Genomic DNA, 230686 nt, shown 5'->3' with positions numbered 1-230686 from the left:
ATCGAGATCCAGCGTGGCGTGATCACTGCCCTGATCGGTCCCAACGGCGCCGGGAAGACGACGTTGTTCAACCTGCTGACCGGCTTTGACCGGGCAGACACCGGGAGTTGGACATTCGAGGGCACGCCCTTGGCCGGCAAACCGGCGTATCGGGTCGCGCACGCCGGCATGGTGCGTACCTTCCAGCTCACCAAGGCGCTGTCGCGGTTGCCGGTCATCGAGAACATGCGTCTCGGAGCTACCGGCCAGCGCGGAGAGAGCCTGTGGCGAGCCATGTTGCCCTTCACCTGGCGGGCGCAGGAAGCGGCGATCACCGAACGCGCCGATGAGCTGCTGCACCGGTTCAAGCTCCATGCGCTCCGGGACGACTTCGCCGGCTCCCTCTCCGGCGGGCAGCGCAAACTGCTGGAGATGGCACGGGCGCTCATGTCGGAGCCCACCATGGTGATGCTCGACGAGCCGATGGCAGGGGTCAATCCGGCGCTCACCCAGTCATTGCTCGGCCACGTCAAAGACCTGCGAGAACAGGGCATGACCGTGCTGTTCGTCGAACATGACATGGATATGGTTCACGACATCGCGGACTGGGTGATTGTGATGGCGCAGGGATCCGTGGTGGCCGAGGGGCCACCGGACGTCGTCATGGCCGATCCCGTCGTCATCGACGCCTACCTCGGCGTCCATCACGACGCTCCGGCCACCGAAGCCGAAGAGCGCCAACAGCTCGCGGAGGTCGAATCCCGGCTCGAGAAGGAGTTCTCCTCACCCGACGACGATTCCGAGGCCGCCGAGCCGGCGCTGGGAGCCCGTGATGAGCACTGACGGCACCACTGTGGACCGGGGCGAGCACCTCGCCCAGTCGGAGACGGCCCTCCTGCACGCCGACGAGATCGTGGCTGGGTACTTTCCCGGCGTCAACATCCTCAACGGCTGCGACCTCTATCTCGCCGACGGTGAGCTCGTGGGCATCATCGGCCCCAACGGCGCCGGCAAGTCAACACTGCTCAAGGCGCTGTTCGGTCTCGTCAAGATCACATCCGGCGGCGTCGTCTATCGCGGTGAGGACATCACAGGCCACAAGGCCAACGTGCTGGTCTCCCGCGGAATCGGCTTCGTCCCCCAGACCAACAACGTCTTCCCGTCGCTGACCATCAGCGAGAACCTCCAGATGGGCGCGTTCCAGTCGCCGCGCAAGTTCGCCGAGCGTTTCGACTTCGTCGTCGGCCTGTTCCCCGCCCTCGCCGACCGTCGGCATCAGCGGGCCGGCTCCCTCTCCGGCGGAGAACGGCAGATGGTGGCCATGGGCCGCGCACTGATGATGGAACCGTCGGTGCTTCTGCTCGACGAGCCCTCGGCCGGCCTCTCCCCCGCCATGCAGGACGAAGTGTTCATCCGTACCCGGCAGATCAACCGGGCGGGAGTGTCGATCATCATGGTCGAGCAGAATGCCCGGCGGTGCCTGCAGATCTGCGACCGCGGCTATGTGCTCGACCAGGGCCGTAACGCCTACACGGGAACCGGTCCTGCCCTGCTCGACGATCCCAAGGTCATCGAGCTGTACCTCGGGACACTCGCCCGCGTCTGATCCACACGCCGCTTCGACGGCTCATTGCATTCATTCCTGGCGGACGCGGACGCGGGCCCGCCTGTCGGCGCGTGTTCCGGCCAGGTCAGCACACGAACGACGAGGGCCGCCTCACCACGACGGGTGAGGCGGCCCTCGTCATTCGGCTCGCCGTGCCGGCGAAGTCTCGCTCACTCGATGTCGAGCGTGCGGGCCTCACGGTAGACGGGAACATTGCTGGCGTCGAAATCGTAGATGCCGATGAAGGCGCTCTGCGGGTCACCGTTCTCGTCGAACTCGATGGGCCCGGAGATGCCCTCGTAGTTGATCGACTCACCGGATTCGATGAGCGTCTTGCACTCCGCGAACGTGGAGCATTCCGTCCCGTCGGTGCCGGACACGTCGACCATCTCGGCCGCGATGTCGGCGCTCTCGGTGGAGCCGGCCTGGATCGCGGACAGCGCCACCAGGATGATCGCGTCGTAGGCCTCGCCAGCGTACGTCCACGAGTCCAGGTCCGGGGTCACCTCGAGCAGGCGCTCGGCGAACGGCGTTCCTTCCACACTCTGGCCCGGGATGGTTCCGGTGGCGCCTTCGACGACACCTTCGGGAAGGCCGGGCTCATCCTCGGTGGGGCCGACGCTGAGGTCCTTCGTGTTGCCGTCCACCAGATAGAGGCCGGACAGGTCATCGAACGCCGACTCCAGCTCGGGAATGATGGAGTAGACCTGGTCGTAGCTGACCACGACGATCGCGTCGGGCGACTCTGCCGCCAGCGCGGCGACCTCGGCGCTGTAGCTCTCCGCGTTCTCGGCTACCGCTGTCTGCACGACCACCTCGACACCGGCGCTCTCGACAGTGGAGGCCACCGCTTCCGCGAGCCCCTCGCCGTAGGGCGAGTCGATGTAGAGGATGCCGAGCGTCTCGTGCCCGTCCTCAAGGATGACCTCGCCGAGGATCTCACCCTGCAGGACGTCGGAGGGCGCGGTGCGGAAATACAGTCCGTTAGTCTCCCAGTCGGTGACCTCGACGCCGGTGTTGGACGGCGAGATCTGCAGAATGCCAGCGCCGGTGATCTCGCTGTACACGCGCTGCGACATGCCCGTGGCGGCGGCGCCGAGGATGGCGTCGACGCCCTGGTTGATCAGGCTGTCGGCGGACTGGCCGACGATGTTGAGGTTGGCGTCGCCCTCGTCGGCGTTCACGAGCTCGACCGGCGCTCCGTCGATGCCGCCGTTCTCGTTGATCTCTTCGACCGCGACCGCGGCGCCGGTCTCCATGGGCGGGCCGAGGAACGACAAGCTCCCGCTCTGCGGCAGGAGAGTCCCGATGGTCATAGCGGGGTCGCCTTCGGCCGGCTCGAACTCGCCCTCTGCCGGGGGCTGTTCCTCGCCGCCCTCGTCACCCTCGCCTTCGGGCTCTTCGGTGGTGACACCGCCGTCGTCACCAGGCTCTTCGGCGTCGTCTCCACCGCATGCGGCCAGCACGAGCGAGGCCACACCCACCACGGCGAGCGACCGCCAGAGTCGCATTCTGCGGTTCATCTGTGCTCCTTCTTCGGGCGGCACCGTCCGCAGCCGAACCGTGTCGGGGAGGTCCTTCACGACCCGGCCCCACCAGGCTTCGCAAAACGGTGCCAATAGTCCATGTGATCGTCAGAACTTAGTTCACAGAACGGCGCAGCGCACGCATCGAAATGGACCTGCAACACGTTGTTAGTGGACTGTGATGTGTCACGAGCGTCCACCTACGTCATTCCTGGGCCGAAACCGGCACCAAAGTGCCGCCGCGAACCGTTGTGATGACCGGTGCCGCACCCAGGCGGTCACCGAACTCGTCGAACGCCACCTCACCCGTGACACCGGCGAACGAGACCTCCGCCATCTCCCCTACGCAACCTCGCCGTGCCGAGGACGGTGAGTCGGCGGACGGCAGGCACCGGCTGAGAACCTCGCCCACGGCATATCCCGCATCGAACGCGGCGGCCCCGTGAGGCCCGAGCGCGGAACCCGCGGAATCGAACAGGCCATCCAGCTCGGCAGGTGGTTCCGGCTCCGTCCGGGAAAGCTCGCCGCTCCCAGCGCTCAGCGCGCCCTCGGCCGCGGAGCCTGCCTCCGCGAGGAAGTCATCCGTCGCCAGGACCGAGCCGCCCAGTAACGTCATATCGAGGCCGCGGTTCGCGATCTCGTCGGCGACCCGGGCCGCGACTTGCGCACGGCCGGACACGAAGACCGCTTCGGCGTCCTCATCGCGCGCCTCCTCCAGCATCGCCGGGACGTCGTCGACCGTGACGGGCGGAGCGCTTCGGGTTCCACCACTGCTGTCGTCGTCACCGGCCTCCTCGCCATCGCGGTCCTGGTCGGCGCCGGCCTCGTCGCCGGCCTCGTCGCCGGCCTCGTCGTCGCTCGACTCGTCGTCCGGCGGATCGTGTTCATCGACCCGGAGCGCGTCACCACCGGTCTCCCGGAAGGCCTCCGCGAACTGGTCTGCTTCGCCGGTGTCTCCCGCGTCGATCACGGCGATCTTGGCTAAGCCCAGGGCACCGGCGGCGTGCCGGGCGAGCTCCCGGACCGGATCGTCGCTCGCCACGGTGGTGCGGAAGTACGTCGAGTACGGCCGCAACGGCTGCGCCGGATCGGCTCCACGCACATGCTCCGGCGTGGTGTCCGCGGGTGAGACGAAGAGGAGATTCGCGGAGTCGAAGACGGGCTGAACGGCGCGGACAACGTCGGTGGAGAGTCCTCCGACAACGGCGACCACGTCGTCGGCCACGATCTGCCCGGCCACGTCGGCGAGCTGGTCCTCCTCCGTGACGTCGCCCACCGTCTCGACGGTGACGGTCCACCCCGCGATGTCATCCGTACGTTCGCCGACAGCCGCCTCGACGGCGGCGACGACGCCCTCTCCGCTCGCGGTGCCCTCGGGCACGAGCACGACCACCGTCGCTTCTTGCTGGATCGGACCGTCGCTTCCGCCTATCTGGTCGAGAACACCGCATGAGGCGAGAACCAGCGATGCGCCCGCGGCGACGGCCGCCGCGTACCGGCCACGCACGGATCAGCTGTCCTGCGGTTCCGGCGCTCCGGGGTCCTCCGCCATCTCGGTGCTTTCGGACAGCACCACCTGGGCGACGTTGCGCATCGAGGTGCGCTTGTCCATCGCCGCCTTCTGGATCCAGCGGAACGCGTCCGGTTCGCTGAGGCCGTACTTGGTCTGCAACAGTCCCTTCGCCCGGTCGACCAGCTTGCGGGTCTCCAGGCGCTCGCCGAGGTCGGCGACCTCCTTCTCCAGCTGCGAGATCTCTTCGTGCCGGGAGAACGCCATCTCGATAGCGGGCACCAGGTCACTCTTGGAGAACGGCTTGACCAGGTACGCCATGGCGCCTGCCTCTCGTGCCCTCTCCACCAGGTCACGCTGGGAGAATGCAGTCAGGAAGAGGACCGGCGCGATGCGCTGGCCCACGATGCGCTCGGCGGCGGAGATTCCGTCCAGCACCGGCATCTTGACGTCCATCACGACCAGGTCCGGCCGGTGCTCCTCGGCGAGGCGGACCGCTGTCTCGCCGTCAGCCGCCTCGGCGACCACGTCATAGCCCTCTTCCCGGAGCATCTCGATCAGATCGAGACGGATCAGCGACTCGTCCTCGGCCACAAGGACGCGTCGGGCGGGAGCGGTCTGGCTGTCGGTAGCTGGCGTATCGGTCACCCGGGCAGCTTAGCGGCTATGGACCCTGCCGCGTCACCTGGCTGGGGCGTGTCAGGTCTTCGGCCCGATGAAGGAGTCGAGGACGGCGACGCTCGCCCGCTTCGCCACCGAGATCACTCGCGGCCTGCTCTGCCGCCACTCGATGCCAAGCAGGTCACACGCGGCTGTGAAGATGTCCCGGATGTCGACCGAGGCGTTCGTGAACTCGTAGCGCGGATAGGGCGCGTAATGAGTGCCGTATGCCCGGTTGAGCGCCCGGCAGCCGTCGGAGTGAATCAGCCCGCGAAGGAGGGGCCCCGGATCCGCCTCGACGAGCTCCTGCTGCCATGGCGCCAGCTCGATCTTTCGCTCATGCTTGCGCCCAGGCCCGTGCTGCGGGAACAGACATGCCCAGTGTTTCGAGTTTGCGTATATTTCGGTGCATCCCACTTTCTGAACCCGCCCCACCTTGACTGGAAGCACTGCGCCGATGGCTTGCTCGCACCACTGCATGAGCTGGGGATAGTCATCACAACAAATGATGCGCAGCTTGTACACCCCCTTCTTGTCCAGCGACAGGCACCCATCGCCAAGGTAGAGGCCGAGGAGGTAGACATACTCTTCCCTGGGAATACGGTCTAGCCGGCTCATGCAAACGGGGCATGCGTACCGGGTGTATCCGGACGTACCAGCGCGATGACCCTCGAAGTCCGGAACATTTCCCAGAAGCCACTCCCGAATCGTCCAGCGCGAGATGCCGGTAGCCCGGGCGATCTCAGACTTGTTCAGGCCGTCGGCCCAGAGCTTCTTCACAAGCGCGACTTCCTCTAAGGTGCGCATGCCAGCACTCCTCATCGCGTGACAGATATCATCGATACGGGCCAAGAAGGCCCATGTACTCACAAGCAGAAGCTATCGGCCGACACCGACAGAGTTGTCAGGATTCATGTCCTGTACGTCAAACGCCCATGGGGCGCCTCCGACCACATCGCCAGACCCGGTAGACTTGGCTGCGTCCGCGCGCAGGTAGCTTCTTTCCGTGGGCCCGGTAGGCAAACTGGCAAAGCCGCGGCACTCAAAATGCCGTGTTTGTGGGTTCGACTCCCACCCGGGCTACAGCGCTAGATGTGCTGGTACGTGAGATCGGGGCGCCGGACCTCCAAAGGTCCGGCGCCCCGATGCGCGTCGTACGGTCAGGAACAGGCCGACGTGTACTCGTAGGCGTCGGCCGTCGGGCCGGTCACGCCGGACTCGACGGTCGACAGCCCGAGCGATCCCTCGGCGTCCGGCTTGTTGATGACGGCGGTGCGCACCGCCACCTCGTTCGGGTCGCCGCCGAACGTCGCGGTCGGCAGCATCCCCTCGTAGTCGACGTCGAGGCCGTCGACGACGCCGCGCACGCCCGACCGGGTCAGATCGCCGCTGGCGGCCGCCGCCTCCAGCGCTGCCTTGATCGGATACGACCACACCCAGCCGAAGATGTAGCCGTCGTTGTCCGGCAATGCGCCGCCCAGCGACTCACGCAGGGCGTCATGTCCGGCCGACTCGCCGTCGATGCCCTCCCACGGGGCGACGTTCGTGTATGCGACGGTCGGCGCCTCCCCGGCCGGAGAGCCCAGCAGCGCCGGGTTCCAGGTCGGTGCGGAGCCGATGTCGTCCGCGTAGGCGCCTTGGGCTGGCACGGTCTCGTTCAACGACGCCTCGACGCCCACCCACCCATGGAAGCCGCCATTGTCGTCGACGATCTGCAGCATGGGCTTGACGTGCGAGTGCCCGGTGTAGCAGTACTCGCCCGGCCGTCAGCGTTCGCCAGCCGCCAGCTCCACATCGTGTCCCGGCGATGCCCGATCGGGCTACGGGCCGGCGAGACGTAGTAGTCCGTTCCCGGGCCTCCCCCGCCCGTGGTGCGGGCACCGAGACAGCTGCCGCCGCTGCATACCGACCAGTCCCGCACCCAGAACGGCGAGCCGTCGCCGCTGTCGATAAACGGGGGCTGGTTGGTGGCCGTGGTCTTCCACAGGCGGTAGGAGTGCTCGAACTGCCAATGGTCGGCCGCGGCGATGGTGGACATGGGCATTCGGGCGCTCCACGCCGCGTTGCTGCCGTAGCCGTATCCGTGCGTGGCGCCGAAGCTCGAACCGGAGAATTCCAGGGTGGCCAGCGCGCCGTCGGCGGCCGAGGCTATCGTCCACTCCTCCCAGCCGCCGTCTCCGCTCCACGTCACCCGGACCGTATTGCCCGTCACGGTGTAGGTGCCGGTGAGCGTCTTGGACGCTCCGGTCGACTGGTAGCCGCCGGCGGTCTGGATGCTGCAGGACCGAGTGGGACATCCCTGAGCCGTGAATCCGGTGTATGTGCGCGTGACCCGGACCCGCTGACTCCAATGCCAATGTCGCTCGTCGACCGTGCCATCAGCATGGAAGTCGTACTGGCCCAGGCGGACCCAGTTCTGCGTCGAGGGGGCGCGCGGACATCACGACATGCTTGCGCCGCCGGAGCACAGGGTGGCCCTGGTGCGTAGCCGAAGTCCTCGTGTTCCGCGCTCTCTTGCGCTCCTGGAGGCGAAGTGGCTATCACCGCATGCGGCGAGCGTGAAGTCGCGAATGCCCGGCCAGCACATGGCGGGCCGGGCATTCCAGACGCGGTAGGTGACTCAGTTGTAGGCGGGTGCGACGTTGCCGACGGCATCGCCGATACGGTGCACGCGCATGGCGTTGGTGGAACCGGGAATGCCTGGAGGGGAGCCGGCCACGATGACCACCAGGTCACCCCGCTCGCATCGTCCTTGCTCCAGCAGAACCCGGTCTACCTGCTTGACCATCTCGTCGGTGTGCTCCACATGGTCAGCCGGGAAGGCTTCGATCCCCCACGACAGCGCCAGCTGATGGCGGGTCGTCTCCAGCGGGCTGAACGCCAGCAAGGGGATGGAGGTCCGTATCCGCGACATGCGGCGAGCCGAGTCGCCACTCTGCGTGAACGCCACGATGTACTTGGCATCGAGCAGCTCCGCGGCCTCAACCGCGGCCTTGGTGATCACGCCACCCTTGGTGCGAGGCTTGGTGCCGAGCGGCGGAATGCGGTCCAGGCCATGCGCCTCCACCGTCTCCACGATCTTGCTCATGGTGGCGACCGTCTCGATCGGGTAGCTCCCGACGCTGGTCTCGCCGGACAGCATCACCGCGTCCGCGCCGTCGAGCACCGCGTTGGCGACATCGGAGGTCTCCGCCCGCGTCGGTCGCGGATTCCCGATCATCGAGTCGAGCATCTGCGTGGCGACGATCACCGGCTTGGCCCGACGACGACACAACGACACGGCCTGCTTCTGAACCAGCGGCACGTCCCACAGCGGCAACTCGACCCCGAGGTCACCGCGGGCGACCATGACGCCGTCGAACGCATCGACGATCTCCTCCAGATTCTCCACCGCCTGCGGCTTCTCCACCTTGGCGATGACCGGCAGGCGGATGCCCTCCTCCTGCATGATCTGGTGAACGGGCTCGATATCGGCCGCGGAGCGCACGAACGACAACGCAATCATGTCGGCGCCGGTGCGCAGGCCCCAGCGAAGGTCCTCGATGTCCTTCTCGGACATAGCCGGAACGCTCACCGCCGTGCCCGGGAGGTTCAGTCCCTTGTTGTTGGAGACCCGGCCACCCAGGACGACCCGGGTGACGACGTCGCTGCCCTGCACGTCCTCGACCTCGAGGGCGAGGCGGCCGTCGTCGACGAGTACCTGGTCGCCGCGCTTCACGTCGCCCGGCAGCCCGGTGTAGGTGGTGGAGCTACGCTCCACGTCGCCGGAGATGTCATCAGTGGTGATGGTGAACGTCGCACCGGGCTCGAGGACGACAGAGCCCTGCTCGAACGTACCCAGACGGATCTTGGGGCCTTGCAGGTCGACAAGCACGCCGACATTGCGGCCCAGCTCGGCTGCAGCCTTGCGGACCCGGGCGTACCGTTCCTCGTGCTCGAGATGGCTGCCGTGGCTGAGGTTGAAGCGGGCCACGTCCATGCCTGCCTCGACCAGTTCCTGCAGTCGCTCAGGGGAATCGGTCGCCGGACCGAGGGTGCAGACTATCTTCGCTTTACGCACGTCTATCAACTCTAGACCCAATCCACTCGTTCCGGCGAGTGGAAGCCCACTCGCACCCGCTATTCACCACCTGATCGTCGAAATGTCATCTGATCGCGTGCGCGGCGAGAGCGCTAACGATCAGCTGACAGATCAGCGTTGTACTGCGTTGATGTGCCATCTGATCCACAGCTGTCCACATCGTGGAGATGATCAGGTGACACAACTTTGGAGGCACACCAGCTCCCCCGCGCTGTTCGTCACCTGATCTTCCCGTCGACGTGGATCAGCCGACATTTCGACGATCAGGTGACCAACAGGGGTGGGGGTCACACGACGAGCGGGCGGTCGGTCGGCGCCACTGGAGCCGGGAGCCGGTCAGCTCCGGTCAGCCAGTGGTCCACGGCCGACGCGCACGCCCTGCCTTCCGCGATCGCCCAGACGATGAGCGACTGGCCACGGCCCGCGTCGCCGGCCACGAAGACCCCGGGAACGCTGGTCTCGTAGGCGCTGTCCCGTACGATGTTGCCGCGCCCGTCCAGTTCAACGGCCAGCTGCTCGAGCAGCGGCGAGCGCTCCGGCCCGACGAAGCCCATCGCGAACAGCACGAGGTCAGCCGGCAAATCGCGCTCGGTGCCCTCCACCGGCTCGAACCCGCCGGTAACCGCCCGCTGCACTTCGACAAGCCGCAATGCGCGCACGTTGCCCGCGTCGTCCCCGACGAATTCCGTGGTGGAGACCGAGTAGACCCGCTCGCCACCTTCCTCGTGGGCGCTCGACGTACGCAGCATCAGCGGCCAGGTGGGCCACGGGGTGGACTCGTGCCGGGTGTCCGGTGGTTCCGGCATGATCTCCAGCTGCGTGACGGACGCGGCGCCCTGCCGGTGCGCTGTGCCGAGACAGTCGGCGCCCGTGTCGCCACCACCGATAATGACCACGTGCTTGCCTTCGGCGGTGATCTGCTCCGGCACGGACTCGCCGAGCGCCACCCGGTTGGCCTGCGGCAGGTAATCCATCGCCTGGTGGATCCCGTCCAGCTCCCGGCCCGGAATCGGGAGGTCACGAGCCTCCGTGGCGCCTACGGCGAGCACGACGGCGTCGTACCGGGCCTTGAGCTCCTGGCCGGTCAGGGTCTCCCCCACCTCGACGCCGGCACGGAAGATGGTGCCCTCGGCGCGCATCTGTTCCAGGCGACGGTCCAGGTGGCGCTTCTCCATCTTGAACTCGGGAATGCCGTAGCGCAGCAGACCACCGATGCGATCCGCCCGCTCGTACACCGCCACCGTGTGGCCGGCGCGGGTCAGCTGCTGTGCCACCGCGAGGCCTGCCGGGCCGGATCCGATCACCGCGATGGTGCGGTCGGTCAGCCGCTCCGGAGGCTGCGGAGCCACCCAGCCTTCCTCGAACGCCCGGTCGATGATGGCGACCTCGACATTCTTAATGGTCACGGCGTCGTCGGCGATAGCGACAACGCACGCCGCCTCGCATGGCGCCGGGCACAGCCGCCCGGTGAACTCCGGGAAATTGTTGGTCGCGTGCAGCCGCTCGGCCGCCTCGTGCCAGTCGTCCCGCCAGACAAGGTCGTTCCATTCCGGGATCAGGTTCCCCAGCGGGCAGCCCTGGTGGCAGAACGGGATGCCGCAGTCCATGCAGCGCCCGGCCTGCTTGGTGATGATCGGCAGCAACGTCTTGCCGATTCCGGGCTTCGGGTAGACCTCGTCCCAGTCCTTGACCCGCTCGGGCACCGGTCGCGGGGTGGCGCCCTGCCGCCCAGTCGTCAGGAATCCACGTGGATCAGCCACCGGCCACCTCCATCACAGCTACGTCTACATCTCGTCCATCGCGCTCGGCGGCGGCCTTGGCGGCGAGCACTCGCTTGAAGTCACGCGGCATCACCGTGGTGAACCGCGTCACGGTCGTCTCCCAGTCCGCCAGCAGCCGCTCCGCCACCGTCGAACCGGTCTCCTCGCGGTGGCGGGTGATCAGCCCGCGCAGCATCTCCACCGCCTCGCCGGACGGCTCCTCGAGTTCCACCATCTCGCTGTTGGCCAGTGCTGGGTCGAGGTCCAGCACGTACGCCGTGCCGCCCGACATGCCAGCGGCGACGTTGCGTCCGGTCTTGCCGAGAATCACCGCCACACCGCCGGTCATGTACTCGCAGGCGTGGTCACCGACACCCTCGACGACGGCCGTCACGCCGGAGTTGCGCACGCAGAAGCGTTCGCCGGCCACGCCGCGGATGAACAGCTCGCCGCTGGTGGCGCCGTACGCTGTCACGTTGCCGGTGATGACGTTGTCTTCTGCGACGAGGTTCGCCGACCGGTCCGGCCGGAGGATGATCCGGCCTCCCGACAAGCCCTTGCCGAGGTAATCGTTGGCATCGCCCTCCAGGCGCAGCGTGACGCCGCGGGGAACGAATGCGCCGAACGACTGTCCGGCCGAGCCGACCAGGGTGATGTCGATGGTTCCGTCCGGCAGCCCGTCGGTGCCGTACTTCTTCGTCACCTCGTGACCAAGCATCGTGCCGACGGTCCGGTTCACGTTGCGCACCGCGACCTGTGCCCGTACTGGCTCGCCGTGCTCCAAAGCGTCGGTGGCGAGCACGATGAGCTGATTGTCCAGCGCCTTCTCCAGGCCGTGATCCTGCCCCACTACCTGACGCCGGGCAGCACCCTCGGGCAGCTCCGGCACGTGCAGCAGCGGAGACAAGTCCAGTCCCGTGGCCTTCCAGTGGTCCACAGCCTCGGTGGTGTCGAGCACTTCGGCGTGGCCGATGGCCTCGTCCAGGCTGCGGAAGCCCAGCTGTGCGAGGTACTCGCGGACCTCCTCGGCGATGTACTCGAAGAAGGTGACGACGAACTCCGCCTTGCCGGTGTAGCGCTTGCGCAGCTCCGGGTTCTGGGTCGCGATTCCCACGGGGCAGGTGTCCAGATGACAGACCCGCATCATGACGCAGCCGGACACCACCAGCGGAGCGGTGGCGAAGCCATACTCCTCCGCTCCGAGCAGCGCGGCGATGACGACGTCACGACCGGTCTTGAGCTGGCCGTCGGTCTGCACCACGATCCGGTCCCGGAGGCCGTTGAGCAGCAACGTCTGCTGTGTCTCGGCCAGCCCGAGCTCCCATGGGCCGCCCGCGTGCTTGAGGCTGGTCAGCGGCGAGGCGCCCGTACCGCCGTCGTGTCCCGAAATGAGCACCACGTCGGCGTGCGCCTTCGACACACCCGCTGCGACCGTACCGACACCCACCTCGGCCACCAGCTTCACGTGGATACGTGCCGCCGGGTTGGAGTTCTTCAGGTCGTGGATCAGCTGCGCGAGATCCTCGATGGAGTAGATGTCATGGTGCGGCGGCGGAGAGATCAGCCCCACGCCCGGCGTGGAGTGCCGGGTCTTGGCCACCCACGGGTACACCTTGTTTCCGGGAAGCTGACCGCCCTCGCCGGGCTTCGCGCCCTGCGCCATCTTGATCTGGATGTCGTCGGCGTTGGTCAGGTACTCCGAGGTGACGCCGAAGCGCCCACTGGCGACCTGCTTGACCGCGCTACGCCGCTCCGGGTCGTAGAGCCGGTCAGTGTCCTCGCCGCCCTCACCGGTGTTGGACCGGGCGCCCAGCCGGTTCATGGCGATGGCCAGCGTCTCGTGCGACTCCTTGCTGATGGAGCCGTAGGACATCGCGCCCGTGTTGAACCGCCGCACGATCGACTCGACCGGCTCGACTTCCTCGATCGGCACCGGCGGCCGTGCGCCTTCCTTGAAAGCGAACAGCCCACGCAGCGTCATCAGCCGCTTGGTCTGCTCGTCAACCCGGCTCGTGTACTGCTTGAAGACGTCGTAGCGTCCGGCTCGGGTGGAGTGCTGCAGGCGGAACACGGTCTCGGGGTCGAACAGGTGATGCTCGCCCTCGCGCCGCCACTGGTATTCGCCGCCCACATCGAGGGTGCGGTGCGCCGGGGCCACGCCGCCCGGCGGGTAGGCCCGCACGTGCCGGCGGCGAACCTCCTCGGCGATGACGTCCAGGCCGACGCCGCCCAGCCGGGACGCGGTCCCGGTGAAGTACTTGTCAACAACATCGGCCGACAGCCCTAGCGCTTCATAGATCTGCGCGCCGGTGTACGACGCGACGGTCGACACCCCCATCTTGCTCATCACCTTGAGCACGCCCTTGCCGAGCGCCTTGATCAGATTGGCGACGGCCTTCTCGGGCTCGACACCGCTCAGGAACGTTCCCCGCCGGGCGAGGTCCTCGACGCTCTCCATCGCCAGATACGGGTTGATGGCGGCGGCGCCGTAGCCGATGAGAAGCGCGACGTGGTGAACCTCGCGCACGTCGCCTGCCTCGACGACCAGCCCGACAGACGTACGCGTCTTCTCCCGGATGAGATGGTGATGAACGGCACTGGTGAGGAGCAACGACGGAATCGGTGCCTGGGTGGCGTCCGAGTGCCGGTCGGAGAGAACGACGATCCGCGCCCCCGCGTCGATCGCCTTGGACACCTCGTTGCAGATCTCGTCGAGCCGGCGGGCCAGACCGGACGCTCCGGCAGCCACATCGAACAGGCCGCGGATCACGTGCGTGGCATACCCGGGCAGGTTGCCGTCCCGGTTGATGTGGATGATGCGGGCGAGGTCGTCGTTGTCGATCACGGGGAACGGGACGACGAGCTGACGGCAGGCCGCCGGGCCCGGCTCCAGCAGATTGCTCTCCGGGCCGATGGTGCTGGCGAGCGACGTGACCAGCTCTTCGCGGATCGCGTCCAGCGGCGGGTTGGTGACCTGAGCGAACAGCTGGGAAAAGTAGTCGAACAGCATCCGCGGCCGCTCGGACAGGGTGGCGATGGGCGTGTCGGTGCCCATCGAGCCGATCGGCTCGGCACCCTTCATCGCCATCGGCGTCAGCAGGATGCGCAGCTCTTCCTCGGTGTAGCCGAAGGTCTGCTGACGACGAGCGACGCTGGCGTGGGTGTGCACCACGTGCTCGCGCTCAGGCAGGTCGTTGAGATGGATCAGGCCGGCATGCAGCCACTCGCTGTACGGGTGCGCGGTGGCGAGCTCGTTCATGACCTCGTCGTCGTTGATCAGCCGGTGCTCGGCCAGATCGGCCAGGAACATCCGGCCGGGTTCGAGACGGCCCTTGCGCACGACCTTCGACGGCTCGATGTCGAGCACGCCAGCCTCCGAGGCGAGAACCACGAGGCCGTCGTCGGTGACCCACCAGCGGCCTGGACGAAGGCCGTTGCGGTCGAGCACGGCGCCGACCTGCGTGCCGTCGGTGAACACCACACACGCCGGGCCGTCCCACGGCTCCATGACGGCGCTGTGGAACTGGAAGAACGCCCGGCGCTCCTCCGACAGGCCGGCGTGATTCTCCCAGGCCTCCGGGATCATCATCCGCACCGCGTGCGGCAGGCTGCGCCCACCGAGGTGCAGCAGTTCGAGGACCTCGTCGAAGCTCGCGGAGTCGCTGCCGGTGGGGTCGACGATCGGGTACAACCGGGACAGGTCGCCGGGGATAAGGCTGCTGGACAGTAGCGACTCGCGGGCGCGCATCCAGTTCCGGTTTCCCTGGACGGTATTGATCTCGCCGTTGTGCGCCACGTAGCGGTACGGGTGCGCCAGCGGCCAGCTGGGGAACGTGTTGGTGGAGAACCTGGAGTGCACCACGGCGAGGGCGGAGGCGAACCGGTGGTCGGAGAGATCCGGGAAGAACGGCTCCAGCTGACCGGTGGTCAGCATGCCCTTGTAGACGATGGTGCGCGCCGACAGGCTCGGGAAGTAGGCGTCGGTCTCGTGCTCGGCCCGCTTGCGCAGCGCGAAGGCGCGCCGCTCGAGGTCCATGCCCTCGGCACCGCCCACGAAGAGCTGGCGGAAGCGCGGCATCGTGGACCTGGCGGTGGCGCCCACCAGCGACGTCGTGGTGGGCACAGCACGCCAGCCCAGGACCTGAAGCTCTTCCTCGGCGGCCATGCGCTCGATGGCGTCGACCGTCTTCTGCGCGAGTTCGTCGTCGTCGGGCAGGAAGGCCAGACCAACGGCGTACGAGCCCTGCTCGGGCAGCTCGAAGGGGACCACGTCCCGCAGGAACGCGTCGGGCACCTGCACCAGAATCCCCGCGCCATCGCCGGAATCGGGCTCGGAGCCCGATGCTCCCCTATGGTCGAGATTGGCCAAGGCGGTGAGCCCATGCCGGACGATCTGGTGGCTGGCCACACCGTCGAGCGTGGCCACGAAGGCCACACCGCAGGCGTCATGCTCGAACCGGGGGTCGTACAAACCCTGAGGGGCAGGCGTGAGGCGCATCGGCACTCCCGTCGTCGTCGAAGTGGCGGCGGGTGGATCGGGACAGCGCTGGCCCTGGAGCTCGCATTTCGAGTTTCGTGGAGGTTACATCATCAGAGCAGCGAATTGTTGTGCCGTCTCACCAAAAGTTAGACAAAAACAACATCCTGGTTGCGACGGCGCCAGTGCCGCGCGCGACCTACCTGAGCCACAGAACGTGGATCTACAGGCACTGCGCCAGGCGCGACTCTACCGCATCAACCAATGTTACGGCGATATGCCGCGCCGAATTCCGTCGTGGTGCTCATGTGCGATGCCCCTGGAGGGGCATCCTCGCGCGGCGGTGAGCACCCCTCGGCGGTGCCAAATGATCATGTAAACCATGTTTCTTCGTGCGATACCAGGCCTGCAGGCATGGTGAAGCACGAAGAAACATGGTTTACATGATCATTTAGGCTGCGGTCGTCCAGGTGGACAGGCAGTCGCTCACCGATCCGTGGAGGTCGGGCTCCCGGGCGTGTCGGCGGCCTTCGCGGGGTCCGTGGGCGCGTCGCCGTCCCCCGGTTTCTCCGTCGCGGCGCCGGCTCCCGCGGATGCGCCGGTGTCTGCCGTCGTGTCCGCGCTTGCCGGATCGTCTGCGCCGGTCGGCGTGCCGGCCTCGACGGTGGTGTCCGTTCCGGCGTCCCGGGACGTCTCCGTGCCGGCCTCGTCGGCGTCGGCGGGCGCGTCAGCGTCGGCGGGCGCGTCAGCGTCGGCGGGCGCGTCAGCCTCGGCGGGCGCGTCAGCGTCGGCGGGCGCGTCAGCGTCGGCGGGCGCGTAGTCGCCGCGCACCTCTTCGGGTGTCTCCCGGCCTGGGTGCCGCCGCGCCGACCAGACGAAGAACCCGATGGCGACGACGAAGAGCAGGCCCGACACCCACTGGTTGACCCGCAGGCCGAGGATCTCGTTGGCCGGGTCGATGCGCAGGTACTCGAACAGGCTCCGGCCGAGCGTATATCCGGCGACGTAGAGGGCCAGCACCCGGCCGTGGCCGAGCTTGAAGCGGCGATCCGCCCACATCAGCAGCAGGGCCACTCCGAGCGCCCACAAGGACTCATACAGGAAGGTGGGATGGAACGTCTCGACGTCCAGGTACTCGGCCGGCCGCTTTCGCGGTGCCACCTCCAGCGCCCAGGGCAGGTCGGTGGGCTTGCCGTAGAGCTCCTGGTTGAACCAGTTTCCCCAGCGGCCGATCGCCTGCGCGATCAGCACACCCGGTGCCAGCGCGTCGGCCATCGCCAGGAACGGGATGTTCCGCCGCCGGCAGGCGATCCACACACCGAGCGCGCCACCGGCGACGGCGCCCCAGATGCCGATGCCGCCTTCCCAGATCCAGAACGCCTCATACCACGGCCTGCTGCCCTCACCGAAGTACAGCTGGTTGTCCGTGATGACGTGGTAGATCCGGGCGCCGACGATACCGAACGGCACCGCCCAGATCGCGACGTCGCTGACCGCTTCCGGCGCTCCACCCCGAGCCGCCCACCGGCGGGTGCCGAGCCAGATGGCGAAAATGATCCCGATGACGATGCACAGGGCGTAGGCCCGGATGGGAACCGGCCCGAGGTGCCAGACGCCGTCGTCGTACCAATCCCCCACGTCTAGCACGTCAGGGCTGGGAAACGACGTCGGGAGAAGGGACGAGACGGCGGCAGGCACGTTGGCGCTCACGCGGAGACAGTAGCGGGTGAGCCCGGGCTAGTCCTCATCGGCCCCGGTGTCTTCTTCGTCCGTGTTCTCCTCGGCGCCGCTTCCCTCGTCGGCGGCTTCTTCATCCTCGGCGCCATCCTCCTCGGAGGCGCCCTCGTCGGCCGGCTCGCCGCTCGCGGCGGCTTCCACGGCGGCGGCGAGCATGTCCGGCGTGGGGTTGTCCACCAGCTCACCGTTGACGAAGATCGTCGGCGTGCCACCGATCTGGGCCTCACGGGCAGAGTCGGTCACCGATGTGGACCACGCGTCGTAGGTGCCATCACGCACGCAGCTGGCGTAGTCGCCTCCGATGCCGATGTCGTCACCGAGGCTGACCAGCTGGTTGTTGGACCATGCCTGGAACCTGGCGAAGGCCTCGCTTATGAACTCCTTCGCCATGCCCTCATCAGCGGCGCACGCGAGCGCGTTGTTGGCCCGGGTCGACTGGACACCGCCGGTGTAGGTCACCGGGTGATAGATCACCCTGGCCTCACCCGCCTCGACCCACTGGTCGATCTGGGCTCCGTTAGCCTGCTCGAAGGTCTGGCAGTGGGGGCAGCGGAAGTCCATCCAGTTCTCAATCGTCACCGGCGCGTCCGCATCGCCCACGACGATCCCGTTGTCGCCCTCCACCTGGGAGGCGTTCTCGGGAACGGCCACAGTCCCGTCCTCGTCGCCTCCGCGGCTACTGATCACCGCGATAGCGATGATCGCCACGCCCACCAGCACCGCGGCCGCGATGCCCAGACGCATGGTGCGCTCCCTGGCGCGGTCCTTGCGCGCCTGCTCCTCACGCATCGCCTTGACCCGTTCCCGGGCCTCCGCCTTCTTGGTGCTCATCAGCTGCCTCTTTCGGATGACATGATTGACCGTGCGCGTTGCGCTGCCGCAACGAAAGCCGTCGACGACGGTACAACTTTCACGCGACGCAGGCGAGTTCCCCGCCGAAAATCACAGATCGGTCACGCTTGCCGGCGAACGCCGGAAGACAGCTGGCCGGCCAGCTCCCCGGCCGCGCGCACCCCGTCCGCGGGACTGTCCGCGTCGAGGAGGCATCGCACGAAAGCCGAACCGACGATGACACCGTCCGCGAAATTCGCCACCTCGGCCGCCTGGTCCGCATTGGATACGCCGAGCCCCACCGCCACCGGCAAGGCCGTCGTCTTCCGGGTGCGAGCGACGAGGTCCGCGGCCGCGTCGCCGACCTGGTCACGGGTGCCGGTGACACCCATCGTCGAGGCGGCGTAGACAAAACCGCGGCACGCCTCCGTGGTCAGCGCGATGCGCTTGTCCGTGGACGACGGCGCGACCAGGAAGACGGTGTCGAGGTCCTGGGAACGGGCCACCGGAAGCCACTCCTCGGCGTCGTCCGGGATGATGTCCGGGGTGATGACGCCCGCCCCACCCGCCGCGGCCAGGTCACGGCTGAACCGCTCAGGCCCGTACCGGTCGATCGGGTTCCAGTACGACATCACCAGCGTGGGCGTGCCCGTCGCCGCCACCGCCTCGACGGTGCGCAGGACGTCCGTCGTGTTGGCGCCGGCACGCAAGGCAGCCTCGACGGCGGTCTGGATCACCGGCCCGTCCATGAGCGGATCGCTGTACGGAAGCCCCACCTCGACCACGTCCACACCCGCGTCGACCATCGCCTTCAGCACGTCCACCGCGCCCGCGACACTCGGATACCCGGCCGGGAGATAACCGACCAGGGCCGCACGCTCCTCCGAGCGCGCCCTCTCGAACGCTACCGACGCACTCACTTCTCGTCTCCCGTCCCGCTGTCGGATCCCGGTGCCCCGCCGGAGTCCAGTAAGCCGAACCACCGCGCCGCGGTGTCCACGTCCTTGTCACCACGCCCGGACAGGTTGACCAGGATCACGGCGCCCTCTCCGAGCCGGGCGCCGAGCTTGCGCGCGCCGGCCAGCGCATGCGCGCTCTCGATGGCGGGGATGATCCCCTCGGTGCGGCAGAGCAGCCGGAACGCCTCCATCGCCTCGGCGTCGTCGATGGGCTCGTAGACGGCGCGGCCGATGTCACTGAGCCAGGAGTGCTCCGGTCCCACGCCGGGGTAGTCCAGCCCGGCCGAGATGGAGTGCGACTCGATCGTCTGGCCGAACTCGTCCTGCAGCAGGTACGAGCGAGCGCCGTGGAGCACGCCCGGTGACCCCGCGCTGATGGTGGAGGCGTGCCGTCCGCTGGCCACGCCGTCGCCGCCTGCCTCGAAGCCGTAGAGCGCGACGTCGGTGTCCTCGACGAAGGCGTGGAAGATCCCGATCGCGTTGGAACCCCCGCCGACACACGCCGCGACCGCGTCCGGCAGCGCCCCGGTGAGCTCCAGAACCTGCTGGCGCGCTTCGACGCCGATGATGCGCTGAAGGTCACGGACGAGCGTGGGAAACGGGTGCGGCCCGGCGACCGTGCCGAAGACGTAGTTCGTGGTGTCGACGTTGGTCACCCAGTCCCGCAGGGCCTCGTTGATGGCGTCCTTCAACGTCTTGGATCCGGTGGAGACAGGCACCACCGTGGCGCCGAGGAGCTCCATCCGGGCGACGTTGAGCGCCTGCCTACGGGTGTCCTCCTCGCCCATGTAGATGACGCACTCCAGCCCCATCAGCGCGGCCGCCGTGGCGGTGGCTACGCCGTGCTGGCCGGCGCCGGTCTCAGCGATCACCCGCTTCTTGCCGATGCGTCTGGTCAGCAGCGCTTGCCCAAGCACGTTGTTGATCTTGTGCGACCCGGTGTGGTTGAGGTCTTCCCGTTTCAGGAGCACCCGGGCACCGGAGGCCGCTTCGGCACTGAACCTGGCTACCTCGGTGACCGGCGTGGGACGCCCGCTGTAGGACTTCAGCAGGCCGTCGAGCTCCGACTGGAACGCTGGATCGACAGCGGCCGACTGGTACTCCCGGTCAAGCTCGTCGAGCGCCGCGATGAGTGCCTCAGGAACGTACCGGCCGCCGTACGGCCCGAACCGCCCCGGCCGGCCGGCCGGCGAATCCTGTTGCGGATGTCTGGTCGAGCTCACCACTGACTCCCTCGAGGTGGTCTTCATAGTCGCCCGGGAGGAGTGCTACTCCTTTTCCTGGGCGACGTTCCTCACTACTGGCGGTTGTTCAACGCCGGGTGCGCTCCGGCCGCCACCAGATCCGCGACGGCGCTGCGGGGATCCCTGCCGGTGACCAGGGTCTCGCCGACGAGAACCGCGTCGGCGCCGTCCTGACCCAGCTCGATGACGTCGTGCGGCCCGCGCACGCCGGACTCGGCGATCCGGACGACGCCGTCCGGGATCAGCGGGGAAAGCCGGTGGAATGTCCGCGTGTCCACTTCGAGCGTGGCGAGGTCGCGGGCGTTGACGCCGATGATCCGTGCGCCGGCGTCGGCAGCGCGTTTGACCTCGTCCTCGGTGTGCGCCTCGACCAGCGGGGTGAGGCCGATCGACTCGGCGCGCTCGATCAGGCTGATCAGCGCGTTCTGCTCCAGGGCCGCCACGATCAGCAGGGCGAGGTCAGCACCGTAGGCGCGTGCCTCCCACAGCTGGTAGCTGCTGACGATGAAATCCTTACGCAGCACTGGAACATCGACCGACGCCCGCACGGCCCGCAAATCGTCCAGGGTGCCGCCGAAGCGTCGCTCCTCGGTCAGCACGCTGATGGCGGCGGCTCCGCCGGACTCGTAGTCACCGGCCAGCGCGGCCGGATCCGAGATCTCGGCGAGAGAACCTCTGGAAGGGCTCGAGCGTTTCACCTCCGCGATCACCGCCACCCCCGAGGACCGCAGTCTCGGCAACGGGTCGTGCGCTGCTGGCTGCTTCGACGCGAGCGCCTTCAGCTCGTCCAGCGGCGTCCGTTCCTGCCGTGCGGCGAGGTCGGCGCGGACACCGTCGAGGATCTCCTCGAGTACGCTCACCCTTGCCCTCCGCTGGTTGTGCCTGCATGGCGACATCTGTGGGTCGTGCTCCGGCTGCTCCAGAGTAGCCAGGGGCGCTGGGGCGCTCCCCCGCACCCCCTGCCTCGGCCCACGGCGTGACGAAGATCCGCAGGCCAGCGGCACTGCTCGGCCCGGGTGCAGACGGGACGGAGGGTACCCGAAGCCCGGCAGCCGACCGGTGCTCCCTCACTCTCCGTCATCGGAGCGTTCGGTGACCGCGGGGCGTTCCAGGGCGTAGCCCACGCCGCGCACGGCCCGGATCCGCAGCGCTCCGTCAAGCTTGCTGCGCAGCGTCGCCACATGAACGTCGATGGTCCTCGACCCCACGGCATTCGGATACCCGAGCGCGTCTCGCATCAGGTCCTGCCGCGAGCACACCTCGCCCGCGCGGCTCATCAGATGGGCGAGCACGGCCGTCTGCAACGGCGTAAGCGGCACGTCATGGCGCAACGCGTCACCGACGACACGGCGTTGCGACGTGTCCAGCGTGACCCCGGCAACGGAGATCGACGCCGGGCGCCCAGTGGGCCGACCCGCCGCCACGGCACCGCGGCCGCCGATCACGGTTACCCGCTTCTGCCCTCAGCCGGCACCGACGCGTCCTCCGACGAGCCCGGGCGAGTGGTCTGCCCGAGTCCCATCATCTGCATCACCTTGCCGACGATGCCTCCGAGCACGATCAGGCCGACACCACCGAACCAGAACACCTGCCAGGTCAGCGTCATGACACCAATGGCAGCCACCACGAACCCGGCCAGGATGATGATGACGGCTGTCCAGGCCGCCGGGGTGTGGCCGTGGCTGTTGCTGGCCATTCCGCCTCCTTGAAGGATGTGACGGCAGCGGATCGCGATGTCCGCCAATCCGTGCGCGCGTTCGGTCTCCCCCTATTGTGCCGGATGGCGTGTGCGTTACGCAGTCGGGTCGTCGCCCCGGTCCAGAGCGTCCCACGCCTCGGCCGGATTCGGCTTGGATTGCGTGGTGTCCAGCTCCTTCGGCTGCCGGCCCGTGCCTCGCGCACTGCCCGGACGTTCGTACCGCGATCCCATCCCAGGCCAGGCCGGCCCGCGTAAGGCGATCAGCCCGCCCGCCACGGCGACCATGACGGAACCGAGCATCACCAGGGCCGGCCAGGCCGGATACGTGGTGACCTCGACCACCGAATCGGACTGGCCGGGCGCGTCGAGTACCCACTGCCGTACCCGTCCGCGCAAATCCGCCGCCACAACAACCGTCGCGGCGATCGCGGCACCGGCGAGGAGGACCAGCAGGCCACCTGCCACGCGCCGGCCGGCTCCGCGCACCGCCGGAACCAGGACCACCGCGGCCAACGCCACCAGCGGCACCGCGGATACCAAGGGCGCGAGATCGTTGCCGGAGACCGCGGTGGACGACTCGGCAAACGACGTCCGGAGGTGCACCATCGCCCACGACCGTCCGGCCGACACCAGTCCTAGAACCCCACCGGCCGCCAGGAGGAGCAGCGTGCCCAGATACTCGCGCCGCATCGGCCGGCTCATGAGTCCGCGAGCGGGCGCATCGCGTCGGCGATGGCGACGGCCCGGAGGGCAGCAGCCGCCTTGTTCCTGGACTCGGTCCACTCCGCCTCTGCGTCGGAGTCGGCCACGATGCCACCACCGGCCTGGACATACGCCCGGCCGGCGCGGATCAGAGCGGTGCGGATGGCGATGGCGACGTCGAGGTCGCCCGCGAAATCCAGGTAGCCGACCACGCCGCCGTACACACCGCGCCTGGTGGGTTCCAGCTTCTCGATGATCTCCATCGCCCGCACTTTCGGCGCGCCGGAGAGCGTCCCTGCCGGGAAACACGCGGCCAGGACATCGAGCGACGTCCGCTCCTCCTGAAGCCGGCCGACCACGGTCGATTCGATGTGCATCACGTGGCTGTAGCGGCGCACGGACATGAAGTCCACCACCTCGACGCTGCCGGGGGCGCACACCCGGCCGAGGTCGTTGCGGGACAGGTCCACGAGCATCAGGTGCTCGGCACGTTCCTTCGGATCAGCCAGCAGCTCAGCGGCGAGCGCGGCGTCGGCCTCGGGCGTCTCGCCGCGCCACCGGGTCCCGGCGATGGGGTGGGTCATCACCCGGTCGCCTTCCACCTTGACCAGGGCTTCAGGGCTCGAGCCGACCACCGAGAAGGCGCCGTCGTCGTCGCCGTTGCGACCGGGGAACCGGAGAAGGTACATGTACGGGCTCGGGTTGTCTCGCCGCAGCACCCGGTAGACATCAAGAGGCTCAGCGCGTGTCTCCGCCTCGAACCGCTGGGACACCACCACCTGGAACGCCTCACCGGCGTGGATCTCCTCCTTGGCGTGCTCCACCGCGGCCAGGAACTCCGCCTTGGGCGTACGGCTGTGATGCGCCGGAAGCATGTCCGGCACGTACGGATTCACCGACGACGGCGTGGGCTCGGCCAGCCGCGCGGTCATCCGCTCGAGCCGTGCCACGGCGTCGCGCCAGGCCTCGTCGACCCGCTCGTCGCGGTTGTCCCAGTTCACCGCGTTGGCGACCAGCAGCACGGTGCCCTGTTCGTGGTCCAGCACCGCGATGTCGGTAGCCAGCAGAAAGGACATCTCGGGCAGCCCGAGGTCATCGACCGTGTCATCCGGAAGCCGCTCAAGCCTGCGGACGGCGTCGTAGGAGACGAACCCGACCAGGCCACCGGTGAGCGGCGGCAGATCCGGCAGGTGCGCGGTCCGCAGCGCCTCCAACGTGCCGGCCAGGGCCTCCCAGGGGTTACCTCCCGACGGCAGCCCCACGGGCGGGTTGCCGTGCCACACGGCTTCACCGTCGCGCTCGGTGAGGATGGCCGCCGAGTCGGCGCCGATGAACGAGTAACGCGACCACACGCCGCCGTGTTCGGCCGACTCGAGCAGGAACGTGCCGGGACGGTCTCCGGCGAGCTTGCGGTATACGCCCACCGGCGTCTCCGCGTCTGCGAGCAACCGGCGCACCACCGGGACGACACGGCGTTCCTTGGCCAGCACCCGGAACGCCTCAAGATCTGGTGTGACGGCCAGCCCGTCCGTGCCCGCGGTGGTCACGACGCCTCCTCGGTAGCGGCGTTCGGTGTGATCAGTCCGTCGTCGAAGCACGTCCGGGTCCCGGTGTGACACGCGGGCCCCGTCTGGTCGACCTTCAGCAGGATGGTGTCGCCGTCACAGTCCAGCCGGACCTCCCGGACGGCCTGCCGGTGCCCTGAGGTCTCGCCTTTCACCCAGTACTCGCGACGGCTTCGGCTCCAGTACGTCGCCTGCCCGGTGGCAAGGGTGCGGCGCAGCGCCTCGTCGTCCATCCAGGCGAGCATGAGCACCTCGCCGGTGTCATGCTGCTGCACGACAGCCGGTACGAGCCCGTCCGGCGTGCGTGACAGCCGATCGGTGACAGCGGATGAGAGACCAGGCATGACGCCCATTCTGCCCGACGACCGGATACGCCGCCCCCACCCCGGTCTACCGGGAGTCGCCGGCAACCCTCACCGGATAGGCTGTGGCCCGTCACCGGGCCGGGAAACGCTGTCCGGCGGGTGGCCTGTTCAGGCTCGCGATGCTGTTTCCCGGCCGGTCCGGTAACGGATCCGGTACCGTTCCGGGGTTCGAATGATTGATCTGACAAGGAGCGCTTCTGTGGCACGCACTACCCGAACCGCCCATGCCGTCCGCGCCGTGGCACTCGGCGCCGCGGTGGTTCTCACGGTCACCGGCTGTTCGGCCGTCGAAGACCTATTCGGTGGGGACGACGAGCCGGAACGGGACCAGGAGACCGGAGAGGTGAGCGAAATCGTCGAGGGTGCGAGCATCTTCGACATCCAGGAAGGCGACTGCATCGGGGAGATCTCGTCCGCCGAGGAAGTCCAGGAAGTCGACATCATCCCCTGTGATCAGGAGTACCAGCAGCAGGTCTACCTCATCCAGGAGATCGTCTCCGACGAGTTCCCCGACCAGGAGACGGTGGAAGCTCAGGCCGAGGAGACTTGTGTGCCGGCGTTCGAGGACTTCGTCGGCATGGCCTACGAGGAATCCGACCTGGCCATCTACTACCTCTCACCCTCGCAGGAAGGCTGGGAGTCCGAGGAGGACCGCGACCTCGTCTGCCTCGTGTACGACCCCTCGGGCGCCGTGACCGGCAGCCTTGAGGGCGCCAACCGCTGAGCGGACCAATCCCCTCGCCGGGGACGTGACCCGGTGATCACGCCGTTCGAGTGATCACCGGGACTGGGTCATCCAGGCGGAGTGCAGCTTGCTGTACACCCCGCCGGACTGCACCAGAGTGGCGTGCCGGCCGCGTTCGACGAGGCGCCCGGCGTCGAAGACGAACACCTCGTCGGCGGCTTCCGCGGTGGACAGGCGGTGGGCGATGGTCACCGACGTACGCCCGCGGGAGATGCCCTCGAGGGCACGAGCCAGACGGACCTCTGTGGCCGGGTCGACGGCACTGGTGGCCTCGTCGAGAACCAGAAGGTCGGGATCGGTGAGGTAGGCCCGGGCCAGCGCCACCAGCTGCCGTTCCCCCGATGAGAGCGACTCGCCACGCTGCCCCACGGGTGTGTCCAGGCCGCCCGGCAGCGACTCCACCCATTCGGCCAGCCCTAGCTCGGTGATGGCCAGCCAGAGATCGTCGTCCGTGGCCTCGGGACGGCCGAAGCGCAGGTTGGCCGCCAGCGTGTCGTCGAACAAGAATCCCTCCTGGGGCACCATCACCACCCTGCGGCGCAGCGACGAGAACCGGATCTGGCGCAGGTCCACGCCGTCGATCAGCACCCGCCCGGTGGCCGGGTCCATCAGCCGGGTCAGCAGCTTGGCGAAGGTGGTCTTACCGGATCCGGTCTCGCCGACGACGGCCAGCCGGGTACGCGGCGGGATGTCGACGTTCACGTCCTTGAGGACGGTGGGACCGTCCGGATACGCGTACGAGACGTTCTCGAAGCTGACGTCGATGGGTCCGCGCGGCAGCGTGGTGCCGGCGTCACCCGGATCCGCGACATCGGCCGGTGTGTCCAGGACCTCCAGCACGCGCCGCCAGCCCGCGATGGCGTTCTGCGCCTCGCTGAGCACCTCCGTGCCGACCTGGACGGGGGCGACGAAAAGCGTGACCAGAAAGATGAAGGCCAGCAGCTGGCCGAGGGTGATGTCGCCGGCGATGCCCAGGTAGACGCCTACGACCACGACGGCGGCGTTGGCGATGCCCGCCACGATCTCTCCGGTGGAGAACGTCATCGCGGCGAGCCGCTGCGCCTTGGTGGCCGCCACCCGGTGCTGCTCGACGGCGTGGTCGATGCGCTGCTGCGTCCTGGCCTCGATCGAGTAGGCCCGCACAGCCTGCGCGCCGACGACCGATTCCGAGATGGCCCCCAGCATGATGCCGACCCGTTCGCGCACCTTCATGAACGCGGCCGACAGCATCCGCTGGAACCAGCGCAAGGCGAGAAAGAACGGCAGGAATGTGACCCAGACCAGGATGGTCAGCTGCCACGAGTAGAACGCCATGATGACCGTGGCGATCATCAGCTGGCCGATGTTGAGCAGCAGGAACAGCCCACCCCACTGCACGAACTGCGAAATGGTGTCGACGTCCGTGGTGACGCGAGCCACCAGGGCGCCACGGCGCTCGGTGTTCTGCGTCAGGACTGACAGGTCGTGCACGTGCCGGAAACCGGTGGTTCGCAAGGTCGCCAAGCCGGCCTCGCTGGCCCGGAACACACGGACGTTGGTGAAGAAGGCCGCCGTCACCGTGACGGCGATGCCCAGCGCCGCCACGAGAAGCATCCACCGCACGAACGTGAGGTCGGTACCGCCGCGAGCGTTCAGGCCGCGGTCGATGGTCTGCTGCACGGCGATCGGCACGATCACGCGTCCGGCGGTCGCCACGGCGGCGATGGACAGGGTCAGCGGAAGGCCGCGGACCATCTCCGGCGACAGCGCGATGCCGCGCCGGATGGTCCGCAGGGCGCCGTCGTGGCCGGCATCGCCCAGCCTGGAGGACGCGCTCATGGACTGTCGCCGCCTTTCGCCTCGATGGCGGCCCGCTCGGCCGCGTCCCGCTCGTAGGCTGTGATGAGCCGTTCGTATCCGGATGAGCTCGCCTTGAGCTGCTCGTGAGTGCCGCGGGCACGAATCTGCCCGCCCTCGACGTAGACGACCTCGTCGGCCAGCGCGATGGTGGCTCGCCGGTATGCGACGACGACGACCGTTGACGGCAGGGACGCGTCCCGCAGGCCGGCCAGGATGCGGCGCTCCACCTCCGGATCGACGGCGCTCGTGGCGTCGTCGAGGACCAGAAGCCGAGGCCGGCGGACCAGAGCGCGGGCCAGTGCCAGACGCTGCCGCTGACCACCGGAGAGCGTCGATCCTCGCTCGCCCACTTGGGCTTGCAGGCCCTCGTCTCGCTCGCGGACGAAGCCATCGCCCTGCGCCAGTTCCAGAGCGGCCCACACGTCGTCATCGGGGACATCGCGGCCCAGGGTGATGTTGTCGCGGATGGTGTCCTCGAAGACGAACGGCTGCTGGAAGACCAGGGCGACCGATTCGGCGACCTCGCCGGGACGAAGATCCCGCAGGTCGGTGCCGTCCACGAGCACACGCCCGCTCACCGGGTCCACCAGCCGCACGAGAAGGCTCGCCAGCGTCGACTTCCCGGATCCCGTGGGCCCCACGACGGCGACCGTGCGGCCCGGGCGGACGTCGAGCGTGACGCCGCTGAGCGCCTTGGCCGGCGGCGACGCGTTCTCCCCGTCCGGCGTGGTTCCTTCGTAGGCGAACTCGACGTCACGCAGGCCCAGTTCAGCAGCCATCCCTCCGCCGCCGAGCCTGCCGCCGCCATGCGGCAGCGACCCGGTGGCATCGAGGACCGCGGACACCCGCCGCCAGCCCACCACCGCGCGCGGCAACTCACCGAGCACGAACCCGATGGCCCGGATGGGGAACGCGGTCAGCGTAAACAGGTACGCGACCTGGACGAGTTCGCCCGCCTCGAGTGAGCCGTCGGCGATCCGGGTGGATCCGATCAGCAGCACCACGAGGATGCCGAGATTGGGCAGGGCCTCCAATACGGGGTCGAAGGCGCCCCGGATGCGGCCCACGCCGATGTTGGCGTCCCGCAGCTGGTGGGCCACGCGCCGGAACCGCTCCGTCTCGTCCGACTCCCGGCCCATCGCCTTCACCACGGCCGCACCCTCGAACGACTCGTGAGCGACACCGGAGAGATCGGCGCGCAGGGCCTGAGCCCGCGTGGCCAGAGGTGACAGCCGCCGCTGATAGACGACGTTGATGGCGAGAATGGACGGGAAGACGAGGAAGCCCACCAGCGCCAGGACCGGATCCACCAGCAGCATCGAGACCAGCGCGATGATCAGCATGATCACCACGCCCAGCGCGAACGGCAGCGGCGCGATGGGCCAGAACGTGGCCTCGACGTCGGCGTTCGCGTTGGACAGCAGCTTGCCCGCCGGATGGCGATGGTGCCACGACAGGGGCAACCGCAGATACTGGCGGGTGACCCGCCGGCGGTAGGTGGCGTTGAGCCGGTACTGCCCGAGGCCCGCGAAGAAGCGCCGCAGCACGATGCCGCCCGCCTTCAGCACGGCCGTGGCGATGATCGCCAGCGCCGCCACCCCCATGGTGCCGGCGGTGGTGCGTCCATCTGCGAACGCCGGAACGATGGCGCGGTCGGTGACCCGGCCGATCACCTCGGCCGCGACCACGGTCATGAGCCCGTAGACCGCGCTGCCGGCGATGGAGATGCCCAGGATCAGCGGTTCCTCACGCAGCGCTCGCCCGAGAATGCGCATGCCTTCGCCGAGGGTGGCCCGCCGCTCCGGCCGCCTATCAGTCACGATCACTACCTTCGTCGAATGCCCAGGCAGAAACGTTCGGCACAAGACGAGGAAGGGCTGCCCGGGAAATGTCTCTGTACGGTATCAACCGCCCCCGACACTCCTGAAACAGGTTTCCGCCTCAGCGCACCGTGTGGCCGGCCTCCGCAACGGCGGACTTCACCGCACCGATGCGCAGCTCACCGAAGTGAAAGACGCTGGCGGCGAGCACGGCGTCCGCGCCGGCGGTGACCGCGGGCGCAAAATGGTCCAGCGCTCCGGCCCCGCCGCTGGCGATCACCGGCACGCTGGCCACCGCTCGCACCGCGGCGATCATCTCGAGGTCGTAGCCGTTCTTGGTGCCGTCGGCGTCCATCGAGTTGAGCAGGATCTCCCCGGCTCCCGACTCGGCCGCGCGACGCGCCCACTCCACCGCGTCGATCCCGGTGCCGCGCCGGCCCCCGTGTGTGGTGACCTCGAAGCCCGACCCGGTCTCGCCACCTCGCCGAGCGTCCACAGAGAGAACCAGGACCTGCGCGCCGAACCGGTCAGCGATCTCGGAGATCAGCTCCGGCCGCGCCACAGCGCCGGTGTTGACGCCCACCTTGTCGGCCCCGGCACGCAACAGGCGATCGACGTCCTCCACCGACCGCACCCCACCGCCGACCGTGAGCGGGATGAACACCTCTTCCGCGGTGCGCGAGACCACGTCGTAGACCGTGGAACGGTCGTCGCTCGACGCCGTGATGTCGAGGAAGGTGAGCTCGTCGGCTCCCTCCGCTCCGTAGGCGGCCGCCAGCTCCACCGGATCCCCGGCATCCCGCAGGTTGGTGAAGTTGACGCCCTTCACCACCCGGCCGGCGTCGACGTCCAGGCACGGGATCACCCGCACGGCCACACTCACGAAGCGACCTCGAGCGCCTGCTCCAGCGTGAACGCACCGGCGTAGAGGGCCTTGCCGATGATGGCGCCCTCGACGCCGTCGCCCACCAGGCTGCGCAGCGCGGCGACGTCCTCCAGGCTGGATACACCCCCGCTGGCCACGACCGGCCGATCAGTACGCTCGCAGACCGTGCGCAGCAGCTCCAGGTTGGGTCCGCGGAGGGTGCCGTCCTTGGTCACGTCGGTGACGACGTAGCGCGCGCAACCGTCAGCGTCGAGACGGGCGAGCACCTCCCAGAGGTCACCGCCCTCCCGGGTCCAGCCGCGCGCGGCCAGGGTGGTTCCCCGGACGTCGAGCCCCACAGCGATCCGATCACCGTGGCGCGCGATGGCGCCGGCGGTCCACTCCGGATCCTCCAGGGCCGCAGTGCCGAGATTGACCCGGCGGCAGCCGGTCTTCAGGGCGTTCTCCAGCGACTCGTCGTCCCTGATTCCACCGGAGAGCTCGACCGCGACGTCGAGGCGGCCCACGACCTCTGCCAGCAGTGACCGGTTCGAACCGCGCCCGAAGGCGGCGTCCAGATCGACCAGGTGCACCCATTCCGCGCCGGCCGCCTGCCAGGCGAGTGCCGCGTCCAGCGGAGAACCGTACGACGTCTCGGTTCCCGCCTCGCCCTGGACCAGTCGCACCGCCTGCCCGTCGGCCACGTCCACAGCCGGCAGCAACTCGAGGCCTGCGTCAACCATGCGTGTCTCCTCGTTGCTTGTCACGTTGCTCGTCATGCGATCTTGACCGCCCGGAACCGGAGCCGGCGGTAGTCGGCCCACCAGGCATCCTCGCGCCACAACGCCGGCCGGGCGATCTCCACGGCCCGGTCCAGCACGTCCGAAGGAACGTCCGCCAGCGCGTCACCGGCGAACATGTCCAGCCACCGGTTGAGTCCGTCCGGTCCGGTGAGCCGGGTGGGACGGTCGTAGAAGTCGAGCTGGCGCACTTCGAGGCCGGCGTCTTCGAGGATGGCCGCGTACTGCGCTGGGGACGGGAAGTACCACGGCCAGCGGCGCTCGCCCAGTCCGGCTTCCCGGCACGCCTGGTCCACCGCCTCGGTGATGGTCGCGACGTTGCGCGTGGAGCCCATCTCGGCCACGAACCGCCCGCCGATGCGCAGGGCGTCCGACACGCACCCCAGCACCTCGACGGGCGCCGGCATCCAATGCAGCGCCGCGTTCGAGACGACAGCGTCGGCAGGTGTCTCCACGCTGAAGTCGTGGGCGTCGGCCACCTGCAGGTCAGCCGCGTCGCCGAGCCGTTCCCGGGCGGCGGCGACCATATCCGCGTCGGCGTCCAGACCGATCACCGACGCGCCCGCGTCGACGATACGGGCAGTGAGCTCGCCGGTGCCGCAGCCGAGGTCGACGATCGACTCCTCCGGCTGGGGCTTCAGCCAGTCCAGCAGCTCGACGCCGTACGCGGCGACGAAGGCGAAGTCCTGGTCGTATGCCCTCGCGTCCCATTTGGTCACAGTCATATGCCTTTCACCCAATTCTGCAGAAGAGTCAGTCCGGCATCGCCCGACTTCTCGGGGTGGAACTGCGTCGCGGCCAGGACGTCATCCTCCACCGCCGCGACGAAGCGATCCAGGCCGTGCTCGGCCCAGATGACGAGCGGCAGGGCACCGTTACCCGCTGCCGGCGATTCCCAGCGTCGAACGCCGTAGGAGTGGACGAAGTAGAAACGCTCGTGCTCCACACCGGCGAACAGCCTGGAGCCGTACGGCACCTCGACGGTGTTCCATCCCATGTGTGGCAGAGGTACGGCGTCGAGCTTCTCGACGGTCCCGGGCCACCGGCCCAGACCTGCGGTCTCGACCCCGTGCTCCACTCCCGTGCCGAACAGGATCTGCAACCCGACGCAGATTCCGAGGACGGGACGACCCGCGTCGATCCGGCGGGCCACGATCTGGTCGCCACTGACCGCGCGCACTCCGTCGACACAGGCGGCGAACGCCCCGACGCCGGGAATGACCAGGCCGTCGGCGTTCTCCGCGGCGTCCGTGTCCGCGGTCAGCTCCACCTGCGCCCCGACCCGCTCCAGCGCTCGGACAGCGGAGCGAACGTTGCCGAACCCGTAGTCGAGAACGACCACCTGACGCGCCGCACTCATCGGTTCCTCCCCCGTGGCAGACTTCCTTCGTGACCGACACGATGACCGATCCGCACCCGCGCCGCTGGCCCGTCCGGGTGGCGGTCGCCTCGGCCACCCTCGCCGCCGTGGTGACGGCCACGACAGCCGCGGGCGGCTGGTACTACGCCGACGAGTTGCTCCTGGTGGACACCTCGCCGCCGGAATACCCGATCGAGGTCGTGGACGTCAGCGGCTCGACGGTGACGCTCGTGGGCGAGGACGCCGACCAGCCCGGCGTCACCGGCCTCGAATGGGAGGGCGGCTACGCCCGGCTCGGCCCGGAGATCGAGCGCTCCGGCGAGCACGTCACTCGCTCGGTCACGCCGTTCCCCGACCTGCCGGCGCCCGGCACCATGGCCCGGACCAGCTTCTACGCCTACCCCCTGGCCATCGAGAGCTTCCGCGCCGTGAGCGAGCTCGACGCCGAGGACGTGACCTACGACGGCCCACTGGGCACCTACCCCGCGACGTTCGTCGCCGGCGGGAGCAGCCGCTGGATCATCCATGTGCACGGCCGCGGCGGCAACCGGGCGGAGTCGTTCCGGCTGCTGACCGCGTTGCAGCCGCTGGACTACCCGCAGCTGTCCATCACCTACCGCAACGACGACGACGCTCCGGCGGACGCCGACGGCGAGTACGGGCTCGGCTGGACCGAGTCCGACGACCTGGCGGCCGCCGTCGAGTTCGCCCGCGCCCGCGGGGCGGAGGACATCGTCCTGGCCGGCTACTCGATGGGCGGCGCCGTAGTTGGCAACTACCTCCGCGTGCACGGCTCCGCGGGAGTGGCCGGAGTCATCTACGACTCCCCGGTGCTGTCCTGGAACGACGTCCTGGTCAACGAGTCGCGCAACCGCAACCTGCCGGCCTTCGCGGCCACCGTCGCCTCGACGGTGGTCCGCCTGCGCACCGCCATCAACCTCGCAGCGATGGATCAGGTGCGCCATGCCGATGACCTCGACGTCCCGGTGCTGCTCTTTCACGGCAGCGGTGACCCGACCGTCCCGGTGAGCTCGTCGGACGACTTCGCCGCCGCCCGGCCAGACCTGGTGACCTTCGTCCGGCCGGACGGCGTGGGCCATGTCCAGGCCTGGAACAACGACCCCGCCGGCTACGAAGAGGCGGCGGCCGATTTCGTCCGCAAGCTTCCCTGAACCTCGCCGCTCTATCGCCTGCCGGCGAGTGACAGGCCGCATGATCACAGCGCACCCTTAGTGGATGGAATGCCCCGCTCGCGCGGGTCGAGCGCGACGGCGGAGCGCAGCGCCCGGGCCACGGCCTTGAACTGAGCTTCCACGATGTGATGCGGATCGCGCCCGCCGAGCACGCGCACGTGCAAGGTGATGCCCGCGTGGTGGGCGATGCTCTCCAGCACGTGCGCCGTCAGCGAGCCCGTGAAGTGCCCGCCGATCAGCACGTACTCCTGCCCGGCAGGCTCGCCGGAGTGCACGAAGTACGGCCGGCCCGACACGTCGACCACGGCCTGGGCAAGTGCCTCGTCCAAAGGCACCAGCGCGTCACCGTAGCGGACGATGCCGGACTTGTCGCCGAGCGCCTGGCGCAGCGCTTGCCCCAGGACGATCGCGGTGTCCTCGACGGTGTGGTGGACGTCGATGTGGGTGTCGCCGCTCGCCTCCACCGTCAGGTCGATCAGGGAGTGGCGAGCCAGGGCGGTGAGCATGTGGTCATAGAACGGAACCGTCGTAGAGATGTCATGGCTGCCGGTGCCGTCCAGGTTCAGCTCGACGAGGACCTTGCTCTCGCTGGTCGCGCGCTCTATCCTCGCCGTCCGCCCGGCCCGGTCCTCTGTGCGGATGTCGCTCATGTCTTCAGCACCTCTCGTAGCGCCACGGTGAACGCCTCGGTCTCGTCCGGCGTGCCGACGGATACCCGCAGCCATCCGTCCGGTCCGGTCTCGCGGATGAGCACCCCCCGGTCGAGCAGGCTTTGCCAGACCGCATGCCGGTCGGCGAACGTGCCGAACAGGACGAAGTTGGCGTCGGATTCCGGGACCCGTAAACCCTGTGTACGCAGCCACGCCGCCAGCTCGTCCCGCGTAGTGCGCAGCTGCTCGACCCGGCGTTGAAGCTCCGGCGCATGCGCGAGTGCCACTCTGGCCACCGCCTGGGTGACGGACGACAGGTGGTACGGCAGCCGGACGATACGCAGCGTGTCGATCACCGCGGTGGACGCGGCCACGTATCCGAGCCGCGCGCCGGCGAAAGCGAACGCCTTGCTCATGGTCCGGGTGACGATGAGTCTCGGATGACTGTCGAGCAACGAGAGCGCGCTGGGGGTTCCGGCTCGCCGGAACTCGGCATACGCCTCGTCGACGACGACGACGGCCGACGACGCGTCGTGCAGCGCCCGGACCAGGTCCAGGGAGACCGCCGTGCCCGTCGGGTTGTTCGGCGAGGCGAGGAAGATCACCGAGGGCTCGTGTTCCGCGGCTGCGGCCAGCGCGTCGTCGGCGTCGATGGTGAAGTCGTCCCGCCTGGGGGCGGAGATCCAGGCGGTGAACGTGTTGCGGGCGTACTCCGGGTACATCGAGTAGGTCGGCGCGAACGACAGGGCGGTTCGCCCCGGCCCGCCGAACGCCTGCATGATCTGCACCATCACCTCGTTCGAGCCGTTCGCGGCCCAGACCTGCTCCGGCACCAGGCGGACCCCAGCCTCCGCGCCCAGGTAGCCGGCGAGACCGGACCGCAGGGCGAGGGCCTCCCGGTCCGGATACCGGTTCAGCCGGGACACCGCATGGGCGACGGCTTTGCCCGCGTCGTCGGCCAGCTCCGCCGAGGGTGGATACGGATTCTCGTTGACATTGAGGCACACGGGCACGTCGAGTTGCGGCGCGCCGTACGGTTCGACACCGCGCAGCTCGTCGCGGATCGGCAGGTCAGTCATGAGGGGAACCTCGCTCGGACGGCCGCTCCGTGTGCCGGGAGGTCTTCCGCGTCGGCCAGCGTCTCCACGTGGCTCGCGACCGCGCGCAGGGCCTCCTGGCCGTATTCCACCACGTGGATGCCGCGCAGGAAGGTCTGCACCGACAGGCCCGACGAGTGCCGGGCGCAGCCCCCGGTGGGCAGCACGTGGTTGGAACCGGCGGCGTAGTCGCCGAGACTCACCGGCGACCATGGACCGACGAAGACGGCGCCGGCGTTGCGGATCCGTGCCGCGACGGCAGGGGCATCTCTGGTCTGGATCTCCAGGTGCTCGGCCGCGTAGGCGTCGGCGACGGCGACGCCTTGTGCCAGGTCGTCCACGAGAACCGTTCCGGACTGCTCGCCGGTGAGGGCGCTCAGCACCCGATCAGCGTGCTTGGTTGCGGCGACCTGCAGCTTCAGCTCAGCGTCGACCGCGTCCGCCAGTTCTGTGCTGTCGGTGACAAGGACACTCGCCGCGAGCGGGTCATGCTCGGCCTGGCTGATCAGATCCGCCGCCACGTGCGCCGGGTTGGCGGACTCATCGGCGAGGACCGCGATCTCGGTGGGACCTGCCTCGGCATCGATGCCGATCAGGCCCTTGAGCAGGCGCTTGGCCGCGGCGACGTACACGTTGCCCGGCCCGGTCACCAGGTCGACCGGGGAGCAGACCTGCGCTCCGGCGTCGTCGCGGGCACCGTACGCGAACATGGCGATCGCCTGTGCCCCTCCGACCGCGTAGACCTCGGTGATGCCGAGCAGCGCACACGCGGCCAGGATGGTGGGGTGCGGGGCGCCGCCGAAGCCCTTCTGGGGCGGGCTCGCCACCGCGATGTTCTCGACGCCGGCCACCTGGGCCGGAACGACGTTCATGACGACGCTGCTGGGATAGACCGCGAGACCGCCCGGCACGTACAGGCCGACGCGCTGCACGGGAACCCAGCGTTCCGTGACCGTTCCGCCGGGCGCGACCACTGTGGTGACGTCCGAGCGCCGCTGGTCGGCGTGGACGGTCCGGGCGCGGGCGATCGACTCCTCCAAGGCCGCGCGCACAGCGGGGTCGAGCTCGGACAGCGCGTCCCGCAGCGCGGATTCGGGCACCCGGATATCCTTGATCTGCACGCCGTCGAATCGGGCGGTGAGCTCGCGCAGCGCCTCGACACCACGATGGCGGACGTCGGCACAGATCGGCCGGACAGCCTCCAGAGCGGACTCGACGTCCGCCGATGCACGTGGGACGAGAGCGCGGTAATCGAGCTCCTCACCGTCGGCGAGGCGACCACGCAGGTCGATGCGGCGTATCACCTACCCAAGTGTAGGAGCGCGGTTCACCTATCGGACACCCTGCCCGCATACCAAGACGCCGTCAGCCGGCGGCGCCGGCACAATCGGATTCGGGTTGCGAGAGAGCCTGTCCGCCCTCGACGCCGCCGTCACCGCGCCTGACCCTCTCCGCACCGACTAGCCACGCGCGCCCCTCAGAATGATCATGTAAACCATGTTTTCTCGTGCTTCACCAGGTCTGCAGGCATGGTGAAGCACGAGAAAACATGGTTTACATGATCATTCTGAAGCGGGCGGCGGGGTGGTGCCGTTGAGGATGGCGGCGAGTCGAGCGATGCCCGAGTCGATCTGCTCCGGCGTGGCCACCGAATAGCTCAGCCGCAAACCGTCCGTGCCGCGTCCGGTGCCGTAGAAGGCCTCGCCCGGCACGTAGGCCACGCCTGCCTGGACGGCATCCTTCGCCAGCACCGTGGTGTCGAGGCCGTCCGGAACGCTGATCCAGACGAACATGCCTCCTGCGGGGCGAGTCCACCGGAACCCCTCCCCCAGACAGCGTTCCAGGGCACCGAGCATCAGGTCGCGCCGTCCCCGGTAGTGCTCGCGGACCACCGTCACCCGCTCATCCAGGAACCCGTCCCGCGCCACCTCCAGGGCGACGTACTGGACGAAGGTGGATGTGTGGAGGTCAGCAGCCTGTTTGGCCTTCCGGATCGGCTCCATAGCCTCGGCAGGTGCGACGAGCCACGCCAGCCGGAAGCCGGGAACCATGATCTTCGAGAAGGTTCCCGCGTGGATGACCAGCTCGGGAGCGAGATCGAGCAGGTGCGGGAGATCGTGGCCCTCGAACCGCAGGTCACCATACGGATTGTCTTCGAAGATCGGGACACCGTAGCGCCGAGCCAGATCAACCACGGCATGCCGCCGGGGCAGACTCAAGCTCACCCCGGTCGGGTTGTCGAAGTTGGCGATGACGTAGATCAGCTTCACACCGTCGTCCAGCGCATGCTGGAGCGACGCCGGCACCAAGCCGTCATCGTCGATCTCGACCTCCCGGTAGCGCACCTCGTAGGCGTCGAACGCCCGCAGAGCGCCCGGGTAGGTGGGAGCGGCAACGGCGACCGCGTCGCCCGGATCGAGATAGCACTTCGCCACCAGATCGAGGCCCTGCTGCGAGCCGGACACGATCTGCACCGCTTCGGCGCCGACGCCGGCGTAGCGCGACGCGACCCACTCACGCAGCGGCGGATGACCCTCCGTGGTGCTGTACTGCAGCGCGGCGGACCCGTGGTCACGGAGAACGCGTTCGGCGGCCGATCGGATCGCGTTCACCGGAAACAGCTCCGGCGCCGGGAGCCCGCCCGCGAAGGAGATGACGTCGCCGCGCTGGGTGAGCTTGAGAATCTCGCGGATAGCCGACGGCTTCAGCCGGGCGGTGCGCCCGGCCGCGAGTTCGGACCAGTTGACCACGGTTTCTCCCTTGCGAGCCGTTCTGCGACGCGACCCCGCCCCCTTGCGACCTACCGGCGGCCAGGCCCGGGCAGGCCGCAGGTCAGCTAGCGATGCACAGCGTCGGAGGCGCCCAGCGCCTCCAGGTCGGCCCGGGTGGGCAGGCCTTCCCAGTCGCCCAGGACAGTGCAGGCGAAGGCGCCCGCCGCGACGGCCGTGCGCAGTCGCTGTTCCGCACCCTCACCGGCCATCCACTCGGCGAGGTAACCGGCGACGAATGCGTCTCCGGCGCCGACCGTATCGACCACCGGGACCGCCAGCGCGGGCGTCTTGCGCACCTCCCCCGCGATCACCGAATACGCCCCCTCCGCGCCGAGCTTCAGGATCACCTGCTCGGGGCCCATCTCGGCCAGCGCCAGCGCAAGCTCCTCGGTGGAGCCCTCGGGCACCACCAGCGAAGCTTCCTCGGGCCCGGCGAAGACGACGTCGGCTCGGTGCACCAGGTGGGTCAGCGCGGCGCGGGCGTCCTCCCGGCTCCATAGCGTGGCCCGGTAGTTGAGGTCGAGCGAGATCAGGGTGTTGTGTGCGCGGGCGGTCTCCACGGCCTGATGGACCGCCGAGGCCGGCCCCGGGCCCAACGCCGGAGTGATGCCGGTGACGTGCAGGACATCGGCCGAGGCGATGGCGTCGGAGTCGATGTCGAACGCCGTCATTGCCGACGCCGCGCTGCCGGCACGGTAATAGCGGACCTGCGTGCGCATGGCGTTGGGGCGTTCCTTGATGATCAAGCCGGTGGGACGTTCGGGATCGGTGCGCACGATCGCCTCAACGCCCTCGGCCCGCAGCTCGCGCGTGACGAGGTCGCCGAAGGTGTCGGCGCCGAGCCGGCTTATCCATGCCGAGCTGGCGCCGAGACGAGCTACCCCGATGGCGACATTGGTTTCCGCCCCGGCGATGGACAGCCTCATGTCTCGATTCGCCGCGAGCGAGCCGATCCCGGCCGCGGAGATCAGCGCCATGGTTTCGCCGAGAGTGACCAGCGAACCGGTCATGCGAGCGTCTTCCGGGCCTCGCGAACCTCCGCCAGGGCACGGCGGGCACGCTCGGCCAGCGCGTCCAGGTCTCCTCCGGTGGCGGCGTCGCCCTGAAGCGGCCCGCCCAGCCCCACGCCGATGGCGCCCGCCCGGATCCAGTCACCGATGGAGTCCAGGGACACCCCGCCTGTGGGCATCAGCGGGATGTCCGGGAAGGGCCCGGCGACGTTCCTGAAGAACGACGGCCCCAGGGTCGAGGCCGGGAAGACCTTGATGGCGCTGGCACCGGCCTGCCACGCCGCGAGGATCTCGGTCGGGGTGAACGCCCCGGGATAGGACTGCACGCCCGCCTCCCTGGCCGCGCGTACCACGTCGAGTTCGGCCGACGGCGACACGACGAACTCGGCGCCCGCGTCCACCACGGCCCGGACCTCGTCGGCCGTGGTGACGGTTCCGGCGCCGACGTTGACGCTATCCGGCAGGGCGGTTCGGGCCGCCTTGATCGCCTCCAGGGCGCCGGGCGAGGTCAGGGTGATCTCCAGGCAGGTGACGCCGGCGTCGGCAAGGGTGTGACAGATGTCGCCGAAGCGGTCCACCGATCCCGCCCGCAGGATGGCCATCACGCCGGTGTCCCGCAGTTGCGAACTGGGCTGAAGGCGTCCTGGCATCTCGACCTCGTTCATCGCTGATGGCTCCCTCTCGTCTCGCACACATTACCCAGCGCCCGCGCTCTTCGCGGCCGTCGCCCCACGGCCGGAGTCAGCGCTCAGCAGCCTCGTTTTTGAACAGGTCGCGCAACCAGAGCAGCCGCTCCCGGGTCTGGAACGTCTGGCCGCCCTCGTGCTTGTTGTAGGCCCAGACCCGTATCTCCTTGGGCCCGGCGTAATAGTTGTAGGCACCGAAGATGGTGGACGGCGGGCACGTGGTGTCCATCAGGGCCACGCTGTACAACGCGGGCGCGGTGCACCTGGGCGCCAAGTTGGTTCCGTCGAAGTAGGAGAGCGTGCGGAAAACGGTCTCCTCGTGATCGCGATGGATGGAGAGGTACTTGGTGATCTCCCCGTAGGGCATCGTGTCGACGATTTCCGTGGCTCGCCGGTAGCCGGTGAGGAACGGCACGTCGAGCATCGCGCCGGCCAGGCCGGGCACCAGCGCCGCCACCGCCTGGGTGATACCGCCGCCCTGGCTGCCTCCGGCGATGACGATCCGCTCGCTGTCGACGAGCGGGTGCGAGGCGGCGGCCTCCACCGCGCGCACGGCGTCGGTGAACACCCGGCGGTAGTAGTAGTCCTCCGGATCCAGCACACCTCTGGTCATGAAGCCCGGCGTCTGCGGGTTGGCCCCTCCCACAGGGTCCGGCGTGTCGCCGGGAGAGCCGTTGGACCCCTGGCCCCGCGTGTCCATGACGAAGGTGGCGTACCCGGCCGCCGCTGTGGCGAGCCAGTCGTGCGGAAGCCCACGCCCGCCGCCGTAGCCGATGTAATGCACCACGGCCGGCAAGGGCTCCGTGGCGCCGGAAGGCACCATGAACCAGCCCGCGATCCGGTGACCACCCCAGCCGGAGTAGCGCACGTCGTACACGTCGACCAGGCTCAGCGCGGCATCGTAGGCCTCGAACACGACGTCGAGGGGGAACTCCCGCGCCTGGTCAAGAGTGCGCTCCCAGAACGTGTCGAAGTCCGGCTCCTCGACTCTCTCGGGCCGGTACTCACGCAGCTCGGACAACGGCTTGTCGAACAACGGCACGGGCGGGCTCCCTCACACTCGGCTTCGGGCGGCGGTCACGTGGCAGCTTAGAGCGGCGACGGCTACGCTGCGCGGGCAGGTCCGCCGCGGCCGCGGTTGAGGGGCACCAGGACGACCGGCCCGAGTTGGTGACAGACTCGTGCATGACGGAACAACGAGACAACCTGACATTCGCTTCAATGACGAAAGGACTCCGGCGCCATGCACCACGACCGCGAGCTGATCGAGAACAGACTAGATCGGGTGCTGCGGGAGCGCGTGCGACCCGCTGTGTACCCCCACGCGGTCCCGCTGACAGTCGAGGTGTGGCATGCGCCCGGGGAGCCCCTACCGCCGGCCGCGGGGCTGGCTGCCGGCTATGTCCCGGCCGCGGTCGGTGACCCGTGGGGGCCTGCCTGGGGAACCAGCTGGTTCAAGTTCACCGGGCGCGTACCAGCGGAATGGGCGGGCCAGACGGTCGAAGCGGTCATCGACCTCGGCTTCAGCGGCGGCGGCCCCGGTTTCACCGCCGAAGGACTGGTCTACCTGCCCGACGGCACGGCAGTGAAGGGCCTGCACCCGCGCAGCCGGTGGCTGCGGATAGGAGAGCCGGCCAAGGGCGGCGACGAGGTCGTCTTCCACGTCGAAGCGGCGGCCAACCCGCTGATCAAGGGGCCGGTCACGATGCTCGGTGAGAAGAGCACCGCCGGCGACGAGCCGTTGTACCGGCTCGCTCAGGCTGACCTCGCCGTGTTCGACCAGAATGTCTGGGACCTCGTCGTCGATCTCGAGGTGCTCGGGCAGCTGATGCACGAGCTTCCCCTCGACCAGCCCCGCCGCTGGGAGATCCTGCACGCGATCAACGCCGCGTTGGACGCCCTGAACCTGCACGACGTCAACGGCACGGCCTCGGCCGCCCGGGAACGGCTCGCACCGACCCTGGCCGCGCCGGCGAACGCCTCGGCACACCAGGTCTCCGCCATCGGGCACGCGCACATCGACTCCGCCTGGCTCTGGCCGCTGCGCGAGACCGTGCGCAAGGTGGCCCGCACCGCGTCCAACACGGTCGACCTGATGGACGACCATCCCGAGTTCGTCTTCGCGATGTCGCAGGCGCAGCAGCTCGCCTGGATCAAGGAGCACCGTGGCGAGGTCTTCGACCGCGTCAAGGAGAAGATCGCCGACGGCCAGTTCGTGCCCGTGGGCGGGATGTGGGTCGAATCCGACACCAACATGCCCGGCAGCGAGGCGATGGCCAGGCAGTTCGTACATGGCAAGCGGTTCTTCGCCGAGGAGTTCGGCATCGAGACCGAAGAGGTGTGGCTGCCGGACTCCTTCGGCTACTCCGCCGCGCTCCCTCAGCTGGTCAAGCTGTCCCGTTCCCGGTGGTTTCTCACCCAGAAGATCTCCTGGTCGCAGACCAACAAGTTCCCCCACCACTCGTTCTGGTGGGAAGGCCTGGACGGCACCCGGGTGTTCACCCATTTTCCGCCGGTGGACACCTACAACGCCGAATTCACCGGCAAGGAGATGGCGCACCTGGTGCGCAACTTCCGGGACAAGGGCGCCGCTCGGCGTTCGATGGTGCCGTTCGGTCACGGGGACGGCGGCGGCGGTGCCACCCGGGAAATGCTCGCGCGTGCGGCCCGGCTGCGCGATCTCGAAGGCTCACCCCAGGTCACCATCGAGGCGCCGGCGGAGTTCTTCGCCAAGGCCGAAGCCGAGTACAGCAACGCGCCCGTCTGGGTGGGCGAGCTGTACCTCGAGTACCATCGAGGCACCTACACCTCCCAGACCAAGACCAAGCAGGGCAACCGGCGCTCGGAGCACCTGCTGCGGGAAGCCGAGCTGTGGGCCACGACGGCCGCCGTGCGCACCGGGCACGTCTATCGGTACGAACAGCTCGACCGGCTGTGGAAGACGGTTCTGCTCCACCAGTTCCACGACATCCTCCCCGGCTCGTCGATCGCGTGGGTGCACCGCCAGGCAGCCGACACCTACGCCGAGGTGGCGGAGGAGCTGCACGGCATCATCGTCGCCGCGCAGAGTGCCCTCGCCGGCGACGGCGATCGCCCCGTCGTGTTCAACGCGGCTCCGCACGCCCGCGGCGGCATCCCGGCCGGTGGCGCACGCATCACGGGATCGGTCGATGGGCGCGACGACGCGGTGAGCGCGGACCCCAGTGACGGCGGCTGGATCCTGGACAACGGCGCGCTGCGGGTCGTCGTCGACGACCGAGGGCTGGTGACCTCCGTCGTCGAGCACGCCACCGGACGGGAGGCGATCGCCCCGGGAGGCGCGGCCAACCTTCTGCAGCTGCACCCGGACCTCCCGATCGAGTACGACGCGTGGGACATCGAGTCCTACTACCGCAACACGGTGACGGATCTGACCGGCGTCGAGTCGCTGGAGCTCGTCACGGGCGATGCCATGACCGTGCGTGTCACCCGCCGGTTCGGCCAGTCGGCTCTCACCCAGTCCATCGCGCTGCGTCCCGGCTCGCGGGTGGTGGACTTCCGGACCGAGGTGGACTGGCACGAGAGCGAGACGCTGCTCAAGGCCGCGTTCCCGCTCGACGTCCGGGCCGACGCGTCGTCGGCGGAGACCCAGTTCGGCCACGTCAAACGCGCCACGCACACCAACACGTCGTGGGAGACGGCGAAGTTTGAGATCTGTGCGCACCGTTACCTTCACGTGGCCGAGCCGGGCTGGGGCGCCGCCGTGGTCAACGACTCCACCTACGGCCACGACGTCACCCGGTCGGTCCGCGAGGACGGCGGGACCACGACGACGCTGCGGCTCACCTTGCTGCGGGCGCCGCGGTTCCCCGACCCCGAGACCGACCAGGGCACCCACGGGTTCGGCTATGCGCTGGCGGTGGGTGCGGACATCACCGACGCCGCCGTCGAGGGCTACCGCATCAACCTCCCCGAACGGCAGGTCACCGGGTCGAACGACGTCGAACCGCTCGTCACCCTGGACAACGACGCCGTCGTCGCCGAAGCGGTGAAGCTGGCCGACGACGGCAGCGGGGACGTCGTCGTGCGCATCTACGAAGCCGCCGGCGGCCGCGCCACCGCGAACCTGACCGCCGGTTTCCCAGTCACCTCGGCCACGGTCACAGACCTGCTCGAGCGGCCGTTCGCCGGCGAGGAGCTCACGGTCGAGGACGGCGCCGTACGCCTCCGGTTGCGCCCCTTCCAGGTCGTCACCTTGCGGCTCGGGAGGTCCGCACAGAACCCGGCATAATCACCGGGTGAGCAAGAAGAGGCGAACCGGCGCGGGGACGCCGGCCACGGTCGCCCTGGACCGGGCCGGCGTCGAGTACACGGTGCACCCCTATCACCACGATCCGGCTGCCGCCTCCTACGGCCTGGAGGCGGCCGAGGCCCTGGGGGTGGCGCCGGACCGAGTGTTCAAGACCCTGCTGGCCGAGGTCGACGGCAAGCTCGTCGTCGGCATCGTCCCCGTCGCCGGCATGCTCGACCTCAAGGCGCTGGCCCACGCGGTGAGCGGCAAGCGGGCGGTCATGGCCGATGTCACGGCTGCGGAACGAGCCACCGGATACGTCGTAGGCGGGATCAGCCCGCTGGGTCAGCGTAAGCCCCTGCCCACCGTGCTTGACTCCACCGCTTCCGCGCACGAGACAGTCTTCGTCTCCGGCGGCCGGCGCGGCCTGGACCTCGAGCTGGCACCGGCGGACTTGATGAAGCTCACGTCGGCGACCACCGCGCCGATCGGCCGATCGGACTGAACACCCCTTTGCCCGACCACAGCCTGCACGGACCTCTACCTCCGATGCGGGCGACGTCAGTGGTCTGGGAATGCGTGAATGCAGCGGTCTGAGATAATTTGCGGCGTTGCCGGCCACCGCCCGGACACTGGCGAACACGCCTGCCGCCGCACGACGAGGATGACCGCATGACCGACCGGGTGACCGGCGTGCTCGACCGCGCCCAGCATCAGCCACCCCCTCCCCCTACTCTGCGCCGACGAGTACAGGCCCTCGTCGAGTCCACCGGATTCCAGCGGCTGATCATCACGCTCATCGTGGTCAACGCGGCGGTTCTCGGACTCGAGACTTACCCGGAGCTCACCGCGGAGTGGGGCGCGGTCCTGACCCCCCTCAACCGGGGCATCCTGGCGGTGTTCGTCGTGGAGATCGTCCTGCGAATCTACGCCTACCGCGGCCGGTTCTTCCGCTCCGGTTGGGGCTTGTTCGACTTGTTCGTCGTGGCCATAGCGCTGGTCCCGGCCTCGGGCGAGCTGGCCATCCTCCGGGTGTTGCGCGTGCTTCGGGTGCTTCGCATGCTCTCGACCGTCCGGTCGATGCGCCGAGTGGTGGGCGCCCTGGTGGCGGCGATACCGGGGATCGCGTCCATCGGCGCGCTGCTGATCATCCTCTACTACGTCGGCGTCGTGATGGCGACCAACCTGTTCAGCGGAATCTCACCGGAGCACTTCGGCAACCTCGGCCAGGCCGCGACCTCGATGTTCCGGATCATGATCGGCGACGGAGGGCTGGGCGACATCGTAGAGCCCATCGGCCGGCAGCAGCCCGCCGCGTGGCTGTTCTTCCTCGTATTCGTCGTGATCGCCACGTTCGTCGTGCTGAACCTGTTCATCGCGGTGACTGTCGAGGCGCTCGAGCGGCAGAAGGAAACCGACCCCGCGAATGTGCCCGGCCAGCTCGGCGCACCCCGCCCGGAGCGCGAAGACCAGCTTCTGGAGGCCATCGACGCGCTCCGCCACCAGGTCGCCTCGCTCGAACGGCGGCTCGACAAGCGGGGGGTCGACGATCGGGGGTTCGACGAGCGGCGGGGCGACGAGCGGCGGCGCTGAGTCGCGCCCGGCCTCAGAGCCGCCCGCTTCCCCGGCGGTTCAGGAAGATCGCGTACACCGAGGTGGTGGCCGTGATGAACAGACGGTTGCGTTTCGGGCCGCCGAAGGTGCAGTTGGACACGGTCTCCGGCACACGGATCTTCCCGAGGACCACGCCATCCGGTGAGAGGCAATGCACGCCGTCCTCGGCGCTGCACCAGAGGAAGTCCTCGTCGTCGACGGCCAGCCCGTCGGGGTTGCCCGGCGCCACCTCGGCGACCACGCGGGAGCCGGCCAGCCGGCGTCCGTCGCGAACCTCGAAGGCCCGCACATGGTGCGGACCTGGCGCGCCAGGTGAGTTGCCGCTGTCTGTGACGTACAGGACGGTCTCGTCGGTGGAGAAGGCGAGCCCGTTGGGCCTGACCATGTCGTCGACGACGACGTCCAGGCTTCCCGTGACGGGGTCCAGCCGGAAGACGTAGCACCCGTCAAGTTCGGGCGTCGCCTTGTGACCCTCGTAGTCGGTGAGGATCCCGTACGGCGGATCGGTGAACCAGATGCTCCCGTCGGACTTCACCACGACGTCGTTCGGTGAGTTGAGACGCCGCTCATCCAGCCGGTCGGCCAGCACCGTCACCGTGCCGTCCAACTCGGTGCGCGTCAGCGAGCGGCTGCCGTGTTCGCAACTGACCAGCCGGCCCTCGACGTCACGGGCATGACCGTTGGTGAACCGGGCCGGCTGCCGGAATACCGACACCTCGCCACCCTCCACCCAGCGCAGCATGCGGTCGTTGGGGATGTCGCTGAACAACAGCTGGCGAGCATCCGCGAAGTACACGGGACCCTCGGTCCACCTGCCCCCGGTCCACAGCCGTTCGAGCGACGCGTTACCCAGGACGAACCCGGAGAACAACGGGTCCAGGACCTCGACGTCAGCCATCATGCCGCCTCCTTACCGCGAGCCGCCGTTCCACACCCATGGCGAGCGGTCGTCACGGAACAATGCCATCACCGTCATCACCACGACGCCCACCACCGGCCACGCCAGCACCGCCGCGGGCGCGTCCAGTTCCAGCGGCAGCGTCACCGCAGTGCCCGGCTCCCCGGCCGTGGACGACGATCCGAGCCCGGCTCCCAAGCCCCAGGCGACAAATGACCCGGCCAGTCCTCCTGCCGCCAGCATCAGCACCGAGGTGACCGGCCGCCGCCGGTGCCGCCACCCCGACACGACACCCAGGACCAGCCCGACCGCGGCTCCGGCCAGAGCGAAGACGGCCACCCGGTCGAACAGGCGGCGAGCCTGGTCGATGGGCACCGAGAAGCCCCTCTCGGTGACTTGACCGGTGATCTCCGGAGACAGCAGATACCACACGACACCGAGCAGCACGCCGAACACCACGGAGGCGAGCCCGATCTCCACGCACACCCGGGTAGGGCTCATCGGCGGGCGCCGGCCTCGGGTCTTGGTTCCGGCGCGCCGGGGTTCGGCTACATCGGTCATCCGCACAATCAGACCACACAGGTGGGACCGAGCAACGCCTTGAGGTCGCCCATGAGTGCCGTGGAGGGGGTGACCCTCAGCCCGTCGGCCAGGCGCATCACGGTCACGCGCTCGGAGCCGGTCAGCTTCAGGTGAACCTCCGTGGCGCCCGGATGCGTCACCAGGACGTCCTTGAGTCGCTCGACCACAGGTGGTGTGCATCGGGTGACCGGCATGGTGACCACCAGCGGACCCGTGGGAGCCTCCGAGATGTCCGGCAGGCTCAGCTCGCTGGCGATGAACTGCGGGGAATCATCCCGGCGATCGAGCTTCCCCTTCACCAGCACGATCTCGTCCTCGATCAGCTGCGTGGCGTACAGCTGGTAGGTGGCGGGAAAGAACAGGCACTCGATAGCGCCCTCGAGGTCTTCGACGGTGGCGATGGCCCAGGTGTCGCCGCGCTTGGTCACCTTGCGCTGCACACCGGTGATGAGGCCGCCGATGGTGAGGTTGGTGCCGCTGGGCACCTCGGACTCGTCGCTGAGCATAGAGATGGGCCGGTCCGCCGCCGAGGCCAGCACATGCTCCAGACCGAGTAGCGGATGGTCGGACACATACAGGCCCAGCATCTCCCGCTCATAGCCGAGCTTGACCTTCTTGTCCCACTCGGAGAGTTCCGGGACGCTGATCTCCAGCCCGGAGCTCTCCTCACCGGCGCCGCCGAACAGGTCGAACTGCCCGATGGCTTCGTTGCGCTTCAGCGTGATGACCGCGTCCACCGTCTCGTCGACGATGGAGACCAGGGCCCGCCGTGCGTAGCCCATCGAATCGAAGGCGCCGGCCCGGACGAGCGATTCCACCACTCGCTTGTTGCACACCGGCACCGGGACCTTGTTCATGAAGTCGGGGAAGCTCTCGTAGCGGCCCTCGTTCTTGCGGGCCGAGACGATCCCCTCCACCACGTTGCCACCGACATTGCGGATGGCGGCAAGCCCGAACCGGATGTCGGTGCCGACCGGGGTGAAGTCGCCCTCGGACTCGTTGACGTCAGGAGGGAGCACCTTGATGCCCATCCGGCGGCACTCGGAGAGGTACAGGGCGGTCTTGTCCTTGTCACCGCGCACGGAGGTCAGCAGCCCGGCCATGTACTCCGCCGGATAGTGCGCCTTGAGGTACGCCGTCCAGTACGAGATGACGCCGTACGCGGCGCTATGAGCCTTGTTGAACGCGTAATCGGAGAACGGGACCAGGATCTCCCACAGCGTCTTGATGGCGTGCTCGGAGAATCCGTTGGCCTTCATGCCGTCCGAGAAGCCGACGTACTCCGCGTCGAGGACCTCGCGCTTCTTCTTACCCATGGCGCGGCGGAGCAGATCCGCTTTGCCGAGCGAGTAGCCCGCCAGCTGCTGGGCGATGGCCATGACCTGCTCCTGATAGACGATCAGGCCGTAGGTGGTGCCCAGGATGTCCTCGAGAGCGTCGGCCAGCTCTGGATGGATGGGGGTGATCTCCTGCTGGCCGGTCTTTCGCTGGGCGTAGTTGATGTGGGAGTTGGCACCCATGGGCCCCGGCCGGTACAGGGCGATGACCGCGGAGATGTCCTCGAAGTTGTCCGGCCGCATCATCCGCAGCAGTGAGCGCATGGGCCCGCCGTCGAGCTGGAACACGCCGAGAGTGTCGCCGCGGCCCAGGAGCTCGTAGGTGGCGGGGTCGTCCAGCGTCAGCTCGTCGAGGTCGATCGGGTCCTTGCCGTTCTTGACGATGTTCTTCAGCGCGTCGTCGAGGATGGTGAGGTTGCGCAGGCCCAGGAAGTCCATCTTGACCAGCCCGAGTGTCTCGCACGTCGGGTAGTCGAACTGGGTGATGATCGCGCCGTCCTGCTCCCGCTTCATGATCGGGATGGTGTCGAGCAGCGGCTCGGAGGACATGATCACGCCGGCGGCGTGCACGCCCCACTGGCGCTTCAGGTTCTCCAGGCCCTTGGCGGTGTCCACCACGTTGCGGACGTCGGCGTCGGACTCGTAGAGCTGGCGGAACTCGCCGGCCTCCGAGTATCGCTTGTGCTCGGGGTCGAAGATGCCGGTGAGCGGGATGTCCTTGCCCATGACCGCGGGAGGCATCGCCTTGGTGAGCCGCTCCCCCATGGCGAACGGGAAGCCGAGAACCCGGCTGGCGTCCTTGACCGCCTGCTTGGCCTTGATGGTGCCGTAGGTGACGATCTGGGCGACGTGATCACTGCCGTACTTCTCGGTCACGTAGCGGATGACGTCGCCGCGGCCACGTTCGTCGAAGTCGACGTCGAAGTCGGGCATGGAAGCGCGCTCGGGGTTGAGGAACCGCTCGAAGATCAGCCCGTGTTTCAGCGGATCGAGATCAGTGATGCCCATGGCGTAGGCGGTCATGGAGCCGGCTCCGGAGCCACGTCCGGGACCCACCCGCACGCCGTTGCGCTTCGACCAGTTGATGAAGTCGGCGACGATCAGGTAGTAGCCGGCGTACCCCTTGCCGGTCACCACCTCCGTCTCGTACTCGGCCTGCTTGCGGACGTCGTCGGGGATGCCGTTCGGGTACCGGGCGTGCAGCCCTCGCTCGACCTCCTTGACGAACCAGGAGGTCTCGTCCTCGCCCTCCGGCACCGGGAAGTGCGGCATGTAACGGCCGGCTTCCTCGACGAACTTGACCTCGCAGCGCTCGGCCACCAGCAGGGTGTTGTCACATGCCTCGGGCAACTCCGACCAGACGCCGCGCATCTCCTCCGCGGACTTCAGGTAGAAGTCCTCGGCGTCGAACTTGAACCGCTTGGGATCGGCCAGCGTGGACCCGGACTGGACGCACAGCAGCACCTCGTGCGCCTTGTGGTCCGCCTTGTGCGTGTAGTGCAGGTCGTTGGTGGCCAGCAGCGGCAGCGACAGATCCTTGGCCAGCCTGAGCAGATCCTCACGGACTCTGGTCTCGATGGACAGGCCGTGGTCCATCAGCTCGACGAAGAAGTTCTCCTTGCCGAATATGTCCCGGAACTCCGCGGCGGAGGCCACCGCGTCGTCGTACTTGCCGAGGCGGAGCAGGGTCTGGACCTCGCCGCTGGGGCACCCGGTGGTGGCGATCAGCCCGCCCGAGTACATGTTCAGCAGCTCGCGGTCCATCCGTGGCTTGAAGTAGAAGCCCTCGATGGATGCCCGCGACGAGAGCCGGAACAGGTTGTGCATGCCCGCGGTGGTCTCCGCGAGCAGGGTCATGTGGGTGTACGCGCCGCTTCCGGAGACGTCGTCACCGCCGCCGTCGCCCCACCGCACCCTGGTCTTGTCGAACCTGCTGGTCTTCGGGGTCAGGTAGGCCTCTGTGCCGATGATCGGCTTGATGCCGCTGGCGTTGGCCTTGCGGTAGAAGTCATAGGCACCGAACACATTGCCGTGGTCCGTGGTGGCCAGTGCGGACATCCCCTGGCGCGAGGCCTCGGCGAACAGATCGTCCAGCCGGGCGGCACCGTCCAGCATCGAATACTCGGTGTGCACGTGCAGGTGAACGAAGCTCCCGCTGGATCCGGCACTCGACACGACTAAAACCGACCTCCTAGAGCAACCACGCTGGTGAGACACCAGATTCCGCACCGAATCATCGATCCACCTGATGCGGTGCGCTCGATGGGAACACCGTCACTCTATGCCGCCCGGCCGACAACGTCGCGGCGCCCCGCCGTGGCCGCGCGGAACCGGTTCGGCGGCACCAGCCGGCGGGCCGCACACGTAATCTGAGCCTGGCACGGAGGGCGATTCGAATCGGATGCCGGCAGTGCGGGAAGACACGAGGAGAGACATGCGAAGGACATCTGTCCGGGCCGCCGGGATAGGCACCAGGACGGTGCCGAGCGAGGACACACCGGGTCCTCGTCAGCTCGACACCGCTATGCGCGGGCTGAGCCAAGCGGCCAACAAGGGCCGCCTCTGGCTCGCCATCGCCGCGGTCGGCGTGCTCGTGCCGGGCCAGACACGCCGGGCGGCCTGCCGTGGAATCGCCACCCTCACCGTAACCAGCGCCGTCGCCAACGGTGTCCTGAAGCCGCTGATCCGCCGACGGCGGCCGGATGCGGAACTGACGCCCGCGATCCGCAGGCTGACCCGCGAGCCGGTCACCACCTCCTTTCCGAGCGGACACGCCGCGTCGGCGGCCGCCTTCGCCACGGGTGTCGCCATGGAGAACACCGCGCTCGGTGCCGCGGTGACGCCACTGGCGGCGGCGGTCGCGTACTCCCGAGTCCACGTCGGCGTCCACCACGTCGGCGACGTCGTCGCCGGGGCGGTGCTCGGCGCCGGGGTAGCCCTCGCCGGACGGCGCTGGTGGCCGGTCCATCCGCGGATCCCCGCCCGTATCCGGCACGGTGCGCCGGCACCGGCGCTACCCCGTGGCGAGGGCATGCTCGTCGTGGTCAATCCGGCATCGGGTCGCCCGGGAAGCCCCCGCGAGGAGATCCTCGGGCTCCTCCCCCAGGCGGAGGTGGTCGAACTGGACGCCGACGTCGATATCGAGGCTGTGCTGGCGAGCAGGCGCGGCGTGGTGCGTGCCCTCGGGGTGGCCGGCGGGGACGGGACCGTCGCGGCGGCGGCAGCCGTGGCGGTCGCGCACCGCCTGCCGCTCGCGATCTTTCCCGCCGGCACTCTCAACCATTTCGCTCGCGACGTCGGGCTCGAGGGTTTCGACGACGTACGCACCGCGGTGGAGGCTGGTCAGGCCGTGGCCGTCGACATTGCCACCGCCGACGGTCGCACCTTCCTCAACACCGCGAGCATCGGCGGCTACCCGGATCTGGTGCGGCGCCGGGAAGCACTGGAGCACAGGTGGGGCAAATGGCTGGCCATGGCGCTGGCGGCCGGGCAGGTGCTGCACGCGCACCAGCCGCTGCGGGTGGCGCTCGACGGCGAGCCCGTCAGCGTCTGGCTGGTGTTCGTCGGCAACGGCTGCTACGTGCCGCGCGGAACCTTCCCGGCCTGGCGGCCCCGCCTCGACGACGGCTACCTCGACGTGCAGTACCTGTCGGCCGAGGGCCGTTTCTCCCGGACCCGCGCGGTGCTCGCGATCCTCACCGGAACCGGTGAGCGCAGCCGAGTGCATGTCTCGCGCACGCTGCGCACCCTGAAACTGGAAGCGCTCGGCGAGGAGGTGGGGCTGGCCTGCGACGGTGAGGCGGTCGGCAAGGTCAGCTCGTGCGCCTTCGGCAAGTTGCCCGGCGCTCTGGCGGTCTACCGCCCAACGTTGCCCGCCCCCGCTTCGTCACCTGATCGTCGATCTGTCGCCTGATCAGCCCTACCGAGACGATCAGATGCGCAAACCGGCGCTCACGTCGCAGTTCGGTCACCTGATCGCGTCTCGCTATGCGGACGCTGGACGATCAGATGGCATAGTGGCGGAGCATTCGCCGTTTCTGTCATCTGATCGCCTGGGCCCGCATGGCCGGGCAACGCGTGATGATCGGAAGGCAATTCGACGATCAGGTGGCAAAGGCGCCGTTAGCCGGCGAGCCGTTCGAGAGCACGGGCGAGATCGTCGGGATACGGCGACTCGAACCCCACCCGCTCCCCTGTGCCGGGATGCTCGAAACCCAGCCCCACCGCGTGCAGCCACTGCCGGGTGAGCTTCAACCGAGCCGCGAGGGTGGGGTCAGCCCCGTAGGTGAGGTCCGCTACGCACGGATGGCGCAGGGCGCTCATATGCACCCGGATCTGGTGGGTGCGGCCGGTTTCCAGGTGGATCTCGAGCAGGCTCGCGGCTGGGAACGCCTCGAGCGTCTCGTAGTGCGTGACGCTGGGTTTGCCGTCGGCGACCACGGCCCACTTGTAGTCATGCTCTGGATGCCTGCCGACCGGCGCGTCGACCGTGCCCCGGGACGGGTCAGGATGCCCCTGGACAAGAGCGTGATACGTCTTCTCCACGGTGCGCTCACGGAACTGCCGCTTCAGTGAGGTGTACGCCACCTCGGACTTCGCGACCACCATCACGCCGCTGGTGCCGACGTCGAGGCGGTGGACGACGCCCTGCCGTTCGGCAGCGCCGCTGGTGGAGATCCGGAAGCCCTGTCCGGCCAGTCCGCCCACCACGGTGGGCCCGGTCCAGCCAGGACTCGGGTGCACAGCCACACCGACGGGCTTGTCCACGACCACCACGTCGGCGTCGTCGTGGACGATCCGCATGCCTTCGACATGCTCGGGAACGACGCGGATGGGACCGGCGGGATCCGGCAGCTCGACCTCGAGCCAGCCGCCTGCCCGGACCCGCGCGGACTTGGACTCGGCCACCCCGTCCACGAGGACACGGCCGTCCTCCACGAGATCGGCGGCCTTGCTGCGGGAAAAGCCGAAGAGCCGGGCCAGGGCGGAGTCGAGTCGTTCTCCCTCGAGTCCGTCCGGCACAGGCATGGAGCGCCGGTCACTCACCTGGCTTCGGTCCCCGATTCGGTGTCCGGCGGCGGGTCTTGATCCCCGCTCGGCGCTTCAGGGCCGGTCGAGTCGTCGTCCCGGGAAGCACGCCCGCCCGGCTCACCGCCGACGGGCTCGCCGTCGAGCGGCTCGCCAATCTCCGTGTCGCCGGTGAGGGGACGGCCGGTCAGCCCGTCGTCGCCTTCGGGCCGCCGCATGCTGGAGAACTCCACGCCCCGGAAGCTCAGCAGAGCGATGAGTATCGCCGAGCCGACGATCGAGGAGTCGGCGATGTTGAACACCGGCCAGTTGGGCAGCTCGAGGAAGTCCACCACGTGACCCCGGAACGGACCGGGCTCCCGGAACAGCCGATCGGTGAACGTGCCCAGGGCACCGCCCAGCAGGCCGCCAAGGGCCACCGCCCACGCAAGGCTCGTCACCTTGCGGCTGACCCACAGGATCACGACGATCACGCCGGCGGCGATCACGGTCAGGACCACGGTCATCTCTGTGAACATACTGAACGCGGCGCCGGGGTTACGCACCAGCCGGAACTGCAGGAACTCGCCGATCACCTGGATGACCCGGCCACCGTCCAGGGCGCTGACCGCCCAGACCTTCGTCAGCTGGTCCAAGATGAGGACCACTGCGGCAATAAGGAGAAGCGCCGCCGTGCGGCGACGCGTTCTCACATCTCGTGTGTCGTCGCGGTTCAGCGACGCTCCTGTCGTTGTTTGCATGTCACACACAGTGTCGCACGAGGGAAGGCGAGCAGCCGAGCCTTGCCGATCGGATTGCCGCAACTCTCGCACACTCCGTACGTGCCGTCCTCGATCCGCTCCAGGGCGCGTCCGGTCTGATTGAGGATCTCCCGGTGGCTCGCGGCCAGCGACATCTCGTGCTCGCGTTCGAACGCCTTGGAGCCGGTGTCCACCTGGTCCTCGCTGCCGTCAGCTGTGCTGCGTCGCAGAAGCTCCGCGATCTCGACCTCGGCGTCGGCGATCTCCTCTCGGAGACGCTGGGCGTCGGCGAGGAGGGTCTCACGAACCTCGTCGAGCTCCTCGCCCGACCATGGTTCCTCGTCAGCGCGGACCACCAGCGCCGCGGCCTGCTCCTGTACCGCCGCGGTGTCCGTCCGGGCTGTCGTCTTCGCACCATCCGTGCGCTCGGCCATGCTCACGCACCCCTTCCCTGCCGTATGCCCGCCCACTCTTGTCCGGGTCAGGTGAGGATAGATCTTTCCCTGCTCTGCTTCAACGACGTGCCGTCTCTCAGCGTCCTCACAGGCCACCCCGGTCCGCCTTCCCGTTCCGGTTCAGCCGCGCCCGCTGCAGCGGGACATCCCGCGGCCGATCAAGCATCGACTCGATCAACATGCTTTGCACCTGGGCCGTTGCCGTACCGAAGGCGCCACACCCGCATCCTCCCGACCACCGCGGAGACCGTGTCCGGCCGCGCTTCCTGCGCTCGCGACGACCCGTCGCCACACCGGGACACGAGATGCACATCACGTCCGGTACACCTGCGGCTCGGCGCCCGTAGCGCGCCGGACGTCTGGCTGCCGCGCTCGCCAGCCGTCCACGGCTTGGTGAGCAACTGTACGCGTCGTAACCCCACCGGGCGAAGGATCACGTTCCGCCAGCTCACAATCGGGACCCGGCAGACAGCCGGGCCGGCGCGGAAACCCGTGTGATCGGCCCTCGATTCCTGCGTAGACTAGCCTCTGCGAGCAGGCGTCGATGGGACCAGTAGCGTGCGCGCACGGCCATGAGCGAGCCGGGGACGGTGTGAGCCCGGCGGCACGAGCGCACGCCAAGATCACCCCGGAGCCGCCGGAAGAACAGTGCCGCGCCGCTTCGTCGGGGTTTATCACCGGAGGCGCCGGCACCCAGTAGAACCGGCCGCGGCAATGAAGTGGGTCACCGACCCGGCGCACTGCCGGCGTGGCCAAGGAGGGTGGTACCGCGGGGCCGCGCGCTTCGTCCCTCCGTCGATGACGACGACGGAGGACTCGAGATGAGCGACGCCAGCACCCCGGCGGGAAACACCACGGGCGCCGGGCGCACGTACCGGGCGATGCCCGCGCAGGTCGATCTGCCTGCACTGGAGCACGAGGTGCTCGCCTTCTGGAAGAACAACGACGTCTTCGCCCGGACGCTGAAGTCGAGCGAGGGAAAGCCGTCCTGGACCTTCTACGAAGGCCCTCCCACCGCCAATGGAACGCCCGGCACGCACCACATCGAGGCGCGCGTGTTCAAGGACGTGTTCCCGCGCTACCGGACGATGAAGGGATACCACGTAGCGCGCAAGGCGGGCTGGGACTGCCACGGCCTGCCGGTGGAGATCGCGGTGGAGAAGGAGCTCGGCCTGTCGTCGAAGAACGAGATCGAGGCGTACGGCGTCGCGGCGTTCAACGACAAGTGCCGCGAGTCGGTCCAGCGCCACGTCGACGCCTTCGAGGAGATGACCGAGCGGATGGGCTACTGGGTCGACATGTCCCAGGCTTACCGCACCATGGACTCGTCGTACGTGCAGAGCGTCTGGTGGTCGCTCAAGCAGGTCTTCGATTCCGGCCTGCTCGTCGAGGACCACCGGGTGGCCCCGTACTGCCCGCGCTGCGGCACCGGGCTCTCGTCACACGAACTGGCTCAGGGCTACGAGACCGTCGCCGACCCGTCGGTGTTCGTCCGCCTTCCGCTCACCTCCGGACCGCTCGCCGGCCAGGCGGCGCTGCTCGTCTGGACCACGACGCCGTGGACTCTGGTCTCCAACACCGCGGTCGCCGTTCATCCGGAGGTGACGTACGTCGCGGCCACCTCTGGGTCGCCGGATTCGAACGAGACACTCGTCGTCGCCGAGCCCCTGTTCGAATCGGTGCTGGGCGAAGGCTGGACGGTCGCGGAGCGTTTCACCGGCGCCGAGATGGAGCGGTGGACATATCAGCGCCCGTTCGAGCTCGTGGACATCGGCGACGACCACCAGCCGGCCCACTTCGTCGTCGTCGACGACTACGTCACCACCGCCGACGGAACCGGCCTCGTGCACCAGGCTCCTGCGTTCGGCGCCGACGACCTCCGGGTCTGCAAGCGCTACGGGATGCCGGTGGTCAACCCGGTACGCCCGGACGGTACGTTCGCCGAGGACGTCCCGCTCGTCGGCGGGCAGTTCTTCAAGCACGCCGACGCCGCGCTCGCCCGGGATCTTGAGGACCGCGGCCTGATGTACCGGCACACCCAGTACGAGCACGAGTATCCGCACTGCTGGCGCTGCCATACGCCCCTGCTGTACTACGCCCAGCCCTCCTGGTACATCAGGACCACGCAGTTCAACGACGCCCTGCTGCGGGAGAACGAGAAGACGAACTGGTACCCGGAGACGATCAAGTGGGGCCGCTACGGCGAGTGGCTGCGCGGCAACGTCGACTGGTCATTGTCCCGGAACCGCTACTGGGGGACGCCCCTGCCCATCTGGCGCAACGACGAGGACCCGTCACGCCTGGTGTGCGTGGGATCCCTCGCTGAGCTTTCCGAATACGCCGGTGAGAACCTGTCCGAGCTGGACCCGCACCGGCCCTACGTCGACGACGTCACGTTCACCCTTCCCGGGGTGTCCGGCACGTTCCGCCGGGTACCGTACGTGATCGACGCGTGGTACGACTCCGGGTCCATGCCGTTCGCGCAGTGGGGCTATCCGTACGCACCGGGCAGCGAGGATGCCTTCACCGACGCCTACCCCGCCCAGTTCATCTGTGAGGCGATCGACCAGACACGGGGCTGGTTCTACACGCTCATGGCCGTCGGCACGGCCGTGTTCGACCGCTCGTCCTACGAGAACGTGCTGTGCCTGGGACACATCCTGGCCGAGGACGGCCGCAAGATGTCCAAGCACCTCGGCAACATCCTCGAGCCCATGCCGCTGATGGACGACCACGGAGCCGACGCGGTGCGCTGGTTCATGGCCGCCGGCGGGTCGCCGTGGCAGGCACGCGGCATCGGGCCGAACGTGCTCGGCGAGGTCGTGCGCAAGGTCCTGCTGACGTACTGGAACACCGCCTCGTTCCTGTCGTTGTACGGCCGGACGTCGTCGTGGACTCCCGCACAGGCGGCGCCGGACCCGAAGGATCGTCACGTGCTCGACCGCTGGGCGCTCAGTGAGCTGAACCGGCTGGTACGCGATGTCGACCAAGCGCTGGAGAACTTCGACACACAGCGCGCCGGCGCTCGCCTGGCCTCGTTCGTCGACGACCTCTCCAATTGGTATGTACGACGCTCCCGGCGCAGGTTCTGGGCCGGCGATCCGGCTGCGCTCGCCACCCTGCACCAGTGTGTCGAGACGCTGACCCGGCTGCTGGCGCCTATGGTTCCGTTCATCACCGAGCGGGTCTGGCAGGACCTGGTGGTACCGGTCGACCCGGACGCCACCGAGTCGGTCCACATGGCCGCGTGGCCGGACGTCGCTGATGAGCTGATCGACGAGCAGCTCGGCACCGAGGTCGCCCTCACCCGCCGGCTCGTCGAGCTGGGCCGGGCGGCACGCGCCGAGTCGAAGGTCCGGACCAGGCAACCGCTGGCCAGGGCGCTGGTCGGTGCCTGGGGCTGGGAGTCTCTGCGCGACGAGCTGCGCGACGAGATCGCCGACGAGCTCAACGTGGCGGAGGTCCGTTCGCTGAGCGACGCGGGCGAGGCGGGCGAGGCAGGCAGGAGCACCTCATCCGGCGATGCCTTGCTCAACGTGTCGGCCAAGGCGAACTTCCGGGCGCTGGGCAAGCGGTTCGCCAAGGACACCCCGAAGGTCGCCGCTGCGGTGGCTGAAACCGACGCCGCCGCGCTGGCCGCGGGCCTGCGGAGCTCCGGCGCGGTCACCCTGCAGGTCGACGAGCTCGGCGACGTCGAACTCGGCCCGGACGACGTCGTCATCACTGAGACCCCCCGGGAAGGCTGGGCCGTGGCCCGCGAGGGCGAGACCGTCGCGCTCGACCTGACACTGACCGACGAGCTGATCCGAGCCGGTATGGTGCGCGAGGTGGTCAGGCTGGTGCAGGAGGCCCGCAAGGGCAGTGGCTTCGACGTCGCCGACCGTATCGACCTGGCTTGGGCGGCCGGGCCTGACGCCGGCCAGCTGGCCGCGGCGATCCGGGAGCATCAGAGCCTGCTGGCCGACGAGGTCCTCGCGGTATCGGTCCACGACGACCTGGAGGCACTTGCCGGACACCCGGATCACACCGACGCGGAACTCGGGTTGACGTTCCGGCTGCGGCGCCCCTAGCGGACACGGAGTCAGAGGTAGCCGCGGAGGCTCGCCGCGGCTGCCACTCGCTCGACCCCGATTTCGAATGCCGCGTCCCGGGGCGTCGAACCATGGCGTGCCGCGCGCTCGCGCACGGCTGCGAACGCGCCGACGATGTGCCGCCGCAGCTCGTCGTTGACCTGTTTCTCCGGCCACCTGAACTGCTGCAGGTTCTGGGTCCACTCGAAGTAGGACACGGTGACGCCGCCCGCGTTCACCAGGATGTCCGGCAGCACGACGACGCCGCGGTCGGCGAGGATGTCGTCCGCGGCCGGCGTCACCGGGTGATTGGCCGCTTCGAGGATCAACCGGGCCGAGATCCGCTCCGCGTTGGCCGATGTGACGACGCCGCCCAGCGCCGCCGGGATCAGCACCGCGACGTCGAGGGTCAGCAGCTCGTCGTTGGTCAGCGCGTCCGTGCCCGGCATACCCACCACCGAGCCGGTGGCTGACAGGTGCTCGTCCACCGCGCCCAGGTCCAGCCCGCGCGCCGAGAAAATGCCACCTTTCACGTCGCTGACCGCGACCACCCGGAAACCCTGTTCGGCCGCCAGCCGAGCCGTCCATGATCCGACGTTGCCGTAGCCCTGGACGGCCACCGTGGTGTCCTCCGGTTGCCAGGCGCGGTCCGCGGCGGCCTCGGCCAGGATCATGACGGTGCCCCGGCCGGTCGCCGCCTCCCGGCCCAGCGAGCCGCCGAGCTCGACCGGCTTACCTGTCACGATCGCCGGGGTGTGGCCCGCCTTGCGCCCGTACTCGTCCATCATCCACGCCATGGTCTGGGCGCTGGTGTTCACATCCGGCGCCATGATGTCGCGGTGCTCGCCGATCACGTAGCTCACCTGATGGAGGTAGCGCCGGGTCATGCGCTCAAGCTCACCGGCGGTGAGGCTCGCGGGATCCACCTGGATACCGCCCTTGGCTCCCCCGAACGGGACATCGGCCAGCGCGGTCTTCCAGGTCATCAGCGACGCCAGCGCCCGCACCTCGTCGAGGTCGGCGTCCTGGTGATAGCGGACTCCACCCTTGTACGGCCCACGCGCGCCATTGTGCTGGACCCGGTAGCCGTACACCGTCCTGGACGAGCCGTCGCTCATACGCAGCGGTACCTGGACCCGGATCTCCCGATACGTTCCGCAGAGCAGGTCCCGCGTGGCGTCCGACAGGGCGAGACGGTCCGCGGCACGGTGGAACGACGCATTGACGGCCTCGAAGGGACTGAGGCCGTCAACCGTGCCGGTCATCGGCAACCTCTTTCGTCGCCTCTGAAGGAAATCAGTTCTGATCGTCGTCCAGCAGGCTGGCGACCGAACGCAGGGACCCACCGGTCTGCGTGGCGCTCACGCCCTCGTTGCCGCCCTGTCCGCTCTGGGGGTGACCCGGTGCCTGCCCGGGGCCACCGGGACCCCGCCCGGGGGCCTGTTGCGAACCCTGCGGCGTGTTGTTGGCCGGCGCCGCCGGACGCTGCGGATGCTGCTGCTGGACGTGTGCCGCGATCTCCTGCTCGGCTCGCTCGGAGTCGCTGGCGCCGCCGATCTCCAGCTTGCGCAGCTCGTTTTCCAAGTACGACTTGAGCCGGCTGCGGTACTCACGCTCGAAGTCCCGCAGGCCTTCCAGCTGCCGTTCGAGATCGGCACGCTCGGTCTCCAGCTTGCCGAAGACCTGTGCGCGGCGTTTCTGGATCTCCTGGTCGATGGACTCGGCACGCTGGCGGGCGTCCTGTTCCAGCTTGGCAGCCTTCGCCTTGGTCTCGGCGTCGAGCTTCTCCGACCGGGTACGCGACTCGCTCATCAGGCGGTCGGCCTCGGCCTTGGCATCGGCGACCAGCTCGTCGGCGGTCTTCTGCGCGAGCGCGAGGACCTTCGCGGCGGCGTCGCTGGGCTGGGCCCCGACCGGAGCCGCGATCTGCGGCGCCGACGGCGGCGCCTTGGGCGCCTCGACCTGGCGGGGCGGCTGGATCGGTTCCACGGAACCGACGGCACCTGCCCCACGAGTCACGGCAGCGAGCTTGTCGCGAAGCTCGTCGTTCTCGCGCTGAAGGCGCGCGAGTTCGGCCTCGACCTCGTCAAGGAACTCGTCGACCTCCTGCATGTCGTAACCTTCACGCAGGCGGACGGTCGTGAACTCCTTGTTCTGGACCGCCTCGGGCGTCAGTGGCATAGCGTCACCTCGAAGTGTGTGCAGCGTCGTGTGTCACCGTACCGTGTCATCCCAAAGATGCCACAACTGTCTGGGCAATTCTTACCAGGATGATGAGCACGATGAACGCCAAGTCAAGGGCGACAGACCCGATTCTGAGCGGCGGGATGACCCGTCGGAGCGCTCGGAGGGGAGGGTCGGTCACCGTGTACACGGCCTCCAGCACGACGAGGAGCGGGCCCTTGGGCTGCCACTCGCGTGCGAAGACCTGGATCCAGTCGGCCACCAGGCGGACCAGCAGGGCAATGAAGAACAGCCACAGAGCTATCGACAAGGGCTGGGTAATGACCGACACAGCATCCGAACCTACCTGACGCAGGATTCGGGCGCCGACTCAGGCACCGGTCTAGTGGGCGTGCTGGTGTCATATCGATGTGTTGCACGTAACAAATCAGCTTTGGTTGAAGAACGCACCGTCGGCGATGCGAGCCTTGTCTTCCGCGGTGACCTGCACATCCGCGGGTGTGAGCAGGAACACCTTGGCGGTGATCCGGTCGATACTGCCGCGCAGCCCGAAGATGAGGCCGGCCGCGAAATCGACCAGTCTCTTGGCGTCGACGTCGTCCATCTCCGAGAGGTTCATGATGACCGGAGTGCCGTCCCGGAAATGCTCTCCCAGAACCCTGGCCTCGTTGTACGTGCGCGGGTGCAGCGTCGTGATGCGAGCCTCGCGCGCGGCAGGAGCCCGCCGGGGCGCCGCTACCGGGCGCCGGTCGGCCAACGAGGATACCGTGGCCGTCCGCTCCCGCTCGCGCCGCTCCGGAACGCGCTCGACGTCGTGCGTGTCGCGCGGGTCTACCGCGTCGTCGTCATACTCGCCCTCGTACTCGGCGACGTACTCGTCCTCGTCGTATTCATCGTCATAGCGGTCCCGGTCCTCCACGAGGCCGAGGTAGACCGCAACCTTGCGCATTGCGCTGGCCATGCTCCAAGACCCTCCGCACTAGTGGTGGTCGGTCGTTACCTTGCGTACCCCTTGACACTAGCCTGACGAATCGGCTGTCACGAGGATTGCACCTTCCGACACGCACGGTGTGTCGCCAGATACCTCCGATGACGATGATGTGAGTGTGACCGAAGGGTCTAAAGTTGCCCAAGCGACGGCAGTGACAGACGCGTGCGGCGTTCGGTCAGAGCCTTCGTGGTGGTCGGGTCGATCGGGGGAATTCGGCGCTCAGGCCGTGATCCACGCCAGGCCGGCGAAGCGCCCCGTCGTCCGGTCTCGCCGATACGAGTACAGGTCCCCACTCTCCAGCGTGCACCGTCCTTCGTTGATTACCTCCACACCCAGAGCGTCCAGCTGGGCAGCGACGCCCCGGGGCAGGTCCAGCGCCGGCGTTCCGGCTCGCGTGCTCGCCCACGCCTCCGGCACCACGGCGGCCACATCGGCCCGCATGGCTTCCGGCACCTCGTAGCAGGCGCCGCAGACCGCCGGTCCTACAGAGGCGACGACGGTACGGGCACCGAGCGCGCGCAGGGCACCGACGACGGCGGGGACGATTCCGGCGGCCAGCCCCGGCCGGCCGGCATGCGCCACGCCGACCAAGCCGGCCTCCGGGTCCGCGACGAGCACCGGCACGCAATCGGCCACCATGACGGCCAGCGCCAGTCCCGGGCGAGCGGTCACCATGGCATCCACCGGCAGCGCGGACTGGTTACCTGACCGCGGGCCGTCCACGACCGCGACGTCCGCGCCGTGGACCTGGTTCATGTAGACGACGTCGCCGGGAGACAAACCGAGGCCTCTCGCCACGACGTGGCGGTTACGTTCCACCGCGGCCGGCTCGTCGCCCACGTGGTGGGCAAGGTTGAGCTGGCCGAAGGGAGGCGGACTCACGCCGCCCACGCGGTCGGTGAAAGCGAAGTTGATGCCGCCGAGTGCGCGGCGCGATGCGATCACGGCTACATCCTGGCAGACGCTCCGCTCGCTACCCGCCGCGCCGGCTGAGCGGCTCGCCGGTCTCGACCTATTTGAGGAAGTCGGGCACGTCGAGGTCGTCGTCGGGCGGAACGATCCGACGCTGCTCGCGGGGACGAGGGGGCGCGGGAACCGGGTCTACAGTCTCCGGGCGCTCCCGCCGGCGCTCGTCGGTCGCGCCGGTACTGGAATAGCCGTCCTGGTTCGCCGCGGCCCTGCTGGATTCCTGCGGCTTCTCGGGCGTGTCCTCGTTTGCGGGCTTGGGTGCACTGTCCGCGGAGTCCGCGCGCCGGACGGTACCGAGTTCGCGCCGCGGGGGCGCGCCGCCGTCGAACCCGGCCGCGATGACGGTGACCCGGACCTCGTCGCCGAGCGCGTCGTCGATCACCGCGCCGAAGATGATGTTGGCTTCGTCGTGGGCGGCCTGCGCGACCAGGTTCGCCGACTCGTTGATCTCGAACAGGCCGAGGTCGGAACCGCCCGAGACGGAGAGCAGCACGCCGTGCGCGCCGTCGATCGAGGCCTCGAGGAGCGGAGAGGAGATCGCCATCTCGGCAGCGGCGACCGCCCGATCCTCGCCCCGTGCTGAACCGATGCCCATGAGCGCGGAGCCCGCGTTGCTCATCACCGACTTCACGTCGGCGAAGTCCAGATTGATCAGTCCCGGCGTGGTGATGAGGTCCGTGATGCCCTGCACACCGGAAAGCAGCACCTGATCGGCGCTCTTGAACGCGTCCAGAACGCTGACCTGCCGGTCGCTGATGGAGAGCAGGCGGTCGTTGGGGATGACGATCAGCGTGTCGACCTCTTCGCGCAGGGCCTCGATCCCGGCCTCGGCCTGCATCGCGCGACGGCGGCCCTCGAACATGAACGGCCGGGTCACCACGCCGATGGTGAGCGCTCCGAGCGAGCGCGCGATCCGGGCCACGACCGGCGCACCGCCGGTACCGGTGCCGCCACCCTCTCCGGCCGTCACGAAGACCATGTCGGCGCCCTTGAGCACCTCTTCGATCTCCTCGGCATGGTCTTCGGCGGCGCTGCGCCCGACGTCGGGGTTGGCACCCGCGCCCAGTCCCCTGGTGAGCTCGCGGCCGACATCGAGCTTGACGTCAGCGTCGCTCATCAGCAGCGCTTGAGCGTCGGTGTTGATCGCGATGAACTCGACACCCTTGAGGCCGACCTCAATCATGCGGTTGACCGCGTTGACCCCGCCACCGCCGATGCCGACGACCTTGATCACCGCGAGATAGTTCTGCGGAGCAGTCACGTCGAGTCGCCTCTCAATCGAGTTCGTTCTTTAACTCTCACCCTCAAGTTGAGGTTTATAGTTATGTCAACCTGAGCGATGTTCATGACGCTAAGCGGGCGGATGCCGCCTATCGTGGCGACACGCCGAGAAATTCGTGATCGACATCTTTGCCCCGTGCCACCGTGCGCCGGCGCGCCTCGTGCTGCCCGGCTAGTGCCGCGTGGCCGCAGGCCTACCCCGACCCCGTCCTCGCGGCTTGGATGCGGACCTTGGTGCGCCCGGCCTCGGCAGACGAGCAGTGATCACATGATCCACGCTGAGCCGTCCGGCGCCGACGGCCGCGAAGACGAGACTCGACAGCCCCAACGCCAGCACCAGCTCCGCGCCGCCCTGATCGACGAACATCCCGTTGCCGGCATGCACGAACAGGTATGCCCCAGCCATGTCGACGGCCAGCACGATCCCGGCCAGCGGTGTCGCCAGTCCGAGGATCAGCGCGGCGCCACCCACGAGTTCCGCAAGCGCTGCGAACCATGCGGACGCGGCCGGAAACGGGACCTTCATCTGCTCGAATCCGGCCGCGACGTTCTCGATGCCGACATCTGCGAGCTTCTGCCACCCATGCGCGACGAACACGGCGCCGACGCCTACCCGCCCCAGAAACAGGATCAGATCACGGACGATGAGGGGTCGAGGCACGGTCTCTCCTTAGTTGAACATTCAAGTACCTCGAGCGGAACGGACCGGCACCGGCGCGAGTTCCGTGGAGTCCTAACCGAGGGTGCATGAGAGCGGCAGTTCACTCCCCTGTCGAGCCGTCGATCAACTCGCGGATGATGTCGAGGTGGCCGTTGTGCCGACACGATTCCTCGATCATGTGGGTCAGCACCCAACGCAGTGTCGGGCGTCCGTCGCGCCGTGCCGTGACCGCGCGGTCGGCCAGCTCCATCCTCGCCACCACGGCCCGCGACCGTTCGCATTCCTCGGCATACCCAGCGAGAAGCGCGGCCACGGTCTCCTCCGGAGCGAGGACGAAGTCCGCGTCCTCGTCCTCGCGCGTCCAGGGTTGTGGCAGCGACGCCGTACCCGCCAGCACCGTCCTGAACCAGTAGTGCTCCACACACGTCAGGTGCTTGACGATCCCTGCCGCGGTGGTGAGGGACGGGACGAACCGGCGACGAGCCTGATCCTCGGACAGCCCCGCCACCTTGTGGTGCACCGTCGCGCGGTGGAAGTCGAGGAACGCTTCGAGCTCACTCTTATCGTCAAGGTCGTAACCGACGTCGGGACGGACCGGCAACACAGGGTGGGACATGCCCCCATCATTTCCCATCGGCACGACTCGTCACCCCCGACCTCCCCATAGGCCCCACTCATCGCGTTCCCGCCTCCCCGTCCGCATACCCGCGGCACGCCACCGGCTGCCTCTTGCACGACGATCATCACGGCCTGGGTGGGATGTGCCGTGTGAGAAAGTGCGACCTGAAGCGGCGATTCCGTGCACGGCAGTTCGCACGGCGGCGACAGCAACGACATCGGCGGCCAGAACTCACACGGCTGCGTCCACGACCAGCCACACTCCCGGCCATGTTCACACGGCTCCACCCACAGCTGCAGGATGGCGGGGGCGCACTTCACACGGCCGAGCTCACGACGCACTGCTCCTTAACCTGTGACGTCTTGTGAGATCGGTGACGCCGGGAGTCTCAGGACATCGGTAACGCCTGTACCGGTCATGGATCAGATCACGGTCTACGCCCAGGGACGGAGTGCCGGCGATCCAGAGATCGCCAGCGAGGCGGCCCGGAGCGGCCCGTGGGCGATCGGGCCAATGTCGCCGAGATATGCCGGACGCCGCGCTCGCAGGATTCAGGCGGCGCGGTGCGCCTCGCTCCTTTGCGCGCAGATGGCACGCAGGTGCCGAATGGTCGTGTTCGGTCGACGACGGACGTCGTCCGTGGTCAGACGCTCGATGTGCCAACCCTTCCGAGTGAGTGCCTTGTCTCGTTCGCGATCGTAGAAGCGCGCCGACGGCGTGGAGTGAAACCGTGCGCCGTCGATCTCAACGCCTAGCCTGAGCCCCTCGTCCGCGAAGTCAAGGCGCGCCACCAGGATGCCATCTTCACGAATCTCATACTGCCGCTCGAAGACCAGTCCCGCGCCCGCGAAGAGCGCGTCGGCCTCGTACTCGGCTCCCGATTCAGATGCGGGGTCGAAATCCTCGACGGCCCGATGCACCAGCGCCAGGCCGGTCCTGCCGCCGAAATCCTCAGCGGCGGCCAGCACGTCGTCGACCGTCATGATGTCCCGGCCGAACACGTCATACAGGACACGCCGAAACAGCTGATCTTCAAGGATGGCCGCCAGGTCGATCACCGTACGCCGTGCATCGAGAACCGGTTGGCCGTGCGCCGTGCCGGTGAAGCCTTCGATGCGGCGGGATCGGACGATGATCAAGCCCGGACGCCGAGGACGCTGAACCGCCGCCGGAACAGTGACCCACGTGCGGTCCGTCGGAATGTACGGATCGATACCCAACAGCCGCGCTGCCGTCGCGTGGCTGAACCAGGCTCGCTCACCTGCATAAAGCCGACCCGCGATCGCCACCGAAGCCCTCGTGTCCGGGGTTGCCGCGATCCGGTACACCTTGGGGTGGACGACAATCCATGTCCCGCGGCTCAATCGCGTAATGATCTGATGACGAGTGAAGCCGCACTCCAGGGCCTGCCGACGACTGAACGTCGAGTGCTGTTCTCGGCTCAGCATCAAGAGCGCGTCTTCAGCCGCCTTCGGCGACGTGTCCAGGGATCGTGTGCGCGCCTCATCATTCATGTACCTATGAACGCCCGCGATCGGTCATCGCACCAGAGGCCGCACGGTGATTGTGGATAACTCTGCCACCAAGAACAGGTCTGTTGACAAAGGCAATCCGTTCCCCACCGAAAGCGCTCCGTTCCCGACCGGCTCTCCGGCGTCGTGGGCGGAACCGTGTGAATCCTGCCGGTCAGCCCCGCAGCCGTGATGACGGCCGTGTGGGTTTGGCCGGGCGCCGCGGCAGCTGTGAGGGTGATCGTGTGAGTTCTGCCCGCTCATGTGCGCGTTGTCGCCGTCGTGCGAACTGTCGTGCACGGAATCGCCGCTTCAGACCGGCCATTCTCACACGACACATCCCACTCGGGCCGTGAAGATCTTCGTGGGAAGAACAGCCGGTTGAGGTGACGGTGGGCCAAAGGGGGTCAGGATACGGCGGGGGTGTCCGGCGCGGAGACGTCGTACACGGACGGGGGGTCCTCGTCGTGCGCCTCCATCAGGGCCAGCAAGGCGCGCGTCTTGTCCTGGGCTCGATCGGCTGTGCCCCACACCACGGTGGTCCCGTCGGTCAAGATCAGGCGGACGCCGGCCGGCGATTCGGCCTCCACACTCTCCACCAGCTGATCGATGGACGACGGCAGGCTGGTCACGACCGCCACACCGGTCACCCGCGCCAGCCGCGCGGACTCGTCGGTGGGGGTCACCAGTACGGGGACGCCGTCGGGAGGCGTGTCGGCGCGCCCGAAGAGCACGCCGGTCTCGTCGACGCTCCACCAGCTCCGGCCGTCCCGGACCGCGGCGGACGCCTCCCGTGCGGCGATGTCGATGGTCAGTGTGTTCGGCCAGGAGCGGCGGACGCTGACCTCGCCGACATCCGGCAGTTCGCGGACGCGATCCGCGACCCCGTCGGTGTCCACGCGGATCAGCGGCACGCCGATCGGCACCTCGGCGATGTCGGTAACGTCCGATCTCAGGTCATCGCCGACGCCGTGCACCGCCACGTCGTTCACCGACAACACCGAGGACCAGCCCACCAGCCAGGCGAGACCGCCAGCGGCGACGGCCAGTAGCAGCGCGATCACCACGCGGACGGCGCCCCGGAACCTGCGCCTGCGGGCACGCGCGGCGAACCGCTCGGCGCCGGCCGACCGGGTCGCGGTGCTCATGGCTGCCCTGTATCCGCGGTCTGTATTCCGGTCCGCTCCCGATCCGTACCGTCCCCAGTGCTCACGCCGGACTCACTGGCGCGTCGTGCCGCGGACTGCGCGGCTCGTTCGTCCACCCGGCGCTCGATGAGATCGAGGATCTCCGGACCGATCAAAGTGACGTCGCCGGCTCCCAGGGTGAGCAGCACATCCCCAGGCTGAACCCAGGACGCAGCCAGTGCAGGAGCCGCCGACCAGGACTGCTCGAAGGCGACCTGAGTGGGCGGCAGCGTCACGGCGGCCGCCACGAGAGCGCCGGTGACGCCGGGTTCAGGATCTTCACGGGCAGCGTAGACGTCCATCACGATCACCTCGTCAGCCCCGCCCAGCGCCTTGCCGAACTCCTCGGCGAAGATCCTGGTCCGGCTGAACAGGTGGGGTTGAAAGACCGCGATCACACGGCCGCCACCGGCGACCGAGCGAGCGGCCGCGAGGTCCGCTGCGACCTCCGTTGGGTGGTGAGCGTAGCTGTCGTACACACGCACGCCGCCGGCCACACCCTTGAGCTCGAACCGGCGCCGGGTCCCGGAGTATCCGGCCAGACCTTCTCGCAGCTCACCACTGGGGAAGCCCAGTCCGATACCGGCTGTGAAGGCGGCCGCGGCATTCAGGGCATTGTGTTTGCCCGGGATCTGCAGTTTCACCCGGCCTTGCCGACGGCCCCGCGCCACGATCTCGAACGACGCGCCCGATCCGGCCAGGTCGAGATCACTGAGCCGAACCATGGCGTCCGCGGACTCGCCGTACGTGCGCACCGTGATGCCGCGCTTGGCGGCTCGTTCCCCCAAAGCCCGGGCACCTGGATCGTCGGCGCACACCACCAGGAAGCCCCGGACCCGGTCGGCGAAGGCGTCGAAGGCGGCGACGTACACCTCTTCGGTTCCGTAATTGTCCAGGTGGTCGGCCTCGACGTTGGTGACGATCGACACTTCGGGGTCGTAGGCGAGAAACGACGCGTCGCTCTCGTCCGCCTCGGCGACGAACACCGGACCACTGCCGTTGTGCGCATTGGCGCCGGACTCGTTCAGGTTCCCCCCGATGGCGAAGGACGGATCGGCTCCGCAGTGCTGCAATGCGACGGTCAGCATCGAGGTCGTCGTCGTCTTGCCGTGCGTACCGGCCACGGCGATCGCGCGGCGCCCGGCCATCACCGAGGCCAGCGCGGACGCGCGCGGCAGCACCCGGATCCCGCGCTCGCGGGCAGCGACCACTTCCGGGTTGGTCTCCCGGATGGCGGTGGAGACGACGACGGTGTCGGCCGCACCCAGATTGGCCGCATCGTGCCCGACGTGCACCCGGGCTCCGAGGGCGCGCAGGCCGGTCAATGTGCCCGAGTCCTTCGCGTCGCTTCCGGACACCTCGATCCCCCGTGCCAGCAGGATGCGCGCGATACCGCTCATGCCCGCTCCGCCGATGCCCACGAAGTGCACCGCACCGAGCTTCTCGGCCGGCAGCACGTTCTCCATTGGTGGGACGATCACTTACCGACCTCCGCCGTCCTTGCCGTCCGCGCCGCTGCCGTTCGCTGTTCTGCCGTTCGCGGTCCGGCCGCCGTCATTTGTCGTGCCGGTCGATTCGGCGGCCTTCCACACCATCCGGACCAGCTGCTCGTCGGCATCGCGATGGCCGAGGCCGGCGGCCGCCTGGCCCATGGTGCGCAGCCGGCCCGGATCGGTCAGGATCGGGACGACCTCGGCAGCGATCCAGGCTGCAGTGAGATCGCCGTCGCGAACCAGCAGCCCGCCGCCGGCGGCGACGGTGGGCTCGGCGTTGAGCCGCTGCTCGCCGTTGCCATGGGGCAACGGGACGTACACGGCAGGCAGACCGACAGCGGCCAGTTCGGCGCAGGTGATGGCCCCCGCACGGCAGACGGCCAGATCCGCGGCCGCATAGGCCAGGTCCATCCGGTCGATATAGGCGACCGGCACATACCCGGGGCGTGGCTGAGCCGATTCGATGTTCGCCGCGCCGACCGCGTGCAGGACCTGCGCGCCGGAATCCAGCAGCGCTTCGAGTGCACCGGTCACCGCGGAGTTCACCTTGCGTGCGCCCTGGCTGCCGCCGAACACAAGCAAGGTCGGCGTGTCCTGGTCCAGCCCGAAGAAGTCCCGTCCCTCCTCCCGGGACGCCTCCCGGTCCAGCAGGGACACCGATCGGCGCAGCGGGACGCCGATGTGTTCGCAATGCGGCAACGCGACGTCCGGCGTGGCGGCCGCCACGAATGGGGTGAACCGCGCCCCGATCCGATTGGCAAGGCCGGGCTTGGCGTTCGCCTCGTGAATCACGGTGGGCAGGCCCAGTCGCCGTGCCGCCAGGTACGCGGGCAACGACACGTAACCGCCGAACCCGACCAGGACGTCCGCGCCGCGATCACGCAAGACCGCGGCGGTCTGCCGCACGGCACCGCGCACCCGGGCGGGCAGCCGGATCAGTTCCGGCGTCAACCGGCGGGGCAGCGGCACGGGCGGGATCAGCGCGAGCTCGTATCCCCGCTCGGGGACCAACCTCGTCTCCAGGCCGCGCTCGGTGCCGAGCATCACGATGCCGGCATCCGGGTCTGCCCGCCGTATCGCGTCGGCGGTGGCCAAGGCCGGTTCGATGTGCCCGGCGGTGCCACCACCGGCCAGCACGACTCTCACGTAGCCGCCTCCCGACGACGCAGCCGCTGCTCTCGCCTGGCCGCTAGCGCTTCCTTAGCTCCTGGTTCTTGCTTCGCCAACGCGAGCAGCACGCCTACCGCGGCAACCGTGGCCAACATCGACGCTCCACCATACGAGACGAGCGGCAGCGGGACACCGACCACCGGGAAGACAGCTAACACCATGCCGAGGTTAATCACGGCCTGCATCATGAACCAACCCGTGATGCCGGCAGCCGCCAGCCGCACGAACGTGTCCTTGGTTCGCATCGCGATGCGCAGGCCAGCATAGCCGAAGGCGAGAAAGAGCACGATGACCATCAACGACCCGGGAAGGCCGAGCTCTTCTCCGAGGATGGCGAAGATGAAGTCTGTGTGCTGCTCGGGCAGGACACCGGCCTTCTGGGTGCTGGCGCCGAGCCCGGTGCCCCACCAGCCCCCGTTGGCGAAAGCGTAGATGGAGTTCGCCGCCTGGTAGCCGGTGTTGGCGTAGTCGGCGAACGGATCGAGGAAGCCGAGCACGCGCTGGGTACGGTAGCTCTCGGACAGGACGAAGAAGATGCCCAGCGCGCCCACCGAGCCGACGGCGAGGCCGAACAGCCAGGTCGGCACCCCCAGCACCCAGACGATGGTGAGCAGGATCAGCATCATGATCACCGAGGTGCCCATGTCACCCTGGCCGAGGGTCAGCCCGACGACGACGGCCACCACGGGTGCCACGGGGATGAGCAGGTGTCGCCATTGACGCACCAGCGTTCCCTTGTTGGCGAACACGTGGGCCACCCAGATGATCAGGGCCAGCTTGGCCGCCTCCGAGGGCTGGAGCAGGAACGGGCCTCCGAAGTCGAGCCAGTTGCGGCTTCCGCCGCGAACCACGCCGAGCCCGGGGACGAACGTCAGCGCGAGCAGACCCACCGCCCCGATCACCATCAGCAGGGACATCGCCCGCAGGATCCGCAGGGGCATCCGGGAGATCAGCCAGGCCAGCGGCAACGCCGCCAGCACCCAGATCAGCTGCCGGGTGAAGTAGTACGCCGGGTGGCCGAACTGTGTGGTGGACATCCATGACGTGGACGAGAACACCATGATGAGCCCGATGAGCAGGAGCAAGCCGGCCGAGCCGAGAACCAGGTAGTACGACGCGAGCGGCCGGCGCAGGAAGCGTGCGAGCGCGGCCCGGGCGCCGCCGTGGCGCGCGGACTCGACGTCAACGACGCTCATGGCGGCGCACCGCGTCGGCGAACGCGTCGCCGCGTCCGGCGTAGCTGGCGAACATGTCCATGGACGCACATGCCGGTGCCAGGAGCACGGTGTCTCCCGGATTCGCGAGCCGAGCCGCTTCCTGCACTACACGATCCATGGCCTCATTGTCCGTGTCGGAGACCTCGATGACCGGGACATTCGGTGCGTGTCGCATGAGAGCCTCACGGATCAGCCCGCGATCAGCGCCGACGAGAACCGCGCCGCGGAGCCGGTCCCGAGCACCCGTGACCAGGTCGTCGAACGAGGCGCCTTTGGCCAATCCCCCGGCCACCCAGACCACCGACTCGAACGAGGCCAGCGAGGCCGCGGCGGCGTGCGCGTTGGTCGCCTTCGAGTCGTCGACGTAGGCCACGCCGTCCACCGTGGCGATGGTGGCGATTCGATGGGCTTCAGGCGTGAACGCGAGCAATCCGTCTCTCACGGCCACGGCAGGAACCCCGATCGAGCGTGCCAGGGCTGCGGCCGCCAGCGCGTTCGACACGTTGTGCGGCGCCTGCGGGCGGACGTCGGCGATGGTTCCGAGCTCGGCGGCCGACGTCTGCCGCTCGGCGATGAAAGCCCGGTCGACCAGCACGTCGTCGACGACGCCGAGCATGCCCACGCCGGGCACCCCCAGGGTGAATCCGATGGCGCGGGCTCCTTCGACCACCTCGGCGTCGCGCACGAGCTGTTCGGTCACCGGATCGGCGACGTTGTACACGCAGGCGGACTCCACGCCGGAGTAGATGCGGCCCTTGTCGGCGGTGTACTCGTCCATGGATCCGTGCCAGTCGAGGTGGTCCGGGGCGACGTTGAGCACCGCTGCGGAGCGCATCGCCAGGGTCCGGGTCCAGTGCAGCTGGAAGCTCGACAGCTCCACGGCAAGAACGTCGTGGCCCTCTGGGTCCATCACCGCGGACACGATGGGGTCACCGACGTTGCCTGCCGCACCGACCCGCAGGCCCGCCGCACGCAACATCCCGGCGAGCATCCGCACCGCCGTCGTCTTGCCGTTGGTGCCGGTCAGCGCCAGCCACGGGGTCTCCGGATCGCGCAGCCGCCACGCCAGCTCCACCTCACCCCAGATCGGCACACCCGCCTTCACGGCTGCGACCAGCAGCGGCGCTGTGGGGCGCCATCCCGGAGATGTGACGACCAGATGTACCCCATCGGGCAGCTGCGCCGTGGACCCCGGCCCGAGCCGGACGTCGGCGCCGAGGATCTCCAGAATCGTGGCGCGTTCCCGCTCGTCGTCGCCGTCCCGTTCGTCGACGACGGTCACCGTCGCTCCGAGCTGCACCAGCACGTCAGCGGCGGCGAAGCCCGAGATGCCGATCCCGGCCACCACGGCGGACAGTTCCGGCCACGGGCTTCCCCGCCCCGCACCGTCGAGCCACTCCGGGGTGTTCACAGCGCGGCCACCCACTCGGCGTAGAACAGACCGACCCCCGCCATGACGAACAGCCCGGCGACGATCCAGAACCGGATCACGATGGTGACCTCGGCCCAGCCTTTGAGCTCGAAATGGTGCTGGAGCGGCGCCATGCGGAACAGCCGTTTGCCGCCGGAGAGCTTGAACCAGCCGACTTGGAGGATCACCGAGAGCGTAATGATGGCGAACAACCCGCCGAGCACGACGAGCAGCAGTTCCGTGCGGCTCATGATGGCCAAGCCGGCGAGCGCTCCGCCGAGTGCGAGAGAACCTGTGTCGCCCATGAATATCTTGGCCGGCGCGGCGTTCCACCACAGGAAACCGAAGCACGCGCCCATCAGGGCTGCCGCGACCACGGCCAGGTCGTGCGGATCACGAATCTCGTAGCAACCGGGTCCAGGCGAGACCGAGCAGCTCTGGTTGAACTGCCAGATGCTGATCAAGGTGTAGGCACCGAAGACCATGACCGAGGCGCCTGTGGCGAGGCCGTCGAGTCCGTCGGTGAGGTTCACGGCGTTCGACGAGCCGGAGACCATGAGCAACGCCCAGATGACGAATGCCGCGGCCGGGAGTTCGATCGGCGTGTCACGCAGGAACGAGATGGCCTGCGACGCCGGTGTGACGTTCCGGTCGTTGGGGAAGTTGATCGCCATGATGCCGAAGGCCACCGCCACGGAGATCTGGCCTGCCATCTTGGCCCGGCTGCGCAGACCCAGGCTGCGCTGTTTGGCGATCTTGATGTAGTCGTCGAGGAAGCCCACGAGGCCGAGGCCGACCAGCAGGAACATGACGAGCAGCCCGGACGCGCTCGGCGCGGAAGGGCGGACGAGGTGGGCGATGATGTAGCCGAGCACCGCCGCCAGGATGATGACGGCGCCACCCATGGTCGGGGTTCCGCGCTTCGTGTGGTGGCTGGTCGGGCCGTCGTCGCGGATGAGCTGGCCGTATCCGCGGTCGGCCAGCAGCCGGATGGCCATCGGCGTTCCCAGGATCGACACGATGACGCCGACGAAGCCGGCGGTGAGGATGGAGATCACGAGTCGCTCCTCCCGGCCGCGTCGACCAGCTGGTCGCCCAAGTGGCGCAGCCCGGCGTCCCGCGAGGACTTCACCAGGACGACGTCACCGGCGGCGAGCTCAGCCGCGAGCACTTCCTCCGCGGCGGCACGATCCGGGGCCCACATCGCCTCGCCCGCCCACGATCCCTCCAGGCTGGCGCCCTGGTACACCGGGCGGGCGCCGTCGCCGACGGCGATCAGCTTGGCGATGTTCAGCCTGACCACGAGCCGGCCGATGGCGTCGTGCTCGGCTGCCGAAATGTCGCCGAGTTCGAGCATCTCACCCAAGACCGCCCAGGTGCGTCGGCCCCCCGCCATCGACACCAGTGACTTCAGGGCTGCGCGCACCGACTCGGGGTTGGCGTTGTAGGCGTCGTTGACCACGGTGACGCCGTCGGGCCGTTCGGTCACTTCCATCCGCCAGCGGGACAGCGCCCGGGCGGCTGTCAGCCGGGCGGCCGTCTCCGCCACCGGGATGCCAAGGGCGTGCGCCACGCCGGCCACGGCGAGGGCGTTGGCGACCTGATGCTCGCCCACGAGCGTCAACGAGACGAGAGCCGAGCCCTCGGGGGTGACGAGCGTGAACGACGCGCGGCCCTGACCGTCGAGCTGGACGTCCTCCGCTCGCACATCGGCGTGGACGGACTCACCCACCATGATCACGGTCGCGCTGGTCCGCTCCGCCATCCGCCGGACCAGCGGGTCGTCACCGTTGAGGACGGCGACGCCCTCCGGCGGCAGCGCCTCGACCAGCTCCCCTTTGGCCCGGGCTATCACGTCACGGCCGCCGAACTCGCCGACGTGCGCGCTACCGACGTTGAGCACGACGCCGATCCGCGGGGGCGCGATGCCACACAGGTAGGCGATGTGACCGATGCCGCGGGCGCCCATCTCGACCACAAGGCTGCGGGTCGCCTCGTCCACTCGCGAGACGGTGAGCGGCACGCCCACCTCGGTGTTGTAAGAGCCGGGCGGCGCGATGACCGGGCCGAGGGCCGGAAGAACCTGGGACAGGAGGTCCTTCACCGTGGTCTTGCCGGACGAGCCGGTGACTCCGACGACGTTCAGCTCACCTGCCCGCTCGACAGTCGCTGGTGAGGTTCGGCGGTCCACGATGCCGCGCGCCACCTGGCCCAGGGCGCGCTGGGTGTCCGGGACGACCACCTGTGGCAGATCCGCACCGGGAACGCTCCGCTCGACGATCGCGGCCACGGCTCCGGCCGCCGCCGCGGCTTCGACGTAGTCGTGGCCGTCCTGCTGCTCGCCGGCGCGAGCGACGAACAGCCCGCCCGGCTGCACCTCCCGCGAGTCCACGACGACGGCTGCCGTCACGCTCAGCGATTCCATGCCGGACGACGGCTCGGCGCCGGTCCACTCGACATGGCCGGCGGTGATCTCCGCGATCTCCGCCAGCGTCATCCGGATCAACGTGCCGCCTCCACCTGTCTCGTCACGCTCGGTCTTTCGTTCATCTGTGCTCAGCATTCCAGTCCCGAAGGTGCTCCCGGAGCACCTCGCGGTCGTCGAACGGCTCCACCGTTCCCGCGATCTCCTGCCCTTGCTCGTGCCCCTTACCGAGCACGACCACCGTGTCCGCCGCGCCTCTCGCCAGGCTGAGTGCGGTCCGGATCGCCGCCCGACGATCCCCGGCCTCGATCACCTCGGCACGTTCCTCCTGCCGTACCTCCTCCGCTCCGGCCAGCACCGCCGCGCGAATGACCGCGGGGTCTTCGGACCGGGGGTTGTCGTCGGTGACGACCACGATGTTGGCATACCGCGCTGCGGCCGCACCCATCAGTGGGCGCTTATCGCAGTCCCGGTCCCCGCCGGCGCCGAGAACCGCGATCAGCCGCCCGTGGCCGTGCTGGTCGCGCATCTCGTCGCGCAACGCCTCGAGGACATTCTGGACGGCATCCGGCGTATGTGCGTAATCGACGATCGCGCGCGGCGTGTCTCCGGGCTCGTTGACCTGCTCCATCCTGCCAGGCACGCCGGCACAGGCGGCCACGCCGGCGGCTGCGATCGCCGGTTCCATGCCGGACTCGGCGAGCATCGCCACCGCCAGCGCGGCGTTCGAGATGTTGAAGCCGCCCGGCAGGGGCACCACGAGGGTCACCTCCCGCCCGTCGGGCGTCGCTAGGTACAGCTGCGTGCCGGATCGCCGCACTCGCCATGCCGCGGGTCGATCACGCGGGAACCGGCCCGGCTCGGAGCCGGAATGGGATGCTCGTGGGTGCTCGACAGGGTCGGACGCAGCCACCGTCACGGTCGGGATGCTCGCCCGTTCGGCGAGCCGCCGTCCGTAGTCACCATCGACGCAGACCACGCCGCGGCGGGCGTAGCGGGGGGTGAACAGGCGCGCCTTGGTGGCGAAGTATTCGTCCAGGTCCGCGTGGAAGTCGAGGTGGTCCTGGGAGAGATTGGTGAAGCCCGCCACGTCGAACGACACGCCATCCACCCGGCCATAGGCGAGGGCGTGGCTGGACACCTCCATGACGCACGCCCGGACGCCGCGCTCCAGCATCGACGCGAGCAACGCGTGCACCTCGGTGGCCTCGGGCGTGGTGCGCACGCTCGCCACGACCTCGTCGCCGACGCGTGTCTCCACCGTGCCGATGAGGCCGGTGGCCATGCCGGCGTGCCGGAGGCCGGATTCGAGCAGATAGGCCGTCGTCGTCTTGCCGTTGGTGCCGGTGACGCCGAGCATCAGCAGTTCTCGTGCCGGATGACCGTAGATCGCCGACGACACCGCTCCCAGCCACGAGCGCACGTGGTCCAGCGAGATCACCGGTACCGGGGCGGAAGCCACGCCGGCGGGCAAGGTCTCCGTGCCGGCCAGCAGCTGCACTCCCTGCTCGTCAGTAAGCACCGCTGCCGCGCCCGCACTGATCGCGGACGCGGCGAACCGGGCCCCGTGCGTCTTCTCGCCGGGCAGCGCCGCGTACAGGTCACCTGGCCGTACCAGGCGGGAGTCATGTGTGATGCCGGTGACGGCAACGTCACCCGTCTCGGGAACGGCCCCCAGCGGCAACAGGTCGCGCAATTCGGCCAGCGAGAACGGGGCCGTACGTCGCGGACGGAGACCAGGCGGTTGAGACACGACAGCAGAATCTACTCGCCGGCTGCGTCGCCGGCGAAGAGTGGCAGCTCCGGCGCCGGTTCCGCCGACGGCGGCACGCCTTCGCTCTCCAGCGCGAACTGCAGGATATCCGCGAACGCCGGACCCGCGAGACCGCTGCCGGAGTTGCCGTTGCGCGGGTTCATCAGGGACACGACGACGACGTACTCGGGATCGTCGGCCGGGGCGAATCCCATGAACGACGAGTTGTACTGGCGGTAACATCCACAGCTGGGGTCCACCCGCTGTGCGGTCCCGGTCTTGCCAGCCACCCGGTATCCCTCCAGCGTGGACCGGTTGCCAGTGCCACCCTCACCCATGACGGCCTCCATCATCGCGGTGACCTCGGCAGCCGTCTCCTCGCTGACCACCCGCACGGGCTCCGCCGGGTCTGTGGGCGTCTCGGCGCCGTCGGCGTCGATGGTCGCGGCGATCAGTGTCGGATCGATGCGCACCCCGCCGTTGGCGATCGTCGCGTACGCCGATGCCATCTGGACGGCATTGACGGAAACGCCTTGACCGAACGACACGTTGTCCCTGGTCAAATCACTCATCTCGGCAGGCAGGCGACCGCCGGTCTCCGCCGGAAGGCCGATGCCGGTCGGTTCGCCCAGGCCGAACGCGGCCAGGTAGTTCCGGTAGGTCTCCTTGTCGATCAGCTCTGCGGCCAGCATCGTGCCGACGTTGCTGGACTTGGCCATGACTCCGGCCAGCGTCATCTCCTGCTCCGGGTGGCTGTAATGGTCCCGGATAGTGTGCCCACTGCGACGCAAGTTGTCGGGCACCGAGAACACCGTCGAGGCGTCGGCCGCGCCTTCCTCCAGGACCGCGGCCATGGTCAGCGGCTTGAATACCGATCCGGGCTCGTAGGCTTCCTCCACCGCCTTGCTGCCCCGGTTGGCCGCCTCCGTCTCGTTCGGCTTGTTGGGATCCACCGATGGTGTGCTCGCGAGCGCGACGATCTCGTGCGCGTCCGGCTCCAGCTTGAGTACCACCGCGACGCCCGAATCGGCGTTGGCGTCATCGACGGCGTTCGCCAGTACGTCCTCAGCGTGCCACTGCACGTCCCGATCCAGAGTCAGGCGCAAGCCGTCGCCTGTGACGGGCTCTTGGCGAACGCCGGAACCGGGGATCCGTTGCCCGCCCGATGTCTGCCGGTAGACCATCTGCCCGTCCTCGCCCGCAAGAAGCTCGTTCTGGGCCAGCTCGAGCCCGGCCAGAGGCTCCCCGTCCGCACCGATGAAGCCGACGACGCTGCCCGCCACCGAGCCGGCCGGGTAGGCCCGGACCTCGGCGTTCTCCGCCCCCACTCCCCGCAGTTTGAGCTTCTGGACCTCTCGCCAAACCGAACCTGTGACGCCCTTCGCGAGGTACTTGAACTGGCGGTCTCCGGTCATCGCCTCTTGCAGCTTGGACGCGTCGATGTCGAGGATGTTCTCCAGCTGCAGCGCGTACGCGGCCGGGTTCCTCACCTCGGTCTGGTCCACGAACACGTGGTAAGACTCCACGGCGCGCGCGAGCGGCGAGCCGTTGCGGTCGACGATGTCCCCGCGGTCCGCGGCGAGAACCACACTGGTGCGCCCGATCTGGCTCGCGTGAAGGACGTACGTCGAGGCGTCCAACCCTTGGAGCTGCACCAAGCGGCCGGCGAACAGGGACAGCAGCACGCACGCTCCTACCAGCAGGACCCGGAGCCGCTTGCGCGGATCGGCCAGGCGGAACAGCCGCGCGGGCCGCTTCGGCTTGGCGGCGCGCCCCTGCGGACGGCGAACCTGGGATGGCGTCCTCGCCGGCTTGGTGGCGGGCCTGGTGGAACGCGTCGCCTTCGGCCGGCTGGCGGTGCTCCGGGAGCCCCTGTTGACGTTCCGGCCGTCCGAACGGCTCGTCGTCGCGGCGGCCTTCGCAGGCGGCTGCCGTTTGCTGGGGGTGCGACGGGAACCCGCCGCCGCGGCACGTGCGGTTCCGGTGGACTTGGCCCGGCTCGCCCCGGCTGCCTTGCCACGGCTCGTGCCGGAACCCGTGGGCGCCCGTCCGCGGCCCGTTCCGGTCGTCTTCGCCTTGCCGCCGCTTCGCGACCTCGCGGCCCCACCGCCGGAGTCCCGGCGTGGGTCGCGCTCCTTCACTCCTCACCACCCTCGGTGGCGCGCACCGCCTCGAGCTCGATGAACTCGAGATCTTCGGCAGGTACCATGCCCAGCTCACGTGCCCGCTCGGCCAGACCGGCCGGCGACTCAAGGACGGCGACTTCGCTCGCGAGCACTTCTGCCCGGTCGCGCAACGCCGTCGTCTCCGCCTCGAGCTGCGACAGAGCGAAAGAGCCCTGCTGCAGGGCCGTGTTGAGAATCAGCAAGCCGACCAGCCCGATCCCCAGGATCAGGAGAACCAGGACGACGAACGGCGCCCTGGGCGACTTCGTCACCCCCGGCAGGACCCGCAACGGCACGCCACGCTGCCCGGGCCCCCGTGTGGCCGGTGCGATGAATGCTCGCTCCGCGCTCATAGTCGTTCCTCCCCGTGTGATGCGCCACGACGTCCGTCGCCCATGCGAATCCGCTCCGCTGCCCGAAGCCGCGCCGACGCGGCGCGCGGGTTCTCCGCCACTTCGTCCGCCGTCGGAGCCTCCGCCTTTGCCAGCAGCCGGAGCACCGGGCGGTGTTCAGGCAGCTCGACCGGCAGGCCTGGTGGTGCCGTGCTCGTTGCCCCGGCCGCGAGCGCTCGCTTCACCATGCGGTCTTCGAGCGAGTGATACGAGAGCACGACCACTCGCCCACCCACGGCCAAGGCGTCAAGGGCCACCGGCAGGGCCCGCCGCAAGACTTCGAGCTCGGAGTTGACCTCGATCCGCAAAGCCTGGAAGGTCCGCTTGGCCGGATGGCCGCCCGTGCGCCGCGCGGGCGCCGGAATCACCTCACGCAGCAGGTCGACGAGGCGGCCGCTGGTGGTGAACGGCTCCCGTTGCCGTTCCCGCACGATCGCCGAGGCGATGCGGGGGGCGAACCGTTCCTCACCGAACTCGCGCAGGACTCGTGCCAGGTCACCGCGCGAATAGGTGTTCAGGACGTCGGCCGCCGTGCGACCGCTCGATCGCTGGTCCATGCGCATGTCGAGCGGCGCGTCGTGCGCGTAGGCGAAGCCGCGCTCGGCCTCGTCGAGCTGGAGCGACGACACGCCGAGGTCGAACAGGATCCCCTGAACCTGGTCGATGCCGAGTTCGTCGAGGGCGGCGTCGAGCTGGTCGTATACCTGGTGGACCGCGGTGAACCGGTCACCGAAAGGCGCGAGTCGCTGCCGCGCGGCCGCCAGGGCCTGGGGGTCGCGGTCCACGCCGACCATCGACGCGGCCGGGCACCGGCGAAGCAGGGCCTCGGCGTGGCCACCGAGGCCTAGTGTCGCGTCGACGAGAACACCGCCGCTCTCCACGGCCGGCGCGAGCAGGTCGACCACGCGCTCCAGCAGGACCGGCACATGTGCCGGTTCCGGCGACCCTCGCCCGCTGTCCATGGTCCTGCTCGTCTCCTCGCCTCTGCTGCAGAAGCCTCGCGATCTGTTCTGCTGTCCTTGCCGTGTCCGGCGCCGTGGCAATCGCCTCGTGCAACCAGGTCCCCGCCCGCTCTGTCGAGATGTCGGACTAGGTACCGCCTGGAACCGGGGAAGGTGTCCCAGGAAGTGATGAGCGGGCCGGAGGCCTCGTTGCACGAGATAGATGGGCTGGGTCGGGAACGTGTGGTATCGCGGGGGCTGGCCTGCGGTCAGAAGATCCCGGGCAGCACCTCCTCCGAAATGTCCGAGAACATCGGCTCCTTCTCGGCCTGATAGGTCTCCCAGGACTCGGACGACCAGATCTCCACCCGCGTCATGGCACCGACGACGGTGCATTCCTTCTCCAGCCCCGCATACGTGCGAAGGCCGGTCGGGATGGTGATCCGTCCCTGCTTGTCCGGGATCTCGTCGCTGGCACCTGCGGCGAGCATTCGAGCGAAGTCCCGGGTGCCCTTGTGTGTGAACGGCGCCGCGCGCAGCTGTTCGGTGAAGCGAAGGAACTCGCCCCGCGGCCAGACGTAGAGACAGCGTTCCTGCCCCCGTGTGATCACTACGCCCTCCGCAAGGTCTTCTCGAAACTTCGCCGGGAGGAAGAGCCTGCCTTTGTCGTCCAGGCGAGGCGTGTGGGTGCCCAAGAACATGTGCCCCACCTCCCCGTCGGTTAGGCCACTCTCGCTCCATTGCTCGCCACTCTACTCCACTTTCCCCCACTTGCAACCACAAACGCTCCCCGCCGCTCCCCAACCTCCCCACTCCGCTCCCGACGCCGGGGCGGCGCACCAGCCGCTGCGGGCCGCGACGGAGCGGACGGGCGACGATCCCGGCCCCCGGGAGGAATGGACCGGAGGAGCGCATGCGGCCAGCAAGGTCGTAACCTTGGGCTCGTTTCTTGGCGCACAATTTGCGAGACTCGGGACACGAGCAGATCGCTCCCGACACCGGCTGTGAAGGAGAACGCCAGTGCCCGAGCCCTTGGCACACGACCCAGCTAGTCGGCCCGCCGCGGCCGTCCCCGTGGGCGTGCCACATTCCGGCGAGCTGGACCTGGCCGACCTGACGGAAACCGCAGACCGGCTTCAAACGGCCATCGGCGGCGTCGTCGAAGGAAAACCCGAGAGCATCGAGCTCGCCCTGACCGTGCTGTTCGCGGAGGGCCATCTGCTGATCGAGGACGTTCCCGGGGTCGGCAAGACCATGCTGGCGAAATCTCTCGCTCGCGCCATCGATTGCTCGGTCCGCCGCATTCAGTTCACTCCGGACCTCATGCCGAGCGACGTCACCGGTGTGTCCGTCTTCAATCAGGAGAGCCGGGAGTTCGAGTTCAAACCCGGCGGCGTCTTCGCCAACGTCGTGGTCGGCGACGAGATCAACCGCGCATCCCCGAAGACCCAGTCCGCACTCCTGGAGTGCATGGAAGAACGTCAGGTCACCGTCGACGGCACCACCTACCCGCTGGACACGCCGTTCATGGTGGTGGCCACGCAGAACCCGATCGAGATGGAAGGCACCTACCCGCTGCCGGAAGCACAGCGAGACCGGTTCATGGTGCGCCTGGCGATGGGATACCCGTCCGTCTCTGACGAGATTCAGATGATCGACACACACGGCGCACACACCGGCCTGGACGCGCTCGAACCCGTCACGGACGCCGCCCACATGCGCAAGCTCATCGGGCTGGTCCGCTCGGTGTACGTCTCGGACGCCGTCAAGAACTACGCCGTCGCGCTGACCGGCGCCACCCGAACCTCACCTGAGCTGCGTCTTGGCGCCTCCCCCCGGGCCACGCTGCACCTCGTCCGGGCAGCCAAGGCATGGGCCGCCCTCGACGGCCGCGACTACGTCCTCCCGGACGACATCCAGGCCCTGGCCGGCCCGGTTCTGGCCCACCGGATCCTGCCCACGGCGGAGGCGCAGATCGGCCGGCGCGACGCCGTGAGCGTCGTCTCGGACCTGGTACGGCAGGTTCCCGTGCCCGAGGGCCGGCCGTAGCGGTGGGCCAGTTTCTGTCCGGGCTGACCAGACGAGGCTGGGCGTTCATGTCGCTCGGCTGCGGTGTACTGCTCGCGGCGGTGCTGGTCGGCCAGCGAGATCTTCTCCGGGCTGGAATCCTGCTGCTGGCGCTCCCGCTGGCCAGCCTGGTCATCGCGGCCCGCAGCCGGGTTCGCCTGAGCGCCGCCCGGTCGCTCGAGCCGGCGCGGGTCCCGCTCGGCTCGCGCACCGCGGTCCACCTCGAGCTCTCGAACCGTACTCGCATACCCACCGGCGTGGTCCTCGTCGAGGACACCCTGCCCTACACACTCGGCAGCCGGCCCCGTTTCGTCCTCGACCACGTGTGGTCCCGCTTCCGCCGGGAGGTCACCTACGACGTCACTCCGGCGATGCGCGGCACGTTTCCCATCGGCCCCCTCACCATCCGGCTCACCGATCCCTTCGGACTGGTCGAGCTGCGCCGGGCGTTCAGCGACGTCGCGACACTCATCGTCACCCCTACCGTGTGGGCACTGCCGACGGTCCGGCTCAGCGGCGAGTGGAGCAGCAGTGGCGAGACGCGGCCCCGAGCCATCGCGACAGCAGGAGAAGAGGACGCCACAGTCCGCGCCTACCGCGACGGCGACGACATGCGACGCGTGCATTGGCGAGCCACGGCGCACCACGGTGAGCTCATGGTCCGCCGCGAGGAACAGCCCTGGCAGAGTAGGGCCACCATCCTGCTCGACACCCGGCTCGGCGGGCACGCCGGCGAAGGGCCGGACTCCTCCCTGGAGTGGGCGGTCAGCGCCGCCGCCTCGATCGGCGTCCACCTCACCGAGCGAGGCTACGCCGTTCGCCTGGTCACGGAAGGCGCGGAATCACGGCCGCCCGGCTGGGAACAGACAGCAGGGCAGCCCGCGGACACCCGGGTCCAGCTCCTCGACACCCTTGCGGTCGTCTCCGCAACCCGCCATGCGTCCATCGCGCACTGGCCGGACCTCCTGGCAGGGTCCGATGCGGCCACCGGGATGCTCGTCGCCGTTCTAGGGAGGATGCAACCCGAGGAGGCGAACATCGTCGCCAGTCTGAGGCAGGGATCGAGCACAGCGCTCGCCGTGGTTCTCGACGTGGCGTCGTGGACGTCGATGTCGGCGCGCGAGGCCGAGCAGGTCCGGCAGGCTCATGTGAGCCAGACGTTGCGCCGCGGCGGCTGGACGGTGATCACTGCTGGCCGTTCCGACCATCTGGCCACGGTGTGGGAACGCCTCGGCCTGCAGCGCGTGACCGGATCCTCCGTCGAAGGTGCCGCATGAGCAGTCACACTCGGTTGACTCTGGTGGGCGGGCTGGCCGCACTCGTCTCGGTGCTGCCGCTCCTCGAGCTCACGCTCGAGGCCTCCTGGGTCCTGCGCGCCGGTCTGGCGATGATCCTGGTCACCGCCACCGGCCACGTCGCCCGCCGGCTACGGGTTCCGGTTCTCCTCGCCGCACTGGCTCAGCTCGTCGTTCTGGCCTGGTGGCTCGGCCTGCTGATCGCCGCGGATCTGGCCTGGTTCGGGGTCCTCCCCTCGACCACCTGGCCGGACCGGTTCGTCGCCGTGTTCACCGACGGCGCCGAGGCGATCACGACGTTCTCCACCCCGGTCCCGGTCACCCAGGGAATTCTGGCGTATCTGGTGGTCGGCGCCGGCTCGATCGCCATGCTCGTGGACCTTCTGGCCGCTGGTCTGCGCCGGGTCGTGTTCGCGGGGGTTCCGTTGGCGGCCGGCTACACCGCGACGGCCGCGATCGAGGGCGGCGACATCGGCTGGTGGTGGTTCGTCCCGCCGGCCGTCGGGTTCCTCGCCATGCTCATCACCGAGAGCAGGGTGCGGGTCTCGGCATGGGGCCGCTCGGCCAGTCGTGCCGCGTCCAGCCGTGGGCTGCCGGAGACGGACGCACTCGCGCGCAACGGCCGCCGCGTCGGGGCCATGGCCCTCATCGCGGCAGTGGGGATTCCCGCGTTCGCCCCGGTGCTCTCAGACGGTTTGGTCAGTGGCCGCGGGGGCGGAGGTGGGGGTGGGGACGGCCGGACCATCCGCACCGACAATCCCATCCTGGATCTGCAGCGCAACCTCAACCGGCCGGACAACGTCGATGTCCTGCGCTACCGTGCCTCGGACGAGTCCGCCCACTACATCCGCATCGTCACTCTCGATTCTTTCGACGGCGAAGTCTGGCAGACATCTGACCGGCCCGTGCCCGAGTCGCAACGTGTCGTCGACGGCCTGCCGCCGCCGCCCGGGCTGGATCTCGACGATCCGCCCGAGATCGAGTTCCAGTTCTCCGTTTCCGAGGACTACAACTCACGGTGGCTGCCGCTCGCCTACCCGGCCCAGGAGATCGACATCCAGGGTGACTGGCGCTACGACACCGACACTCTCGATGTCGTCTCCACCGACCCCAGCATCGAAGGCACGGAGTACACGGCCGTCAGCCTGGAGATCAGCGTCGATGCGGCCACGCTGCAGGAAGCCGGCCCGCCCGACTCCGACGTCGCCGATCTGACCGAGCTACCCGACGACCTCCCCGACATCGTCACCGACCTGGCCGACGAAGTCACCAAGGACGCCGACGACCACTTCTCCAAGGCGGCGGCACTGCAGCAGTGGTTCCGCGGGCCGGAGTTCACCTACGACATCTCCACGCAGCCCGGGACGTCGGCGACAGCGCTTGCCGACTTCCTCACCGATCGCCGCGGATACTGCGAGCAGTTCGCCGCCTCGATGGCCATCATGGCCCGCTACCTCGGCATCCCCGCCCGCGTAGCCGTCGGGTTCACACCCGGGATCTTCGAGGGCGACGGCACCTACCTGGTTCGCTCGCATGACATGCACGCCTGGCCGGAGCTGTACTTCGAGGGCGTCGGCTGGACCCTGTTCGAGCCCACTCCCGCCGGACGCACCGGAACTGCACCCACGTGGACCGTGCTCCCTCAGGATTCCGCGCCGGACGACGAGTCCCCCGCCCCGGACTCCACCAGTACCTCCTCACCGACCGGCGGCCAAGATGTCCGGCCGGACGAGGATTCTCTGGTCGGCGGCACGGACACCACGTCCGGCGGCACCCCGACCTGGCCTCTTGCCGTGATAGCCGCTCTGGTGGTGCTCGGTGCACTGGCGTGGCTTCCGCTCGGCCTGGCGAGGTGGCGCAGCTGGCACCGATGGCGTCGGGCCGGCGAGGACCCGGAAGCGATGGCCGCGGCATCGTGGGCCGAGCTCAGCGAAGTTGTGCGCGACGCGGGCTTCTCGTGGGACACAGCGGCCACGCCTCGCAGCGTCGGCCGCTCGGTGTCCGCTGCCGCCACGCTCGATGACGAATCGGCCAGATTGCTCGGCCATCTCGTGTCCGTCACCGAACACGCGCGATACGCCCGCCGGGCCGGGCCGGTTCCGGAACTCCGCGAAGACACCGAGTTGTTCCGTCAGCGCCTGCTGCGGACCCGCCCGGTCAAGCGGCGTCTGCGGGCATTCCTGTGGCCGGCGTCTCTCAGCGACGCCCGGGCCGGGGTCGTTGGCAAGATCTCCGAGGTTCTGGACCGCGTGGAGAGCGCGGGGGATCGCATCCGGGCGTGGGAGCAGAGGTTCGCGATCAGGACCAGAAGTGCCACGGCCCGCAACACAGACGCGGACGGCACCTGACTCCGGGGTGTCAAGCCACGCCGGGCAGCCATGGTCCGGCGGTGATGGGACAGGATGGTGGAGCGGATGATGTCGGACAACGCCGAGGCGGAGCCGGCAGAGTTTTCGCCTCGGATCGGCACAGTGGCTCACCGAGAGCTGAGAAACCACGGCTACACGCGGTATGTCCAGCTCACACGAATGACAACAAGAGAACTGCTGAGGATCCACGGAATCGGGCCCAAGGCGATCCGAATCCTCGGCGAGGAGCTCGCGGCGAGGGGGCTCTCGTTCGCCGCCGACTCGTCACGCTGACGAGCGGACGCTCAGTTCCCGTACCCGCGTTCGCGGCGGTGGCGCCAGCGCTCTTCCATGCGCTGCATGAACGTGCCGTCGTGACGCTGACGACCGGACCGGCGCTGACGGCGCGGAGAACCCGGGCTGATGTTCGGGATATCGCCTTCGTCCCCTGTGGCTTCTGGCGTGCGGCGCCAGGCGGTGACGCCCAGCCACGCGGATATCAACATGACGACGAACCCAGCGACGCCCAAGGGGATCAACTGGATCACGGCGCCCGTCATCAGCAGCACGATGCCCAGAACAAAGGCAATTCCAGACAAGACGGCACGACGCACGTAGCGACGCCGGAGATCGGCGCCACGCATGGCGGTGGCGAACTTCGGATCCTCAGCCTGGAGCGCCTGCTCCATTTGCTCGAGCAGCCGCTGCTCATGATCGGAGAGTGGCACCGTTCCCCTCCAACGAAAGCGGATGTACAGGGCCTTACTGCTGTGCTCTCCAGCATATGCGCCGACGGCGCCGGGGGAAAGCCAGGGTGGAAAGACTGTAACCCAACCTCGCCAACTCATTCCTCATTCGCCCGTACCGGACCAGCCGATGACGTGAAGTGCGGCCGCAAGGGGACGCATATCCGCCATCGTCGCCGCCCGTGACTCGAGCGCGGCCAGTTCCCGGACGTCCGCCGGGTCGTCGACGAGCGCACCCGGCACCAGGTCGGTGAAGAACCGCACTCCGAAGACACGCAACCCGCTCAGCCCCGCGGCGCCGAGCAGATCGGTCAGCATTCCTTCGCTGAATCGTCGCGGCAGCGGGTCGGTGCTCCCCCAGCGACCGTCACGGTCCTCCAGCATGTGCAGGGCGTCCCGGAAGTGGCCGGCCATCGCCTTCCCCAGGACCGCGGCGTTGCGCTGCGCCACCACCACGCTGACCATTGCATGTGGCCGCAGGGCCGGCACCATGCCGGCGAGGGCGGCAGCGGGATCGTCCACCACATCGAGGACGCCGTGGCACAGAACGACATCCGCGGCGTGCGGTCCCACGAGCGACCTCACGTCGGCGGCCTCACCCTGGACGGCGGTGATCAGCTCGGTCACACCGCTCTCGGCAGCACGCTGGCGGAGCGTGGCCAGCGCGTTCGGACTCGGATCGACGACAATCACCCGGTGCCCGCGAGCGGCCAGCGGCACGGCGAACGTGCCACTGCCGCCGCCCACGTCGACGACGTCCAGGCTCGCCGGACCCGTCTCGCTCGCGTGCACCGCCATGGCACTGAGCACCTGGTCCCACACCTCGGCCATCCGCACTCCACGCCGGCTCTGATCAACCATGTCCGCCATGTCGGCTCCGCTCAGCTCTCGCTCGACCGCGCCCAGAGATTCAGGCCGGCGTCGACAGCGTATCGATCGATCGCCGCGATCTCGCTTGCGGACAATTCCGCGCCATCCACGGCCGCCAGGTTGTCGACCAGTTGATCCACCGTTCTCGCGCCCACCAACACCGAGGTCACGCGGTCGTCTCGCAATGCCCAGCTCAGTGCCAGCTGGGCGAGTGACTGGCCCCGGGACCGGGCGATCTCGTCTAGTCCCCGGAGGCGCTCAAGCATCTGGTCTGTGATCAGTGAGCGGTCGAACGAACCCGGCCGGGCAGCCCGCGCGTCCTCAGGAACGCCGTTCAGGTACTTGCTCGTCAGGAGCCCTTGTGCCAGCGGGGAAAACGCGACGACGCCGAGGCCCAGCTCGTCGGCGGTGTCGAGCAGACCCTCCTCGATCCACCGGTTGAACATCGAGTACGACGGCTGGTGAATGGCAATGGGCGTACCGAGCGAGCGCATGATCTCAACGGCCTCTCGAGTCCGCTCCGCGGAGTAGGACGAGATGCCGGCATAGAGGGCACGCCCTGAGCGGACCGCCGTGTCCAAGGCGCCCATGGTCTCCTCGAGCGGCGTGTCCGGGTCGAATCGATGCGAATAGAAGATGTCCACATAGTCGAGGCCCATCCGCTTCAGCGACGCGTCCAGGCTGGCCAGGAGATACTTCCGCGAGCCCCACTCGCCGTAGGGGCCTGGCCACATGTCGTAGCCCGCCTTCGTGGAGATCAGCAGTTCGTCCCGGTACGGCCGCAGGTCTTCGGCGAAGATCCGGCCGAAGTTCTTCTCGGCCGCGCCGGGCGGCGGACCGTAGTTGTTCGCGAGGTCGATGTGGGTCACTCCCCGATCGAACGCGGTGCGGATGATCGCACGTTGCACGGCCAGGGGCGTCTCGTCGCCGAAGTTCTGCCAGAGGCCGAGCGACACCGCAGGCAACACCAGACCTGATCGGCCACTGCGCCGGTATCGCATGGCGTCGTAGCGATCGGTCGCGGCCCGATGCGGGGCGTTGACATGGAGGTCCTTGGGAGGTCGCTGTGTCACACATGGGAACCTACATGGCGTGCCAAGTAGACGCTCACAGCGCCACCCCGCCCCCATACCGGGCAAGCACGCGACCGACACCGGAACCGTGGAGCTCGTCGCGGACGAGGACGGCAAGGGCGGCTGGCTCGTGCTCGTCAATGGCGTCGCCAGTTCATACGTCGATCCCGGCGATCCGACCAGGCTCGAGTTCGAGTATGTCCAGTGGACCGCGCGGGTGCTCGACGTGGCGGCTCCAGAGGGTGAGCCGATGTCCGCCGTCCACATCGGAGGCGCCGGCTGCACCCTCCCGTTGTATCTGGCCTTCACCCGCCCTGGGTCACGGCAACTCGTCCTCGAGGTCGATGCCGCACTCGCAACCCTCGCCCGGCAGGCGTTCGGCCTGCGCGGCGTGCGGGGACTGCGGATCAAGGCTGCAGACGGCCGCGCCGGGATCGCAGAGCTGCCCGATCGAAGCGTGGACGTCGTCGTGCGTGACGCCTTCGACGGTTCCGCCGTGCCCGCGCACTTGACCACGGTCGAGTACCACCGCGAAGTCGGGCGGGTACTGCGTCCGGACGGTATCTACGTCGCCAACGTCGCCGACAACGCTCAAGTCCGCGAGTCCCGGGCGGAGGCCGTGGCCGCACGCTCGGTCTTCGCGGACGTCGCCATGATCGCCGAGCCGGCCCAGTTCCGCGGCCGGCGGTTCGGCAACGTCCTCCTGGTGGCCTCACAGTCGCCGCTTCCCGAGGATGTGCTCATCCGCCGGCTCGCCGGTGGGGCCGTCCGGGCGCGGTACGTCGACGCGGGACGTGTGAAGGAACTCGTCGCCGGGGTTCGTGCCCGCGCTGACGCCGACATCGACGCCGGCGGCTCTGCTACGTTCGAAAACCAACGCACGGAATGAGCTGATGTCAGGCGAGCTACCGGAGTTGAGGACACGCCATGACAGCCCTGACGATTCGAACAATCGAGACGCCGTCCCTCGGGGACCGCAGCTATGTCGTCCACGACGGAGAGATGGCATTCGTCATCGATCCTCAGCGCGACATCGACCGCGTGCTCGCGCAGCTCGATGCGGACGGTGTGCGCCTCACTCATGTGTTCGAGACCCACATACACAACGACTACGTGACCGGCGGGCTCGCGCTCGCCCGCAACACCGGGGCGGCATACCTCGTCAACGGCGCGGACGAGGTGTCCTTCGACCGGACTCCGGTCGCCGATGACGACGTCTTCTCCATCGGCGCTCGAATGCGTCTGCGGGCTATCGCGACACCGGGCCACACCTACACTCATCTGTCCTACGCGTTGACCGACGCGGGCAGCGACGCGGAGCCGCCGGTGGCCGCGTTTACCGGCGGGTCCCTTCTGTACGGCGCGACGGGGCGGCCCGATCTCCTCGGCGAGGACCACACCGGCCACCTGGCACGCCACCAGCACGCCTCAGTCCGCAAACTCGCCGTGTTGCTTCCCGATCCGACCAGCATCTACCCGACGCACGGCTTCGGATCCTTCTGCTCAACGACCCAGTCAGAGGCCACGGAGTCGACGATCGGGCGGGAGTGGCGAATCAATCCCGCGCTGACCCAGGACGCGGAGACCTACGTCCGCGAGCTGCTCGACGGCCTCGGCGCCTGGCCCGCGTACTACGTGCAGATGAGCCCAGCGAACGCCGCCGGACCGCCGGAGCCGGACCTGAGCACACCCGCACGCGCCGACGCCTACGAGCTACGCCGCCGCATCGAGTCCGGAGAGTGGATCGTCGACCTGCGCAACCGCACCGCGTTCGCCGCCGGCCATGCGCCTGGGAGCTTCAGCTTCGGCCTCGACGGCGGATTCGCGACGTACCTGGGCTGGCTCATCCCCTGGGGCACTCCGGTGACGCTGCTGGGCGAGACCGCCGACGACGTCGGACAGGCGCAGCGCGAACTGGTCCGCATCGGCATCGATCGCCCGGCGGCGCACGCCACCGGGGGGCCGGAGGGCTGGAGCGTCGGCGCACCTGCCTCGTTCCCGGTCGCGACGTTCGCCGACCTCGCCCAGGTCCGTCACCACCGCCCCGTGGTCGTGCTCGACGTACGCCGGGAAGAGGAGTACACGGCAGCTCGAATAGAGACCGCGGTGAACATTCCGATCCACGATCTCCCCAGCCGGATTGGCGAGATCCCTGACGGCGAGATCTGGGTGCACTGTGCCAGCGGTTACCGCGCTTCGATCGCGGCCTCTCTAGTCGACGCCGCCGGCCGCACGCCGGTGCTGATCGACGACGCCTTTGAGCATGCGATCGAGGTGGGCCTGCACCTCGCTGGTACTGAGACCTGACGCATCTTGAGGCGAAGCGGACAGCGAGGCAAGAAACGGGGAACCGGGTGACATGTCACCGGTTCCCCGCTTCTTCATTCCCCACGGACGAATCGGGGAGTCTGGAGCGACCTGCTCAGCTGCAGCCGCTGGTGGAACCGCACCCTTCACAGACGTAGCAACTGCCTGCCGGGCGCATCTTGGTGCCGCAAGTGAAACAGAGCGGCGCGTCGGTACTGGTGCCCTGGATGGCTTCGAGAAGCTCGGCCGACGTGTGCGCCTCTGCCGGCGCCTGCTTGGCAGTCGACTCCTCGACCGGCGTGGTGTCCCGGACAACCACGTCCGGCGGTGTGACCGACGCCGATTGCCGGTACGACTCCACCTCGATGTCATCGTCGGACTCGACGGGAGCATACTCGCCGGTCTTCAGCTGCTGCGTACGCTCCGCAGCCGTGTGAATGCCGAGAGCAGACCGCTTCTCGAACGGCAGATGGTCCAACGCGAGACGACGGAAGATGTAGTCGACGACACTCTGCGCCATGCGCACATCCGGGTCGTCGGTCAGCCCGGACGGCTCGAAGCGCATGTTGGTGAACTTCTGTACATACGTCTCGAGCGGCACGCCGTACTGCAGCGCCACTGAGATCGCGATGGAGAACGCGTCCATCACGCCGGCCAGTGTGGAGCCCTGCTTGCCTAGCTTGAGGAAGACCTCACCAAGTCCGTCGTCCGGGTAGGAGCCTGCGGTAACGTAACCCTTGGCGCCGCCGACCGTGAAGGACGTGGTGCGGCTCGGCCGGGACTTCGGCAGCCGCTTGCGGGTGGGCCGGTACTCGACGACGACCTCCTTCTCCGCCTCCTTGTCCTTCGCCGACTTGCGGGTGCTGCCGTCGGACAGCGGCTGACCGACCTTGCAGTTGTCCCGGTAGACCGCGAGCGCCTTCAGACCCAGCTTCCAGCCCTGCAGATAGACATCCTCGATCTCCTCGACGGTGGCGGACTCCGGCATGTTCACGGTCTTGCTGATGGCACCGCTGAGGAACGGCTGCACCGCCGCCATCATCCGCACGTGGCCCATAGGCTCGATGGCGCGTGGCTGGCCTGCGGCGCAGTCGAACACGGCGTAGTGCTCGGGCTTCAGACCCGGCGCGTCGACCACGTTGCCCTTCTCGGCCACATACTCGACGATCGCCTCGACCGTCTCCTCGGTGTAACCCAGCTTGCGCAGAGCTTCGGGCACCGTGTGGTTGACGATCTGCAGCGACCCTCCGCCGACCAGCTTCTTGAACTTGACGAGGGAGAAGTCCGGCTCTATGCCGGTGGTGTCGCAGTCCATCATGAAGCCGATGGTGCCGGTGGGAGCCAGCAGGCTCGCCTGCGCGTTGCGCCACCCGTTATTCTCGCCGATCTTGTTGCCCTGCTGCCAGTACCGGGTGGCGACCTTCTGCACATCGCCGTCGAGCGCGAAGTGGGTACGCAGCGCATCACTAGCCGCGGCGTGTTTGCGCATGACGCGCGAGTGCGCCTCCGCATTGCGGGCGAAGCCTTCATACGGGCCAACCACGCCTGCCAGCTCTGCCGAGCGCTTGTAGGCGGCGCCCGTCATCAGCGACGTGATGGCAGCGGCGAGGGCGCGGCCCGCTTCGGAATCGTAGGCAAGACCGGATGCCATCAGCAGAGCGCCGAGGTTGGCGTAGCCGATACCGAGCTGACGGTAGGCCCGGGTCGTCTCCGTGATCTTCTCGGTGGGGAAGTCGGCGAAGGTGATGGAGATGTCCATGGCCGTGATGATCAGCTCCACGGCCTGGGCGAACGTCTCAGAGTCGAAACTGCCGTCCTTGTTGAGGAACTTGAGCAGGTTCAGGCTGGCAAGGTTGCAGCTGGAGTTGTCCAGCGACATGTACTCAGAGCACGGATTGGACGCCGTGATCCGCCCGGTCTCCGGGTTGGTGTGCCAGTCGTTGATGGTGCCGTCGTACTGAATGCCTGGGTCTGCACATTCCCAGGCAGCCTTCGCCATCTTTCCGAACAGCTCGCGGGCGTCGATCTCTTCGATGACCTCGCCTGTCATCCGTGCCCGGAGGCCGAACTTCTCGCCCTTCTCCACGGCGTGCATGAACTCGTCGGAGACACGGACGGAGTTGTTCGCGTTCTGGTACTGGACCGAGACGATGTCCTTGCCGCCCAGATCCATCTCGAAGCCCGCGTCGCGCAGGGCGCGGATCTTGTTCTCCTCACGCGCCTTGGTCTCGATGAACTCCTCGACGTCCGGGTGATCGACGTCGAGCACCACCATCTTCGCCGCGCGCCTCGTGGCGCCGCCCGACTTGATGGTGCCTGCCGAAGCGTCGGCGCCACGCATGAAGCTGACCGGGCCGGACGCTGTGCCGCCGGACGACAGGAGCTCCTTGCTGGAACGGATGCGCGAGAGGTTCAGCCCGGCGCCGGAGCCCCCTTTGAAGATCATGCCCTCTTCGCGATACCAGTTCAGGATCGACTCCATCGAATCGTCCACGGAGAGGATGAAACAGGCCGAGACCTGCTGAGGCGACTTGGTTCCGACGTTGAACCACACCGGCGAATTGAAGCTGAAGACCTGGTGCAGGAGCATCCAGGTGAGCTCGTGCTCGAACACCTCGGCATCGTCGGGGCCGGCGAAATAGCCGTTCTCCTCCCCTGCCTGACGGTAGGACTTGACCACTCGGTCGATCAGCTGGCGCAGACTCCACTCCCGCGCATCGGTGCCCACAGCCCCCCGGAAGTACTTGGTGGTCACGATGGTCGAGGCGTTCAGCGACCAGAACTCTGGAAACTCCACGCCCTTCTGCTCGAAGACCGTCTCGCCCGTCTGCCAGTTCTGCTGAGCGACGTCGCGCCGCTCCCAGGTCACTTCGTCGTACGGGTGCACGCCCGGAGTGGTGTAGATCCGGTCGATGGTGAGTCCCCGTGCGGTCTGCTTCGCCCTGGCCTTCCCGGTGCTCTTGGCACCGGCACTGCCCCGGCTCGGACCGCTCACCGTCTCTGTCATTCCTGCTCCCTTAAGTGTGGTCCCCCGTTGCCTGCGCCGAAATGCTGACGCCGCAAGCGAGCTGTTCAAATACTGCCGATCTACGTGCTGGGTTCGGCCACGCGCCGGTGCCGATCGCCCCGAAGGGCCGCGATCTCCTGCTCGAAGTCCGCCAGGGTGTCGAAGCTGCGATACACGCTGGCGAACCGCAGATATGCCACCTCGTCGAGTTCCCGCAACGGCTCGAGGATGGCCAGGCCGACCTCGTGGCTGGGGATCTCCGCGCAGCCCGCGGCCCGGAAGTGCTCCTCGACCCGCTGAGCAAGCCGGGCCAGCGCGTCGTCCTCGACACCACGGCCCTGACATGCCTTGCGTACGCCCGACACCACCTTGTCGCGGCTGAACGGCTCGGTGACTCCCGACCTCTTCACCACCGCGAGCGTCAACTGCTCGACCGTGGTGAATCTCCGGTCACACGCCGGGCACTGCCGGCGTCGCCGGATGGCCGCACCGTCATCTGCCGTACGGCTGTCGACCACACGGCTGTCCGGATGCCGACAGAAGGGACAGTTCATGTCGCCTCTCCCCCATTCTGCGCCCTGCCTGTGGATGACCTGGGGACAACCTGTGTACCGCCAACCACAACCTGTGGACTACTTACATATGTGTAACTACTAGATATAGGGGTTACGCTACGTCGCCGCCCGGAGGTTCGCAACCACAACGGGGATTTACGGATGCCTAGCTACATCGACACTGGTCACGCGGGGAAACTCGCTCGACACGGCGCGTCGGGGCCGACGGCACGACCGGTACGGCGTGCGCGCTCTCCCAAGCGTCTGCCGTGGTCAGTCGACCGCAACCGGGATCTGGAGCCTGTCCCCTGGACGGATGTCACCTGCGTCACGTAGACCGTTGATCTCCACGATGGCGCTGACGACACCTCTCGGGTCGGCTTGAGGATTCGCCTCGAGAGCGAGCTCCCACAGCGTGTCACCCACGTCGACGCGCACAGACGTCGTCTCCCCCGACGAACCGGTCCCGCCGTCGCCCCCGAGCACCGGCCAGACGGCGACGACGGCCAGCACCAGCCACGCCACCGTGACGGCGAGGCGGCCCCGGCGGGTCAGCCGCGAGCCGTGCACCGACGGGGCGGCCGGGGAATCGCAGCCAAGCCTCCCGCTCGACCTCAGGGGCGCATCCTCCTGCGTGGCGCGCGAGACCACCCGGACCGGCCGGGGCACCGGCGCCACTCGCACCCGACGCGCCGGCGCTTCAGGAGTGACGGGTTCGGCTCGCTGCCCGCCGAGCTCAACCTGCGCACTCAGCTCAGGCGAGTGGCAACCGACACGCCGCCCTGCCTCCTGGCCGCCGTACCCGTTCGTCGCGGCCGTATCCGCGCCCGCGTCTCCGACTGGCCGCGTAAACGTGATCGACATCGCCCGTACCTCCAGTTCCCGTGCGTCCCGGCTGAGCGGTGTAGACGAACAGCCGTTCGATAGAACATCCGTGCGATTATTTGTACACGGCCGCACTGACAAAGTCGAGAAAACATCGAACAGATGTTTGATCGTGTCGCGGTTTCGAGCTAACCTGACGTCGTCAGGTCGTGACGGACATGGACCGCCGCGCAGAGGTGCACCAGCCGCGCGCAGGTGGTGCGCAGAACACATTTCGGAGGTAGCGGCGTGGTCAGGCACAGCAAAGATGAGCAGGACACGGACAAGCGAGGCGCCTCTGTCCACACATTCCCCGACCCCACCACCGGGGGGCGGCCGATACTCACCCCCAGGCAGTGGAAGGTGCTCGAGGTCATCCGTGACTCGGTAGAGCGCCGGGGATACCCGCCCAGCATGCGTGAGATCGGACAGGCGGCCGGCCTGGCGAGCCCGTCGAGCGTCTCTCACCAGCTCGGTGTTCTCGAGGCCAAGGGATACATCCGCCGCGATCCGCACCGTCCCCGCGCATTGGAGGTTCTGGCCCCGCCGCGCGACGGTGAGGGCCAGCCTCCACTGGCCGATGGCGACATCGCGCCTGATGACGTCACCTTGCCGGCGCCGTCCTATGTTCCCCTGGTGGGCCGCATCGCCGCAGGCGGCCCGGTGCTCGCCGAGCAGGCAGTCGAGGACGTCTTCCCGTTGCCGCGTGAACTCGTGGGCGAAGGCACGCTGTTCATGCTGAACGTGGCCGGAGATTCCATGATCGATGCCGCCATCTGTGACGGAGACTGGGTCGTCGTCCGGCAGCAACAGGTGGCCGAGAACGGCGAGATCGTCGCCGCGATGATCGAAGGCGAAGCCACGGTCAAGACCTACAAGCGTCGTGACGACGGCGTGTGGCTGTTGCCGCACAACGACGCCTATGAGCCGATCCCGGGTGACGACGCTGTCATTCTCGGGCGCGTCGTGGCGGTCATGCGGCGCATCTGACGAGAGAGCTGTCACCGCGTTCTGTTCGTGGACCGCCGAGCACCAGTGAAACCCGCTCGGCGGAGTCACGAGGTACGCGCACTCGGCTGCCCGGCGGCAGCACCACGCTCAGGTTGTTGCTCAGTGCTCCGCTGGAGCCGGGGCGGCGCCGGCGTTCAGCCGCCGCAGCGCCCCGCTGACAACGGCTCGGTCAGTCGTGAACCACATGGGCGGCAATGACGCCCGCAGATAGCTTCCGTAACGGGCCGTCACCAGCCGCGGATCCAGGACAGCCACCACTCCGCGGTCCGTCGAGCGACGGATAAGGCGCCCAGCGCCCTGCGCCATCAAGAGCGCGGCGTGATTGGCCGCCACCGTCATGAACCCGTTGCCGCCGTTCTTCTCCACCCACCGCTGACGAGCAGAGCTCAACGGCTCGTCGGGGCGCGGGAACGGTAGCCGGTCTATCACCACCAGGTGGCAGGACTCGCCTGGAACGTCCACGCCCTGCCACAACGACAACGTCCCGAACAGGCTCGTCGCCGGATCCTCGGTGAACTTCCGCACCAGCGTCGGCACGATATCTTCACCCTGACACAAGACGGGCTGGCCAGGAAGCCGTCCGCGTACGGCCTCCGCTGCCTCTTCCGCTGCGCGCCGCGATGAGAAGAGTCCGAGCGTGCGGCCACCGGCCGCCGACATCAACTCGACCAGCGCGTCGACGGCCTCGCTTCGCAGACCGTCCCTGCCCGGCGTCGGAAGCTCCCGAGCGACATACAGGATCGCTTGCCGCCCATAGTCGAACGGCGACCCGACGTCGAGGCCACGCCATTTCGGCGCCTGTTCACCGATCAAGCCGAACGAGCCCGCCGCCGCGTCGAAGGATCCTCCGAGTTCCAGCGTAGCCGAGGTCGCCACCACCGTCGTCTCCCCGAACAGCCGCTCCCGGAGCAGTCCCGCCACGGATAGCGGGGCCACCTTCAGGATCCGGCCCCCGCGCTCGCGTTCCTCGACCCAGACGACGTCGTACTCGCTTTCGCCCAAGAGCCGCTCGGCCGTACTGAAGATGTCGTCGACCATGGCCTTCGCTGCCCGCCTCGCCGCCTCGGCATCCGGCTCCCGGTCTTGGCCAGGTGTCCCGGCAAACCCTGACTGCACAGCCCGGGCCGCATCACGCAGATCGACCAAGGCTTGGCGCAGACGCTCCGGAAGCTCGTCGACCCGGCCCGGCGCCACATCGCCCAGTGCTTGCCGGAGTCGTTCCCCGGTCATCCGGAGTTCACCCGAGTCGCCCTCACCGGCATACGACCGCGAACGTGTCGCAGCACGATCGATCACACCGGGCCACAGATCGGCCGCCGCGACGTTAGTGACCCGTGCGGCAAGTTCGTGCCCCTCGTCGACCACCACGATGTCGTGCTCCGGCAGGACCGGCACACCCTCGAGCGCATTGATCGCCAGCAAAGCGTGATTGGTGACGACCACGTCGGCATCGTTGGCACGGACCCGGGCGAGCTCGGCGAAGCACTCTTTCCCGTACGGGCAGCGCTGCGCACCCAGGCACTCCCGGGCGCTGACCGACACGTGCGCCCACGCCCGGTCACTGACGCCGGGGTCGAGACGGTCGCGGTCGCCTGTTCCGCGACTGGTGGCCTGGTCCTCCGCCCAGTCGCGTGCTCTCATCACGTCAGCAGCCAGCGTGCCCAGCGAGAGCTCATCGACAGGGACGAGATCGCCCTGGTCATCCGGTGCGCCGTCGCGCACGCGATGCAGGCAGGCGTAGTTGGCCCGACCCTTGAGGGTGGCCCAGCGCGGCCGTCGCCCGATCAACGGTTCGGCGGCGTCAGCGAGCACGGGAAGGTCCCGGTCGACAAGCTGGGCTTGCAGGGCCAGGGTCGCCGTCGCGACCACCACAGGCTCGTCCATCTCCACCGCATATAGCAGCGACGGCACCAGATACGCCAGCGACTTCCCGGTTCCGGTGCCGGCCTGGACCAGCAGGTGCTCTCCTGTGCTGATCGCCTTCTCCACGGCCTCGGCCATGTTCACCTGACCAGGCCGGTGCGCGCCGCCGAGCGAATCGACCACCGCGGCCAGCAAGTCGGTCACGCCGACAGTGGAAGTCTCCGGCCCTTCAGTCCCGTTCACCGACGCGAGATTACCGTGTCCGCGCCCCCTGAACGAGCCTGGCGTACCCGCGTGATGGAATCAGGTCATGAGCGATGACGCCGTGCAGCTGATACCCCGCGATGTGCTCTTCGGCAATCCTGAGCGGATCTTGCCCAGCTTGTCGCCCGACGGCACCCGGTTAGGTTTCGTGGCTCCCGATGACGGCGTCCTCAACGTCTGGGTAGGACCGGCCGACGATCCCGCCGCCGCCCGGCCGGTCACGTTCGACCGCGACCGCGGTATTCGCGTGTTCGACTTCTGCCACGACGACCGCACGCTGGTGTATCTGCAGGACACCGACGGCGACGAGGACTGGCGCCTCTACGCCCTGGACCTGGAGAGCGGCGAAGCTCAGCTGGTGACACCGCAAAGTGGCGTCACGGCAGGCGTGCTCGCGCACAACCGCTGGCATCCCACCACGATGCTCGTCGCCCTCAACGCCGACAACCCGATGTTGCACGACATCTACCGCCTCGACCTCACCACCCGCCAGCTGGAGAAGGTCGAGACCAATCCCGGATATGCAGGCTGGATGGTCGACGCGGACCTGAACGTCCGCGGTGGTGTCGCCATGACCGAAGACGGCGGCGCCGTCGTGCACTTTCGCAATTCCGACACGGGCACGGACGAGCCGTGGCTGGAGATAGGCGCCGATGACGTCGCAGGCACCGGCGTTTACGGCTTCAGCCGAGACGGGCGATCGGCCCTCCTGCTGTCCAGCATCGGCGTGAACGCCACCCGGCTGCTCCGCGTCGACCTCTCGTCCGGCGAGCAGAGCGTGCTGGCCGAGGATCCCCACTACGACGTCGCGGGCATCGCACTGCATCCGGAGACGCTGGAGCCGCAGGGCGTCAGCTTCGTGAAGGATCGAAAGGTCTGGGTCCACCTGGACCCGGAGTTCGGCGCCGAAGTGGACTTTCTCCGGGCTCAGCTGCGTGGCGAGATCGGGATCTCGCGGACGGTGCGCGACGACCGTCGCTGGATCGTGCACGACGTGCTCTCCGACGGCCCAGTGCGCTATTACCTGTTCGACCGTGACTCCCTGGAGCTGACGTACCTCTTCTCGCACCGCCCTGAACTGGAGCAGTACCAGCTCGCCGAGATGGAGCCGTTCAGCTACACCGCCCGCGACGGCTTGACCGTGCACGGCTATCTGACGTTCCCGGTCGGTGTCGAGCGCCGCGACCTGCCTGCCGTGCTGAACGTGCACGGAGGACCGTGGGCGCGGGACACGTGGGGATACGACCCCGAGGCCCAGTGGTTCGCCAACCGTGGCTATGTCTGCGTTCAGGTGAACTTCCGCGGCTCCACCGGATACGGCAAGGCGTTCGGCAACGCGGGAAACAAGCAGTGGGGCAAGGCCATGCACACCGACCTGCTCGACGCTGTCGAGTACCTGGTCGGGCAGGGCTGGGTGGACCGGAACCGAGTGGGCATCTACGGCGGCTCCTACGGGGGCTACGCCGCCCTGGCCGGAGCCGCGTTCACCCCCGACGTGTTCCGGTGCGCGGTGGACCTGGTCGGTCCCTCCAACCTGCTGACCTTGCTGACCTCGATCCCGGAGTATTGGAAGCCGCAGATCGCCTTCATGTACTCACGCGTGGGCAACCCGGAGACGGAGAAGGACTTCCTCTGGAACATCTCTCCCCTCTCCCGGGTGGACGACATTCGCATCCCGATTCTCGTCGCCCAAGGCAAGAACGATCCGCGCGTGAAGGAAGCCGAGGCCGAGCAGATCGTCAACGCCCTGATCGACAAGGGACTCGACCATGAGTACCTCTTGTTCGAGGACGAGGGTCACGGCCTGGCCAAGCCCGAGAACCGGGAACGCTTCTACGCCGCCGCGGAGGACTTCCTCGCCCAGCATCTCGGCGGCCGTTCCGCCAGCTAGTTGTGTCACCTGATCGTCGAAATGTCGCCTGATCATTCCCTTGCCCAGAGTCAGACGACACATCGACGTGTTCGGGCCGGCTGTGTATCATCTGATCACATCTCACGATACGAACGTCGCGGGATCAGATGACGTGGCGCGACCTACAGACGTGCTTCAGTCATCTGATCATCCGCCGACGTTACCGCGACGAAAAATGATCAGACGACATTTCGACGATCAGGTGGCAAAGCGGGCGTTCCCTACGCTCCCTGCACGGCGTAAGGCGCCAGCGCAGCGGCGAGGCCCTCGGAAACGCGCGCTCGCACCCGCGTGCCCTCAGCCTCGTGCTCCATCGCTATGACCTCGCCCGTGGTATGCACCTTCGAGACGAGCTCTCCGCGGTCATAAGGAACCAACGCGTCGACCTCGACCGGTGGGGTCGGCAGCCGTTCCTCCACGAGGGCACGGAGCTTGTCGATGCCGTCCCCGGTACGAGCCGATACGGCAACGGAGTTGGACTCGGCCCGCAGAAGCCTCGTGATGACGTACGGATCGGCGGTGTCCGCCTTGTTGATCACCACGATCTCCGGCACCTCGGACGCACCGACGTCGGCGAGAACTTCGCGGACGGCGCTGAGCTGCCCTTCGGGATCGGGGTGAGAACCGTCCACGACGTGCAGCAGCAGGTCGGCGTCGGCGACCTCCTCTTGGGTCGAGCGGAAGGACTCCACCAGTTCATGCGGAAGGTGCCGGACGAAGCCAACCGTGTCGGTGAACGTGTACTCGCGTCCGTCCGAAGTCTGAGCTCGGCGCACCGTGGGGTCCAGGGTGGCGAACAAGGCATCTTGCACAAGCACGCCGGCACCGGTCAGCTGGTTGAGCAACGACGACTTGCCGGCGTTGGTGTATCCCGCGATCGCCACGGCTGGCACTGCATTGCGCTGACGGTTGGAACGCTTGGTGTCGCGTGCGGTCCGCATCCCGGCCAGATCGCGACGCAGCTTGGACATACGCGTGCGGATCCGCCTGCGGTCGGTCTCCAGCTTGGTCTCACCAGGGCCACGAGTGCCGACCCCACCGCCTGCTCCGCCCGCACGGCCACCGGCCTGGCGGGAGAGGCTGGCACCCCATCCGCGCAACCGCTGGGAGAGGTACTCCAGCTGAGCCAGCTCCACCTGCGCCTTACCCTCACGACTCTTGGCGTGCTGGGCGAAGATGTCCAGGATCAGCATGGTGCGATCGACCACCTTGACCTTGACCCGGTCTTCGAGGTTGCGCAGCTGCGATGCGGACAGCTCACCGTCACAGATGACCGTGTCGGCACCGGTGGCCAGAACGACGTCACGCAACTCGTCGACCTTCCCCGAACCGATGAACGTAGCTGGATCGGGCCGCCCGCGACGCTGCACAAGGCCTTCGAGGACGACCGAGCCAGCGGTCTCAGCCAACGCGGCAAGCTCGACGATGGAGTTCTCCGCATCGGTGGCGCTGCCCTCGGTCCAGACCCCGGCCAGCACGACGCGCTCCAACCGGAGCTTGCGGTATTCGACCTCGCTGATCTCTTCGAGCTCGGTGGACAACCCCGCGACTCGCCGCAGCGAGTGCCGGTCCTCCAGATCGAACTCACCAGTGGTCAGCTCTTCGTCCTGAGTCGGGTCGTCGAGCTCAGGCAGCTCGTCAGCGGCGTATGGATCGAACGTGTGAACCGGCTGCGGACTTGTCGTCATGCTCCTTCTTCCGCCCCCGAAGTGAGGGGACTACGTGATGTGAGTGATGTGGCGTCGGGTACAACAACGGCGCGGGGCCCCTATCATCCCGAATGACTTCCAGGATGACACGGGCACCGCGCCGTTTCACCTCTATTTCGGCGGCACCGGCCGCGGTTCTCACCTCAACGCGTGGAACGTGTACCGGCCGACGCCGCCATTCGCAGCGCCGAGGCGGCGCGGACCGACGCGGCCCGCCGGCCCTGGCGCTTCGCGGCCTGCCGTCGATTCCGAAGCGCGGCTGCGGCCAGCACGGCGTCTCGCCGCTGGGTCTCGATTCTCAACATCACGTCACCTCTTCCGACACGTGGCCCTCCCCCGCAGAGAGCCACTGACGACGACGCACGAGCAGGGCATCCGCCATCGGTGCGGCGTCGTCGGCCTGTCGTGCTCTCGTACTACAAACAGAGACGTCCCTGAGCGGCGTTTGGATGCTGTGACGTAAGTCACATCACGTACGCCCTGGTCAAACAGCAATCGTCCCCTGAACGCCGAGTTCAGCCGGGCCTGTGAGCAGCAACTGCCCGTCGGCCCGCTCGGTGACGACGAGCCGGCCGCCCGGGACGTCGACGGTGTAGGTGGCTGCGGCTTCGCCGTCACGGCGCATCGCCGCCCACGCCGCGGCGCAGACGCCCGTCCCGCACGACCGTGTCTCGCCGACCCCGCGCTCCCACACTCGTAGCGCGATGTGCCGATCCCCTCGGCTGACGACGAACTCCACGTTCGCGCCGTCCGGGAAGACCGGCTCCGGGCGGAACGAGGGCACCGCCGCCAGCAGACCGAGATCACCGAGGTGCCCATCCAGGAAGACGCCGTGGTCCGGACCGGCTGCCTCCGAGGCGCCGGCCCGGCCTTCTTTCGTCTCCCCGAACGAAGCGGCAGCAGAGGGTTCGTCATCCAAGAAGACGACGGCGTGCGGATTCGGCACCGCCACGGGAACGGCCGGCCACGACCGCCGGCCGAGGATGACCTCCACCGCGGGTTCCGCGTCCTCCGGCACGCCGCGCGCTCCCGCCGCGGCACCACCGGCCACCGGCTGCGTGGCCGGCCCCATCTCCACCGTGTACTGACCGTCCGGCTCCGCACGAACCGCACGCACACCACCCCGCGTAGCCACGGCCAGCTCCGACGCGTCACCGGCCAGGCCGTGATCGAACAGGTACCGCGCCATGACGCGGACTCCGTTACCGCACATCTCCGCGAGCGAGCCGTCGGCATTGCGATAGTCCATGAACCACTCCGCGCGATCTGCCAACGCGGCCACGTCCGGCGCCGCCGCGGTGCGCACCACGCGGATCAGGCCGTCGGCTCCGATGCCGGCGTAGCGATCGGTGAGCCGGCGGACCACGTGGCCGGCGAGGATATCTCCCATCGAGCCGTCCGGATCTGGCACCAGAATGAAGTCATTCTCCGTACCGTGTCCTTTGACGAATGGAATATGCGTGGTCATGACTCCCTGGCTCCTGTGTGGTTGTGCTGGCTGTCTCCGTCAACGTCATCGATGCCGCCAACGATGCCCGTCGCGCGGTGGGCGAGGTCATCCGCGTCGAACGGCAGCCAGGTGATGCGCTCATCCTTCCGGAACCACGAGTCCTGCCTGCGGGCGAACCTCCTGGTGGCGCGGACCGTATCCGTGCGCGCCTCCCGCTCGGTGCATTCGCCGGCCAGGAAGGAGAGCACCTGGGCGTACCCGAGGGCCCGCGCGGCCGTGCGCCCCTGCCTCAGGCCCGCCGACTCCAGCCGGCGCACCTCGTCCACCAGCCCGCCTTCCCACATCGCGTCCACCCGGCGTTCGATCCGGGCATCGAGGACCTCACGAGATACGTCCAGACCGACCTGAGCGACATGGTCGAAGACGTAGCGCTTGGCAGGCAGGGACGCGGCGAACGGACGGCCGGTCAGTTCGCCTACCTCCAGCGCACGCACTACACGCCGGGCGTTGCTCGGAAGAATTGACTCCGCCGCTCGCGGATCGCGCTCCGCCAGCCGGGCGTGCAGCCGCGCGGGACCGACTTCTGCGAGTTCGGCCTCGAGCCGTTGCCTGATCGCCGGGTCAGTTCCAGGAAACTCGAAGTCGTCGAGTACAGCGCGCACATACAGGGCACTGCCCCCGACGACTACTGGAACGGTCCCGCGCCGTCGGCAGCCCTCGATAGCGGCGCGCGCGAGTGCCTGGAACTCCGCCACGGTGGCGGTTTCGGTGACGTCGAGGATGTCGAGGAGGTGGTGGACGACGCCCTTCCGCTGCGTCACCGGCGTCTTGGCCGTGCCGATGTCCATGCCCCGGTAGACCTGCATGGAGTCCGCGTTCACGACCTCACCGCCCAAACGCAGGGCGAGGTCGATCGCGAGGTCGCTCTTTCCCGCCGCCGTGGGCCCGACGACCGCCACGACCGGCACACCCTGTGCTGGACTCATCCCGCCAAGTCTCACACGACGGCCTAGCCGCTGCATCATCCACTCTCCTGCGGCTTCCCGCATTCCGGTTGTGGATGCGCAGCACGAGGGGTATGAACGTGTCAAGGGGCCTTCGGACCGACCGCTAAGAGGTGAGCACAGTGGACATCGGCAAGATGAAGGACAAGTTCAGCGACGCACTGTCGAAGAACTCCGACAAGGCCGGCGACGGCATCGACAAGGCAGCGGACTTCGCAGACGACAAGACCGGTGGAAAGCACACCGACAAGATCGACTCAGCGGCCGATCAAGCCAGGGGGCATCTCGACAAGCAGAACGACGACAAGCAGAACAAGGGCGAGCAGCGCTAGCCGCCCGCCCCGAACATGAACGTGCGACCGCCCGCCGGCACGATGCCGGCGGGCGGTCGCATGCTCACGAAGCGATCATGACGCGGATCAGTAACGGTAGTGATCCGGCTTGTAGGGGCCTTCGACATCGACGTCCAGGTACTCGGCCTGATCCTTGCTGAGCTTGGTGAGCTTGCCACCGAGCGCTTCCAGGTGGATCCGCGCGACCTTCTCGTCCAGGTGCTTCGGCAGGACGTAGACCTGGTCGGTGCCGTACTCGCCCTGCTTGGTGAACAGCTCGATCTGGGCGATCGTCTGGTCGGAGAACGAGTTGGACATGACGAACGACGGGTGTCCGGTCGCGTTGCCCAGGTTCAGCAGGCGGCCTTCGGACAACACGATGATGGAGTGCCCGTCCGGGAACGTCCACTCGTCCACCTGCGGCTTGATGGTGACCCGCTTCACGCCGGGGTAACGCTCGAGCTCGGCGATCTGGATCTCGTTGTCGAAGTGACCGATGTTGCCCACGATGGCCTGATGCTTCATCTTCACCATGTGGTCGATGGTGATGACGTCCTTGTTGCCTGTGGTGGTGATGATGATGTCGGCCTGGTCGAGGACGTCGTCGAGCACGGCCACCTGATAGCCGTCCATCGCCGCCTGCAACGCACAGATCGGGTCGATCTCGGTGACGATCACCCTCGCGCCCTGGCCCCGCAACGATTCCGCGCTGCCCTTGCCGACGTCACCGTAACCGCAGATCACCGCAGTCTTGCCGCCGATGAGCACGTCCGTGGCACGGTTGATCCCGTCTACCAGGGAGTGACGGCAGCCGTACTTGTTGTCGAACTTGGACTTGGTGACCGCGTCGTTGACGTTGATCGCCGGGAACAACAGCTCGCCGGCCTCGGCCAGCTGGTAGAGCCGATGCACACCGGTGGTGGTCTCCTCGGTGACGCCCTTGATGCCACCGGCGATGGTGGTCCACTTCGAGGAGTCCGACGCGAGCGAAGCCCGCAGAAGCTCCAGGAAGACCTTCCACTCGTCCGGGTCGTTGTCACTGGCCGACGGGACGGCGCCGGCCTTCTCGAACTCGACGCCCTTGTGGACCAGCAGTGTCGCGTCGCCGCCGTCGTCGAGAATCATGTTGGGGCCCTGGCCGTCGGGCCAGGTCAGCATCTGCTCGGTGCACCACCAGTACTCTTCGAGCGACTCGCCCTTCCAGGCGTACACGGGCGTGCCGGCCGGAGCGTCGACGCTGCCCGTCGGGCCTACGGCGACGGCCGCAGCAGCGTGGTCCTGGGTGGAGAAGATGTTGCAGCTGGCCCAGCGCACCTCGGCACCGAGTGCCACGAGTGTCTCGATCAGCACCGCGGTCTGAATGGTCATGTGCAGCGAACCCGAGACCCGGGCACCGGACAGCGGCTTGGACGCGCCGTACTCGCGACGCAGCGCCATCAGGCCCGGCATCTCATGCTCGGCCAGGCGGATCTCGTTGCGCCCGTACTCGGCGAGGCCGAGGTCGGCGACGGCGAAGTCGACGCCGTTGATCGTCTGCTTGGGCACCGACGGACTGAATGCTGTCGCTGTCATATCGGGGTTACTCCTTTTGTTGCGGTGGATGGTACGAGATTACGTGTTGAAGTACTTGGCTTGCGGATGGTGGACCACAAACGCGTCGGTGGACTGCTCCGGATGCAGCTGATGCTCGTCGGACAGCTTGACGCCGATGCGGTCCGGCTCGAGCAGTTCGACGATCTTGACCCGGTCCTCCAGGTCGGGGCAGGCCCCGTAGCCGAGCGAGAACCGAGCACCCCGGTAGCCGAGCCGGAAGAACTCCGTGACGTCGTCGGCGTCCTCCTCGGCGACCGGCCGTCCGTCGGAGAAGAGCAACTCCTGCCGGACCCGGCAGTGCCAGTACTCGGCTAGCGCCTCGGTCAGCTGCACGCCGAGGCCGTGCACCTCCAGGTAGTCCCGGTAGGCGTTGCCGGCGAACAACTCGTTGGCGAAGTCCGCGATCGGCTGGCCCATGGTCACCAGCTGCAACGGCAGCACGTCGACCTGACCCTGCTCGGTCGCGAGCCCGCGCGACTTGAAGAAGTCCGCGAGGCAGAGCCGCCGGTCACGGCGCTGCCGCGGGAAGGTGAACCGGAACCTCTCGGCGGCGTCCGGGGACGGCTCGTCGAGGATCACGACGTCGTCGCCGTCGGACACACACGGGTAGTACCCGTAGACGACCGCCGCGTGCGCCAGCACGTTCTCGGTGGTCAGCCGGTCCAGCCAGTATCGAAGCCGCGGACGGCCTTCCGTCTCGACGAGTTCCTCGTACGACGGTCCCTCGCCACCTTTGACACCGCGAAGGCCCCACTGGCCGAGGAACGTGGCGCGTTCGTCGAGAAGCGCCGAGTAGTCGGCCAGCGCCACGCCCCTCACGACACGGCTACCCCAGAACGGCGGGGTGGGAACAGGCACGTCCGTGGCGACGTCGGAGCGGGCCGGCAGCTCGTCGTCGACTTCTCCGCTCCCGGCTGCCTCGCGCGCGGCAATGATCTTCTTCGACCGCTCGCGCCGCGCTCTGCGCTCGGCTCGCTTCTTCTCCGCCTCCTCGTCGACCTCGGTCATGACGCCCTTCTTGCGCGCCATGAGCGTGTCCATCAGCCGCAGGCCCTCGAACGCGTCCCGCGCATACGAGACATGGCCTTCGAACACGTCGGCGAGGTCGTCCTCGACGTAGGAGCGGTTCAGTGCCGCACCGCCGAGGAGCACCGGCCAATTCTGGGCGACACCCCGGGAGTTCATCTCCTCGAGGTTCTCCTTCATGATCACCGTCGATTTGACGAGGAGGCCGGACATTCCGATGGCGTCGGCGGAATGCTCGTTCGCCGCATCGAGGATGGTGTTGATCGGCTGTTTGATGCCGATGTTCACCACCTCGTAGCCGTTGTTGGTCAGGATGATGTCGACCAGGTTCTTGCCGATGTCGTGGACGTCACCCTTCACGGTGGCCAGCACGATCCGGCCCTTGCCGCCGGAGTCGTCCTTATCCATGTGCGGCTCGAGGTACGCCACGGCCGCCTTCATCACCTCAGCCGACTGCAACACGAACGGCAATTGCATCTGCCCGGAGCCGAACAGCTCGCCTACCGTTTTCATGCCGGCCAGCAACGTATCGTTGATGATCTCCAGTGGCTTGCGGTCTTTCATCGCGTCGTCGAGGTCCGCTTCCAGCCCGTTGCGCTCACCGTCGACGATTCGCCGTTCCAAGCGCTCCCCCAGCGGAAGCCCCGCGAGCTCTTCCGCCCTGCTCTGCCGGTTCGACGCGGCCGTGGCCCCTTCGAACAGCTCCATGAACTTCTGCAGGGGGTCGTAGCCTTCGCGGCGGCGATCGTAGACCAGATCCAGCGCGACCTCGCGCTGCTCGTCGGGAATGCGCGCCATCGGCAGGATCTTCGACGCATGCACGATCGCCGTGGAGAGACCGGCCTCGACGCACTCGTGAAGGAACACCGAGTTCAGCACCTGCCGGGCCGCGGCATTCAAGCCGAACGACACGTTGGAGATGCCGAGCGTCGTCTGCACGCCGGGAAACTCGGCGGTGAGCTGCCGGATAGCCTCGATGGTCTCGATGGCGTCCCGGCGGACTTCTTCCTGCCCCGTGGAGATCGGGAACGTCAAGGTGTCGACGATGATGTCTTCGAGGTCCATGCCCCAGTTGGTGGTCAGGTCCTCGATCAGCCGGCGGGCGACGCGCATCTTCCATTCGGCGGTGCGGGCTTGGCCTTCCTCGTCGATGCACAGCGCGACGACGGCCGCTCCATGCTCCGAGGCCACAGTCATCGCCCGCTGGAAACGCGAGTCCGGACCGTCGCCGTCCTCGTAGTTGACCGAGTTGATCACGCACCGGCCCCCGACGCGCTCCAGCCCGGCGCGGATGACCTCCGGCTCGGTGGAATCCAGCATGATCGGTAACGTCGACGCGGTAGCTAGCCGGCTGGCCAGCACATCCATGTCCGTGACGCCATCGCGGCCCACGTAGTCCACGCAGAGGTCGATGAGATGGGCGCCCTCACGAGTCTGCGCGCGGGCGATCTCGACGCAGTCGTCCCAGCGCTCCTCCGCCATCGCCTCGCGGAACGCCTTGGACCCGTTGGCGTTGGTGCGCTCGCCGATCATGAGCACGCTGGCGTCCTGCCGGAACGGCACCGTCTGATAGACCGACGCCACCGCGGGCTCGTGCCGTGGCGCGCGAGCGGCGGGCGTCACATCCGCCACGGCCTCCACGACTTTCGCCAGATGCTCAGGTGTGGTGCCGCAGCATCCGCCGACCATCCGGGTGCCGAAATCGGTGACGAACCCCGCCAGCGCCTCGGCCAGCTCGTCGGGCCCCAGCGGGTAGACCGCGCCGTTCGGCCCGATCTGCGGAAGTCCGGCGTTCGGCATGACGGACAGCGGGATCCGGGCGTGCTGCGAGAGGTAGCGCAGATGCTCACCCATCTCGGCCGGACCGGTGGCACAGTTCATGCCGATCAGGTCGATACCGAGGGGCTCAAGGGCGGTGACGGCCGCCCCGATCTCGCTGCCGACCAGCATCGTGCCCGTCATCTCGACGGTCACCTGGGCGACGATCGGCACGTGCTGGCCTTCGGCCTGCATGGCCCGCTTGGCGGCAAGGATCGCGGCCTTGGTCTGAAGCAGGTCCTGACTGGTCTCGACGAGCACGACATCGATCCCGCCGGCAAGCATGCCGCGGACCTGCTCGATGTAAGCGTCCCGGATGCGTGCGAATGTGACGTGCCCGAGCGTGGGCAGCTTGGTGCCCGGCCCGACCGATCCCAGCACGAATCGCGGCTTGTCCGGGGTCGCATACTCGTCTGCTGTCTCCCGCGCCAGCCGCGCGCCGGCCTCGGAGAGCTCGTAGATGCGTTCGGGGATGTCGTACTCGGCGAGGTTCGCCCAATTGGCGCCGAACGTGTTGGTCTCGATCAGGTCGGATCCAACTTCGAGGAACCCACGGTGCACGGACCGCACAACGTCCGGCCGGGTCACATTGAGTATCTCGTTGCAGCCCTCAAGGCCACCAAAGTCGTCCATGGTCAGCTCGTGCGCCTGCAGCTGAGTACCCATGGCTCCGTCGGCCACCAGCACCCGGCCGTTCAGCGCCGACAGAAAGGCGTTCCCATCCATCCCCATTCACCTCCTTTGCCTTCCGCTGGGCGTCACCGGGCCATTCGCGATCCTGGCCCGGCCGTCCTACTGCCGGATTCGACTAGTGGCTTTTCACGGGGCCTGAATGAACGGCTTGACGTCTTCGGACGCCTCTTCGCCGAAAGCGTCGGCCATCCGGCGAAGCAAGGACTGCGGGTGGATCTCATAGTCCTGCCCCCCGAGCGTCTCCAGAACGGTGGTGGCGAGAACGCCGCCCAGTTGCATGGCCCGCTCCGCCGAGAGTTGCCAGCTTACTCCTGAGAAGAAGCCGACGCGGAATGCGTCGCCGATGCCTGTGGGGTCGACCTCCTGTTTGGCCGGGACGCTGGGAACGGTGATCACGTCACCCGCGCCGGTCTCGAGCCGTGCTCCGGCCGCTCCCAGCGTGGTCATCCAGGCGTCCACCCGGCCTAGCACGTCCGACCTGGTCCAGCCGGTCTTCTCCAGGAGCAGGCTGTGCTCGTATTCGTTCGTGAACAGGTACGCCGCACCGTCCACCAGCTGGCGCAGCTCGTCGCCGGTCATGCGAGCGACCTGCTGGCCGATGTCGGCAACGAAACGGAAGCCCCGCTCGCGGCATTCCTGCGTGTGCCGGAGCATCGCCATCGGGTCGTTGGGGCTGATGAGCACCAGATCGAGGCCGTCGACCCGGTCTGCGATGGGCGCCAGTTCGATCTTTCTCGCATCAGCCATGGCACCGGTGTAGAACGATGCGATCTGGCTCTGGGTCTCGTCGGTGGTGCACACGAACCGCGCGGTGTGCTTGTCGTCGGAGACGTACACCGACTCCGTGTCCACGCCGTGCCCGTCCAGGTATGCGCGGTACTCGCCGAAGTCCTCGCCCACCGCACCCACAAGGATCGGGGTCAGGCCCATCCGGGCGAATCCGAGAGCGATGTTGCCGGCCGTGCCGCCGCGGCGGATGTCAAGTCGATCGATCAGGAAGGACAGCGAGACCTGGTCGAGTTGGCCGGTGACGAACTGGTCGGCGAAACGCCCAGGGAACACCATCAGATGGTCCGTGGCGATCGACCCGGTCACAGCGATACGCACAGTTTTCTCCTTGTGGTCGGAGCATGGTCAAGCAAGCGGGACTGACGGCAGGCAGTCCGGGATGCGTTCTGCGCGCACTCTAAGAGCCCTGCGTGGCATGCTTCACCGCCACGCAGCGCGACGCGCGCAGAGCACATTCCGGACTCAACCTGAAAGATCAAACCCGCGCCGCCGCCTTCAACTGCTCGACCCGGTCGGTGCGCTCCCACGGCAGGTCGACGTCTGTGCGTCCGAAGTGGCCGTACGCCGCGGTCTGCGCGTAGATCGGCCGGAGAAGGTCCAGGTCGCGGACGATAGCCGCCGGCCGGAGGTCGAAGACCTCTTCGATCGCGAGCTGGATCTTCGTGGGGTCAACGTTCTCGGTGCCGAACGTCTCGATGAACAGTCCGACGGGAGCCGCCTTGCCGATCGCGTAGGCGACCTGCACCTCGATCTGTTCGGCGAGCCCCGCGGCGATCGCGTTCTTCGCGACCCAGCGCAGCGCGTATGCGGCCGACCGGTCCACCTTGGACGGGTCTTTGCCGGAGAAGGCACCGCCACCGTGCCGGGCGTAGCCGCCGTAGGTGTCGACGATGATCTTCCGGCCGGTGAGGCCCGCGTCGCCCACGGGGCCGCCGATGACGAACCGACCTGTCGGGTTGACCAGCAGCCGTGGCTCGGACACATCGAAGTCGAGCGCCTCGATCTCCGGCTTCATCACCTGCTCGCGGATATCGACCGAGAGCATCTCCTCGAGGTCAATGTTCTCCGCGTGCTGCGACGACACGACCACGGTGTCCAGGCCGACCGGCTTGCCGTTCTCGTACTCGACGGTCACCTGCGTCTTGCCGTCCGGGCGGAGATACGGCAGCGCTCCCTCCTTGCGGACCTGTGTCAGGCGGCGCGACAACCGGTGTGCCAGCGCGATGGGCAACGGCATGAGCTCGGGCGTCTCGGTGCAGGCGTAACCGAACATCAGACCCTGGTCACCGGCGCCCTGAGCGGCGATGGCGTCTTCGCTGCCTTCGACCCGTGCCTCGAAGGCCTTGTCCACACCTTGGGCGATGTCCGGCGACTGCGCGTCGATCGCGACGTTCACGCCGCAGGAAGCACCGTCGAAGCCCTTCACCGACGAGTCGTATCCGATCTCGAGGATGCGCTCGCGGACGATCGCCGGGATGTCGGCGTATGCCTCCGTGGTCACCTCCCCGGCGACGTGGACCTGCCCGGTGGTGATCAAGGTCTCGCAGGCGACCCGGGACTTCGGGTCCTCGGACAGCAGCGCATCCAGGATGGAGTCGCTGATCGCGTCCGCCATCTTGTCCGGATGGCCTTCTGTCACCGACTCGCTGGTGAACAAACGCCGATATGCCATGGTCTCAACTCTCTTCTCTCGTCAAAGCCGCCGCGGTGCGTGATCCGTGGTTGACCCGCGCTACCCAGCTTCCACAATTCACGTAGTTAGTATGATGCGTGCTTCACTGCTTCGCGCGGAAGATTCCCCACGCGAGGTTTCCGGCGTTGCCACCGTTCACCCAGTTCTTCAAGCCTGCCTTCATTCGTTCTTGGTACTCAGCACTCACGCGCCCGTCCAATTCACCCGCCCGGCGATCAAGCTCGCCGAGGACACGTCCGTAGTGCTGAGCCAATTGTGCGCTCTCGTCACGGAAATCGACCGATCCGAATCCCAGGCGGTACAGCTCACGGCGGTAGAAGCCTGGCGACGCCATGGTTTCGAGCTGCAAACGGGCCAGGATGGGCTCCAGAGCTCCCCGGGGACAGCCATCGGCGGCCATCGGGTCGGTGAAGATCAGCGTGCCGGTCGATTTCAGCACTCGGGAGGCTTCTTCCAGCACCCGGCCGCGATCACCGCTGTGCAGGAACGCATCCTGCGACCAGACCACGTCGTAGGAGTTGTCCTCGAACGGGAGATCCTCGAACGAGCCGTCGATCACGTCGATCAGGTGGTCGAGACCCTGCTCGCTGTTCATCTTCCGGTTGCGCTCGTTCTCCACCTCGCTGAGGTTGAGACATGTGACCTTGCATCCGAACGTGGCGGCCAGATAGCGCGCGGATCCGCCATAGCCGGCACCGAGGTCGAGGACTTTCGCCCCAGCGTCGAGTGTGAGTTCCGCGGCCATCTCTTCGACGGTGCGACGGCTGGCGGTCGCGATCTCTTCGTCCGGAGTCGCGTAGAGGCCCACGTGGATGTCTTCGCCGCCCCAGACATGGGCGTAAAAGTTGTCCGCGTCCTCGGAGTTGTAATAGTCACGAGCGACGTTCACAGTGCTGGAGTAGACGTCGGTCAACTCCTCGTCGGCGCGATAGCGCTTCTCAGCCACGTGAATGAAGAAGTCCGGCTCGGCTTCCCGGTAGGTCTCCTGGAAGTCGCCGAAGGTCTCCACGTGCTGGAATCCGACCTCGCGCATCAGCCGCCGCATGTAATTCTTGCGGAGCGGATACATGTTCAGGTGATACTGCGAACCGTCCGGGAAAGTGTACCGAAAACGCGCCAAACCGTCGTCGACATGTTCCGGAACCGCCGAGACTTCTTCTCCGCAATAGTAATACGTGTGCTTACTGGAGAATCCCTCGTCCAGAATAGAATCGTAATTGCGTTGATCGAGAATCAGCACGCCGTCGTGCTTGAGCATGGCATAGAACTCAGCAAGCGCTTTTCGGCGGTCTCTCTCGGAGAACAGGTGGGTGAATGAGTTGCCCAGACAGACGATCGCGTCGTACTCCCCGTGAACGTCCCGGTTCAGCCAACGCCAGTCGGCGTTGACCACTCGCAGGATGTGCCCGCCGCTCTTGATTCCGTTCTCGAATGCCTTCGCCAGCATCTCGGCGCTGCCGTCGGCGCTCACCGTCTCGAAGCCTTCTTCGATCAACCGGACGGAGTGGAATCCGGTGCCGGTGGCGACGTCGAGGACTTTGCGGACCCCTCGCTTCTTCAGCTGCTCGACGAAGAACGTGCCCTCGCTCTCGGCACGCCGCTTCCAGTCGATGAGCTCATCCCACTTGTCGACGAACCCGGTGACGTACTCTTCGGTGTAGTGATCCGTGGTACGCACTTCCAGGGGGTTCTCACCGAAATCCTGGTGAACGTCGAAGTCTTCAGATGACTCCGGATCCCCGTTCACAGAGGTTGATTCTTGGACGGCTTCCTTGATCTCTCTAGCCATGCACAACTCCCAGTGTTCATGCAGCACACGGAGCACCACAGCCGAAGCATCCTTGCGTCAGCCGCTGGCCGCTCTCATCGGTCGGTCTCATCCCGCGTGGTGAACAGCACCACCCGAAGCAGATTCAGTCTGCTTGTCGCCCGACTCTTGTCGGCAAAATTCACTGGACCGGTCCCAGCGACGCGCCGGAACCCGCGGCTGGCTCCGTCGCGCAGTGCTCAACACGCTAAAGGATCCTGTCGGACATATCAACTCTGCATCCAGAATGCCCATCTGACCAGTACATTTCCAATTGAAATCGAACTAGCCACCAGGAACGTTATCGATGCCGCAGGGGCGCCATCGGTCGGATCGATTCAATGCCGTAAAGTAGTGCCGTTGACGCCAATCGCTCATATCTCATCATGTGGTCGTCACATTCCCACCGAGCAATGCTCGCGCACTGGCACGTATCACTCTGAAATTCCGGCAACGCCGCCAGAATGCGTTCCGTTGAGCGCAACTGTTTCGATCAACGCAACTTGCCACATCGCCTTCGCGGCTGTCAACGGCAAAGTCCACCGGCGTTCTGACGATTCTCACTACCCGTTTCCCGGGCGATCATCCGCTGCGAATCGCGTGCACGAGGAGGTACGGGCGTCCGCCATCCGAGATGCTGACGGTGCTTCCGGGCGCGCCGGGCGGCCCGCTGTCGGCGAGGTCGCGCGGAACATGGTCGAATACCTCCATGCTGCCGACCGAGGATGCCGTCCAGATCATTGGGGCCGGAGTCGTCGTCCTGGTGGCGCTGTGCCTGTCGATCGCCTGGCTGCCGGCCCGCCGTCGCTACCCCGGTGGATATCCGGCGCGACTGTTCTTCACGACGGGGTTGGCGACCGTCGTCTGGGAGCCTACCGGCATCGGCGTGGTCGGGGCCGTCCTGGCGGCCATGGGCGTGGCCGTCTGGTGGGCCGGCCGGCCGGAACCAGAACTACCCCGGCCCCGCCGGCGAGGCATCATCATCGCCTCGGTGCTGACCGGAGTCGTCGCAGTGGCTGTGACCTACGGCTGGGGCATGCTCGGACGCATCCCCGAGGAGCTCCGAGGTGTCACCACCGTTATCGCTGCGGGCGTCTGCATCCTGGGCACGCTCGCCATCGCCGATCGAGCACGGGTGACGTTCCGCGATTCGCTACGGCGCCGGCAGCGCGCCGCACGCCTGACCGAGACGGTGGCCGCGGATCAGTGAGTGGTGCAGCCGGGCGCGGCCGTAGCAGGATCCGGTGGCGGTGCACCCAGGCTGGGCATGCCCAGGAGAACGCCGGATCCGGGCGCCGCGGTCGCGGCGGCGTTGGCTCGCTCGTACGCGTCACCGGCGCGGGTACGCCGCAGCAGGTACGTGCCACCCGTGGCAGCCGAATCAGCCACCAGGTGATGCGGCGCCGCCTTGGTCACCTCGACGGTCACCATGTCACCGGGACGCGGGAGCGGGCCGTCGTCGGGAACTGCGAAATGCACGAGCCGGTTGTCTCTGGCCCGGCCGGAGAGCCGGCGGGTCTGCTCGTCCTTGCGCCCCTCGCCGTCGGCGGCCAGAACCTCGACCGTCGAACCCACCAGCGCACGTGACTCGTCCCACGCCACCTGGTCGACCAACGCTGCGAGCCGCTGGTAGCGCTCCTTCACGACGTCGGGAGGGACCTGGCCGGTCATCTCCGCCGCCGGGGTACCCGGTCGCTTGGAGTACTGGAACGTGAACGCTGAGGCGAAGCGCGCTTCGCGCACCACGTGCAAGGTCTGCTCGAAGTCCTCGTCCGTCTCGCCCGGAAAGCCCACGATGATGTCCGTGGTGATGGCGGCATGCGGCATCGCATCCCGCACCCGCTCCACGATGTCGAGGTAGCGCTTCTGCCGGTAGGAACGGCGCATTGCCTTCAGCACCTGGTCCGAGCCGGACTGCAAGGGCATATGCAGCTGCGGTGCCACGGCCGGGGTCTCGGCCATCGCCGCGATGACGTCGTCGGTGAAGTCGCGCGGGTGCGGACTGGTGAAGCGGACCCGCTCCAGGCCGTCGACGGAGCCAACGGATCGCAGAAGCTTCCCGAAGGCGTACCGATCGCCGAACTCCACGCCGTAGGCGTTCACGTTCTGCCCGAGCAAGGTGACCTCGATGACGCCTTCGGCCACCAGCGCCTCGACTTCGGCCAGCACGTCCCCCGGCCGCCGGTCCTTCTCTCGCCCCCGGAGAGCCGGCACGATGCAGAAGGTGCACGTGTTGTTGCAGCCCACGCTGATGGCCACCCACGCCGAGTACGAGCTCTCCCGCCGCGACGGCAGCGACGACGGGAACACCTCCAGCGCTTCGGCGATCTCAACCTGCGCCTCCTGCTCCACCCGGGCGCGCTCGAGCAACACCGGCAACGAGCCGATGTTGTGGGTGCCGAACACGACGTCTACCCACGGGGCCCGCCGCACGATCTCGGCACGATCCTTCTGGGCCAGGCAGCCGCCGACGGCGATCTGCATCCCGGGGTGCTTGGCCTTCACCGACGCCAAGTGACCGAGGTTGCCGTAGAGCTTGTTGTCCGCGTTCTCCCGCACCGCGCAGGTGTTGAGGACCACCACGTCGGCGTCGCCGCCGTCGGTCGATCTGGCATAGCCGGCTTCATCGAGGAGGCCGGAAAGCCGCTCGGAGTCATGGACGTTCATCTGGCACCCGAAAGTGCGAACGTGGTACGTGCGCGCGCTCATATCGACATCTAGGCTACGGCACGGCGCGGCTCCGCCGCCGCGAGCCGACTTCGTAGCCTGTTCGTAATCGCCAAACCGTGCGCAAGCACGTTGAAGATAGGTAGGTTGCCAGCATGACCGCACGTGATGACGCGTCCGCACCGTCAGCAGCTCCGCCGGACGGCACGGGTGAGCCGCTGGTGGTGCTCAGCGACGTCCAGAAGTATTTCGGCGAGCTGCACGTGCTCCAGGACATCAATCTGAGCGTGGCCCACGGCGAGGTCGTGGTGGTCATCGGTCCGTCCGGGTCCGGGAAATCGACCCTGTGCCGCGCCATCAACCGGCTCGAGCCGATCGACTCCGGCGTGATCACCCTCGACGGTCAGCCGCTGCCGGCCGAAGGCAAGGCGCTGGCCCGGCTACGGGCCGACGTCGGCATGGTGTTCCAGGCTTTCAATCTCTTCGCCCACAAGACCGTTCTGCAGAACGTGATGCTCGGGCCGATGAAGGCGAAGAACGTGAAGAAATCCGAGGCCGAGGCCGACGCGATGCGCCTGCTGGAGCGGGTGGGCGTCGCCAACCAGGCACAGAAGCTGCCGGCCCAGCTGTCCGGAGGGCAGCAGCAACGCGTGGCCATCGCCCGAGCGCTGGCCATGAAGCCCAAGGTCATGCTCTTCGACGAGCCGACGTCGGCACTCGACCCGGAGATGATCAACGAGGTGCTCGACGTCATGACCGACCTCGCCAAAGAGGGCATGACCATGGTGGTGGTGACACACGAAATGGGATTCGCCCGCAAGGCCGCCCACCGGGTGGTATTCATGGACGACGGCCGGATCGTCGAAGAGGCCGAGCCCGAGGAGTTCTTCTCACGCCCCAAGAGTGACCGGGCCAAGGACTTCCTCAGCAAGATCCTGACTCACTAAGAGGAGATGTACAGCATGCGCACTACACGATTCGCGGCCGCCGCCGCTGTCGCGGCTTCCGCGGCCCTCGTCCTCGCCGCCTGTGGCGACGACGACGGCGGTGCCACCGCCGAGCCTGAGGACGTCGACGCGGCGGACTTCGAAGAAGGCACCACCATGGCTGAGCTGGCCGAGGCCGGTTCCATCACCATCGGCACCAAGTTCGACCAGCCCCTGTTCGGGCTGCGTGGTCCGAGTGGTGACCCGGAAGGGTTCGACGTCGAGATCGGTAAGATCATCGCCGCAAAGCTCGGGATCGCCGAGGACGACATCGAGTGGGTCGAGACGCAGTCGGCCAACCGTGAGCCATACATCCAGGACGGCCGGGTCGACATCGTCGTGGCCACTTACACGATCAACGATGATCGCAAGGAGGTCGTCGACTTCGCCGGACCGTACTACGAGGCCGGTCAGATGATCATGGTACGGGCTGACGAGGAAGAGATTGAAGGCCCGGACGACCTCGCCGGCAAATCGGTCTGCTCGGTCGAGGGCTCGACACCTGCGGAGAACATCCGCACCAACTACCCAGACGCGAATCTGGAGCTGTTCGGCGCGTACTCGGACTGCCTGGAGCCGTTGCGTCAGGGGCAAGTCGACGCCCTCACCACAGACAACGTCATCCTTGCGGGATACGTCTCCGAAAGCCCGGACGACTTCAAGCTGGTCGGTGAGCAGTTCACCGAGGAGCCCTACGGTATCGGCCTGCAGAAGGACGACGACGCCTTCCGGGACTGGATCAACGACGTGCTTGAGGAGTCGTACGACGACGGTAGCTGGGAGGCGGCCTGGGAGGCCACCGCGGGCGAGGTCCTCGACACACCCGAACCCCCGGCTGTCGACCGATACTGACGCTCCACTATCAGGCAATGAGGACACGTGAGCTGGGCCGCTGAATGGCGGCCCAGCTCACCCATGACGTGCCCCATGACACGAGGGAGGTGATGCCGCATGGATGCCGTGGTCAGCAACTTTGACCTGTACTGGCAGGGCTTCCGGATGACCCTGGTCCTGACACTCATCTCCGCGGTGGCGGCATTGGTGCTAGGAACTCTACTGGCCGCATGCCGCGTGTCACCCGTGGTGAGCCTGCGGTGGTTCGGTGCCACCTATGTCGAACTTGTTCGCAACGTCCCGTTGACGATCCTGTTCTTCTTCTTCATCTTCGTGGCACCACAGATTGGCATCCGGACACCGAGCTTCTTTGTCTCCGCATGCGTCGCGCTGTCGGTATACACCGCCGCGTTCGTCTGCGAGGCCGTGCGATCCGGCATCAACAGCGTAGGAGTCGGCCAGGCCGAAGCCGCACGGTCAATCGGGCTGACCTTCACCCAGACATTGCAGCTCATCGTCCTTCCTCAAGCGTTTCGCACGGTTGTGCCGCCGCTGATCAATATCTTCATCGCCTTGACCAAGAACACGTCCGTCGCGGGAGGCTTCGCGGTGACCGAGCTCTTCGCCATCGGACGACGCCTGGCCAATGCGAATCCCGCCGACGTCATACCGGTCCTGGTCGGTATCGGTGTGTGCTATCTGATCCTGACCATCCCGTCCGGCATCCTCGCCAATTGGGTCGAGCGGAAGGTGGCATTCGCGCGATGACATCTGTCCTCTACGACATCCCAGGCCCCAAAGCTCGCCGCCGGGAGCGCATCGGCTCCGTCATCGGCGGGCTCTTCGTGCTTGGCCTCTTGGCGCTCGGGGCATGGCAACTCCAGCAGAACGGCATCTTCGAAGCTGAGCGCTGGTCTGTGTTCTTCGACCCACCCAAGAACCAGGAAGCATCTGACGTCTGGAACTTCATCCTGGTCGAGGGACTCGGCGCGACACTGCGAGCCGCCGCGATCGCCGCGCCACTCGCTGTCCTTCTCGGCCTTATCCTTGCGGTCGGCCGGATCACGCCACAACGCTGGGTCAGCTGGCCGTCGATCTTGGTCATCGAGCTCTTCCGGGGCCTCCCGGTGGTCCTGATGATGCTCTTCGGCGTACTCGCCTTGCAGCTGAGCTTCCTCCAGGCAGTCGTCTTCGGGCTCGTCGTCTACAACATGGCGATATTTGCCGAGATCTTCCGTGCCGGCATCGTCTCCCTGCCCAAAGGCCAATCCGAGGCCGCCTACGCGGTGGGGCTCACCCGGACCCAGACGTTGCTGTCGATCCTCTTGCCTCAGGCAGTCCGCCGGATGCTGCCCTCACTCATCAGCCAGCTCGTGGTGTTGCTCAAGGACAGCTCGTTGGGGTTCATCATCGGGTATGCCGAACTGCTTCGGTCGGTCCAGAACCTCCGCGACTTCTTCGGCATCCGCTACGTCGTTCCTCTGTTCGTGGTCGGCGCCGCGATCTACATCATCATCAACCTCACGCTCTCTCGCCTAGCCGTCTACATCGAGCGACGCGGTAGCAAGAAGGCAGCCGGTGGTGTGGCCAGAGCTGAGGAGGCCGTCGGCGGGCAGGTACGCGGGATCGACGACGCCTCGACCGGTAGGAGCGGAGGCTCCGTCTGATCCACCGCGCGGCATCCGTAACGTCCTGCAGACCGAGCGTCAGAGGCCTCGGTCTGCAGGACGTTACGGATGTTTAGCGGGCGAACTCAGTGGCGCGGGATTCCCGGACCACCGTGATGCGGATCTGGCCCGGGTAGGTGAGCTCTTCCTCCACCTGTTTGGCGATATCCCGAGCCAGGACCTGAGCCTGCAGGTCGTCCACCGCGTCGGGCAGGACCATGACCCGGATCTCGCGGCCGGCCTGCATGGCGAAGACCTTCTCGACACCCTCCTGGGCCATGGCGATCTCTTCGAGCCGCTCCAGCCGCTTCACATACGCTTCAAGCGACTCGCGCCGGGCTCCCGGTCGGCTGCCGGAGATGGCATCAGCTGCCTGGGTCAGAACCGCCTCGACGGTTCGCACCTCGACCTCGTTGTGGTGCGCCTCGATAGCGTGCACGACGTCTTCGCTCTCGCCATAGCGACGAGCGACCTCCGCACCGATCAGAGCATGGCTGCCCTCGACCTCATGCGTCAACGCCTTGCCGATGTCATGCAGCAGCGCGCAACGCTTCGCGAGTGTCACGTCCAGGCCCAGCTCAGCTGCCATCATGCCGGCCAAATGCGCGGACTCCAGCAAGTGCTGCAAGACGTTCTGGCCGTACGACGTGCGGTACTTCAATCGCCCGAGAAGCGCAACCAGATCGGGGTGGACATCCGCCACACCAACCTCGACGAGCGCGTCCTCACCTGCCCGTATACACAGGTTCTCGACTTCGGCCTTGCAACGGGAGTACTGCTCCTCGATGCGGTGTGGGTGGATCCGCCCGTCGAGGACCAACTCTTCGAGGGTGAGCCGGGCGATCTCCCGGCGGACGGGGTCGAAGCAGGAAAGCAGCACTGCCTCGGGGGTGTCGTCGATGATGACGTTGACGCCGGTGATCTGTTCGAAGGCGCGGATATTGCGTCCCTCGCGGCCGATGATGCGGCCCTTCATCTCATCGCCCGGCAGGTTCAGCACCGAGACCACGGCCTCAGACGTCTGCTCCGAGGCAAGGCGCTGGATAGCGAGTGTGATGATCTCGCGGGCCCGAGTCTGCGCGTCCTCGTTGGCGGCGCGTTCGATGTCTCTGGCCTTGATCGCGGCCTCGCGCTTCGCCTGGCTCTCGATCGCATCGATCAGCTCTTGTTTCGCCTGCTCCGCGGTCAAACCCGCGACTCGTGCGAGTTCGGCGTGGCGGGCGTTTTCCAGCTCTTCGAGCTCGACGAACTTCTCCGCGATCGCGGCCTCCTGCCGGGAGACCTCGTACTCGCGGCCTTCCAGCGCTCGGTTCTCGATGTGCAAGCGCGCTTCTCGTTGCCCAAGTCTGGCTTCACGCTGCTCAAGATCAAGCCGCTTCTGCTGCAGCCGTGCATTCGTATCATCCGCATGCTGCTCGAGCTGCTCAGCTTCAGCGCGTGCTCTCGCCAGGATGCCGTCGGCTTCCTCGGCGGCGCTCGCCTTGACCTGAGCCGCGGCGGCTTCGGCCGCCTTGAGCTCGTCAGCGCCTGGGGCCGCCGTCACCTCTGCTGAAACAGCGGTAGAGCTGGGGCGTCGCCTCCAGAACAGACCGACAGCCACGGTAAGAACAAGGAGTGCGCCGACGATGAGGACAGCACTCGCGGTATCCATCATCGGCTCCTCACGTCGGTGCCCTGGCGGGCCTTACCTCGGTGGAACCGTCTCTCAACCGCACGTGCCGCATGTCACACGTCAGGCACAGCAAGCACCACCGAGAGAATGCTCTCGGCTCCGCCTGCCGCCTCGTGGCAGCTCACGCATCGTGTGCGTGGCTCCTGCTGTATCCGCTGATTCAACGCCCGGTAAGACGGAGCCCCAGCCTCATATGCCCGTGTAGTGCTGCTATGTCGATCCGCGGTCGCGGAGTACTTTCCACCTTTTCCCATTGAGGCTACGTAAAGCCGAACACAAGGTCAAGGCAGGGACGCCTTACCCAGCGGCTCCATGCCGCCGCGATCCGGTTTCCGAGCTGTGGGGATGATGACAAAGCACGCCGATATCTCTCTGGCGCCGGCAACCAGCAGGGGCTCACTCCTCCAGCGGTTCAGCCGGCAGCTCCGCTTGCTCGACGCCCTCCGCTTCGAGCGCTTCACGCACCACGCGATAAGCGAGCCGGGGTGGATAGCCCTTGCGGGCCAGCATGCCCAGCAACCGCCGGGTGCGCGCTGCCGGATCAAGCCGGCGGGTGCCAGGCAATCGCTTCGCCACGAGGTCTCGCGCCATGGCTTCTTCTTGCTCCACCGGCAATGCTTCGACTGCTTGATCGACGACATTCTGGTCCACGCCGCGCTGGCGGAGCTCGTGACCGAGGGCACGGCGAGCCAGCCCTCGGCCTGCATGGCGTGACTCGACCCACGCCGCGGCATAGGCCGCGTCGTCGATCAGGTTCACCTCGCTGAACCGATCGAGGACCCGATCCCGGACGTCGTCCGGCACACCCTTCTTGACCAAGGCACGATCAAGCTGCGCTCGAGTCTGCGGAGCAGCGGCAAGCTTGCGCAGCACAACCGAGCGCGCCACGCTCTCCGGGTCCGTGTCTACCTGGGAGTCACGGCCGTTGTCGTCTCCGCGCTGCGTCTGCGTTCCGGAGACTCGTGACTGGTCCTTGCGCATCGCCTATCCCGCCGACAATGCCTAGAAGTCCACCGGCGGCTCGTCGACTGACGCGTCAATCTTGGGGCCTACTCCGAGCTTCTCTTTGATCTTCTTCTCGATCTCGTCAGCGATATCGGGGTTCTCCTTCAAGAAGTTACGAGCGTTCTCCTTGCCCTGCCCCAACTGATCGCCCTCATAGGTGTACCAAGCGCCCGATTTACGAACGATGCCCTGCTCAACGCCGAGATCGATCAGGCCGCCCTCACGGCTGATTCCTTCGCCGTAGAGGATGTCGAACTCCGCCTGCTTGAATGGCGGCGCCATTTTGTTTTTCACGACCTTGATCCGGGTGCGGTTACCAACCGCATCGGTACCGTCCTTCAGCGTCTCGATCCGGCGGATATCCAGACGCACCGAGGCATAGAACTTCAGCGCCTTTCCACCCGTGGTGGTCTCCGGCGAACCGAAGAAGACACCCACCTTTTCCCGAAGCTGGTTGATGAAGACGGCGGTGGTCTTGGACTGGTTCAAGGCACCGGCGATCTTGCGAAGGGCTTGACTCATCAGTCGAGCCTGCAAGCCGACATGGCTGTCACCCATCTCGCCCTCGATCTCAGCCCGCGGTACGAGCGCGGCCACAGAGTCGATGACGATGATGTCCAGAGCACCGGAGCGAATCAGAGTGTCGGCGATCTCCAACGCCTGCTCACCGGTGTCCGGCTGCGACACCAGCAGCGCGTCGGTATCCACCCCCAGCGCCTTCGCATACTCAGGATCAAGCGCGTGCTCGGCGTCGATGAACCCGGCGACGCCACCCGCGCGTTGCGCGCTGGCCACCGCGTGCAACGCGACAGTGGTCTTTCCGCTGCTCTCCGGGCCGTACATCTCGACGACCCGGCCACGCGGCAGCCCGCCGATGCCGAGCGCCACATCCAAGGAGATCGCCCCCGTGGGGATGACCTCAACCGGCGCACGGGCTTCTTCGCCCAAGCGCATTACCGACCCTTTGCCGTACGCGCGCTCGATCTGTGCGAGCGCGGTGTCGAGGGCCTTCTCGCGATCTGCGGGAGCTGCCATGGAAACCGCCTGGGGTTGACGGGCCGCGCTGCGACCCTGAGCTCGTTTATTCATCGACCGAGACGTTACGCGCCAGCACCGACAAGGTCGAGATCGTTGCGTCCGACCTGTGGATAACTTCCGCCCGTCTCATCATGAGGCCACGTTATACCGAAACTCTGTTCGAATGCGAGAGTGACACGCCCGGCGCGTTCCAGGCTCTACACCGCGCCGTGGACAACCTCTCCGGCAACCATGGTCGCGAGGATCTCGACGTCGGCCAGGTCCGAGGGATCCACTCGCCGCGGGTCTTCGCCCAGGACGACCAGATCGGCGTACGTCCCCGGCGCGAGACGGCCTGCCCGGCCCTCGGCGCGGCACGCGTACGCGCTTCCGGTCGTGTAGGCGGCCAGCGCCTCCTCGACGGTCAGCTTCTCGTCCGCCCCCACCGGCAGGCCAGCGGAACTCTTGCGCTCCACCATGAACTGGATGGCACGCAGGGGCGCACCGTCGGCCACCGGCCTGTCCGAGCTGCCCGCGAGCGGGATGCCGTGGTCGAGGAACGCGCGCCCGCGGTACATCCAGCCGGTGCGCTCCTCCCCCATAATGCGCGCGTAATCGTCACCGAAGGCGTGCAGGAACGTCGGCTGAATCACCGCGGTCAATCCCGCCGCGGCCATCCGCGGCAGCTGATCCGGGCGAACCACGCCGGAGTGTTCGATCCGGTGCCGCGCCGAAGGCCGCGGGAATGCCGCCTGGGCGGCCTCGACGGCTCTGATCGCCTGGTCGACGGCGCGGTCACCGATCGCATGGATCGCCAGCTGCCAGCCCGCCTGATGGGCGTCGGCCACCAGCGAGTTCAACTCGTCGTCGTCGTAGGTGAGCTGACCGAGTCCGCCATCGCCGTACGGCTCGGTCAGTGCGGCCGTGCGTGCCATCATCCCGCCGTCGAGCCACATCTTCAGCGCACCGATCGAGAGCCGACCGTCGCCGAGCCCGGTCCGCAAGCCGAGGTCGATCGCGCGGGGGACGCCGTCGGTGGGATCGGCATCGGACGGGCGCAGCATGACCGCAGGGATCATGGTCTGGACTCGCACCGGGAGGCGGCCCTGTTCCAGGCTCCCCTGGTAGGCCGCCATCTCTATCGGCGAGAATCCACCGAGACCAGCGGCGATGCCAGCGTCGGCGCACATGGTGACGCCTTGGCTCAGGCACTGGCGGCTCGCCGTCTCGATGGCGTCGACGATCTCCTGGAGACTGTAGGGCAACCGCCGGCTGCGGGCCAGCGTCATCGAATCCTCGAGAAGCACGCCGGTGGGGCGGCCGTCGTCGTCGCGCACCACACCGGCGTCGACTCCCGCGAATTCGTCGTCGGTGATCGTGTCCAGGACCGAACGGGAGATAAGGCAGGCGTGCCCCGACACGTGGGTGATGAAGACCTTTCGCCCGGCCGCGACCTTCTCCAGGTCGCGCCAGGTGAGGTGTTCCCCGAGCGGGCGCTGGTCATACCCGGTCAGATCGACCCAGCGACCCTGCGGCGTCCGCTCCACCGCCTGTGCCACCGCGTCGAGAATGGCCTCCTTTGTCCGGCAGGCCGCGATGTTGATGAGCTTCGCGGCCGTGCCGGTCCAGGTCAGATGCGTGTGAGCGTCGACGAACCCGGGAAGAACCGTGGCTCCGCCGAGATCGAGCATCTGCCGTGCACCGACTCCGGCCACGTCCTCGTCCAGGCCGACCACCCGGCCGCCCAGGATCCCGATCGACGACGCCGCCGGCCGGCGTGCGTCCATCGTCATGACCTGGCATCCAGTGATCAGCAGGTCCAGCTGCACGGCCTCCCCTTCCGTTACGTCCTAGCAGGCGTTACATTACGGTATTCCAACCGTACTAGTACATAGGTGACCTGATGCACACCCCACGGCAGTACCGTCCGGACAAGCGCGCGCGGGAGTCCGCGCTCATCCGGCAGAACCCCTTCGGCCTGATCATGAACGTCTCCGGAGGCTCGCCCACGGCCACGCATGTGCCGATGCTGCGGGCGCCCGGGCCCGAAGGCCCGCCGCCCGACGAGGCACCACTGTCTGGCACGCGGATCATCGGCCACATGGCACGGGTGAATCCGCAGTGGCGCTCGTTCACGGGCCGGCCCGAGGTGCTGGCCGTGTTCACCGGTCCCGACGGTTACGTCTCCCCGACCGTCTATGGTGTCACTCCGGCGGCGCCCACCTGGAACTACGCAGCCGTCCACGTGCACGGCACGGTCCGGCTCATCGAGGACGCCGACGAGTCGCTCGCCGTCATCCAGGCCACCATCGACGCCACCGAGGCACACGCTCCGCCGGCGTGGGATCCGGCCGAGTCCATGGACTACATCCACCGCATCCTCGCCGGCATCACCGCATTCGAGATCACCGTGGAAGCAGTCACGAGCACGTTCAAACTCAGCCAGGACAAGCCTGACGAGATCCAGCGGCGGGTCCACGACAGCTTCGCTGCCAGCTCGCAGGGACGACACCGTGAGCTCGCCGCGCTGATGGCCGACGTGCTCGACCTCTAGCCAGGTGTGTGGTGCGCCGGTCCCGTGGAAGCTTGGTGTCGCAGTGCACTGGTTCCGTGGAAGCTTGGTGTCGCCCCAACGACATCAAGCCTCCATGGTGGACGTCACGCCCGGGCGAAATCGAGGGCCGATCAGAATCGGCGCGGATCGAAGACGTCAGGTCAGGTGGCTCGACGATGTCGGAGCGAGCACGGCCGCCAGGTCGGTCGCCAGGCGTTCGCTTTCAGCCGGATCCAGGGTGGCCGTGGTGATCCGCACGAACGGTGGGCTGTGCAGCCGATGGACATCGCCGGCGCGCAGCGCCCATCCGCGGGCCTGCATTTGCTGGATCACCGGCGCCTCGTGCGGTACGGGCACCATGACGTTGAGCCCGGATCGGCCGTGCGCGGTGATCCCGTGCTCCGCCAGCCGGAGCAGCAGTGCCTCGCGACGTTCCCGGTAGCGACGCTCGGCCCTGCGTACCGACGCGTGCATGCTCTCGTCCCGCCATAGCTCGACGACGAGCTGCTGGAGGAGGTTGCTGACCCACCCGGCGCCGAGGAGGTGCCGGCCCGCCACTCTCCCGACCGTGCGCCGGTCGCCGGTCAGGAAGCCCAGCCGCAGGTCCGGTCCCAGGTGCTTGCTCATCGAACGGACCACGGCCCAGTTCGTGCGCCCGACGCTCAGCGACACGTACGCCGCCCCCGCTGTCAGGGAGGCGTGATCGTTCTCGACCACCGTCATCTCCTTCCGGCCGGCCAAGATCTCGCGGAGCACGGCCGCCCGCTCCGCGCTGAGCGCCGACCCTGCGGGGTTCTGCGCCCGCGGCGTCACGACGAACGCCGCCGGTCGCGTCTGCAGGGCTCGTCGGACGTCGTCCGGGACCGGGCCGTCGTCGTCAATGCCGACGCCGACGCTCTCCAGGCCCATCGCCCTCGCCAGGTCCAGGATTCCGGCATGCCCCGGATCTTCAACGATCACCCGGTCCCCGGGGCGGGTGCAGCTGGTGAGCACCCTTTCCACACCATCCATCGCCCCGCCGACGACGGCGACCTGGCCGATCTCGGAGCCGAGCTGCTCCCGCAGGTCGGCGAACTGTTCATGGGCGATCTCGGCAAGGGCCGGATTCACGGTGGCCGCGCCGTACACACAAGGCGACGTGTCGATCCGCCCGATGGCAGCGCGCAGGTCAGGCAGGAGATCCCGGTCCGGATTGCCGTCGCTGACATCGCGCGCACCCACGGCACTCATCGCGCCGCCCGTCGCCGGCGACGAGGGTGCGGTCCACACCGGAGGCCGGGCGGCCACCCGGGTGTCGCGGCCCTCCATGCTGACGACGATTCCCCGGACCCTCAGATCGCGGTACGCGGCCGCAACCGTGGACGGGCTCACGCCCAGCCGGGTCGCGAGCCCCCGCACGGAGGGCACCGGATCGTGCGGCCGCAGCGATCCCGACTCGACCGCGGCCTCGAGGCTGTCCGCGATCTCCCGCGACGTCCTGCCCGTGATCGAAGTGTTCGCCATCATCCCGCAACTGTACTAGTACAGAGCGCCACCAAGCGGGCTCAACCGGCCCGGCGTACCCGCCGGCGAAGCACCACACCCACCACGAGCGGCACCACGGCCACAACCGCCGCGCCCATGTTCAGCACGTCATAGCCGAACCGACCCACGACGACGCCGGCCAGCGCTCCACCGCCCGCGGCAGCCAGCCCCATCAGCAGATCCGAGGCACCCTGCACCGCCGGGCGAGCTTCAGCGGCCACCGCATCGGTCAGCAACGTCGAGGCCGCCACCAGGCACGCCGACCAGCCCAGGCCAAGCAAGAACAGCCCGGCGGTCAAGCCGGCGGAGTGTCCTTCACCCGACGTACCGGACAGCGCCACCGCCGCCAGCAGGACGGCCACACCGCCGATCACCACCGGTGTGCGCCCCACTCGGTCCGCCAGCCATCCCATGATCGGCGAGAACGCGAACATACCGGCCACGTGGACGCTGATGACGAAGCCGATGATGGATATGGACGCACCGCCGTGGGACATGTGCACCGGCGTCATCACCATCACTGACACCATCACGGTGTGCGCGACGACGATCGAGGTCAGGCCGAAGAGCGCCCGCGGTGATCCGGAGATCGCTGTCCAACCGGTTCGCAGGACGCGCCGGCGACGACCGCCGGGTCCAGGCGGCTGGCCGGACCGGGCGAGCACCAGCGGGTCGGGACGCAGCCCGGCGACGACGATGACGGCGCCGGCAGCCATGACGACGGCTCCCACGAGGAACGGGCCGGCCAGCGCCTCGATGCCCAAGGATTCGGCCAGCCTCCCGGACGGTCCGGCCAGGTTCGGCCCGACCACGGCTCCGACCGTGGTGGACCAGACGACCACAGAGAGTGCGCGGCCACGGCGATCGGGCGGCGCGAGGTCGGTGGCCGCATACCGTGCCTGCAGGCCTGCCGCAGTGCCACCCCCGAGAAGTGCCGTACCTATGAGCAGCAGTGCGAGGATCTCCGTCTGCGCCGCGACGACGGCGACCACCGCGCCGAGCGCACCCAGGGCGTAAGCCACTCCGAGGCCGGCTCGCCTGCCGTAACGCACCGCAAGGGCGGCGGCCGGCATCGCCAGCAAGGCCGCACCCAAGACCTGGGAGCTCTGAACCAGGCCGGAGAGGTCCTCCCGGCCGAAGACCTGAGTGACCAGCACCGCGCCTACGGCGATCGCCGCGGATACCCCGAGCCCACCGGCGACCTGGCTCCCGACGAGGACGGACACCGTTCGCCGCTGCACCGCGGTCAGGTCGACGTTCGTATCGCTCGTGGTCATCGGAGTAGCAGCCGTTCGACTCGGTGGGCCGACGCGATCACGCCGGCCAGTCCCATCACGGCGAGGTACAGCACATGCACCAGGATCCCGGAGCCGATGTCGCCGAGCATCAGCTCTCTGGTCAGCGCCACGCCGTGATACAGCGGCGTAGCCTGGACCACCCATTGCAGCACACCGGGATAGGTGGCCAGCGGGAAGAACGTCGCCGAAAACAGGAACATCGGCAGGATGGCAAGGTTGACGTACTCGAAGTCCTGCCACGTGCGCATGAACGTCGTCAGCGCCATGCCGACCGCGGCGAACGCGAACCCGATCAGAGTGGCCGCGGGAACGGCCAGGAGACCCCACCACGATTCCACGGCTCCGCTGACCGCGGCGACGAACAGGAAGACGGTCGAGTACAGCAGGCCCCGGATCAGTGCCCAGCCGATCTCCCCCACCGCGACGTCACGCGGCCCCAGCGGTGTGGAGAGAACGGAATCGTAGAGCTTCTGATACTTGAGCTTGAAGAAGACGTTGAAGGTCGAGTCGAAGACCGCGCCGTTCATCGCCGCGGAGGCCATCAGGGCCGGCGCCACGAACGACGCGTACGCCACGGCGCGGCCACCACCGGCGTCGATCTCGCCGATCAGCGCACCAAGACCCACGCCCAGCGAGAACAGGTAGAAGATCGGCTCGAAGAAGCCGCTGAGCAAGGTGATCCATCCGTGCTTGTAGGCCCGCACGTTTCGCTCGACGAGGGCTCTCGCCATGCCGGCGCCGGCGGGAATCGGCACCGTGCGCGCCACCCGTTGTGCCGCGTTCACAGGACCAGCCTCTTGCGGAAGCTCGCCAGTGCCAGCCAGAGCCCGGCGCCTACCCACAGCAGCAGGTAGGCGACGTGGCCGAGCGCCGGAACCATGGTCATCGTCTCCAGTGCCAGGCCCCGGCACAGCTCCACGGCGTGCCACAGCGGCGTCACCATGGCGACCAGCTCCAGCGCTGCCGGCAGCTGCTCGACCGGGAAGAACGTCCCGGAGAACAGGAACATCGGCATGATGATGAAGCGGAACAGCATGTTGAATCCGCCGGGGCCATCCTGCCGTGCCGCGAGGGCGAAGACCGGCGCGGCGAATGCCAGCCCGGTGAGTACGGCCACCGGCAGCGTGAGCACTGCCCACCATGATCCGATCGCGCCGAACGCGACCGTGATCAGCAGAAAGGCAGTGCTGGTGATCGCGACTCGCATGGCGACGAACACGAGGTGCCCGACGACGAGGTCCGGGACGCCTAGCGGTGCGGCGAGCATGGCGTGGTACTGGCGCTGCCATTTGACGGCGCCGAGGACGGGGAACGTCGACTCGAACACGGCGGTCTGCATGGCCTGTGCGGCGAGGATTCCGGGAGCCAGGAAGGTCAGGTATGTGACGCCCTGCACCCCACCCGCGGAACCGTTGTCCACCAGGGCACCCAGTCCGATGCCCATCGCGGCGAGGAACAGGACCGGATTGAGAAAGCCGCTGACGAGGGAGCCGCGCCAGATCCGGCGGTAACTCGCCATCCAGTACGAGAACGCGCGAGCCCACATCCTGCCCTCGGCGGGCTGAGGAGAGGGCGGCGCGGATTCGCCGGACAGGTGCGATGTCGGCCGATTCATCAGTCGATCAAGGTCCGGCCGGTGAGGTGCAAGAAGACATCCTCCAGCGTGGATCGCCGGGCCAGCACGGACAACGGCGCCAGGCCACGGTCGTGGACGGCCTTCGCGGTGGTGTCGCCGTCCTCGGTGTACAACAGCAGCCTGTCGGGGAGAACCTCGATCCGCGGCACCAAGCCGTCCAGCTTCACCGCGTACGCGGCGTGATCGTCGGCCGGGAACCTGAGCTCGAGCACCTCTCTGGTGGCGTGTTCGGCGATGAGCTGGCGCGGCGAGCCTTCGGCGACGATCCTTCCGCCGTCCATGACCACCAGCCGGTCACACAACTGCTCCGCCTCGTCCATGTAGTGAGTGGTGAGAACCAGCGTCACGCCGGAGCGCTTGAGCCGGAACAGACGATCCCAGAGGACATGCCTGGCCTGCGGGTCCAGACCCGTGGTGGGTTCGTCGAGCAGGAGCAGCTCAGGATTGTTGACCAGGGACCGGGCGATGGTCAGGCGTCGCTTCATCCCGCCGGACAACGGCTCCACGATACTGTCCGCGCGATCGGTGAGCTGCGCGAAGTCCAGCAGCTCTGCCGCACGTTCTCGCACCACGGAACGCGGCAGGCCGAAGTACCGGCCGTAGACGAGGATGTTCTCCCGGACCGTCAGTTCCTCGTCGAGAGTGTCCCGCTGCGGCACCACGCCCAGCCGGCCTCGGATTTGGGGACCGTCGGCGGCCGGATCGAGACCGAGTATGCGCAGTGTGCCCGCGCTGGGCGGGGAGACACAGCCGATCATGCGCATGGTGGAGGACTTGCCCGCACCGTTGGGGCCGAGGAACCCGAAGGCCTCGCCCGCACGGACCTCGAAGTCGATGCCGCCGACCGCGGTGAAGTCACCGAACTGTTTGGTCAGCTGATGAGCGCTGATCAACGGCCGGTCAACAGGGTGAGGTGCCACGTATACGGACGCTACAGCCCGATCCTGACAAACTCACCTCGGTTTCGCTTCGAGCATGCTTCCAAGTTCTCACGAGGGCAGATTCAATGCCTCGCAGACAGCACGCCAGACCACCTTGGTGTCCTCGCCCGCGGCGAGCGCCTGATGGACCGTCCGCTCGCCCAGCGACTCGAGCACGTAGTCACGCGCCCAGGAGTCGACGTAGCTGGCACCGAGGTGGTGCTCCATCCGTTCCCAGAAATCCGTCGCCCGCACCGGCCCAGTATCCGACATTCGCTCCCGAACGTGCACCACCGGCCAGCCCAGTGTGGCCGAGAGGAGATCAGGAGTCCAGGCCAATTCGGGCCTTTCGGCCCTATCAGGCCAACGCTCACATCAATACGTTTCGCGGAAATGGATCAGGTGGGCACCGGAGCCGGACCGAGGGGGCAGGCACATGACCGAAGACATCACCACGGACAAGCATTCGCACCAGGCGGTACCACGATGGCGTCGACTACTTGTGCCAGTCGCCGTGGGCGTGATCGCCTTCACCTTGGGCGTGGGCGCGAGCGGGAGCGACGACGCCACCGCGAGCGACGAGTACAAGAGCCTCGATCAAGAACTCGCGACAACACTGCGTGAACTAGACGACGCCCGTCAGAACGTCGCGGACCTCGACAGCGAGCTGGCCACCGCGGAAGACACCGTGTCCAGGCTCGAATCTGACAAGGAACGGAGGGAATCCGACGCGGACGCGCGACAAACGAGGTTAGACGAGCGCGCGGCCAAGCTCGACAAGCGCGAGACGGCACTGAACGAGCTCGAATCCGATCTCGAGACACGTGCCAGCGAACTCGACTCGCTGTCGGAGCAACTCGACGACAGGGAGGCCGAGCTCGAGAAGCGGGAGAGGGCAAGCACTCAGACAATCGACGATCCGCCGCCGGTCGAGGAAGAACCTGACGATGAGCCGGCCGAGGTCTACTACAAGAACTGCGACGCTGTGCGCGCCGCGGGAAAGGCTCCGCTGCGGCGAGGCGAGCCGGGCTATGCCTCGCATCTCGACCGCGACAACGACGGCATCGCCTGCGAATGACATCGACGTCACGAGCTGTGTTCCGCCGGCGACACCGTGTGCCGTCTGGAATGTAGCGTGGGAACGCGCGGTCGGAGATCTTCATAGAGGCCTGAATCAATCCACGAGATCATGCTCGCAGTCAAGAGAGAGGAGTCATTCAGCATGAATGCCGGCGGTCATGAGAGCGCGGGGTGTAGCCTCTCAGCGCCGTTCCGGGGGCTTCGTTTCGCGGGCAGGGCTCGCCAAAACGTCTCGCCGGGCAGAGACGTCGACATCGATGCGTTCCGAGCTGATCAGGTTTCGACCATTGATGATGAGGCGACAGGTCCACATGAGTGACGACGGGGCTCGGCACGTGCCGCCGGTGCCCTGACTGGACAGTTTCGTTCAGGCTGTCGGTGCCCGGGTGCAGGATGGTGGCATGGACGACGTGCTGGAGATGTTCGGTCCGGCCACCCGAGCGTGGTTCGCCGGATCGTTCGGCACGCCCACACCCGCGCAGAGCCACGCGTGGCGAGCCGTGTCCGCCGGGCGCAACGCCCTGGTCGTCGCCCCCACCGGATCCGGGAAGACACTGGCGGCCTTCCTGTGGTCACTCGACCGGATCGCCTCCGAGCCTCGGCCCGCGGACCCAGCGCTGGGCTGCCGCGTCGTGTACGTCTCCCCGCTCAAGGCGCTCACGGTCGACGTCGCTCGCAATCTGCAAGAGCCCCTCGACGGCATCACGAAAGCCAGCGCGGAGTTCGGCCTTCCTGCGCCCTCCATCAGTACCGCGGTGCGCACCGGCGACACTCCAGCAGATCAACGACGCCGCTTCGCGCGGCGTCCGGCCGACATCCTCATCACCACGCCGGAATCGCTGTTCCTCCTGCTCACCTCACAGGCACGGGAAGCTTTGCACGGCGTACACACCGTGATCGTCGACGAAGTGCACGCCGTGGCGGCCACCAAGCGCGGCGCCCACCTGGCGCTCTCACTCGAGCGTCTGGACGCGTTGCTGCCCAGACCCGCTCAGCGCATCGGGCTGTCCGCCACCGTCCGCCCGGTCGAGGAGGTGGCGCGCTTCCTGGGAGGATCGCACCCGGTCGAGGTCGTCGCCCCACAGAGCCAGAAGGACTGGGATCTGCAGGTGGTGGTTCCCGTCCCCGACCTGGCCAAGCTTGACGCCGTGGACCACGACGGCGGAGACAAGCCCGGCGGCTCCATCTGGCCGCACGTCGAGCAGCGCGTTGCCGACCTGATCGAACAGCACCGCTCCACCATCGTCTTCGCCAACTCCCGCCGGCTGGCGGAGCGTCTCACCAGCCGCCTCAACGAGATCGCCGAGGAGACTCCGCCACCGCAGCGCTCACCCGCAGAGCTGGTCGCCCAGTCCGGTACCGCCCGCGGCGCCGGACGCACGCTCGCCCGCGCTCACCACGGCTCGGTCAGCAAAGAACAGCGGGCATTGATCGAGGACGACCTCAAAGCCGGCCGGATCCCCGCCGTGGTCGCCACCAGCAGCCTCGAGCTCGGCATCGACATGGGAGCGGTCGACCTGGTGGTCCAGGTCGAGGCACCGCCGTCGGTCGCCAGCGGCTTGCAGCGGGTGGGCCGCGCCGGGCACCAGGTCGGCGCAGTGTCGCGAGGAGTGCTCTTCCCCAAGTTCCGCGGTGATCTCGTCCAGACCGCGGTCGTGTCCGAGCGGATGCGCGCCGGCCAGATCGAGGAGCTGCGCCTTCCCAGGAATCCCCTCGACGTCCTCGCGCAGCATGTCGTCGCGATGGTCGCCATGGACGATTGGCCGGTGGACCAGCTCCTGGACGTGGTCCGCAAGGCCTATCCGTTCGCCCAGCTGCCGGAGTCGTCGTACCGGGCGGTCCTGGACATGCTGGCGGGCCGGTACCCGTCCGACGAGTTCGCCGAGTTGCGTCCCCGTCTCGTCTGGGACCGCGACGAGGGGATGTTGCGTGCCCGGCCTGGCAGCCAGCGGCTCGCCGTCACCAGCGGCGGGACCATTCCGGATCGAGGGTTGTTCGGCGTCTACCTCGCTGGTGGCGCGCGCAACAGTTCCCGGGTTGGTGAACTCGACGAGGAGATGGTGTACGAGTCTCGCGTCGGCGACGTCTTCTCCCTGGGTGCCACCAGCTGGCGAATCGAGGAGATCACCCATGACCGGGTCACCGTCTCTCCGGCACCCGGCCGCGCCGGGCGATTGCCGTTCTGGAAGGGTGACACGCTGGGAAGGCCGATGGAGCTGGGCGCGGCGGTTGGCGCGTTCGTCCGGGAGGTCGCGAGCGCCGACGATGCCGCGGCCCGGGAGCGCGGCGCACAAGCCGGCCTCGACGAGTGGGCCACCGACAACCTGCTCTCCTATCTTCGCGAACAACGCGCGGCCACCGGCCAGATCCCGGACGACACCACCATCGTCGTCGAGCGGTTCCGTGACGAGCTCGGCGACTGGCGGCTCGTGGTCCACTCTCCCTTTGGTGCGCAGGTTCATGCCCCGTGGGCGCTGGCACTGGACGCGCGCCTGCGGGAGCGTTACGGCGTCGACGTCCAGGCGGTCTACGCCGACGACGGCATCATCCTGCGCATCCCGGACACGTTCACCAGTGCCGACGCCGAGCCGACCGGTGGCGGGCCTGACCTCGAACTGGTGGTGCTCGATCCCGACGACGTCGACGACCTTGTGACCGCCGAGGTGGGGGCGTCGTCGTTGTTCGCCTCGAGGTTCCGCGAGTGCGCGGCCCGGGCCCTGCTGCTGCCCCGACGCCAGCCGGGCCGGCGTTCACCACTGTGGCAGCAGCGCCAGCGATCCGCTCAGCTGCTGAGCGTGGCCGCAAAGTACGGCTCCTTCCCGATGCTGCTGGAAACGATGCGGGAGTGTCTGCAGGACGTCTACGACCTGCCCGGCCTCAACCGGCTGATGCAACAGATCGCGTCCGGTGAGATCCGGGTCGTCGAGGTCGAGACACCGCAGCCATCGCCGTTCGCCAAGTCCCTGCTGTTCGGCTACGTCGCCGATTTCATGTACGAAGGAGACTCCCCGCTCGCCGAACGGCGCGCCCAGGCCTTGACTCTCGACTCGACACTGCTCTCCGAGCTGCTCGGGCGGGCCGAACTGCGCGAGCTGCTCGACCCCGAGATGGTCGAGCGGACCGAGGCCGAGCTGCAACGGCTCGTCGAGGAACGCCGCGCACGAGATGCTGAGGCGGTGGCTGACCTGCTGCGTCAGCTCGGCCCGCTCACCGCGGACGAGGTAGCGGCCCGTTGTGTGGAACCCGATGCGGCGCTCGACTACCTTCAGGATCTCAGTCGGCAGCGGCGAGTCGTCGCGCTCAGTGTCGCGGGAGACGAGCACTGGGCCGCGGTCGAGGACGTCGCCCGGCTCCGGGACGCACTGGGCGTGTCCGTTCCCGCCGGAGTCCATCCGGACTTCCTGGAAGCCGCCCCCGATCCGCTCACCGACCTCGTCGCCCGTTACGCCCGCACTCACGGACCATTTCACGCCGACGCGGTGGCGGCCCGATTCGGCCTCGGCCGCGCTGTCGTCGATCCGATCTTGCGCAGCCTCACGACGGCCGGGCGCGTCGTCGAGGGGCAACTCCGGCCGGGCGGATCGGGCACCGACTGGTGCGACGCCGACGTGCTCCGGCTCTTGCGTCGCCGGTCTCTCGCCATACTGCGGAAAGAGGCCGAGCCGGTCGACGCCGCCACGCTCGGACGGTTTCTGCCGGTCTGGCAGTCGGTGGGCAGCTCCCTGCACGGTCCGGACGGCCTGATGCGCGTCGTCGAGCAGCTCGACGGCGTGGCAGTTCCGGCCACCGCGCTTGAGAGGCTCGTGCTACCGGCGCGCCTCTCCGAGTACAACCCCGCGTGGCTGGACGAGCTCACCACCGCCGGTGAGGTGATCTGGGCTGGTCGAGGCGTGATCCAAGGCACCGATGGCTGGGTGTCCCTCCATCTGGCGGATACGGCACCGCTGACTCTGCCGATGCCGGAGGCCCCGCCGGACACGCCGGTGCACCGGGCGATCATTGACGCCCTGCACCACGGCGGCGGATTCTTCTATCGCCAGCTGGCCGACTCCGTCGCCGGGGCCGTCAGCCACGGGCCGACGGCACCGGACACCGCCCGTAGCACTCTCGCCGACGTGGCCGATGCCGTCACCCGGCCGCCAGCGGTGACAGACGAGGAGATCACCGCTGCGTTGTGGGACCTAGTCTGGGCCGGCCTGGTCACCAACGACACCCTGGCGGCCATGCGCGCGCTGCTTTCGGGCAGTCGCGGCGCGCACCGCTCACGCCCCGTATCCAGCAGGTCGCGCTACCGCCGGGGACGAGCGGCAATGCCCGTCCGGTCCGGCCCTCCCACGGCGGCCGGGCGGTGGTCTTTGCTTCCGGAGTACGACGACGATCCCACCAGGAGAGCGCACGCCGCCGCTGAAGCGCTACTCGACCGGCACGGTGTGGTGACCCGGGGCGCGGTCGTCTCGGAGCGGCTGCCGGGCGGGTTCGCCGCTGCCTACAAGGTGCTCGCTGCCTTCGAGGAGTCCGGCCGGGCTCGACGCGGATACTTCGTCGGCGGCCTCGGCGCCGCCCAGTTCGCCACCGTAGGAGCGGTTGACCGGCTGCGCACCTTCGCGACCACTGCGGGCCACCGCTCCGAGGCCGCCTCCGTGGTCCTGGCGGCCACCGATCCTGCCAATCCGTACGGCGCGGCGCTGCCCTGGCCCGAACGTCCTAGCACTCGAGAGGGCGCCACGGACGGCGAGTCCGGTCATCGTCCGGGACGCAAGGCGGGCGCGATGGTGGTGCTTGTCGACGGCGAGCTCGTCCTCTACGTAGAGCGCGGCGGGCGGACGATCCTGTCATGGCATGATCACGCCGAGATATTGCACCGGGCCGCCGTCGCGCTTGCCGCGACGGTCCGGCATGGGGGCCTGGGTGGGCTGAGAGTGGAACGCGCCGACGGCGAGCAGATCACCGGCACGCCGCTTGGCGAGGCCCTGAGCGACGCCGGCTTCTACGCCACTCCGCGCGGGCTCCGGCTGCGCTCCTGAGCCTGCGGCCGAATGGGTGACCGCAATGACTACGTGAAAAGCTCGTCGATCGAGTTGATCGTGGCGGCGCGATGAAGCCAGGAGTCAAGCTGATCCAGCTCGGTGCAATCCGAGATGCGTGCTCGGGCAGCGGCCGGCACGTCGATGCCGCGGGCGCGGAGCACCACCAGGAGCGCTTTCGCTTCCCCGCGGGCTTCTCCCTTGGCCTCGTACTTGTCGCGGTACGCTTGAACGAAGCTCTCCATCGGCGCGGTCATGAAGTCCTCCCAACGTGCACGATCCGGCTGCTTCAGGCAGCCGACCACATAGTCAGCGTACATCTCCGACGCCTCGTCCCCCAGGCTCATCATGGTCGTCAAGTACGGCCTGAGCACCGTTTCCTGACGGCTTCGGTTCCGGCTATGCGCCAGTGCCGCCAATGTCGCCAACCGTGGCTGAGCCGCGATCCGCCCCGGATCGGTCATCATCGGCAGATTCGACGGCCCAATCACCACTGGGGTGAACACAAACCCCGGATGACCCAGCTTGATCGGCTTCCTGGACCAGTCCGCCGTCACGTCATCAAAGCAGATCACCACGAGCAGAACATCGCACTTTCGCTTCGCCCGAAGGTTGGCGACGTAGGCCGGCCAGGTCAAGCGCTTGCTCTTCTCCGTTCTCCGCTGGACCTCAACGATGACCGCCAGCTCTTTGGGCGACACGCCGTGTTCGTTCAATCCCGTCTCGGCAGCGTTCTCATCGAGAAAGACGAACGCTGCGTCCGCATGAAACGTGGCTGGTGTGAGGTCAGCCAATGCGGCGGCGTCTTCGCGTATCCGGGTGTACCTGGACAGGTCGTCACCGACAACAGGATCAAGCAACTGCCTGGTCATTTCCGGCTCCGCACGGAACAGCTCCACCGTAAGCTCGTGTTCATTGCTCACGGCCACGACCGCACCACGCGGCCTAAATAGCCCTTCTCGATCGCCATAGTGCGACATTGACGCCGACAGCCTGTGGATATCACCTGGCTATCCACAGCCGCGTCGTGCTACGCACGGCAGCCAGCCGTCAGCGCTCGCGCTGAGAGTCCGCTCAGGCGGCGTGATGAAACTGAGCCCTGCGAGCTCTTGACGGCCACGGAAATGTCCCGTTAACGTTGCTGCCACTTCACTTCATACGTATTAAGGACTCCGCACCGATGGTCTCTCCACGACGACGCCGGCCGACGCAGGTCGACATCGCCCGGCGCGCCGGCGTGTCCCAGGCGACGGTGTCTCTGGTGATCAGTGGCGGACCGGCGAGTGATCAGGTGGCCACATCCACCCGGGAAGCGGTTCTCGCCGCCGCCGAGGAGCTGGGGTACTCCGCGAACGCCGCCGCTCGCAGCCTCAAGGGTGGGCGCAACCACCTGCTCGGCCTCTACACGTTCGAGCCGGTGTTCCCGGTGGATCAGCGGGACTTCTACTTCCCGTTCCTGCTCGGAGTCGAGGAGGAGACCGCGGAACAAGGCTATGACCTGCTGCTGTTCAGCTCGGCCGGGTCCGGCGGCGAGCGCCGGGTGTACGCCCGCGGCGCCAATCGGCTCAAGGTCGCCGACGGCTGCGTCCTTCTCGGCCGTCACCTGCACCGGGACGACCTGGCTCATCTGGTTCAGGAGGACTTCCCCTTCGTCTTCATCGGACGACGCGAGGTTCCGGGCGCTGAGCTGTCCTACGTGGCGGTGGACTACACGTCGGCCACGCAGGAGATGGTGAGCAAGCTCGTTGGCCTCGGACACCGCACCATTCTCCACTTGCAGGTCACCAACGGCGGCGAGCCGACCCGAGACCGCGAGGCCGGCTACCGTCAAGGCCTCGCCGCTGCCGGAATTCCGGTCGACGAGTCGCTGATCCGCTCTCTCGGCGACGCCGACGACATCTCGCCAGAACTAGTACGTGCCTGGATCGACGCCGGAATCTCCGCCGTCCTTGTCGAGCCCACCGAGGACGACGCCGCCGTCGCCGCCGTCGAACACGCCGCGGAACAGGCTGGACTGCGCATCCCGGACGATCTCTCGGTCGTTATCCTCGGTGATCCGCCGCTGAGCCACGCCCCGGATCGGGACTGGACGCGCTTCACGCTGCCCCGCACCCACATGGGTCGCCAGGCGGTGCGGGTTCTGCTCGACCTTCTCGACGATCAGACCGGCGAGCCACGTCAGCTCTTCGTCACCGCCGGGCAGGTGCCGGGCGAGACGGTGGCCCCGCCACGCGCAGACGAACGGGGTGGAGGTGTGCGCAAGTGATCCAGTCGATCGCCCGTCGGCTAGCCCTCGGCGGATTCGTCATGTGGGGCTGCGTCACACTGATCTTCGTCATCATCCGGCTCGCTCCGGGCGACCAGGCCACGATCGCCCTCGGCCCCGACGCCACAGCGGAGGAGATCGAGGCGGCACGAGTCCGCCTTGGTGTCGAGGATCCGCTGTTCCTGCAGTACCTGAGCTACCTCGGCCGAGTCCTTACGCTGGACTTCGGCCAGTCCTACCGGCTCGGCACACCGGCCATGGATGCTGTACTGGATCGGTTCCCCGCTACCTTCCAACTGGCCATCGCCGCGATGACGATCGCCGTGGTCGTCGGCATCACGCTCGGCACCATCGCCGGCGGACGGCCGGACGGCGTCGTCGACCGGGTCGTCTCGTCACTGACCATCAGCCTGCAGTCGTTTCCGACCTTCTGGGTCGGGATCATGCTGATCTTGATCTTCGCGCTGCACCTGCGGATACTGCCGAGCGCGGGCTCGGGCACCTTCAGCCACCTGATACTCCCGGCCGTCACGCTGGCGTTTCCCCAGACGGCGATCGTGGCCAGGCTGACCCGGAGCAGCCTGTCCGAGTCGATGCAGGAGGCCTATGTCCAAACCGCTCGCTCGAAGGGCCTGACCGAGCCGCAGGTGCTGATCGGGCACGTGCTGAGGAACTCGATGATCCCCGTTGTCACCATCGTCGGTTTGCAGACCGGTGCGCTGCTCGGCGGCGCGGTCGTGGTGGAGAACGTCTTCGCCTGGCCCGGCCTCGGCTCCCTGATCGTCAGTTCGGTGTCGGCGCGTGATTACGCGGTGGTCCAGGCGGCGGCTCTGCTGATCGCGGCCGTCGTCGTGACCCTGAACATGGTCGCGGACCTCACCTACTCGCGCTTGGATCCCCGGATCCGGATCGGGGGCAGGGCATGAGCGAGATCGCCGTCGCCGAAAGCCTCGCCGAGACTCAGTATCAGGAGCCGCAGCCGCGGCGGTCCCGCCGGCGTCACCTCAGCGGGGCGCTGCGCCTGTTGCCCTACGTGGTCATCGCCGTCTACGTCCTGATCGCACTCACCGGCCCCCTTCTCGTGGACTACGACCCGTTGTCCACCTCGGTGACCGACCGGCTACTGTCCCCGGGTTCGGTGAAGGGTGACGGAAGCACGGCGTGGCTCGGCACGGACAGCGTCGGGCGCGACGTCCTGGCGCAGGTGGTGCTGGGTGCACGCACGTCGGTGATCATCGCGGTGCTGACCGTGCTGGTGTCTTGCGTCCTGGGCCTCGGGCTGGGGCTGCTCGCCGGCTACCTGGGCGGCTGGCCGGACACCGCCGTCGCCCGGTCCATCGACATCCTGGTGGCGTTCCCGGGTATCCTCCTCGCGATCGTCATCGCCGGACTGTTCCGGCCGGGCTACCTCACCGTGATCGTCGCCTTGGCCGTCGGCGGCTGGATCGGCTTCGCCCGGGTGGTCCGTGGCGTTGCGATGTCGCTGAGGGAACGCGATTGGGTCGACGCCGCCCGGGTGATGGCCGTCGCGCGGATCCGCATCGTCACACGGCACGTCCTGCCCTTCGTGGTCGGGCCGGTCGTCGCCATGGCCACGCTCGAGTTCGCCTTGATCGTCCTCGCCGAAGCCGGCCTGAGCTTCCTCGGCATCGGCCTCCCGCCCACCGCGGTGTCATGGGGCCAGACAGTGGCCGGCGGCAAGGAGTACCTGGAGACCGCGTGGTGGATCTCGGCTTTCCCGGGACTCGCGCTCGCCGGTCTCGTCATCTCGGTCGGGCTCGTCGGAGACCAGCTCACCGCACGATACGGCGGGAGGCGCCGATGAGCGCGGACATGACACCGGAAGACACCGGACCCCTGCTCGACGTTCGCGACCTGGAGGTCGTGCTGCCTGGGCCAGACGGGCCGGTGCGCATCCTCGACCGGGTGTCGTTCACCGTCGGAGCCGGCCGGACCACCGGCCTGATCGGAGAGTCCGGCAGCGGCAAGTCGATGACCGCCATGGCGATCATCGGCCTGCTTCCGAGGGACGCACAGACCCGCGGTGAGCTGCGTTGGCGTTCGGAGGATCTGCTCACTGCCACCCCTCGGCGCCGCCGTCGCGTGCGTGGCCGGGAGATAGCGATGATCTTCCAGGACCCATTGGCGAGCCTGAACCCCGGTCAGACGATAGGCCGCCAGATCACCGAGATCCCTCGGCGCGACGGCATGCCGCGGCGCGAGCTCGGCAGCACCGCCGTCGATCTTCTGGAGCGGGTCGAGATCCCGGATCCGGCCCGCCGGGCAAACAACTATCCTCACCAGTTCTCCGGCGGCATGCGCCAGCGGGCTATGACCGCGCTCGCACTCGCCGGCAAGCCCCAGCTCATCCTCGCCGACGAGCCGACGACGGCGTTGGACGTCACGGTCCAGGCCCGCATCCTCGCCTTGCTGCGCCGGCTGCGCGACGAGGAGGGCACGGCGATGCTGCTGGTCAGCCATGATCTACGGGTCATGGCACACGTTGCCGACGACCTCGTGGTGATGTACGCGGGCCAGGTGTGTGAGCGGGGACCAGCCCCGGACGTCTTGCGCCGGCCGTTTCACCCGTACACGAATGCGCTCGTGAAGAGTGTGCCGGCTGTGCACGCCAAGTCGGCGATCGCGGATCCGCTGCCCGGCTCCCCCGCGAATCCGGCGGAGCGGCCCAGCGGCTGCGCGTTCCACCCACGCTGTCCACTCACCCGGATCATGGCCCAGGGGGTCTCTTCAGCAAACGCCATTGGCACGCCACCGATCCACGAGCGGTGCCGGACGGAGCAGCCAGAGGTCCGGGAGATCAGCCCGGGACGTTGGAGCGCGTGTCACTTCAGCAGTGAGGAGGCCGTCCGATGACGGCAGGATTGGTGATCAGCGATCTCCGGGTCACATTCGGCGGTCGCGGCGGTCTCCTGCGCCGTTCTGAGCCGCCGGTAGCCGCGGTCGACGGGGTCAGTCTCCGAGTGGGTCCGCGCGAAACCGTCGCCGTCGTCGGCGAGTCCGGATCCGGGAAGACCACGGTGGCCAGGTCTATCGTCGGCCTGGTCACACCGGAGGCCGGCACCATCACCTACGACGACACCGTCCTGGGGCCGATGCGCACGCGGCCACCGCACGTGCAGCGCGCGATTCAGATGGTCTTTCAGGATCCGCGTTCCTCGCTCAATCCGCGGATGACCGCGGGGGCGATTCTCCGTGAGGCCTGGCACACACACCCTGCCGTGGCGCCGAAGGGCGACTGGAAGCAGGCAACCCGTGAGCTCCTGGCCGAGGTGGGTCTCGACCCCACTGTCGCCGGCCGGCGGCCCTCCGCTCTATCCGGCGGTCAGTGCCAGCGGGTCAGCATCGCCCGCGCGCTGGCGGTGCGTCCGCGGCTGCTCGTCTGCGACGAGGCCGTCTCCGCACTCGACGTGTCGGTCCAGGCGCAGATTTTGCGGCTGCTGGTCGACCTGAAAAGCGAACGCGATCTCGCCATCGTGTTCATCTCGCACGACCTCGGGGTAGTCCGCCAGATCGCCGACCGGATCGCCGTGATGCGCTCCGGTGAGCTGGTGGAGGAAGCCACTGCCGAGGACCTGTTCACGAACCCTCGCCATCCCTACACCCAGATGCTGCTCGACGCAGCGCTCGACCTGGAAGGGGTCGAGAGCTAAACCATCATCCTCGCGGACCGGCGCCGCCGGCACGCACCCGACCTAATACGTACCAAATGATTGGAGACGACGATGTCGCACCATCGCAGGTACCGTCTGTCCGCTCTACTCGGCGTCGCGGTACTCGCCCTCACCGCCTGTGGAGGCAGCGGCGACGACGCCGAGGATCCCACCAACGGCGACGACGGCAACACCAACTCCACCACCGAGCCGGACGCGGAGCCCGAAGCCGGCGGCGAGCTGGCCGTGGCCATCCAGCGTCCCATCACCACGCTCGACCCGCACGGTGACATGGGCGCGGACCTCGGCACGGCCCTGGCGGGGCGGGCTATCTTCGACCGGCTGGTCAGCGTCGGCGACGAGGGTATCGTCCCGGAACTGGCCGAGGAGTGGACCGTATCCGAGGATGCCACCGAGTGGGTCTTCACCCTGCGCGACGGCGTCACGTTCTCCGACGGCACGCCGCTGACCGCCGACGACGTCGTCGGCTCGATCGAGCGGATCCAGGAACTCGAAGGCCCTCCGGCCGGGAACATCGGTGGCGTGGAGGTCGAGGCGCGGGACGAGTCGACGGTCGTCTTCACCTCCGAGGCGGGCGATCCCGCTCTAGCCGGAAAGCTGTCCCTGCTGTGGATCACCCCGGGTGAGCGGGCGAGCGAGGACGGCTTCTTCGCCGATCCGGTCGGCTCGGGCCCGTTCCAGGTCGAGAGCTTCACCCCGGAGGAGACCCTGGTTCTGGTCCCCAATCCGAACCACTGGGGCGGCGGTCCGAACGTCGAGCGTCTGGAGCTGCGTTTCATCCCTGAAACGGCCGCTCGGATGACCGCTCTGCGCACCGGCGAGGTCCAGCTCACCTGGGGAGTACCCGACGACCAGGTGCCCTCGCTGCGCTCTGAGGACAGCCTCGTCATCGAGTCAGTCCCCAGCAACGCCACCTTCACCATGTGGTTCAACTCCAGCCGGGACGCGTTCGCCGACGCCGAGGTCCGCCGGGCTCTCTGGCAGGCGGTGAACTTCGAGGAGATCATCGCCGCGCTGTACCCGGAGACCGGTGCTCTGGCCGACTCGATCGTCGCTCCTCCCGTGTTCGGATACTCGCCGCAGGAGCAGATGTCCTATGACCCGGATGCTGCTCGTGCCGCGCTGGAGGACGCGGGTTTCGATTTCGACGCCACGTTCGAACTGCAGCTGCGCGGCGAGGAGTTCCGGCAGTTCGCTCAGGCCGTAACGTCGGACCTGCGTGACATCGGAGTCCAGGTCGAGCCGGTCGAGAAGGAGCCGGGAATCTGGATCGAGGACCTGCTCGCCCTGGAATGGGACATCAACCTGCAGTCGGTCTCGGTACCGTCTCTGGATGCGGCCACGAACGTCGGCCGGCTCTATCCGTGTGCCGCCGAGCGGACCGGTTACTGCAACGAGGAGCTCGACAGTCTGCTGGCCGAGGCCGACTCCGTCGCCGACCCCGACACCCGGCAAGACCTCTACGCGCAGGCGACCGAGATCATCTGGACTGACGCGGTCGGCATGTTCCCGATGTTCCCGCAGGTTGTCTACGCCTGGCAGGACGGTGTCACGGGGGTCGACCTCGACCCGTCGTCGGTTCCGGGATTCGCCGACGTGTCCGTCGAGGCGGGCCAGTGACATTGGCCGAGCCGCCGGCCGGGCCGCCGCTGTCGCCGCGGCCGGCGGGGTGGAACACCTGGGACGTCCGGTACCACACCGGCATGTCCCACCTCCCCTCCGGCCTGCGGCTCAGATTCGGCCTCGCCGGCTCCGACGGCACCGTGTTCGACGGCTTCACCTGGCGTCACGGCCTGGTCCGGCTCGGTCACCACACGGTGGACGGTCGGTACGCCCATGCGGTCGTCAGCGCGCTGGACACCTCGCTGGACATGCAGTTCGCGGGCGGAGGCGACGTGCTCGACGTCGTCGCCTCCGTGGCGGGTGATCAGCCCGCCGACCTGGTCGTCGTCATCACCACGACAGCGGATTTCGACGACGCGTGGCGGCTGGACGTGTCCGCGTCGGTCACCTCTCTGGCCGACGACGACGCAGGTACGCGAACGCTGATCATCCCGGCTGCCGAGGCGTCACCGCTGACCCTGCGGCTGGCTCCGGCCGGCGCCGGCACAGCGCACTCGACGTCGACCGCGGCCCGGGTCGCCTCGGCCCGGGCCAGTGCGCTGGACGCACGGCTACAGACCAGCGGCTGGCTCGGCGACGCGGGCGACGCCTATGTCCGGGCGGTCGCCTGGAACACCATTTACGCGCCCGACCTCGGACGGGTGCTCACGCCGACCTCACGCGATTTCGTCTGCGCCGAGCGGGAGGGCTTCTACGGCACCTGGGCGTTGCACACGTGGGACACGTTCTTCACCGGCCTGGTCGCGGGCTGGATCGACTCGTCGTACGCGCGCGGAATCTTCGGGCAGATCCTCGACCAGGCCGACGAGCAGGGGATGCTGCCGAACCGCGTCTCCGACGACAAGGGACGCACCGACGACCGGTCCCAGCCGCCCGTGGGCGCACTCACGGTGCTCAAGGCCTACCTCGGCAGCGGGCTGAGCGACGAGACCCGTGACCGGACGCTGCTGTCCAGCAGCTACGACGGGCTGCGGCGCTGGCACGAGTGGTGGCCGGCGGCACGCCGCGGTCCGTTCGGCCTGCTCGCGTGGGGCTCGGACCCCGTGGCCGGCGACCCGGAGTCGGCCACGATGGACCGCACCCGCCGTGAGTCGGGTCTCGACGACTCCCCCATGTACGACGACGTCTCTTACGACGCCTCGACACACACCATGGACCTCGCGGACGTCGGCCTGAACGCCTTGCACGTCGCGGACACCGATGCCCTGGCGATCATGGCCGACCGGCTCGGACACGGCGCGGAAGCCGCAGGTCTGCGCACCGAGGGTGAGCGTGCCCGGGAGGAGCTGCACCGGCTGCTCTGGGACGCCGAGCACGACGAGTACCGCAACCGGTGGTCCACGGGTACCTTCTCGGAGAAGATCTCGCCGACGATGCTGTACCCCCTGCTGGCCGGCGCACCCACTCTCGAGCAGGCGCGGACGCTGGTGAGCCGGTTACTCGCTCCCGACGTGCTGGGCGGCGACCCACCGCTGCCCAGTGCCGCCCGGAATGATCCCAGCTTCAGCACCCGGTACTGGCGCGGCCGGGTGTGGGCGCCGATGGTGTACCTCGCCGTCGAGGGCCTGCGGCGCTATGGGTACGACGACGAGGCCAGGGAGATCTCCGGCAAGCTTCTGCGTCTGTATCTCGACGAGTGGGACCGGCACAGCCACGTCCGGGAGAACTACCCGGTCCGGCCCGGCGAGGACGTCCGCGCTCTGGAGGCCCGCTCAGACGGGCTTATGTCCTGGGGATCTCTCCTCGCCTACCTGGCGTTCCAGGAACTCGCCGACCCGCGTCCGGACGGCTGGCGGTTCGCTCATCCCGGCGCGCCGGCCGAGCTGGCCGGCATCCCGCTCGGCGACGGCCGGCTGAGCGTCGTCGCCGCGGACCGGCTGAGCGTCGTGTTGGACAAAGCACCACTTCTCGACGTGGACGCGCACGTGGTGATCTCCGGGTACCACAGGGGTCGCCACACAGTGCGCGGCATCGCCACCGCCCGCGAGGCCGATGCGCGGATCTTCATCGCGCCACCACCCGGAGCAGAGGACACCGTCGAGCTACACATCGACGGCGTGCCCAGCACTTACCCTGTCCAGCCGGGTCAGCTCGTCCCCATCCCCGTGCAGGCACCCGACGTGCCCGTCGCGTTTCACGTGTCGTCGGGCCGACCAGGGTCCACCCCCTTTGCAATGCACACAGATACGCATCGGTGCGCCGGTGTGCGCATTGCAAAGGGAGAAGAACGAAGGAGAAGTACCAGCAGTGAGCAGTGAAGAGCTGATCCCGGCCGACGTCCTGATCGTGGGCGGCGGCGTCGGCGGTGTGGCAGCCGCCCTGGCCGCGTTGCGCCGGGGGCGCACTGTCGTCATGTCGGAAGAGACGGACTGGCTGGGCGGCCAGCTGACAAGTCAGGGGGTCCCGCCGGACGAGCATCCCTGGATCGAGCGGTTCGGCTGCACCCGTTCCTACCGCAGGTTCCGCGACGCCGTGCGGGAGTACTACCGCACCTGGTATCCCCTCTCCCCCGCTGCCCGCGCCGATCCGGAACTCAACCCCGGGCAAGGCCGGGTCAGCCGGCTCTGCCATGAGCCGCGGGTGGCCGCGTCCGTGATCGAGAGCATGGTGGCGCCGTACGTCTCCGCCGGGCGCCTGCGCATCCTCCTCGAGCACCGCCCGGTCGACGTCGACGTCGACGCGGACACGGTGTCGGCGGTGCGGCTGCAAGGGCCCGAGGACATCGTTCGCGTCGTGCGAGCCTCCTACGTCCTGGACGCCACCGAGGAGGGCGACCTGCTTCCGCTGGCCGGCGCCGAGCACGTCACCGGATTCGAGTCCCGGCACGACACCGGAGAACCGAGCGCGCCGGAGATCGCGCAGCCGGCGAACATGCAGGCTTTCTCCTGGGTTTTCGCCGTGGAGCACCGCGACGGTGAGGATCACACCATCGACAAGCCGGAGCAGTACGGGTTCTGGCAAAGCTACCGTCCACCGTTCTGGCCGGACCGGCTGCTCAGCCTCACCGCACCGGACCCCCGCACACTCGAGCCGTTCACGCGCACCTTCGTGCCGCACGCCCATTCCGGCCCGGTGGTGGCCGATCAGAGCCAGGACCCAGGCGACCGGGACCTGTGGCTGTTCCGGCGGATCGTCGCCCGGGACATGTTCGAGCCAGGCTTCGCCGCCAGTGACGTGACAGTCGTGAACTGGCCGATGATCGACTACTTGCCAGGGCCGATCATCGGGGTCTCCGAGTCCGAGCGACGCGAGCATCTGGAGGGCGGGCGCCAGCTGGCCCTGAGCATGCTGTACTGGCTGCAGACGGAGGCGCCACGCCCGGACGGAGGCACCGGTTGGCCGGGGCTGCAGCTCCGGCCGGACGTCATGGGAACCCGCGACGGCCTCGCCAAGGCGCCGTACATTCGCGAGTCGCGGCGCATCAAGGCCCAGTACACCGTCGTCGAGCAGGACCTGTCGCTGGCCGTACGGGGCGACCGGGGTGCGCTCGCCTACCCGGACACCGTCGGTATCGGGATGTACCGCATCGACCTGCACCCGTCCACCGGTGGTGACAACTACATCGACGTGGCGAACAGCCCGTTCCAGATCCCCCTCGGCGCACTGCTGCCGGTCCGGCTGCGAAATCTCCTGCCGGCCGGGAAGAACATCGGCACGACGCACATCACCAACGGCTGTTACCGCCTCCACCCGGTCGAATGGAACATCGGTGAGGCCGCCGGCGCGCTCGCATCGCACTGCTTGGAGAACGAGCTGGCGCCGGAGCAGGTTCGCGCCGACGAACAGAAGCTGACGCGCTTCCAGGACGAGCTTGTCCGCGACGGCTTCGAGCTGGCATGGCCAGAAGTGAAAGGATACTGATGAGCACCGGGCGAGAGATGCTCAGCGGCGTGACCGTGCCGCTCGTGACCCCAATGGACGCTCCCGGCCGGCCCAGCGCCGACGCCGCAACGGCACTGCTGGCGGCGGTGCACTCCGCCGGCGCGGATGCGCTGATGCTCCTGGGCAGCAACGGCGAGGGACCGCTGCTGCCCACGTCGGTATTGCGAGATTTCACGGCCGGCGCTGTCGCCACCTGGAGGCAGCTGGGGGGTGACCGGCCGGTGCTCGTGAACATCACGGCCGCTGGGACGGCCGACGTGCTCGCCCGCGCCGAAACGGTCTTGCCCGCCCGGCCCGAAGCGCTCGTGCTGAGCCCGCCGATCTACTTCCACCACCGGGACGACGAGATCATCGCCCACTACGCCGCCTGTGCCGGACTCGGCGTGCCCGTCGTCGCGTACAACGCCCCCAAATACAGCAACCCCCTGACCGACGCGGTGTTCGACGCCCTGCTGGACATGGAGCACGTAATCGGGGTCAAGGACAGCTCCGGTGATCTCCGTGTGCTCCGGACGATGGTGGACACGGCCCGGGAGCGGCGGCCCGGGTTCGGCGTCGGGCAGGGCGCCGAGGGAGCCCTGGTGGCCGGCCTTCGAGCCGGCGCCGATGGGATCGTCCCCGGGATCGCGAACATCGCACCGGCACCCGCCGTCGAGCTTTACCGGGCCTGGTGCGCTGAACGCCCGCCGGAACCCGCTGCCGCACGCCCAGCCGGCGAGGACTCGGCGCACCACGCATCCCGCGCCGAGCATTGGCAGGCCATCGTCGACCAGCTCTGCGGCGTCCACCGGATCCGACCGGGCGTACCCACCGTCAAGGAGATCCTGTCGTGGCAGGGCCTGTGTCCCGTCCACGTCGCGCCGCCGCTCCTGCCCTGCACCGATGACGAACGGCGCGAGCTGCGCGCCTACCTCGAACCTCTCGCCGAACACCTCCTCTCGGCCACCGCCTGACACGGCTGAAACAAACGGCACGCCTTCCCCTGCCCCCGGCACTCACCTGAACCTCACCAGCTGAACCCGCCGCACCTGGCGCCAGCCAGAGGAAAGAGGTCGACGCAATGCTGCACCGCCTCACCGCCATCGCCGGAATCCTCACCGCGGGAGCCCTCGTCACGGGAGCCCTCACCGCGGGAGCCCTCACCGCGGGCGCGGCAGACCCAGCCGCACGCGGCACACCGGCACCCCGCACGCAAGCGCCACGCACGAGCGAGTCCGGCTACTTCCACGAAACCACGCTGTGGGACTCCGAGAGCGACTCGCACGAGAACTTCCACGTGCACGCCTTGGCCGTGACGCCAGACGACACGGTCCTCGCCTTCACGGAGGGCCGTTACGCGTTGTCCGACGGCGGCCCGAAGGACATCCTGATGCGCCGCAGCACCGATGGCGGCGACACGTGGGAGCCCACCGAGGTCCTCGTCCCGACCGGCGGAGAGACCTGGGGCAACCCGACCGCGCTGGTCGACAGCGAGACGGGCACCGCCTTCTTGTTCTACCAGGGCCCCACCAGCGCCGACGTCAACCTGATCAGGAGCGACGACTCGGGCGCGAGCTGGAGCGACCCGGTCGGCTTCGGCCATCTGTTCGCCGACAATCCCTTCGGCTGGATCCTGAACGGCCCCGGGCCCGGGCACGGCATCCAGCTCGACAGCGGACGGCTGATCCTGCCGATCCTGCACCGGCGGTCGGTGAACCTGCCCGCGTCGGAGCGCCGGTACGGCATCGACACCCTCTACAGCGACGACCACGGCGAAACCTGGCAGCGCGGCGGGCGGGTCCCCGTCTCACCGGACTACCCGATCAACGAGAGCCGGATCTGGCAGCGCGCCGACGGCGCCGTCGTGGTGAACGGGCGCGCCGCCGCGGGCGGGCACCGGCACCGGATCAGCGCGGTGAGTACCGACGGTGGCCTCACCTGGTCGGACCCGGTCCTCGAGCCGGCCACCGGCCGCTACACGGCCGTCGACTCCAGTGTCCTGCGGTATGAGGGACCCGACGGCGTCGGCCGCACCCTGCACAGCCGGCCCGACTCCGCCCGTCGGGAGAACCTCACCGTCGCAGTGAGCTACGACGACGGCTACACCTACCGGTACGAGAAGACCCTGCACCCAGGGCCGTCCTACTATTCGGACCTCGCGGTGCTGTCCGACGGCACGATCCTCGCGCTCTACGGCCGCGACGGGGACGTTCTCGCCTTTCCCGGTCGAGTGGCCCTGGCGCGGTTCGACGTCGCGTGGCTCACCGACGGCCGGGACACCGGCTCGGGCGGCCCGGGCCTGACCGAGCATGAGGTCGAGCTGGCTAGCACGGCCGGGGTGCGCACGGGGACCAAGACCGGGAAGCCGGTGTTCAGCACGGTCACGCCAGACGCGTCGGGTCACGCCAACCACGCCATCGTGGCCGGTTCTCCCGACGCGGTCGACGGGGCGGTCGGTCCGGCGCTGGAGTTCGGCCCGGGCGATCATCTCGAACTTCCGCGGTCCGACTCGATCACGGGGGCCGGCGAGACATTCACCGCCGCCGCCTGGTTCCGCACCGAGCAGCAGACCTCACAGACGATCATGTGGGCGTACGGCATGGGTTCCAGCACGCCCCAGTGGTGGATCCGCGCGGAACCCGGCGACAACCGCATTCGCGCCCTGCTCGACTCCGGCGCCGCGACGCGTTCTCTGGTGGCCCCGGGCGACGTCGCCGACGGCGAGTGGCACCACGTGGCGCTGACCCGCTCCGACGACGCGATGGCGCTCTACGTCGACGGCGAACTGGCGGCCGAGGCCGAGAACCTGTTCGGCTCGGCGTCGGCCGGCGCCCGGCTCGGCATCCACATCGGGCAGCGGCCGGACGGAGCCAATCCGTTCACCGGCGCCGTCGACGAGGTCTACCTGTACGACACCGCGCTGCCGGCCAGTGAGATCGCTGCGCTCGCGGACGCAGGCTCCGGCGCGACTCCTCCCGGTGGTGCGGTGGTGCGCCTGCCGCTGGAGGAAACCCGGCCGCAGCCGGTCCTTCCGGAGCGGCCACGTGTCGTCGACGACGCCAACGCCCGCGGCGGACGCGCACTGCACTACGAGGCCGCCGCCCCTGGCGACTACATCGACGTGCCTTTCCGGCTCCCCCGGGACTCGGGTGACTTCGAGGTGGCCGTCCGCTACCACCGTTTCTGGGACCGCGGGCAGATCCAGGTCAGCATCGACGGCGCCGACCTGCCGGAAGGCCTGATCGACCCGTCGCTGGCCGCGAACGAGGCGTACGAGACCTACCAGCTCGGCACCGTCTCACTGGACAAGGGACTGCACCGGATCCGATTCACGCTGGTGGACGAAGGCCGGCTCGGCGGCACCGCGATCACGCCCGACCACCTGACCTTGATCTCCGGCGGCAGCGACCACGACCTGGTCCGCGACGCGGTGGTCGACGACGACTCGGTGGGCGCCTTCGAGATGTCGGGGACCTGGGGCCGGGCCACCGGCCAGGCGGGCCATCCGTACTACGGCGTGAGCTACCGGTCCGCTTCCACCGGGACGGGGGACCGTGCCGTCCGGTGGAGGCCGGACGTGCCCGTGACGGACGACTACCAGGTGCTCGCCTGGTACGTCTCACATCCGAACCGGGCGTCAAACGCGCCGTACACGATCAACCACGCCGACGGCGAGACCACGGTCCGCGTCGACCAACGCGGACAAGCCCGCAGCCTCACCGACCCGGACCGCCCCGGCGTCTGGGTGAACCTCGGCACCCACCGGTTCGAGGCCGGCAGCTCCGGATCGGTGGAACTCGGCAACGACGCCGACGGCTTCGTCATCGCCGACGCCATCACCCTGACCCGCGACCCCGTGCCGGACACCCCCGACGACGTCCAGGCCACCGCCGCGTCGTCGTCAAGCATCGACGTGACCTGGATCGCCAGTGAGGGTGCCACCGGCTATCACGTCGAACGACGCCCAGCCGGAACCGGCGCGTGGGAGTTCGCCGGCGAAACGCCCGGCGACCAGACCACCCTCACCAGCACCGGCCTCTCCCCCGGCACGGCCTACGAACACCGCGTCTACGCCGTCGTCGACACCCACCCGGGCCGCCCGGCCCGGGGCAGCCTGCCCACCGATCCCGTCCAGGCAACAACCACCTGACATCACTGCATCGAGTTGGAAAGGGGCAACACCATGACCAACCGCTGGTTGACCGCGCGGCGAAAAGCTGCCGCGGTCCTGCTCTCGGCCGGCACGCTCGCCGCCGGCGCCCTGGTCGCCGCACCATCGTCGGCGACCCTCCCCGCTGCGAATCTCCCCCAGGCGGCCGACGCCGAGCACGGCTTCTACGATGAGACGATCCTGTGGGATTCCGAGACGGACCCGCTGGAGAACTACCACGTGCACGGGCTGGCGGTGACTCCGCAGGACACCATCCTGGCCTTCACGGAGGGACGGCACGAGACGTGCGACGCCGGCCCCCGGGAACTGCTCCTCCGGCGCAGCACCGACGCCGGCGCCAGCTGGGAGCCGTCCCAGGTAGTGGTGCCGGCGGAAGAAGGCCAGTCGTGGGGCAACCCGTCACCGGTGGTCGACCAGGAGACCGGCGACATCTTCGTCTTCTTCGGGATGTCGCTGCGCGACCAGGGCAACACCACCTGCTCCGGTGATCGCCAGGAAGTCTTCATGGTCCACAGCGATGACGATGGCCTGACCTGGACCGACCCGGTCGAGATGCCGGAGCTGTTCGAGGACAACGACTACGGCTGGACGCTGCACGGTCCCGGGCCGGGGCACGGCATCCAGCTGGACGACGGGCGGCTGGCACTGCAGGTGTTGCATCGCCGTGAGGTGATCGGCCATACCGTTCCGGAACGTCTGTACGGGGTGTCGCTGATCTACAGTGATGACCACGGCGACACCTGGGAAGCCGGTGAGCCGATCCCGGTGGACATCGACTATCCGATCAACGAGAGCCGGATCTGGCAGCGCGACGACGGCGCCGTCGTGGTCAACGGCCGCTCGGCCGCTGGCGGGCATCGCAACCGGATCAGCGCGGTCAGTACGGACGGCGGGATCACTTGGTCGGATCCGGTCCTGGAGCCGGCCACGGGCCGGTACACGGCGGTGGACGCGGGCTTCGTGCAGTTCACCGGCGCGGACGGGGTGAGCCGGGTGCTGCACAGCCGGCCGGACTCGGCCCGCCGCGAGGCGCTCACCATCGGGGTGAGCTACGACGACGGCTACACCTACCGGTACGAGAAGATGATCAACGCCGGCTCCTCGTACTACTCCGACATGGCCGTGCTGGCCGACGGAACCATCGTGCTCATCTACGGCCGCGACGGCGAGATCCTCTCCGCGCCGCAACGGGTCGCGGTAGCCACGTTCGACCTCGCGTGGCTTACCGATGGCCGTGACGACGGATCCAACGGCGGCGGCGTCGCCGAGCAGGCGGTCGAACTCGGCGCCACCGCCGACGTCCGCACCAGGCCTGGGTCGAGAGTGCCGCGGATCTCGACGATCACACCGGACATCTCCGCACACCGAAATCATGCCGCCGTCACCGGAAGCCCCACGGTGACGAAGGGAGCGGTCGGCTCGGCGCTCGAGCTCAGTGCGGACGACCATCTGCAGATTCCGCTCACCCGTTCCGTGGCAAGCGCCGGCGACGAGTTCACCACCGCGGCGTGGTTCCGCACCGAGGAGCAGAGCTCGCAGGCGATCATGTGGGCCTACGCGATGGGAAGCAGCACCCCGCAGTGGTGGATCCGGGCGGAACCCGGCGACAACCGGCTGCGCGCCCTGGTGGACACCGGAGCGGGGACACGGGCATTGACCGCCCCCGGGAACTACGCCGACGGCGAATGGCACCACGTGGCCCTCACCCGGGACCGCGACGCTGTGACGCTGTACCTGGACGGAGAGGCGGTGGCCTCGGGTGCCAGCCCGGTCGGGTCTGTGTCCAGCAATGCCCGCGAGGGCATCCACATCGGTCAACGGCCCGACGGCGCCAACGCCCTGACCGGCGGCATCGACGAGACGCTGCTGTTCGACCGGGTACTGTCCCCCGCTGAGATCGCCGGGCTGGTCACCGACGGTGCGAGCAACGTCCCCGACGACGCCGTCGTCCATCTCCCGCTGGAGCGAACCCGCTCGAACCCTGACCGGCCGGGCGGCACCGAGGTCGTCGAAGATGAGAACGCGCGTGGCGGCCGGTACCTCCAGTACGATGCTCAGGCACCGGGCGACTATGTCGAGATCCCGTTCACCGTCGACGGCGCGGGCGAGTATGAGATCGCCGTGCGCTACCACCGGCACTGGAACCGCGGCAAGGTCCAGGTCAGCATCGACGGCACCGACCTGCCAGACGGGCTCGTCGATCCGACCCTGCCCGCGAACGCGGCCTACCAGACCTACCAGCACGGCACCGTCCACTTGCGCCAGGGCGGACACCGCATCCGGTTCACGCTGGTAGGCGAGGGCCACCAGGGCGGCACCACGATCGGCGTGGACCACTTGACGCTGATCTCCGGCGGCGGTGACCACGATCTGATCCGCGATGTGGTGGTCGACGACGAGTCGGTCGGCGACTTCCAGATGGTGTCGGGAACCTGGAGCCGCGCCACCGGTCAGGCCGGGCACCCGTACTACGGCGTCAGCTACCGCTCCGCGCCCGCGGGCACCGGTGACCGGCTGGCCCGATTCCGGCTCGACGTGCCCGTGGCTGGTGAGTATCAGGTGCTCGCCTGGTACGTCTCGCATCCGAACCGGGCGTCCAACGCGCCGTACACGATCAACCACGCTGACGGCAGCACCACCGTCCGGGTGGACCAGCGCGGCCAGGCCCGCAGTCTGGCCGACGCGGACCGCCCGGGCGTGTGGGTGAATCTCGGCACCTACCGGTTCGAGGCCGGCAGCTCCGGATCGGTGGAGCTGAGCAACGACGCCGACGGCTTCGTCGTCGCGGACGGCATCACCCTCACCCGGGACCCGGTGCCGGACACGCCCGACGACGTCCAGGCCGCGGCCGCGTCGTCGTCGAGCATCGACGTGACCTGGACCGCCAGGGAGGGTGCCACCGGCTATCACGTCGAACGACGCCCAGCCGGAACCGGCGCGTGGGAGCTCGCCGGAGAGACGCCCGCCGGCGAGACGACCTTCACCAGCACTGGCCTCTCCCCCGGCACGGCCTACGAACACCGCGTCTACGCCATCACCGCCACCCAGCCCGGCCGGCCCGACCGCGGCAGCATGGCGTCCGATCCCGTCTCGGCGACCACGAACCCCGCCGGCGACGACGGTGAGGACGACGAGTCGCTCAGGCTCACCACGTTGTCCGGGCGGCCGGACACGGTCTCGGGCGGCGACTCGCTGATCCGGATCGACGTCGGCGAGGACATTGCCCTGGACGACGTGGCGGTGCAGGCCAATGATCTCGACGTCACCGCTGACTTCGTCGTCGACGAGGATGCCCGCACGCTGACCGGCGTGGTGACCGGCCTCAACACCGGAGACAACGTGGTGGCGGCGACCGGCGGGGAGAGCCGGCGCTCACAGCTGGTGGTGGTCAACCACCCTACTGAGGGGCCGGTGTTCTCCGGCCCGCACCAGCAGCCGTTCGCCTGCGAGACCACGTCGTTCACCATGCCTGTGATCGGCGGCAACCTCGGCGCACCACTCGACGAGAACTGCTCGGTCCAGACCCGCGTCGACTACTTCTACCGGACCACCGGGGACACCTACGCGCCCTGGCCGGACGGTGCGTCGTCGTACCCGGACGACATGGCGACCACCACCACGTCGACGGGCGACGACGCACCGTTCGTCGTCCGGATGGAAACCGGCACCGTGAACCGGTCGATCTACCAGCACACGGTGCTGCATGATCCTTTGACCGAGCCGGAGCCGTCGTTCGACAGCCCGCCCGCAGCCTGGAACGGCGCCGCGATCTTCACCCTCGGGGGCGGCTGCACCAACGGCTGGTACCGGCAGGGCCGCAATACCGGCGGAGTCGTCGACGCATTCATGCTGGGCCAGGGCTACGGCGTGATGTCGTCGTCGCTGAACGTCTTCGGCTCGAACTGCTCGGATCTCACGGCGGCGGAGTCGGCGATGATGGTGAAGGAGCGCTTCATCGAAACCTACGGCCCGGCGAAGCACGTCATCGGCTTCGGCTCGTCCGGAGGCTCCTACCAGGCGTATCAGACCACCGACAACTATCCAGGGATCTTCGATGGCATCATCATCGGCTCGTCGTTCCCTGACGTCGGTTTCAGCACGGTCAACATGATCACCGACGCCTGGCTGCTCGACACGTACTTCGCCAGCACGGACACCGAGTGGACCGAGGAGGAGCAGCGCGCCGCCACCGGATTCGCCACGTACGCCACCGCGGGCGCCGTCTCGGGCGGAGCGCGCCGGATCGACCCGCGTTCGTTCTGCGGCATCGTCCCCGCAGCGCAGCGATACCACCCGGACACCAACCCCACCGGTGTGCGCTGCGGCGTCTACGACCACGCGGTGAACGTGTACGGGCGGGATCCGGCCACCGGGTTCGCCCGGCGCCCGCTGGACAACGTCGGGATCCAGTACGGGCTGCAAGCGCTGAACGACGGAACGATCAGCCCCGAGCAGTTCCTGGACCTCAACGAGCACGTGGGCGGGTTCGACCACGACGCGAACATCCGGCCGGAGCGGACGGCCGGAGACCAGGAGGCGATCCGGATCGCCTACCAGACTGGCCGGCTGGCCAGCGGCGGCGGAGGGCTCGCCGGCATCCCGGTCATCGACTACCGGGCGTACCGGGACGACAACCCGAACGGCGAGCTGCACCTGCGCTACCACACGTTCTCGATGAAGGAGCGCATGGCGGAGGCGAACGGCACCTCCGCCAATTACGTCAGCCTGCTGGAAGACATCCGCTATGGCGGTTTCAGCACGGACAGTCCGATGCTGCGGCACGCCATCATCGAGATGGACGACTGGCTCACCGCCATCGCGGCGGACACCTCCGGTGACGCACCGATCGACAAGATCGTCCGGGCGCGGCCGGCGGACCTCGTGGAGGGGTGCAACACCCGCGACACGAACCCCGTGTTCATCGCGGAGACGCTGGACCGGGACCCGGCCGGTGAATGCGAGCAGCTGTACCCGACAGCATCGTTTCCCCGGGAGGTCGCCGGTGAGAGCGTCGCCGCGGACGTGGTCAAATGCCAGTTGAAGGCACCAGACCCGGAGGAGTACGCGGTGCAGTTAGATGCCGAGCAGTGGGACCGCCTGGAGGCGATCTTCCCCGGCGGCGTCTGCGACTACTCCAAGCCCGGCGTCGAACAACAGGGCCTCAGCGACACCTGGCTCCGCTTCTGACGGGCGGCAGATGACCTGATTCGCCATCAGCCTGCGCCGGTCAGCCATGGCCTCCTGCTGTGGCTGACCGGCATGGTTGATACTGAATCAAGGAGGCCTTCATGACCGTAGAGACGTCCGCCCGGACACTTTCCGACCAGTTCGCCCGCGACGGCTACGTCATCCTCGACGGCGCACTGAGCGCGCACGAGGTCGACGAGCTGCGCGTCGAGACGCTGCGCATCTGCCGAGGTGAACTCGGCGAGATCAAGGGCGGCTCCGACGCCGGCGCGTCGCTCTCCGACGACGAGGTGATGCGCCGGTACCTGTGCATCCACTACCCGCACAAGCTCTCCGCGCTCATGCTCGAGGGGATGCGGCACCCGGTCGTCGTCGATGCGCTGACCCACGTGATCGGCCCGGACGTCAAGGCGATGCAGTCGATGCTGTTCATCAAAGCGGAGGGTAAACCCGGCCAGGCCTGGCACCAGGACGAGTTCTTCATCCCCACCCGGGACCGCTCCCTGACCGCGGCGTGGATAGCACTGGACGACGCGACCGTGGAGAACGGCTGCCTGTGGGTCCTGCCTGGATCGCACCGCCGTGGCGTCATCTTTCCGAACCGGGAGCACAACGACCCGCGCTACGACTGCACCGTGGAGTCCTTCGACTTTCCGTACACCGACGCCGACGCCGTCCCGGTGGAGATCCCGGCGGGCTCTGTCCTGCTGTTCAACGGGTACCTGCTCCACAAGTCGCTGCCGAACACCGGCGGCCGGGGGTATCGCCGGGCGCTGGTGAACCACTACATGAGCGCGACGTCCCTGCTGCCGTGGGGGCGTCCGGCCGAAGGTCAGCCGATGGCGCAGGCCGACTTCCGCGACGTCGTCCTGGTGGCCGGCGAGGACCCGTACGCCTACAAGGGGATCGAGCAGATCCGGCAGCCGTACATACGCCCCGACCGTGCGGGGGGCTGCGACAGATGACGCTCCCCCGGGGGCATCGGGGATCCGCTCGTCAACGGCGGGATCCCCCATGACAACGGGCCGGGGTCTGGGCGTCGGGCTGGTCCCCAGACTGGGGCCGGCCGTGGCGGACTACCCGCCCGGGTCCACGTTCGGGCCCCGCGAGGCGAAGAGCTTTCAGTTCGTCTGGATCCTCCGGGGCCGGGCTTCGTGGTGGCACGACGGCGCGGCCGAACCGGTCCAGCTGGAGCCGGGGCGCCTGCTGCTGGTGCGCCCCGGCATGCGGGATTCGTTTCGCTGGGACACCGACGGGCCGACGCGGCACGCCTATGTCCATTTCACCCTGGGGGACGTCGTGCAACCCGCACAGCACCAGGACCCGGTGCTCGGGCCGCGAGCCCTGGTATCCGACCCGGGCGCCCAGGCGCTCGGGTCACCCGAACACTGGCCTTTGACCCACCCGATAGATGAGCGCGACGGCCCGATCGCGGCCCTCTGCCGCTACCTGCTGTGGCTCGGCGACGCCCGTCCTGACGGATGGAAGGAGCGAGCTCGCGATGTGCTCGCCCTGCTGGTGGTCACCTTCGTGGCCGGTCCACTTCCCGGCGACGACGACCCGCCGTTCCCCCGCCCACTCGACGCCATGGTGAGGCATGTCGCTGGCCGGTGGCGAGACGGAGTGGCCCGGCCGGTGCCGCTGACCGAGCTGGCGACCGCGGCGTCGATCTCGCCGAGCTCGTTGTCCCGGCTGTTCCGGCGGGAGTTCGGCGTCGGCCCGGTGGCCGCGCTGGAACTGATCCGGCTGGCCCGCGCCGAGCCGCTGCTCTGGATGAGCAACCTCACCATGGCGGCGATCGCTGCTCAGTGCGGCTTCACCGACGCCTACCACTTCTCCCGGCGTTTCCGCGCCGCCTACGGCGTGCCGCCCAGCGTATTCCGCGCTGACGGAGCCGGATCGTCGCGCCTCGCGCCGGTCGGCCAGACCAGGCTGCGCCCGCTGGAACGCCGGCTCCGCACGGTCAACGCCCGCACATCGTAGAGCGATCGCCGCCCAGCGCACCTCCTGCGTTCCCATGGCGAACACGGCCCCAGCAGGAAAGGTCAGATGCGGCGCCCCAGGCCGGGACCTTCCTGCCCGTCTTCAACCTCTCCTCGATGTCATCCGGTGAGATCGAGCAGCTGCATCAGGTTGCGAGAGACATGGAACGGGTCCTTGACGGGCAGAGCCACGACCTCGTCCAGCGGCCTGCCCTGCCGGTCCCGGATCTGAATCCACTCCTCTCCGTCGGTACCGCCCGGGAAGGTGCGCAGGGTGTAGTCCCAGATCCGGTCGAACCACTCCGCAGCCGCTTCGTCACCGTGGCGATGAGCGGCCAGCGCCGTGGTGTATGCCGACTCCGAGTGGACCCACCACAGCTTCGTATCCCACGTCCGCCCGACCAGCTCCTCATACACGGTGCCCGTCGTCTCGCCTCGGGGCGCAGTGTTGCCCTGGGCGTCGACATAGCGGAAGAGGCCGCCGTGGTGATCGTCCCAGGCCGACCGGCACAAGACGTCGATGCTCGTCAGCAGATCGGCGGTGTCCGCCGTCTCGCCGAGGAATTCGCCGGCATCGAGCGCCATCCATATTCCCTCGATGGCGTGACCGGGCACGCGATGGCGCGCGATGAACGACGCGTCCTCGGGGTCGCGGGGAATCATCTCCTGGAACGAGCCGTCGGCCTGACGGTGACGCAACATCGCGGTACGAGCCGCCGCCAGAGCCGGCAGGTCGCCGTCGCCGCGCACGCCGAGCTCGTGGCGAGCCGTGACATACTCCAGGGTCGTATTGAGCACGATCATCCGGGGCCCGAATCCGGTGAACCCGCTCGGCACCGGGTACGGAGCGGTGACCGCACGGCCGGTTTCGACATCGGCGCTCGCCCTCGCCAGGATGGTTCCCGCGAGGTCGAGCCAGCCCGGATCGCTGGTCCAGCGAGCCAGCTCGGCGAAGCCCATGGCGGCGAAACAGTCCGCGTACGTGCTGTGTGTCTGCCCGGGCGACGGCGCCGCCGGCGCTCCCTTCTCGGTGAGCACGTAGTGACACGTGCCGTCGTCACGTACGGCGTGCTCGGCCAGGAACTCGGCCCCGCGGGTGGCCGTCGCGGTCAGCTCGGCCGCGTCCAGGCTCAGCAGCCCACCGGCCGCGAGCCGCGCCGCCCGGGCGAGCAACCACACGAAACGGCCCTGGGACCAGGTGAACTTGTCCGTGGACAGCAACGTGCGACCGCGGTTGTCGAAACAGGTGTAGAAGCCCCCGTGGACGCCATCGATACCTTGGCTGAGCCAGAACGGGAAGATGACGTCCTCAAGCTGACGGCGCGCCGTTTCCTGCACGGATTCTGTCCCAAGTCCCGTTCTCACCGGCGACGCCGCCCCGACGGGGCCCACGCCGCGTGGTTCAGCCGTGCCATGCAATACAGCGTCGAGGGGAGGTTGACGAGTTCACGTTGGGCGAAGATGTCCGCACTGTGGCTGAGGACTTCCTGATCCCACGGCGCCAGGCCGGCCCACGACGCGGACATACGCTCATACGCTTCGAGCCCTGTATCGCCAGATCCGTCGATGAAGCGGTGCACGGTCGGCGCTCCGGCGTCCGTGGTCGCGGCGATGTTCTGGCTGAACGTCGCAGCGAAGCGTTCCATGTCTTCACCGGTGAAAACGGGCCGGCCGTTGCGGTGAAGCGTGCGCCCGTCCCGGAACACCTCGAGTGCGAAGTTCATGTCGATCTGGCCGTGGCTCGTGTCCTCGATCGACTGGTTCCCCGGGTACCAGGGACGATACTCCGACAGCGGAGCGTCGACATCCCAGCCGCGGTAGGCCGCTCCCTTCGGCCACCAGTACGGCCAGATGTAGGCTCCCCCGGCGTCGACGCTCAAACTGCCACGCAGCGTTCGGGCCATCTTCGTCGCCCGGTCGGCGTACACCGGGTCTCCGGTGGCGGCGGCCAGCTGCACGGTGGCACGGCCAACGGTAAGAAAGTGGTTGATCGGATTGTCGATACCGGCGTGCCAGACCGGGGCGTCGGGAAGCGTGACGTAGTACCCCTCGCCGAGCTCGGTCTCCCGCCACTCCGGATCGTGGACGCCCACCGCCTCCTCGGCTGCCGCCAGGTACAGCGCGGCGCGGTCTCGATAGAGCGGGACAGACCCGAGCTCTGGATACGAGTCGACCATGCGCGCGAAGACGACCAGCGGAAGCGCGATCTGCCCGGTGTGCGCCTCGAAGATGTACGGCTCGGAAACCATCGAGTACTCGCCGGACGCCATGTCGCCCGTCTCGGATCCGGATTCGCGCACGTCCTTCAGGGTGACCAGAACGCGGTGCGGCGACTCACGCCGGAACCCGTTCAGCACTCGACTGACGGCGTAGTCCGGGCTCGCCGGATCCGGGCTCAGATTGTCATGGCTGGTGGTCCGGCCGTACTGCGTGTTGTGGACATCCAGCCGGAAGGTTCCCGCGGCCGTGCCGGGAGCCACCGTGACCGACGTGGCGTCGGCGTAGGCAAGCGCCGTACGTACCTGGAACACCGGCCGGCCGAGCGTGTCCGGCAACGTGACATAGCCGACCGTGTAATGGTGATCCGCACGCCACGCGGGACGCGACGCACCGGTGTGGTCGGTCACGCCGCGTTCGCTGTCGCGGGCGGCCAGGACGTGGTCGAGGTGATCGACCATCTTGTCGAGGTAGTACGTGTCCCGGTAGGTCTGAAACATCAGGGCGTAGGCCTGCAGACTGTACGCCTCACCCCAGGCGAGCTTGCCGCTCAAGCCGGAGCTGTCCTTGTCGTTCGTCTCGTACTTGTACCCGTCCCCGCCGTTGAACGACTGATCGAGCTGGTCGAACGCCTCCCTGGTGACGTGCTCCAGCCCTGCCGGGACGGTGCGGCCGGCATCAGTGCCCCATGACAGGGCGGCCGGCCACCCCATGATCGCCCCGGCGGTACCGGCCGAAAGGCCCGCCGCGCCTCGCAGAAAGCGCCTACGGCTGGTGTTTCCTGTCCCGTCTGCCATTGCCGTCTCCTTCGGGGCAGCCTGAGCCGCCCGACATGTGCGGTGTGAGCGTGCGTTGCGGACCGAGCGGAAGACTGCGATCGACGCGTGTCAGAGGGCCGATCGCTTGTCGGCAGCGTAGCCAGAGCTGCCTCAGCAGTCAACGTTTAGGACAGCTTAATCAGGACTTTTTATGTGTCATTATTAGGCGGCACATAGGCAGGCTCATGGGCGGGTGAGATGGCAGCGGCCCACCTATCCACGCGAGCAGCACGTCGCGTGGCGAGAACACAGCAACGCCGCCGGACGGCGTCACCACGCCGGACGGCGTCACCAATCACATGGCTATATGAGCTCGACGTCAGCCGACTGTGACGACGTCGCGCTGCCTGGTCTCCTCGCGCGGACGCAACTCGGTGAGAGCACCGACGGCCGCGGCCTCGACCCTCATCATCTCGTCGCTGACGTCGCGAAGGACTTCAGACATGGGGATATCGAGCGCCCCACAGATCGCAGCAAGCAGCTCCGACGATGCTTCCTTGCGACCTCGCTCAACCTCCGATAGATATCCGAGACTGACTCGTGCTGCCGCCGAGATCTCGCGCAGGGTGCGGCCCTGAGCAACCCGACGGCGTCGGATGACGTCACCGATGAGGCGCCTGACGAGAACCATGGGGCCACCCCTTTCAAGGTCGGTCTCGACACTTGCGTACTACCACCGTACCTCCACGTCCGGAAAACGCATCGCGGAGGCGGGCTCACATCTGACTAACGTGTCGTCCAGCCAATCGATTCCCGCCGTGTTGGCAGCGCATGATCACGACACCCGGGCAAGCATCTCCAGCGCGACGGCGACCGTCGCCTCCCGCACCGCCGCGCGGGCTCCGGTCAGCCGGTCCGCGCCGGTGAACGCTCGCACGGTCGTCCCGCTCGCATCCGCCATCGCCACGTACACGGTCCCCGGTGGATGGCCGTCCTGTGGCTCAGGGCCCGCCACGCCGGTGGTCGCCAAGCCGACGTCGGCACCGACGCGTCGCCTGATGCCCTCGGCCATTGCCGCGGCCGTCTCAGCTGCCACCGGGCCATGGGCGTCCAGCACGGAGCTCGGCACACCTGCCAGGCTCGCCTTGGTGTCTGTCGCATAGACGACCACCCCCGCCCGGAGTACCGCCGACGACCCTTGCACGGCCGTCAGCGCGGCGCTGACCAGGCCCCCGGTGAGCGACTCGGCCGTGGCCAGGGTCAAGTGCCGGTCCACCAGGTTCCGCACCGCGGCGACGGCCACCACGCCACCGTCGATCATGGAGTGTGCCGCCGCAGCCGCATGGCCTGCAGCACATAGTCCGCACCGGTGACCACTGTGACTGCTACCGCGACGGCCATCACACCGATCTGGATGAACTCCAGGGCGTCCGGCAAGGGAAGTACGTAGAGCCCGAGCGCCACCGCCTGAAGCGCCGTCTTCGCCTTTCCTCCGCGGCCCGCCGGCATGACCCCGTGCCGGATCACCGCGAATCGCAGGGCGGTCACTCCCCACTCGCGGACCAGGACGAGCACCGTCACCCACCACGGCAGCTCACCGATGATCGACAGCCCGACGAAGGCCATACCGGTCAACGCCTTGTCGGCGATGGGGTCCGCCAGCTTCCCGAAGTCGGTCACCAGGCCGCGCCGCCGGGCCAGCTCACCGTCGGCGCGATCGGTCACCATCGCGATGGCGAACGTGACGAAAGCAGCCACCCGCGAGGCGTCGTCGGCCCCACCCTCACGGAGCAGCAGCCAGCCGAAGATCGGCACCAGCAGGAACCGCAGCACGGTGACCCCGTTGGCGATGTTCCACACGCTCGGCTGGGGCTGGGAAGAACGGACGTCGGGCACGCCGACAGCCTAGTCGAGCGACTAGTCTCGATGGGTGAGCACCGGAAGCGACGTCTCGACGCACAGCTCGGAACCCGCCGCCTGGAACGGCGCGCCCCCTGCCCTCGCGTTACGTGGTCTGGTCAAGCGTTTCGGACAGACCGTGGCCGTCGGCGGCCTGAGCCTCGACGTCCCCACCGGCTCCTTCTTCGGCCTGGTGGGACCCAACGGCGCGGGCAAGACCACGACCCTGTCTCTCACCACCGGCCTGCTGCGGCCGGACGCCGGGACAGCGTTCGTGCTCGGGCACGACGTGTGGAGCGATCCCGTGACGGCGAAGCGGCTCCTGGGAGTGCTGCCCGACGGGCTCGCCCTGTTCGATCGGCTGACCGGTACCCAGCTTCTCGAGTACGTGGGCCGGCTGCACGGGCTCGATCCGGCCCTCGCGCGGCAACGCAGTACCGAACTGCTCGACGTGCTCGATCTCGCCCAGGCCGGGAACACGCTGGTGGTCGATTACAGCGCCGGAATGACGAAGAAGATCGGCTTGGCGTGCGCGCTCATCCACGGGCCGCGCATCCTCCTGCTCGATGAGCCGTTCGAGTCGGTCGACCCGGTATCGGCCGCCACCATCCGCGGCATCCTGCGGTCTTTCGCCTCCGCAGGTGGAACCGTCGTTCTCTCCAGCCACGTGATGGCCCTCGTCGAGCAGCTGTGCGACCACGTCGCCGTGATCGCCGGGGGCCGGGTTCTTGCCTCCGGCCCGCTGGCCGACGTTCGCGGAGACAGCTCGCTGGAGGAGCGGTTCGTCGCGCTCGTGGGCGGCCAGCGCGACGTGGGGGAAGGCCTGGCGTGGTTGCGCAGCTCATTGGGGTAGGCACCAGCAGTCCCGGCCCTGCCGCCCCACGGCTCGGCGCCGCCGAGACCGTCGCGCTGTTCGTCAGGCTCAAGCTGCGCCTCGTCGGCAACGGCCTGATGGGCTCGAACCGGCGTCTGATCGCGAGCCTGATCGGCACCGCGGCAGGCATCGGAATGGCGGTCGCCGGGTCCTACTTCGCCGCTCTCCTGCGCCACGCCGACAGCGCCGACGCCTACGTCGTCCTCGTGTACGCCGGCAGCGCCATCGTGGCCGGCTGGATGCTCCTGCCGATATTCGTCTTCGGCATCGACGAATCGCTCGATCCGCGTCGTTTCGTGCTGCTTCCGCTCGACCGTCGTGCTCTTCTCGTCGGACTGCTGGCGGCGGGGTTCGTCGGTGTTCCCTCCATGACGACGCTGGTGGTCGCCCTCTCCACCACCGTCACGTGGTCCTACGGCATCGTCCCGGTGGTGTATGCCGTCGTCGGCGGTGTACTGGTCACCGTCTTCTGTGTGATCGCCAGCAGAACCGTCACCACGGCACTGTCCGAGATCGTCCGTTCGCGCCGCATCCGCGATCTGTGGTCGGTGCTCGGAATGCTGCTCGTCGGGCTCCTGGCCGTGTTGCAGGTTGGGTTGCCGTCGCTGGCCGAACTGGCCACCCGGTCCGTTCTCGAGGACATCGCCGGTCTGCTGGCGTGGACGCCGCTCGGCGCGGCGTGGGCGGCTCCGTACGACGCGCTGACGGGAGAGTGGCCTCTAGGACTGGCCAGGCTTGCCGTCATGGCGGCCGCCGCCGCAGGTCTCGTGGCGATCTGGGGACACGCCCTCCGGCGGACGCTGGAGAGCGGAGGCGCGCCCGTACGCGGTCGCCCTTCCGCCAGGCGGCCCGGTCGTGGGGAACTCACCCCGGGGTGGGCGCGGCGCATCCTTCCCTCGACGGTGACCGGCGCCGTCGCCTCCCGCGTGCTGATCCTCTGGTGGCGCGACCCTCGCCAGAGAGTCAGCCTTCTGATCATTCCCCTGATCCTGCTCGCCGTCGTCATCGCGCCGTCCATGGCCGGGATCCAGGACGAGACGCTCGTCATCCTGGCACCGGGTATCGGGACGCTCATCGGCTTGATGATGCTCAACCACACCGCCTACGACGGCACCGCCATCTGGACCCATCTCGTGGTGTCGCTGCCCGGACGAGTCGATCGCGCCGGCCGTGCTCTGGGCAGCGCCACCTGGGCGCTGCCCGTGGTTGTGCTCGCCTCCGCCAGCATGTGCCTGACCATCGACCGGCCAGACCTCCTGCCCGGCGCGATCGGCGGATCGGTGGCGACCGTGCTCACCGGCCTCGCCTTCGCGGCGGTCAGCAGCGTCGTCATCGCCTTCCCTGCCCCGCCGGCCAGCGCCAACCCGTTCATCACCCCCGGAGGGGGCAACGTCGCGGTGGTGCTCCAGCAGTTCGCCGGAGGTCTCGTGGTCGGGCTCGTGTCGCTGCCCGTGTACGTCGTTCTCGGCCTGACCATCTGGTGGCGGCCCGAGATCGGCTGGGGACTGCTGATCGCCGGGCCCGCGTACGGGCTGGTCCTCCTCCGGCTGGGCAATCGTCTCGGGGGACGCTACCTCGACGACAACGGACCCGAGCTGCTGAGCCGGATCACACCCACCCGGACGTGAGTCGCCCGGACGTGAGCGGCCCCGATCGAATCTGCGCCGACGCGGCAGTACGGTGGGCCGGTGAGCAGTTCCGATGCCGGCGACGACGTCGCCTCCTGCCACCGATGCGGGCGACGCCGCGCTGACGACTCCCCCCTCGACGCCCTGGCGTGGGTGATGGAGCGCGACACGGGACGGCGTGTCCTGCTCTGCCCGTCGTGTGCGCGCCGGCACGTGCGCGACATCGAGGGCAAGCTGCCTACCGAGTACTGGTAGCGCTCCCGCCTGCCGGATGCACGTCAGCGATCAGGTCGGCGCCGTCGTTGCCGGTGACGACAGCCGAGACGATGTCGCCTACCTGTGCCCGGATCCCGGCGACGGTGGTGGTGCCGTCCACATCGGGGCCCTGGTGCTCCGCACGGCCTTCCACGGCGTCGTCGTGCACGGCTTCGACCAGGACGCTGACGCGGTCACCGATCCGGTCCTCGGCTCGCTGTTCGACCAGGTCGTTCACCAGTGCGCTTATCCGTTCGACCCGGTCCGCCACCTCGTCGGGATCCACCTTGCCGTCATATCCCACGGCTTCGGTTCCGTCTTCGTCGGAGTAGCCGAACACGCCGACGACGTCGAGCCCTGCACGGGTGAGGAAGTCCTCGAGCTCGGCGACGTCGTCCTCGGTCTCGCCGGGAAAGCCGACGATGACATTGGACCTGATCCCGGCCTCCGGCGAGCGTTCACGCACGGTGCCGATGAGTTCGAGGAACGGCTCGGTGGAACCGAACCGGCGCATCCGCCTCAACACCGTCGCGCTGGCATGCTGGAAGGACAGGTCGAAGTAGGGAACGACCCCCGGTGTCGACGTCATCGCCTCCACCAGGGACGGGCGCATCTCGGCGGGCTGCAGATAGGACACCCGCACCCTGTCGATCCCGGGAACCGAGGCGAGGTCCGGGAGCAACGTCTCCAGCAGCCGGATGTCGCCCAGGTCCTTGCCGTACGACGTGGAGTTCTCGCTGACCAGGAACAGCTCCTTCGCGCCCTGGTCCGCGAGCCAGCGTGCCTCGTCGAGGACCTCGGTGGGGCGCCGGGACAGGAATGAGCCGCGGAACATCGGGATGGCGCAGAACGTGCACACCCGGTCGCAACCGCTGGCGAGCTTCAGCGGCGCCATCGGACCGCCGTCCAACCGCCGCCGGATGGCACGCGGGCCGGAGGCCGGAGCCACGTCGCCCGGCAGATCCGGTGCCGCCAAAGCGCTGGCGTGACCGGGCACGGCTCCCGCGGCGGCCTGCCTGTCCACGGGCGACACCGGAAGCAGCTTGCGCCGGTCTCGCGGTGCGTGCGGAACATGCTGGGTGCCGGCGAGTATGCCGCGCAGCCGGGCACCGATGTCTGTGTAGTCGTCGAAGCCGAGAACCGCGTCGGCCTCGGGAAGCTCATCCGCCAGATCCTTGCCGTAGCGCTCCGCCATGCACCCGACGGCGACCACGGCCTTCGTCTCCCCGGTCTCCTTCAGGTCGGCCGCGGCCAGCAGGGAATCGACCGAATCCTTCTTCGCCTGCTCCACGAACCCGCACGTGTTCACCAGGACGGTTTCAGCCTCGGCCGGGTCGTCGACCAGAGTGAACCCGCCGGCGTCGAGGCGGCCGGCCAGCTCTTCGGAGTCGACGTCGTTGCGGGTGCAGCCCAAAGTCACTATGGCGACGGAATGTTCACTCATCAGGGTCCCCAGGGTACCGCCATCGGGGCGCACAGCAGCTCGCCGGATACCCTGTGCCCTGCTCACATCCGGTGCTCCTTGGAGGTTCGGCCACCATGTTCTCCGCGCTCGGTCGCACAGTCTTACTCGTCGAGGATCAGGTCGAGGCGCTCGACTTCTACCGCGACGTGCTCGGTTTCGCCGTCCTGCACGACTCCTCGGCCGACGGCTACCGGTACTTGCACGTGGGCGTCGACGGCCAGGCCGGCACAGGTCTGTGGTTCATGCCCGCGCCCGGGGGATCCGCTGATCGGCAAGCAGGCAGGCGAGCAGCCGTTCCTCGTCCTCTACACCGACGACCTCGACGCCGTGCGTACCCGGTTGGCCGAACACGGCATCGATATCTGGGCCGAACAGGATGACGAGCGCGGACGGTCGCTGCATTTCCGGGACCTCTACGGCAACGTCCTCATCGCAGCCCAGCTGTGACGGATTTAGAGCTCCACCTTCGCTCCGTTGCGTTCGAGCACTGATGTGAGTTCGGCCGACGCCTGCCGGAAGCCCACACTGCTGAGCACGAACCCTGTGGTCAGCCGATGCCAGACGCGTGGGCGTCGCACCATCGCATGCCCGTCCCCGCGCACGCCTACCATGCCGCAGGAGGCGCTCAAGGGCGCCACTCGCATGGCGAACGCCGCGGTGAGGTGAGCGTCGGTTGTGCGATCCCTGGCGCCGTGCATGAACAGAGCGTGCCGCCCTTCGAGCTCCTCCGGCCGTGCCGATTCGGTCACCCACGGTGCGAGCGCCACCACTGTGCGCACCCCCGGTCTTGACGCGAGAGTCAGTGCTACGCGGCCGCCCATCGAGTAGCCGACGAGCGCCACTGGGACACCGGGATGGCGATGTGCGGCCAGTTCCAGCACCTCGGCGACGTCCCGCACCGGAGATGCCTCAGTGCCGTTCCAGCCCCGCAGGCGGTACCGGACCCGCCACACGGCCAGGCCGCTGGAGCCGCCCGCCACCGCCAAGGATCGGGCGAACGGCAGCATCCGCAGCACCGACAGTTGGCGGGCGCTGACCGGTTCCCGGCTCTCGGAGCGGCCACCGTGCAGAACCAGCGCCACCGCGCGCACGTCACCCGAAGGCGACGTGACGGCGACCAACGGCGCCGTGGAGGCGTTCACTCGCCGCGAAGCGTCGCGAGCATGTCTTCGAGGTCGTCCGGCTTGAGCAGCACATCGCGAGCCTTGGACCCTTCTGACGGTCCGACGATTCCCCGGCTCTCCATCAGATCCATCAACCGGCCCGCCTTGGCGAACCCGACCCGCAGCTTGCGCTGGAGCATCGACGTCGACCCGAACTGGGTGTTGACCACCAGCTCGGCTGCCTGGCACAGCAGGTCGAGGTCGTCGCCGATGTCTTCGTCGATCTCCCGCTTCGCCGACGCCGGTGCCGCTACGTCCTCGCGGTAGGTGGGCTCCAGCTGCTCTTTACAGTGACCGACCACCGACGCGACCTCGCTCTCGGTGACCCACGCGCCCTGGACCCGGAACGGCTTGCTCGCGCCCATCGGAAGGAACAGCCCGTCGCCCTGGCCCACCAGCTTCTCCGCGCCCGGCTGATCGAGGATGACCCTGGAGTCTGCCAGCGACGAGGTGGCGAACGCCAGCCGGGACGGCACGTTGGCCTTGATCAGCCCGGTCACCACATCGACCGACGGACGCTGGGTGGCCAGCACCAGGTGGATGCCGGCCGCGCGGGCCAGCTGGGTGATGCGGACGACGGAGTCTTCCACGTCCCGCGGGGCCACCATCATCAGGTCGGCCAGCTCGTCGACGATCACCAGCAGGTACGGATACGGTGACAGAACCCGTTCGCTGCCTTCCGGAACCTTGACCTGACCGGCCCGCACGGCCTTGTTGAAGTCGTCGACGTGCCGGAAGCCGAACTCGGCGAGATCGTCATACCGCATGTCCATCTCGCGCACGACCCACTGCAGCGCCTCGGCGGCCTTCTTCGGGTTCGTGATGATGGGCGTGATCAGGTGCGGCACACCCTCGTAGGCGGACAGTTCCACACGCTTCGGGTCCACCATGATCATCCGGACCTCGTCCGGCGTGGCCCGCATCAGCACCGAAGTGATCATGGAGTTGATGAAGCTGGACTTACCGGAACCCGTGGCCCCGGCCACCAGCAGGTGCGGCATCTTCGCCAGGTTGGCCACCACAAAACCACCCTCGACGTCCTTGCCCAGGCCCGCCACCATCGGATGGTGGTCCTTGCGCGCCACCGAGGAGCGCAGAACGTCACCCAGGCTGACGATCTCCTTGTCCGCGTTGGGAATCTCGATGCCGATAGCGGACTTGCCCGGGATCGGCGAGAGGATGCGGACGTCGGCGCTGGCCACCGCGTAGGAGATGTTCTTGCTCAGCGCGGTGACCTTCTCCACCTTGACCGCCGAGCCGAGCTCCACCTCGTAGCGCGTGACGGTGGGGCCGCGGCTGTACCCGGTCACCTCGGCATCGATGTTGAACTGCTCGAACACGCCCATGAGCGCCTCGACCACACTGTCCGACGCGGCCGAGCGCGCCTTGTGCGGGCTGCCCTGGCGCAACACGTCGCTGGAGGGCAGCGTGTAGGTGATGTCGCCCGACAACGCGAGCTGTTCCACCCGCTGCGGGACCGGCGAGTGCGGCGGTGCCTCCTCGACCTGTTCCGCCGTCTCGGACGGTGGAGGCGGTGGGGGCGTCACGACCGTGGGGGCGTCGTCGTCCTTCGGCTTCTTCTTGGACTTGGCGGGGGGTTTCTCCCGCAGCACCGGGGAGTCGTACGGCTCGTCGTCCGTGGGATCGAGGCCCGCCTGCTTGCGCCGGCGAGGGCTGACCGGGCGGGACTCGTCGTCGGGATCCAGACGGCGGAATCCCAGCACCACAGCGACCCGGTCCCACAGCACGGCCGCATGCTCGGGCACCTCGTACAACGGCACCCCGGTGACCACCACGATGCCGAAGACCGTGAGCAGGGCCAGGAGCGGCACGGCGACCCAGACGGTCAGCAGGTCCGCCAGCACGGTGGAGGCGATGTAGCCGATGGCGCCGCCGGAGCGCTGCAACGCCTCGGCGCCGTCCACGGGACGGGGCATGCCCCCGGCGATATGCGCCAGGCCGAGCGCGCCGAGGGAAAGACTGGTCCAGCCGAAGACGCGGTGCCCGGCCGGGCCCTCTTCGCCTGGGCGGCGCATCACCTGCCAGGCGCTCATCACCAGGAGTACAGGGACCACATACGCGGCGGTTCCCACGGCCCCGGCGACGACATTGCGCACGACGTCGCCGATGGCGCCTTCGATCGACCACCACATCACAGCGGCGATCACCACGGCCACGCCGATGAGCGCCAAGCCGGCGCCATCGCGCCGCTGCTCGGTCGGAATCTCCTTCGCCGTCGAGCCGATTCGCCGTGAGGTCCCGCCGATCAGATGCGCGATGCCCATCCAGATCGCGGCGATACCCCGGCCGAGTGCTCGAACCAGGCGCAAGCCGGGGCCCGGCCGGCCAGGCCGCCGGGCCGGTGGACGCCGGGCAGGCTGACGGCGTGTGGAGCCGCGAGCCGCCGGGCGCTTCTTGGCGCCCGACGTGCTACGCGACCGCGCGGATGCAGCAGGTGCAGTAGTCGTGCGGGTCGCCATGAGAACCAGGTTACATCCGGCACACACGTATCTTCAGTCACACCCGTCCCGGCGCGCCGCGCTCCCCTTCCCCAAATGATCATGTAAACCATGTTTTCTCGTGCTTCACCACGTCTGCAGGCATGGTGAAGCACGTACAAACATGGTCTACATGATCATTTGGGGCTGAGGCCGGGGGCGGAGGTGCGCGCGGGCGGCGACGTCCTTTTCGGACGTTTGGAAGGTCGCGTGGCACCATGCCGGGTGAGGAGCCGGCGTTCGTGTTTTCGTGACGACGGAAGGACAGGCGTGGACCGTATCGGAGCCGACGACGTCAATGACCTGGCCGCGGGCGCGGCGTTGCTCGGATCGGGCGGCGGCGGCGATCCGCACGTGGTCGCCCCCCTGCTACATCGTGCCATCGAGGCGGGAGGGCCCGTCCCGGTCGTCACCGCGTCGGCGATTCCGGCTCATTCCCTGGTCGTCGGGGTGGTGCTCGGCGGCACGCCGGCCGCGCTGGCGGACTCACCACCGGGGACCGACGCAGCCCGGCAAGCACTGCGCATGGTCGAGCGGCACGTCGGCGGCCAGGCCGTCGCGGTGTTGCCGATCAGCGTCGGCGGGATGAACGCCCTATTCGCACCGGCTACAGCGGGCGAGCTCGGGCTGCCGTGCGTCGATGCGGACGGCATGGGCCGCACCCTGCCCCGGCTGGACATGACGCTCTTTTCCCTCGCCGGCGCTCAGGCATCGCCGCTCGCCGTGGTCGACGTCACCGGAAGCGGCGTCGTCGTGGCGGCCCGAACCGACGGCGAGACCGAGCGGCTCGCCCGGACGGCCGTCTCCGCTCTCGGCCACACCGCCGTGATCGCGGCGTATCCGATGACCGCTGCGGCGTGCACCGCCTACGCGGCGCTCGGCTCTCTCAGCTACTGTCGCGAGCTGGGACGGCGCGCCCTGAGCGGCCCTTCGGGGGGCGGCGTGAGCGACGATCTCCTCCGCTTCAGCACGGCCGACGTCCTCTTCAGCGGTCAGGTCGTGGACGTCACCCGTACGAGCACCGACGGCCGGATGCGGGGCGCCGTGACGGTCGAGGAGGCGAGCGACGACGGCCATCTGATGCGAATCGACTTCCAGGACCAGTATCTGCTCGCCACCCGCGACGGCGTCCCCGTCGCCTCCGCGCCGGACCTGATCGCGCTGATCGACGCGTCCGCCGGCGTCCCGCTCAGGGTCGACGCCATAGGCCACGGGCGGCAAGTGGAGGTCCTCGTCGTTCCGGCCCACGAACGCTGGCGCGACCCCGACGGCCTGGCACTGGCCGGACCGCGCGCCTACGGCTTCGATCTTCCGTATGTCGCCCGGACGCCTACGGCTGATCTCCCTCGAACGCCACCCGCGAGGCCAGGTGCGCCACGAGCCGGTCGTTCGGCTGGGCAAGATCCAGAGGGAGGAGAGCCTTGATCCGATCGATGCGCTGGAGCACGGTGTTGCGGTGCAGCCGCAGCACGTTCGCGGTGGCCGTGGTCGAGGACTCGTGATCCAGGTAGACCTTCAACGTGCGGACCAGGTCTCCGTTCGGATCCGCCTCGCGCAACGGCGCGAGCACCGAGGAGGTGGCGAGCAGCAGTGGCTCCGACCGCTGCCATCCGGACAACAGCCGGTCGACGCTCATCGATCCGAAACTCTCGACGCTGCCGAGCTCTCCCCGGGCACGGGCCAGCAGGCTCGCGTGCCGCGCCTCGCGCAGCGAGTCGGCGAGACCGGCCGGCCCGAAGTGTGGACGACCCACTCCGCTCGCGAGAGTCACACCTGGACGCTCGCCCCCCACCGTGCGCATGGCGTGTCCCAGCCGGCGGACGAGGCGTGGCAGCTCTGCGTCATCCGGCTCGGCGTCGAAGGTCAGCCAGGACACCCAGCCGCCGGTCCACTGGATCGCGCCGGGCGGCATGCCGCTCTTCGCGAGGACACCGTGCAGGAGCGGGAACGCAGACAGCATCCGCCCGTCCGGCGAACGGCCGTCGCCGACGTCAACGTCAACGTGGACGGCTATGTGCCAGCCGAACAACCGCCAGCCGAGCGCCGTGGCCCGCTGTATCGTGCCCGGGGCCAACTCGTCACCCTGCTCGAGCATCTCGCCGAGGACCAGTCCGCGGTACCGGGAGTCTCGCTCCGAGTACAGCGAGCTCGTCGAGATCCAACTGGTGAAGGCCATCGCGGCGATCGTCAGCACCCGGCTGACCCCTTCGATCATGCTCCGGCCCGGAATGGGGAGCCGCACGATCAGCCACAGGTTGCCCGGCACGTCCTGGCTGACCGTCGCCGGATGGCAGACGAGAGTGCAGCCGTTCTGGAACAGCGTGGTCACCGCCGGCGGACCGGGCTTTCCCAGCCGGTCGGCCAGCTTCGAGCGCATCCGCTCGTCGGCCACGTCGCGGTCACCGTCGACGACCTGTCCCTGGGCATCCGTGATCGCCGCCGGCAGCCTGACCGCGGCGCGGACCGCCCCGATCAATCCCTTCGTCGTGTGCGGCGCGCGCCGCAACCGGGCGAGCACCACGTCGACCATCTGCAGTCCTGCGAGCCGCGGTCCGCGCAGATGCCGGTCGACGGCGGCGACAGCAGACGTGGCATCGAGACCGTCGACCAGGATGAGGGGCACCGCGAAGCGATCAGCAAGGCGCAGGGTGGCTTCTGGCACGCGGCCGGAGCATCGCTCCACGACGATCCCCGCCAACTGCCGGTCCGACGCCACCCGGAGCGCCAGATCGACCGAGACGTCGTCCACGGAGAGATGAGCGCGTTCGAAAATCGCCAGAGATCGGGCCGGTAACGCCTCCAGGTCACGCGCTCTCGCGCAGACAGTCACCGACCCGACTTCGCGCGTGAGTCCGTCCCTTCCGCCGATCACCTCATACTCGCCGAGCAGATCGAAGATGAGGATCTCCGCCACGGACGTGGCAGATTCAGCAGTCGGCATGCGGGTAATCCTCTCGCGATGTCGGCCGGAGCCGCAGAAATTCTGCCAGTTCCGGCGCCGGCAATTCTCCCTTCCACCGGTCGGCATAGAAAGAATCCGGCTTGGGTGAGAAATGCCATCCGCAATACCGGACGAGACCGTCATCACACCTGGCGTCGCAAATTCGGCATAAGCCGCTTTTCGTCCGCGGACAATCGCCCGAAAGTGCAAGATACACATCTGGACCCTGACGTACCGGGCTTCATGCCCATGGTCAACGCGTCGTCGGCCGTCCATCATCGGAGATGCCGGGGGGCATCGCATCGAGACAGGAGACCGCGATGTCGGACGCCAGGGTGGGCTCGGTCCTTCAGCATCTTCGCCGCCCCCATACACAGCGCGATGACCAGGAAACGCACATGTTGCTCAATCTGGGCGTCGGCCTCATGCTCGCTCCGACGAGTGACGTGACCACGGATTTGACTCAACGCGTCCCCCAACTGCGGTGGCCGACTCGCGACGAGCTCGTCCGGGCGTACAACCACCGCACCGGGTTGCGCAGGAGCAAGGCGATCGTCGAGGACCGCTGGGTTCGCATGGCCGACTATCATCGCGATCTGACGGCTTGGGTGGTGGCGCGGATGCGCACGTCCACCCATCGCCAGATGCACGCGGTCGCAGGCGCCGCGGAGACGCCGGAGCCGATCACCACCGACAACTCCTACGACCTCAGCCGACGGGCCCTGGAACGGTTGCTGACGAATGAGGTCTTTCCCCTGTGGGCCATGTTGGTGTCGCTCGCAGCGTCGGACCCGGCTCTGGGACCGATCATCAGGCAGGCTCGTACCGAGGAGACGCTGCGGTGGGCCGAACTGGCGAACGTGCACTTCGAGACGGCCGGGCGTTCACCGCTGCCCGGTCTGACGACCATAGATATCGCGGAGTCGGTCAACGCGCTCTCGTTCGGCCTGGCCCTCCGCTACCGCACCGATCCGGCCCGCTTCGGGCACGAGCCTTCCCGCGCGGCCGAGCTGTTCGCCCAGACGTGTCTGGCGATGGTCGACGCTCTACTGACCCCCGCCACGAGCGCCGGCGAAACGGCCAGCGAGCCGACGATGACGATGGGCGAGGTGGTCACCCAGATGGCGACGGTCGGGGTCCCCCGCGTTCGTCGCCACGACGACGAGGCCTTGGTCTCCTGACGTCTCTCCCCCCTCGCGTGGCTACTTGGGAGCCGACGGATACGCCACGCTGAATCCCCGTTTCCACTCGCTGTGGCCGCTCTCCCACGCGAGCCCGAGGATCCGGCGGGCCCGTTCACCCGCGATCTCGAGGTAGCCGAGCTCGGGTATCGGCAGTGCCGTCACGAGCTTCACGTCCAGGACGACCGACGAGTTCAGGCCGCGCTCCGAACCCAGCTTCTTGCTCATCCCCGCGTTCAGGTCCAGCCGGAAGCCGAGGCTCTGCGTGCTGGCGGCCAGCAGGCCGCCGACCGAGGCCAGCCCGTCGATCGCGGTCTGCTTCACGTTCGGCATGGCTCCGAGCTCTGCACCGACCCGGCCGGCGTCGTCGAGCTTGGCCCCCTTCTGCAGTTCGGTCTTCTCCGCCTTGCGTGCGAGGTTGTCGCTCGCCGCCCGGAACGTGTCGACCAGCATCACGGCCCCCTGGCCAGCGGCCAGGGCCGCACCGCCGCCCGGTAGCGTGGCGCCGAGCGCCGCCCACAGGCTCACCTCTTCGAACTCCCAGTTCTGGAAGTTCGAGATGCCTTTGCGCTGCTTCTTGTGCAGGCCTTGTTGCCGCATCGAGAAGACGCCCATGAGCTGCCCGGTGAAGGGGCCCACCGTGAGGCTCTCGTACAGGGTCAAGGTGTACGTCTTGCGGGACAGGCGCTTCTCGGCTCCCCGGCCCACCCGTTCGGCCACGTTCTTGGAGAAGAAGCCGTCGGAATGACGGTTCTGCTGTCCCGCGCCACCCTTGCGGTTGTCCATCGACGTGCGGTCATAGCGCACGCCACTCCACATCTTCGCGCTCGCAGACAGCTCCGCCGCCGAGCCGTAGCCGACGCTGGCGCCCACCTCCGCCAGTGATCCGAGCTCGACGAAGTTCGCGGCGTCGTCGTTCGGATCCGCGCTCCCCCACATCTTCTTCTCGACTCCGCGGGACCAGGAATCGGCCTTGAGCCGGTGATACCGCGATGTCCCGCCACCGCCCCACAACGAGGTGGCGATCTCTCTCGGCAACTGGCTCTGGCGCATCTGCCGATACAGCGCGTAGGAGAGCATCGTCATCGCGTCCGCGGCCGACTTGCCCGACAGTTTGACGTAGAGACCGATCGCCGCCTTGACCTCGGCGATCGGCAGCCCGACCGCCACCTGTGGCGCGATCTCCAGCTGAGCCATGACCGAATCCGAGTCGCTCCGCTCACCGTAGAAGCGCAAGAAGCCGCCGACCATGACCGGTGTGTCGGGAATCGGCACCTTGAAATCGACGCTGAACGACGCGCTGTCCCCGGCCCGCGGCAGTATCGCGTCGAGCGGGGTGGCGAGCCTGGTGAAGATCGAGTCGAAGCTGCCCTCGTAGTGCTTGCGCAGCTTCTGCATGACGGCGGATTGCCCGGGCACCGCCTCCTGCGGGACATCGCTACCGCCGGCGGCGCTCTTCCGCCTCAGTAGGCCAGCCCGCTCGCGCTCCAGCTCCTGAAGGAACACCGCCATTCCGATCCCGCGCTTGCGTCGGGAGGGGTCGAACTCGAACTGGCTGGGAGGCGGCGCCGCGCCTTTCGCCGCCGGAGCCTTCTTCGTCCGCGCGGCCAGCAGGCCGTCGTCGCGCTGAGTATGGCTCTCGGTCCAGAGCAGTGCCAGTTCCTTCATCTCGTCCAGCAAGGCGAGAGCGCGGTCGACGCGCTGGTCGGGCACCTCGCCGGTGCCGGCCCTTCTCAGTCGCGCTTCCTTCTTCTTCGACTTCTTCGTCACCGGGGCCGCGTCGGCCGCCGCATCGGCGGGCGAACACAGCTCGGTGTACTGCGCCAGCAATCCCGAGATCGCTCGCTGTGCCGAGCTGCGCCCGGTTAGGGGTCCCTCATAAGTCTGTTTCATGAACCAGTCGGCGGAGACGAACCGCCGGACCGTGGCGTCGGCCACCGGCCCGTTCGCGGCCGGCGGCGGCGCTGCCGTGTCGCGCCGCGACGTCGTCCTGTTCAGCGTAGACAGTGCCTGGTCAGCCATCCGATCCGCGTCGCGCTCCGCGGGGTCGTCAGCCCGGCCGACGATGAGCCCGGCGCCCGTGGCCGACGGGCCGGTCTGCAGTGTGTGGGCCAGCTCATGAGCCAGGAGGCGGCGCCCACCGGGAGTGGACGGTGCGTAACCGCCGCGGCTGAAGTAGATGTCGGAGCCGACGGTGAAGGCCACCGAGTGCATGGCACGCGCCAAACGCCCGGCCTCGTCGTCGGCGTGAACGCGGACATCGCGGAAGTCGGCGCCGAACGCGGCCCCCATGGAGCCCGACACGTCGGAAGGCAGCCGGCTGCCCCTGGACCGCCGACGCCGCAGGACTTCGACCGTGCCCGGATCGACCGCCTTGCCACCCAGCGGGTCGGACCGAGACGCTCGGCGTTGCATCTGCTCCGCACCGAATACCAGGCCGGGGACCGTTGCGAACTGTGTGGGGGCCGGCCCCGCCGCCGCCGCGGCCGTGGCCGGCTCGTGGCTTCCGGCCCTGGGCGCGGGCCTCTTCAGACGTTCGTGGGCATCGGCCATGTCTTCCCCTGACGTTCCGGCGCCACGTACATGCGGCACCGCCATGCAAACAGATGGCACGGCCGCCGGCACAGGGTCGAAGCACAAGCATGTGCGCATGAGATTCGGCGTCCGGGTGCTCAGGCTCTCGCGGCTGCCGGACCGCGCGCCTACCATCGCGACGCATGGCACCCAGTCTCGCGCAGCTGACCGATGCCCTCGAGAACGCCGCCAAACGACGCTTCGCTGTGGCGGGCGAACCGGGGCCCGACACCGAACGTGGACGTCGGCTTTCGGCCGCGATCGAGGCGATGCGTCACGATCACGTCTACCCGGCCGAACAGCCGGAACACCGTGCGGACGGCGACCACCACGACGAGCGCGTGGACGTGATCACCGCAGTCTTCGGCCTGGACGAGCTGGAGGCGCAACTGCTCGTCACGGCGCTCGCGCCGGAGATGGACGCCTCGGCAGCCGACGCCTTCACCTTGCTCGGCGGGGACTGGACATCGGGACGAGCGACCGTGGCGCTCGCCCTTGAAATGTGCGGTGTGCCGACCGGATCGGCTACCGGCCGTACGTTGCTGTCGACGTCGGGCCGCCTGCTCCGGCACCGGCTCGTGCTTCTCTCCGGTGACGGCCCTTTCCTGCGCCGCTGCCTGCGCCTTCCCGACCGGGTCAGCGGCCATCTGCTCGGCGACGACATGCCGGAGCTGAGCATCCGCCGGCTGCTCACGCCTGTGACCGGTCTGCGGACCGCCCACAGCGACGAGCTGGCGCGTGCCGTCGCCGCCGGCGCACCGCTGAGCTGGCTGCACAGTCCGCCCGGCGCACCCGGCGCCGAGGTGGCCGCGGCGGCGCTCGAAGCGGCCGGGCTCGACGTTTTGGCGGCCGATCTGTCCCGCCGTCCACCACACGCCGTGCTCGCCGACATCGTGGCGGAGCTCGGCCGGGAAGGCGCCCTGCAGGCGAGTGGCGTGGTCATGCTGGGGGCCGACGTGCTGGCCGAGCCGGAGCACCACTGGATCGCCGATCGTCTCCTCGAGTCCGTGGTACCGATCGTCGCCGTGGCACGACGCCCGTGGGACGCTCGCGCCGCCCGCCGGCTCCCGTATCTGGCCGACATTCCACCACTGACCCATCACGGGCGCTCCGCTTTGTGGTCTCAGCGCCTGGGCGCACCAGCCGGGAGCGACGACGACCCGCAGCGGCACGAGCTCGCCGCCCTGCGCCTCGATCCGTCCCAGATCGCCATGGCGGCGGACCAGGCGCATCTCCTCGCCGCCGTGCGCGACGAGGCACTCGGCAGCGAGCTGGCGCGAGAGGCTACCCGCCGCCTCGTCTCGGGCACGCCGGCGGTGCCTGCCCCCGCTGTCGCCGCGCCGGCCCGCACCTCGCTGCACGACATCGTGCTGCCCCCGGACGCCCAGGGAGAGCTCGAGCGTCTGATCGCCTGGGGCAGGCACCGGGAGGATGTGCTCACGCAGGGCCCGGTGCAGGGAAAGGGTGGCAAGGCGGGCGGGATCGTCGCGATGTTCAGCGGCGGCCCCGGCACCGGCAAGACGCTGGCCGCGCACGTGGTCGCCGATGCCTTGGGGCTCGAGCTCTGTCAGGTCGACCTCTCCAGCGTCGTCGACAAGTACATCGGCGAGACCGAGAAGAACCTGGAACGTGTCTTCCAGCAGGCCGAGGCGCAGAACGCCCTGCTGTTCTTCGACGAGGCCGACGCGGTCTTCGGCAACCGTTCCCAGGTCCGCGACGCTCGCGACCGCTACGCGAACACGGAGGTGTCGTATCTGCTGCAGCGGATGGAACAGTTCCACGGCATCGCCGTGCTCGCCACGAACCTCCGGGGCAACATCGACTCCGCGTTCTCCCGGAGGCTGCACTTCGTCGTCCACTTCCCCGACCCGGACGCGTCCACCCGCCGGCACCTCTGGGTTCGTCACCTCGACCACATTGCGGCGCTCGACGAGGCCGACCCCGTCGATCTGACCGGATTGTCGGAGGCCCTGGAAGTCTCCGGCGGAGACATTCGCAACATCGTGCTGTCCGTGGCCTACGACTCCATCATCGAGCAGGTGCCGGCCGGCATGCGGCATGTGGTGCTGGCCGCGGAACGGGAGTACCGCAAGCTGGGCCGGCGGCTGCCGGACGGATGGCCGCCGGCGAGCGCCGCCAGATAGCCCTCCGCCCGCATCTCATGCGTTCTCGCAGGTTCGCGGGGACTGCCTCACAGCACCGTCCGCGGTGTTGGATGAATCGTGCGCTCTCCGGGGCCTGCCGGCATCACGGCGAGCCGGCACGACCGACATCGGACGACTGGACGGCACGAATGCTCATACCGGCGGTGAACGATGGCCTGGAGAACATGCTGCGCGCTACGGTGCCGTTGCCTCCCGACCTCGGCGATGTCTCCTTCGAGCGGCCTTCGGGAACATGGTCGGCCCAGATCAGCAGGGTCACCGTCAACCTGTTCCTCTATGGCGTCGGCCGCAGCCCGCTGCCGCCGTCTGGGGGCGGCTCTCGCCTCACCGACGCCGGACGACTGGAACGGCAGGACCCGTCGCCCATCCTCGAGCTGCGCTACCTCGTCAGTGCCTGGGCGGCGACGGTCCGGGACGAGCATCGCCTGCTCAGCGATGCCCTGAACGGGCTGGTCACCCATCAGGCGATTCCCGCCGAGCACGTCCGGGCGGCGCTGAGCTCCGATGTGCGGCTCGTGCTGGCACGCGACGAGTCGAACCGGCCCCGCGACCTGTGGGCGTCGATCGGAGGCACCCACAAGGCGTCCTTCACCCTCTTCGCGATCGTCGCGGCCGACGCCGCGCCGTGGAAGGAGACGGCCACCGGGGTGGAGCAGATCGAGAGCCGCACGATAGCCCGCCCCAGCGCCCACGCCGGCACGTCACCCGCCGGCGGGCCTGCCACCGAAACCGGTGCCGGGGCGAGAACCCGCCGATCCCGAGCACAGGGCACGGTCGTCTCCGAGGTCGCGCGCGAGGGCGGACTATGACCACCCACGCGGAAGGCCCGAGTCGGGAGGCGATCCAGCACGGCGGGCTGAAGATCAGCGGCAGCGTCGATCGCCTCGACCTCGAGCCGGGCCAGTCAGCGGAGCTGTCCCTGAAGGTGACCAACTCCACGGACGTGATCGACGGCATCAGCGCCCGCGTTCTCGGGCTGCCGGACGGCTGCGTGACCAGCCGGCCAGCGCAGCTGTCACTGTTTCCAGAGGCGAGCGGAACCATCACGGTCGAGATATCCGTTCCGCCGACCCACCCGTCGGGCACGCACCCGGCCACGGTGGAGGTCAGCTCCGTGCATCGCGAGGGAATGGTCGACCGCTTCCAGCTTCACCTGGTGGTGGCGACGCGCCCCGGGGTCGATCTCACCAGCCGTCCCCAGCTGGTCCGCAGCCGACGCCGGGCTTCCTTCGCGGTCACCGTGTCGAACACCGGGAACAGCAATCTGGATCTGACCTGTGCCGCAGTGGACGCCGAGCGTTCCCTGCGGCTGGCGTTCTCGCCACCTACGCTCTCACTTCCTCCGGGCTCCGAGGCGATCACCACCGTCACGGCCCGGGCTCCACGCAGGTGGTTCGGCGGCGACCACGATCACGGCATCACCATCCGCGCCATCGACGACGACGCGTCCGGCTCGGTGGCCCTGACCTACCGGCAGCGGCCCATGATCGGCCGCGGAGCTGTCACCGCGCTGGTGCTGGCCGGGATCGTGGCGTTGTGGGCGACAGCCTTCCTGCTGGGAATCGCCTACGTTCTCGGCGACGAGCCTGTCGTCAAGACCGCTCCTGCGTCGTTCTTCGCCGCCTCGGCGACCGCCGACCCGGTAGCGGCCGGCGTGACCAGGGAGGCGAACACGAGCGAGCCGGCCAATGAGCCGGCCCGGGCGACGGACACGACGCCGCCCGGCGCACTGCCGAAGGACGGGCTGCTTCCGCCCGGCGTCGGAGGCACACTGACCGGCACCGTGACCGGCGCCGACAGCGGCGAGCACGTGGGCCAGGTGGAGGTCGAGGCCCTGCGCCGAACGCCCGACGGACTGGCCGAGGTGAGCTCTGCGGCCACGCAGGCCGACGGCCGTTACACGCTCGCCGGGCTGTTCCCGGGCGAGTACCTGCTCCGATTCGGCGGCCCGGGCCACGAGACCGTGTGGTACCCGTCGGCTCCGGACGACGCGGCGGCCGAGCCCGTGATCGCACACGGCCGCCGATCCACCGAGGGCATCGACGTGGTGATCAGCGGCGAGCCGGCGTCGATCTCGGGCACGGTCGACGTCGGCGACGTGACCGAGCCGGTGCCGGCCACGGTGACCGCCCGGCCGGCGTGGGCCGAGCCAGGCGACGCCCCGGACGAGTTCGTGACGACCACTGACGAGTCCGGTTCCTACACGCTGGACGGATTGGCGGCGCCGGGAACCTACGAGCTCACCCTCGAAGCCGAGGGATACCGGCCCACCACCGTGGTCGAGCACGTGCGCGGCGGTCAGCAACGGTTCGTCTCGAGTGTGCGCCTCGCCACCGGTAGCGGTCAGATATCCGGCCGCGTCTCCGACGGGGAAGGACCTCTGGGCGGCGTCACCGTGAGCACAGCGGTCGACGACACCCTGGTGGCGGCGGGCACTCCCACGGTCGGGGACGTCGGCACCTTCGTCCTTCCCGGGCTGCCCACTCCCGGTACCTACGTGGTGACGTTCACCCTGGAGGACTACGCGTCCCAGAGTGCCGTCGTGGAGCTCGGCGCGGGCGAGAACGTCACCGACCTGTCGATCTCGATGGCCGGCGGCGCCGGCACGATCGCCGGCATGGTCACCGGGGAGGACGGCGCCGGCATCGGCGGCGCGGACGTATCGGTGGGCGGTCTCGCCGAACCGGTGTCCACCATCACGGTGACGGACGGCTCGGTCGGCTCGTTCGCGATCGCCGGCCTCGACGCCGGCTCGTACACCTTGACGTTCACCCGGGACGGCTACCAGGAGCAGACCGTGCCGGTGACCGTCACCGGGGACGCGCCCGTCCCGCCCGTCAACGTGGTGATGCCCGCAGCGTCGGGAGAGATCGCCGGGCGGGTCACGGACTCGGAAGGCGAGCAGCTCGCCGGTATCGAGGTGTCCGCGACGGACGGCCGCGAGGTATGGAGCACTACCTCGACAGCGGGCGGGCGCTACCGCATCAGCGAACTGCCCGCCGGCACCTACACGGTCAGCGTCACGCTGGACGGGCGACTGCGCAGCGGCCGGATCGTCGCCGTCACGTCCAGCGACGACGCGGGCGCCGACCTCCGCCTCGACGAGGCACGCTGACATGCGGGTCGTCGTCGAGCCACGGATCATCGAAGTCACGGGTGAACAGTCCAGGCTCACCGTCCAGATCACCAACACCAGCGAGATCATCAGCGGCTACGCGATCCAGGTCCTCGGCGCGGATCCGGATTGGGTGGCGGTCGACGATGCCGCCCCGACGCTCTTTCCCGGCAGCACCACCACCGTGACCATCACGTTGACGACGCCCGCGGATCTCGGATCCGGCGTTCGCCGGATGGCGGTACAGGTGCGGGAGAAGACGCCGCCTTTCCGCACCACGGTCGACGAGCTGGAACTGCACGTAGCCGAGGTGCCGGCCACCGCCGTCACCCTCGACCCGGTCACCGTCAGCGCCGGACGCCGGGCGTCCTTCGGTGTCACTGTGCAGAACACCGGCAACACGGCGTTCAATGGCGTGTTCGCCGGGTCCGATCCGGAGGACCGGATCCGTTTCCGGTTCGCTCCGGCGACGGTCGAGCTGGCCCCGAAGGAGACCATCAGCGCCCGGATGGAGGTCCGGGCGCGGCGGCCGCTGCTGGGCTCACCGGTGGTCCGCCCCTTGGGTGTCCGCCTGGAACCCGAACGGGCGCCGGGCGCCGCCCCGGCCGGTGACCCTCAGGCACACGGCAGTTTCGTCCAGCGGGCGGTGCTGAGCCGCGGTGCGATATCACTGGTCGGGCTGCTGGCCGCCATCACGATCTTCGCCTTGATGATCACCACGGCGATGTCCGGCGTGGTGAGCCAGTCGGCGGCCGACCGCGACCTCGCGATCCAGGTCGCCCAGGCGCGCGACGCGGACGGCGCGTCGCCGGCCGCCGTGTCCGGGACGGTCCGGCTCATCACGACGGGCGACCCGGTCGCGGGCGTAACCGTGGAAGCCTTCGACCAGCGGGACCCTGCTGGGCCCGTGGCCACGACGGCTACCGGTGACGAAGGCCGGTACACGATCGAGGGCCTGGGCGAAGGCGCGTACCTTCTCCGCTTCCACGGCGCCGGGTACTCCGAGATCTGGTACCCCGGCTCGCCGGACAGCGGCGATGCGGAACCGGTCGAGGTGGCGCCGGGCCAGGACCACGACGACGTCGACGCCGCGCTCGGCGGCTTGCCGGCGACCCTCGCCGGCACCGTGGAAGGCGACGACGTGTCGGCCGCCACGATCTCCGTGCAGATTCCCCTCGACGAGCTCGGCGAGGACGCCCGGCGGGGCGAGGTATCCGGTACCGCCGACGCCGAGGACCGGCGGTCTTCCGCGGAGGGGGCCGTCATCCGGACCGTCCCGGTCGGTTCCGACGGTTCGTTTGAGATCCCCGACGTGCCCTCGCCTGCGGTCTACGACCTCACCGTGACCAAGACTGGATTCGCCACCGAGGTCCAGCGGATCGACCTCGCCCCCGGGGAGGAGCGCACCGGCATCAAGATCAGGCTGCGTTCCGGTGATGGCCTGATCGCCGGGGACGTCCGCGGCGCCGACGGTCCGATCGGCGGCGCCGACATCTCCGCGTCGGCGGGTGAGTCCGTCGGCCGCACCGTGTCGCTCACGGAGGACGATATCGGCGCATTTACTCTCCGGGACCTGCCGACTCCCGGCACCTACACGCTCACCGTCGGCGCTGCCGGGCACGCACCCGAGACGCTCACGGTCAACCTGGCGGCCGGTCAGCAGCTCACCGGTGTCTCCGTCACACTCGGCTCCGACGCCGGCGAGCTGTTCGGCCAGGCGTTCGAGACGCCCGGCGACGTGCCGGCCAGCGGAGTCGACGTCACCGTCAGCGATGGTTCGACCAGCGTGAGCACAGTGACGCAGAGCGCCGGCGACGGTACCGCCGGGGCGTGGCGGGTGAGTGGGCTCGCGGTGCCGAGCACGTACACCGTGACGTTCTCCCGTTCCGACCTCGAGGACCAGACCATCCAGGTCGGCCTCGACCAGTACGGCCGGATCACCTCCGGCGGCGACCGCGAGTCCGGCGTCCGGGTCGTGATGCGGGCAGCGGGTTCGAACTTGACCGGACGGATCTCCCTGCGCGACGCCGTCGACGGCAGCGTCGAACCTGCGGGCAATGTCGTGGTCACCGCCGTCTCCGGACCCGACGAGTACGTCGTGACGACCGCGTCGCAGCCCGCCGACGACGTCGGCCGGTTCAGCATCGACCAGCTGCCGCCGGGGACGTACACCGTGACGGCCGCGCGCACCGGTTCGACGCCTGCGTCCTCGACTGTGACGCTCGAAGCCGGCGTCGATCGGTCGGTCGATCTCCAGCTTCCGGCACCCGCGTCGATCACCGTCACGGTCATCGGTGACGAAGGCCCGCTGCGCGGCGCGCTGGTCACGCTGTACCGGGCCACCGAGTACACGACGTCCGCCGCCGCGGTGACGTCTGCACGCGCCGACGAAGCCGGCCGGGTCGTGTTCGCCGACCTCGACGCGCCCGAGCACTACATCGCCGACGTCCGGCTCCAGGAAGCAGGCGCCCCGATAGCCGCGTCCGGTCCCATCACGTTGGATCTCAGTGAAGCCGCGACCGTGCAACTGACCGCACGAGGCGGCCAGACAGGCGACGGTGAGTGGCAATGAGCGAAGCGCTCCGCTCGGACAACCGGCGACCCGACGGGGAAGCTCCCCCCGTCATCGAAGTGTTGCACCTGCCCCAGAGCGCTGCCGGGCAGCCCGCAGCGCTGCGGCTGCGAGTACACCACGACGCACCGGCGCCTCGCAGCGTGACGCTCTGCGTGATCGGGCTGGATTCGGCCTGGGTGCCAGGACCGGCACGCGTCCTCGATCTGCCGCCGATGACCGCAGCGTCCGTGGAACTGATCCTTCACCCGGCGGCCGGCGCCGTGGCTGCCCGGTACCCCTTTGTCGTCACGGCCCAGTGCACGGACCCCGGATCGGGTGCGTCGACGGCACCGGCAGCCGTCGCAGAGTCGGTGCTCACTGTGGGCCAGCCTGGATCAGTGACGGTGTCGATCGATCCGGCGGAGGTGCGGACCTCTCGTGGCCGCCGGGTGAGAATCGTCCTGGCCAACTCCGGCGCCGCGCCGGTGCGAACCGGAATCGAAGTGACCTCCCCGCCGGGCATGCGGGCGTCGTGCCGGACAACCAGCGTCGAGGTCCCGCCACACGGGACTCGCACCGTCAAAGCCCGTGTCCGCGGCCGCAGGATCCGGATGCTCGGGCACCCGGTGCGCCACACCTACAGCGTCTCCACCCACGGCGCCCAAGCACCGGCCACCGCGCGTGGGGTGCTCGCCGTCCGCCCGGTGTTCGGGCCAGGCTGGCGCAAGGTCCTCGCCCTGGCCACCGTGGTGGCCGTGTGGGCGGCCGCCGCCGTGATCGGGATTCCATGGGCCTCCGAGCGGCTGAGCCGTGGCGAGGACCAGAGTGCCGTCGCTGATGGCGGCCACTTTGGTGATGCCGTCTCGGGTGACGGCTCCCCCGGCGGGTCCGGTGGCGCAGCCCGCTCCGGCGACCCCGGCGGAGAGGAGGGTGGCACGGACGCACAGGTGATCGGCGACGGAACCCGCATCAGCGGCGTGGTGGAGGCGGAGCAGCCTGGCGGGGTCACCGTGGCGCTCGCGCCGACGTCGTCCTTCGGTGAGGCCGGCGCGGACGCCAAGGTGGCACTGGCCGGGGACGAGCCGACGGCGGACTCCACCGTGGACCTGCACCGCAGCACGGTGACGAACGAGGACGGCGCCTGGGCGGTCGCCGGTCTCGGCCGCTCCGGCTACTTCCTCGTTACGTTGTCCAAGGCCGGATTCCGGACCGAGCGCCGTGTCGTCGACGTCGCCGCCATGACGGAGCCCCTCACCGTGCGTCTCGACCCGGGCGACGGCCGCGTGTCCGGCCGGGTCACCGGGCCGGACGGCCCGGTCGGGGGCGCGGAGGTCACCATCACCGACGGTACGCTCACCGTGACGACGAGCAGCAGCACCACCGGCGACGTCGGCACCTGGGCGGTGGACGGGCTGTCCACGCCCAGCACATACCTCGTCACCGCCGAAGCCGCCGGTCTCGGCGCCGCGTCGGCGCTGGTCGCGCTGGAAGCCGACGGATCCGCTAGCCAGAACCTGGAGTTGCGCCAGGGAACGGCCACCATGACCGGGCAGATCACCGGGCGGGACACCACGGGCCGGATCGGCGGCCTCGGCGGCGTCACGGTCACAGCCGACGACGGTGTGACCACCCGCACGGCCACTACCGTCACCACGGCGACCGGTAGCGGGCCCCGAGGGCTGTTCACCCTGCCGGACCTCCCGAGCCCGGGCTCGTACGTGGTCACGGTCCGCGGCGACGGCTACGAGGAGCAGACTCGGCGGGTGGAGTTCCACCAAGACGGAACGGCACTCCGCCAGCTCGACATGCGCCTGACCTCCTCCGGGGGTTCGGTCCAGGGCAGGGTGACCACGGCCGACGGGGAACCGCTCGGAGCCGGGTTGTCCCTCGTCGACGACGACGGCGTCGCGTACAAGGTGATGAGCGCTGCAGGCGCAGGCGACGGGCGATACCGGTTCTCCGGCATCGCCGCCGGCGACTACATTGTCGCCGCGGAGGTGTTCGGGCACCTGACCGGCTACGCCCGCGTGGAGGTGAGCGCCGGCGAGGTGACGACTTCGGACCTGGCCCTGACGCCGATTCCCGGTGGTGGGCTCAGCGCCACGTCGTCGATAACCGGACGCGTGGTGGACGCGAGCACTGGTGGCGGCGAGATAGTCTGCGCCGGACAGCACGACGACTGCCTCGTGACCGTCACAACGGCTGCTGCCGACGACGAAGGCCGGCTCCGTGAAGTGTCCGCGCAGTTCGAGCCGGACGCCACCTACACGATCCCGGGCCCGGACGACGACGGCCTGCTGCCCGGACTCTACGAGTTGGTGTTCTCGGCGCCCGGCTTCGAGCCGGAACGGCTGACCGTCGAGGTGCCGATGGATCAGCGGGTCACCGCACCGGTCGCAGCGTTGCTGCCGTCGCCGTCGATCGTGGGCTCGGTCTCCACCCGGGTCGGAAGTGTGCCCGACGGCACGTGCGTGGTGGCCGTACCGGCGGGGGCCGGCCCGGACAGCGTGGGAGATTGTGTCCCCACCGACGACGACCCGGTCGCTCCCCGCTGCGAGATCACCGACGGCGTGTGGTGCGCGTTCACCGGTCCCAACGGCGGCTACGAGATCCCTAGCCTGCCGTCTGGGTCCTACCGGGTGTCGGTCCGGGCCGGAGACTCGGAGTATCGCAGCATCGCCCCGGTCACCATCGCGTTGCCGGCAGGGGACGTTCGACGCTACGACGCGACACTGAACCGCCTCGGGCGGATGCGCATCACCGTCCAGGGCAACGACGGCCAGAGTGCGTCCCAGCCCGTCGCCGGGGCCACGGTGCGGGTCACCGCCGGCGACGAGGACATGACCGACCAGGTGCGCATCGACCGCTCCGACGAGGCGGACGGCGTCTACCTCGTCACCCATCTGGATCCTGGCGTGGTGTACCGCGTCGGGTTCGGGTGGTCGATTCCCGGCTCGGATCCGCTTCGGACTCTCTCCGGCGATGTCGAGTCCACCGCCGGGCTGAACAACGAGGTGCCGCTCGCCCTGACGCTGACCGGGGAGACGCGGCGTTTCACCGGTCAGGTCGTGCACGAGCTGGACGGAGACGACCCGCGTGGTGTCGCCGGCGCCAAGGTGGAGATCACTGGGATCGTCGGCTACAACGGCCTGCTGCCGGTGCAGGACACCGCGAGCGTCGTCACCGACGCCGACGGCCTGTTCGCCGTCGTACCGGAGCCGGCTGATGGCGATATCCCCGAGGCGGTGCTGCCGATCGTCGATGGGCGCGTCGATATCGTGGTCACCAAGGCGGGGCACGAACGGCGCCGGCTCAGCGGCGTCACCGTCTCCGACGAGCAGGACCTCTTGGTCTACCTCACCCCGTCGGGACGCCCGGTCAAGGGGCGGCTCGCGCTGGTACCGGAAGCCGACACCGACCTCTCGGCCACCACCGTAGCGCTGACGAACACGCCGCCGGGTGCGGAAGGCACCCGGATCCGGTTCACCTCCGCCGGCTGCCTCATCTGGTCCGATCCAGGGCAGCGGGTGGACTCGGACTACACCAACGACTGCGGGCAGGACGCCGGCGGCGTTCGCGCCTCTCTCGCCCGTCCAGGAGAGTACACCGCAAGGCTGAGCCGACCCGGGTATGCGGACGCCGAGGTGAGTTTCGCCGTCGACCTGCTCACCGAGGGCGGTCGCCAGGAGCTCACCGGCCTGGTTCTGTCGCGTGACGGCGGGCTGGCCGTGCAGACGGTGAACGCCGACGGTGAGCCGGTCTACGGCTCGCGGCTCGTCCTGAGCGCGACGGGAGTCCCCGAGCAGACCCGGGCGGCCGAGCCGGGCACCAACCGTACCGTTTTCAACGACCTGCCCAGCCGGCTGCCCGACGGCGGCTGGTACACGATCCGCGTCGAGGCAGCCGGGTACGAGTTCGGCGAGTTCAGTGCGGGCCATCTCGTCGAAGGCGGGGTGGTGGCACCAGAACCATCTCCGTTCTCGGTGCCTCCCGACGGGATCGGCGCCTACCAGGTCGAGCTCGTGAAGATGGGCGAGATCACGGGCGTGCTGACTGCCCAGACCGACGTCGACGGGGAGATCCAGTCGACGCCCCTGGCCGGTGCCACCGTCAGAGCCGAGCACGAGTCCGGCCTGGAGTTCTCAGCCTCGTCCGGCGGCGGCGGTCGCTTCTCCATCACGGGCACCCGCGACGTCGCCGGCCTCGTCCCGGGCCGCTGGGAGCTCACGGTGGACCCGCCCGACGGCTTCACCTTCGAGGGCGAGCCGGTCGAGGTCCACGTCACCGACGACTACCAGGTGGAGTATCCCGCCGGGAACTCCGATCCCTTCGTTCTGGCGGTCCAGGCGAAGCCAGTCGAGGTCTTCGTCAACGTGTACGTGCCCGGCGCCGATGGTGAACCACCCACCCTATTGGCCGGAATGACGGTGGAGCTGCTGCGCGGCGGGCAGGTCCAGCCGGCGCAACCCTGCGGCGGCGACTCCTGCCCCGACGGTGAGTACCGCTTCGTGGACGTGCCACCCATTCCGCAGACGTTGCGCGTGAGCGGCGAGAACTACGCGCCGCTCACCCTGACGATCCGGCCCGAGCCCGGTGAGGCGAACACGTTCAACGTTCCGGTGACACAGCTGCGGAACACCATCCAGGGCACCATCGGCGCACAGGCGGGCAGCCACCCGGCCGAGCCGCTCGCCGAGGTCGACACCTGGCTGTGCCGGGCCGACGAGACCGACGCCGAAGGCCTGTGCCCGGCGGAGGACGGCGACCCGGTCCGGTCCGGCTCGGTCTTCGAGTTCAGCGGGCTCAACGACGGTACGTATGTGGTCGACATCCGCCCTCGCCACGGCCAGCCGTATCCGGCAACCACGAGGACCGTCACCGTCGCTGCGGGCCAGATCGTCGCCTTCGACATCGTGTTGCACGCGGCGGCGGAACCGATCACCGTCACCGCGATCGCCGAGAACGGCTGGGATCTCACCGGCGCCGTGGTCCGCTTGGTGGCCACCGACGGCTCTGGGCAGTCCCCACCGGCGGCACAGACCGTCGTTCGGGCCGGCGAGGACGAGTACTCCACGACGTTCGCGCAGGTGCCGGCAGGAACCTGGGAGGCGATACTGACCGGGCCACAGGGGCATGTCGGTGTGCACACCAGCGGCCCGCCCGGCGAGACCACACGGGACCTCGTCATCGACGTGGCGGAGGTGCGGATACGCATGGACGTCCGGTCGGCCGCGGTGGACTCGCCGGGCACCGTCTCGGTGTCGGTGGCCGACTCACAGAGCCAGGAGGTCCTGGCCGACCAGCTCTTGGTCAACGCCGGGTTGAGCACTGTCTATCTGAAGAACGACGACGAGTACACGGTCGACGTCGACCTCCCGGAAGACGCGCCCTCGGGATGGTCGGTGGAACCGTCGCGGGTGGACGTCCCGAGCGGTGAGCGCGACGTCGCCGCACGGTTCGTTCTCGAGCCGCCGCCTCCGACGACCACCGCCGTCACCGTCTCCCCCGATCCGGCTGTCGCCGGCGAACCGGTCACCTTTACCGCGTCCGTGTCATCCGCCGGCGGTGCCGTCGACGGCGGGGAGGTCGAGTTCTCGGTGGACGGTGAGTCCGTCGGCAACGCCGAGGTCGAAGACGGTTCGGCGGACTTCGCCCATACCTTCCCGGCAGGCGGGACGGAGCACAGCGTCCGCGCCGTCTACTCCGGGCCGGGCTACGCGGACTCCGAGGCGACCACGACGGTGTCCGTCGAGTCACCCCCGGACGACGAGGACCCACCTGCCGACGACGAAGACCCACCCCCGGACGAAGAAGACCCACCTCCCGACGACGACGAGGAGAACCCACTCCCCGACGGACAGGGCGGGTGGTCCGATGCCGAGGACGCGCGACCCGGGGGTTCCCGCCCGGCTCAGTCGGTGAAAATGACGGCGATGCTCGCCGCGGCCAGAAGAACCATGCCGATCACCAGCAGCACGAGCCACCACCTCGGCGCCCGCACCACCGGGACCGGAACCTGGTCCGGAGTCGGTGGCGGCGGAGGCGGCGCGGCGGCCGGCTCGGGACGGATGACCATGTCTTTGCCGCAGCGGCAGCACACGACGGCACGCGGGGGGTTCGGCTCGGCGCAATGCGGGCACGGCGCGGAGGCGATGCTCTCGGCGCCGACCGTGCCGGGGAGCCTTCTTCGCGCGTCGTCCGCGTGCAGGTCCCCAGACACCACGGTCTTGGACACAGCCCAGAAGAGCGGATAGTCACAGGTCGCGCAGAAGCCGTCCGCGTCGCGGCGAGCCACGTCCACTGACCCTGGCCAGCCACAGCGCGGACAGACCACCGCTTCCACTCCGCTCTCGGCCGGCGGCGGCAGCATGTCGTCGTCCGGCACGCTCGTGTCCCCATGCGGGCCGGGGACCGGCTGCACCGTGTACGGCGCGAGGTCGACCGGCTGGCCGTCGCTCTCCGGCAAGACGGTGAACAGCGTCATCGGGATCTCCCGATCAGCCGGCTCGGCGCTCATCGACACCTCCGTCGCTCGACCAGATCATCCGCTCCCCGAGCCACAGTTCGCCTCGGACGTGGGCCGGCACCTCGTCGGCGACGATGCCGGCGAAGTCGGCCTCGCTCAGCCATCCGGTGGACTGGACCGTCATCCGGACCCAGCCCGGCTCGGCCGGAGACTCTCCGTCGCGCCAGACGCCACCGCCGTCGACCACCTCGGCCGGTCCGGCGCTGAGCATCTCGAGGGTGCGGGTCAGGCCACGGACCGTGCCTCGCAACGACAACGTCGCCGCCGACGCGCGCACCACATCCCTGGCCGCTCGGTCCGGGACCGACGAGTCCAGCACGTCGACGCCGATCCAGGACGCCAGCCAGCGCACCATCACGTCCGGCGCGACCGTGACGTCGGTGATGTGGGCGACGTTGTCGGCGCCGGCGGCCAGAGATTCCGCACCGTGCTGGAAGATGGAGGTGAACCGGACGAAGAACTCGTCGTCCAGCATCCCGATCGGCAACTGCGCCAGCAGCCACTGCGGCGACCTCATCGGACCACCACCTGGTGAGCGGCGGACAGGAACAGCGAGTCCGGCTCGAGACGGATGATGTCCCGCCCGCTGCCGATCCGGCGGCCGGTCCGCAGGTCGAACTCGAAAAGCAGCACCTCTTCCATCCGGTCGACACCGTCCACTGCCTCGACCAGCTGCGACACGGCCGCAAAGCTCAGATCCGTCTCGAACGGCCACCCGCTGCCCTCCGGACCGCCGGTCAGGGGATTGATGTAGCGGGTCAGCTCGTCCTCCACGCGCTGGCGAACCAGCTCCGCCGGCCGCCCCGGCTGTGCCCGGACCATCGCCGCGACGCTGACCCCCTGGTAGTAGGGGGTGCCGACCTCGACGGCCGTCCCCACGAGGCGATGCCGGTCGAGATGGTCGCGCACCACGTCGAGCAGGGCGGCGGAGAGCGCGAAGTCGTCGAGGCGCTGATCCCGCGGGTGGGTGCGCACATGTGGGACCAGCATGACGCGAACGGGACCGGACACGGTACGTCCAGCCGGGTCGCCGACCGGGCGCGCAGGCAGGCACCGAGCCCGGGCCACCTGCGCCGAGGCCTCCGCGGCGAGCCGTTCGAAGTCCCCGGCGGTGACCGCGCGGCTCCCCGTCCGCAGGGTCATCGGGCCCCGGACCTTGGCCTCGTCCACCGTCTCGGCGTCGACGCCGCCCGCCGCCGCCGCGAGGTTCACCGCGCCGGAAACGTAGGACACCGTGGCCCGGAGTTCCGTAAGGGTCCGGGCGCCGACGTTGCCGACCTGCCCACCGCCGCAGCGGTAACGCGTCACCACCACCTCGGCGCCGTCGGGTGGCACGGCGCCGTGCTGCCGGATGTGCCCGTCGGGGTACCGCACGCGGGGACCGAACCGCACCTCGCCGGTGCTCGAGTCCCAGACGACGTGCCGGTCACCAGGCCCGCTATGGGAGAAGTCCATGACCTCGTCCCAGGTCGACGCGCCGGAACGATCGATCACCCGGATCGACTCCCCGTCCCGCCGTGGCAGGACGGGTGACGTGGACACCGCGAAGGTCTGTCCCGGCGCTCCGGTCGAGCGCCCCAGGCTCTCCGTGCCCATCACGGTGGCGTGCTCTGCCGGCACGGTGCCGCCGACGGCCGACGCAGAGAGCGTGCGGATCCTCGGCGACACCCGGTAGCCCGGCTGGCCGGGCGCCGGCAGCAGCAGACGCCCTCGGAGCCAATGCGCGGACGTGCCCCCGAGGCTCAGCGGCGCGTGCCGCATCGGCGCCATGATCACCACGTCGCCGTCCCGGTTGAGCCCGCCCGTCGTGTCCCGGTGCACCGCGGCGCCGGCCCAGGCCTCTCCCGTCCACGCCTCCCACGTCAGCGGCGGCCTGCGCGGATCGACGCCGATGCCCTCGGCTTCGGCGCCGAGACCGAGCCGGACGGCGGTACCAGCCAGGCTCTCCTCGAAGCCGAGATAGAACGCGTCGCCGGGGGTCAGGCCCGGCGTGAAGCACTCGACCGGCACACCGAGCGCGGTGAACTCCTCCCACCGGTCGGTCACCCGCTCACCGGCATCGATCGTCAGCAGCGCGCTGAATCGCGGCGGGCGGATGCTCAGCTCCGTCGTGGTGGAGAACACCACCGGCCGCTCGTCGCCCGATCCCGTCGACACCTCGGTCCCGGCCGGCACCGTCACCACCTGCTCCAGTGCCGTAGACAGCCAGAACGTGATGTCCGTGCGCGCCACGGCCGGTGGGAACGGCTCGATCCCGACGAGATTGAGGAAGTGGACGTAGAGCTTCTCGGGGACCTGGTTCAGCCTGAAGAGCACCGATTCGCTCATCCACGCGAACAGCTCGATGAGGGCCACGCCCGGATCGCCCACGTTGTGGTTGGTCCACTCCGGGCAGAACTGCGGTATCAAGCGTTTCGCCTCGTCCACCAGGTCCTGGAACCGGCGGTCGTCGAGGTTCGGGGCAGGCAGCGGCATCGCTCAGTCCTCACGTGGGATGACGTAGAACGGATAGACGAGGTTCCGGCGGTCGTTGGAACTCTTCACCCGGTACGTGATCCCGATCCGCACCAGCCCGGGTTCCTCGTCGTCGTGCACCGGCGACACGTCGTCCACCTCGACGCGCGGCTCCCACTGAGCGATCGCGTCACGCACGGCCTGGGAGATCAGGCCGATCAGGTTCGGGGTGATCGGCTCGAACATCAGATCCCAGATGCGGCAGCCGAACGCCGGGCGCATCACCCGCTCCCCCGGCGCCGTCAGCAGGATCACCCGGATGGAGCGGTCGAGCTCCTGTGCGCCGGTCGTCAGCCGGATCGCGCCCGTGTGATCGACCTGCATCGGCCAGAACAGGCCGCGGCCGATGAAGGAGGCGTCGAACCTCGCCGGTGGCGACGGAGCGCGCACGGGCCGGTCGTGATCACTCAATTGATCTTCACCACCCCAGCCTTGAGGTTCAGGGCCGCGGCGCCCTCGACCGTGGCCTGCACCTTGGCCCGGATGGCGGCGACGGCCGCTTCCATCGACACCTCCGCATCCGCCTTCAACGCGACATTCATGCCGTTGATGGACACGCCCTGCCGCCCCGTGATCTCGACCTTGGTGCCGTCGAGGACGATGCCGCCGCCGGCATCGACCGCTATCGATGCCTCTCCCGCCTTGAGCGTGAACGGGACGCCGCCGGGAAGCTCGATGTCCATCCGGTCGTGGGCCAAGCTGATCTGCCGGTCCCCGCCGGCCAGCGCGATCAGGATGTGCCGGTCCGGAGGATCACCGTCGGCCATCTCGATGACGTGCCCCAGCCGCGAGGTGATCCGGCGGTAGGTGGTCCGGCCACTCTTCACCGCGTACTCCGGGGGCCGGTCCTTGCCGCCGTGCAATCCCCCCAAGACAACCGGCGTGCGCAGGTCACCGCCCTCGAAGCCGACCAGGACCTCGTCGTTGACCTCCGGCAGGGACACCATCCCGCGGTTGCCGCCGCCTCCGATCGATGCGACGCGCGCCCACGCGCTCTCGACCTCGACGCTGATCCACGGAAAGTTGACCTTCACGCGGCCAAGCTTCTCGGGATCGTCGTTGTTGGTCACCACCCCGACCACCAAGCCGTCGTGGGTCAGCCCGCCGCCGGCCGGAGCGGAGCTCAGCGTGTCGACCAGGCCGGTCGGCCGGCGTTCGCCCGCGACGAACCGGGTCTCGAATCCGGAACGGCGATAGACGTGCTCCACCTGGCTGACGAAGTACGTTCCCGACGCCGGGCCGGCATGCGTCACCGTCAGTCCCGCGCCCGGGCGCAACGCCCGGTTCACCGGGCCGCGGCCGCGTGCCGTCACCGCGGCAGCGGCGAGGCGGTCCCGGAGCGCGCCGGCCACGCTGTCGGCCTCCGCCCGGTCGGAGACGGCCGTTGCCGCCGTGATCGCCGTACCGGTGCGCAGCGAGCCCGCCGACGCGACGAAGCTGTCCACCAGCTGCGATGCCGCGGCCGGCGCGGCTTCGGACACCATCGCCGGTTTGGAGGCGACTTCACGCTTGTCCGACCGGCTCCATCCGCGGGCCTCCACCGCGCCAGGGTGGCGCCCGGATGCGCGTACGGAGAACTCACTGATGTCTGACCCGAGCTCGACCGTAGTCGACGACTCGGTGCTCGGCGGCCCGACGACCACCTGCCGGCCCTCGACCTGCCAGTCCCACCCGAGACGATCGCTGAGCTCGTCGACGAAATCCAGATCGGTCCCCACCTGCAGCACATACTCGTGTCTGGTGGACGAGTCGGCGACCCGCCCGCTGACACCGGCGCGGTGCAGCACGGATCTGATCATGTCGGCATACGTGGCGTTCGTGAACGTGCGCACCCGGGTGGCACCGGTGAGCCGGTGGGCGACGTCGTGTGCTGTCACCGTCAGTTCCGGTGGCATGCCCGCACGCTGCTCGATCGCCACGCCGCTGACTTCCGCCGTGGCGAGCGAACCGTCGCCCACAACGCCGACCTCGACCGTCGCCCCGATGGCGAACACGGACTGGGCCGAGAGCGCATAGCCCGGATCGGCGTACCGGATCGTCACCTGCCCCACGGCTCGCAGCCCAAGCTCGACGCGTAGCTGGGTCAGCGCCTCACGCCAGGCCTGGGGCAGCGACCTGCCCTCCACGACCACCTCGGGAGCCAACCTGGTCACCTGCGTCATGATTCGATCCTCGGCACCGAGAGGAGCCGGCCGGCCCGCAGATCGAGGGGATCCGCGATGCCGTTCGCCTCGGCGAGGCTGCGCCATCGGGTGGAGTCGCCGTAGTAGCGCGCGGCGATCCGGTCCAGCGTCTCTCCTGGTTGCACGCGGTGGACCCGGTGCGGCCGTGGCGTTCCGGACGTCGGGTTCTGCGGCCCGAAGGCGTGCGACGGCTCGTACTGGCGCAGCGTGACGGACAACGTCGCCCGCAGCGGCACGCCGCTGGAGGAGAAGTAGGTGAACGCCAGCTTCAGATCACTGACGACGGCTTTGAACGAATGCAGGTCGCCCCAGTGGAAGGTCACGTACGGCGGCCTGGCGTTGTTGGTCGTCTCGTCGGTGCCGGGCAGCGTCAGGTCGACGTCCATCAGGCCCATGATGCGGCCGGTGTACCGGGTGACCGGGCTGCCGTCGTGCGTGGTGTCGAAAAACAGCTCCATCCGCAGCCAGCCGGACTGCGCGCCGGCGTAGCGCAATGTGGGCACGCCCTTGCCCGGCAGCCGGTCGGCCGCCCACTCGTTGGAACGCGCGACCGTGAACTGGGCTGGGTTGAACAGGCAGGGCACACGCTCACCGCCTTCGATCTCCAGGAACGCCTTCTCCGTCGCCACTACAGGACCCCCGGCATACCGCGACGTCCCCGCCGCTCCAGCTCGTCCAGAACCCGCTGCTCGATCCGTTCGATGACCCGCTCGACGATCGACTCGAGATCGTCCGAACCGAGAACGGATTCCCCGGGGCTCGTAGGCGCAGGCAGGTCTGCGTCCCACTCCCCGTCCACGTAGCGCGGCGCGGCCGGGTCGTCGCCGTTCCAGAGCTGTGCAGACGGCACCTCGTCGGTCACGTGGGATCGGCGTACGACGCCGTCCCTCGCCGGGCTATCCCCCAGCGACGAGTTCCTTGGCAGCGACAAGCCATCCCCCAGCGACGAGTTCGTTCCTGGCCACGACCCTGCTCGCCGAGTTGTGCCCGCAGCGGGTACCTGGGCAAGCGGCGAGCCGGATGCCCGCTCGTGCACAGGCCCCGAGGCCGGAGGAGTGAGCCGGGAACCAGCTATCGGCGGCGACTGCGACCCGAGCCCCGGCGCGACGCCGCGTGGTGGAGCCACGGCGACGGCCCGCACGTCCGGCAGGCGCGGTGACGGTGCGGCCACGAGGGTGCGGAGCATCACAGGCGCGGCAACGGCGGTGCGGAGAGTCGCCGGCGTGGCCACGGCGGTGCCGTGAAACCCAGGTGCGGCCACAGCGATGCGGAACAGCACATGCGCCGCCGGCCCCGTTCGGACCGGCGCATGGCCGTGGGCGTGACCATGACTGCGGCCATGGGCACGAGCCCGCGCTTCGCCGTGGGCACCAGCCGGACGCACGTCCGCCGACGCCGGAGGCCGACGGCCGATCCTTGCGGGTCGCCCGATTCGACTCGCCGGGATCGCCGCGAGCAGGTGGCGGACGGCCGTCTCGTCGGCCGGTCGGCGGGGAATCATCATCTGCCTGCGCCGCACCGGTGGACTCACAGCCAGCCGCCGCGCCCCCGCGGCCGGCCATAGGCTCGTCGTCGGGAAGGTATGCAGGTCCCGTCCACCCGGCACACCGGCCCGGGCCGGGGCATCGATCCGTGGCGAACCAGACGGTGACAGGTACCGCCCGCTCCGCGGAGGCGCACCCGGCGCCGTCGCCGGCCGGCGGCGTGTCTCCGCACCAGGAGTGGCCTCGGGTACAGGCACATCGCCGGAGATCGGCGGCGCCGGAATGTGCGGCGCATCGTCGCCCACCCCCACAGGCCGGCTCCTCCTCACCCGCATGCCTCCCACCAGCCACCCCGGCCGTGCTGCCCGTCCGACCGGTCCTCCCGGTGCGGCCGGTCCCACCGGTTCCGCGACGCGGCTGATGGTGGCCGGCAGGCTGCCCGCCGACGCGACCGGGATCCGGCCGACGGCCGCAACCGGCGCCGGGTCCCCGACCATGCCGCTTGCCTGGCCGGAAACCACACATGCGCCGTCCCGGCCTGCCGGCGCGACGTCAGGCCGGGCCGGCACCGCATCACCTCCGGAGAGGGCCGAATCGCCCCGAACGGGAGGCACCTCGCCCCGGGCGGGAACCGCGCCACGCCGGGCGAGAGCCGCATCACCCCCGGTGGGAGGTACGTCACGCCGAACAGCAACCGCGCCACGCCGGGCGGACGCGGGAGCAGCGCCACGCCGGGTGTCCTCCGGGCGGGCGGCGGCCGCAGTGTTCACCGCTTGTTCGATCTGCCGGCGGCGCACGAGGCCGAGGGTCGGGCCCGGCGTGCCGGTCCGCGCCCAGGCCGCCGGCCACACTCCGGGCACCTGGTCGAGGCCCGCCTCACCCCTACGCGCCGACCGGGACACCGGCGCCGCGGGCACGCGGCCGGCAACGGGCGCCCATCCCGCCACGGTCGGGCGCTCCCGTACGCGGCGATGTATCGCGTTGCGCGGGAAAGTCCATGCTGGAACGAACGGGCGCGACGCGCCATAAGTGACGTCTCGGGCCGCGGCGCGACCCGGCACCGAACCACTGACCTGGGCGCGCCTCACCACCGAACCACTGACCTGGGCGCGCCTCACCACCGAACCACCGCCCGCATCACCGCCCGACATTGATCCACCGGCCGGTATGGCACGGGGCGTGGACCCGCCGCCAGGCGTGGCCGCGGCCGGACGGAAGCCGGGCGGACCGGTCCCGTACTTCCCGCCCGCGCCTGGACGCTCACCCCCTGCGGGTGGACGCTCACCACCAGCGGGTACGCGCTTCCTGCTGGCCTGCGGACGCTCCTCACCTACATGTGACGGTTCCGTCGGCACCGGCACCGGCGCCGGGCCGGCCGCGTCGGCGCTCGGTCTCGGCGCCGTTCGCCGCCGGACGTCCTTGGCCGAGAACATGGATCCGGCAGCCGCGACCTCGTGGGGAAGGCGCATGGGGACCGCTGTGGGCGCGAGCCGGTTGGCGAAGCCACCGGGCCCGGGTGAGGATTGGGTAGGAACGCGCCGGACCACACGGGGCAGGCCTGGTGGGGTGACGCCGCCGGGCAGGGCGGCGGCCGTTCCGTCCGCAGGCTCGAAAGACGGCAGCCACCATCGCGGCGGACGAACCACCGGGGCGCCATCCGCCCCGGCGATCGTGCTGCCGACTGCCGACCGGCCGAGCACTGCCAGGGCGCGCCGCACCGCTCCTGAGCGGCCCACTGTCGCGGCCATCGTGCCCGAGCCCACGGCCACGTCACCGAGTCCGGCGCGCATGCTGGCCCCCCGCGCGCGGGGCGCTGGACGATAGCGTGCCGCTACCGCCCGGCCGAGCACGCTGCGTTCGTCTCCACCCGGCGCCGCCGGGTTCGAGCTGCGCTCCGTGGCCGTCACGTCTGCGCACCCGCGGCCGACTTCGAGCGGAACCCGTTGTGTGCCACCTCGAGCTCCTCCTCCAGCGTCCGATCGCTGTCCACGTCGAACTGTGGCCCCACCCACCGCACCGCGAACACACCGTCGAACTCCCAGGCACGCAGCCGAGCCTGACGGTCACTGAGGACGGTGACCGCACCGGTGCACCGGACAAGCCGATTGCTCGCCGCGGCAAAGCCCTCGCCTGCGGTCCTGTTCACCCAGGCGAACAGCGCGTCGCTCTGCGTCAAACCTCGCCGGAAGACCAGATTCGGCCACCGCAACCTGCCTGGCAGGCGATGGACGTATCCGTTCTCGCCGCCTTCGGCGTACTCCTCCAGCTCAGCGGTGACCTGTAGTCCGCTGACCTCACGGAAGACTCCGATCTCGACTCCGTCCACCTCAAACAGAAACCGGTTGGCGCTGGTCGGCTCCCCGCCGAGGAACTGGGCGTCACGCACGGTCGCGCACCTCCTCCCATGCCCGGTCGTTCAGGCCTCCCACGGCCCGGACCATCCGGACTCGGTCCAGATGCTCGAGGTCGAGCAGTGAATCCAGCGGCCAGTGCAGGTGGTACGCGAGGTAGGCGATCTCCTGCCAGAGCGCCTCCGCCGGGTAACGCAGCATCGCTCATCACCTGCCGGCACCGGAGATCTCCTCGATGGCCGAGCGCCCGGGCCGGGAAGGCCGGGCCGGCGATGCCGCCAAGGCCGCGGAATCCGCGGTCGCCGCCGTGGCCGCGGTGTCCGGCTCGGCGCCATCCGGCGTGGCTTCGACGCCGGAACGGCTCGTCGTCCGCACCGTCACCGGGCTGACGAGCTCCTGCTGCGCGCTCAACAAGGCGTCGTAGTCATCCTGGCCGCCGAAGTTGATCACACCGTAGAAGTCCTGCAGGAAGGCGAGATCGACGGCGAACAACCCTTCGATCTCATGGGGCGTCACGAGCTCCAGCGAACCGAGCCGCTCCACCACGCGGGCCAGGACGAGCACCGTGAGGCGTGGATCGTCCGGTCCGTCGACCAAGGGGTCCCGCAGCGGCTCGAGCTCGTCGCGCGCGGTCGCCAGGCGCATGGTCCCCTGCTGGTGGACGGTGCCGTTGCCGTCCACGTAGCCGCGCGGCAACACGAAGTCGAAGCGAGTCTGCAAACTCATTTCACCCGCTCGAGACGCTCGATGACCAATGTGATCGTCTCCTTGACCGCCTCGCCGCCGTCCACGCTCAACTGGTCGGTGGAGATCTTGCTCGGCCAGCCGCTGAAGAAGTTGAAGCGCGCCACCTCCTCACGCGAGGAGTCGTAGAGCACGACGGATCCGTTCTTGCGCTTCGCGTCTCGCGCGTTGGCGCTCAGCCCGCCGGTGCGGATGTCCTCGAACCACTTCCACATCGGGTCGGAGGTCGAATCCAGCGGCGCTACTCGGGTCAGCTGCAAGTCAGGGGTCTCGACGGCTTGGCCGAGCGACTTGACCTGTTGTTTCATTCCGTCTGCGCCGCCTTGTGTCACCTTCATGACACCTACTTCGATGTCGAGACCGGAGACCGTCATCAGCGCGGTGATGACTTGACCGTCGATCTCGAGGAAAAAGTTCTGCGCGATGATCGGGTCGTTCTTGAACAGACCACTCGCCGCCATCGTGGCTCCTTAGGGTTTGGCGTAGGGGGAGATTCGAGGGACATGCCCGCTCAGGCGGCGCTTTGTTTCGTCTGGCTGATCCGGAACACGACGAACTCGGCCGGTTTGACCGGTGCCAGCCCCACTTCCACGATGAGCTTGCCCTGGTCGATCGACTCGGGAGGGTTGGTCTCGGCGTCGCACTTGACGTAGAACGCCTGACTCGCGCTCTGCCCGAACAATGCGCCGGCTTGCCACAATCCATGCAGGAATCCGGTGAGGGTGCGGCTGACGCCTTCCCACAGTTTCACGTCGTTGGGCTCGAAGACCGCCCACTGGGTTCCGTCCATGATGGTCGCCTCGACCATGTTGAACAGCCGCCGGACGTTGAGGTACTGCCAGTCGGTGTCCGACGACAGGGTTCGCGCGCCCCAGATGCGGATACCCCGCGTCCCGAACGCCCGGATACAGTTGACGCCCACCGGGTTGAGCATCGACTGCTCGTTCTGGGTGATGGGGCGTTCCACATCGAGCACCCCGCGGATGGTGTCGTTCGCCGGCGCCTTCCACACGCCTCGGGACTCGTCGGTGCGTGCCCATACCCCGGCCACGTGGCCGGACGGGGGCAACAGCACCTCGGCGTCGCCGTTGGTGCCGCCCGGGTTCTCCACCGAGATCCACGGGTAGTACAGCGCCGCGAACGGCGAGTCATACATCGCCTCCGCGGAACGCCACTCCTTGATCTGCTGCGGGTTCATCCCGGGCGGCGCGTCGAGGATCGCCATCCGGTTGGAGTGCTGTTCGCAATGGGCGATGAGCGCGGTCTGCACGGCTTTCCACAGGCCGAGATCCACCCGCCCGTCCTCGGCGGTGGCCGCGGTCACCAGGTCCGGGACGATGATCATGGTCACGTCGTCGGCGATGGCCAAGCCGTTGATGCCGGTCCGCGAGGCCTCTGAGCCGGCGAACTTCCGGCCGTTGACCGGCACCGGCCGCGGGGCCGCCTTCTCGAGGTTGTAGACGCCCGGTCTGAGCAGCTCGATTTGGGACGACAGGTCGGTCTCCGTGTCGAGCGCGACCCGGATCCTGACCCTGGTGGACGTCTCGTTGACGATGGTCGCGGCATCCCGCGGACCGCCGAGTGTCAGGTCGGTATAGCTTTCGACGACGTTGTCGCCTTCGAGCAGATCGATGGTGAACGGAGCCGGCCCGGCGTCTTCGTCGTCGACCGGGACTTCCTGCCCGCGGACGGCCACCGCCAACTCGGCGTCGGGAACCACACTCTCCACAACAAGCGGCAACCCGAGGGACCGGTCGGCCGCGGGCAACGCGATCATCGACGGCTCCCCGGCGGGCTCGGTGTTGGGAACCCGGACGACGTAGGCGAGAGCCCCACCGTTCTGGAAGTAGCCGTACACCGCGAGCGGCAGCTTCGCCCCGGCCACGAACCCGCCGTAGAGCTGCTCGAACTGGGTCCAGCTGGTCACCAACCGCGGCGCCAGTCCTTCCGGGTCGTGGGGATCATCCGCCGGGGCACGCTCGGTGAAGCCGACGAAGGCGGCGACAGCGGTCGGTACCGCCGTCAGCACCTTCTGCGAGGACGGGACCTCCTCGACATAAACTCCTGGCGCTGTGTAAGTGGGCACGACGACCTCTTTTCCGGAATGGGAATCGCCTTGCCGGAACACATCGATCCCGACAGGTTTTCAGAACCGTACAAGCAGCCGCGACATTCGCACCAGAGCAAGACGCCCGCGTGAAGTGATGTCATGCGCGTTCGCATGTTCGCCAATAGACATTCGAGGCAATCTCGGATGAGTAAGAATACGGCGGCCGCCACGATGGCGCCGGGGAGCATCGGTGCCCGATACGAGGCCCGCGTTCAGGCGCTGGCGTCAAGCACCGTTTCAGGCACCGAGGACGGTGCCGTTCCCCGGCTGCAACACGGTCACCATGCCACCGTATGCGCACGCGCACGTCGAGCTGACGGTCACGGCCGGAGTGCCACCGATCAGTGTTGCCGGCGCGCCCGGCGCCCATGCGGAAGTGGCCGGGACGCACGGCTGCGGAGTGAGAACACCGAGCGCAGCGGCGGTGGCACTGGCGACGGCCGGGTTCGCCAGGCTGGTACACATTCCGAACGGCCGAATGTTGAGCACGGGAACCGCGTCGGTCAGGCACGCGACCGGGCGGCCGCCGGCGAGCGTACGCCTGACCGGCAGGACGCCGAGCGCCGACGGCGCCGTGCCAAAAGAACACAGAAGCGTCGCCGAGTCGACCACCAAGGGAATTGCCATACCGCACTCCCAGCGTCGGCTATATACGAATCCTCACGTCGTCATCGCGCCGATCCACGCACCGTTTCCTCGAATTTCTCCCCGGTCGACGTCACGAAGCAGACTATTTCTGAATCTCCCGCTTCCCAGCCGCGGACCGACGGCAGAAGATAAGTGAAATACAATTCAGAATCCAGATAGTGAGTTCCGACGTAGTCGCCGAACTGCTCCACACAGGCGCCGTCGGCGAATCGACTCAGAACGTCTTCACCCGGATGCCCAGGCGGCTCCTGTCCGTCCGGGCTCTGGTATCCGACGACGGCGAACGCCTCCTGATCATGCGGAACATCGCAGGCGACCCGCTGCAACACCGACAGCTCCGCCTCCACCTCGTCTGGCGCCAGGAAGCACTGGCCCACCTCCACCTCAAGCACGCCGACAGCGCCGTCTTCTTCGTCCGGCCCGAACCAGCCGCACCCCGCGAGCGTCAGAGCCAGACTCGCCACCGCGACAACCCCGGCCGAGGTGTCACGACTCGTCCTAACGCCCAGACCCACGTGACGAGGCTAGATCGGCCGGCCGCGTCTCGACAGCCTTCGGCCACATGCGCGCGCGCATGGAAACGATTCGGCTGGCGGACTGGCGACTGATGTCCTGGAGGAAGCTAGGACTCGACGACCACGGGGATGATCATCGGGCGGCGCCGCAGCCGGCCGCCCACCCAGCGGCCGATGGTGCGGCGGATGGTCTGCTGCAGCTGGTAGGTGTCGGCGTTCCCGCCCTCTGCCGCCTGCTCGACCGCCTTGACCAGCTCCGGGCGGATGCCGTCGAAGACGCTGTCGTCCTCCGCGAAGCCCCGGGCGTGGATCTCCGGCCCGCCGGTGACCTTCCCGGTCACCGAGTCGACCACCACCACGACGGAGATGAACCCCTCCTCCCCGAGGATGCGGCGGTCCTTCAGCGACGCCTCCGCGACACCGCCCACGTTGGATCCGTCCACGTAGACGTACCCGCACGGCACGGAACCGACGATGCGGGCCACGCCCTCCGCGAGGTCGACGACAACGCCGTCCTCGGCGAGCACCACCTGCTTCTGCGGCACACCCGAGCTGACGGCGATCGCGGCGTTGGCCTGCAGGTGCCGCGCCTCGCCATGGATCGGCATCACGTTGGCGGGCTTGACCAGGTTGTACGCATAGAGAAGCTCGCCGGCCGACGCGTGCCCGGACGTGTGGACCTTCGCATTGCCCTTATGCACCACCGTGGCACCGGCTCGGGTGAGGCCGTTGATGACCCTCGACACGGCGTTCTCGTTTCCGGGGATCAGCGACGACGCCAGGATCACCACGTCGCCGTCCTCCACCGAGATGGCCGGATGGTCACGGTTGGCGATCCGCGACAGTGCCGCCATCGGCTCTCCCTGCGAACCGGTGGACATTAGCACGACCTGCTCCGGCGGGATGTCACCGATGCTCTTGAGGTCGATGAGAGTCTTGGGGGGCACCCGGAGGTAGCCGAGATCACGGGCGATGCCCATATTCCGGACCATCGAACGTCCGACGAAGGCCACCTTGCGCTTGTGTGCGGCGGCGACGTCGAGCACCTGCTGCACCCGATGCACGTGACTGGCGAACGACGCCACGATGATCCGCCGGGGCGCGGCGGAGAACGTGCGGTCGAGCACGGCGGAGATGTCGCGCTCATGGGGCGTGAAACCGGGCACCTCGGCGTTGGTGGAGTCGACCAGGAACAGGTCGACGCCCGCGTCACCGAGCCGGGCGAATCCGTTGAGGTCGGTCAGGCGGCCGTCGAGAGGCAGCTGGTCCATCTTGAAGTCGCCCGTGTGCAGCACCACTCCCGCGCTGGTGGTGATGGCCATCGCCAGGCCGTCGGGGATGGAGTGATTGACCGCGAGGAACTCGACCTCGAACGGGCCGAACCGCTCGGTCTGCCCTTCCTTGACCTCGAGCTGGTAGGACTCGATGCGGTGTTCCTTGAGCTTCGCCTCGATCAGCGCGAGGGTCAGCCGGGAGCCCACGATCGGGATGTCGGCCTTCTCACGCAGCAGGAACGGGACCGCGCCGATATGGTCCTCGTGCCCGTGGGTCAGCAGGATCGCCTCGATGTCGTCCAAGCGGTCCCTGATGTAGTCGAAGTCCGGGAGAATGAGATCGACGCCGGGCTGATGGTCCTCCGGGAAGAGCACGCCGCAGTCGACGATGAGCAACCGGCCGGAATGCTCGAAGACCGTCATGTTCCGGCCGACTTCGCCGAGACCTCCCAGCGGGATGATCCGCAGGGTGTCCGGCGCCAGCGCGGGCGGAACGGGGAGATCTGGATGCGGATGGCTCACAGGATCCCCGCCTCGGCGAGGTCGGCGCGCATCTGCGCGACCTGCTCGTCGGTGGCGGGGATGAGTGGCGAGCGCAATGCCCGGCTTGCGATGATTCCCAACTCCTGTACGGCCGCTTTGGCCATGATCGCTCCTTGTGTTCGGGTCATGATGGCGCGCACGGCCGGGATGAGCTGGCGGTGCAGGCGCAGTGCTCGGGGAAGGTCGCCGGAGTCGATGGCGCGGGTCATCTGCGAGTATTCGCGCGCTGCGACGTGGGAGACGACGCTGACCACACCTACGGCGCCGTGGGCCAGCAGCGCGAGGTTCAGCGCGTCGTCGCCGCTGTAATAGGCGAGCTGGGTACGGGCCATCACCTCGGACGAGGCGAAGACGTCGCCCTTGGCGTCCTTGACGGCGACGATCCGTTCGTGGTCGGCGAGCTTGACGAGAGTGTCCGTCGTTATCGGCACGCCCGACCGTCCCGGGATATCGTAGAGCATCACGGGAAGGTCGGTGGCGTCCGCCACGGACGTGAAGTGCCGGATCAGGCCTTCCTGCGGAGGCCGGCTGTAGAACGGCGTGACGACCAGAAGGCCGTGCGCGCCCGCCTTCTCGGCAGCCCTGGCCAGCTCGACCGTGTGATGGGTGTCGTAGGTGCCGACTCCAGCCACCACTGTGGCCCGGCCCTTGGCGACGTCGAGGACGGCTCGCAGGATCGCGTCCTTCTCCGCGTCTGTGGTGGTGGGGCTCTCGCCCGTGGTGCCACTGACCACCAGTCCGTCGCACCCGGTCTCGATCAGGTGCTCCGCGAGAGCCGCCGTGCCGTCGAGGTCGAGTCCGCCGTCGTCGTGCAGCGGGGTGATCATCGCGGTCAGCACGCGGCCGAACGGCGCCGACGCCGGTGCACCGGTGGTCGCCGCGGCGAGGGTGAAAAGCTCATCGGCCATGCACCGAAGGTTACCGAATAGGAGCGCCTTCACGACCTCGGCCGTCTCCGGTGCTAGATTGCCATTCGTGCGGCAGTACCTCGAACTCCTCGGCCACGTGCTTGACCAGGGCACCACGAAGGCGGACCGCACGGGCACCGGGACGCTCAGCGTCTTCGGGCACCAGATGCGCTTCGACCTCGAGGCCGGCTTTCCCGCCGTCACCACGAAGAAGCTGCACATGCGGTCCGTGATCACGGAGCTGCTGTGGTTCCTGCGGGGGGACACCAACGTCGCCTGGCTTCAGGAGCGCGGGGTGAGCATCTGGGACGAGTGGGCCGACGACGCCGGCGAGCTCGGCCCGGTCTACGGGCATCAGTGGCGCTCCTGGCCCACCCCCGACGGACGTTCCATCGACCAGATCGCGCAGGTGGTCGACGCCATCAAGACCAGCCCGGACTCGCGCCGGCACATCGTCAGTGCGTGGAACGTCGCCGAGATCGATCAGATGGCGCTGCCGCCATGTCACACGATGTTCCAGTTCTACGTCGCCGACGGACGGCTCTCGTGCCAGCTCTACCAGCGCTCGGCGGACATCTTCCTGGGCGTGCCGTTCAATATCGCCTCCTACGCCCTGCTCACGCTGATGGTCGCGCAGGTCTGCGATCTCCAGCCGGGAGATTTCGTCCACACCCTGGGTGACGCGCACATTTACCTCAACCACCTGGAGCAAGCCCGTACGCAGCTGCAACGTGAGCCACTTCCCCTGCCGACGATGCGCCTGAACCCGGAGCGGAAATCCATCGACGAGTTCGAGTACGAGGATTTCGAGCTGGTGGGATACCGCTCGCATCCGGCTATCAAGGCCCCGATCGCCGTATGAGCGGCGACGTGAGAAGTGAGCGTAGCGGTCGCCCGACGAAGGAGGGGCGCCCGCGCAGCGAACGCCGAACGGAGCGCGACCAACCGATATGAGCGGCGACGTGAGAAGTGAGCATAGCGGTCGCCCCGACGAAGGAGGGGCGACCGCTAAGCGAACGCCGAACGGAGCGCGACCAACCGATATGAGCGGAGCGCGACCAGACTCCACCGTCACAGTGATCGCCGCGGTCGCCCGTAACGGCGTCATCGGAGCCGATGGCGGCCTCCCGTGGAGCCTGCCCGGAGATCTGCCCCGGGTGAAGGCGCTGACCCTGGGGCATGTCCTGGTGATGGGCCGAAAGACGTTCGACTCCATCGGGCGACCGTTGCCTGGGCGCACCACGGTCGTGGTCACGAGGCAGCCGGGATGGTCGGCTGACGGGGTCGAGGTGGCGAGGTCCGTGCCCGAGGCCCTCGAGCTGGCATCGTCGATCGACCGGCACGTGTTCGTCTTCGGTGGCGCGGAGATTTACGCGCAGACTCTCGATGTCGCGGACCGGCTGGAGCTCACTGAAGTACATGCTGAGCCGGTGGGCGACACGCGTTTTCCTCCGGTCGACTGGGCGCGCTGGCGGGAGACTAGCCGCGAGCAGCGGGACGGCTTCGACTGGGCGACCTACGTGCGCTCCTGAACACGGCCATACTCCACATACCGCGGCCTGGCAAGATCTTGAACGCCTAAAACGATTGAGTTACGTTACCGTTGCGTCGGCTTCTCGACACTCACACCCCTCCGCCGGCGCGGGAGGTTGATGCCCGGTGAAACCCAAACCATCCCTTCGACGCTGGGGCGTCGCGATCGCCGCGACGACCGCCACCGCAGTCGGCACAGGCGCTTTTATCCAAGCCGTACACGCCGACCCCCCGCCGCCCACGATCGAGATCTGCTGCGTTGACGCCGACGTGCACGGGGCCGATCTGGTCAGCGAACACGGCGAGCATGTGACGCTGACGAACACCGGCACCGACACCGTGAGCGTCGGCGGGTTCTATCTCGTCGATGCGGCCAGCAACCGACTCGACATCGGATCCGGATACGTCATCCCACCCGGCGGTGAGCTGCGTGTCTACACCGGCCCGGGCACCAACGCGACCACCCGCTACTACAACGGCCGCACCTCCAACGTGCTCAACAACGACGGCGACACGCTGTGGCTGTATACGGCCGACGACGACCTCGTCCACCAGTACGAATACACCGGCACGTGGTAAGCCGCTCACCTATCTCCAGGTCCCAGTTCGATCGTGAAGTGGAGTCCACCGTGACCGAGAAGCGACCCTCCCCCACTAGACGTGCACTGACCCTGACCGCGGCCGCGACGCTGGCGCTCAGCTTTGTCAGCGCCGTTCCAGGCGCGCAGGCCGATCCCCTGACCGGTTTCATCAACGTCGGACACCGCGGCAGTTCCGGGTTGGCTCCGGAGAACACCATCGCCGGCCTCGAGCTCGCCGCCATGCATCAGCCCGACGTGGTCGAGGTCGACGTCCAGCTGTCTGCCGACGGCCAGCCGATCCTTTTCCACGACACCACTGGCGCACGCACCACCAACGTCGCCACCGTATTCCCCTCCCGCGCCAGCCATCCGATCACCACGTTCACCTACGCTGAGCTCCAGCAACTCGATGCCGGCTCCTGGTTCGGCCCGGCGTTCGCCGGTGAGAAGATCCCACTGCTGTCCGACGTCCTGGACGAGCTCTATCCCGACGTCGGCGTCGTCATCGAGATCAAGGAGCCCGCCTCGTCGCCGGGTATCGAGCAGGTCATCGCCGACGAGCTGGCCGCCGACCCCCGATGGGACGACCTCCTCGACGACGGCCTCCTGATGGCGACGTCGTTCGACGCGTCGTCGCTGCAGACGCTCCGGACGTTGCATCCCGACATCCCGCTGGGCCTCGTCGGCGCTATACCCTCGTCGAACACCACGCTGAACTCCATCGCCACCTGGGCCGACGAGATGGTGACCAATTACCGCCTGATGGACCCGGCCGACATCGCCCGGGTCAAGGCGGCCGGCATGCGCTTCGGCGTCTACACGGTCAACGACCCGGACCACATGGCCAACCTGCTCTCGCAGGGTGTGGACACCATCATGACCGACTTCCCCAAGGTCCTCGAGGACGTGCAGGCCAACGTCGACCCGCTGCCCGGCGCCAACGGAATCGAGATCGTGTGCGTCAACGCGGACGTGCCGGGCTCGGATCTGACAGCGAACTTCGGGGAGAACCTTGCCCTCCGCAACAACGGTTCGACCACCGTGAACGTCAGCGGTTACTACGTGCGCGACGCGGTGATCAACGAACTCGTCGTCGGCTCCGGATACAGTATCCCGCCCGGCGGGGAGCTGCGCATCTACACCGGCCCGGGCACCAACGCGTCCACCCGGTACTTCAACAACCTGGGCACTGCGGTGCTGAACAACAACGGTGACAGCCTGGCTCTGTATACGTCGACTGGCGAGCTGATCGATCTGTACGCCTACCGGGGCAACTGGTAGCCCACCGCGTACTCGCGGGCCTGCCCGGTCGCCGTCGCGATCGGGCAGGCCCGACCTTGTTTGTCCCACTGGTGTTGGCGTAACCGTTGCACAACGGCCATCCCCAGGTACTTGCCAACGCTTCTCAATCGTTTTAGTCTCCAGAAGGTTTCGCACTCCGAGGAAGGGCTTCCAATGATCAACAAAGGCGTTGTGACAGTCTCGCTCGCCGGCGCCGTCATGGTGATGACGGCATGCTCCGGAGGTGGTGGCGACGACATCGTGATCTCCTACAACACCCCGGACGAGTGGGCCAACTGGGGTGCGGTGCTCGAGGAGTTCACCTCGGCCACCGGCATCGCCGCGCCCAACGATCCGAAGAACTCCGGACAGACCCTCGCCGCGCTGGAGTCCGAGGCCGCCGCGCCGGCGGCCGACGTCGCCTACTACGGCATCGTGTTCGGCATGGAGGCACAGGCGAAGGGCCTCGTCGCTCCATTCGAAAGCGACGCGCTGAGCGAGATTCCCGACGATCTCAAGGCCGACGACGGCTCCTGGTTCACCGTGCACCAGGGCGCGATCGCGTTCCTCGTGAACACCGACGCCATCGGCGACGCTCCGGTTCCGCAGTGCTGGGAGGACTTGACCGACCCCGCGTACGCGAACATGGTCGGCTTCCTCGACCCGGCCAGCGCCGCGGTCGGCTACTCGGTCATGGCCGCGGTGAACTACGCGCTCGGCGGTGACGAGAACAGCTGGGATCCAGGAATCACGTGGGCCAGCACCATGCGGCAGCAGGGCCTGGCACTACCGACGCAGACCGCGACCAGCGCCGTGCAGCAGGGCGAGATCCCCATCCTGATCGACGCCGACTTCAACGGCTACAAGCTCGCCAACATCGACGACGCTCCCGTCGAGGTGGTGCTGCCGTGCGAGGGCACGCTGGCGGTGCCCTACGTGATGAGCCTCGTCGACGGCGGCCCGAACGAGGAGAACGGTCGCGAGCTCCTGGAGTTCGTCCTGTCCGACGAGGCGCAGCAGCTCTTCGCCGAGTACTACCTCCGTCCGGTCCGTGACGTGGAGGTCCCAGCCGACGTGGCCGAGGCGATGGTTCCGGCGGAGGAGTACGAAGAACGGGTGCAGGCACGCGATTTCAACGCTCTCAACAGCGCTATGGACGACTTCCTCGGCCGCTGGTCCGCCGAGGTCATGGGCTGACGCGGGAAGCAACCGTGAAGCCCCCGATGAGTGCCAGGTGAATATGCCTTCGTCGCGCCACACCAGCCCGCCGGTTCGCGGATTCGTCCGGCCGCCTTCGATGCTATGGGGCCTGCCCCTGCTCATCATGGTCAGCTGCCTGCTCCTCTGGCCCCTGGGAGTCATCGCGGTCCGGTCGATGCGATCCGACGACGGATTCACCCTCGGCCGCTACGGTGACGTGCTGACCAGCTCCAACTATCTGGAGTCTTTCCTCATCACCAGCGTCCTGGCGATCGGCTCGACGGTGATCGCGTTGTTGCTGTGCGTGCCTGCCGCGCTCTACCTGGAGCGCACGAGAACACGCACGTCTCGGGCGATCTCCGTGGGCCTGACGATTCCGTTGTCTTTGCCCGGCATCGTGATCGGTTTCTTCGTGATCCTGCTCTTCGGGACCACAGGACTGTTCCCCGTGACGGCCGACCAGCTGTTCGGCAGCCCGATCGGGCAGATCGCCTACACCTTCACCGGACTGCTGATCGGCTATCTGTACTTCAACATCCCGCGGGTGATCCTCGTGGTCCGGGGTGCCGTCGCCCAGGTTTCCACCGAGTCGATCGACGCGGCGCGCACGCTGGGTGCCTCCGCCGCCCATGTGTACGCCAGGGTCGTGTTGCCCGCCCTCCGGCCGGCGGTGGCCAGTGCGTCCGCGCTGAGTCTGGCGACCGCCTTCGGCGCCTTCGGGACGGCGGCCACGCTGTCACGAGGGTACCGGGTCGTCCCGCTGGACATCGCGGCGTCGTTCACCGAGCGGTTCGACCCGCAGCTCGCGGCCACACTCAGCGTCCTGCTCGCCCTCATCACCACCGGAATCCTGGTCGGCGTCAACAAGCTTGGGGAGGCGAAGCGCGCATGAGCACGGCTACCGCAATCGACGATGCCAATCGCCAGGGAGAGTCCGCGCCGGTCGCGCCGATCACCACGGGTCACCGTGACCCGATCCTGGCTGTCGGGAAAATCTGCGCCTGGGCGACGCTGATCATCTGCCTGCTACCGATCCCCGTAGTGTTCGCCGTCTCCACCACCCGCAGCTGGCGGGAGGGTTTCTGGGCCGGAGGGTTCACGCTGGACTGGCTGGTCCAGGGGTGGGAGCGGATCTCCGGAAACTTCTCCTACAGCTTGCAGATCGCCGCGATCGTCCTGGTGCTCAATGTGGCGATCGGCTACCCGGCGGCCTGGCTGCTCGCCCGGCGGCGGTTCCCCGGCCGGCAGGTAGCCATGGCGATCACGACGATGCCGATCGCCATTCCGGGCATCGCGCTGGCCTTGGGACTCATCCTGAGCTACCCGACACTGCGCCCCGGCGGATACCTCCTCGTCGCGGGACACCTCCTCTACACGGCACCGTTCTTCATCGGCACGCTGACTCCGGCACTCGCCGACGGGCGTGTGCGCGATGTAGAGCAGGTCGCGATGACCCTCGGGGCGGGTGCTTTTCGCCGTTGGCTCACCGTGACGGTGCCACAGACCCGGACCGCGTTGCTCGCCGCCACGATCATGGTTCTGACGTTGTCTTTGGGTGAGTTCAACGTGTCCTTCTTCCTGTTCACCCCGGTGGAGCAACCGCTACCCGTCGAGCTGTATTCGAGTTACATCACCAACAGGCTGGAGATCGCCGCCGCCAGCACCATGTGGTTCCTCGCCCTCGTGGTCCCGGCAGCCGTCGTTCTCGAGCTGGCTGGAGGAACGAAAGTGGGTCAAGCATGAGCGCCGACATCGGTAACCCCGCCTCGATCGTCTGCGAGAAGCTCGCCTTCCGCTACCCAGGGACCACGGCCAACGCCATCGACAACATCGACCTGGAGGTCGCCGCCGGTGACGTCGTCGCGCTGGTGGGTCCGTCGGGCTGCGGCAAGAGCACTCTCCTGCGGCTGGTGGCCGGGCTCCTCTCCCCTGGTGCGGGCCGGCTGCTGGTCGGTGGCCAGGACACGACGAGCATCAGCCCGGAGAAGCGCAACATCGGCTGGGTTCCTCAGTCGTACGCGCTCTTCGACCACCTATCGGTGGCCGCAAATGTCGAGTTCGGTCTGCGCGCCCGGAAGGTACCCAAGGACGAACGCGCGCCCCGTATCGCCGAGGCACTCAAACTCTGCCGCATCGAGCAGTTCGCGGATCGGCGGCCCCAGGATCTGTCCGGCGGGCAGCGCCAGCGGGTGGCCATCGCCCGCGCACTGGCCACGCGCCCGCGCGTACTCCTGCTGGACGAGCCGCTCGCCGCGCTCGATCCGCAGCTGCGCAAGGCTCTGCGCGCCGACCTCGCCACGCTGCTACGCGACAGCGGTGTGACGTCGCTGCTGGTGACGCACGACCAGTCCGAGGCTCTCGCGATGGCCAACCACGTGGCGGTCATGCGCACCGGCGTGATCGAGCAGTACGCGAGCCCGGAACGCCTCTGGCTGGAACCCGCCAACGCCTTCGTCGCCGAGTTCGTCGGCGCGGCCAGCGTCCTGCACGCCTCCGCACTCGACGATCGCCGGGTGGAGCTCGCGCCCGGCCTGGAAGGAGAGATCGACATCATCCCCGCGGGACCGAAGGTGGACGTCGCTGTGCGGCCCGCCGACCTGGTCGTGGACCTGCAGGGAATCCCCCTGCGGGTGACCGCGAAAGAATACGCCGGAGGAAGCTGGCTCTTGACTGGAGACCTGTTCGACGGCCAGGCCGTCTCCCTGATCACATCCCACACGGCCGAGATCGGCGACACCATCCGGGTCGCGGTCCGCCCCGGAACGCAGCTGTCGGCGGTGCGCTCGTGAACGCTGCTCTCACTGTCATCGGAGCACGGGCCGGCTCGCCGGGACCGAACGGCCCAGGTTCGGGTTACCTGCTCAGCATCGGCGCCACCGCCGTCCTGCTCGACAGCGGACCCGGGGTGCTCGCCGGCCTTCTGAACCACTGCAGCACCGATGAGCTGGACGCCGTCGTGATCAGCCACCAGCACGCCGACCACACGGCCGATCTCGTTCCCTTCGGTTACCACCGGTCGTTCCCCGAGCCGAAGCCGCCGCTGCCGCTGTACGGCCCGGAGGGGATCGCCGGCTACGTCGCCGCCCTCGACCAGGTCCACGGCATCCCGACGCTGGAACACATGAAAGCCCCCATCGCCACCTATCTACCGCTGACGGAGGTCAAACCGGGCGCGTCGATCACCGTGAACGACGTCGTCATCGACACGATCGCCGCGGCCCACCCGGTACCCGCGATCTCGATGGCCGTACCGAGCGTGGGCTTTGTCTACACCGCGGACACCGCGCTCACCGACGAGCTCGTCGAGCTGTCCCGCGGCGCACGGCTACTGCTGGCCGAAGCCACCTACCCCGAGCCCGAGGGTCACGACTTCGACGAGCACGGACACATGAGTGGGCACGAAGCCGGCCAGCTGGCCGCCCGGGCCGGTGTGGCCCATCTGGTGGTGACCCACATGTCCGACATCGAGGATGCCGAGCGGACCGTGCGCAATGCCGCTTCGCATTACGGTGGACCGATCTCGGTGGCCGTACCCGGGCAGCGTTACCGCCTGGGCTAGCGCCGCTCGCAGGTACCCTGCCTGTCCCTCTTGTCCGGGTCATGACGTCGTCGGCACCGGGCCGGTCGAGCCTCGTACCACGAGCTCGACCGGCTCCCGGTGGTCGGCCAATGTGCGATTGCTGAGGAGCCGGGCGAAGAGTGCGTGCCCCACCGCGCGGCGGTCGAGCCGGATGGTGGTGAGCGGCGGGTTCAGCAGAGCCGACGTGGGGAGGTCGTCATGCCCGATCACGGAGATGTCCTCACCTACCCGGCAGCCCGCGGTCCGCGCCGCCAGGTAGACCGCGTGCGCGGTGAAGTCGGAGTTGGTGATCACGGCGGTCGGCGGCGTGGAGGCGGACAAGAGCCCCAGCATGGTGTGGTACACCCCGTCGAGGGTCAGGGGCGTCTCCACGGGGAACGGCGTCAAGGCGTGCTGGTCGACCACCGCGGAGAACGCCCGCAGGCGATCGTCGTCGGCGACGACGTCGGACGGCGCGGTGAGAAACGCGATGCGCTGGTGCCCGAGGGCAGCCAGATGCTGCACAGCCAGGCGGACAGCCGACTCGTTGTCCGGCGAGACCCGGCTCACGCCGGACAACGACGGAGTGGAGGCGTTCAGCACCACGGTCGGCTTACCCGGGCACAGCTCCAGCCATCGCTCGATCGCGGAGCCGCCGCCCACCGGTGCGATCGCCAGGCCGGAAACGCGCTGGGCAGCGAGGCGTTCGATGTGCTCGCGCTCGCGCTTGCGGGAGTAGTCGGAGTCGACCATGAGCATCGTGAATCCACGGGCGCTCGCCGCCGCCTGAGCGCTTGACACGACGTCCACGAAAAACGGGTTCTGCAAGTTGCGGATGACCAGCGCCAGGGTGTTCGACTCGCCGGTGCGCAGCGCCTTGGCATGCGGGTGCGCCTGGTAACCCAGCTCGTCGGCGATCTCCAGGATCCGCGCCCGTGTCTCCGGAGCTACGCCGATGCGATCGTTCAGCGCAAGACTGATCAGGGCAGGAGAGACGCCCGCCGCCTTGGCCACATCTCGGATGGTGGGTCGCGCCAACGCTTACCCTCCGCTCTGGCACTAGACAGGATCGCCTCCGCAAGCCTACCTAACACGATTTAGTACGGCGCACGGCAGGCACACCACGCGCGGCATCCCGGTCAGGCGCTCCGTCATGGCCTGGCCACCTCCGCACTGACCATCTCCGCGCCGCCGAGGGCACGGGTCCGGGCGTCGGCCAGCTCGTGCATGATCTCAGCGTGCCAGCGAGGAGCGTCGTGACCGACCAGCCCGCGGGAGATCCGGTCGGACAGGAAGCAGAGCTCGGTCACGGCCGTCTGATACTGCCGGACAGCGTCGTCCGCACGGCGACCGCCCCTGGCTCGTGCTGCGCGTCTCCACCGGCGTCGCGCCCGCATCGAGGCCAGCCACGGCACCTCGCCCCGGCCGATCCATCCGGCGGCGGCGAACTCGGCAGGTGCTCGGCGACGATCCGGCGTTCGCGGCGGCGCTGCCACAACGCCAGCACCGCGAGCGCGACGAAGAGAGGGACCATGACCATCACATACATGGAGTAGAAGGCGCTGCCGTCGTTCCAGACGGCAGCCGCGTTCCATATCGCGTGCACGGTGACCGCCATGGCGTAACCGGCCAGCGGAAGGACCAGGGCGGGAATCATGCCACGTCGGCGACAGCGACTCCGACGGCCAGTCCGATGAAGACGGTGAAGAGAGGATGCGCGAAGGGCGACACCACCCCGCGCAACACGAACGTGAACCAGCCGTCGTAATAGTCGATCTCGAAGGCGCGGCCGAGGTAGAACACGTTCTCGACGAAGGCGAACCCAGCGGCGGTCATGCCCGCGTAGACCACGCCGTCCACTACACCGTCCAGCTGCCGGCGATTGAACCAGAGCAAGCCGACCAGGAACAGCCCTTTGAGGGCTTCCTCCACCAAGGGCGCGGAGACTACGGCCGAGGCCGCCGGACCGTAGGTCACTCCGACGGCCGAGTTGACGAGAAGCGCCCCAAGAGTGGCCACTCCGGCGCCCCACAGAAAGGCGAACAGCAGCGTGCGGCCCGGCTCCGGCTCCCAGCGATCGAGCCAGAGGAATGTGCCGGCGAGCAGGATCACCGGGACCAGCGCCAGGAAGCCGGCGGCCACCGCGACGTTCACCGAGAGTTCGTTCACGGCCATCCCGACGACCGCGATGCCGCACACCGAGGCGAGGACGATGCCGAGAATCGGCCAGAACACCCATCGCCGCTGCTGACGGGAGAACGGCTCATGGACACGCTGGTCCGCCGACACGACCACGTCTCGCCTCCCATCCGGCTCGTCCGCCGACCATATCGTCACAACTGTGTGCCACCGGAGCAACGAACATCCTAGATGACCTATTTGTCCACTTTCTCCGCGCAGGGAGCAAGATCACGTCCAGCGAGCCACTCCAGGCCCGGCCGTTGATGCGACCTCGTCCTTTCGCGCGGGCAACTCGTCCGTTCGGACGATGCGACGCTCTGTTACGGAATGCGACATTCCGTGGCATAGTGATCACCGGGGCGGAGGGGAAAGTCTTCCCAGGGTGACCACGGACTCGACCTTCGCTGGTGCGCGCACTGCGAAGGAGGCGTCTGTGACAACCGATGGCGGGCAACGTGGGCTTCCTCTTCCACCGGAACGGGATTTCGATCTCGATGAGGCGGAGACGTTCTTCCAACAACGCGCGGCGGAGGATCCGTCAGCGCCCGATCCGTTCGTCCGGCTGGCGGCCGCGGTCCGCGAGCACGCCGAGCGAGGGGCATTCAGTCACACCACCGCCGAGCTCGAGTTCGGGGCCCGCGTCGCGTGGCGCAACGCCAACCGCTGCATGGGCCGTCTCTACTGGCGCAGCCTGGTGGTCCGTGACCGCCGGCACGTACGCCGCCCGGACGCCGTGGCCAACGAATGCGTCGAACACCTCCGGCTGGCCACGAACGGCGGACGTATCCGCCCGGTCATCACCATCTTCGGCGCGGACGAGCCGGGGCGGAGCGCGCCGCGGATCCGCAACGAGCAGCTGGTCCGCTACGCCGGCCACCGCAAGGGTGCCGCTATCGTCGGTGACCCACGATACGAAGCGTTCACCAGCTGGGCCGAGAGCCTCGGCTGGTCCGGCAAGGGATCGTCGTTCGACGTCCTTCCGCTGGTGATCGAGACCGCAGGCGACGGCATCACGGTCTTCGACATCCCCGAGGACGCGGTTCTCGAGGTCGAGCTCAGCCACCCGGAGCTGCCGTGGTTCGCCGAGCTCGGACTCAGATGGCACGCGGTGCCCGCGATCTCCTCGATGCCCCTGCGCATCGGCGGGATTACTTACGCAACGGCGCCGTTCAACGGCTGGTATCTGGGCACTGAGATCGGGTCGCGCAATCTCGTGGACCCGGACCGGTACGACATGCTCCGGCTGGTGGGCCGCCGGCTCGGCCTCGACGTCACCGACGACCGGAGCCTGTGGAAGGACCGCGCCCTGGTGGAGATCAACCGAGCGGTACTCGCCTCCTTTGACGAGGCCGGGGTGAAGATCGCCGACCACCACGCCGAGTCGGAGCGCTTCATGGCCTTCGTGACGAAAGAGCGCAAGGCAGGACGAGTCCCCACGGCCGAGTGGTCGTGGGTGGTGCCGCCGATGTCAGGTGCGACGCTGCCCGTCTATCACGACTACTACGACGAGTCGGTGCACCTGCCCGGGTTCCTCGCCGCCGAGCCGTGGGAGCCGCCCACCACCGACTGGGGCAACGGCTGCCCCCACCGGAGGACCGCGGCATCCGACACCGCCGCCTGACGCGGGGCCCTTCTTGGCGACCCTTTGCAATGCGCACAGATACGCATCGGCCCTCTAGCGTTGGTGATGCCTACGTGTGCGCACTTCAGGCGTAGGTGCGTATCTGTGCGCATTGCAAAGGACGACGAACTACCCGGTCAACCACTCGGGCATCGCTGTCCCTAGGGTGTTGTATGTGACCGATCAACCTGTGGCCGACAAGAGTGTCCGAATCGCCTGGGCCGCCGATGCCGAAGCGATCGGGCAGGTGCAGGCCAGGGCGTGGATGCGGTCCTACGCCGAGCTGCTCCCCCAGGCTCTTCTCAATCAGATCGACGCCACCACCTTCGCCGAGACGTGGCGTCACGCCGTCATGCGCCCTCCGACCGCCCGGCATCGCGTGCTGGTGGCCCTGGGCCACGGCCGGGTGTCCGGTTTCGCGGCCACCGCGCCGTCGGAGGACCCCGACGCGGGTCCCGACGACGGCGAGGTCGTCGCCTTCCACGTCGATCCCGATGCGCGCGGCGAAGGACACGGATCCCGTCTGGTGACGGCCGCCGTCGACACGCTGAGAGCGGACGGGTTCATGCGCGCGCGGGTGTGGCTCGTCGTCGGAGACGATGACCTGCGCGGCTTCCTGGAGTCCGCCGGCTGGGCGCCGGACAGCGCCCACCGCACCCTCGACCTCACCGGCGACGGCGCCGCCACGCTCCGCCAGATCCGCCTGCACGCAGACATCTCCCCCTGATCGTCAAGCCGGGAGACCAACGCGGTCCAGGTACGCGCGTCCGCGCGGCGACAGTCGGTAGCCGACCTCCAGGCTCTCGGTCAGGCCGAGGCTCTTCAGCTTGCGCACGTCGAGCTTGAAGGGAGTACGCTCCCTTCCGGCCATCTCGGCCAGGTCGCCAGCCCGGCGCGCCGGATGCGCGGCGATCAGCTGAAGCGTCTGACGAGTCCACGCGCCGTACGCCGACGCACGATCGAGCCGGTCCAGCCGCCGGCTGATCTCCGCGACGTCGCCGTCGTCCAGGTCGGCGTCGGCGGCGAGCGCGGCCCGCGGATCGGGCTTCGTGGACGGCCGGAACTCGATTCGATAGGTGTCCCGGCTCGCGTCGCCCCGGAGGTCATCCACCAGGCTCACGGCGTCCGGATAGCCTGCCGCCCTGGCGTCGTCGTCGGTGATCGCCATCAAATCCACCACATCCACGGCGACGACGTCAATGATGGTGCCGGCCGCCCGGTAGGAACGGCCGGCCAGCACCTGCGGCCGCAGCCAGCGGCGAAAGGTCACGGTGATCGAACCGTCGGCGACGCCAACCCAGAACCGTTTCTCGAACAGCACGCCTCAGCATAGCGCCGGGGCCACTGCACCGGGACCGTCCGCTCGGGCATGCCGCCGCAGCCGTCAGCCGAGGCTGAATGGCTATAGCCGGCCCTGACTGTCGCGGTACAGGGTGAACGCGGTCCGGGCGGCCTCCCGAGCACGGCCCCGGTCGCCGGCGTCGTCGTAAGCCAGCGAGAGGCGGAACCAGGTGCGCCACTCCTCCGGTGCGGCCTCCGTCTCCGCTTGCCGCCGAGCGAACAAGGCGTCGGCGGCATCGCGTTCAGCCCGGCCGCTCGGCCGGCGCGGAAGCTCGTCGGCCGGAAGCCCTCCCTCGGCCTCGAGGATCCGCGCCAGGGTCTGCATACGCCAGCCGAACAGTACGGAACGCCACAGGACCCAGGCGCCCACAACGGTGACCACAACGACGGCCACGCCGATACCCACGGCCACCGCGGAGTCCGTGCGCAGCAGCAACAACCCACGCCACCCGATGAGGATCAGGAACGCCGCCGCCAGGACGGTCATGCCGACGGCCCACGCGCGATCCCGGCCCGGCCGCTGCCGGTGTCCCCCGGCTCCGTTGCCCGCCTCGTGGCTCACAGGTCGAGGTAGTGCTCGAGGCCGACGGTCAGCCCGGGATGACGACCGACCTCGCGCACCCCGATGAGGACACCGGGCATGAACGAGACCCGGTCGAACGAATCGTGCCGGATCGTCAGCGTCTCTCCCACCGAGCCCAGCAGGACCTCCTCGTGCGCGACGAGGCCTCGCAGGCGCACCGCGTGAACCGGAACACCGTCCACCTCCGCCCCGCGGGCACCCGCGAGACCGCTCGCGGTCGCGTCCGGAGCCGGAGCGACCCCGGCCTCGCGGCGTGAGGCCGCGACCAGCTCAGCGGTACGAACCGCCGTGCCGCTGGGAGCGTCGACTTTGTCCGGGTGGTGCAGCTCAACGATCTCCACGGACTCGTAGAAGCGCGCTGCCTCGGCCGCGAACTTCATGGTCAGCACGGCGCCCAGCGCGAAGTTCGGAGCGATCAGCGCCCCGGTACCAGGGTTCGCGTCCAGCACGCCTCGTACGGTGGCGAGCCGATCATCATCCCATCCCGTGGTTCCGACGACGACGTCGATCCCACGGCCGACGCAGTGCAGGACATTGTCCAGAGTCGCATCCGGGACCGTGAAGTCGACCGCCACGTGTGCCCCGCCGAGATCGCCCAGCTCGTCGCCCACGTCGAAGCCGCCCGCCAGCTCAAGGTCCTCGGCGGCCTCGACCGCCCGGCACACCTCGCTGCCCATCCGCCCTGCCGCGCCGATCACGGCGACCCGAATACTCATGCCTCTAGTCTCGCCGACGGTGGGCGGACCCGGCTCGCCGGGGCGCGCGGTCGCAGGTGGCGTCAATCCGCGGTGATCCGCATGGCCGTCACTCCCACGTCGTCGTAGTTGAAGACGAAGCGGCTCGATCCGTGGAAGTGGTTGCTCGACCAGTCACCGTCCATGGTGACCTCGCCAGGGCCGGCCTGCACGGCGGTGGGTGTGATGGTGCCTTTGGCGCCGACGAACTCACGATCGCTCCAGAGCCGGATCTGCTCGCGGCCGACGGCGACCCGGCCCCAGTCCTCCACCAGGCCCCCGCCGCTGAACCCGTCGAGGAAGGCATCCGTGTCGCCGGCGTTGACCGCGTCGATGAATCGCTGGACTGGCGCGGGAAGCTGTGGTGTCATGAGATCCTCACTGGTGGTTCGCGGGGTCTTGCCAGTGAGCCAGCCTAGGCTCCCCTGCCCGCGCTGTCGCCCGATACGAGAGAATCCCCCGGTGTTCAACATCGTGTTCTACGAGCCACGGATTCCGCCCAACACCGGAAACGCCATCCGGATGGTGGCCGCCACCGGGGCGCACCTCCACCTGATCGAGCCATTGGGCTTCGATCTCGACGACGCCAAGCTGCGCCGGGCGGGCTTGGACTACCACGACCTGGCGAACGTCACCGTGCACGCGAGCCTCGCCGCGGCATGGGCGGTGTTGCTGCCGGCTGCGGTGTACGCGTTCACGGCCGACGGCGACGTCTCCTACACCGACGTCGACTACGCCCAGGGCGATGTCCTGCTGTTCGGTCCCGAGCCCACGGGGTTGCCCGACGACGTGCTCCGCGACGCCGCGGTGACGGCCAGCGTGCGTATCCCGATGCTGGAAGGCCGCCGCTCGCTCAACCTCTCGAACTCCGCCGCGGTGGCCGCGTACGAGGCATGGCGCCAGCACGGCTTCGCACCTCCCCCGCCCCCGTGATCGGGGTGGCGAGTCAGGCGAGGGCGGCCTCGAATCGCGACGCGTCGTCGAAGGGTCCGACGACGGCCAGCGCGGGCGCGGCGGACAGCATACTCGCGGCGAGGTCCCGGACATCGTCCATGGTCACCGCGTCGATCCGGGCAAGCAGCTCGTCGATGCTGGGCAGCTCGTCGTACACCAGCTCGGCCTTGGCCAGCCGGCTCATCCGCGCGCTGGTGTCCTCCAGGCCCAGCACCAGGCCACCGCGGGCCTGTCCCTTGCCGTTGCGGAGCTCGTCCTCGGTGATGCCGGACGCCGCGACGTCGGCGAGGATCGAACGCGTCAGGTCGAGAACCTGGTCGACCTTCTTCGGCTGGCATCCGACATACACACCGAACAAGCCGGTCGGAGCGTGCTGAGCCGCGAAGGAGAACACCGAGTACGCCAGCCCGCGTGATTCCCGGATCTCCTGGAACAGCCGGGAGGACATGCCTCCGCCGAGGGCCGCGTTGAGGACCCCCAGGGCGAAGCGGCGATCGTCGTTACGGTTCATGCCGGGTATGCCCAGCAGGAGATTCGCTTGCTCGGTGGGCCGCTCAAGCAGCGACACACCGGTGCGCACCTCCGGCGGCACGCCGCCGATACGGGGCCGAGCAGGTGCGGCATCGGTGGCCAGGAAGCCGTTCACCGCGAACGCATCCAGCACGAGCTTGACCACGGCGTCGTGTTCCAGGTTGCCGGCCGCGGAGACCACGATGTTCGGCGCCCGGTAATGCTGCCGGTAGTAGTCGTGAATGGTGTGGCGCGGCATGTTCGCGATGCCGTCCACCGTGCCGAGAATCGGCCGCCCGAGCGGGGCGTCGCCCCACATCCGCCCGGCGATCAGGTCGTGGACCGCGTCGGTGGGGTCGTCGTCGCGCATCGCGATCTCTTCGAGCACGACGTCGCGCTCGCTGTCCACCTCCGCCTGCTCGATCAGCGACGAGGTCAGCATGTCGGCGACCACGTCGACGGCCAGCGGCAGATCGGTGTCCAGGACCCTGGCGTAGTAGCAGGTGAACTCCTTGGCGGTGAACGCGTTGATGTCACCCCCGACGGACTCGACGGCCGACGAGATCTCCAGCGCGCTACGTTTCGGCGTGCCTTTGAACAGCAAATGCTCCAGGTAGTGCGTGGAACCTGCCTGCTCAGGAGCCTCGTCGACCGAGCCGACGCCCACCCAGACGCCGATGGCCACCGAGCGGACGGTGGGTACGGCTTCGGTCACCACGCGCAAGCCGCCGGGGAGGACACTGCGGCGCACCAAGGCGCCGGTGTCCTCCCCCAGCAGCGTGCTGGTCTCGACGCGTGTCACTCGGCGTCCGCGACCGCTTCCGACGGCGCCTCGGCGCTGGCTTCCTCCTCGACCACCGGCGACAGGGACAGCTTGCCGCGGTCGTCGATCTCGCTGATCTCCACCTGCAGCTTCTGGCCCACGGAGACGACGTCGTCGACGTTCTCGACCCGCTTGCCGCCGGCCAGCGCGCGCAGCTTGGAGATGTGCACCAGCCCATCCTTACCAGGCAGCAAGGACACGAACGCGCCGAAGCTCGTCGTCTTCACGATGGTGCCCAGGTAGCGCTCGCCGACCTCCGGCATGGTCGGGTTGGCGATGTCGTTGATCGCCTTGCGGGCCGCCTCGGCGGCCGGGCCGCCCTCGGCACCGATGAAGATGGTGCCGTCGTCCTCGATGGCGATCTCCGCACCGGTGTCGTCCTGGATCTGGTTGATGATCTTGCCCTTGGGGCCGATCACCGCACCGATCTGGTCGACCGGAATCTTGATGGTGATGATCCGCGGCGCGTAGGGGCTCATCTCGTCCGGCTCCGAGATCGCCGCCGCCATCACGTCCAGAATGGTCAGCCGGGCATCGCGCGCCTGGCTCAGCGCACCCACCAGGACGGACGCCGGGATGCCGGCGAGCTTGGTGTCCAGCTGAAGCGCGGTGATGAACTCGCGGGTACCGGCGACCTTGAAGTCCATGTCACCGAAGGCATCCTCGGCACCCAGGATGTCCGTCAGCGTGACGTACCGGGTCTCCCCCTCGACCTCACCGGAGATGAGGCCCATGGCGATACCCGCCACCGGCGCCCGCAGTGGCACGCCGGCGTTGAGCAGCGACATGGTCGACGCACACACCGAGCCCATGGAGGTGGAGCCGTTGGACCCGAGCGCCTCGGATACCTGCCGGATGGCGTACGGGAACTCCTCGCGGGAGGGCAGCACCGGCAGGAGCGCCCGCTCGGCCAGAGCTCCGTGCCCGATCTCGCGCCTCTTGGGCGTGCCCACCCGGCCGGTCTCACCGGTCGAGTAGGGCGGGAAGTTGTAGTTGTGCATGTACCGCTTGGACTTCTCCGGGGAGAGCGTGTCCAGCTTCTGCTCCAAGCTCAGCATGTTCAGCGTGCTGACGCCGAGGATCTGCGTCTCGCCACGCTCGAACACCGCGGAACCGTGCGCCCGCGGGATGGTGCCGACCTCGGTGGAAAGGCTCCGGATGTCGGTGAGCCCGCGGCCGTCGATGCGGACCTCGTCGCGCAGCACCCGATCCCGGACGACGGACTTGGTCAGCGACCGGAACGCCGCGCTGATCTCCTTGTCCCGATCCGGGAACCGGTCGGCGAGCGAGGCCTTGACCTCGGCTTTGATGTCGTCCAGGCGCGCCTCACGCTCCGCCTTCGACACGATGGTGAGCGCCTCGGCGAGCTGAGAGCGCGAGGCTGTGTCGACCGCCTCGTACAGGTCATCGGTGTAGTCGAGGAAGACGGGGAAGTCCGCGGTCGGCTTCGCCGCCTGCTTGGCGAGGTCCTGCTGAGCGGTGACCAGAGCGGTGATGAACGGCTTCGACGCCTCCAGCCCGGCGGCGACGACCTCCTCCGTCGGAGCGGTCCGGCCTTCCTGGACCAGCCGATACGTCTCCGCGGTGGCCTCGGCCTCGACCATCATGATGGCGACATCGCCATCAGGCAGCACGCGACCGGCGACCACCATGTCGAACACGGCGTCGGACAGCTGCGAGTGGTGCGGGAAGGCGACCCACTGGTCCTCGATCAAGGCCACCCGGACGGCACCGATGGGGCCCGAGAACGGCAAGCCGGCCAGCTGGGTGGACGCCGACGCGGCGTTGATGGCCACGACGTCGTACATGTGGTCCGGATGCAGCGACATCACGGTGATGACGACCTGGACCTCGTTGCGCAGTCCATGCGCGAACGTGGGGCGAAGCGGGCGGTCAGTGAGCCGGCAGGTGAGGATCGCCTCCTCGCTGGGCCGGCCCTCGCGGCGGAAGAACGAGCCGGGGATCCGTCCCGCGGCGTACATGCGCTCTTCCACGTCCACCGTGAGGGGGAAGAAGTCGAGGTGTTCCTTCGGCTGCTTCGAGGCTGTGGTCGCCGAGAGCAGCATGGTCTCGTCGTCGAGATACGCGGCGACCGAACCGGCCGCCAAGCGGGCCAGCTGGCCGCTCTCGAAACGAACAGTGCGAGTGCCGAAGCGACCGTTGTCGATCACGGCTTCGGCGGAGTGAATCTGGGGACCCGTCACGGGCCATCCTCCTGTTGGTCGCGGATTGCCAGACGGGTTCAGGTCGGTCCGCGTCACTTCGCCGGTCTTCGATGGAGGCGCCCGGGACTACTCAAGCCCGAGGGCCACAACCGAGGACCGGCTCCTGCGTTTCCTGGGTCCTTCCGGAACCGGCAACCCTGTGTGTTCCTGTTGTATTCAGTTGTGGCCGGATACGGCAAAGGAGCGGCTCCCGTAGCGGGAGACCGCTCCCTGACGCATCGGCTTATCGCCGCAGGCCGAGCTTCTCGATCAGCGCCCGGTAGCGGGAGATGTCGGTCTTGCTCAAATAGTTGAGCAGCCGGCGCCGCTGGCCGACCAGCAACAGCAGCCCACGGCGGCTGTGGTGGTCATGCTTGTGCGCCTTCATGTGTTCTGTCAGATGGTTGATCCGGTGGGTCAGCAACGCCACCTGCACCTCGGGCGAGCCGGTGTCGCCTTCGGCACGCGCATGCTCAGAGATGATCTTCTGCTTGGTCGCAGTGTCAGTCGACACGTGACTCCCTCTCGTACAGTTGTTGCGCGGCGCCACCGGGCACATCCACCGGAGCTCTCTTTGTCCGCGGCCGTTCTGACGGCAGGGCCAAGGGTACCAGCGAGGTGCTGTCCAGGACGAATCGCTGCGCGCCAACCACCTGCCCCTGGCCAAATGATCATGTTAACTATGTTTTCTCGTGCTTCACCAGGCTCGGGTTCATGTGGTGAACGCAACACCCTGTGTTTCGGAGGTGTTGCAGGATGGGGCGTCCGCGGATTCCGGTGCAGGTGCGGCGTGAGTTTTGGCGGTTGATTCGCGGTGGGAGCACGATTTCTG

General features: G+C 68.4%; 183 protein-coding genes, 1 tRNA gene and 3 pseudogenes (1 of these 187 cut by a window edge). 63 read left to right on the top strand and 124 right to left on the bottom strand.

Going from position 1 to position 230686, the window contains the following annotated elements; all coding sequences use genetic code 11:
* Window positions 1–822, top strand: partial view of an ABC transporter ATP-binding protein gene (locus G1H11_RS00930; protein WP_163815164.1) — the 3' portion only. It extends 156 nt beyond the left edge of the window; the window shows 822 of its 978 coding nt (coding positions 157–978); its start codon lies beyond the left edge, outside the window; the stop codon is at window positions 820–822.
* Window positions 812–1585, top strand: coding sequence for an ABC transporter ATP-binding protein (locus G1H11_RS00925; protein WP_163815163.1), 774 nt, complete (start codon window positions 812–814; stop codon window positions 1583–1585). Before G1H11_RS00930 ends, G1H11_RS00925 begins: the two co-directional genes overlap by 11 nt.
* Before the next feature lie 170 nt (window positions 1586–1755).
* Here G1H11_RS00925 and G1H11_RS00920 read toward each other — a convergent pair whose 3' ends face one another.
* The 4 genes from G1H11_RS00920 to G1H11_RS00905 form a co-directional block, all read right to left on the bottom strand.
* Window positions 1756–3108 carry an ABC transporter substrate-binding protein gene (locus G1H11_RS00920; RefSeq protein ID WP_163815160.1) on the bottom strand — a complete coding sequence of 451 codons (1353 nt, stop codon included), beginning with the start codon at window positions 3106–3108 and terminating at the stop codon, window positions 1756–1758.
* A 208-nt stretch (window positions 3109–3316) separates the two neighbouring features.
* On the bottom strand, window positions 3317–4618 hold the full coding sequence (locus tag G1H11_RS00915) for an ABC transporter substrate-binding protein (RefSeq protein WP_163815159.1): 1302 nt from the start codon (window positions 4616–4618) through the stop codon (window positions 3317–3319).
* Between the two features lie 3 nt (window positions 4619–4621).
* Window positions 4622–5269 (bottom strand): ANTAR domain-containing response regulator, encoded by a 648-nt coding sequence (locus G1H11_RS26745; protein ID WP_343074785.1) that lies wholly within the window; start codon window positions 5267–5269, stop codon window positions 4622–4624.
* Window positions 5270–5320: 51 nt separating this feature from the next.
* On the bottom strand, window positions 5321–6088 hold the full coding sequence (locus G1H11_RS00905) for a transcriptional regulator (RefSeq protein WP_163815157.1): 768 nt from the start codon (window positions 6086–6088) through the stop codon (window positions 5321–5323).
* Between the two features lie 202 nt (window positions 6089–6290).
* Between G1H11_RS00905 and G1H11_RS00900 the strand changes: the two genes are divergently transcribed.
* Window positions 6291–6364: transfer RNA gene (locus G1H11_RS00900), tRNA-Leu, on the top strand.
* Window positions 6365–6441: 77 nt separating this feature from the next.
* On the opposite strand, the gene G1H11_RS00895 is transcribed toward G1H11_RS00900, so the two are convergent.
* From G1H11_RS00895 to hisI, 15 genes are all read right to left on the bottom strand, one after another.
* The gene (locus G1H11_RS00895; protein ID WP_163815155.1) at window positions 6442–7002 is read right to left on the bottom strand and encodes a hypothetical protein; all 561 of its coding nucleotides are present in this window, start codon (window positions 7000–7002) and stop codon (window positions 6442–6444) included.
* Window positions 6939–7472, bottom strand: coding sequence for a hypothetical protein (locus G1H11_RS00890; protein ID WP_163815153.1), 534 nt, complete (start codon window positions 7470–7472; stop codon window positions 6939–6941). Before G1H11_RS00890 ends, G1H11_RS00895 begins: the two co-directional genes overlap by 64 nt.
* 429 nt (window positions 7473–7901) lie before the next feature.
* Window positions 7902–9341 (bottom strand): pyruvate kinase, encoded by a 1440-nt coding sequence (gene pyk / locus G1H11_RS00885; RefSeq protein ID WP_163815151.1) that lies wholly within the window; start codon window positions 9339–9341, stop codon window positions 7902–7904.
* A gap of 308 nt (window positions 9342–9649) precedes the next feature.
* Complete coding sequence (locus G1H11_RS00880) at window positions 9650–11122, bottom strand: glutamate synthase small subunit (RefSeq protein ID WP_163815149.1); 1473 nt, start codon at window positions 11120–11122, stop codon at window positions 9650–9652.
* Window positions 11115–15620: a glutamate synthase large subunit gene (gene gltB, locus G1H11_RS00875; RefSeq protein ID WP_163815147.1), complete on the bottom strand. Its 4506-nt coding sequence runs from the start codon at window positions 15618–15620 to the stop codon at window positions 11115–11117. Before gltB ends, G1H11_RS00880 begins: the two co-directional genes overlap by 8 nt.
* A gap of 465 nt (window positions 15621–16085) precedes the next feature.
* Window positions 16086–17246: a prolipoprotein diacylglyceryl transferase gene (lgt, locus tag G1H11_RS00870; protein ID WP_163815877.1), complete on the bottom strand. Its 1161-nt coding sequence runs from the start codon at window positions 17244–17246 to the stop codon at window positions 16086–16088.
* 90 nt (window positions 17247–17336) lie between these two features.
* Entirely contained in the window at window positions 17337–18167 is an 831-nt protein-coding gene (locus G1H11_RS00865) for a thioredoxin domain-containing protein (protein ID WP_163815145.1), read from the bottom strand.
* Between the two features lie 122 nt (window positions 18168–18289).
* A complete protein-coding gene (gene trpA, locus G1H11_RS00860) occupies window positions 18290–19087 on the bottom strand; it encodes a tryptophan synthase subunit alpha (RefSeq protein ID WP_163815143.1) in 798 nt (265 codons plus the stop codon).
* Window positions 19084–20349: a tryptophan synthase subunit beta gene (gene trpB / locus G1H11_RS00855; RefSeq protein WP_343074784.1), complete on the bottom strand. Its 1266-nt coding sequence runs from the start codon at window positions 20347–20349 to the stop codon at window positions 19084–19086. Before trpB ends, trpA begins: the two co-directional genes overlap by 4 nt.
* A 74-nt stretch (window positions 20350–20423) precedes the next feature.
* The gene (gene trpC / locus G1H11_RS00850; protein WP_163815139.1) at window positions 20424–21230 is read right to left on the bottom strand and encodes an indole-3-glycerol phosphate synthase TrpC; all 807 of its coding nucleotides are present in this window, start codon (window positions 21228–21230) and stop codon (window positions 20424–20426) included.
* Between the two features lie 207 nt (window positions 21231–21437).
* The gene (locus tag G1H11_RS25420; protein WP_163815137.1) at window positions 21438–21815 is read right to left on the bottom strand and encodes a winged helix-turn-helix domain-containing protein; all 378 of its coding nucleotides are present in this window, start codon (window positions 21813–21815) and stop codon (window positions 21438–21440) included.
* Window positions 21816–21817: 2 nt separating this feature from the next.
* A complete protein-coding gene (locus G1H11_RS00840; RefSeq protein ID WP_163815135.1) occupies window positions 21818–22066 on the bottom strand; it encodes an HGxxPAAW family protein in 249 nt (82 codons plus the stop codon).
* A 96-nt stretch (window positions 22067–22162) separates the two neighbouring features.
* The gene (locus G1H11_RS00835) at window positions 22163–22771 is read right to left on the bottom strand and encodes a Trp biosynthesis-associated membrane protein (RefSeq protein ID WP_163815133.1); all 609 of its coding nucleotides are present in this window, start codon (window positions 22769–22771) and stop codon (window positions 22163–22165) included.
* Window positions 22768–24318, bottom strand: a complete 1551-nt coding sequence (locus tag G1H11_RS00830; protein WP_343074783.1) for an anthranilate synthase component I — start codon at window positions 24316–24318, stop codon at window positions 22768–22770. Before G1H11_RS00830 ends, G1H11_RS00835 begins: the two co-directional genes overlap by 4 nt.
* A complete protein-coding gene (gene hisI, locus G1H11_RS00825; protein ID WP_163815132.1) occupies window positions 24315–24689 on the bottom strand; it encodes a phosphoribosyl-AMP cyclohydrolase in 375 nt (124 codons plus the stop codon). Before hisI ends, G1H11_RS00830 begins: the two co-directional genes overlap by 4 nt.
* Window positions 24690–24900: 211 nt before the next feature.
* Between hisI and G1H11_RS00820 the strand changes: the two genes are divergently transcribed.
* Entirely contained in the window at window positions 24901–25425 is a 525-nt protein-coding gene (locus G1H11_RS00820; protein ID WP_163815131.1) for a septum formation family protein, read from the top strand.
* Window positions 25426–25479: 54 nt separating this feature from the next.
* On the opposite strand, the gene G1H11_RS00815 is transcribed toward G1H11_RS00820, so the two are convergent.
* The 6 genes from G1H11_RS00815 to hisH all read right to left on the bottom strand — a co-directional run bounded on the left by G1H11_RS00815 (window position 25480) and on the right by hisH (window position 32130).
* Window positions 25480–27264, bottom strand: coding sequence for an ABC transporter ATP-binding protein (locus G1H11_RS00815; RefSeq protein ID WP_163815130.1), 1785 nt, complete (start codon window positions 27262–27264; stop codon window positions 25480–25482).
* Window positions 27261–29060 carry an ABC transporter ATP-binding protein gene (locus G1H11_RS00810; protein WP_163815873.1) on the bottom strand — a complete coding sequence of 600 codons (1800 nt, stop codon included), beginning with the start codon at window positions 29058–29060 and terminating at the stop codon, window positions 27261–27263. Before G1H11_RS00810 ends, G1H11_RS00815 begins: the two co-directional genes overlap by 4 nt.
* 166 nt (window positions 29061–29226) lie before the next feature.
* The gene (gene hisF / locus G1H11_RS00805) at window positions 29227–29988 is read right to left on the bottom strand and encodes an imidazole glycerol phosphate synthase subunit HisF (protein ID WP_163815129.1); all 762 of its coding nucleotides are present in this window, start codon (window positions 29986–29988) and stop codon (window positions 29227–29229) included.
* Window positions 29985–30713 carry a bifunctional 1-(5-phosphoribosyl)-5-((5-phosphoribosylamino)methylideneamino)imidazole-4-carboxamide isomerase/phosphoribosylanthranilate isomerase PriA gene (priA, locus tag G1H11_RS00800; protein ID WP_163815128.1) on the bottom strand — a complete coding sequence of 243 codons (729 nt, stop codon included), beginning with the start codon at window positions 30711–30713 and terminating at the stop codon, window positions 29985–29987. Before priA ends, hisF begins: the two co-directional genes overlap by 4 nt.
* A gap of 32 nt (window positions 30714–30745) precedes the next feature.
* Window positions 30746–31495, bottom strand: coding sequence for a class I SAM-dependent methyltransferase (locus G1H11_RS00795; protein WP_163815127.1), 750 nt, complete (start codon window positions 31493–31495; stop codon window positions 30746–30748).
* On the bottom strand, window positions 31492–32130 hold the full coding sequence (gene hisH, locus G1H11_RS00790) for an imidazole glycerol phosphate synthase subunit HisH (RefSeq protein WP_163815126.1): 639 nt from the start codon (window positions 32128–32130) through the stop codon (window positions 31492–31494). The genes G1H11_RS00795 and hisH overlap by 4 nt, the downstream gene beginning before the upstream one ends.
* A 29-nt stretch (window positions 32131–32159) precedes the next feature.
* On the opposite strand from hisH, the gene G1H11_RS00785 reads away from it, so the two are divergent.
* Complete coding sequence (locus G1H11_RS00785) at window positions 32160–33302, top strand: alpha/beta fold hydrolase (protein ID WP_163815124.1); 1143 nt, start codon at window positions 32160–32162, stop codon at window positions 33300–33302.
* Window positions 33303–33346: 44 nt separating this feature from the next.
* Here the strand turns inward: G1H11_RS00785 and hisB are convergent, their stop codons facing one another.
* From hisB to G1H11_RS00750, 7 genes are all read right to left on the bottom strand, one after another.
* Window positions 33347–33973 (bottom strand): imidazoleglycerol-phosphate dehydratase HisB, encoded by a 627-nt coding sequence (hisB, locus tag G1H11_RS00780; RefSeq protein ID WP_163815122.1) that lies wholly within the window; start codon window positions 33971–33973, stop codon window positions 33347–33349.
* Window positions 33970–35052 carry a histidinol-phosphate transaminase gene (locus tag G1H11_RS00775; RefSeq protein WP_163815120.1) on the bottom strand — a complete coding sequence of 361 codons (1083 nt, stop codon included), beginning with the start codon at window positions 35050–35052 and terminating at the stop codon, window positions 33970–33972. The genes hisB and G1H11_RS00775 overlap by 4 nt, the downstream gene beginning before the upstream one ends.
* Window positions 35049–36374: a histidinol dehydrogenase gene (gene hisD, locus G1H11_RS00770; protein ID WP_163815118.1), complete on the bottom strand. Its 1326-nt coding sequence runs from the start codon at window positions 36372–36374 to the stop codon at window positions 35049–35051. The genes G1H11_RS00775 and hisD overlap by 4 nt, the downstream gene beginning before the upstream one ends.
* 258 nt (window positions 36375–36632) lie before the next feature.
* Window positions 36633–37820, bottom strand: a complete 1188-nt coding sequence (locus G1H11_RS00765) for an aminotransferase class I/II-fold pyridoxal phosphate-dependent enzyme (RefSeq protein WP_163815117.1) — start codon at window positions 37818–37820, stop codon at window positions 36633–36635.
* An 86-nt stretch (window positions 37821–37906) separates the two neighbouring features.
* Window positions 37907–38851 (bottom strand): sugar kinase, encoded by a 945-nt coding sequence (locus tag G1H11_RS00760; protein ID WP_163815115.1) that lies wholly within the window; start codon window positions 38849–38851, stop codon window positions 37907–37909.
* Window positions 38848–39516 carry a bifunctional 4-hydroxy-2-oxoglutarate aldolase/2-dehydro-3-deoxy-phosphogluconate aldolase gene (locus tag G1H11_RS00755; RefSeq protein ID WP_216843303.1) on the bottom strand — a complete coding sequence of 223 codons (669 nt, stop codon included), beginning with the start codon at window positions 39514–39516 and terminating at the stop codon, window positions 38848–38850. The genes G1H11_RS00760 and G1H11_RS00755 overlap by 4 nt, the downstream gene beginning before the upstream one ends.
* Window positions 39517–39592: 76 nt before the next feature.
* Window positions 39593–40579, bottom strand: a complete 987-nt coding sequence (locus G1H11_RS00750) for an acetylxylan esterase (protein WP_163815113.1) — start codon at window positions 40577–40579, stop codon at window positions 39593–39595.
* 201 nt (window positions 40580–40780) lie between these two features.
* Between G1H11_RS00750 and G1H11_RS00745 the strand changes: the two genes are divergently transcribed.
* The 3 genes from G1H11_RS00745 to G1H11_RS00735 all read left to right on the top strand — a co-directional run bounded on the left by G1H11_RS00745 (window position 40781) and on the right by G1H11_RS00735 (window position 45400).
* On the top strand, window positions 40781–43807 hold the full coding sequence (locus G1H11_RS00745) for an alpha-mannosidase (protein WP_163815111.1): 3027 nt from the start codon (window positions 40781–40783) through the stop codon (window positions 43805–43807).
* 7 nt (window positions 43808–43814) lie between these two features.
* Window positions 43815–44312, top strand: a complete 498-nt coding sequence (gene ybaK / locus G1H11_RS00740; protein WP_163815109.1) for a Cys-tRNA(Pro) deacylase — start codon at window positions 43815–43817, stop codon at window positions 44310–44312.
* A 167-nt stretch (window positions 44313–44479) separates the two neighbouring features.
* Complete coding sequence (locus tag G1H11_RS00735; protein WP_216843302.1) at window positions 44480–45400, top strand: ion transporter; 921 nt, start codon at window positions 44480–44482, stop codon at window positions 45398–45400.
* A gap of 13 nt (window positions 45401–45413) precedes the next feature.
* Here the strand turns inward: G1H11_RS00735 and G1H11_RS00730 are convergent, their stop codons facing one another.
* From G1H11_RS00730 to dnaE, 3 genes are read right to left on the bottom strand one after another with little or no spacing between them, the layout of a single operon-like run.
* Entirely contained in the window at window positions 45414–46319 is a 906-nt protein-coding gene (locus G1H11_RS00730) for an SMP-30/gluconolactonase/LRE family protein (RefSeq protein WP_163815867.1), read from the bottom strand.
* Window positions 46320–46331: 12 nt separating this feature from the next.
* Window positions 46332–46880, bottom strand: coding sequence for a hypothetical protein (locus G1H11_RS00725; protein ID WP_163815107.1), 549 nt, complete (start codon window positions 46878–46880; stop codon window positions 46332–46334).
* 8 nt (window positions 46881–46888) lie between these two features.
* Window positions 46889–50353: a DNA polymerase III subunit alpha gene (dnaE, locus tag G1H11_RS00720; protein ID WP_174257312.1), complete on the bottom strand. Its 3465-nt coding sequence runs from the start codon at window positions 50351–50353 to the stop codon at window positions 46889–46891.
* 319 nt (window positions 50354–50672) lie between these two features.
* Between dnaE and G1H11_RS00715 the strand changes: the two genes are divergently transcribed.
* Complete coding sequence (locus G1H11_RS00715; RefSeq protein ID WP_163815103.1) at window positions 50673–52151, top strand: bifunctional phosphatase PAP2/diacylglycerol kinase family protein; 1479 nt, start codon at window positions 50673–50675, stop codon at window positions 52149–52151.
* Between the two features lie 209 nt (window positions 52152–52360).
* Here the strand turns inward: G1H11_RS00715 and G1H11_RS00710 are convergent, their stop codons facing one another.
* The 3 genes from G1H11_RS00710 to G1H11_RS00700 are packed head-to-tail and all read right to left on the bottom strand — an operon-like array spanning window position 52361 to window position 54440.
* On the bottom strand, window positions 52361–53266 hold the full coding sequence (locus G1H11_RS00710) for an RluA family pseudouridine synthase (protein ID WP_163815865.1): 906 nt from the start codon (window positions 53264–53266) through the stop codon (window positions 52361–52363).
* Between the two features lie 14 nt (window positions 53267–53280).
* Complete coding sequence (lspA, locus tag G1H11_RS00705; RefSeq protein ID WP_163815101.1) at window positions 53281–54006, bottom strand: signal peptidase II; 726 nt, start codon at window positions 54004–54006, stop codon at window positions 53281–53283.
* Window positions 53979–54440, bottom strand: a complete 462-nt coding sequence (locus tag G1H11_RS00700) for a TraR/DksA family transcriptional regulator (protein WP_163815098.1) — start codon at window positions 54438–54440, stop codon at window positions 53979–53981. The genes lspA and G1H11_RS00700 overlap by 28 nt, the downstream gene beginning before the upstream one ends.
* An 842-nt stretch (window positions 54441–55282) precedes the next feature.
* On the opposite strand from G1H11_RS00700, the gene ileS reads away from it, so the two are divergent.
* Entirely contained in the window at window positions 55283–58531 is a 3249-nt protein-coding gene (ileS, locus tag G1H11_RS00695; RefSeq protein ID WP_163815096.1) for an isoleucine--tRNA ligase, read from the top strand.
* Between the two features lie 11 nt (window positions 58532–58542).
* Here the strand turns inward: ileS and G1H11_RS00690 are convergent, their stop codons facing one another.
* From G1H11_RS00690 to mraZ, 21 genes and pseudogenes are all read right to left on the bottom strand, one after another.
* Entirely contained in the window at window positions 58543–59796 is a 1254-nt protein-coding gene (locus G1H11_RS00690; protein WP_163815094.1) for a Glu/Leu/Phe/Val family dehydrogenase, read from the bottom strand.
* A gap of 31 nt (window positions 59797–59827) precedes the next feature.
* Window positions 59828–60712 carry a DivIVA domain-containing protein gene (locus tag G1H11_RS00685; protein ID WP_163815092.1) on the bottom strand — a complete coding sequence of 295 codons (885 nt, stop codon included), beginning with the start codon at window positions 60710–60712 and terminating at the stop codon, window positions 59828–59830.
* A 46-nt stretch (window positions 60713–60758) separates the two neighbouring features.
* Window positions 60759–61046 carry a YggT family protein gene (locus G1H11_RS00680; protein ID WP_163815090.1) on the bottom strand — a complete coding sequence of 96 codons (288 nt, stop codon included), beginning with the start codon at window positions 61044–61046 and terminating at the stop codon, window positions 60759–60761.
* Window positions 61047–61142: 96 nt separating this feature from the next.
* The gene (locus tag G1H11_RS26245; protein ID WP_163815087.1) at window positions 61143–61676 is read right to left on the bottom strand and encodes a cell division protein SepF; all 534 of its coding nucleotides are present in this window, start codon (window positions 61674–61676) and stop codon (window positions 61143–61145) included.
* Between the two features lie 249 nt (window positions 61677–61925).
* A complete protein-coding gene (gene pgeF / locus G1H11_RS00670) occupies window positions 61926–62651 on the bottom strand; it encodes a peptidoglycan editing factor PgeF (RefSeq protein WP_163815085.1) in 726 nt (241 codons plus the stop codon).
* Between the two features lie 67 nt (window positions 62652–62718).
* Complete coding sequence (gene ftsZ / locus G1H11_RS00665) at window positions 62719–63936, bottom strand: cell division protein FtsZ (protein WP_343074782.1); 1218 nt, start codon at window positions 63934–63936, stop codon at window positions 62719–62721.
* Window positions 63937–64128: 192 nt separating this feature from the next.
* Window positions 64129–64617, bottom strand: coding sequence for a DoxX family protein (locus tag G1H11_RS00660; protein ID WP_216843300.1), 489 nt, complete (start codon window positions 64615–64617; stop codon window positions 64129–64131).
* Window positions 64618–64717: 100 nt separating this feature from the next.
* Window positions 64718–65233 carry a DinB family protein gene (locus tag G1H11_RS00655; RefSeq protein ID WP_163815083.1) on the bottom strand — a complete coding sequence of 172 codons (516 nt, stop codon included), beginning with the start codon at window positions 65231–65233 and terminating at the stop codon, window positions 64718–64720.
* A 554-nt stretch (window positions 65234–65787) separates the two neighbouring features.
* Window positions 65788–66294, bottom strand: a complete 507-nt coding sequence (locus G1H11_RS00650) for a DUF559 domain-containing protein (protein WP_163815081.1) — start codon at window positions 66292–66294, stop codon at window positions 65788–65790.
* An 860-nt stretch (window positions 66295–67154) separates the two neighbouring features.
* Window positions 67155–67895 carry a cell division protein FtsQ/DivIB gene (locus G1H11_RS00645; RefSeq protein WP_163815079.1) on the bottom strand — a complete coding sequence of 247 codons (741 nt, stop codon included), beginning with the start codon at window positions 67893–67895 and terminating at the stop codon, window positions 67155–67157.
* The gene (gene murC, locus G1H11_RS00640; RefSeq protein ID WP_163815077.1) at window positions 67892–69400 is read right to left on the bottom strand and encodes a UDP-N-acetylmuramate--L-alanine ligase; all 1509 of its coding nucleotides are present in this window, start codon (window positions 69398–69400) and stop codon (window positions 67892–67894) included. The genes G1H11_RS00645 and murC overlap by 4 nt, the downstream gene beginning before the upstream one ends.
* A 114-nt stretch (window positions 69401–69514) precedes the next feature.
* Window positions 69515–70573, bottom strand: a pseudogene (murG, locus tag G1H11_RS00635) (undecaprenyldiphospho-muramoylpentapeptide beta-N-acetylglucosaminyltransferase); the annotation flags it as partial.
* Window positions 70570–71793, bottom strand: a complete 1224-nt coding sequence (ftsW, locus tag G1H11_RS00630; protein WP_163815073.1) for a putative lipid II flippase FtsW — start codon at window positions 71791–71793, stop codon at window positions 70570–70572. The pseudogene murG and the gene ftsW, both read right to left, overlap by 4 nt.
* Entirely contained in the window at window positions 71780–73225 is a 1446-nt protein-coding gene (gene murD / locus G1H11_RS00625) for a UDP-N-acetylmuramoyl-L-alanine--D-glutamate ligase (RefSeq protein WP_163815071.1), read from the bottom strand. Before murD ends, ftsW begins: the two co-directional genes overlap by 14 nt.
* A complete protein-coding gene (gene mraY / locus G1H11_RS00620) occupies window positions 73222–74283 on the bottom strand; it encodes a phospho-N-acetylmuramoyl-pentapeptide-transferase (protein ID WP_163815069.1) in 1062 nt (353 codons plus the stop codon). The genes murD and mraY overlap by 4 nt, the downstream gene beginning before the upstream one ends.
* A complete protein-coding gene (locus G1H11_RS00615) occupies window positions 74280–75788 on the bottom strand; it encodes a UDP-N-acetylmuramoyl-tripeptide--D-alanyl-D-alanine ligase (RefSeq protein ID WP_216843299.1) in 1509 nt (502 codons plus the stop codon). The genes mraY and G1H11_RS00615 overlap by 4 nt, the downstream gene beginning before the upstream one ends.
* A complete protein-coding gene (locus tag G1H11_RS00610) occupies window positions 75772–77403 on the bottom strand; it encodes a UDP-N-acetylmuramoyl-L-alanyl-D-glutamate--2,6-diaminopimelate ligase (RefSeq protein WP_216843298.1) in 1632 nt (543 codons plus the stop codon). The genes G1H11_RS00615 and G1H11_RS00610 overlap by 17 nt, the downstream gene beginning before the upstream one ends.
* Window positions 77404–77414: 11 nt before the next feature.
* Window positions 77415–79544: a penicillin-binding transpeptidase domain-containing protein gene (locus G1H11_RS00605; RefSeq protein ID WP_163815067.1), complete on the bottom strand. Its 2130-nt coding sequence runs from the start codon at window positions 79542–79544 to the stop codon at window positions 77415–77417.
* Entirely contained in the window at window positions 79541–79921 is a 381-nt protein-coding gene (gene ftsL / locus G1H11_RS00600; protein WP_163815065.1) for a cell division protein FtsL, read from the bottom strand. Before ftsL ends, G1H11_RS00605 begins: the two co-directional genes overlap by 4 nt.
* Window positions 79918–80922 carry a 16S rRNA (cytosine(1402)-N(4))-methyltransferase RsmH gene (rsmH, locus tag G1H11_RS00595; RefSeq protein ID WP_163815063.1) on the bottom strand — a complete coding sequence of 335 codons (1005 nt, stop codon included), beginning with the start codon at window positions 80920–80922 and terminating at the stop codon, window positions 79918–79920. The genes ftsL and rsmH overlap by 4 nt, the downstream gene beginning before the upstream one ends.
* A gap of 248 nt (window positions 80923–81170) precedes the next feature.
* Window positions 81171–81602 carry a division/cell wall cluster transcriptional repressor MraZ gene (mraZ, locus tag G1H11_RS00590; RefSeq protein ID WP_163815061.1) on the bottom strand — a complete coding sequence of 144 codons (432 nt, stop codon included), beginning with the start codon at window positions 81600–81602 and terminating at the stop codon, window positions 81171–81173.
* Between the two features lie 397 nt (window positions 81603–81999).
* Between mraZ and G1H11_RS00585 the strand changes: the two genes are divergently transcribed.
* The 4 genes from G1H11_RS00585 to G1H11_RS00570 all read left to right on the top strand — a co-directional run bounded on the left by G1H11_RS00585 (window position 82000) and on the right by G1H11_RS00570 (window position 86905).
* Window positions 82000–82950, top strand: a complete 951-nt coding sequence (locus G1H11_RS00585; protein WP_343074791.1) for an AAA family ATPase — start codon at window positions 82000–82002, stop codon at window positions 82948–82950.
* Between the two features lie 2 nt (window positions 82951–82952).
* Window positions 82953–84245: a DUF58 domain-containing protein gene (locus G1H11_RS25410; protein WP_163815059.1), complete on the top strand. Its 1293-nt coding sequence runs from the start codon at window positions 82953–82955 to the stop codon at window positions 84243–84245.
* The gene (locus tag G1H11_RS00575; protein ID WP_163815057.1) at window positions 84242–86611 is read left to right on the top strand and encodes a transglutaminase TgpA family protein; all 2370 of its coding nucleotides are present in this window, start codon (window positions 84242–84244) and stop codon (window positions 86609–86611) included. The genes G1H11_RS25410 and G1H11_RS00575 overlap by 4 nt, the downstream gene beginning before the upstream one ends.
* Before the next feature lie 69 nt (window positions 86612–86680).
* The gene (locus G1H11_RS00570; RefSeq protein WP_163815055.1) at window positions 86681–86905 is read left to right on the top strand and encodes a helix-hairpin-helix domain-containing protein; all 225 of its coding nucleotides are present in this window, start codon (window positions 86681–86683) and stop codon (window positions 86903–86905) included.
* A gap of 11 nt (window positions 86906–86916) precedes the next feature.
* On the opposite strand, the gene G1H11_RS00565 is transcribed toward G1H11_RS00570, so the two are convergent.
* From G1H11_RS00565 to mgrA, 3 genes are all read right to left on the bottom strand, one after another.
* Window positions 86917–87300, bottom strand: coding sequence for a DUF3040 domain-containing protein (locus G1H11_RS00565; RefSeq protein WP_246210742.1), 384 nt, complete (start codon window positions 87298–87300; stop codon window positions 86917–86919).
* A 162-nt stretch (window positions 87301–87462) separates the two neighbouring features.
* A complete protein-coding gene (locus G1H11_RS00560) occupies window positions 87463–88227 on the bottom strand; it encodes a class I SAM-dependent methyltransferase (protein ID WP_163815054.1) in 765 nt (254 codons plus the stop codon).
* Between the two features lie 11 nt (window positions 88228–88238).
* Complete coding sequence (gene mgrA / locus G1H11_RS00555; RefSeq protein ID WP_343074781.1) at window positions 88239–89300, bottom strand: L-glyceraldehyde 3-phosphate reductase; 1062 nt, start codon at window positions 89298–89300, stop codon at window positions 88239–88241.
* A gap of 19 nt (window positions 89301–89319) precedes the next feature.
* On the opposite strand from mgrA, the gene G1H11_RS00550 reads away from it, so the two are divergent.
* Window positions 89320–90189, top strand: a complete 870-nt coding sequence (locus tag G1H11_RS00550; protein ID WP_163814890.1) for a fused MFS/spermidine synthase — start codon at window positions 89320–89322, stop codon at window positions 90187–90189.
* A gap of 38 nt (window positions 90190–90227) precedes the next feature.
* Window positions 90228–91607: an MBL fold metallo-hydrolase gene (locus tag G1H11_RS00545; RefSeq protein WP_163815053.1), complete on the top strand. Its 1380-nt coding sequence runs from the start codon at window positions 90228–90230 to the stop codon at window positions 91605–91607.
* Between the two features lie 115 nt (window positions 91608–91722).
* Here the strand turns inward: G1H11_RS00545 and G1H11_RS00540 are convergent, their stop codons facing one another.
* The 3 genes from G1H11_RS00540 to G1H11_RS00530 form a co-directional block, all read right to left on the bottom strand.
* Entirely contained in the window at window positions 91723–94614 is a 2892-nt protein-coding gene (locus G1H11_RS00540) for a vitamin B12-dependent ribonucleotide reductase (protein WP_163815052.1), read from the bottom strand.
* Between the two features lie 80 nt (window positions 94615–94694).
* A complete protein-coding gene (gene nrdR, locus G1H11_RS00535) occupies window positions 94695–95168 on the bottom strand; it encodes a transcriptional regulator NrdR (RefSeq protein WP_163815051.1) in 474 nt (157 codons plus the stop codon).
* Between the two features lie 273 nt (window positions 95169–95441).
* Window positions 95442–96032 (bottom strand): LysM peptidoglycan-binding domain-containing protein, encoded by a 591-nt coding sequence (locus tag G1H11_RS00530; RefSeq protein ID WP_163815050.1) that lies wholly within the window; start codon window positions 96030–96032, stop codon window positions 95442–95444.
* A 216-nt stretch (window positions 96033–96248) separates the two neighbouring features.
* Between G1H11_RS00530 and lexA the strand changes: the two genes are divergently transcribed.
* Window positions 96249–97022 (top strand): transcriptional repressor LexA, encoded by a 774-nt coding sequence (gene lexA / locus G1H11_RS00525; RefSeq protein ID WP_163815049.1) that lies wholly within the window; start codon window positions 96249–96251, stop codon window positions 97020–97022.
* 120 nt (window positions 97023–97142) lie between these two features.
* Here the strand turns inward: lexA and G1H11_RS26740 are convergent, their stop codons facing one another.
* The gene (locus G1H11_RS26740; RefSeq protein WP_343074779.1) at window positions 97143–99149 is read right to left on the bottom strand and encodes an ATP-dependent DNA helicase; all 2007 of its coding nucleotides are present in this window, start codon (window positions 99147–99149) and stop codon (window positions 97143–97145) included.
* Between the two features lie 67 nt (window positions 99150–99216).
* Between G1H11_RS26740 and G1H11_RS00515 the strand changes: the two genes are divergently transcribed.
* A complete protein-coding gene (locus tag G1H11_RS00515) occupies window positions 99217–101061 on the top strand; it encodes a S9 family peptidase (protein WP_163815048.1) in 1845 nt (614 codons plus the stop codon).
* 242 nt (window positions 101062–101303) lie between these two features.
* On the opposite strand, the gene hflX is transcribed toward G1H11_RS00515, so the two are convergent.
* From hflX to miaA, 4 genes are all read right to left on the bottom strand, one after another.
* Window positions 101304–102770: a GTPase HflX gene (hflX, locus tag G1H11_RS00510; protein ID WP_163815046.1), complete on the bottom strand. Its 1467-nt coding sequence runs from the start codon at window positions 102768–102770 to the stop codon at window positions 101304–101306.
* A gap of 164 nt (window positions 102771–102934) precedes the next feature.
* Window positions 102935–103096 carry a hypothetical protein gene (locus G1H11_RS00505; RefSeq protein ID WP_163815044.1) on the bottom strand — a complete coding sequence of 54 codons (162 nt, stop codon included), beginning with the start codon at window positions 103094–103096 and terminating at the stop codon, window positions 102935–102937.
* A 179-nt stretch (window positions 103097–103275) separates the two neighbouring features.
* Window positions 103276–104259, bottom strand: a complete 984-nt coding sequence (locus G1H11_RS00500) for a diaminopimelate epimerase (protein ID WP_163815042.1) — start codon at window positions 104257–104259, stop codon at window positions 103276–103278.
* Window positions 104256–105227: a tRNA (adenosine(37)-N6)-dimethylallyltransferase MiaA gene (miaA, locus tag G1H11_RS00495; protein WP_216843296.1), complete on the bottom strand. Its 972-nt coding sequence runs from the start codon at window positions 105225–105227 to the stop codon at window positions 104256–104258. The genes G1H11_RS00500 and miaA overlap by 4 nt, the downstream gene beginning before the upstream one ends.
* Before the next feature lie 140 nt (window positions 105228–105367).
* Here miaA and G1H11_RS00490 point away from each other — a divergent pair, with 140 nt between their 5' ends.
* Window positions 105368–105577 (top strand): antitoxin, encoded by a 210-nt coding sequence (locus tag G1H11_RS00490; protein ID WP_216843295.1) that lies wholly within the window; start codon window positions 105368–105370, stop codon window positions 105575–105577.
* An 87-nt stretch (window positions 105578–105664) separates the two neighbouring features.
* Here G1H11_RS00490 and ahcY read toward each other — a convergent pair whose 3' ends face one another.
* From ahcY to G1H11_RS00465, 5 genes are all read right to left on the bottom strand, one after another.
* Window positions 105665–107149: an adenosylhomocysteinase gene (gene ahcY, locus G1H11_RS00485; protein ID WP_163815039.1), complete on the bottom strand. Its 1485-nt coding sequence runs from the start codon at window positions 107147–107149 to the stop codon at window positions 105665–105667.
* Between the two features lie 39 nt (window positions 107150–107188).
* On the bottom strand, window positions 107189–110740 hold the full coding sequence (metH, locus tag G1H11_RS00480; protein WP_163815038.1) for a methionine synthase: 3552 nt from the start codon (window positions 110738–110740) through the stop codon (window positions 107189–107191).
* Window positions 110741–110833: 93 nt separating this feature from the next.
* Window positions 110834–111814 (bottom strand): PfkB family carbohydrate kinase, encoded by a 981-nt coding sequence (locus tag G1H11_RS00475; protein WP_163815037.1) that lies wholly within the window; start codon window positions 111812–111814, stop codon window positions 110834–110836.
* Window positions 111815–111971: 157 nt separating this feature from the next.
* Window positions 111972–113168: a methionine adenosyltransferase gene (gene metK, locus G1H11_RS00470; protein ID WP_163815036.1), complete on the bottom strand. Its 1197-nt coding sequence runs from the start codon at window positions 113166–113168 to the stop codon at window positions 111972–111974.
* Window positions 113169–113271: 103 nt separating this feature from the next.
* Window positions 113272–114978 (bottom strand): glycine/sarcosine N-methyltransferase, encoded by a 1707-nt coding sequence (locus tag G1H11_RS00465; protein WP_163815035.1) that lies wholly within the window; start codon window positions 114976–114978, stop codon window positions 113272–113274.
* A gap of 727 nt (window positions 114979–115705) precedes the next feature.
* Here G1H11_RS00465 and G1H11_RS00460 point away from each other — a divergent pair.
* Complete coding sequence (locus G1H11_RS00460) at window positions 115706–116206, top strand: hypothetical protein (RefSeq protein WP_163815034.1); 501 nt, start codon at window positions 115706–115708, stop codon at window positions 116204–116206.
* Here G1H11_RS00460 and miaB read toward each other — a convergent pair.
* Window positions 116200–117705: a tRNA (N6-isopentenyl adenosine(37)-C2)-methylthiotransferase MiaB gene (gene miaB / locus G1H11_RS00455; protein WP_163815033.1), complete on the bottom strand. Its 1506-nt coding sequence runs from the start codon at window positions 117703–117705 to the stop codon at window positions 116200–116202. The two genes, G1H11_RS00460 and miaB, sit on opposite strands and share 7 nt — an antisense overlap.
* Window positions 117706–117818: 113 nt before the next feature.
* Here miaB and G1H11_RS00450 point away from each other — a divergent pair, with 113 nt between their 5' ends.
* The 4 genes from G1H11_RS00450 to G1H11_RS00435 all read left to right on the top strand — a co-directional run bounded on the left by G1H11_RS00450 (window position 117819) and on the right by G1H11_RS00435 (window position 121150).
* Window positions 117819–118610: an amino acid ABC transporter ATP-binding protein gene (locus G1H11_RS00450; protein WP_163815032.1), complete on the top strand. Its 792-nt coding sequence runs from the start codon at window positions 117819–117821 to the stop codon at window positions 118608–118610.
* A 15-nt stretch (window positions 118611–118625) separates the two neighbouring features.
* A complete protein-coding gene (locus tag G1H11_RS00445; RefSeq protein WP_163815031.1) occupies window positions 118626–119501 on the top strand; it encodes a glutamate ABC transporter substrate-binding protein in 876 nt (291 codons plus the stop codon).
* Between the two features lie 99 nt (window positions 119502–119600).
* A complete protein-coding gene (locus tag G1H11_RS00440) occupies window positions 119601–120251 on the top strand; it encodes an amino acid ABC transporter permease (protein WP_163815030.1) in 651 nt (216 codons plus the stop codon).
* Window positions 120248–121150 (top strand): amino acid ABC transporter permease, encoded by a 903-nt coding sequence (locus G1H11_RS00435; protein ID WP_163815029.1) that lies wholly within the window; start codon window positions 120248–120250, stop codon window positions 121148–121150. Before G1H11_RS00440 ends, G1H11_RS00435 begins: the two co-directional genes overlap by 4 nt.
* Before the next feature lie 73 nt (window positions 121151–121223).
* Here G1H11_RS00435 and rny read toward each other — a convergent pair whose 3' ends face one another.
* The 4 genes from rny to G1H11_RS00415 all read right to left on the bottom strand — a co-directional run bounded on the left by rny (window position 121224) and on the right by G1H11_RS00415 (window position 126637).
* Window positions 121224–122801, bottom strand: a complete 1578-nt coding sequence (rny, locus tag G1H11_RS00430; protein WP_163815028.1) for a ribonuclease Y — start codon at window positions 122799–122801, stop codon at window positions 121224–121226.
* Window positions 122802–123218: 417 nt separating this feature from the next.
* Entirely contained in the window at window positions 123219–123803 is a 585-nt protein-coding gene (locus tag G1H11_RS00425) for a regulatory protein RecX (RefSeq protein ID WP_163815027.1), read from the bottom strand.
* Window positions 123804–123824: 21 nt separating this feature from the next.
* Window positions 123825–124862, bottom strand: coding sequence for a recombinase RecA (gene recA, locus G1H11_RS00420; protein ID WP_163815026.1), 1038 nt, complete (start codon window positions 124860–124862; stop codon window positions 123825–123827).
* A 200-nt stretch (window positions 124863–125062) separates the two neighbouring features.
* Window positions 125063–126637, bottom strand: coding sequence for an amidohydrolase (locus G1H11_RS00415; RefSeq protein ID WP_425501176.1), 1575 nt, complete (start codon window positions 126635–126637; stop codon window positions 125063–125065).
* Between the two features lie 110 nt (window positions 126638–126747).
* On the opposite strand from G1H11_RS00415, the gene G1H11_RS00410 reads away from it, so the two are divergent.
* Window positions 126748–127398, top strand: coding sequence for an FMN-binding negative transcriptional regulator (locus G1H11_RS00410; protein WP_163815025.1), 651 nt, complete (start codon window positions 126748–126750; stop codon window positions 127396–127398).
* A gap of 156 nt (window positions 127399–127554) precedes the next feature.
* Here the strand turns inward: G1H11_RS00410 and G1H11_RS00405 are convergent, their stop codons facing one another.
* The 6 genes from G1H11_RS00405 to G1H11_RS00380 all read right to left on the bottom strand — a co-directional run bounded on the left by G1H11_RS00405 (window position 127555) and on the right by G1H11_RS00380 (window position 133031).
* Window positions 127555–128904, bottom strand: a complete 1350-nt coding sequence (locus G1H11_RS00405; protein ID WP_163815024.1) for an aminotransferase class I/II-fold pyridoxal phosphate-dependent enzyme — start codon at window positions 128902–128904, stop codon at window positions 127555–127557.
* Between the two features lie 38 nt (window positions 128905–128942).
* Entirely contained in the window at window positions 128943–130199 is a 1257-nt protein-coding gene (locus G1H11_RS00400) for an MFS transporter (protein WP_163815023.1), read from the bottom strand.
* Window positions 130196–131005, bottom strand: a complete 810-nt coding sequence (locus tag G1H11_RS00395; RefSeq protein ID WP_216843293.1) for an ABC transporter permease — start codon at window positions 131003–131005, stop codon at window positions 130196–130198. Before G1H11_RS00395 ends, G1H11_RS00400 begins: the two co-directional genes overlap by 4 nt.
* Window positions 131002–131835 carry an ABC transporter permease gene (locus tag G1H11_RS00390; protein WP_216843292.1) on the bottom strand — a complete coding sequence of 278 codons (834 nt, stop codon included), beginning with the start codon at window positions 131833–131835 and terminating at the stop codon, window positions 131002–131004. Before G1H11_RS00390 ends, G1H11_RS00395 begins: the two co-directional genes overlap by 4 nt.
* Window positions 131835–132776 (bottom strand): ATP-binding cassette domain-containing protein, encoded by a 942-nt coding sequence (locus G1H11_RS00385; RefSeq protein WP_163815022.1) that lies wholly within the window; start codon window positions 132774–132776, stop codon window positions 131835–131837. The genes G1H11_RS00390 and G1H11_RS00385 overlap by 1 nt, the downstream gene beginning before the upstream one ends.
* A gap of 69 nt (window positions 132777–132845) precedes the next feature.
* Window positions 132846–133031, bottom strand: coding sequence for a DUF3046 domain-containing protein (locus G1H11_RS00380; protein WP_163815021.1), 186 nt, complete (start codon window positions 133029–133031; stop codon window positions 132846–132848).
* A gap of 181 nt (window positions 133032–133212) precedes the next feature.
* Here G1H11_RS00380 and G1H11_RS00375 point away from each other — a divergent pair, with 181 nt between their 5' ends.
* Entirely contained in the window at window positions 133213–133854 is a 642-nt protein-coding gene (locus G1H11_RS00375; protein WP_163815020.1) for an excalibur calcium-binding domain-containing protein, read from the top strand.
* 403 nt (window positions 133855–134257) lie between these two features.
* Window positions 134258–138880, top strand: coding sequence for an ATP-dependent helicase (locus tag G1H11_RS00370; protein WP_163815019.1), 4623 nt, complete (start codon window positions 134258–134260; stop codon window positions 138878–138880).
* 29 nt (window positions 138881–138909) lie between these two features.
* On the opposite strand, the gene G1H11_RS00365 is transcribed toward G1H11_RS00370, so the two are convergent.
* Window positions 138910–139803, bottom strand: a complete 894-nt coding sequence (locus G1H11_RS00365; RefSeq protein WP_163815018.1) for a hypothetical protein — start codon at window positions 139801–139803, stop codon at window positions 138910–138912.
* A 257-nt stretch (window positions 139804–140060) separates the two neighbouring features.
* Here G1H11_RS00365 and G1H11_RS00360 point away from each other — a divergent pair, with 257 nt between their 5' ends.
* The 13 genes from G1H11_RS00360 (at window position 140061) to G1H11_RS00300 (ending at window position 161663) form a co-directional block, all read left to right on the top strand.
* Window positions 140061–141146, top strand: coding sequence for a LacI family DNA-binding transcriptional regulator (locus G1H11_RS00360; RefSeq protein WP_163815017.1), 1086 nt, complete (start codon window positions 140061–140063; stop codon window positions 141144–141146).
* Window positions 141143–142072, top strand: a complete 930-nt coding sequence (locus G1H11_RS00355) for an ABC transporter permease subunit (protein ID WP_163815016.1) — start codon at window positions 141143–141145, stop codon at window positions 142070–142072. Before G1H11_RS00360 ends, G1H11_RS00355 begins: the two co-directional genes overlap by 4 nt.
* The gene (locus G1H11_RS00350; RefSeq protein ID WP_163815014.1) at window positions 142069–142971 is read left to right on the top strand and encodes an ABC transporter permease; all 903 of its coding nucleotides are present in this window, start codon (window positions 142069–142071) and stop codon (window positions 142969–142971) included. The genes G1H11_RS00355 and G1H11_RS00350 overlap by 4 nt, the downstream gene beginning before the upstream one ends.
* A complete protein-coding gene (locus tag G1H11_RS00345; RefSeq protein ID WP_216843291.1) occupies window positions 142968–144020 on the top strand; it encodes an ABC transporter ATP-binding protein in 1053 nt (350 codons plus the stop codon). The genes G1H11_RS00350 and G1H11_RS00345 overlap by 4 nt, the downstream gene beginning before the upstream one ends.
* On the top strand, window positions 144017–144817 hold the full coding sequence (locus tag G1H11_RS00340; RefSeq protein WP_163815012.1) for an ATP-binding cassette domain-containing protein: 801 nt from the start codon (window positions 144017–144019) through the stop codon (window positions 144815–144817). The genes G1H11_RS00345 and G1H11_RS00340 overlap by 4 nt, the downstream gene beginning before the upstream one ends.
* 72 nt (window positions 144818–144889) lie before the next feature.
* On the top strand, window positions 144890–146458 hold the full coding sequence (locus tag G1H11_RS00335) for an ABC transporter substrate-binding protein (RefSeq protein WP_163815010.1): 1569 nt from the start codon (window positions 144890–144892) through the stop codon (window positions 146456–146458).
* Window positions 146455–148719, top strand: a complete 2265-nt coding sequence (locus G1H11_RS25045; protein WP_163815008.1) for an MGH1-like glycoside hydrolase domain-containing protein — start codon at window positions 146455–146457, stop codon at window positions 148717–148719. The genes G1H11_RS00335 and G1H11_RS25045 overlap by 4 nt, the downstream gene beginning before the upstream one ends.
* A 7-nt stretch (window positions 148720–148726) precedes the next feature.
* A complete protein-coding gene (locus G1H11_RS00325) occupies window positions 148727–150322 on the top strand; it encodes an FAD-dependent oxidoreductase (protein ID WP_163815840.1) in 1596 nt (531 codons plus the stop codon).
* A complete protein-coding gene (locus tag G1H11_RS00320) occupies window positions 150322–151296 on the top strand; it encodes a dihydrodipicolinate synthase family protein (RefSeq protein ID WP_163815006.1) in 975 nt (324 codons plus the stop codon). Before G1H11_RS00325 ends, G1H11_RS00320 begins: the two co-directional genes overlap by 1 nt.
* Window positions 151297–151403: 107 nt before the next feature.
* On the top strand, window positions 151404–154472 hold the full coding sequence (locus G1H11_RS00315) for an exo-alpha-sialidase (protein ID WP_163815004.1): 3069 nt from the start codon (window positions 151404–151406) through the stop codon (window positions 154470–154472).
* 33 nt (window positions 154473–154505) lie between these two features.
* Window positions 154506–159680, top strand: a complete 5175-nt coding sequence (locus G1H11_RS00310; protein ID WP_163815002.1) for a DUF6351 family protein — start codon at window positions 154506–154508, stop codon at window positions 159678–159680.
* A gap of 101 nt (window positions 159681–159781) precedes the next feature.
* Window positions 159782–160645: a phytanoyl-CoA dioxygenase family protein gene (locus tag G1H11_RS00305; RefSeq protein WP_163815000.1), complete on the top strand. Its 864-nt coding sequence runs from the start codon at window positions 159782–159784 to the stop codon at window positions 160643–160645.
* Window positions 160646–160694: 49 nt separating this feature from the next.
* Window positions 160695–161663, top strand: coding sequence for a helix-turn-helix transcriptional regulator (locus G1H11_RS00300; RefSeq protein ID WP_163814998.1), 969 nt, complete (start codon window positions 160695–160697; stop codon window positions 161661–161663).
* 119 nt (window positions 161664–161782) lie between these two features.
* On the opposite strand, the gene G1H11_RS00295 is transcribed toward G1H11_RS00300, so the two are convergent.
* The 5 genes and pseudogenes from G1H11_RS00295 to pgsA all read right to left on the bottom strand — a co-directional run bounded on the left by G1H11_RS00295 (window position 161783) and on the right by pgsA (window position 166533).
* Window positions 161783–163000: an AGE family epimerase/isomerase gene (locus G1H11_RS00295; RefSeq protein ID WP_163814997.1), complete on the bottom strand. Its 1218-nt coding sequence runs from the start codon at window positions 162998–163000 to the stop codon at window positions 161783–161785.
* Window positions 163001–163023: 23 nt separating this feature from the next.
* Window positions 163024–164676 (bottom strand): hypothetical protein, encoded by a 1653-nt coding sequence (locus tag G1H11_RS00290; protein WP_163814995.1) that lies wholly within the window; start codon window positions 164674–164676, stop codon window positions 163024–163026.
* A gap of 382 nt (window positions 164677–165058) precedes the next feature.
* Window positions 165059–165328: pseudogene (locus G1H11_RS26230) on the bottom strand (helix-turn-helix domain-containing protein); the annotation flags it as partial.
* Between the two features lie 144 nt (window positions 165329–165472).
* On the bottom strand, window positions 165473–165958 hold the full coding sequence (locus tag G1H11_RS00280; RefSeq protein WP_163814991.1) for a CinA family protein: 486 nt from the start codon (window positions 165956–165958) through the stop codon (window positions 165473–165475).
* On the bottom strand, window positions 165955–166533 hold the full coding sequence (gene pgsA / locus G1H11_RS00275) for a CDP-diacylglycerol--glycerol-3-phosphate 3-phosphatidyltransferase (protein ID WP_163814989.1): 579 nt from the start codon (window positions 166531–166533) through the stop codon (window positions 165955–165957). Before pgsA ends, G1H11_RS00280 begins: the two co-directional genes overlap by 4 nt.
* A gap of 34 nt (window positions 166534–166567) precedes the next feature.
* On the opposite strand from pgsA, the gene G1H11_RS00270 reads away from it, so the two are divergent.
* The 3 genes from G1H11_RS00270 to G1H11_RS00260 are packed head-to-tail and all read left to right on the top strand — an operon-like array spanning window position 166568 to window position 169293.
* Window positions 166568–167389, top strand: a complete 822-nt coding sequence (locus G1H11_RS00270; RefSeq protein ID WP_163814987.1) for an ATP-binding cassette domain-containing protein — start codon at window positions 166568–166570, stop codon at window positions 167387–167389.
* Window positions 167365–169038, top strand: coding sequence for a hypothetical protein (locus G1H11_RS00265; RefSeq protein WP_163814985.1), 1674 nt, complete (start codon window positions 167365–167367; stop codon window positions 169036–169038). Before G1H11_RS00270 ends, G1H11_RS00265 begins: the two co-directional genes overlap by 25 nt.
* A gap of 60 nt (window positions 169039–169098) precedes the next feature.
* Window positions 169099–169293, top strand: coding sequence for a hypothetical protein (locus G1H11_RS00260; RefSeq protein ID WP_163814983.1), 195 nt, complete (start codon window positions 169099–169101; stop codon window positions 169291–169293).
* Here G1H11_RS00260 and rimO read toward each other — a convergent pair.
* Window positions 169277–170737 carry a 30S ribosomal protein S12 methylthiotransferase RimO gene (gene rimO, locus G1H11_RS00255; RefSeq protein WP_163814980.1) on the bottom strand — a complete coding sequence of 487 codons (1461 nt, stop codon included), beginning with the start codon at window positions 170735–170737 and terminating at the stop codon, window positions 169277–169279. The two genes, G1H11_RS00260 and rimO, sit on opposite strands and share 17 nt — an antisense overlap.
* 95 nt (window positions 170738–170832) lie before the next feature.
* Between rimO and G1H11_RS27355 the strand changes: the two are divergent.
* Window positions 170833–170967 (top strand): annotated as a pseudogene (locus G1H11_RS27355) (VOC family protein); the annotation flags it as partial.
* 31 nt (window positions 170968–170998) lie between these two features.
* Here the strand turns inward: G1H11_RS27355 and G1H11_RS25400 are convergent.
* From G1H11_RS25400 to G1H11_RS00240, 3 genes are read right to left on the bottom strand one after another with little or no spacing between them, the layout of a single operon-like run.
* A complete protein-coding gene (locus G1H11_RS25400; RefSeq protein WP_246210734.1) occupies window positions 170999–171160 on the bottom strand; it encodes a hypothetical protein in 162 nt (53 codons plus the stop codon).
* A gap of 50 nt (window positions 171161–171210) precedes the next feature.
* Window positions 171211–171900, bottom strand: a complete 690-nt coding sequence (locus G1H11_RS00245) for an alpha/beta hydrolase (protein WP_216843289.1) — start codon at window positions 171898–171900, stop codon at window positions 171211–171213.
* On the bottom strand, window positions 171897–174401 hold the full coding sequence (locus G1H11_RS00240; RefSeq protein WP_163814976.1) for an FtsK/SpoIIIE family DNA translocase: 2505 nt from the start codon (window positions 174399–174401) through the stop codon (window positions 171897–171899). Before G1H11_RS00240 ends, G1H11_RS00245 begins: the two co-directional genes overlap by 4 nt.
* Window positions 174402–174689: 288 nt before the next feature.
* On the opposite strand from G1H11_RS00240, the gene G1H11_RS00235 reads away from it, so the two are divergent.
* Window positions 174690–175844, top strand: a complete 1155-nt coding sequence (locus tag G1H11_RS00235; protein WP_163814974.1) for an S-methyl thiohydantoin desulfurase domain-containing protein — start codon at window positions 174690–174692, stop codon at window positions 175842–175844.
* Here the strand turns inward: G1H11_RS00235 and G1H11_RS00230 are convergent.
* Complete coding sequence (locus G1H11_RS00230; protein ID WP_163814972.1) at window positions 175750–177360, bottom strand: PucR family transcriptional regulator; 1611 nt, start codon at window positions 177358–177360, stop codon at window positions 175750–175752. The genes G1H11_RS00235 and G1H11_RS00230 overlap by 95 nt on opposite strands.
* A 320-nt stretch (window positions 177361–177680) precedes the next feature.
* Between G1H11_RS00230 and G1H11_RS00225 the strand changes: the two genes are divergently transcribed.
* The gene (locus G1H11_RS00225; protein WP_163814970.1) at window positions 177681–178541 is read left to right on the top strand and encodes a hypothetical protein; all 861 of its coding nucleotides are present in this window, start codon (window positions 177681–177683) and stop codon (window positions 178539–178541) included.
* A gap of 21 nt (window positions 178542–178562) precedes the next feature.
* On the opposite strand, the gene G1H11_RS00220 is transcribed toward G1H11_RS00225, so the two are convergent.
* Window positions 178563–181094 (bottom strand): eCIS core domain-containing protein, encoded by a 2532-nt coding sequence (locus G1H11_RS00220; RefSeq protein ID WP_163814968.1) that lies wholly within the window; start codon window positions 181092–181094, stop codon window positions 178563–178565.
* 164 nt (window positions 181095–181258) lie between these two features.
* Between G1H11_RS00220 and G1H11_RS00215 the strand changes: the two genes are divergently transcribed.
* From G1H11_RS00215 to G1H11_RS00195, 5 genes are all read left to right on the top strand, one after another.
* Complete coding sequence (locus G1H11_RS00215) at window positions 181259–183259, top strand: ATP-binding protein (protein ID WP_163814966.1); 2001 nt, start codon at window positions 181259–181261, stop codon at window positions 183257–183259.
* A 164-nt stretch (window positions 183260–183423) separates the two neighbouring features.
* Complete coding sequence (locus G1H11_RS00210) at window positions 183424–184089, top strand: Pvc16 family protein (RefSeq protein ID WP_163814964.1); 666 nt, start codon at window positions 183424–183426, stop codon at window positions 184087–184089.
* Window positions 184086–186395, top strand: a complete 2310-nt coding sequence (locus tag G1H11_RS00205) for a carboxypeptidase regulatory-like domain-containing protein (RefSeq protein ID WP_163814962.1) — start codon at window positions 184086–184088, stop codon at window positions 186393–186395. Before G1H11_RS00210 ends, G1H11_RS00205 begins: the two co-directional genes overlap by 4 nt.
* 1 nt (window position 186396) lies before the next feature.
* Window positions 186397–188967 (top strand): carboxypeptidase-like regulatory domain-containing protein, encoded by a 2571-nt coding sequence (locus tag G1H11_RS00200; protein WP_163814960.1) that lies wholly within the window; start codon window positions 186397–186399, stop codon window positions 188965–188967.
* Window positions 188964–195203, top strand: coding sequence for a carboxypeptidase regulatory-like domain-containing protein (locus tag G1H11_RS00195; RefSeq protein WP_163814958.1), 6240 nt, complete (start codon window positions 188964–188966; stop codon window positions 195201–195203). Before G1H11_RS00200 ends, G1H11_RS00195 begins: the two co-directional genes overlap by 4 nt.
* Before the next feature lie 243 nt (window positions 195204–195446).
* Here the strand turns inward: G1H11_RS00195 and G1H11_RS00190 are convergent, their stop codons facing one another.
* From G1H11_RS00190 to dapA, 15 genes are all read right to left on the bottom strand, one after another.
* Window positions 195447–195992 carry a phage tail protein gene (locus G1H11_RS00190; RefSeq protein WP_163814956.1) on the bottom strand — a complete coding sequence of 182 codons (546 nt, stop codon included), beginning with the start codon at window positions 195990–195992 and terminating at the stop codon, window positions 195447–195449.
* Window positions 195989–197950, bottom strand: coding sequence for a putative baseplate assembly protein (locus G1H11_RS00185; RefSeq protein WP_163814954.1), 1962 nt, complete (start codon window positions 197948–197950; stop codon window positions 195989–195991). Before G1H11_RS00185 ends, G1H11_RS00190 begins: the two co-directional genes overlap by 4 nt.
* Before the next feature lie 3 nt (window positions 197951–197953).
* Window positions 197954–198379 carry a GPW/gp25 family protein gene (locus G1H11_RS25395; RefSeq protein ID WP_216843288.1) on the bottom strand — a complete coding sequence of 142 codons (426 nt, stop codon included), beginning with the start codon at window positions 198377–198379 and terminating at the stop codon, window positions 197954–197956.
* A gap of 17 nt (window positions 198380–198396) precedes the next feature.
* Window positions 198397–200151: a phage baseplate assembly protein V gene (locus tag G1H11_RS00175; RefSeq protein ID WP_163814952.1), complete on the bottom strand. Its 1755-nt coding sequence runs from the start codon at window positions 200149–200151 to the stop codon at window positions 198397–198399.
* A complete protein-coding gene (locus G1H11_RS00170; protein WP_163814950.1) occupies window positions 200148–200801 on the bottom strand; it encodes a CIS tube protein in 654 nt (217 codons plus the stop codon). Before G1H11_RS00170 ends, G1H11_RS00175 begins: the two co-directional genes overlap by 4 nt.
* On the bottom strand, window positions 200801–203563 hold the full coding sequence (locus G1H11_RS00165) for a hypothetical protein (protein ID WP_163814948.1): 2763 nt from the start codon (window positions 203561–203563) through the stop codon (window positions 200801–200803). Before G1H11_RS00165 ends, G1H11_RS00170 begins: the two co-directional genes overlap by 1 nt.
* Window positions 203560–204042, bottom strand: a complete 483-nt coding sequence (locus tag G1H11_RS00160; RefSeq protein ID WP_163814942.1) for a phage tail protein — start codon at window positions 204040–204042, stop codon at window positions 203560–203562. Before G1H11_RS00160 ends, G1H11_RS00165 begins: the two co-directional genes overlap by 4 nt.
* Window positions 204035–204208, bottom strand: coding sequence for a DUF6760 family protein (locus G1H11_RS00155; protein ID WP_163814888.1), 174 nt, complete (start codon window positions 204206–204208; stop codon window positions 204035–204037). The genes G1H11_RS00160 and G1H11_RS00155 overlap by 8 nt, the downstream gene beginning before the upstream one ends.
* A 6-nt stretch (window positions 204209–204214) precedes the next feature.
* On the bottom strand, window positions 204215–204733 hold the full coding sequence (locus G1H11_RS00150; RefSeq protein WP_163814940.1) for a hypothetical protein: 519 nt from the start codon (window positions 204731–204733) through the stop codon (window positions 204215–204217).
* Complete coding sequence (locus G1H11_RS00145) at window positions 204730–205212, bottom strand: phage tail protein (protein WP_163814938.1); 483 nt, start codon at window positions 205210–205212, stop codon at window positions 204730–204732. Before G1H11_RS00145 ends, G1H11_RS00150 begins: the two co-directional genes overlap by 4 nt.
* A gap of 50 nt (window positions 205213–205262) precedes the next feature.
* Window positions 205263–206837 carry a phage tail sheath subtilisin-like domain-containing protein gene (locus tag G1H11_RS26735; protein ID WP_163814936.1) on the bottom strand — a complete coding sequence of 525 codons (1575 nt, stop codon included), beginning with the start codon at window positions 206835–206837 and terminating at the stop codon, window positions 205263–205265.
* 261 nt (window positions 206838–207098) lie between these two features.
* Window positions 207099–207488 carry a DUF4280 domain-containing protein gene (locus G1H11_RS00135; protein WP_163814934.1) on the bottom strand — a complete coding sequence of 130 codons (390 nt, stop codon included), beginning with the start codon at window positions 207486–207488 and terminating at the stop codon, window positions 207099–207101.
* Window positions 207489–207529: 41 nt separating this feature from the next.
* The gene (locus tag G1H11_RS00130) at window positions 207530–207973 is read right to left on the bottom strand and encodes a septum formation family protein (RefSeq protein ID WP_163814932.1); all 444 of its coding nucleotides are present in this window, start codon (window positions 207971–207973) and stop codon (window positions 207530–207532) included.
* Window positions 207974–208131: 158 nt separating this feature from the next.
* Window positions 208132–209820 (bottom strand): RNase J family beta-CASP ribonuclease, encoded by a 1689-nt coding sequence (locus G1H11_RS00125; RefSeq protein WP_163814930.1) that lies wholly within the window; start codon window positions 209818–209820, stop codon window positions 208132–208134.
* Window positions 209817–210749, bottom strand: coding sequence for a 4-hydroxy-tetrahydrodipicolinate synthase (gene dapA, locus G1H11_RS00120; protein ID WP_163814928.1), 933 nt, complete (start codon window positions 210747–210749; stop codon window positions 209817–209819). Before dapA ends, G1H11_RS00125 begins: the two co-directional genes overlap by 4 nt.
* 67 nt (window positions 210750–210816) lie before the next feature.
* Here dapA and G1H11_RS00115 point away from each other — a divergent pair, with 67 nt between their 5' ends.
* The 9 genes from G1H11_RS00115 (at window position 210817) to G1H11_RS00075 (ending at window position 218903) form a co-directional block, all read left to right on the top strand.
* Window positions 210817–211611: a thymidylate synthase gene (locus G1H11_RS00115; protein ID WP_163814927.1), complete on the top strand. Its 795-nt coding sequence runs from the start codon at window positions 210817–210819 to the stop codon at window positions 211609–211611.
* A 181-nt stretch (window positions 211612–211792) separates the two neighbouring features.
* A complete protein-coding gene (locus tag G1H11_RS00110; protein WP_163814924.1) occupies window positions 211793–212281 on the top strand; it encodes a dihydrofolate reductase in 489 nt (162 codons plus the stop codon).
* A gap of 127 nt (window positions 212282–212408) precedes the next feature.
* Window positions 212409–212861 carry a lamin tail domain-containing protein gene (locus tag G1H11_RS25385; protein WP_163814922.1) on the top strand — a complete coding sequence of 151 codons (453 nt, stop codon included), beginning with the start codon at window positions 212409–212411 and terminating at the stop codon, window positions 212859–212861.
* A 50-nt stretch (window positions 212862–212911) separates the two neighbouring features.
* Window positions 212912–214144: a glycerophosphodiester phosphodiesterase family protein gene (locus G1H11_RS00100; RefSeq protein WP_163814920.1), complete on the top strand. Its 1233-nt coding sequence runs from the start codon at window positions 212912–212914 to the stop codon at window positions 214142–214144.
* Between the two features lie 174 nt (window positions 214145–214318).
* Window positions 214319–215341, top strand: a complete 1023-nt coding sequence (locus G1H11_RS00095; RefSeq protein ID WP_163814918.1) for an extracellular solute-binding protein — start codon at window positions 214319–214321, stop codon at window positions 215339–215341.
* 43 nt (window positions 215342–215384) lie between these two features.
* Complete coding sequence (locus tag G1H11_RS00090) at window positions 215385–216236, top strand: ABC transporter permease (protein ID WP_246210763.1); 852 nt, start codon at window positions 215385–215387, stop codon at window positions 216234–216236.
* Window positions 216233–217087: an ABC transporter permease gene (locus G1H11_RS00085; RefSeq protein WP_163814916.1), complete on the top strand. Its 855-nt coding sequence runs from the start codon at window positions 216233–216235 to the stop codon at window positions 217085–217087. Before G1H11_RS00090 ends, G1H11_RS00085 begins: the two co-directional genes overlap by 4 nt.
* Window positions 217084–218133 carry an ABC transporter ATP-binding protein gene (locus G1H11_RS00080; RefSeq protein ID WP_163814914.1) on the top strand — a complete coding sequence of 350 codons (1050 nt, stop codon included), beginning with the start codon at window positions 217084–217086 and terminating at the stop codon, window positions 218131–218133. The genes G1H11_RS00085 and G1H11_RS00080 overlap by 4 nt, the downstream gene beginning before the upstream one ends.
* The gene (locus G1H11_RS00075) at window positions 218130–218903 is read left to right on the top strand and encodes an MBL fold metallo-hydrolase (protein WP_163814912.1); all 774 of its coding nucleotides are present in this window, start codon (window positions 218130–218132) and stop codon (window positions 218901–218903) included. The genes G1H11_RS00080 and G1H11_RS00075 overlap by 4 nt, the downstream gene beginning before the upstream one ends.
* A gap of 39 nt (window positions 218904–218942) precedes the next feature.
* Here G1H11_RS00075 and G1H11_RS00070 read toward each other — a convergent pair whose 3' ends face one another.
* The 4 genes from G1H11_RS00070 to G1H11_RS26220 all read right to left on the bottom strand — a co-directional run bounded on the left by G1H11_RS00070 (window position 218943) and on the right by G1H11_RS26220 (window position 221198).
* A complete protein-coding gene (locus tag G1H11_RS00070; RefSeq protein WP_163815833.1) occupies window positions 218943–219917 on the bottom strand; it encodes a substrate-binding domain-containing protein in 975 nt (324 codons plus the stop codon).
* 137 nt (window positions 219918–220054) lie between these two features.
* Window positions 220055–220213, bottom strand: a complete 159-nt coding sequence (locus G1H11_RS00065; RefSeq protein ID WP_163814910.1) for a hypothetical protein — start codon at window positions 220211–220213, stop codon at window positions 220055–220057.
* Complete coding sequence (locus G1H11_RS26225; RefSeq protein ID WP_163814908.1) at window positions 220210–220560, bottom strand: PrsW family intramembrane metalloprotease; 351 nt, start codon at window positions 220558–220560, stop codon at window positions 220210–220212. The genes G1H11_RS00065 and G1H11_RS26225 overlap by 4 nt, the downstream gene beginning before the upstream one ends.
* Window positions 220557–221198 (bottom strand): PrsW family glutamic-type intramembrane protease, encoded by a 642-nt coding sequence (locus G1H11_RS26220; protein WP_163814906.1) that lies wholly within the window; start codon window positions 221196–221198, stop codon window positions 220557–220559. Before G1H11_RS26220 ends, G1H11_RS26225 begins: the two co-directional genes overlap by 4 nt.
* Before the next feature lie 319 nt (window positions 221199–221517).
* Between G1H11_RS26220 and G1H11_RS00050 the strand changes: the two genes are divergently transcribed.
* Together G1H11_RS00050 and G1H11_RS00045 are read left to right on the top strand one after the other, a co-directional pair.
* Window positions 221518–222705 (top strand): nitric oxide synthase oxygenase, encoded by a 1188-nt coding sequence (locus tag G1H11_RS00050; RefSeq protein ID WP_216843287.1) that lies wholly within the window; start codon window positions 221518–221520, stop codon window positions 222703–222705.
* Window positions 222706–222880: 175 nt separating this feature from the next.
* Window positions 222881–223432 (top strand): GNAT family N-acetyltransferase, encoded by a 552-nt coding sequence (locus tag G1H11_RS00045; RefSeq protein WP_216843286.1) that lies wholly within the window; start codon window positions 222881–222883, stop codon window positions 223430–223432.
* 3 nt (window positions 223433–223435) lie between these two features.
* Here G1H11_RS00045 and G1H11_RS00040 read toward each other — a convergent pair whose 3' ends face one another.
* The 4 genes from G1H11_RS00040 to G1H11_RS00025 form a co-directional block, all read right to left on the bottom strand.
* Window positions 223436–224026 carry an ASCH domain-containing protein gene (locus tag G1H11_RS00040; protein WP_163814902.1) on the bottom strand — a complete coding sequence of 197 codons (591 nt, stop codon included), beginning with the start codon at window positions 224024–224026 and terminating at the stop codon, window positions 223436–223438.
* Window positions 224027–224107: 81 nt separating this feature from the next.
* The gene (locus G1H11_RS00035; RefSeq protein ID WP_216843285.1) at window positions 224108–224608 is read right to left on the bottom strand and encodes a hypothetical protein; all 501 of its coding nucleotides are present in this window, start codon (window positions 224606–224608) and stop codon (window positions 224108–224110) included.
* Entirely contained in the window at window positions 224605–225345 is a 741-nt protein-coding gene (dapB, locus tag G1H11_RS00030; protein ID WP_163814901.1) for a 4-hydroxy-tetrahydrodipicolinate reductase, read from the bottom strand. The genes G1H11_RS00035 and dapB overlap by 4 nt, the downstream gene beginning before the upstream one ends.
* 62 nt (window positions 225346–225407) lie before the next feature.
* The gene (locus tag G1H11_RS00025) at window positions 225408–225734 is read right to left on the bottom strand and encodes a nuclear transport factor 2 family protein (protein WP_163814899.1); all 327 of its coding nucleotides are present in this window, start codon (window positions 225732–225734) and stop codon (window positions 225408–225410) included.
* Between the two features lie 91 nt (window positions 225735–225825).
* Between G1H11_RS00025 and G1H11_RS00020 the strand changes: the two genes are divergently transcribed.
* Complete coding sequence (locus G1H11_RS00020) at window positions 225826–226296, top strand: TrmH family RNA methyltransferase (protein ID WP_163814897.1); 471 nt, start codon at window positions 225826–225828, stop codon at window positions 226294–226296.
* A gap of 13 nt (window positions 226297–226309) precedes the next feature.
* On the opposite strand, the gene G1H11_RS00015 is transcribed toward G1H11_RS00020, so the two are convergent.
* From G1H11_RS00015 to rpsO, 3 genes are all read right to left on the bottom strand, one after another.
* Window positions 226310–227629 carry an insulinase family protein gene (locus G1H11_RS00015; RefSeq protein WP_163814895.1) on the bottom strand — a complete coding sequence of 440 codons (1320 nt, stop codon included), beginning with the start codon at window positions 227627–227629 and terminating at the stop codon, window positions 226310–226312.
* Complete coding sequence (locus G1H11_RS00010) at window positions 227626–229854, bottom strand: polyribonucleotide nucleotidyltransferase (protein ID WP_343074778.1); 2229 nt, start codon at window positions 229852–229854, stop codon at window positions 227626–227628. The genes G1H11_RS00015 and G1H11_RS00010 overlap by 4 nt, the downstream gene beginning before the upstream one ends.
* A gap of 244 nt (window positions 229855–230098) precedes the next feature.
* The gene (rpsO, locus tag G1H11_RS00005; protein ID WP_174257271.1) at window positions 230099–230413 is read right to left on the bottom strand and encodes a 30S ribosomal protein S15; all 315 of its coding nucleotides are present in this window, start codon (window positions 230411–230413) and stop codon (window positions 230099–230101) included.
* Between the last annotated feature and the right edge of the window lie 273 nt (window positions 230414–230686).

It is taken from the genome of Phytoactinopolyspora alkaliphila, from assembly GCF_010550695.1.
Taxonomy (GTDB): domain Bacteria; phylum Actinomycetota; class Actinomycetes; order Jiangellales; family Jiangellaceae; genus Phytoactinopolyspora; species Phytoactinopolyspora alkaliphila.
Note: the sequence above shows the minus strand (reverse complement) of the source record. Positions and strands in the feature narration are given on the sequence as shown.

What these genes read in the sequence shown, in the direction of transcription:
- G1H11_RS00925 (WP_163815163.1), top strand. Translation starts at nt 812, where the DNA reads ATGAGCACTGACGGCACCACTGTGGACCGGGGCGAGCACCTCGCCCAG.
- G1H11_RS00920 (WP_163815160.1), bottom strand. Translation starts at nt 3,108, where the DNA reads ATGAACCGCAGAATGCGACTCTGGCGGTCGCTCGCCGTGGTGGGTGTG.
- G1H11_RS00905 (WP_163815157.1), bottom strand. Translation starts at nt 6,088, where the DNA reads ATGCGCACCTTAGAGGAAGTCGCGCTTGTGAAGAAGCTCTGGGCCGAC.
- G1H11_RS00895 (WP_163815155.1), bottom strand. Translation starts at nt 7,002, where the DNA reads ATGCTGCAGATCGTCGACGACAATGGCGGCTTCCATGGGTGGGTGGGC.
- gltB (WP_163815147.1), bottom strand. Translation starts at nt 15,620, where the DNA reads ATGCGCCTCACGCCTGCCCCTCAGGGTTTGTACGACCCCCGGTTCGAG.
- G1H11_RS00865 (WP_163815145.1), bottom strand. Translation starts at nt 18,167, where the DNA reads ATGAGCACCAAGAAGGCGGAGGCCCGGGAACGGGTCAAGGCGATGCGT.
- G1H11_RS00840 (WP_163815135.1), bottom strand. Translation starts at nt 22,066, where the DNA reads ATGGCCAGCAACAGCCACGGCCACACCCCGGCGGCCTGGACAGCCGTC.
- G1H11_RS00835 (WP_163815133.1), bottom strand. Translation starts at nt 22,771, where the DNA reads ATGAGCCGGCCGATGCGGCGCGAGTATCTGGGCACGCTGCTCCTCCTG.
- hisI (WP_163815132.1), bottom strand. Translation starts at nt 24,689, where the DNA reads ATGGGCGTCATGCCTGGTCTCTCATCCGCTGTCACCGATCGGCTGTCA.
- G1H11_RS00815 (WP_163815130.1), bottom strand. Translation starts at nt 27,264, where the DNA reads ATGAGCGCGTCCTCCAGGCTGGGCGATGCCGGCCACGACGGCGCCCTG.
- G1H11_RS00810 (WP_163815873.1), bottom strand. Translation starts at nt 29,060, where the DNA reads ATGCGCATTCTCGGGCGAGCGCTGCGTGAGGAACCGCTGATCCTGGGC.
- priA (WP_163815128.1), bottom strand. Translation starts at nt 30,713, where the DNA reads ATGGTTGACGCAGGCCTCGAGTTGCTGCCGGCTGTGGACGTGGCCGAC.
- G1H11_RS00795 (WP_163815127.1), bottom strand. Translation starts at nt 31,495, where the DNA reads ATGACTGTGACCAAATGGGACGCGAGGGCATACGACCAGGACTTCGCC.
- hisH (WP_163815126.1), bottom strand. Translation starts at nt 32,130, where the DNA reads ATGAGTGCGGCGCGTCAGGTGGTCGTTCTCGACTACGGGTTCGGCAAC.
- hisB (WP_163815122.1), bottom strand. Translation starts at nt 33,973, where the DNA reads ATGAGCGACATCCGCACAGAGGACCGGGCCGGGCGGACGGCGAGGATA.
- G1H11_RS00775 (WP_163815120.1), bottom strand. Translation starts at nt 35,052, where the DNA reads ATGACTGACCTGCCGATCCGCGACGAGCTGCGCGGTGTCGAACCGTAC.
- G1H11_RS00760 (WP_163815115.1), bottom strand. Translation starts at nt 38,851, where the DNA reads ATGACCGGTTCGCTGGTCACTCTCGGCGAAACCATGGCGCTGATCTCC.
- G1H11_RS00755 (WP_216843303.1), bottom strand. Translation starts at nt 39,516, where the DNA reads ATGAACGAGGTCGAGATGCCAGGACGCCTTCAGCCCAGTTCGCAACTG.
- G1H11_RS00745 (WP_163815111.1), top strand. Translation starts at nt 40,781, where the DNA reads ATGCACCACGACCGCGAGCTGATCGAGAACAGACTAGATCGGGTGCTG.
- G1H11_RS00735 (WP_216843302.1), top strand. Translation starts at nt 44,480, where the DNA reads ATGACCGACCGGGTGACCGGCGTGCTCGACCGCGCCCAGCATCAGCCA.
- G1H11_RS00730 (WP_163815867.1), bottom strand. Translation starts at nt 46,319, where the DNA reads ATGGCTGACGTCGAGGTCCTGGACCCGTTGTTCTCCGGGTTCGTCCTG.
- G1H11_RS00725 (WP_163815107.1), bottom strand. Translation starts at nt 46,880, where the DNA reads ATGACCGATGTAGCCGAACCCCGGCGCGCCGGAACCAAGACCCGAGGC.
- dnaE (WP_174257312.1), bottom strand. Translation starts at nt 50,353, where the DNA reads ATGCTGGACGGTGCCGCCCGGCTGGACGATCTGTTCGCCGAGGCCTCG.
- G1H11_RS00715 (WP_163815103.1), top strand. Translation starts at nt 50,673, where the DNA reads ATGCGAAGGACATCTGTCCGGGCCGCCGGGATAGGCACCAGGACGGTG.
- G1H11_RS00710 (WP_163815865.1), bottom strand. Translation starts at nt 53,266, where the DNA reads ATGCCTGTGCCGGACGGACTCGAGGGAGAACGACTCGACTCCGCCCTG.
- lspA (WP_163815101.1), bottom strand. Translation starts at nt 54,006, where the DNA reads ATGCAAACAACGACAGGAGCGTCGCTGAACCGCGACGACACACGAGAT.
- G1H11_RS00700 (WP_163815098.1), bottom strand. Translation starts at nt 54,440, where the DNA reads ATGGCCGAGCGCACGGATGGTGCGAAGACGACAGCCCGGACGGACACC.
- ileS (WP_163815096.1), top strand. Translation starts at nt 55,283, where the DNA reads ATGAGCGACGCCAGCACCCCGGCGGGAAACACCACGGGCGCCGGGCGC.
- G1H11_RS00690 (WP_163815094.1), bottom strand. Translation starts at nt 59,796, where the DNA reads ATGACCGGCACGGTTGACGGCCTCAGTCCCTTCGAGGCCGTCAATGCG.
- G1H11_RS00685 (WP_163815092.1), bottom strand. Translation starts at nt 60,712, where the DNA reads ATGCCACTGACGCCCGAGGCGGTCCAGAACAAGGAGTTCACGACCGTC.
- G1H11_RS26245 (WP_163815087.1), bottom strand. Translation starts at nt 61,676, where the DNA reads ATGGCCAGCGCAATGCGCAAGGTTGCGGTCTACCTCGGCCTCGTGGAG.
- G1H11_RS00655 (WP_163815083.1), bottom strand. Translation starts at nt 65,233, where the DNA reads ATGTCCCACCCTGTGTTGCCGGTCCGTCCCGACGTCGGTTACGACCTT.
- G1H11_RS00645 (WP_163815079.1), bottom strand. Translation starts at nt 67,895, where the DNA reads ATGAGCACCGCGACCCGGTCGGCCGGCGCCGAGCGGTTCGCCGCGCGT.
- murC (WP_163815077.1), bottom strand. Translation starts at nt 69,400, where the DNA reads ATGGAGAACGTGCTGCCGGCCGAGAAGCTCGGTGCGGTGCACTTCGTG.
- ftsW (WP_163815073.1), bottom strand. Translation starts at nt 71,793, where the DNA reads ATGAGCGTCGTTGACGTCGAGTCCGCGCGCCACGGCGGCGCCCGGGCC.
- G1H11_RS00615 (WP_216843299.1), bottom strand. Translation starts at nt 75,788, where the DNA reads ATGCTGAGCACAGATGAACGAAAGACCGAGCGTGACGAGACAGGTGGA.
- ftsL (WP_163815065.1), bottom strand. Translation starts at nt 79,921, where the DNA reads ATGAGCGCGGAGCGAGCATTCATCGCACCGGCCACACGGGGGCCCGGG.
- rsmH (WP_163815063.1), bottom strand. Translation starts at nt 80,922, where the DNA reads ATGGACAGCGGGCGAGGGTCGCCGGAACCGGCACATGTGCCGGTCCTG.
- mraZ (WP_163815061.1), bottom strand. Translation starts at nt 81,602, where the DNA reads ATGTTCTTGGGCACCCACACGCCTCGCCTGGACGACAAAGGCAGGCTC.
- G1H11_RS00575 (WP_163815057.1), top strand. Translation starts at nt 84,242, where the DNA reads ATGAGCAGTCACACTCGGTTGACTCTGGTGGGCGGGCTGGCCGCACTC.
- G1H11_RS00570 (WP_163815055.1), top strand. Translation starts at nt 86,681, where the DNA reads ATGTCGGACAACGCCGAGGCGGAGCCGGCAGAGTTTTCGCCTCGGATC.
- G1H11_RS00565 (WP_246210742.1), bottom strand. Translation starts at nt 87,300, where the DNA reads ATGGAGCAGGCGCTCCAGGCTGAGGATCCGAAGTTCGCCACCGCCATG.
- G1H11_RS00560 (WP_163815054.1), bottom strand. Translation starts at nt 88,227, where the DNA reads ATGGCGGACATGGTTGATCAGAGCCGGCGTGGAGTGCGGATGGCCGAG.
- G1H11_RS00545 (WP_163815053.1), top strand. Translation starts at nt 90,228, where the DNA reads ATGACAGCCCTGACGATTCGAACAATCGAGACGCCGTCCCTCGGGGAC.
- G1H11_RS00540 (WP_163815052.1), bottom strand. Translation starts at nt 94,614, where the DNA reads ATGACAGAGACGGTGAGCGGTCCGAGCCGGGGCAGTGCCGGTGCCAAG.
- nrdR (WP_163815051.1), bottom strand. Translation starts at nt 95,168, where the DNA reads ATGAACTGTCCCTTCTGTCGGCATCCGGACAGCCGTGTGGTCGACAGC.
- G1H11_RS00530 (WP_163815050.1), bottom strand. Translation starts at nt 96,032, where the DNA reads ATGTCGATCACGTTTACGCGGCCAGTCGGAGACGCGGGCGCGGATACG.
- G1H11_RS00515 (WP_163815048.1), top strand. Translation starts at nt 99,217, where the DNA reads ATGAGCGATGACGCCGTGCAGCTGATACCCCGCGATGTGCTCTTCGGC.
- hflX (WP_163815046.1), bottom strand. Translation starts at nt 102,770, where the DNA reads ATGACGACAAGTCCGCAGCCGGTTCACACGTTCGATCCATACGCCGCT.
- G1H11_RS00505 (WP_163815044.1), bottom strand. Translation starts at nt 103,096, where the DNA reads ATGTTGAGAATCGAGACCCAGCGGCGAGACGCCGTGCTGGCCGCAGCC.
- G1H11_RS00500 (WP_163815042.1), bottom strand. Translation starts at nt 104,259, where the DNA reads ATGACCACGCATATTCCATTCGTCAAAGGACACGGTACGGAGAATGAC.
- miaA (WP_216843296.1), bottom strand. Translation starts at nt 105,227, where the DNA reads ATGAGTCCAGCACAGGGTGTGCCGGTCGTGGCGGTCGTCGGGCCCACG.
- ahcY (WP_163815039.1), bottom strand. Translation starts at nt 107,149, where the DNA reads ATGACAGCGACAGCATTCAGTCCGTCGGTGCCCAAGCAGACGATCAAC.
- metH (WP_163815038.1), bottom strand. Translation starts at nt 110,740, where the DNA reads ATGGATGGGAACGCCTTTCTGTCGGCGCTGAACGGCCGGGTGCTGGTG.
- metK (WP_163815036.1), bottom strand. Translation starts at nt 113,168, where the DNA reads ATGGCATATCGGCGTTTGTTCACCAGCGAGTCGGTGACAGAAGGCCAT.
- G1H11_RS00465 (WP_163815035.1), bottom strand. Translation starts at nt 114,978, where the DNA reads ATGGCTAGAGAGATCAAGGAAGCCGTCCAAGAATCAACCTCTGTGAAC.
- G1H11_RS00460 (WP_163815034.1), top strand. Translation starts at nt 115,706, where the DNA reads ATGCTGCCGACCGAGGATGCCGTCCAGATCATTGGGGCCGGAGTCGTC.
- miaB (WP_163815033.1), bottom strand. Translation starts at nt 117,705, where the DNA reads ATGAGCGCGCGCACGTACCACGTTCGCACTTTCGGGTGCCAGATGAAC.
- G1H11_RS00450 (WP_163815032.1), top strand. Translation starts at nt 117,819, where the DNA reads ATGACCGCACGTGATGACGCGTCCGCACCGTCAGCAGCTCCGCCGGAC.
- G1H11_RS00445 (WP_163815031.1), top strand. Translation starts at nt 118,626, where the DNA reads ATGCGCACTACACGATTCGCGGCCGCCGCCGCTGTCGCGGCTTCCGCG.
- G1H11_RS00440 (WP_163815030.1), top strand. Translation starts at nt 119,601, where the DNA reads ATGGATGCCGTGGTCAGCAACTTTGACCTGTACTGGCAGGGCTTCCGG.
- G1H11_RS00435 (WP_163815029.1), top strand. Translation starts at nt 120,248, where the DNA reads ATGACATCTGTCCTCTACGACATCCCAGGCCCCAAAGCTCGCCGCCGG.
- rny (WP_163815028.1), bottom strand. Translation starts at nt 122,801, where the DNA reads ATGGATACCGCGAGTGCTGTCCTCATCGTCGGCGCACTCCTTGTTCTT.
- G1H11_RS00425 (WP_163815027.1), bottom strand. Translation starts at nt 123,803, where the DNA reads ATGCGCAAGGACCAGTCACGAGTCTCCGGAACGCAGACGCAGCGCGGA.
- recA (WP_163815026.1), bottom strand. Translation starts at nt 124,862, where the DNA reads ATGGCAGCTCCCGCAGATCGCGAGAAGGCCCTCGACACCGCGCTCGCA.
- G1H11_RS00415 (WP_425501176.1), bottom strand. Translation starts at nt 126,637, where the DNA reads ATGACGATGGACGCACGCCGGCCGGCGGCGTCGTCGATCGGGATCCTG.
- G1H11_RS00410 (WP_163815025.1), top strand. Translation starts at nt 126,748, where the DNA reads ATGCACACCCCACGGCAGTACCGTCCGGACAAGCGCGCGCGGGAGTCC.
- G1H11_RS00405 (WP_163815024.1), bottom strand. Translation starts at nt 128,904, where the DNA reads ATGATGGCGAACACTTCGATCACGGGCAGGACGTCGCGGGAGATCGCG.
- G1H11_RS00400 (WP_163815023.1), bottom strand. Translation starts at nt 130,199, where the DNA reads ATGACCACGAGCGATACGAACGTCGACCTGACCGCGGTGCAGCGGCGA.
- G1H11_RS00390 (WP_216843292.1), bottom strand. Translation starts at nt 131,835, where the DNA reads ATGAATCGGCCGACATCGCACCTGTCCGGCGAATCCGCGCCGCCCTCT.
- G1H11_RS00375 (WP_163815020.1), top strand. Translation starts at nt 133,213, where the DNA reads ATGACCGAAGACATCACCACGGACAAGCATTCGCACCAGGCGGTACCA.
- G1H11_RS00370 (WP_163815019.1), top strand. Translation starts at nt 134,258, where the DNA reads ATGGACGACGTGCTGGAGATGTTCGGTCCGGCCACCCGAGCGTGGTTC.
- G1H11_RS00360 (WP_163815017.1), top strand. Translation starts at nt 140,061, where the DNA reads ATGGTCTCTCCACGACGACGCCGGCCGACGCAGGTCGACATCGCCCGG.
- G1H11_RS00350 (WP_163815014.1), top strand. Translation starts at nt 142,069, where the DNA reads ATGAGCGAGATCGCCGTCGCCGAAAGCCTCGCCGAGACTCAGTATCAG.
- G1H11_RS00345 (WP_216843291.1), top strand. Translation starts at nt 142,968, where the DNA reads ATGAGCGCGGACATGACACCGGAAGACACCGGACCCCTGCTCGACGTT.
- G1H11_RS00340 (WP_163815012.1), top strand. Translation starts at nt 144,017, where the DNA reads ATGACGGCAGGATTGGTGATCAGCGATCTCCGGGTCACATTCGGCGGT.
- G1H11_RS00335 (WP_163815010.1), top strand. Translation starts at nt 144,890, where the DNA reads ATGTCGCACCATCGCAGGTACCGTCTGTCCGCTCTACTCGGCGTCGCG.
- G1H11_RS00320 (WP_163815006.1), top strand. Translation starts at nt 150,322, where the DNA reads ATGAGCACCGGGCGAGAGATGCTCAGCGGCGTGACCGTGCCGCTCGTG.
- G1H11_RS00315 (WP_163815004.1), top strand. Translation starts at nt 151,404, where the DNA reads ATGCTGCACCGCCTCACCGCCATCGCCGGAATCCTCACCGCGGGAGCC.
- G1H11_RS00310 (WP_163815002.1), top strand. Translation starts at nt 154,506, where the DNA reads ATGACCAACCGCTGGTTGACCGCGCGGCGAAAAGCTGCCGCGGTCCTG.
- G1H11_RS00305 (WP_163815000.1), top strand. Translation starts at nt 159,782, where the DNA reads ATGACCGTAGAGACGTCCGCCCGGACACTTTCCGACCAGTTCGCCCGC.
- G1H11_RS00300 (WP_163814998.1), top strand. Translation starts at nt 160,695, where the DNA reads ATGACAACGGGCCGGGGTCTGGGCGTCGGGCTGGTCCCCAGACTGGGG.
- G1H11_RS00290 (WP_163814995.1), bottom strand. Translation starts at nt 164,676, where the DNA reads ATGGCAGACGGGACAGGAAACACCAGCCGTAGGCGCTTTCTGCGAGGC.
- G1H11_RS00280 (WP_163814991.1), bottom strand. Translation starts at nt 165,958, where the DNA reads ATGATCGACGGTGGCGTGGTGGCCGTCGCCGCGGTGCGGAACCTGGTG.
- rimO (WP_163814980.1), bottom strand. Translation starts at nt 170,737, where the DNA reads ATGAGTGAACATTCCGTCGCCATAGTGACTTTGGGCTGCACCCGCAAC.
- G1H11_RS25400 (WP_246210734.1), bottom strand. Translation starts at nt 171,160, where the DNA reads ATGCAGCGACCGTCCGCGCTCGTCATCCTGTTCGGCCCAGATATCGAT.
- G1H11_RS00240 (WP_163814976.1), bottom strand. Translation starts at nt 174,401, where the DNA reads ATGGCGACCCGCACGACTACTGCACCTGCTGCATCCGCGCGGTCGCGT.
- G1H11_RS00230 (WP_163814972.1), bottom strand. Translation starts at nt 177,360, where the DNA reads ATGCCGACTGCTGAATCTGCCACGTCCGTGGCGGAGATCCTCATCTTC.
- G1H11_RS00225 (WP_163814970.1), top strand. Translation starts at nt 177,681, where the DNA reads ATGTCGGACGCCAGGGTGGGCTCGGTCCTTCAGCATCTTCGCCGCCCC.
- G1H11_RS00220 (WP_163814968.1), bottom strand. Translation starts at nt 181,094, where the DNA reads ATGGCCGATGCCCACGAACGTCTGAAGAGGCCCGCGCCCAGGGCCGGA.
- G1H11_RS00215 (WP_163814966.1), top strand. Translation starts at nt 181,259, where the DNA reads ATGGCACCCAGTCTCGCGCAGCTGACCGATGCCCTCGAGAACGCCGCC.
- G1H11_RS00205 (WP_163814962.1), top strand. Translation starts at nt 184,086, where the DNA reads ATGACCACCCACGCGGAAGGCCCGAGTCGGGAGGCGATCCAGCACGGC.
- G1H11_RS00200 (WP_163814960.1), top strand. Translation starts at nt 186,397, where the DNA reads ATGCGGGTCGTCGTCGAGCCACGGATCATCGAAGTCACGGGTGAACAG.
- G1H11_RS00195 (WP_163814958.1), top strand. Translation starts at nt 188,964, where the DNA reads ATGAGCGAAGCGCTCCGCTCGGACAACCGGCGACCCGACGGGGAAGCT.
- G1H11_RS00190 (WP_163814956.1), bottom strand. Translation starts at nt 195,992, where the DNA reads ATGAGGTCGCCGCAGTGGCTGCTGGCGCAGTTGCCGATCGGGATGCTG.
- G1H11_RS00185 (WP_163814954.1), bottom strand. Translation starts at nt 197,950, where the DNA reads ATGCCGCTGCCTGCCCCGAACCTCGACGACCGCCGGTTCCAGGACCTG.
- G1H11_RS00175 (WP_163814952.1), bottom strand. Translation starts at nt 200,151, where the DNA reads ATGACGCAGGTGACCAGGTTGGCTCCCGAGGTGGTCGTGGAGGGCAGG.
- G1H11_RS00155 (WP_163814888.1), bottom strand. Translation starts at nt 204,208, where the DNA reads ATGCTGCGTTACCCGGCGGAGGCGCTCTGGCAGGAGATCGCCTACCTC.
- G1H11_RS00150 (WP_163814940.1), bottom strand. Translation starts at nt 204,733, where the DNA reads ATGAGTTTGCAGACTCGCTTCGACTTCGTGTTGCCGCGCGGCTACGTG.
- G1H11_RS00145 (WP_163814938.1), bottom strand. Translation starts at nt 205,212, where the DNA reads ATGGCGGCGAGTGGTCTGTTCAAGAACGACCCGATCATCGCGCAGAAC.
- G1H11_RS00135 (WP_163814934.1), bottom strand. Translation starts at nt 207,488, where the DNA reads ATGGCAATTCCCTTGGTGGTCGACTCGGCGACGCTTCTGTGTTCTTTT.
- dapA (WP_163814928.1), bottom strand. Translation starts at nt 210,749, where the DNA reads ATGGCCGATGAGCTTTTCACCCTCGCCGCGGCGACCACCGGTGCACCG.
- G1H11_RS00110 (WP_163814924.1), top strand. Translation starts at nt 211,793, where the DNA reads ATGAGCGGAGCGCGACCAGACTCCACCGTCACAGTGATCGCCGCGGTC.
- G1H11_RS00095 (WP_163814918.1), top strand. Translation starts at nt 214,319, where the DNA reads ATGATCAACAAAGGCGTTGTGACAGTCTCGCTCGCCGGCGCCGTCATG.
- G1H11_RS00090 (WP_246210763.1), top strand. Translation starts at nt 215,385, where the DNA reads ATGCCTTCGTCGCGCCACACCAGCCCGCCGGTTCGCGGATTCGTCCGG.
- G1H11_RS00085 (WP_163814916.1), top strand. Translation starts at nt 216,233, where the DNA reads ATGAGCACGGCTACCGCAATCGACGATGCCAATCGCCAGGGAGAGTCC.
- G1H11_RS00080 (WP_163814914.1), top strand. Translation starts at nt 217,084, where the DNA reads ATGAGCGCCGACATCGGTAACCCCGCCTCGATCGTCTGCGAGAAGCTC.
- G1H11_RS26225 (WP_163814908.1), bottom strand. Translation starts at nt 220,560, where the DNA reads ATGATTCCCGCCCTGGTCCTTCCGCTGGCCGGTTACGCCATGGCGGTC.
- dapB (WP_163814901.1), bottom strand. Translation starts at nt 225,345, where the DNA reads ATGAGTATTCGGGTCGCCGTGATCGGCGCGGCAGGGCGGATGGGCAGC.
- G1H11_RS00025 (WP_163814899.1), bottom strand. Translation starts at nt 225,734, where the DNA reads ATGACACCACAGCTTCCCGCGCCAGTCCAGCGATTCATCGACGCGGTC.
- rpsO (WP_174257271.1), bottom strand. Translation starts at nt 230,413, where the DNA reads ATGTGCCCGGTGGCGCCGCGCAACAACTGTACGAGAGGGAGTCACGTG.